At 69.4% G+C, this 224914-nt stretch carries 208 protein-coding genes, 4 tRNA genes and 3 pseudogenes (2 of these 215 running past the window's edge); 118 read left to right on the top strand and 97 right to left on the bottom strand.

Features of this window, described 5'->3' with window-relative positions:
• The 15 genes from AA0Y20_RS14550 to AA0Y20_RS14480 form a co-directional block, all read left to right on the top strand.
• Nucleotides 1-45 carry the 3' portion of an MraY family glycosyltransferase gene (locus tag AA0Y20_RS14550; protein WP_412935648.1) on the top strand. It extends 1113 nt beyond the left edge of the window, so 45 of the gene's 1158 nt are visible here — the last part of the coding sequence; its start codon lies off the left edge, out of view; the stop codon is at nucleotides 43-45.
• Nucleotides 42-527, top strand: coding sequence for a hypothetical protein (locus tag AA0Y20_RS14545; protein ID WP_412935646.1), 486 nt, complete (start codon nucleotides 42-44; stop codon nucleotides 525-527). Before AA0Y20_RS14550 ends, AA0Y20_RS14545 begins: the two co-directional genes overlap by 4 nt.
• A gap of 141 nt (nucleotides 528-668) precedes the next feature.
• A complete protein-coding gene (atpB, locus tag AA0Y20_RS14540; RefSeq protein ID WP_259455379.1) occupies nucleotides 669-1475 on the top strand; it encodes a F0F1 ATP synthase subunit A in 807 nt (268 codons plus the stop codon).
• Between the two features lie 43 nt (nucleotides 1476-1518).
• A complete protein-coding gene (atpE, locus tag AA0Y20_RS14535) occupies nucleotides 1519-1758 on the top strand; it encodes an ATP synthase F0 subunit C (RefSeq protein ID WP_023955203.1) in 240 nt (79 codons plus the stop codon).
• 31 nt (nucleotides 1759-1789) lie between these two features.
• Nucleotides 1790-2344, top strand: coding sequence for a F0F1 ATP synthase subunit B (locus tag AA0Y20_RS14530; RefSeq protein WP_412935644.1), 555 nt, complete (start codon nucleotides 1790-1792; stop codon nucleotides 2342-2344).
• Entirely contained in the window at nucleotides 2344-3132 is a 789-nt protein-coding gene (locus AA0Y20_RS14525) for a F0F1 ATP synthase subunit delta (protein ID WP_412935642.1), read from the top strand. The genes AA0Y20_RS14530 and AA0Y20_RS14525 overlap by 1 nt, the downstream gene beginning before the upstream one ends.
• Nucleotides 3133-3205: 73 nt before the next feature.
• Nucleotides 3206-4846 (top strand): F0F1 ATP synthase subunit alpha, encoded by a 1641-nt coding sequence (atpA, locus tag AA0Y20_RS14520; RefSeq protein ID WP_412935640.1) that lies wholly within the window; start codon nucleotides 3206-3208, stop codon nucleotides 4844-4846.
• An 18-nt stretch (nucleotides 4847-4864) separates the two neighbouring features.
• Nucleotides 4865-5767: a F0F1 ATP synthase subunit gamma gene (locus AA0Y20_RS14515; RefSeq protein ID WP_412935638.1), complete on the top strand. Its 903-nt coding sequence runs from the start codon at nucleotides 4865-4867 to the stop codon at nucleotides 5765-5767.
• A gap of 21 nt (nucleotides 5768-5788) precedes the next feature.
• On the top strand, nucleotides 5789-7234 hold the full coding sequence (gene atpD / locus AA0Y20_RS14510; protein WP_091502862.1) for a F0F1 ATP synthase subunit beta: 1446 nt from the start codon (nucleotides 5789-5791) through the stop codon (nucleotides 7232-7234).
• A gap of 1 nt (nucleotide 7235) precedes the next feature.
• A complete protein-coding gene (locus AA0Y20_RS14505; RefSeq protein ID WP_023955192.1) occupies nucleotides 7236-7493 on the top strand; it encodes a F0F1 ATP synthase subunit epsilon in 258 nt (85 codons plus the stop codon).
• Nucleotides 7494-7563: 70 nt separating this feature from the next.
• Nucleotides 7564-8316 carry a YaaA family protein gene (locus AA0Y20_RS14500; protein ID WP_412935634.1) on the top strand — a complete coding sequence of 251 codons (753 nt, stop codon included), beginning with the start codon at nucleotides 7564-7566 and terminating at the stop codon, nucleotides 8314-8316.
• Between the two features lie 113 nt (nucleotides 8317-8429).
• The gene (locus AA0Y20_RS14495; RefSeq protein ID WP_412935632.1) at nucleotides 8430-9161 is read left to right on the top strand and encodes a large exoprotein; all 732 of its coding nucleotides are present in this window, start codon (nucleotides 8430-8432) and stop codon (nucleotides 9159-9161) included.
• Nucleotides 9162-9244: 83 nt separating this feature from the next.
• Entirely contained in the window at nucleotides 9245-10228 is a 984-nt protein-coding gene (locus AA0Y20_RS14490; RefSeq protein WP_412935630.1) for an aldo/keto reductase, read from the top strand.
• 72 nt (nucleotides 10229-10300) lie between these two features.
• Complete coding sequence (locus tag AA0Y20_RS14485) at nucleotides 10301-11101, top strand: PP2C family protein-serine/threonine phosphatase (RefSeq protein WP_412935627.1); 801 nt, start codon at nucleotides 10301-10303, stop codon at nucleotides 11099-11101.
• A 67-nt stretch (nucleotides 11102-11168) separates the two neighbouring features.
• Complete coding sequence (locus AA0Y20_RS14480; RefSeq protein ID WP_412935625.1) at nucleotides 11169-13907, top strand: FtsK/SpoIIIE domain-containing protein; 2739 nt, start codon at nucleotides 11169-11171, stop codon at nucleotides 13905-13907.
• On the opposite strand, the gene ald is transcribed toward AA0Y20_RS14480, so the two are convergent.
• Both ald and AA0Y20_RS14470 read right to left on the bottom strand, forming a co-directional pair.
• Nucleotides 13873-14988 (bottom strand): alanine dehydrogenase, encoded by a 1116-nt coding sequence (gene ald / locus AA0Y20_RS14475; RefSeq protein ID WP_412935624.1) that lies wholly within the window; start codon nucleotides 14986-14988, stop codon nucleotides 13873-13875. The genes AA0Y20_RS14480 and ald overlap by 35 nt on opposite strands.
• 34 nt (nucleotides 14989-15022) lie before the next feature.
• On the bottom strand, nucleotides 15023-16012 hold the full coding sequence (locus AA0Y20_RS14470; protein WP_412935622.1) for an asparaginase: 990 nt from the start codon (nucleotides 16010-16012) through the stop codon (nucleotides 15023-15025).
• Nucleotides 16013-16064: 52 nt separating this feature from the next.
• Here AA0Y20_RS14470 and AA0Y20_RS14465 point away from each other — a divergent pair, with 52 nt between their 5' ends.
• Complete coding sequence (locus AA0Y20_RS14465; protein ID WP_412935620.1) at nucleotides 16065-16544, top strand: OsmC family protein; 480 nt, start codon at nucleotides 16065-16067, stop codon at nucleotides 16542-16544.
• A gap of 9 nt (nucleotides 16545-16553) precedes the next feature.
• Here AA0Y20_RS14465 and AA0Y20_RS14460 read toward each other — a convergent pair whose 3' ends face one another.
• Together AA0Y20_RS14460 and AA0Y20_RS14455 are read right to left on the bottom strand one after the other, a co-directional pair.
• Entirely contained in the window at nucleotides 16554-17357 is an 804-nt protein-coding gene (locus AA0Y20_RS14460) for a lysophospholipid acyltransferase family protein (RefSeq protein WP_412939660.1), read from the bottom strand.
• A 92-nt stretch (nucleotides 17358-17449) separates the two neighbouring features.
• Nucleotides 17450-18988 carry a DUF222 domain-containing protein gene (locus AA0Y20_RS14455; RefSeq protein ID WP_412935618.1) on the bottom strand — a complete coding sequence of 513 codons (1539 nt, stop codon included), beginning with the start codon at nucleotides 18986-18988 and terminating at the stop codon, nucleotides 17450-17452.
• 140 nt (nucleotides 18989-19128) lie between these two features.
• Between AA0Y20_RS14455 and AA0Y20_RS14450 the strand changes: the two genes are divergently transcribed.
• Together AA0Y20_RS14450 and dxr are read left to right on the top strand one after the other, a co-directional pair.
• On the top strand, nucleotides 19129-20106 hold the full coding sequence (locus AA0Y20_RS14450) for an FKBP-type peptidyl-prolyl cis-trans isomerase (protein ID WP_412935616.1): 978 nt from the start codon (nucleotides 19129-19131) through the stop codon (nucleotides 20104-20106).
• Between the two features lie 42 nt (nucleotides 20107-20148).
• Nucleotides 20149-21234, top strand: a complete 1086-nt coding sequence (gene dxr / locus AA0Y20_RS14445) for a 1-deoxy-D-xylulose-5-phosphate reductoisomerase (RefSeq protein ID WP_412935613.1) — start codon at nucleotides 20149-20151, stop codon at nucleotides 21232-21234.
• 9 nt (nucleotides 21235-21243) lie between these two features.
• On the opposite strand, the gene pflA is transcribed toward dxr, so the two are convergent.
• The 5 genes from pflA to AA0Y20_RS14420 all read right to left on the bottom strand — a co-directional run bounded on the left by pflA (nucleotide 21244) and on the right by AA0Y20_RS14420 (nucleotide 27535).
• A complete protein-coding gene (pflA, locus tag AA0Y20_RS14440; RefSeq protein ID WP_412939659.1) occupies nucleotides 21244-22047 on the bottom strand; it encodes a pyruvate formate-lyase-activating protein in 804 nt (267 codons plus the stop codon).
• 14 nt (nucleotides 22048-22061) lie between these two features.
• Nucleotides 22062-24335, bottom strand: coding sequence for a formate C-acetyltransferase (pflB, locus tag AA0Y20_RS14435; RefSeq protein WP_412935612.1), 2274 nt, complete (start codon nucleotides 24333-24335; stop codon nucleotides 22062-22064).
• A gap of 182 nt (nucleotides 24336-24517) precedes the next feature.
• Nucleotides 24518-26122, bottom strand: a complete 1605-nt coding sequence (locus AA0Y20_RS14430; protein ID WP_412935609.1) for a Mur ligase family protein — start codon at nucleotides 26120-26122, stop codon at nucleotides 24518-24520.
• A gap of 66 nt (nucleotides 26123-26188) precedes the next feature.
• The gene (locus AA0Y20_RS14425; protein ID WP_412935607.1) at nucleotides 26189-26890 is read right to left on the bottom strand and encodes a DUF1775 domain-containing protein; all 702 of its coding nucleotides are present in this window, start codon (nucleotides 26888-26890) and stop codon (nucleotides 26189-26191) included.
• Between the two features lie 57 nt (nucleotides 26891-26947).
• Nucleotides 26948-27535, bottom strand: a complete 588-nt coding sequence (locus AA0Y20_RS14420; protein WP_412935605.1) for a hypothetical protein — start codon at nucleotides 27533-27535, stop codon at nucleotides 26948-26950.
• Nucleotides 27536-27591: 56 nt separating this feature from the next.
• On the opposite strand from AA0Y20_RS14420, the gene AA0Y20_RS14415 reads away from it, so the two are divergent.
• Nucleotides 27592-28896: a M50 family metallopeptidase gene (locus tag AA0Y20_RS14415; RefSeq protein WP_412935603.1), complete on the top strand. Its 1305-nt coding sequence runs from the start codon at nucleotides 27592-27594 to the stop codon at nucleotides 28894-28896.
• A gap of 24 nt (nucleotides 28897-28920) precedes the next feature.
• Here AA0Y20_RS14415 and AA0Y20_RS14410 read toward each other — a convergent pair whose 3' ends face one another.
• Entirely contained in the window at nucleotides 28921-30858 is a 1938-nt protein-coding gene (locus tag AA0Y20_RS14410) for an anthranilate synthase family protein (RefSeq protein ID WP_412935601.1), read from the bottom strand.
• Between the two features lie 238 nt (nucleotides 30859-31096).
• On the opposite strand from AA0Y20_RS14410, the gene ispG reads away from it, so the two are divergent.
• Together ispG and AA0Y20_RS14400 are read left to right on the top strand one after the other, a co-directional pair.
• Nucleotides 31097-32227: a flavodoxin-dependent (E)-4-hydroxy-3-methylbut-2-enyl-diphosphate synthase gene (gene ispG, locus AA0Y20_RS14405; protein ID WP_412939657.1), complete on the top strand. Its 1131-nt coding sequence runs from the start codon at nucleotides 31097-31099 to the stop codon at nucleotides 32225-32227.
• A gap of 67 nt (nucleotides 32228-32294) precedes the next feature.
• On the top strand, nucleotides 32295-33362 hold the full coding sequence (locus tag AA0Y20_RS14400; RefSeq protein WP_412935600.1) for a hypothetical protein: 1068 nt from the start codon (nucleotides 32295-32297) through the stop codon (nucleotides 33360-33362).
• A 12-nt stretch (nucleotides 33363-33374) separates the two neighbouring features.
• On the opposite strand, the gene pcp is transcribed toward AA0Y20_RS14400, so the two are convergent.
• On the bottom strand, nucleotides 33375-34013 hold the full coding sequence (pcp, locus tag AA0Y20_RS14395) for a pyroglutamyl-peptidase I (RefSeq protein WP_412935599.1): 639 nt from the start codon (nucleotides 34011-34013) through the stop codon (nucleotides 33375-33377).
• Nucleotides 34014-34072: 59 nt separating this feature from the next.
• On the opposite strand from pcp, the gene AA0Y20_RS14390 reads away from it, so the two are divergent.
• From AA0Y20_RS14390 to AA0Y20_RS14380, 3 genes are read left to right on the top strand one after another with little or no spacing between them, the layout of a single operon-like run.
• Nucleotides 34073-34609 carry an RNA polymerase sigma factor gene (locus tag AA0Y20_RS14390; protein ID WP_412935597.1) on the top strand — a complete coding sequence of 179 codons (537 nt, stop codon included), beginning with the start codon at nucleotides 34073-34075 and terminating at the stop codon, nucleotides 34607-34609.
• Entirely contained in the window at nucleotides 34600-35778 is a 1179-nt protein-coding gene (locus tag AA0Y20_RS14385) for a hypothetical protein (protein ID WP_412935595.1), read from the top strand. Before AA0Y20_RS14390 ends, AA0Y20_RS14385 begins: the two co-directional genes overlap by 10 nt.
• Nucleotides 35779-35817: 39 nt before the next feature.
• Nucleotides 35818-37575: a proline--tRNA ligase gene (locus tag AA0Y20_RS14380; protein WP_412935593.1), complete on the top strand. Its 1758-nt coding sequence runs from the start codon at nucleotides 35818-35820 to the stop codon at nucleotides 37573-37575.
• Nucleotides 37576-37697: 122 nt separating this feature from the next.
• Here the strand turns inward: AA0Y20_RS14380 and AA0Y20_RS14375 are convergent, their stop codons facing one another.
• The 3 genes from AA0Y20_RS14375 to AA0Y20_RS14365 form a co-directional block, all read right to left on the bottom strand.
• The gene (locus AA0Y20_RS14375) at nucleotides 37698-38507 is read right to left on the bottom strand and encodes a DUF1206 domain-containing protein (protein ID WP_412935591.1); all 810 of its coding nucleotides are present in this window, start codon (nucleotides 38505-38507) and stop codon (nucleotides 37698-37700) included.
• 95 nt (nucleotides 38508-38602) lie between these two features.
• A complete protein-coding gene (locus AA0Y20_RS14370; protein WP_413331694.1) occupies nucleotides 38603-39709 on the bottom strand; it encodes an NAD(P)-dependent alcohol dehydrogenase in 1107 nt (368 codons plus the stop codon).
• Nucleotides 39710-39807: 98 nt separating this feature from the next.
• Complete coding sequence (locus AA0Y20_RS14365; RefSeq protein WP_412935586.1) at nucleotides 39808-40416, bottom strand: GPR1/FUN34/YaaH family transporter; 609 nt, start codon at nucleotides 40414-40416, stop codon at nucleotides 39808-39810.
• Nucleotides 40417-40557: 141 nt separating this feature from the next.
• On the opposite strand from AA0Y20_RS14365, the gene nusA reads away from it, so the two are divergent.
• The 4 genes from nusA (at nucleotide 40558) to rbfA (ending at nucleotide 45284) form a co-directional block, all read left to right on the top strand.
• Nucleotides 40558-41544, top strand: a complete 987-nt coding sequence (gene nusA / locus AA0Y20_RS14360; RefSeq protein ID WP_412935585.1) for a transcription termination factor NusA — start codon at nucleotides 40558-40560, stop codon at nucleotides 41542-41544.
• Between the two features lie 30 nt (nucleotides 41545-41574).
• Nucleotides 41575-41826, top strand: a complete 252-nt coding sequence (locus AA0Y20_RS14355) for a YlxR family protein (protein ID WP_112617239.1) — start codon at nucleotides 41575-41577, stop codon at nucleotides 41824-41826.
• A 95-nt stretch (nucleotides 41827-41921) separates the two neighbouring features.
• Nucleotides 41922-44714, top strand: a complete 2793-nt coding sequence (infB, locus tag AA0Y20_RS14350; RefSeq protein WP_412935582.1) for a translation initiation factor IF-2 — start codon at nucleotides 41922-41924, stop codon at nucleotides 44712-44714.
• A 132-nt stretch (nucleotides 44715-44846) separates the two neighbouring features.
• Nucleotides 44847-45284, top strand: a complete 438-nt coding sequence (rbfA, locus tag AA0Y20_RS14345; protein ID WP_071919310.1) for a 30S ribosome-binding factor RbfA — start codon at nucleotides 44847-44849, stop codon at nucleotides 45282-45284.
• Nucleotides 45285-45347: 63 nt separating this feature from the next.
• Here the strand turns inward: rbfA and AA0Y20_RS14340 are convergent, their stop codons facing one another.
• From AA0Y20_RS14340 to AA0Y20_RS14330, 3 genes are read right to left on the bottom strand one after another with little or no spacing between them, the layout of a single operon-like run.
• Nucleotides 45348-46214, bottom strand: coding sequence for an A/G-specific adenine glycosylase (locus AA0Y20_RS14340; RefSeq protein WP_412935580.1), 867 nt, complete (start codon nucleotides 46212-46214; stop codon nucleotides 45348-45350).
• Between the two features lie 9 nt (nucleotides 46215-46223).
• The gene (locus AA0Y20_RS14335; RefSeq protein WP_412935579.1) at nucleotides 46224-48620 is read right to left on the bottom strand and encodes a glycosyl hydrolase family 95 catalytic domain-containing protein; all 2397 of its coding nucleotides are present in this window, start codon (nucleotides 48618-48620) and stop codon (nucleotides 46224-46226) included.
• Nucleotides 48621-48633: 13 nt separating this feature from the next.
• A complete protein-coding gene (locus tag AA0Y20_RS14330) occupies nucleotides 48634-49635 on the bottom strand; it encodes a LacI family DNA-binding transcriptional regulator (RefSeq protein ID WP_412935577.1) in 1002 nt (333 codons plus the stop codon).
• 260 nt (nucleotides 49636-49895) lie between these two features.
• On the opposite strand from AA0Y20_RS14330, the gene AA0Y20_RS14325 reads away from it, so the two are divergent.
• The 5 genes from AA0Y20_RS14325 to AA0Y20_RS14305 all read left to right on the top strand — a co-directional run bounded on the left by AA0Y20_RS14325 (nucleotide 49896) and on the right by AA0Y20_RS14305 (nucleotide 54987).
• Entirely contained in the window at nucleotides 49896-51173 is a 1278-nt protein-coding gene (locus AA0Y20_RS14325) for an ABC transporter substrate-binding protein (RefSeq protein WP_412935575.1), read from the top strand.
• 61 nt (nucleotides 51174-51234) lie between these two features.
• Nucleotides 51235-52206 (top strand): carbohydrate ABC transporter permease, encoded by a 972-nt coding sequence (locus tag AA0Y20_RS14320; protein WP_412935572.1) that lies wholly within the window; start codon nucleotides 51235-51237, stop codon nucleotides 52204-52206.
• Nucleotides 52203-53117 (top strand): carbohydrate ABC transporter permease, encoded by a 915-nt coding sequence (locus AA0Y20_RS14315; RefSeq protein ID WP_412935570.1) that lies wholly within the window; start codon nucleotides 52203-52205, stop codon nucleotides 53115-53117. Before AA0Y20_RS14320 ends, AA0Y20_RS14315 begins: the two co-directional genes overlap by 4 nt.
• Nucleotides 53114-53893, top strand: coding sequence for a ThuA domain-containing protein (locus AA0Y20_RS14310; protein WP_412935568.1), 780 nt, complete (start codon nucleotides 53114-53116; stop codon nucleotides 53891-53893). Before AA0Y20_RS14315 ends, AA0Y20_RS14310 begins: the two co-directional genes overlap by 4 nt.
• Complete coding sequence (locus AA0Y20_RS14305) at nucleotides 53890-54987, top strand: Gfo/Idh/MocA family protein (protein ID WP_412935566.1); 1098 nt, start codon at nucleotides 53890-53892, stop codon at nucleotides 54985-54987. Before AA0Y20_RS14310 ends, AA0Y20_RS14305 begins: the two co-directional genes overlap by 4 nt.
• 73 nt (nucleotides 54988-55060) lie before the next feature.
• Here the strand turns inward: AA0Y20_RS14305 and AA0Y20_RS14300 are convergent, their stop codons facing one another.
• From AA0Y20_RS14300 to AA0Y20_RS14290, 3 genes are all read right to left on the bottom strand, one after another.
• Nucleotides 55061-56527: a DUF222 domain-containing protein gene (locus tag AA0Y20_RS14300; RefSeq protein ID WP_412935564.1), complete on the bottom strand. Its 1467-nt coding sequence runs from the start codon at nucleotides 56525-56527 to the stop codon at nucleotides 55061-55063.
• 104 nt (nucleotides 56528-56631) lie between these two features.
• Nucleotides 56632-57834: a glycoside hydrolase family 27 protein gene (locus tag AA0Y20_RS14295; RefSeq protein WP_412935562.1), complete on the bottom strand. Its 1203-nt coding sequence runs from the start codon at nucleotides 57832-57834 to the stop codon at nucleotides 56632-56634.
• 71 nt (nucleotides 57835-57905) lie between these two features.
• Nucleotides 57906-60122 carry an alpha-galactosidase gene (locus AA0Y20_RS14290; RefSeq protein WP_412935560.1) on the bottom strand — a complete coding sequence of 739 codons (2217 nt, stop codon included), beginning with the start codon at nucleotides 60120-60122 and terminating at the stop codon, nucleotides 57906-57908.
• 76 nt (nucleotides 60123-60198) lie between these two features.
• On the opposite strand from AA0Y20_RS14290, the gene AA0Y20_RS14285 reads away from it, so the two are divergent.
• Nucleotides 60199-62025, top strand: a complete 1827-nt coding sequence (locus AA0Y20_RS14285) for a beta-L-arabinofuranosidase domain-containing protein (RefSeq protein WP_412935559.1) — start codon at nucleotides 60199-60201, stop codon at nucleotides 62023-62025.
• A 16-nt stretch (nucleotides 62026-62041) separates the two neighbouring features.
• Here the strand turns inward: AA0Y20_RS14285 and AA0Y20_RS14280 are convergent, their stop codons facing one another.
• Entirely contained in the window at nucleotides 62042-63058 is a 1017-nt protein-coding gene (locus AA0Y20_RS14280) for a LacI family DNA-binding transcriptional regulator (RefSeq protein ID WP_412935557.1), read from the bottom strand.
• Nucleotides 63059-63149: 91 nt separating this feature from the next.
• On the opposite strand from AA0Y20_RS14280, the gene AA0Y20_RS14275 reads away from it, so the two are divergent.
• The 8 genes from AA0Y20_RS14275 (at nucleotide 63150) to AA0Y20_RS14240 (ending at nucleotide 70504) form a co-directional block, all read left to right on the top strand.
• Nucleotides 63150-64334 carry a Gfo/Idh/MocA family protein gene (locus AA0Y20_RS14275; protein ID WP_412935556.1) on the top strand — a complete coding sequence of 395 codons (1185 nt, stop codon included), beginning with the start codon at nucleotides 63150-63152 and terminating at the stop codon, nucleotides 64332-64334.
• Nucleotides 64331-65038, top strand: a complete 708-nt coding sequence (locus AA0Y20_RS14270; protein ID WP_412935554.1) for a ThuA domain-containing protein — start codon at nucleotides 64331-64333, stop codon at nucleotides 65036-65038. The genes AA0Y20_RS14275 and AA0Y20_RS14270 overlap by 4 nt, the downstream gene beginning before the upstream one ends.
• Entirely contained in the window at nucleotides 65011-66105 is a 1095-nt protein-coding gene (locus AA0Y20_RS14265) for a Gfo/Idh/MocA family protein (protein WP_412935551.1), read from the top strand. Before AA0Y20_RS14270 ends, AA0Y20_RS14265 begins: the two co-directional genes overlap by 28 nt.
• A complete protein-coding gene (locus tag AA0Y20_RS14260) occupies nucleotides 66102-67619 on the top strand; it encodes an alpha-N-arabinofuranosidase (RefSeq protein WP_412935550.1) in 1518 nt (505 codons plus the stop codon). The genes AA0Y20_RS14265 and AA0Y20_RS14260 overlap by 4 nt, the downstream gene beginning before the upstream one ends.
• A 129-nt stretch (nucleotides 67620-67748) precedes the next feature.
• On the top strand, nucleotides 67749-68684 hold the full coding sequence (gene truB / locus AA0Y20_RS14255) for a tRNA pseudouridine(55) synthase TruB (RefSeq protein ID WP_412935549.1): 936 nt from the start codon (nucleotides 67749-67751) through the stop codon (nucleotides 68682-68684).
• Entirely contained in the window at nucleotides 68681-69049 is a 369-nt protein-coding gene (locus AA0Y20_RS14250) for a hypothetical protein (protein WP_412935546.1), read from the top strand. The genes truB and AA0Y20_RS14250 overlap by 4 nt, the downstream gene beginning before the upstream one ends.
• A 55-nt stretch (nucleotides 69050-69104) precedes the next feature.
• Nucleotides 69105-69536, top strand: a complete 432-nt coding sequence (locus tag AA0Y20_RS14245; RefSeq protein ID WP_412935544.1) for a hypothetical protein — start codon at nucleotides 69105-69107, stop codon at nucleotides 69534-69536.
• Nucleotides 69533-70504, top strand: coding sequence for a bifunctional riboflavin kinase/FAD synthetase (locus tag AA0Y20_RS14240; protein WP_412939656.1), 972 nt, complete (start codon nucleotides 69533-69535; stop codon nucleotides 70502-70504). Before AA0Y20_RS14245 ends, AA0Y20_RS14240 begins: the two co-directional genes overlap by 4 nt.
• Nucleotides 70505-70547: 43 nt before the next feature.
• Here AA0Y20_RS14240 and deoC read toward each other — a convergent pair whose 3' ends face one another.
• Nucleotides 70548-71264: a deoxyribose-phosphate aldolase gene (gene deoC, locus AA0Y20_RS14235; RefSeq protein WP_412935541.1), complete on the bottom strand. Its 717-nt coding sequence runs from the start codon at nucleotides 71262-71264 to the stop codon at nucleotides 70548-70550.
• A 93-nt stretch (nucleotides 71265-71357) separates the two neighbouring features.
• On the opposite strand from deoC, the gene AA0Y20_RS14230 reads away from it, so the two are divergent.
• From AA0Y20_RS14230 to AA0Y20_RS14220, 3 genes are all read left to right on the top strand, one after another.
• Nucleotides 71358-71570 carry a heavy-metal-associated domain-containing protein gene (locus AA0Y20_RS14230; protein ID WP_412935539.1) on the top strand — a complete coding sequence of 71 codons (213 nt, stop codon included), beginning with the start codon at nucleotides 71358-71360 and terminating at the stop codon, nucleotides 71568-71570.
• Nucleotides 71570-73864: a heavy metal translocating P-type ATPase gene (locus AA0Y20_RS14225; protein WP_412935536.1), complete on the top strand. Its 2295-nt coding sequence runs from the start codon at nucleotides 71570-71572 to the stop codon at nucleotides 73862-73864. Before AA0Y20_RS14230 ends, AA0Y20_RS14225 begins: the two co-directional genes overlap by 1 nt.
• Before the next feature lie 229 nt (nucleotides 73865-74093).
• Nucleotides 74094-76247, top strand: coding sequence for a DEAD/DEAH box helicase (locus AA0Y20_RS14220; protein ID WP_412935533.1), 2154 nt, complete (start codon nucleotides 74094-74096; stop codon nucleotides 76245-76247).
• Between the two features lie 79 nt (nucleotides 76248-76326).
• On the opposite strand, the gene AA0Y20_RS14215 is transcribed toward AA0Y20_RS14220, so the two are convergent.
• The gene (locus tag AA0Y20_RS14215; protein WP_412935531.1) at nucleotides 76327-76866 is read right to left on the bottom strand and encodes a hypothetical protein; all 540 of its coding nucleotides are present in this window, start codon (nucleotides 76864-76866) and stop codon (nucleotides 76327-76329) included.
• A 185-nt stretch (nucleotides 76867-77051) separates the two neighbouring features.
• Here AA0Y20_RS14215 and AA0Y20_RS14210 point away from each other — a divergent pair, with 185 nt between their 5' ends.
• The gene (locus AA0Y20_RS14210) at nucleotides 77052-78080 is read left to right on the top strand and encodes a 6-phosphofructokinase (RefSeq protein WP_120264870.1); all 1029 of its coding nucleotides are present in this window, start codon (nucleotides 77052-77054) and stop codon (nucleotides 78078-78080) included.
• Nucleotides 78081-78157: 77 nt separating this feature from the next.
• Here AA0Y20_RS14210 and AA0Y20_RS14205 read toward each other — a convergent pair whose 3' ends face one another.
• Complete coding sequence (locus AA0Y20_RS14205; protein WP_412935528.1) at nucleotides 78158-79549, bottom strand: threonine/serine ThrE exporter family protein; 1392 nt, start codon at nucleotides 79547-79549, stop codon at nucleotides 78158-78160.
• A 153-nt stretch (nucleotides 79550-79702) separates the two neighbouring features.
• On the opposite strand from AA0Y20_RS14205, the gene AA0Y20_RS14200 reads away from it, so the two are divergent.
• A complete protein-coding gene (locus AA0Y20_RS14200; protein WP_412935527.1) occupies nucleotides 79703-80989 on the top strand; it encodes an aspartate kinase in 1287 nt (428 codons plus the stop codon).
• 95 nt (nucleotides 80990-81084) lie between these two features.
• Entirely contained in the window at nucleotides 81085-82488 is a 1404-nt protein-coding gene (thrC, locus tag AA0Y20_RS14195) for a threonine synthase (RefSeq protein ID WP_412935525.1), read from the top strand.
• Nucleotides 82489-82642: 154 nt separating this feature from the next.
• On the opposite strand, the gene coaBC is transcribed toward thrC, so the two are convergent.
• Nucleotides 82643-83854, bottom strand: a complete 1212-nt coding sequence (gene coaBC, locus AA0Y20_RS14190) for a bifunctional phosphopantothenoylcysteine decarboxylase/phosphopantothenate--cysteine ligase CoaBC (protein ID WP_412935523.1) — start codon at nucleotides 83852-83854, stop codon at nucleotides 82643-82645.
• Between the two features lie 70 nt (nucleotides 83855-83924).
• Between coaBC and AA0Y20_RS14185 the strand changes: the two genes are divergently transcribed.
• The 6 genes from AA0Y20_RS14185 to AA0Y20_RS14160 all read left to right on the top strand — a co-directional run bounded on the left by AA0Y20_RS14185 (nucleotide 83925) and on the right by AA0Y20_RS14160 (nucleotide 90100).
• Nucleotides 83925-84641 carry an NRDE family protein gene (locus AA0Y20_RS14185; RefSeq protein WP_412935521.1) on the top strand — a complete coding sequence of 239 codons (717 nt, stop codon included), beginning with the start codon at nucleotides 83925-83927 and terminating at the stop codon, nucleotides 84639-84641.
• A 94-nt stretch (nucleotides 84642-84735) separates the two neighbouring features.
• A complete protein-coding gene (locus tag AA0Y20_RS14180) occupies nucleotides 84736-85794 on the top strand; it encodes an aspartate-semialdehyde dehydrogenase (protein WP_412935518.1) in 1059 nt (352 codons plus the stop codon).
• Nucleotides 85795-85849: 55 nt separating this feature from the next.
• Nucleotides 85850-87322 (top strand): malate:quinone oxidoreductase, encoded by a 1473-nt coding sequence (locus AA0Y20_RS14175; RefSeq protein ID WP_412935517.1) that lies wholly within the window; start codon nucleotides 85850-85852, stop codon nucleotides 87320-87322.
• Between the two features lie 9 nt (nucleotides 87323-87331).
• Nucleotides 87332-87946, top strand: a complete 615-nt coding sequence (locus AA0Y20_RS14170; protein ID WP_412935515.1) for a thymidine kinase — start codon at nucleotides 87332-87334, stop codon at nucleotides 87944-87946.
• Between the two features lie 101 nt (nucleotides 87947-88047).
• The gene (locus tag AA0Y20_RS14165) at nucleotides 88048-88767 is read left to right on the top strand and encodes a FadR/GntR family transcriptional regulator (RefSeq protein WP_412935513.1); all 720 of its coding nucleotides are present in this window, start codon (nucleotides 88048-88050) and stop codon (nucleotides 88765-88767) included.
• Nucleotides 88768-88816: 49 nt separating this feature from the next.
• Complete coding sequence (locus AA0Y20_RS14160) at nucleotides 88817-90100, top strand: alpha-hydroxy-acid oxidizing protein (protein ID WP_412935511.1); 1284 nt, start codon at nucleotides 88817-88819, stop codon at nucleotides 90098-90100.
• A gap of 96 nt (nucleotides 90101-90196) precedes the next feature.
• On the opposite strand, the gene AA0Y20_RS14155 is transcribed toward AA0Y20_RS14160, so the two are convergent.
• From AA0Y20_RS14155 to AA0Y20_RS14140, 4 genes are all read right to left on the bottom strand, one after another.
• Nucleotides 90197-90961, bottom strand: coding sequence for an HAD-IIB family hydrolase (locus tag AA0Y20_RS14155; RefSeq protein ID WP_412935510.1), 765 nt, complete (start codon nucleotides 90959-90961; stop codon nucleotides 90197-90199).
• Between the two features lie 61 nt (nucleotides 90962-91022).
• Nucleotides 91023-91096: transfer RNA gene (locus AA0Y20_RS14150), tRNA-Pro, on the bottom strand.
• Nucleotides 91097-91144: 48 nt separating this feature from the next.
• Nucleotides 91145-92074 (bottom strand): metallophosphoesterase, encoded by a 930-nt coding sequence (locus AA0Y20_RS14145; protein ID WP_412935507.1) that lies wholly within the window; start codon nucleotides 92072-92074, stop codon nucleotides 91145-91147.
• Complete coding sequence (locus AA0Y20_RS14140) at nucleotides 92074-94611, bottom strand: transglycosylase domain-containing protein (RefSeq protein WP_412935505.1); 2538 nt, start codon at nucleotides 94609-94611, stop codon at nucleotides 92074-92076. The genes AA0Y20_RS14145 and AA0Y20_RS14140 overlap by 1 nt, the downstream gene beginning before the upstream one ends.
• A gap of 107 nt (nucleotides 94612-94718) precedes the next feature.
• Here AA0Y20_RS14140 and AA0Y20_RS14135 point away from each other — a divergent pair, with 107 nt between their 5' ends.
• The 3 genes from AA0Y20_RS14135 to AA0Y20_RS14125 all read left to right on the top strand — a co-directional run bounded on the left by AA0Y20_RS14135 (nucleotide 94719) and on the right by AA0Y20_RS14125 (nucleotide 97246).
• Nucleotides 94719-94940, top strand: coding sequence for a DUF4177 domain-containing protein (locus AA0Y20_RS14135; protein ID WP_094261190.1), 222 nt, complete (start codon nucleotides 94719-94721; stop codon nucleotides 94938-94940).
• The gene (locus AA0Y20_RS14130; protein WP_412935501.1) at nucleotides 94937-95404 is read left to right on the top strand and encodes a RidA family protein; all 468 of its coding nucleotides are present in this window, start codon (nucleotides 94937-94939) and stop codon (nucleotides 95402-95404) included. The genes AA0Y20_RS14135 and AA0Y20_RS14130 overlap by 4 nt, the downstream gene beginning before the upstream one ends.
• A gap of 102 nt (nucleotides 95405-95506) precedes the next feature.
• Entirely contained in the window at nucleotides 95507-97246 is a 1740-nt protein-coding gene (locus AA0Y20_RS14125) for a Na+/H+ antiporter (protein ID WP_412935498.1), read from the top strand.
• A gap of 22 nt (nucleotides 97247-97268) precedes the next feature.
• Here the strand turns inward: AA0Y20_RS14125 and acs are convergent, their stop codons facing one another.
• Nucleotides 97269-99233: an acetate--CoA ligase gene (gene acs, locus AA0Y20_RS14120; protein WP_412935497.1), complete on the bottom strand. Its 1965-nt coding sequence runs from the start codon at nucleotides 99231-99233 to the stop codon at nucleotides 97269-97271.
• 416 nt (nucleotides 99234-99649) lie between these two features.
• On the opposite strand from acs, the gene AA0Y20_RS14115 reads away from it, so the two are divergent.
• The 9 genes from AA0Y20_RS14115 to AA0Y20_RS14075 all read left to right on the top strand — a co-directional run bounded on the left by AA0Y20_RS14115 (nucleotide 99650) and on the right by AA0Y20_RS14075 (nucleotide 108871).
• Nucleotides 99650-100666 carry a TadA family conjugal transfer-associated ATPase gene (locus tag AA0Y20_RS14115; RefSeq protein ID WP_412935494.1) on the top strand — a complete coding sequence of 339 codons (1017 nt, stop codon included), beginning with the start codon at nucleotides 99650-99652 and terminating at the stop codon, nucleotides 100664-100666.
• A complete protein-coding gene (locus tag AA0Y20_RS14110) occupies nucleotides 100663-101565 on the top strand; it encodes a type II secretion system F family protein (protein ID WP_412935492.1) in 903 nt (300 codons plus the stop codon). Before AA0Y20_RS14115 ends, AA0Y20_RS14110 begins: the two co-directional genes overlap by 4 nt.
• A 117-nt stretch (nucleotides 101566-101682) precedes the next feature.
• A complete protein-coding gene (locus tag AA0Y20_RS14105; protein WP_412935490.1) occupies nucleotides 101683-101883 on the top strand; it encodes a DUF4244 domain-containing protein in 201 nt (66 codons plus the stop codon).
• Nucleotides 101880-102218, top strand: coding sequence for a TadE family type IV pilus minor pilin (locus tag AA0Y20_RS14100; protein ID WP_412935488.1), 339 nt, complete (start codon nucleotides 101880-101882; stop codon nucleotides 102216-102218). The genes AA0Y20_RS14105 and AA0Y20_RS14100 overlap by 4 nt, the downstream gene beginning before the upstream one ends.
• An 11-nt stretch (nucleotides 102219-102229) precedes the next feature.
• Nucleotides 102230-102535, top strand: a complete 306-nt coding sequence (locus AA0Y20_RS14095; RefSeq protein ID WP_412935486.1) for a helicase — start codon at nucleotides 102230-102232, stop codon at nucleotides 102533-102535.
• A gap of 214 nt (nucleotides 102536-102749) precedes the next feature.
• Nucleotides 102750-105455: a type I DNA topoisomerase gene (gene topA, locus AA0Y20_RS14090; protein WP_412935484.1), complete on the top strand. Its 2706-nt coding sequence runs from the start codon at nucleotides 102750-102752 to the stop codon at nucleotides 105453-105455.
• Nucleotides 105452-106090, top strand: coding sequence for a dTMP kinase (gene tmk, locus AA0Y20_RS14085; RefSeq protein WP_412935481.1), 639 nt, complete (start codon nucleotides 105452-105454; stop codon nucleotides 106088-106090). The genes topA and tmk overlap by 4 nt, the downstream gene beginning before the upstream one ends.
• Nucleotides 106091-106166: 76 nt before the next feature.
• Nucleotides 106167-107321: a DNA polymerase III subunit delta' gene (locus tag AA0Y20_RS14080; protein WP_412935478.1), complete on the top strand. Its 1155-nt coding sequence runs from the start codon at nucleotides 106167-106169 to the stop codon at nucleotides 107319-107321.
• Nucleotides 107318-108871, top strand: a complete 1554-nt coding sequence (locus AA0Y20_RS14075; protein WP_412935475.1) for an alpha/beta hydrolase — start codon at nucleotides 107318-107320, stop codon at nucleotides 108869-108871. Before AA0Y20_RS14080 ends, AA0Y20_RS14075 begins: the two co-directional genes overlap by 4 nt.
• 70 nt (nucleotides 108872-108941) lie before the next feature.
• Here the strand turns inward: AA0Y20_RS14075 and AA0Y20_RS14070 are convergent, their stop codons facing one another.
• The 4 genes from AA0Y20_RS14070 to AA0Y20_RS14055 all read right to left on the bottom strand — a co-directional run bounded on the left by AA0Y20_RS14070 (nucleotide 108942) and on the right by AA0Y20_RS14055 (nucleotide 112498).
• On the bottom strand, nucleotides 108942-109748 hold the full coding sequence (locus AA0Y20_RS14070) for a nucleotidyltransferase domain-containing protein (RefSeq protein WP_412935473.1): 807 nt from the start codon (nucleotides 109746-109748) through the stop codon (nucleotides 108942-108944).
• A gap of 96 nt (nucleotides 109749-109844) precedes the next feature.
• On the bottom strand, nucleotides 109845-110504 hold the full coding sequence (locus tag AA0Y20_RS14065; protein WP_412935472.1) for a methionine ABC transporter permease: 660 nt from the start codon (nucleotides 110502-110504) through the stop codon (nucleotides 109845-109847).
• Nucleotides 110497-111534: a methionine ABC transporter ATP-binding protein gene (locus AA0Y20_RS14060; RefSeq protein ID WP_412935469.1), complete on the bottom strand. Its 1038-nt coding sequence runs from the start codon at nucleotides 111532-111534 to the stop codon at nucleotides 110497-110499. The genes AA0Y20_RS14065 and AA0Y20_RS14060 overlap by 8 nt, the downstream gene beginning before the upstream one ends.
• Before the next feature lie 67 nt (nucleotides 111535-111601).
• The gene (locus AA0Y20_RS14055) at nucleotides 111602-112498 is read right to left on the bottom strand and encodes a MetQ/NlpA family ABC transporter substrate-binding protein (RefSeq protein WP_412935466.1); all 897 of its coding nucleotides are present in this window, start codon (nucleotides 112496-112498) and stop codon (nucleotides 111602-111604) included.
• Between the two features lie 230 nt (nucleotides 112499-112728).
• On the opposite strand from AA0Y20_RS14055, the gene AA0Y20_RS14050 reads away from it, so the two are divergent.
• A tRNA-Thr gene (locus tag AA0Y20_RS14050) sits at nucleotides 112729-112804 on the top strand.
• Nucleotides 112805-112873: 69 nt separating this feature from the next.
• Here AA0Y20_RS14050 and AA0Y20_RS14045 read toward each other — a convergent pair.
• A complete protein-coding gene (locus AA0Y20_RS14045; RefSeq protein WP_412935463.1) occupies nucleotides 112874-114001 on the bottom strand; it encodes a Gfo/Idh/MocA family protein in 1128 nt (375 codons plus the stop codon).
• Nucleotides 113998-114762, bottom strand: a complete 765-nt coding sequence (locus tag AA0Y20_RS14040) for a sugar phosphate isomerase/epimerase family protein (protein WP_412939655.1) — start codon at nucleotides 114760-114762, stop codon at nucleotides 113998-114000. Before AA0Y20_RS14040 ends, AA0Y20_RS14045 begins: the two co-directional genes overlap by 4 nt.
• 188 nt (nucleotides 114763-114950) lie before the next feature.
• Between AA0Y20_RS14040 and AA0Y20_RS14035 the strand changes: the two genes are divergently transcribed.
• The 4 genes from AA0Y20_RS14035 to AA0Y20_RS14020 all read left to right on the top strand — a co-directional run bounded on the left by AA0Y20_RS14035 (nucleotide 114951) and on the right by AA0Y20_RS14020 (nucleotide 118837).
• Nucleotides 114951-115529, top strand: a complete 579-nt coding sequence (locus tag AA0Y20_RS14035) for a TetR/AcrR family transcriptional regulator (protein WP_412939654.1) — start codon at nucleotides 114951-114953, stop codon at nucleotides 115527-115529.
• 69 nt (nucleotides 115530-115598) lie between these two features.
• Nucleotides 115599-115994, top strand: coding sequence for a hypothetical protein (locus AA0Y20_RS14030; RefSeq protein ID WP_412935461.1), 396 nt, complete (start codon nucleotides 115599-115601; stop codon nucleotides 115992-115994).
• A 60-nt stretch (nucleotides 115995-116054) separates the two neighbouring features.
• Nucleotides 116055-118259: an MMPL family transporter gene (locus AA0Y20_RS14025; RefSeq protein ID WP_412935458.1), complete on the top strand. Its 2205-nt coding sequence runs from the start codon at nucleotides 116055-116057 to the stop codon at nucleotides 118257-118259.
• On the top strand, nucleotides 118256-118837 hold the full coding sequence (locus AA0Y20_RS14020; protein ID WP_412935456.1) for an isochorismatase family protein: 582 nt from the start codon (nucleotides 118256-118258) through the stop codon (nucleotides 118835-118837). The genes AA0Y20_RS14025 and AA0Y20_RS14020 overlap by 4 nt, the downstream gene beginning before the upstream one ends.
• A gap of 4 nt (nucleotides 118838-118841) precedes the next feature.
• Here the strand turns inward: AA0Y20_RS14020 and AA0Y20_RS14015 are convergent, their stop codons facing one another.
• The 5 genes from AA0Y20_RS14015 to AA0Y20_RS13995 all read right to left on the bottom strand — a co-directional run bounded on the left by AA0Y20_RS14015 (nucleotide 118842) and on the right by AA0Y20_RS13995 (nucleotide 125283).
• Complete coding sequence (locus tag AA0Y20_RS14015) at nucleotides 118842-120530, bottom strand: serine/threonine-protein kinase (RefSeq protein WP_412935453.1); 1689 nt, start codon at nucleotides 120528-120530, stop codon at nucleotides 118842-118844.
• 109 nt (nucleotides 120531-120639) lie between these two features.
• A complete protein-coding gene (locus AA0Y20_RS14010; protein WP_412935451.1) occupies nucleotides 120640-121956 on the bottom strand; it encodes an ABC transporter permease in 1317 nt (438 codons plus the stop codon).
• The gene (locus AA0Y20_RS14005; RefSeq protein ID WP_412935448.1) at nucleotides 121956-122708 is read right to left on the bottom strand and encodes an ABC transporter ATP-binding protein; all 753 of its coding nucleotides are present in this window, start codon (nucleotides 122706-122708) and stop codon (nucleotides 121956-121958) included. The genes AA0Y20_RS14010 and AA0Y20_RS14005 overlap by 1 nt, the downstream gene beginning before the upstream one ends.
• Nucleotides 122705-124318 (bottom strand): hypothetical protein, encoded by a 1614-nt coding sequence (locus tag AA0Y20_RS14000; RefSeq protein ID WP_412935445.1) that lies wholly within the window; start codon nucleotides 124316-124318, stop codon nucleotides 122705-122707. The genes AA0Y20_RS14005 and AA0Y20_RS14000 overlap by 4 nt, the downstream gene beginning before the upstream one ends.
• The gene (locus AA0Y20_RS13995) at nucleotides 124315-125283 is read right to left on the bottom strand and encodes a hypothetical protein (protein WP_412935442.1); all 969 of its coding nucleotides are present in this window, start codon (nucleotides 125281-125283) and stop codon (nucleotides 124315-124317) included. The genes AA0Y20_RS14000 and AA0Y20_RS13995 overlap by 4 nt, the downstream gene beginning before the upstream one ends.
• A 113-nt stretch (nucleotides 125284-125396) precedes the next feature.
• Here AA0Y20_RS13995 and AA0Y20_RS13990 point away from each other — a divergent pair, with 113 nt between their 5' ends.
• Complete coding sequence (locus tag AA0Y20_RS13990) at nucleotides 125397-126749, top strand: D-alanyl-D-alanine carboxypeptidase family protein (RefSeq protein WP_412935440.1); 1353 nt, start codon at nucleotides 125397-125399, stop codon at nucleotides 126747-126749.
• Here the strand turns inward: AA0Y20_RS13990 and AA0Y20_RS13985 are convergent.
• Nucleotides 126728-126946, bottom strand: a complete 219-nt coding sequence (locus tag AA0Y20_RS13985; RefSeq protein WP_412935438.1) for a hypothetical protein — start codon at nucleotides 126944-126946, stop codon at nucleotides 126728-126730. The genes AA0Y20_RS13990 and AA0Y20_RS13985 overlap by 22 nt on opposite strands.
• Before the next feature lie 25 nt (nucleotides 126947-126971).
• Here AA0Y20_RS13985 and AA0Y20_RS13980 point away from each other — a divergent pair, with 25 nt between their 5' ends.
• From AA0Y20_RS13980 to AA0Y20_RS13970, 3 genes are all read left to right on the top strand, one after another.
• Nucleotides 126972-127523, top strand: coding sequence for a CGNR zinc finger domain-containing protein (locus AA0Y20_RS13980; protein WP_412935437.1), 552 nt, complete (start codon nucleotides 126972-126974; stop codon nucleotides 127521-127523).
• 45 nt (nucleotides 127524-127568) lie between these two features.
• Entirely contained in the window at nucleotides 127569-128438 is an 870-nt protein-coding gene (locus tag AA0Y20_RS13975; protein ID WP_412935435.1) for a WcbI family polysaccharide biosynthesis putative acetyltransferase, read from the top strand.
• A gap of 173 nt (nucleotides 128439-128611) precedes the next feature.
• On the top strand, nucleotides 128612-128905 hold the full coding sequence (locus tag AA0Y20_RS13970) for a hypothetical protein (RefSeq protein ID WP_412935433.1): 294 nt from the start codon (nucleotides 128612-128614) through the stop codon (nucleotides 128903-128905).
• Here the strand turns inward: AA0Y20_RS13970 and erm are convergent.
• Complete coding sequence (gene erm / locus AA0Y20_RS13965) at nucleotides 128887-129678, bottom strand: 23S ribosomal RNA methyltransferase Erm (protein WP_412935432.1); 792 nt, start codon at nucleotides 129676-129678, stop codon at nucleotides 128887-128889. The two genes, AA0Y20_RS13970 and erm, sit on opposite strands and share 19 nt — an antisense overlap.
• 215 nt (nucleotides 129679-129893) lie before the next feature.
• A complete protein-coding gene (locus AA0Y20_RS13960; protein WP_412935430.1) occupies nucleotides 129894-130568 on the bottom strand; it encodes a TetR family transcriptional regulator in 675 nt (224 codons plus the stop codon).
• A gap of 53 nt (nucleotides 130569-130621) precedes the next feature.
• Here AA0Y20_RS13960 and AA0Y20_RS13955 point away from each other — a divergent pair, with 53 nt between their 5' ends.
• Entirely contained in the window at nucleotides 130622-132097 is a 1476-nt protein-coding gene (locus tag AA0Y20_RS13955) for an MDR family MFS transporter (RefSeq protein ID WP_412935428.1), read from the top strand.
• 77 nt (nucleotides 132098-132174) lie between these two features.
• Here the strand turns inward: AA0Y20_RS13955 and AA0Y20_RS13950 are convergent, their stop codons facing one another.
• Nucleotides 132175-133194 (bottom strand): NADP-dependent oxidoreductase, encoded by a 1020-nt coding sequence (locus AA0Y20_RS13950; protein WP_412935426.1) that lies wholly within the window; start codon nucleotides 133192-133194, stop codon nucleotides 132175-132177.
• 83 nt (nucleotides 133195-133277) lie between these two features.
• Complete coding sequence (locus AA0Y20_RS13945; RefSeq protein ID WP_412939653.1) at nucleotides 133278-133667, bottom strand: DUF1304 domain-containing protein; 390 nt, start codon at nucleotides 133665-133667, stop codon at nucleotides 133278-133280.
• A gap of 94 nt (nucleotides 133668-133761) precedes the next feature.
• Between AA0Y20_RS13945 and AA0Y20_RS13940 the strand changes: the two genes are divergently transcribed.
• From AA0Y20_RS13940 to AA0Y20_RS13925, 4 genes are all read left to right on the top strand, one after another.
• On the top strand, nucleotides 133762-134352 hold the full coding sequence (locus AA0Y20_RS13940; protein WP_412935425.1) for a TetR/AcrR family transcriptional regulator: 591 nt from the start codon (nucleotides 133762-133764) through the stop codon (nucleotides 134350-134352).
• Between the two features lie 110 nt (nucleotides 134353-134462).
• Entirely contained in the window at nucleotides 134463-135362 is a 900-nt protein-coding gene (locus AA0Y20_RS13935) for an SDR family oxidoreductase (RefSeq protein ID WP_412935422.1), read from the top strand.
• Nucleotides 135359-136357: a hypothetical protein gene (locus AA0Y20_RS13930; RefSeq protein ID WP_412935420.1), complete on the top strand. Its 999-nt coding sequence runs from the start codon at nucleotides 135359-135361 to the stop codon at nucleotides 136355-136357. Before AA0Y20_RS13935 ends, AA0Y20_RS13930 begins: the two co-directional genes overlap by 4 nt.
• Nucleotides 136354-137901, top strand: coding sequence for a GMC oxidoreductase (locus AA0Y20_RS13925; RefSeq protein WP_412935418.1), 1548 nt, complete (start codon nucleotides 136354-136356; stop codon nucleotides 137899-137901). Before AA0Y20_RS13930 ends, AA0Y20_RS13925 begins: the two co-directional genes overlap by 4 nt.
• 72 nt (nucleotides 137902-137973) lie before the next feature.
• Here the strand turns inward: AA0Y20_RS13925 and AA0Y20_RS13920 are convergent, their stop codons facing one another.
• From AA0Y20_RS13920 to AA0Y20_RS13910, 3 genes are read right to left on the bottom strand one after another with little or no spacing between them, the layout of a single operon-like run.
• Nucleotides 137974-139491, bottom strand: a complete 1518-nt coding sequence (locus AA0Y20_RS13920) for a tripartite tricarboxylate transporter permease (protein WP_412935416.1) — start codon at nucleotides 139489-139491, stop codon at nucleotides 137974-137976.
• A 1-nt stretch (nucleotide 139492) separates the two neighbouring features.
• On the bottom strand, nucleotides 139493-140077 hold the full coding sequence (locus tag AA0Y20_RS13915; RefSeq protein WP_412935413.1) for a tripartite tricarboxylate transporter TctB family protein: 585 nt from the start codon (nucleotides 140075-140077) through the stop codon (nucleotides 139493-139495).
• Nucleotides 140074-141096, bottom strand: coding sequence for a tripartite tricarboxylate transporter substrate binding protein (locus AA0Y20_RS13910; protein ID WP_412935411.1), 1023 nt, complete (start codon nucleotides 141094-141096; stop codon nucleotides 140074-140076). Before AA0Y20_RS13910 ends, AA0Y20_RS13915 begins: the two co-directional genes overlap by 4 nt.
• 163 nt (nucleotides 141097-141259) lie before the next feature.
• Here AA0Y20_RS13910 and AA0Y20_RS13905 point away from each other — a divergent pair, with 163 nt between their 5' ends.
• The 3 genes from AA0Y20_RS13905 (at nucleotide 141260) to AA0Y20_RS13895 (ending at nucleotide 144040) form a co-directional block, all read left to right on the top strand.
• Nucleotides 141260-142540, top strand: coding sequence for an ATP-binding protein (locus tag AA0Y20_RS13905; protein ID WP_412935408.1), 1281 nt, complete (start codon nucleotides 141260-141262; stop codon nucleotides 142538-142540).
• Nucleotides 142537-143295, top strand: coding sequence for a response regulator (locus AA0Y20_RS13900; RefSeq protein ID WP_412935406.1), 759 nt, complete (start codon nucleotides 142537-142539; stop codon nucleotides 143293-143295). The genes AA0Y20_RS13905 and AA0Y20_RS13900 overlap by 4 nt, the downstream gene beginning before the upstream one ends.
• A gap of 61 nt (nucleotides 143296-143356) precedes the next feature.
• On the top strand, nucleotides 143357-144040 hold the full coding sequence (locus AA0Y20_RS13895) for a HEAT repeat domain-containing protein (protein WP_412935404.1): 684 nt from the start codon (nucleotides 143357-143359) through the stop codon (nucleotides 144038-144040).
• 16 nt (nucleotides 144041-144056) lie between these two features.
• Here the strand turns inward: AA0Y20_RS13895 and AA0Y20_RS13890 are convergent, their stop codons facing one another.
• Nucleotides 144057-144395, bottom strand: a complete 339-nt coding sequence (locus tag AA0Y20_RS13890; protein ID WP_412935402.1) for an SH3 domain-containing protein — start codon at nucleotides 144393-144395, stop codon at nucleotides 144057-144059.
• Between the two features lie 55 nt (nucleotides 144396-144450).
• On the opposite strand from AA0Y20_RS13890, the gene AA0Y20_RS13885 reads away from it, so the two are divergent.
• On the top strand, nucleotides 144451-145305 hold the full coding sequence (locus tag AA0Y20_RS13885; RefSeq protein ID WP_412935399.1) for a PhzF family phenazine biosynthesis protein: 855 nt from the start codon (nucleotides 144451-144453) through the stop codon (nucleotides 145303-145305).
• A 24-nt stretch (nucleotides 145306-145329) separates the two neighbouring features.
• Here AA0Y20_RS13885 and AA0Y20_RS13880 read toward each other — a convergent pair whose 3' ends face one another.
• The 3 genes from AA0Y20_RS13880 to AA0Y20_RS13870 all read right to left on the bottom strand — a co-directional run bounded on the left by AA0Y20_RS13880 (nucleotide 145330) and on the right by AA0Y20_RS13870 (nucleotide 147190).
• Nucleotides 145330-145608 carry a PLDc N-terminal domain-containing protein gene (locus AA0Y20_RS13880; RefSeq protein WP_412935397.1) on the bottom strand — a complete coding sequence of 93 codons (279 nt, stop codon included), beginning with the start codon at nucleotides 145606-145608 and terminating at the stop codon, nucleotides 145330-145332.
• A 76-nt stretch (nucleotides 145609-145684) separates the two neighbouring features.
• Entirely contained in the window at nucleotides 145685-146725 is a 1041-nt protein-coding gene (locus AA0Y20_RS13875; protein ID WP_412935396.1) for a YdcF family protein, read from the bottom strand.
• 9 nt (nucleotides 146726-146734) lie between these two features.
• Nucleotides 146735-147190, bottom strand: coding sequence for a MarR family winged helix-turn-helix transcriptional regulator (locus AA0Y20_RS13870; RefSeq protein WP_412935393.1), 456 nt, complete (start codon nucleotides 147188-147190; stop codon nucleotides 146735-146737).
• Between the two features lie 57 nt (nucleotides 147191-147247).
• Here AA0Y20_RS13870 and AA0Y20_RS13865 point away from each other — a divergent pair, with 57 nt between their 5' ends.
• From AA0Y20_RS13865 to AA0Y20_RS13855, 3 genes are read left to right on the top strand one after another with little or no spacing between them, the layout of a single operon-like run.
• Nucleotides 147248-147616 carry a VOC family protein gene (locus tag AA0Y20_RS13865; RefSeq protein WP_412935392.1) on the top strand — a complete coding sequence of 123 codons (369 nt, stop codon included), beginning with the start codon at nucleotides 147248-147250 and terminating at the stop codon, nucleotides 147614-147616.
• A gap of 20 nt (nucleotides 147617-147636) precedes the next feature.
• The gene (locus AA0Y20_RS13860) at nucleotides 147637-147879 is read left to right on the top strand and encodes a hypothetical protein (protein WP_412935390.1); all 243 of its coding nucleotides are present in this window, start codon (nucleotides 147637-147639) and stop codon (nucleotides 147877-147879) included.
• 48 nt (nucleotides 147880-147927) lie between these two features.
• Nucleotides 147928-148275 carry a hypothetical protein gene (locus AA0Y20_RS13855; RefSeq protein ID WP_412935388.1) on the top strand — a complete coding sequence of 116 codons (348 nt, stop codon included), beginning with the start codon at nucleotides 147928-147930 and terminating at the stop codon, nucleotides 148273-148275.
• Here AA0Y20_RS13855 and AA0Y20_RS13850 read toward each other — a convergent pair.
• The 3 genes from AA0Y20_RS13850 to AA0Y20_RS13840 form a co-directional block, all read right to left on the bottom strand.
• The gene (locus AA0Y20_RS13850; protein WP_412935386.1) at nucleotides 148245-148469 is read right to left on the bottom strand and encodes a hypothetical protein; all 225 of its coding nucleotides are present in this window, start codon (nucleotides 148467-148469) and stop codon (nucleotides 148245-148247) included. The two genes, AA0Y20_RS13855 and AA0Y20_RS13850, sit on opposite strands and share 31 nt — an antisense overlap.
• 79 nt (nucleotides 148470-148548) lie before the next feature.
• Nucleotides 148549-148890, bottom strand: coding sequence for a histone-like nucleoid-structuring protein Lsr2 (locus AA0Y20_RS13845; RefSeq protein ID WP_412935383.1), 342 nt, complete (start codon nucleotides 148888-148890; stop codon nucleotides 148549-148551).
• Between the two features lie 76 nt (nucleotides 148891-148966).
• Complete coding sequence (locus AA0Y20_RS13840; protein ID WP_412935380.1) at nucleotides 148967-150622, bottom strand: catalase; 1656 nt, start codon at nucleotides 150620-150622, stop codon at nucleotides 148967-148969.
• 480 nt (nucleotides 150623-151102) lie between these two features.
• Here AA0Y20_RS13840 and AA0Y20_RS13835 point away from each other — a divergent pair, with 480 nt between their 5' ends.
• Nucleotides 151103-152407 (top strand): ABC transporter substrate-binding protein, encoded by a 1305-nt coding sequence (locus AA0Y20_RS13835; protein WP_412935377.1) that lies wholly within the window; start codon nucleotides 151103-151105, stop codon nucleotides 152405-152407.
• A 138-nt stretch (nucleotides 152408-152545) separates the two neighbouring features.
• A complete protein-coding gene (locus AA0Y20_RS13830; protein WP_412935374.1) occupies nucleotides 152546-156886 on the top strand; it encodes a discoidin domain-containing protein in 4341 nt (1446 codons plus the stop codon).
• Between the two features lie 142 nt (nucleotides 156887-157028).
• On the opposite strand, the gene AA0Y20_RS13825 is transcribed toward AA0Y20_RS13830, so the two are convergent.
• From AA0Y20_RS13825 to AA0Y20_RS13815, 3 genes are read right to left on the bottom strand one after another with little or no spacing between them, the layout of a single operon-like run.
• Nucleotides 157029-158117, bottom strand: a complete 1089-nt coding sequence (locus AA0Y20_RS13825; protein ID WP_412935373.1) for a glycosidase — start codon at nucleotides 158115-158117, stop codon at nucleotides 157029-157031.
• A gap of 32 nt (nucleotides 158118-158149) precedes the next feature.
• Complete coding sequence (locus AA0Y20_RS13820) at nucleotides 158150-159043, bottom strand: carbohydrate ABC transporter permease (RefSeq protein ID WP_412935371.1); 894 nt, start codon at nucleotides 159041-159043, stop codon at nucleotides 158150-158152.
• Nucleotides 159043-160002 carry a carbohydrate ABC transporter permease gene (locus tag AA0Y20_RS13815; protein WP_412935368.1) on the bottom strand — a complete coding sequence of 320 codons (960 nt, stop codon included), beginning with the start codon at nucleotides 160000-160002 and terminating at the stop codon, nucleotides 159043-159045. Before AA0Y20_RS13815 ends, AA0Y20_RS13820 begins: the two co-directional genes overlap by 1 nt.
• Nucleotides 160003-160198: 196 nt before the next feature.
• Here AA0Y20_RS13815 and AA0Y20_RS13810 point away from each other — a divergent pair, with 196 nt between their 5' ends.
• A complete protein-coding gene (locus tag AA0Y20_RS13810; protein WP_412935366.1) occupies nucleotides 160199-161296 on the top strand; it encodes a LacI family DNA-binding transcriptional regulator in 1098 nt (365 codons plus the stop codon).
• A gap of 41 nt (nucleotides 161297-161337) precedes the next feature.
• Here the strand turns inward: AA0Y20_RS13810 and AA0Y20_RS13805 are convergent, their stop codons facing one another.
• Nucleotides 161338-161583, bottom strand: a complete 246-nt coding sequence (locus AA0Y20_RS13805; protein ID WP_412935364.1) for a hypothetical protein — start codon at nucleotides 161581-161583, stop codon at nucleotides 161338-161340.
• Nucleotides 161584-161752: 169 nt separating this feature from the next.
• Here AA0Y20_RS13805 and AA0Y20_RS13800 point away from each other — a divergent pair, with 169 nt between their 5' ends.
• Nucleotides 161753-161917 (top strand): hypothetical protein, encoded by a 165-nt coding sequence (locus AA0Y20_RS13800; RefSeq protein ID WP_412935361.1) that lies wholly within the window; start codon nucleotides 161753-161755, stop codon nucleotides 161915-161917.
• Nucleotides 161899-162021, top strand: coding sequence for a hypothetical protein (locus AA0Y20_RS13795; RefSeq protein WP_412935358.1), 123 nt, complete (start codon nucleotides 161899-161901; stop codon nucleotides 162019-162021). The genes AA0Y20_RS13800 and AA0Y20_RS13795 overlap by 19 nt, the downstream gene beginning before the upstream one ends.
• Nucleotides 162022-162776: 755 nt before the next feature.
• Here AA0Y20_RS13795 and AA0Y20_RS13790 read toward each other — a convergent pair.
• The 3 genes and pseudogenes from AA0Y20_RS13790 to AA0Y20_RS13780 all read right to left on the bottom strand — a co-directional run.
• Nucleotides 162777-164435, bottom strand: a complete 1659-nt coding sequence (locus tag AA0Y20_RS13790; RefSeq protein WP_412935356.1) for a UvrD-helicase domain-containing protein — start codon at nucleotides 164433-164435, stop codon at nucleotides 162777-162779.
• Entirely contained in the window at nucleotides 164432-166021 is a 1590-nt protein-coding gene (locus tag AA0Y20_RS13785) for an ATP-dependent nuclease (RefSeq protein WP_412935354.1), read from the bottom strand. The genes AA0Y20_RS13790 and AA0Y20_RS13785 overlap by 4 nt, the downstream gene beginning before the upstream one ends.
• A gap of 19 nt (nucleotides 166022-166040) precedes the next feature.
• Nucleotides 166041-166172: pseudogene (locus AA0Y20_RS13780) on the bottom strand (AAA family ATPase); the annotation flags it as partial.
• 624 nt (nucleotides 166173-166796) lie between these two features.
• Here AA0Y20_RS13780 and AA0Y20_RS13775 point away from each other — a divergent pair.
• From AA0Y20_RS13775 to AA0Y20_RS13765, 3 genes and pseudogenes are all read left to right on the top strand, one after another.
• Nucleotides 166797-167492 (top strand): hypothetical protein, encoded by a 696-nt coding sequence (locus AA0Y20_RS13775; RefSeq protein ID WP_412935351.1) that lies wholly within the window; start codon nucleotides 166797-166799, stop codon nucleotides 167490-167492.
• A 76-nt stretch (nucleotides 167493-167568) separates the two neighbouring features.
• Nucleotides 167569-167724 (top strand): annotated as a pseudogene (locus tag AA0Y20_RS13770) (hypothetical protein); the annotation flags it as partial.
• Nucleotides 167725-168106: 382 nt separating this feature from the next.
• Nucleotides 168107-168679, top strand: a complete 573-nt coding sequence (locus AA0Y20_RS13765; RefSeq protein ID WP_412935348.1) for a GNAT family N-acetyltransferase — start codon at nucleotides 168107-168109, stop codon at nucleotides 168677-168679.
• A 219-nt stretch (nucleotides 168680-168898) separates the two neighbouring features.
• Here AA0Y20_RS13765 and AA0Y20_RS13760 read toward each other — a convergent pair whose 3' ends face one another.
• From AA0Y20_RS13760 to AA0Y20_RS13745, 4 genes are all read right to left on the bottom strand, one after another.
• Nucleotides 168899-169984, bottom strand: coding sequence for a hypothetical protein (locus AA0Y20_RS13760; RefSeq protein WP_412935346.1), 1086 nt, complete (start codon nucleotides 169982-169984; stop codon nucleotides 168899-168901).
• 548 nt (nucleotides 169985-170532) lie between these two features.
• On the bottom strand, nucleotides 170533-170664 hold the full coding sequence (locus AA0Y20_RS13755; protein ID WP_412935343.1) for a hypothetical protein: 132 nt from the start codon (nucleotides 170662-170664) through the stop codon (nucleotides 170533-170535).
• A gap of 166 nt (nucleotides 170665-170830) precedes the next feature.
• Nucleotides 170831-170962, bottom strand: coding sequence for a hypothetical protein (locus AA0Y20_RS13750; protein ID WP_412935341.1), 132 nt, complete (start codon nucleotides 170960-170962; stop codon nucleotides 170831-170833).
• A gap of 42 nt (nucleotides 170963-171004) precedes the next feature.
• Complete coding sequence (locus tag AA0Y20_RS13745; RefSeq protein ID WP_412935338.1) at nucleotides 171005-171436, bottom strand: hypothetical protein; 432 nt, start codon at nucleotides 171434-171436, stop codon at nucleotides 171005-171007.
• A gap of 338 nt (nucleotides 171437-171774) precedes the next feature.
• Here AA0Y20_RS13745 and AA0Y20_RS13740 point away from each other — a divergent pair, with 338 nt between their 5' ends.
• Complete coding sequence (locus AA0Y20_RS13740) at nucleotides 171775-174774, top strand: DEAD/DEAH box helicase (protein WP_412935337.1); 3000 nt, start codon at nucleotides 171775-171777, stop codon at nucleotides 174772-174774.
• A 122-nt stretch (nucleotides 174775-174896) separates the two neighbouring features.
• Here the strand turns inward: AA0Y20_RS13740 and AA0Y20_RS13735 are convergent.
• Both AA0Y20_RS13735 and AA0Y20_RS13730 read right to left on the bottom strand, forming a co-directional pair.
• Nucleotides 174897-174972, bottom strand: a tRNA-Lys gene (locus AA0Y20_RS13735).
• Between the two features lie 175 nt (nucleotides 174973-175147).
• Entirely contained in the window at nucleotides 175148-175819 is a 672-nt protein-coding gene (locus tag AA0Y20_RS13730) for a fasciclin domain-containing protein (protein WP_120264938.1), read from the bottom strand.
• Between the two features lie 246 nt (nucleotides 175820-176065).
• On the opposite strand from AA0Y20_RS13730, the gene sigK reads away from it, so the two are divergent.
• The 4 genes from sigK (at nucleotide 176066) to AA0Y20_RS13710 (ending at nucleotide 179463) form a co-directional block, all read left to right on the top strand.
• On the top strand, nucleotides 176066-176665 hold the full coding sequence (gene sigK, locus AA0Y20_RS13725; RefSeq protein WP_412935336.1) for an ECF RNA polymerase sigma factor SigK: 600 nt from the start codon (nucleotides 176066-176068) through the stop codon (nucleotides 176663-176665).
• A complete protein-coding gene (locus AA0Y20_RS13720; protein WP_412935334.1) occupies nucleotides 176662-177483 on the top strand; it encodes an anti-sigma factor domain-containing protein in 822 nt (273 codons plus the stop codon). The genes sigK and AA0Y20_RS13720 overlap by 4 nt, the downstream gene beginning before the upstream one ends.
• Before the next feature lie 131 nt (nucleotides 177484-177614).
• Nucleotides 177615-178253, top strand: a complete 639-nt coding sequence (locus AA0Y20_RS13715) for a DNA-directed RNA polymerase subunit beta (protein WP_412935333.1) — start codon at nucleotides 177615-177617, stop codon at nucleotides 178251-178253.
• Nucleotides 178254-178578: 325 nt separating this feature from the next.
• Nucleotides 178579-179463: an aminodeoxychorismate lyase gene (locus AA0Y20_RS13710; RefSeq protein WP_412935331.1), complete on the top strand. Its 885-nt coding sequence runs from the start codon at nucleotides 178579-178581 to the stop codon at nucleotides 179461-179463.
• 148 nt (nucleotides 179464-179611) lie between these two features.
• Here AA0Y20_RS13710 and AA0Y20_RS13705 read toward each other — a convergent pair whose 3' ends face one another.
• The 8 genes from AA0Y20_RS13705 to AA0Y20_RS13670 form a co-directional block, all read right to left on the bottom strand.
• Nucleotides 179612-180445 carry a DUF559 domain-containing protein gene (locus AA0Y20_RS13705; protein ID WP_412935329.1) on the bottom strand — a complete coding sequence of 278 codons (834 nt, stop codon included), beginning with the start codon at nucleotides 180443-180445 and terminating at the stop codon, nucleotides 179612-179614.
• A 397-nt stretch (nucleotides 180446-180842) separates the two neighbouring features.
• The gene (gene pstB / locus AA0Y20_RS13700; RefSeq protein ID WP_412935326.1) at nucleotides 180843-181622 is read right to left on the bottom strand and encodes a phosphate ABC transporter ATP-binding protein PstB; all 780 of its coding nucleotides are present in this window, start codon (nucleotides 181620-181622) and stop codon (nucleotides 180843-180845) included.
• Between the two features lie 19 nt (nucleotides 181623-181641).
• Complete coding sequence (gene pstA, locus AA0Y20_RS13695) at nucleotides 181642-182739, bottom strand: phosphate ABC transporter permease PstA (RefSeq protein ID WP_412935325.1); 1098 nt, start codon at nucleotides 182737-182739, stop codon at nucleotides 181642-181644.
• A 1-nt stretch (nucleotide 182740) separates the two neighbouring features.
• The gene (gene pstC, locus AA0Y20_RS13690; protein ID WP_023954902.1) at nucleotides 182741-183694 is read right to left on the bottom strand and encodes a phosphate ABC transporter permease subunit PstC; all 954 of its coding nucleotides are present in this window, start codon (nucleotides 183692-183694) and stop codon (nucleotides 182741-182743) included.
• Between the two features lie 78 nt (nucleotides 183695-183772).
• Nucleotides 183773-184876 (bottom strand): phosphate ABC transporter substrate-binding protein PstS, encoded by a 1104-nt coding sequence (pstS, locus tag AA0Y20_RS13685; RefSeq protein WP_412935321.1) that lies wholly within the window; start codon nucleotides 184874-184876, stop codon nucleotides 183773-183775.
• A gap of 162 nt (nucleotides 184877-185038) precedes the next feature.
• The gene (locus AA0Y20_RS13680; protein WP_412935319.1) at nucleotides 185039-185977 is read right to left on the bottom strand and encodes an NUDIX hydrolase; all 939 of its coding nucleotides are present in this window, start codon (nucleotides 185975-185977) and stop codon (nucleotides 185039-185041) included.
• Nucleotides 185974-188142, bottom strand: coding sequence for an RNA degradosome polyphosphate kinase (locus tag AA0Y20_RS13675; protein WP_412935316.1), 2169 nt, complete (start codon nucleotides 188140-188142; stop codon nucleotides 185974-185976). Before AA0Y20_RS13675 ends, AA0Y20_RS13680 begins: the two co-directional genes overlap by 4 nt.
• A 50-nt stretch (nucleotides 188143-188192) precedes the next feature.
• The gene (locus tag AA0Y20_RS13670; RefSeq protein ID WP_412935313.1) at nucleotides 188193-188891 is read right to left on the bottom strand and encodes a winged helix-turn-helix domain-containing protein; all 699 of its coding nucleotides are present in this window, start codon (nucleotides 188889-188891) and stop codon (nucleotides 188193-188195) included.
• Nucleotides 188892-188999: 108 nt separating this feature from the next.
• Here AA0Y20_RS13670 and AA0Y20_RS13665 point away from each other — a divergent pair, with 108 nt between their 5' ends.
• The 4 genes from AA0Y20_RS13665 (at nucleotide 189000) to AA0Y20_RS13650 (ending at nucleotide 192287) form a co-directional block, all read left to right on the top strand.
• On the top strand, nucleotides 189000-189290 hold the full coding sequence (locus AA0Y20_RS13665; RefSeq protein WP_412935310.1) for a hypothetical protein: 291 nt from the start codon (nucleotides 189000-189002) through the stop codon (nucleotides 189288-189290).
• A gap of 183 nt (nucleotides 189291-189473) precedes the next feature.
• Nucleotides 189474-190079 carry an FABP family protein gene (locus AA0Y20_RS13660; protein ID WP_412935308.1) on the top strand — a complete coding sequence of 202 codons (606 nt, stop codon included), beginning with the start codon at nucleotides 189474-189476 and terminating at the stop codon, nucleotides 190077-190079.
• Entirely contained in the window at nucleotides 190079-191167 is a 1089-nt protein-coding gene (locus AA0Y20_RS13655) for a YgfZ/GcvT domain-containing protein (RefSeq protein ID WP_412935306.1), read from the top strand. Before AA0Y20_RS13660 ends, AA0Y20_RS13655 begins: the two co-directional genes overlap by 1 nt.
• A gap of 1 nt (nucleotide 191168) precedes the next feature.
• On the top strand, nucleotides 191169-192287 hold the full coding sequence (locus AA0Y20_RS13650) for an FUSC family protein (protein WP_412935303.1): 1119 nt from the start codon (nucleotides 191169-191171) through the stop codon (nucleotides 192285-192287).
• A gap of 36 nt (nucleotides 192288-192323) precedes the next feature.
• Here the strand turns inward: AA0Y20_RS13650 and AA0Y20_RS13645 are convergent, their stop codons facing one another.
• The 5 genes and pseudogenes from AA0Y20_RS13645 to AA0Y20_RS13625 all read right to left on the bottom strand — a co-directional run.
• The gene (locus tag AA0Y20_RS13645) at nucleotides 192324-192884 is read right to left on the bottom strand and encodes a hypothetical protein (RefSeq protein ID WP_412935301.1); all 561 of its coding nucleotides are present in this window, start codon (nucleotides 192882-192884) and stop codon (nucleotides 192324-192326) included.
• A complete protein-coding gene (locus AA0Y20_RS13640) occupies nucleotides 192881-193522 on the bottom strand; it encodes a zinc ribbon domain-containing protein (protein WP_412935299.1) in 642 nt (213 codons plus the stop codon). Before AA0Y20_RS13640 ends, AA0Y20_RS13645 begins: the two co-directional genes overlap by 4 nt.
• Entirely contained in the window at nucleotides 193519-194127 is a 609-nt protein-coding gene (locus AA0Y20_RS13635; protein ID WP_412935296.1) for a TetR/AcrR family transcriptional regulator, read from the bottom strand. Before AA0Y20_RS13635 ends, AA0Y20_RS13640 begins: the two co-directional genes overlap by 4 nt.
• 142 nt (nucleotides 194128-194269) lie before the next feature.
• Nucleotides 194270-195919 (bottom strand): amidohydrolase, encoded by a 1650-nt coding sequence (locus AA0Y20_RS13630; RefSeq protein WP_412935294.1) that lies wholly within the window; start codon nucleotides 195917-195919, stop codon nucleotides 194270-194272.
• A 239-nt stretch (nucleotides 195920-196158) separates the two neighbouring features.
• Nucleotides 196159-197241, bottom strand: a pseudogene (locus AA0Y20_RS13625) (MFS transporter); the annotation flags it as partial.
• 106 nt (nucleotides 197242-197347) lie between these two features.
• Here AA0Y20_RS13625 and AA0Y20_RS13620 point away from each other — a divergent pair.
• Together AA0Y20_RS13620 and AA0Y20_RS13615 are read left to right on the top strand one after the other, a co-directional pair.
• Nucleotides 197348-198322 (top strand): LysR family transcriptional regulator, encoded by a 975-nt coding sequence (locus tag AA0Y20_RS13620; protein WP_412935292.1) that lies wholly within the window; start codon nucleotides 197348-197350, stop codon nucleotides 198320-198322.
• Nucleotides 198323-198353: 31 nt separating this feature from the next.
• Nucleotides 198354-199034, top strand: a complete 681-nt coding sequence (locus AA0Y20_RS13615; RefSeq protein WP_412935289.1) for a HEAT repeat domain-containing protein — start codon at nucleotides 198354-198356, stop codon at nucleotides 199032-199034.
• A gap of 37 nt (nucleotides 199035-199071) precedes the next feature.
• Here AA0Y20_RS13615 and AA0Y20_RS13610 read toward each other — a convergent pair whose 3' ends face one another.
• Nucleotides 199072-199890, bottom strand: coding sequence for a class I SAM-dependent methyltransferase (locus tag AA0Y20_RS13610; protein WP_412935287.1), 819 nt, complete (start codon nucleotides 199888-199890; stop codon nucleotides 199072-199074).
• A 40-nt stretch (nucleotides 199891-199930) separates the two neighbouring features.
• On the opposite strand from AA0Y20_RS13610, the gene AA0Y20_RS13605 reads away from it, so the two are divergent.
• Nucleotides 199931-200680, top strand: a complete 750-nt coding sequence (locus AA0Y20_RS13605) for a phosphoglyceromutase (RefSeq protein WP_412935284.1) — start codon at nucleotides 199931-199933, stop codon at nucleotides 200678-200680.
• A gap of 64 nt (nucleotides 200681-200744) precedes the next feature.
• Here AA0Y20_RS13605 and phoU read toward each other — a convergent pair whose 3' ends face one another.
• Complete coding sequence (gene phoU / locus AA0Y20_RS13600) at nucleotides 200745-201431, bottom strand: phosphate signaling complex protein PhoU (RefSeq protein ID WP_412935282.1); 687 nt, start codon at nucleotides 201429-201431, stop codon at nucleotides 200745-200747.
• Nucleotides 201432-201602: 171 nt separating this feature from the next.
• On the opposite strand from phoU, the gene AA0Y20_RS13595 reads away from it, so the two are divergent.
• Both AA0Y20_RS13595 and AA0Y20_RS13590 read left to right on the top strand, forming a co-directional pair.
• Nucleotides 201603-202811, top strand: a complete 1209-nt coding sequence (locus tag AA0Y20_RS13595) for a sensor histidine kinase (RefSeq protein ID WP_412935279.1) — start codon at nucleotides 201603-201605, stop codon at nucleotides 202809-202811.
• Entirely contained in the window at nucleotides 202808-203491 is a 684-nt protein-coding gene (locus AA0Y20_RS13590; RefSeq protein WP_412935277.1) for a response regulator, read from the top strand. The genes AA0Y20_RS13595 and AA0Y20_RS13590 overlap by 4 nt, the downstream gene beginning before the upstream one ends.
• Nucleotides 203492-203573: 82 nt before the next feature.
• On the opposite strand, the gene AA0Y20_RS13585 is transcribed toward AA0Y20_RS13590, so the two are convergent.
• The gene (locus AA0Y20_RS13585) at nucleotides 203574-204089 is read right to left on the bottom strand and encodes a DNA modification methylase (protein ID WP_412935275.1); all 516 of its coding nucleotides are present in this window, start codon (nucleotides 204087-204089) and stop codon (nucleotides 203574-203576) included.
• A 155-nt stretch (nucleotides 204090-204244) separates the two neighbouring features.
• Between AA0Y20_RS13585 and AA0Y20_RS13580 the strand changes: the two genes are divergently transcribed.
• A complete protein-coding gene (locus tag AA0Y20_RS13580; RefSeq protein WP_023954865.1) occupies nucleotides 204245-204727 on the top strand; it encodes a CarD family transcriptional regulator in 483 nt (160 codons plus the stop codon).
• Between the two features lie 22 nt (nucleotides 204728-204749).
• Complete coding sequence (gene ispD, locus AA0Y20_RS13575; protein WP_412935272.1) at nucleotides 204750-205931, top strand: 2-C-methyl-D-erythritol 4-phosphate cytidylyltransferase; 1182 nt, start codon at nucleotides 204750-204752, stop codon at nucleotides 205929-205931.
• A gap of 109 nt (nucleotides 205932-206040) precedes the next feature.
• Here the strand turns inward: ispD and AA0Y20_RS13570 are convergent, their stop codons facing one another.
• Nucleotides 206041-206535, bottom strand: a complete 495-nt coding sequence (locus tag AA0Y20_RS13570) for a GNAT family N-acetyltransferase (protein ID WP_412935270.1) — start codon at nucleotides 206533-206535, stop codon at nucleotides 206041-206043.
• A 1-nt stretch (nucleotide 206536) separates the two neighbouring features.
• Nucleotides 206537-207466, bottom strand: a complete 930-nt coding sequence (locus tag AA0Y20_RS13565) for a DMT family transporter (protein ID WP_412935269.1) — start codon at nucleotides 207464-207466, stop codon at nucleotides 206537-206539.
• Nucleotides 207467-207538: 72 nt separating this feature from the next.
• Here AA0Y20_RS13565 and cysS point away from each other — a divergent pair, with 72 nt between their 5' ends.
• The 4 genes from cysS (at nucleotide 207539) to AA0Y20_RS13545 (ending at nucleotide 213223) form a co-directional block, all read left to right on the top strand.
• Nucleotides 207539-208936, top strand: coding sequence for a cysteine--tRNA ligase (gene cysS, locus AA0Y20_RS13560; RefSeq protein WP_412935267.1), 1398 nt, complete (start codon nucleotides 207539-207541; stop codon nucleotides 208934-208936).
• Nucleotides 208929-209918, top strand: a complete 990-nt coding sequence (gene rlmB / locus AA0Y20_RS13555) for a 23S rRNA (guanosine(2251)-2'-O)-methyltransferase RlmB (protein ID WP_412935264.1) — start codon at nucleotides 208929-208931, stop codon at nucleotides 209916-209918. The genes cysS and rlmB overlap by 8 nt, the downstream gene beginning before the upstream one ends.
• A gap of 144 nt (nucleotides 209919-210062) precedes the next feature.
• Entirely contained in the window at nucleotides 210063-212531 is a 2469-nt protein-coding gene (locus tag AA0Y20_RS13550; protein WP_412939651.1) for a glycogen/starch/alpha-glucan phosphorylase, read from the top strand.
• 53 nt (nucleotides 212532-212584) lie between these two features.
• Nucleotides 212585-213223: an NAD(P)-dependent oxidoreductase gene (locus AA0Y20_RS13545; RefSeq protein ID WP_412935261.1), complete on the top strand. Its 639-nt coding sequence runs from the start codon at nucleotides 212585-212587 to the stop codon at nucleotides 213221-213223.
• A gap of 21 nt (nucleotides 213224-213244) precedes the next feature.
• Here AA0Y20_RS13545 and AA0Y20_RS13540 read toward each other — a convergent pair whose 3' ends face one another.
• Together AA0Y20_RS13540 and AA0Y20_RS13535 are read right to left on the bottom strand one after the other, a co-directional pair.
• Nucleotides 213245-214549, bottom strand: a complete 1305-nt coding sequence (locus AA0Y20_RS13540) for a DUF4032 domain-containing protein (protein WP_412935259.1) — start codon at nucleotides 214547-214549, stop codon at nucleotides 213245-213247.
• A gap of 85 nt (nucleotides 214550-214634) precedes the next feature.
• Nucleotides 214635-215738: an ABC transporter ATP-binding protein gene (locus AA0Y20_RS13535; protein ID WP_412935256.1), complete on the bottom strand. Its 1104-nt coding sequence runs from the start codon at nucleotides 215736-215738 to the stop codon at nucleotides 214635-214637.
• Nucleotides 215739-215983: 245 nt separating this feature from the next.
• Here AA0Y20_RS13535 and AA0Y20_RS13530 point away from each other — a divergent pair, with 245 nt between their 5' ends.
• Both AA0Y20_RS13530 and AA0Y20_RS13525 read left to right on the top strand, forming a co-directional pair.
• Entirely contained in the window at nucleotides 215984-216964 is a 981-nt protein-coding gene (locus tag AA0Y20_RS13530) for a DsbA family protein (protein ID WP_412935253.1), read from the top strand.
• A 64-nt stretch (nucleotides 216965-217028) separates the two neighbouring features.
• Nucleotides 217029-217104 (top strand) — tRNA-Thr (locus tag AA0Y20_RS13525).
• Between the two features lie 138 nt (nucleotides 217105-217242).
• Here the strand turns inward: AA0Y20_RS13525 and AA0Y20_RS13520 are convergent.
• The 5 genes from AA0Y20_RS13520 to AA0Y20_RS13500 all read right to left on the bottom strand — a co-directional run bounded on the left by AA0Y20_RS13520 (nucleotide 217243) and on the right by AA0Y20_RS13500 (nucleotide 219273).
• Complete coding sequence (locus AA0Y20_RS13520; protein WP_412935251.1) at nucleotides 217243-217431, bottom strand: hypothetical protein; 189 nt, start codon at nucleotides 217429-217431, stop codon at nucleotides 217243-217245.
• Between the two features lie 63 nt (nucleotides 217432-217494).
• Complete coding sequence (locus tag AA0Y20_RS13515; protein WP_412935248.1) at nucleotides 217495-218145, bottom strand: hypothetical protein; 651 nt, start codon at nucleotides 218143-218145, stop codon at nucleotides 217495-217497.
• Between the two features lie 24 nt (nucleotides 218146-218169).
• The gene (locus tag AA0Y20_RS13510) at nucleotides 218170-218535 is read right to left on the bottom strand and encodes a hypothetical protein (protein WP_412935245.1); all 366 of its coding nucleotides are present in this window, start codon (nucleotides 218533-218535) and stop codon (nucleotides 218170-218172) included.
• A gap of 80 nt (nucleotides 218536-218615) precedes the next feature.
• Nucleotides 218616-218891, bottom strand: coding sequence for a hypothetical protein (locus AA0Y20_RS13505; protein ID WP_412935244.1), 276 nt, complete (start codon nucleotides 218889-218891; stop codon nucleotides 218616-218618).
• 22 nt (nucleotides 218892-218913) lie between these two features.
• Nucleotides 218914-219273, bottom strand: coding sequence for an ATP-dependent DNA ligase (locus AA0Y20_RS13500; RefSeq protein ID WP_412935242.1), 360 nt, complete (start codon nucleotides 219271-219273; stop codon nucleotides 218914-218916).
• A gap of 193 nt (nucleotides 219274-219466) precedes the next feature.
• Here AA0Y20_RS13500 and AA0Y20_RS13495 point away from each other — a divergent pair, with 193 nt between their 5' ends.
• Nucleotides 219467-220420: a DMT family transporter gene (locus tag AA0Y20_RS13495; protein ID WP_412935240.1), complete on the top strand. Its 954-nt coding sequence runs from the start codon at nucleotides 219467-219469 to the stop codon at nucleotides 220418-220420.
• A 7-nt stretch (nucleotides 220421-220427) separates the two neighbouring features.
• Here AA0Y20_RS13495 and AA0Y20_RS13490 read toward each other — a convergent pair whose 3' ends face one another.
• The 3 genes in view from AA0Y20_RS13490 to AA0Y20_RS13480 are tightly spaced (each overlapping or abutting the next) and all read right to left on the bottom strand, a layout consistent with a single transcriptional unit that may run on beyond the window.
• On the bottom strand, nucleotides 220428-221402 hold the full coding sequence (locus AA0Y20_RS13490; RefSeq protein ID WP_412935237.1) for an NAD-dependent epimerase/dehydratase family protein: 975 nt from the start codon (nucleotides 221400-221402) through the stop codon (nucleotides 220428-220430).
• Complete coding sequence (locus AA0Y20_RS13485) at nucleotides 221399-224059, bottom strand: alpha/beta fold hydrolase (RefSeq protein ID WP_412935235.1); 2661 nt, start codon at nucleotides 224057-224059, stop codon at nucleotides 221399-221401. Before AA0Y20_RS13485 ends, AA0Y20_RS13490 begins: the two co-directional genes overlap by 4 nt.
• Nucleotides 224056-224914, bottom strand: partial view of a 3-oxoacyl-ACP synthase III gene (locus AA0Y20_RS13480; RefSeq protein WP_412935233.1) — the 3' portion only. 164 nt of this gene lie beyond the right edge of the window; 859 of the gene's 1023 nt are visible here — the last part of the coding sequence; its start codon lies beyond the right edge, outside the window — the gene reads right to left on this strand; its stop codon occupies nucleotides 224056-224058. Before AA0Y20_RS13480 ends, AA0Y20_RS13485 begins: the two co-directional genes overlap by 4 nt.

Genomic DNA, 224914 nt, shown 5'->3' with positions numbered 1-224914 from the left:
CGCCCTCAGCGCCCGACCTCCCTCGTGAAAGAGCCCTCCTCGTGACTGCGAACACCCCCGATCCCGCCGCTCGCCGCCGCATCTCCAGCACGCCCATCCTGCGCGCCGCGCTCTCCTGGGGCCTCCTCGTCGGCGTCGTCGTCGCGGGGGCCTTCGCGCTCGTCGGCGGAGTCGTCGCGGGTGCGGACGGCGCGTGGAGCGGTGTCCTCGGTGCGCTCGTGGGCATCGTCTTCCCCGCGTTCACCGCCCTCAGCATCCTGATCGGCAACCATTGGTACGGACATCCGCAGTGGCTCCAGATCTTCTTCGCAGTCGTCCTCGGCGGATGGCTCCTGAAGTTCGTCCTCGTCATCGTGGCGCTGCTGGTGCTGTTCCAGGTGGAGTGGCTCGAGCGCGGGATCTTCGCCCTCGCGGTGATCGTCGCAGCGGTCGCATCGCTCGTGGTCGACCTGATCGTCCTGAGCCGGATGCGGCTCTCGGGGGCCTCGGATGTCGAGCTTCCGACCTCCGACACGATTCAGGATTAGGTCGAGCCGTAACCTTTGGTAGTGTGGGAGTACACTCTGCGGCTGGTGTGCAGTGGCGACACCGAGGCCCCGCTGGAGTTGTTCCCCTTCTAACCCTCACCGAGCTAGTCCTGGCTGGCCCGAGAAGCTGGAGCCAATACGTTGACTCAAGCGACGACGATTGTCGCAGCGGCGGCATCGGACAACGAGTTCCACCCGCCGTCCATCTCCGACTTCTTCCCGCCGGCTCTGCTGTTCGAAGGCACGCCCTTCGAATTCACCCGGATCAGCATGGTCCAGGTCATCGCGACCGTGGCGCTGGTGATCTTCCTGGTGGTCGGCACACGCCGACTCTCGGTGGTCCCCGGCCGGTTCCAGAGCGTGGTCGAGTTCGGCTTCGGCTTCGTCCGTGACCAGGTCGTGTACCAGGTCCTGGGCGAGAAGGACGGCCGCCGCTTCCTGCCGCTGCTGACCGCGATGTTCTTCACGATCCTGTTCATGAACCTGACGGGCGTCATACCCGGCATGAACATCGCGGGAACCTCCGTGGCCGGTGCGCCGCTGGTGTTCGCGCTCGTGGCCTACGTCATGTTCATCTACGCGGGCATCCGCAAGCACGGCGTCGGGCACTTCCTCAAGAACTCGTTGGTTCCCAGCGGCGTTCCGGTCTACCTGCTGCCGATCATCGCGCTCGTCGAGCTCATCTCGACCTTCATCGCGCGCCCGGTCTCGCTCTTCCTGCGACTGCTGCTGAACATGATGGTCGGCCACCTCATGCTCGTGCTGTTCTTCGCGGCGACCCAGTTCTTCCTGCTGGGCCTCAACGCCTTCACGCCGCTCGCGGCGGGAACGCTCGCGATGGGCTTCGCCTTCACTCTCTTCGAGATCTTCGTCTCGATCCTCCAGGCCTACGTCTTCACGATCCTCACCGCGGTCTACATCCAGCTCGCGGTCGCGGAAGAGCACTGACGAGCAGCTGACCGGCTGCTCGCCCTACGAAAGGAAAACACCAGTGGACGCAACGACGGTTCTCGCCCAGGTCACCGGCAACATCGCGACCGTGGGTTACGGCCTCGCGGCCATCGGCCCGGCCATCGGCCTCGGCATCATGATCGGCAAGACCATCGAGTCGACCGCCCGTCAGCCCGAGCTCGCCGGCCGCCTGCAGAGCACCATGTTCATCGGTGTCGCGTTCATCGAGATCCTCGCGCTGATCGGCATCGTCACGCCGTTCATCTTCAACGCGCTCTGATCCCGACGCGACCCACAGATAAGGAGACAGGATGCTGAACGCTCTTGTCACGCTTGCGGCGGAGGAGGGATCCAACCAGGTCCCCATCCTCCCGGCGGTCTACGACATCATCTGGTCGGCTGTCTGCTTCCTCGTCATCATCTTCGTGGTGGTGCGCTACGCGATGCCGCGCCTGAACACGGTGCTCGACGCGCGCAGCGCGGCCATCGAGGGCAACATCGCCAAGGCCGATGAAGCCCAGCGCAAGGCCGAGGCCGCGCTCGAGGAGTACACCGCTCAGCTGGCCGAGGCCCGCAAGGAAGCCGGTGAGATCCGCGACGCAGCTCGCGAGGACGGTCGCAAGATCGTCAGCGAGGCGAAGCAGAACGCATCGGCCGAGGCCGAGCGTCTCACCGCCGCCGCGCACACGCAGATCGAAGCCGAGCGTCAGGCTGCCGTCGTCTCGCTCCGCAGCGAGGTCGGCACGCTCGCTCTCGACCTCGCCGGTGGCGTCATCGGTGAGACCCTGTCCGACGACCAGAAGGCTCAGGCCATCGTCGATCGCTTCCTCAGCGAGCTCGAAGCCTCTGAGAAGGCGTCGAACTGATGGGCAGCGCGACCACTCAGGCACTCGTCGCGACGACGGCGGCCATCGCCGAGACGCCCGGGCTCACGCTCGACGTGTCCGGTGAGCTGTTCGTCGCCGCGCGGGCTCTGGCGGACTCGCCGCAGCTGAGCGGCGCGCTGACGGACAACGCGGCCTCGCCGCAGGCTCGCGACAAGGTCGTCGGCGACGTGTTCGGTCCGGCTTTCGCGCCGCAGACCGTCGCGCTGCTCCGGACGGCCGTCGCGCAGCGCTGGTCCTCGGTCGACGACTTCGTCGATGCTGTCGAGGAGCTGGCGATCCGTGCCGCGGCCGTCGCCGATCAGGGAGATCTCGAGAACGAGCTGTTCGGTGTGCTGCACACCGTGTCGGCGAATCCCGAGCTCGAACTCGCTCTCGGCAGCCGGCTGGGGGAGGCCTCGGCCAAGGGGGCTCTCATCGAGCGCCTTCTCGACGGGCGTTTCGGCGCGGGCACGCGTCTGGTCGCTTCGGCGATCGTGCAGCGTCCGCGTGAGCGTCGTGTGCGGCAGCTCCTCGAGCGGGCGATCCGCATCGTCTCGAACCAGCGCGGACGCGTCGTCGCGAGCGTCCGCACGGCGACGTCGCTCAACGACCAGCAGCGGGCGCGCCTCGCCGAGACCCTCTCGAACCGCTACGGCACGCCTGTCGCGCTCAACCTCGTCGTCGACCCCGCGGTCGTCGGGGGGCTGCGCATCGAGATCGGCGACGACGTGATCGACGCGACCGTCGCCTCCCGCCTCTCCGATCTCCGCCAGCGACTGGCGGGCTGACCCACCTCACCGCCCGCAGGGGCGCACCGGCCGGATGCATCCGGACCCTCAGACTCAGGACCGAAGGAACACCATGGCAGAACTGTCCATCAGCCCGGATGTCATCCGTGACGCGCTGAAAGACTTCGTCGCCGCGTACGAGCCCACCGGGGCCGCCGCGACCGAGGTCGGCACCGTCGTCGACGCGGCCGACGGCATCGCCCACGTCGAGGGTCTGCCCGGCGTCATGGCGAACGAGCTCGTCCGCTTCGAGAACGGCGTCGAGGGCCTCGCACAGAACCTCGACGAGCACGAGATCGGCGTCGTCGTCCTCGGCGACTTCGCCGGGATCCAGGCGGGCCAGAAGGTTACCCGTACCGGCGAGGTGCTGTCGGTCGGCGTCGGCGAGGGCTACCTCGGCCGCGTCGTCGACCCGCTCGGCAACCCGATTGACGGACTCGGAGAGATCGCGACCTCGGGGCGCCGCGCGCTCGAGCTGCAGGCGCCCGGCGTCATGCAGCGCAAGTCGGTTCACGAACCGATGCAGACCGGCATCAAGGCCATCGACGCGATGATCCCCGTCGGCCGCGGTCAGCGTCAGCTGATCATCGGCGACCGCCAGACCGGCAAGACGGCCATCGCGATCGACACGATCATCAACCAGAAGGCCAACTGGGAGTCCGGCGACGTCAACAAGCAGGTCCGCTGCATCTACGTCGCCATCGGCCAGAAGGGCTCGACCATCGCCTCGGTGAAGGGCGCGCTCGAGGACGCCGGAGCCATGGAGTACACGACGATCGTCGCGGCTCCGGCATCCGACCCCGCCGGATTCAAGTACCTGGCCCCCTACACCGGCTCGGCCATCGGTCAGCACTGGATGTACGAGGGCAAGCACGTCCTGATCATCTTCGACGACCTGTCGAAGCAGGCCGAGGCCTACCGTGCCGTTTCGCTGCTGCTGCGCCGCCCGCCGGGCCGCGAGGCATACCCCGGCGATGTGTTCTACCTGCACTCGCGTCTGCTCGAGCGTTGCGCGAAGCTCTCCGACGAGCTGGGTGCCGGATCGATGACGGGCCTCCCGATCATCGAGACCAAGGCGAACGACGTCTCGGCGTACATCCCGACCAACGTGATCTCGATCACCGACGGCCAGATCTTCCTGCAGTCCGACCTCTTCAACGCCAACCAGCGTCCCGCGGTCGACGTGGGCATCTCGGTGTCGCGCGTCGGCGGTGACGCCCAGGTCAAGTCGATCAAGAAGGTCTCGGGCACGCTGAAGCTCGAGCTCGCCCAGTACCGCTCGCTCGAGGCGTTCGCGATGTTCGCGTCCGACCTCGACGCGGCGTCGCGTCGTCAGCTGGCTCGCGGAGCGCGTCTGACCGAGCTGCTCAAGCAGCCGCAGTACTCGCCGTACCCCGTCGAGGAGCAGGTCGTCTCGATCTGGGCCGGCACCAACGGCAAGCTCGACACGATCGAGGTCGAGGACGTCCTGACCTTCGAGCGCGAGCTGCTCGACTACCTCAAGCGCAACACGTCGATCCTCGACACCCTGCGTGAGACCAACGTGCTGGGCGACGACACCGTGGCCGAGCTCGAGAAGGTCGTCGACGCGTTCGTGCTCGAGTTCCAGGGCGGAAAGGGCCAGGCCATCAACAAGCCCGGCCACGAAGAGACCGCTGCCGCCGAGGCCGATGACGTGAACCAGGAGCAGATCGTCAAGGGCCGCCGCGGCTGACGCGGAGGACGACACACTATGGGCGCACAACTCCGGGTCTACAAGCAGAAGATCAGTTCTGCTCAGACGACCAAGAAGATCACGAAGGCGATGGAGCTCATCGCGGCTTCGCGCATTCAGAAGGCGATGGGTCGCGTCCGCGCGTCCTCTCCCTTCGCGCGGGCCGTGACGCGTGCCGTCTCCGCGGTGGCGACCCACTCCGACGTCGAGCACCCGCTGACGACCGAGCGCGAGACGATCCGTCGCTCCGCGGTCGTCATCTTCGCCTCCGATCGCGGCCTCGCCGGCGCGTTCAACTCGCAGATCCTCCGTGAGGGTCTCGAGCTGGCCGAGCTGCTGCGGTCGCAGGGCAAGGAAGTGGATTACTACCTCATCGGGCGCAAGGCCGTCGGGTACTTCCAGTTCCGCCGGATGCGGGCTGCGGGCGAGTGGACGGGTGACACCGACACGCCCCACTTCAGCACGGCCGAGCAGGTCGCCGGGGCGCTCCTCGACGCCTATGCTCAGGGCGGCGAAGACGGCGGCGTCGACGAGATCCACCTCGTGTACAACCGTTTCGTCAGCATGATGACGCAGACGCCCGAAACCGTGCGTCTGCTGCCCCTCGAGGTCGTCGAGGCCGATGCTGCAACGGCGGACCAGGCTCCGGTCTACCCGCTGTACGAGTTCGAGCCCGACCCCGAGACGGTGCTCGACGCGCTGCTGCCGGTCTACGTCCAGAGCCGCGTGTTCAACGCGCTGCTCCAGTCGTCCGCCGCGAAGCACGCCGCGACGCAGAAGGCGATGAAGTCGGCGAGCGACAACGCCGACAAGCTCATCACCGACTACACCCGCCTCCGCAACAACGCTCGCCAGGCCGAGATCACTCAGCAGATCGCCGAGATCGTCGGCGGCGCCGACGCTCTGGCGTCGGGCAAGTAAGACCAACCGAAAGAGACAGACATGACCACCGTCACTGCCGAAGCCACGTCGGTCGTCGGCCGCGTTGCGCGCGTCACCGGCCCCGTCGTCGACATCGAGTTCCCGCACGACTCGATCCCCGACATCTACAACGCGCTCAAGACCACGATCACGATCGACGGCGAGTCGACCGAGATCACGCTCGAGGTCGCTCAGCACCTCGGCGACGACCTCGTCCGCGCGATCTCGCTGAAGCCGACCGACGGCATGGTCCGCGGCCAGGAGGTGCGCGACACCGGTGGCCCCATCACGGTTCCCGTCGGCGACGTCACCAAGGGCAAGGTCTTCAACGTCACCGGCGACGTTCTCAACGCCGCCGAGGGCGAGACCGTCGAGGTCACCGAGCGCTGGGGCATCCACCGTCAGGCGCCGAGCTTCGACCAGCTCGAGTCGAAGACCCAGATGTTCGAGACCGGCATCAAGGTCATCGACCTCCTCACCCCCTACGTCCAGGGTGGAAAGATCGGCCTCTTCGGCGGTGCCGGCGTCGGCAAGACCGTCCTCATCCAGGAGATGATCCAGCGCGTCGCGCAGGACCACGGCGGTGTGTCGGTGTTCGCCGGTGTCGGAGAGCGCACCCGTGAGGGCAACGACCTCATCCACGAGATGGAGGAGGCGGGCGTCTTCGACAAGACCGCCCTCGTCTTCGGCCAGATGGACGAGCCGCCGGGAACGCGTCTGCGCGTCGCGCTGTCGGCGCTGACGATGGCGGAGTACTTCCGCGACGTCCAGAAGCAGGACGTGCTGCTCTTCATCGACAACATCTTCCGCTTCACGCAGGCCGGTTCCGAGGTGTCGACGCTGCTCGGCCGTATGCCCTCCGCAGTGGGTTACCAGCCGAACCTGGCAGACGAGATGGGTGTGCTCCAGGAGCGCATCACGTCGACCCGCGGTCACTCGATCACCTCGCTGCAGGCGATCTACGTCCCCGCCGACGACTACACCGACCCGGCTCCGGCGACGACCTTCGCGCACCTCGACGCGACGACCGAGCTCTCGCGTGAGATCGCGTCGAAGGGTCTGTACCCGGCCGTCGATCCGCTGAGCTCGACGAGCCGCATCCTCGACCCGCGTTACATCGGTGAGGACCACTACCGTGTGGCCACCGCCGTGAAGCAGATCCTCCAGAAGAACAAGGAACTGCAGGAGATCATCGCGATCCTCGGTGTCGACGAGCTCTCCGAAGAGGACAAGATCGTCGTGTCGCGTGCGCGTCGCATCCAGCAGTTCCTCTCGCAGAACACCTACATGGCGAAGAAGTTCACCGGTGTCGAGGGCTCCACGGTCCCGATCAAGGAGACCATCGAGTCGTTCGACGCGATCGTCAAGGGTGACTTCGATCACGTGGCCGAGCAGGCCTTCTTCAACGTCGGCGGTATCGGCGACGTCGAAGAGAAGTGGGCGAAGATCCAGAAGGAGAACAGCTGACATGGCTCTGACGGTCACGCTCGTCTCCGCCGAGGCGGAGGTCTGGTCGGGTGAGGCGTCCCTCGTCGTGGCCAAGACCGTCGAGGGCGAGATCGGCTTCATGGCGGGTCACGAGCCCGTGCTGGCGATCCTCGCCGAAGGCCAGGTGCGCATCACGCAGCCCGGTGGCGAGAAGATCGTCGCCAACGCGCAGGACGGGTTCCTGTCGATGGAGGGCGACGAGCTCACCATCGTGGCGGGCAACGCCGCGCTGGCCTGACCTGCACCACGTCTACGAGAGACCGCATCCTCCGGGGTGCGGTCTCTCGCTGTGAAAGGGAGATCTCCGGATGCTGGTGCTGCTGCCCCCCTCCGAGACCAAGCGAGCCGGCGGCACCGGTGCTCCGCTCGATGTCGAGGCGCTCGCGTTGCCGCAGCTGGCCCCCGAGCGGCGCGCTGCCGTCGATGCGCTCGTGGAGCTGTCGCGTGATCCAGAGACCGCGGCGCGAGTGCTGAAGCTCGGCTCTCGCCAGCGGGGTGAGATCGCGGTGAACGCCGAGCTGAGGACGGCTCCGACGATGCCGGCGGTCGACCGCTACACGGGAGTGCTGTTCGACGCCCTCGACGCGGCGAGCCTCGACTCCGCGGCGCGTGCCTGGCTCGGCGAACATGTGCTCATCCAGTCGGCTCCGTTCGGTCCCGTCGCCGCGCTCGATCCGATCCCGGCCTATCGCCTGTCGGCGGGGACGGCGCTGCCCGGCATCCCGCCGCTCCGGCGTCATTGGGCGGCGGTCAGCACCGCCGCACTGGGGGCGATGCCCGTGCCCTTCGTGCTCGATCTGCGCTCGGAGGCCTACGTGGCGCTCGCTCCGGTGCCCGCTACGCTTCCTTCCGCATTCGTCCGCGTCGTCTCGGCGGGTCCCGACGGGACCGTGCGCGCTCTGAACCATTTCAACAAGCATGCCAAGGGCGATCTCACACGCGCGCTCGCCCGTTCTGCCGCCGCGGTGGGCTCGCGTGCCGATCTGGTCGCCTGGGCGGACGCGAACGGATGGGTCCTCCGAGAGGCATCGGGAACGTCCGAGCTCGAGCTCATCGTCTGATCGCCGGATCTCGGCTCGGTGGAGGTCTCACGCCGCACCCCGTGTTTCGCTAGCATGAGCGGCGACCGACGACGCGAGCGCGTCGTCCCGGGTCACGACTGAGGAGGTCGTTCATGTCGGGTTACTACGACGATGGTGCAGGGGCGGGCGCTGTTCTCGCTCTGCTGCTGCTGATCCTTCCCATCATCCTGATCCTCGCGCTCGCGGGCTACATCATCAGCTCGTTCTTCTACATGAAGATCTTCGAGAAGGCGGGCGTTCAGGGTAAGTGGCGCGCGTGGGTCCCGTTCTACCGCGAGATGGTGTTCGCCAAGCTCGGCGACGTCTCCCCGTGGGTCATGCTGGGCGCGATCATCGCCACGGGCGTGCTGAGCAACATCCCGGCCATCGGCTTCATCTTCGGCTACCTCGCGATCATCGCTCTCGCTCTGGCGAGCGTCCGCGTCGGCCAGAAGCTCGGCAAGGACTGGCCGCTCGTGCTGCTCTACATCCTCCCGGGCATCGGCGGTCTGATCTGGCTTGGTATCGCAGCCTTCTCGAGCTCGCCGTGGAACCCCAACGTGCAGCCTTCGCCGTGGCGCACCTCGTTCCTGCGCGACACGACGGTCTGGCAGGGCATCCCCGTTCAGCCGGACGGGGGCGCGGCTCCTGCGCCGGGTGCATACGGTGCCGCCGGTGGCGGATACGCCCCGCCGGCGACCCCCAGCGCGCCGCCGGCCGGTTCCTACCCGCCGCCCGCTGCGCCGCCGGCACCTCCGGCCGGTTCCTACCCGCCGCCGGCCGCACAGCCGCCCGTCACGCCGCCGACCACCGAGCCTCCCGCTCCGGACGCGCCGAAGCAGTGAGCACCCGAGGAGCCCTCGTCGAAAGACGGGGGCTCCTCCTCGTCTCGGCCGTGCGCACCGTGCCCCGGGTCTACGGTGGAAGGATGGACGACGCAGTGCAGACCCGGCGACTCGGAACCTCTGGCCTTCTCGTCTCGGCCGTCGGGCTGGGATGCAACAACTTCGGTCGGCGGGGGACGCCCACACAGACACTGGACGGCACGGTCGCCGTTCTGGATGCCGCCTTCGACGCCGGCATCACCTTCTTCGACACCGCCGACATCTACGGCGGTGAGCCCGGCCTGTCCGAGACTCTGATGGGCGAAGCGCTGCGCGGGCGCCGTGACCGCGTCGTCGTGGCCACGAAGTTCGGCCACAGCGCCGTAGACCTCGGTCTGCCCGGCGCCAAGGGATCGCGCGTCTACATCCGTCGAGCGGTGGAGGCGTCGCTCGAGCGTCTGCAGACGGACTGGATCGATCTCTATCAGCTGCACACGCCCGACCCCGAGACGCCGATCGAGGAGACGCTCGACGCGCTGTCGGAACTCGTTCGCGAAGGGAAGATCCGCTACATCGGCCACTCCAATTTCGCGGGGTGGCAGATCGCCGAGGCGGAGGCGGTCGCACGCGCCCGCGGGGATGTGCCGTTCGTCTCCGCGCAGAATCACTACAGCCTGCTCGCGCGCGCCGCCGAGCGAGAGGTGCTGCCGGCCGTCCGACACTTCGGCCGTGGCTTCCTGCCGTATTTCCCACTGCACAACGGCCTGCTGACCGGAAAGTTCACGCGGGATCACATTCCCGCCGACACGCGCGTTGCTCGGGAGCGGCGTCACCTGTGGGAGAACGCGCCGTGGGATGCCATCGAGGCCTATCGCTCGTTCTGCGACGAGCGCGGCATCACGATGGTGCAGGCGACCTTCGGATGGCTGCTTGCGCAGCCGGCGCTGAGCAGCGTCATCGCCGGCGCCACCTCCGCAGAGCAAGTCCGCTCGAACGCCGAAGCGGCATCCGCATGGCAGCCCAGCACCGATGAGTTGGCGACGATCGACGCGCTCTTCCCGCTTCCGTCGGACCCCGCCGCGGGCTGACGGAATCCCGCACCACGGGTGCGTCCACTAGAGTGTGACACGCCCATCCGTCGACGAAAGAAGAGTGACAGCGTGCCCGACCCCACGACCCAATCCCGGATCGTGGACGTCCCGTCCGGTGCGATCGAACTCCGGTGGGCCGCCGCGACCGACACCGGACGTCGACGCGACAGCAACCAGGATGCCGTCCTCGCGCAGTATCCGCTGTTCATCGTGGCCGACGGCATGGGCGGGCACATCGGCGGCGAGATCGCCAGCGCGAGTGCCGTCGAGCGCCTGCGCGGGGTCGCGGATCGCGGTGTCGTCACCCCGGAGGACATCGAGGACGCCCTCGAGCGCGCCGTCGGTGACATCGCCGACCACCCCGAGACGACGGATGACGGAACGGGAACGACCGTCACCGGCGTGTACCTCGACATCGTCGACGGTGAGCCGCAGTGGACGACGCTGAACATCGGAGACTCACGGGTCTACCTGCTGCGCGACCAGGCGATCGCTCAGGTGACGACGGATCATTCCGTGGTCCAAGAGCTCGTCGCAGCCGGACGCCTCAGCCCCGAAGAAGCGGAGCAGCACCCGTACGGGAACGTCATCACGCGCGCGGTCGGGCCGAGCGACGGCGTCACCCCCGATTACGTCCGGCTGGACGTCGTCGACGGCGATCGCTTCGTGATCTGCAGCGACGGGCTCACGAAAGAGTTGACGGACTACGGCATCCTGCACTTCCTCCTCGAGAACGCCGATCCCGCCGCGGCGGTGTCGGCGATGATGACGGCGGCCCTCGAGAACGGCGGTCGCGACAACGTGACGATCATCGTGCTCGACGCGCACGTCCGCACCGGCGAAGACGCCTCCTCCCCGAAGACCGACTGAGCCCGGCCTTCCACCTCGCGCCGGAGAGGCACGCGAGCGGCACGGGATCGTTGTTTGACTCGGTCGCGTGCATCCGCCGTCTCTTCCCGACGAACCCATCCGTCTGCCGTCGGCACTGCCCGTGCCACGGCGTCCGCCCTTGCCGGTGTGGGCGCTCGTCGTGCCCGCGGCGGGTGCCGCGATCCTCTGGCAGGCGACCGGATCGCCGACGGTGCTCTGGTTCGCCGCTCTGGGGCCGCTCGTCGCGGTCGCGTCGCTGCTCGATGGAGCCCGGGTCGCGCGGCGCGAGCGCCGTCGCTCCGCTGGCCGCGCCGCGGCCGCCCTCCGGTCCGCAGAAGCCGAGCTGAAGGAACGCCACGCGCGCGAGCGAGCCGACCGGTGGCGGACGACGCCCGACGTCACGCGCCTCCTCGCGGTGCCCGACGATCTCTGGCGTCCGCGAGCGGTTCGCGACGTCGTCGTCGTGGGCTCGGGTGACTCGGTCTCGGCCACGCGCGTCGAGGGCGATGTGCCGCCGGACTTCCGGCGCTCTGCCGCCACGCTCCGGCATGCGCCGATCTCCGTGCCGCTCACCGCGGGGATCGCCGTCGTGGGCCCGCCGGTTCCGGCGGCATCCATCGCGCGAGCTCTCGTCATGCAGATCTGTCTGGTGCACGCGCCCGGGGAGGTCTCGCTCATCGCGGCTGCGGAGGAGTGGGCCCGCGAACTGCCGCACGCCTCGAGGGACGGCGGATTGCGGCTCTGGTGGGGGTGGGGCGCCCCACCTCCCGACGTCGACATCGCCATCGTGTGCGTCGGACCCGCGGTCGCTCCGCCGCCGCAGTGCGCAGCCGTCCTGCGGGTCGCCGGTGTCGATGAGGCAGTGCTCGGGTTCGGCGGCACGTCGGCCCCGCTGCGTCCCGAATCGATCGGGCGCGGGCAGGCGGCGTCGATCGTACCCGTGCTCCGCGAACGAGCTGTGGCCGTGGGCGGCGACGACGTGACGCCGTTGCGTTTCGACGACCTCCCCACTCACGGCGGCGCGGGCCTCACGGTGGCACTCGGCGGCGGTCGCGGCGGGCCCGTCACCGTCGACCTCGTCGACGACGGGCCCCACGCGATCGTGGTGGGGGCGACGGGAACCGGCAAGAGCGAGCTGCTCGTCACGTGGATCACGGCGCTGGCACGAAGCCTGCCGCCGTCCCGGGTGAACTTCCTGCTCGTCGATTTCAAAGGCGGTCGTGCCTTCGATTCCCTCACCTCGTTGCCCCATGTCGCCGGCGTCGTGACAGACCTCGACGATCGCAACGCCGTGCGCGCGATCGACAGCCTCGCCGCCGAGGTGCGGCACCGCGAACGCATCCTCGCCGAGCTCGGAGCACGAGACATCGCCGAGGCGAACGATGCGCTGCCGCGGCTGCTCATCGTCGTCGACGAGTACGCGGCGCTGACGGCGACCCATCCTGCGATGCACGACACGTTCGCCGATATTGCGGCGCGTGGCCGTGCACTGGGGATGCATCTCGTGCTCGCGACGCAGCGCGCAGCGGGTTTTCGTGAGGCGGTGCTCGCCAACGCCCCGTTGCGGATCGCGCTTCGTGTGGCCGATTCCGCCGAATCCCGAGCTGTTCTGGGGTCGGCCGACGCGGCGGCGCTTCCCGGTGGACGCGCCGACCGGGGGACGGCGCTGGTGATGGGGCCGGCCGACACGCAGCCGCGTCTGCTGCGGGCGACCCTGTGCCCGCCGGCGGCGATCGAGAGTGTCGCCCGCGCTTCGGCGGGAGCGCGCCCCGCCCGTCGCCCGTGGCTGCCCCCGTTGCCGAACCGCGTCGCACTCGGCGACCTGCGGCAGGAGGGGGCGGTGGTCCTCGGCCTGGCCGACGAGCCCGCCGCGCAGCGTCGACGCGTCGTGGTGCTCGACCGACGCGCGCCGGGCGTCGCTGTCCTCGGGCGTGCGGGATCGGGGCGGACGACGCTGTTGCGGGCCGTCGCGGCGCAGGCGCCTCCTGACCGGGTGTGCTGGGTTCCGGACGACCTCGAGGCGGCATGGGATGTGATCTCCGGGCTCGACGAGATTCCCGGCGGGTGGGTTGTCGTCGTCGACGATCTCGACCGCCTGATCGGTTCTCTGCCCGATGACTACGGGGTCGCCGCGGCAACCACCCTGGAACGGCTCGCGCGTGAGGCCCGCTCCCGCGGCATCCAGTTCGTGTGCGCCGCGCAGCGGATCACCGGCGTCGTCGGCCGGATCGTCGACCACCTGCCCGACCGTGCCGTGCTCGCCGCGGTGTCGCGGTCGGAGCATGTCGCCTTCGGCGGCGACGCGTCGCATCACGACCCCTCGGCCCCCGCGGGCCGGGGGAGATGGGCGGATGCGCTCGTCCAGTTCGCCGACCCGGGAGACCTCCGCCCGCCCGGGGACGACGCCGCCGCTCCCGCGGTGTTCGAGCCGCGCTGCGCCACGGCGTTCGTCGCACCGCCGACCGGCTCGACGCATGATGTGCTGGACCACTGGCGTGGTCGGGGCATCGAGGTCGTCTCCGTCGACCAGACCGCATCTCTGCAGCCGGGGAGGGTCGTGTGGGGTACCCCGGAGGCGTGGATCGGTCGCTGGCGCGGGGCGGTGGCCGCGACCCGGATGCGAAGTCAGCTCGTGGTCGACGCCGCGTGCGGAAGCGAGCTGCGGCTCGTGACGGGGAGCCGGTCGCTCCCGCCGTACGCTGCTCCCGGTCGCGGTCGCGCCTGGGTCATCGACACACGCACGGACCGCGTCCGACGGGTCGTTCTGCCGGTCAGCTCAGTGCGTCATCGAGCGAGCCCGCGGTGATTCCGTGCGCTGTGGCCACGCCCTGATTGACGACGTGTCCGCCGGCGGTGTTGAGTCCGGCCGCGAGCGCGGCGTCGGAACGCAGAGCCTGGCGCCACCCGTGCCGAGCGATCTGCCGGACGTAGGGGAGCGTCGCGTTGGTGAGCGCTGACGTCGACGTGTTCGGCACAGCGCCGGGCATGTTCGCCACGCAGTAGAAGACGGTGTCGTGCACGCGGAAGGTGGGATCAGCGTGCGTCGTCGGCCGCGTGTCCTCGAAGCAACCGCCCTGGTCGACCGCGATGTCGACCAGCACCGAACCCGGACGCATGCGCGCGACGGTCTCGTTGCGCACGAGCTTGGGGGCTTTGGCGCCCGGGATCAGCACCGAGCCGATCACGAGATCCGACCCCACGACCGCGCGTTCGAGATCGAGCGGGTTGGAGGCGGCGGTCTTGACCCGCCCCTGGAAGTGATCGTCGAGGAAGCGGAGGCGTTGGATGTTCGTGTCGAAGATGGTGACATCCGACCCGAGACCCGCGGCGATGTATGCGGCGTTCGCGCCGGCGACCCCGCCGCCGATCACGGTGACCGTGGCAGGCCGGGTCCCGGGCACGCCCGACATCAGCAGGCCGAGACCGCCCGCGGAGCGCAGCAGGGTGGAGGCTCCGACCATGGGGGCGAGACGGCCGGCGACCTCGCTCATCGGCGCGAGGAGCGGCAGGCCGCCGCCGGGGAGCTGCACCGTCTCGTACGCGATGGCGGTCATGCCGCTCTCCACCAGCCGATCGGTGAGCGGTCGGTCGGCCGCGAGGTGCAGATAGGTGAACAGCACCAGGTCGTCGCGGAATCGGTGGTACTCGCTCGCGACCGGCTCCTTGACCTTCAGCAGCAGCTCGGCTCGTGCCCAGACGTCGTCGGCGTCGTCGAGCAGCACTGCTCCGGCGTCGGCGTATTCCGAGTCCGGCAGGGATGAGCCTTCGCCGGCGCCGCGCTGCACGAACACGTCGTGACCGTTGACGACGAGGTCGTGCACGCCCGCCGGAGTGAGCGCGACGCGATACTCGTTGTTCTTGACCTCATGGGGAACGCTGATGCGCATGGCAGTCCTTTCCGCGCTCCCTCGTGAGGAGCCGCTACACCGTCGGCCGGATGATGCCGACGTTCTGTCCGCCGCCGAGCACGGTCAGCGGAAGATGAGAGATCACGCGGGCCACGGGGGCGGCCTCGAGCGCCCCGGCCCGGACGAGCAGAGTGAGCGCGATCGCGGATGCGGCACGGCCGTTGCCATCGAGCACCTTCAGGGCCGCGGTCGTTCCGTCGGGTGCCACCATCACGAGCACTCCCTCGGCGCCCGTCTTGGTGAAGACCCCGAGCCGCTCGATGGCGACGGTGTCCGGACGTCCGGGCCCGTCGATCGTCCACGGGTTCTCGCGAACGGCGCGGACGAGGGCGCCCGCCATGCGGTGCAGCGCGAACGGCGAACGCTCGCTCGCCGTGCCGATGCGCTGGATGGCCCGCCCGAGCGCGACGAGGCTCATCGCGTAGACCGGGGCGCCGCATCCGTCGACAGCCATCGCCGCGGCCTTGGTGCCGGTCAGCCGCTCGATGACCTCACGCGTGTGAATCTGAAGTGGATGCTCGGGGTCGAGATAGGTCTTGGTGTCCCAACCGCTCGCGACGCAGGCGGCGAGCATGGCGGCGTGCTTGCCCGAGCAGTTCATGCGGATGCGCGTGGGGGCGCCGAGCTCGCGCACCATCTCGTCGCGCGTCGCGGTGTCACCCGGCCAAGCGGGAGGGCAGCCGAGGTCGTCTTCGCCCAGGCCGGCATCGTTCAGGATGCCGCGGACGACCGAGACGTGCCGATCGGTGCCCGAGTGGCTGGCCGTCGCCAGGCCGAGCCGTTCGCCCTCGAGGGTGGCTCCGGCGGTCATGCTGGCGAGCGCCTGCAGGGGCTTGAGGGTCGAGCGGGGGAGGATCGGCGCGTCGACGTCGCCGAGGGTGCGGATCGGGGTGCCGTCGGGTCCGAGGACGACCGCAGCGCCGGCGTGCCGGGACTCGATGAAACCGCTGCGCTCGACGACCGCGAGCTCGACGGCGGCGGGAACGGCGAAGGTCTGCGGCACCCCGACAGCCTACCGTCGCGGACCCCGCCGTGCTGCGTGTCAGACTGTCCGCATGTTGGGTGAGCATCGCTACTCCGTCCGGGCCGAGTGGACCGGGAATCGCGGTACCGGGACGAGCGACTACCGGGACTACGACCGGGCCGTCACGCTCAGCATCGACGGCAAGCCGTCCCTCGCCGCGTCGAGCGACAAGCCGTTCCGCGGAGACCCGACCCGGTGGAATCCCGAGGATCTCCTGCTTTCGGCGCTCTCCGAGTGCCACTTGCTCTCGTATCTGCACGCCTGCGTGACGGCGGGCGTCGTCGTGGTCGAGTATGCGGATGACGCGACCGGCACGATGCGCGAGGACGGACGCGGCGGCGGGGCGTTCACGGAGGTCGTTCTGCGGCCCCGCGTCGTCGTCGCGGAAGAGTCGATGCGGGAAGCGGCGCTCGAGGCGCATGCCCAGGCGAATGCATGGTGCTTCATCGCGAACTCGGTGAACTTCCCGGTTCGCCACGAGCCCACGATCGTCGTCTCGGGCGCGGAGTGACCGGCTGGGTCAGCGGCGTTCGTGCGGCAGTGCCTGCTTGATCCGCTCGACGGTGTTCTGCGGCGGGGCCTCGTTGTAGGCACCCGCGAGCTCCTGGCCCGACAGCGCGTGGATCGCGGCCATGATCTCGTCGGTCGCATTCCGGCGCGCGCGGCCGGAGTCGGCGGACCCGTGGTGGCTGAGGTCGAGCGGTTCGCCGAACCGGACGGTCACGCGCGGGCGCAGGCGCGGGAACTTCGCGCCGACGGGCATGATCTCGCTCGTGCCGACGAGCCCCACGGGGATCACGGGGGCACCGGTCTGCAGGGCGAGGAAAGCGACGCCGGTTCGGCCCTTGTAGAGGCGACCGTCGAGCGACCGCGTGCCCTCGGGGTAGAGGGCTGTCGACCAGCCCGCGTCGAGCATCTTCTTCTGCTGGTCGAGGGCGTCCAGTGCGGCCTGGCCCGCGCCGCGGCGGACGGGGAAAGCCCCCGCGGCATAGAAAAACTCACGCGACAGCCAGCCGCGGAAGCCGGTGCCGTCGAAGTAGCTCGATTTCGCGAGGAACCGCACGGGGCGGGGCGAGGCCATCGGGATGACGAACGAATCGATGAACGACAGGTGGTTGCTGGCGAGGATCACGGCGCCCTTGCGGGGGAAGTGCTCGCGTCCTTCGATGCGCGGCCGGTAGATCATGCGCGCCAGGGGGGCGAGCACCCACCGACCGATCACGTAGGTGAGACCGATTCCGGGGACTGCTTCGACCTCGGCTGCGGCCTCGTCGTGCTCGCCGGGCTCGCCGGACTGCGGCTCGGTTGCGTCAGCGTTCACCAGACGAGGCTACTGCGGAACGCATAACTCCGTGGACATGTTGTTCACGCACGCTCCGCTCTGACGGCCGAGCTCCGCGTCTGTGGTGAGGATCGTCAGAACGGCGGGGGACCGAGTGAACGCCAGGGCGACTCTCGACCGTCCGATGGGCGCGACGATCCGGCCGGGTCAGCCGAGTTCTCCGGCGGCCTCGCGATGGTGAAAGTGACGAGGGGTGGTGGTGCGTCTTCGCGGTAGATCCGTCCGGTCGGTGATGTCCAGACGAGTGTTCCGCCCGCGAGTTGTCGGACTCGCCATCTCGTGTGGTGTTTGACGTCGTGGTGTCGTTTGCAGAGGTTGGCGAGGTTGCGCACGTGCGTTGCCCCGCCGTGGGAGGCTGCGATGGTGTGGTCGAGTTCGCAGCGGATGGCGGGTTGTCGGCATCCGGGGAACCGGCAGTGCCGGTCGCGTGCCCGCAACAGTCGGACCATGGCGGCGGTCGGTCGGTACGTGTCGCATTCGAGCACGGTCCCGGTCACGGGATGGGTGAGCAGCCGGTCCCAGGAGGTCGCGTTGCCGGCGAGCTGGCGTGCGGTGATGGCGTCGATGGGGGAGCGTCCCGCGAGGTCTGCCGGTCCTTCGTCCTGACCCATCAGAGTCAAGGCGGACACGGCGACCTGCACGTGTGCGCGGATCGCTCCGAGCGTTCCGTCGCTGTCGCCAGTCGCCGTCGGGTCGAGCGCGGGCGACCCGGCGAGGAGGAGGTCGCTGAATACGTCGGCGCGGACTTGATCGATCGTGCGCGTGTCACCGACGAACGACGACCCGTCGGTGCCCACGTGGTCGACCAGGCCGTCGTCACCGGTCGCGTCCGCGGCGAACAGGGCGTCAGCTCTCTCCGCACCAGCGCTTCCGGCACCATCGTTCGCGGCGTCAGATCCTGCCCCGCCTGCGCCTGCGCCTGCGCCGTCGGCCTGAGCCCGTGCGTTGATGATCTCCCGTGCCTGGCGGGTCAGTCGGTCCACGATCCCGTCGGCGATAACGGTCGGCAGTGTCGCGATGAGATCCGACATGCCGTCGGCCCCGGTCCGCACCTGCACGCACCGCCCCGCAGCGGCCTCCTCGTGCCGTTCGGCGAAGGTCCGCGGGTGCATCCGCTCCGCGAGCATCTGCAAACTCCCGCGCACCCGGTTGGGCGTCTCGCCCTCGCATCGCTCGATCGCGGCTCGCTCGAAGTCCTCGCGGTCGTCCGCGGGCACGATGCACCCCACCTCTTGGATCACCCGCACGTGTCCGCGGACGATGCGCCCGTCCTCCCACGCCGCCATCGTCAATGGGAAGTTGTCCACCAGGTCTCGTGCCTCGTCGATCCGGCGTTGCAACGTCCGGTCGGTCGCGACGAACACCCCGGCCAGCTCCGCGGCGATCCCGCGCAACGCCATCTCGCGCGCCTTGACCTTCTCCGACGCGCCAGCGGCCTGCTTCTCGGCCAGCACCCCGGCCGCGGCGAGCACCCGAACCTCACGGATCTGCACCGCCCGTGCGGCATCCGAAACACCCTCGGCATCCGCGACGAGCGCCGCCAGGGCGTCGACGTCAGAGTCGCTGCCCATCCCGGCATCCATCGCGCCGCGGAACCCGTCATTCGAATGCATGTTCGAATCATGTCACGGACCTCCGACATCGCCCCGGCACTATCCACAGCCTCCGACGGAACGCGCCCCGCGCTCTCAGCGCACACCGATGCTCGTGCGAGAGGATGAGAACTCCGTCTCCCCGATCGAAGAGGTTCTCCGTGCGTCTGCGCCCATTCGCCGCTCTGTCCGTCGTCGCCGTCTCGGCGCTTGCGCTCGCCGGCTGCGCAGGGGGCGACACGCCCACCGAGTCGCCCAGCCCCGACGCCTCCGGCGCGTCGTCGCAGTGCCTCGTCGACGCCCAGCCGGGGGAGGCCTCCGACAGCATCGAGGTCTCCGGCTCCGCGCCGGAGCTGACCGCGAAGGTCGACCCGGGCCTCGAGCCGACGGATATCGAGCGGACGCTCACCACGCGCGGTGACGGCGAGGACCTCGTCTCGGGAGATCTCGTCTCCGGTTCCTACGCGATCTACGACGGCGCGACGGGAGAGCTGCTCGAGCAGTCGCGTGACACGTCGCCCGACGACTCCGGTCTGGTGCCGGTGCTGCTCGACCCGCAGCAGTACTCCGTGTTCGTCGCCGCTCTCGAGTGCGCGCCGCTCGGCTCGACCGCGGCCCTCGCGATCCCCGGCTCGGCGTTCGGCGAGGGGCGCACTGCCGTCGTCGTGGTGGCCGAGGGTGTCGAGAAGCTCCCGACGCGCGCCACCGGAACCGAGCAGGCGCCCGTCGACGGGATGCCGACCGTCGAGCTGGCCGAGGACGGCGCTCCCACCATCACGCTTCTCGGCACCGACGCGCCGACCGAGGTGCAGCTCGAGAATCTCAAGACCGGCGACGGTGCGACGATCCAGCCGGGCGACACCGCCTTCGTCCAGTACACCGGTGTCAAGTGGTCGGACGGGTCTGTCTTCGACTCCAGCTGGGACCGCGGCCAGCCCGCGGCTTTCCGCACCAGCGATGTCGTGGCCGGCTTCCAGCAGGCGCTCGAGGGGCAGCAGGTCGGTTCGCAGGTGCTCGTCGTCATCCCGCCCGCCGCCGGTTACGGGGCGCAGGAGGGCAGCGAGCTCCAGAACGAGACGCTCGTCTTCGTCGTCGACATCCTCGGCGTCCAGCGCACGCCGGTGGCCGCCGCGGGCTGACGGCACCCTGGCCGGCGCAGCCGCAGCACCTAGGCTGACGGCATGCGTCGCGTCCTCATCCTCGGCTCCACCGGCTCTATCGGGACACAGGCGCTCGATGTCATCGACTCCCGACGAGACCGCTTCGAGGTGGTGGGGCTCTCGGCGGGCTCGAACGCCGGGATGCTGGAAGAGCAGGCGGCGCGATTCGGGGTGACCCACACCGCCCTCGGCGCCGCCGACGCGGAACGTCTCGTCCGTGACGTCGAGGCGGACGTGGTGCTCAACGGCATCACCGGCTCGGTCGGACTGGGGCCGACTCTGGCCGCCCTGGAGTCGGGTCGCACCCTCGCGCTCGCGAACAAGGAATCGCTCATCGTGGGCGGCGACCTGGTCACGTCGCTCGCCGCACCCGGTCAGATCGTCCCGGTGGACTCGGAGCACTCCGCGATCGCACAGGCCCTGCGCTCGGGAGAGGCCGACGAGGTGCGACGGCTCGTGCTAACGGCATCCGGTGGGCCGTTCCGCGGCCGCGGCCGTGACGAGCTGGCCGCCGTCACCCCGGCGCAGGCGCTCGCGCACCCGACCTGGGACATGGGACGCGTCGTGACCACCAACTCGGCGACCCTGGTGAACAAGGGGCTCGAGGTGATCGAGGCCCACCTGCTGTTCGGCATGGACTACGACCGCATCGACGTCGTCGTGCACCCCCAGTCGGTCGTCCACTCGATGGTCGAGTTCATCGACGGCTCCACGATCGCCCAGGCGTCGCCGCCCGACATGCGTCTTCCGATCTCGCTCGGCCTCGACTGGCCGCGCCGGGTCGCGGGCGTGGGGGCTCCGCTCGACTGGACGCGAGCGAGCGAGTGGACCTTCGAGCCCCTCGACGATGCGGCGTTCCCGGCCGTCGCCCTCGCCAAGCGGGTGGGGCGGGAGGGCCGGACCTATCCCGCGGTCTTCAACGCCGCGAACGAGCAGGCCGTCGAGGCGTTCCACGCGGGGGCGCTGAGCTTCCTCGGGATCGTGGAGACCGTCGAACGCGTCGTCGAGGCCCACCGGCCGCCCGACGAACTGACCCGGGAATCGCTCGCGGAGGCCGAGGCGTGGGCACGGAGCGCTGCGGACCGGGCGATCAGCGCGGCCGAGTGACGCTCACGGTCAGTAGACGGTGAGACCGCGCGCGGCGAACTGACCGCGCACCCGCGCGAGCAGCTCCGCGTCCGGCGTCGGTCGTCCGGCGAGGGGGTAGGGGATGCCCAGGCGCTCCCACTTCGACGTGCCCATCTGATGGAAGGGCAGTACCTCGACCCGCTGCACGTTCTCCCACCGGGCGACGATGTCCGCGACCGCGTCGACGTTCTCGACGGCATCCGTGAGCCCGGGCACGAGCACGAACCTGATCCACACCGGGGTGCCCCGAGCTGCGAGGCGGTCGCCGAACTCGATCGTCGGCTGCAGGTCGCGGCCCGTGACCTCGCGGTAGGTGTCGGGAAGGCCCGACTTCACGTCGAGCAGAACGAGCGAGACGTCGTCGAGCAGGGCGTCGGATGCTGCGCGGCCGAGGTTCCCCGACGTGTCGAGGGCGACGTGCACGCCGAGCTCGGCCGCAGCCCGGGCCAGGCGGGTGACGAAGGCCGACTGCTGCAACGGCTCGCCGCCGGAGATCGTCAGCCCGCCGCCCGTCGCGCGAAAGACCGGCAGGTACCTGCGCAGCCGGGCGACGATGTCGTCGAGGGAGGCGAGCTCACCGTCGCGCTGACGCCAGGTGTCGGGGTTGTGGCAGTACTGGCAGCGCAACGGGCATCCCGCGAGGAAGAGGGTCATCCTGGTGCCGGGGCCGTCCACGGAAGTGACGAGCTCCCAGGAATGCACACTCGCGATGTGCCCGGACCGTCGTGCGGCGAGACGGTCGTGACGGGGATCGCTCAGATCGGCGGTGCAGGCTTCGCCCGGCACCAGGATGGCGGACACGGGAGTCAGACCCCCGTGTGGAAGGTGCGGCTGAGTACGTCGAGCTGCTGCTCTCGGGTCAGTCGCACGAAGTTGACCGCGTAACCGGACACCCGGATGGTCAGCTGCGGATACTTGTCGGGGTTGACCATCGCGTCCTCGAGCGTCTCGCGCGTGAGCACGTTGACGTTGAGGTGGTAGCCGTCGGACGCCATCTGCGCGTCGAGCAGCCCCACGAGGTTGCGCACCCGTTCGTCGGGCGTGCGTCCGAGACCGCTCGGCGTCACCGTCGTGGTCAGCGAGATGCCGTCCTGCGCCTGGTCGAACGGGAGCTTCGCGACGGACAGCGCCGCTGCCAGCATCCCGTGCGTGTCGCGACCGTTCATGGGGTTCGCGCCCGGGGCGAAGGGCTGGCCGGCGCGGCGGCCGTCGGGGGTGTTGCCCGTCGCCTTGCCGTAGACGACGTTCGAGGTGATCGTCAGCACCGATTGCGTGTGAACCGCGTCGCGGTACGTCTGGTGCTTGCGGATCATCGACATGAAGTCCGACACGAGTTCGCGGGCGATCTCGTCGACGCGGTCGTCGTCGTTGCCGAAGGTGGGGAAGTCACCGTGGACGAGGTAGTCGACGACGAGGCCCGAGGAGTCGCGCACCGGCTCGACGGTCGCGTACTTGATGGCCGAGAGCGAGTCGGCGGCGACCGACAGTCCGGCGATGCCGCACGCCATGGTGCGCAGGACGTTGCCGTCGTGCAGGGCCATCTCGAGACGCTCGTAGGCGTACTTGTCGTGCATGAAGTGGATGCAGTTGAGCGCGTCGACGTACGTCTCGGCGAGCCACTCCATCATCACCCGGAAGCGCTCGCGCACGTCGTCGTACACGAGCACGTCTCCCGAGACCGGGGCGGCGGCCGGCGCGATCTGCTTGCCGCTCACCTCGTCGCGTCCGCCGTTGACGGCGTACAGGAGCGTCTTGGCGAGGTTGACCCGAGCTCCGAAGAACTGCATCTGCTTGCCGACCGTCATCGGCGAGACGCAGCACGCGATGGCCGCGTCGTCGCCGCACAGCGCGCGGATGTGGTCATCGGACTCGTACTGGATCGACGAGGTGTCGATCGACACCTGCGCGCAGAACTCCTTGAAGCCCTCGGGCAGCGCGTCGGTCCACAGCACCGTCAGGTTCGGCTCGGGCGCGGGGCCGAGGTTGTAGAGCGTCTGCAGGAAGCGGAAGGCGGTCTTCGTCACGAGCGTGCGACCGTCCTCGCCGACGCCGCCGATCGACTCGGTCACCCAGGTCGGATCGCCCGAGAAGAGCGCGTCGTACTCGGGCGTCCGAAGGAACCGCACGATGCGCAGCTTGATGACGAGGTCATCGACGAGTTCCTGGGCCTCGGCCTCGGTGAGGGCACCGCTCGCCATGTCGCGCTGGATGTACACGTCGAGGAACGCGGTGTTGCGCCCGAAGCTCATGGCGGCACCGTTCTGCTCCTTCACCGCTCCCAGGTAGGCGAAGTACAGCCACTGGATCGCCTCACGGGCGGTGGCGGCGGGCCGGGTGATGTCGAAACCATACGAGGCCGCCATCTCGGCGAGCTCGTGCAGCGCGCGGATCTGCTCGGCGTTCTCCTCGCGCGAGCGCAGGATGTTCTCGGTGGAGGGGTGCATGTCGAGTTCGGCCCGCTCGACGTTCTTCGCCGCCACGAGCGCGTCGGTGCCGTACAGGGCGACGCGTCGGTAGTCGCCGATGATGCGCCCTCGGCCGTACGCGTCCGGGAGTCCCGTGATGATGTGGCTGCTGCGGGCGCGGCGGACGGCCGGCGGGTAGACGTCGAAGACGCCGTCGTTGTGGGTCTTGCGGTAGCGGGTGAAGATCGTCTCGAGGGTCGGGTCGACCGGGTAGCCGTACGTCTCGAGGGCGCCCTTGACCATGCGCCATCCGCCGTTGGGCATGATGGCGCGGCGCAGGGGCGCGTCGGTCTGCAGGCCGACGATCAGCTCGTCCTCCTGGCGGATGTAGCCCGGACCGTGCGACGTGATGGTCGAGGGTGTGAGGGCGTCGACGTCGTACACGCCGCGCTCGCGCTCGGCGGGGAACATCTCGCTCAGGGTGTCCCACAGCCCCGTCGTGCGGGCGGTCGGCCCGACGAGGAACGACGAGTCGCCGGTGTAGGGCTCGTAGTTGCGCTGGATGAAGTCACGGACGTCGATGTCGTCCTGCCACGGGCCCGGGGTGAAACCCGCCCACGCGGTGGGGACCGCGTCGTCGTCGTGTGCTGTCGTGCTCGGGATGACTGTGCTCATCGTGGGTCCTTCGTCCTGTCGGAAGGCCCGCCGGGGAGCGGGGAAGGCGCTGGTCGTGCCTGCCGCGGCGTGCCTGTGGCCGACGCTACGCCCGAGCCGCCGGGGGCGGCGGAATCGTGCACGGCAGCGACAGGACGACGATGGACCCCTGATTTTTCACAGTGGTCCGACCACAAACGCGCTCAGTCGGCGTAGGGCACGGCCCAGCTGGGCTCGGGTACCGGCCAGCCGGCATCCCGCAGCGCGCGTCGAGCGAGCTCCCGAGCGGAGTACGGGGTGCGAACTCCGCGGATGTCGCGGTAGTCCTGGTGTCCCGGTCCCGCCCAGAGGATCGCGTCGCCCTCGCCGACGAGCGACACCGCTTCGACGATCGCCTTCTCCGGCGGCGACGACTCACGGATGTCGGCATCCGGCCGCGCTCGCCGAGCGCCCTCGAGCAGAGTCGCCCGGATCGCGTCCGGGTCCTCGAAGCGCGGGTGATGATCGGTGACGATCAGGATGTCGCTGCCGAGAACGGCCGTGGCGCCCATGTCGTGCCGCTTGGTCTTGTCGCGATCGCCGTCCGCCCCGAACACCATGACGACGGTTCCGGGAGTGACGCGGCGTACGGCGGCGAGGGTCTTCTCGAACGCGTCGGGCGAGTGCCCGAAATCGACGTACACGGCCGGTCCGCGCTCTCCCGATACGCGCTGGGTGCGCCCGGGGAGGTGAGCGTCGATGCGCTGCCCGTCCAGGACGCGCACCAGCTCATCCCACGTGTAGCCGCCCTCGAGGAGCATGACGATCGCGAGGCCGGCGTTGGCGGCCATGTGCCGTCCGATGACGGGCACGGTCGTGGTGAGCTGTCGCCCGTCGGTGCCGACGAGTCGGAACTCGGTGCCGTTCTGACGTTCCTCGATGATCTCGACGGTCCAGTCCGCCGATGCCGGCGTCTCGGCGATCGCCGGCGTGATGATGGTCGTGACGGGGATCTCCGCACGCTCGACGATCTGCGCGCCGGCGTCGGAGTCGAGGCACACCACGCCGCGCCGTGCCCGGTCGGCACGGAAGAGCGGCAGCTTCGCCTCGAAGTACTCCGTCATGTCGCGGTAGTCGTCGAGATGATCGTGCGTGAGGTTGGTGAAGCCGGCGACGTCGAAGACCACGCCGTCGACACGGTGGCGGGTGAGGGCCTGTGCGCTCACCTCGACTGCGACCGCTTCGACGCCCCGCTCGCGCATGAGGGCGAGCAGCGCGTGGAACTCTGACGCCTCGGGCGTCGTGAGCCGCGAGACGATGACTTCGCCCGCGATGTGGCGTTCAGCGGTCGAGGAGAGACCCGTCACGGCGCCGAGTTGGCCGAGGATCCCCTCGATGAGGTGCGAGACGCTCGTCTTGCCGTTGGTGCCCGTCGTGCCGAGCAGCAGGGGGAGGCGGTCCTCGCGCCCGGTTCCGTAGACCCAGGCCGAGAGGTCGCCCAGTCGGGCCCGCGGGTCGTCGACGACGACGATGGGCAGACCGGTCTCGGCAGCGAGCTCGGCGCCACGGGCGTCCGTGACGATCGCGGCGGCGCCCGTCTCCGCAGCGCGCCCTGCGAACTCGGCGCCGTGCCGGACGGCGCCCTGGATCGCAACGAAGGCTTCGCCCGGCCGCAGATCCGCCGTCGCGAGGGTGATGCCCGTCACGGAGATGTCGGTGGCGGCGCCGACGATCCGCCCGCCGACATGCGCCGCGAGCTCTGTCAGGGAGCGGCGCGGCGGACTCTCGGGGCGGAGGACGGGAGGGAGGTTCGGGGCGTCGGTAGGCATTACGACCATTGTCTCACCCCGGTTCCGGGGCGGCCACGTCGATTGACGCGCCCGCCCCGGGTGTGCTCAGGCGCGTCGGCGGGCGATGGCCAGGACGAGCGCGGCGGCCGCGACGACGAGCGCACCGGCCGAGAGCCAGATGGGCAGCGGGTCGGCAGCGGCCGAGGATGCCGCGGTCGTCTCCGCGTCGGCCGCATCGGCCGTGTCGCCGGACGAGTGGCCGCCCTCGGAGTGTCCGCCGTGCTCGTCGGCCGACGCCGCCCCGACCACCACGACGGGGGCCGGGTACTCGAGGTCGTCCGGATCCTGACCGTCTTCAGCGATCTCCACCCACGCGGCCTCGCCCGTCTCGCACTGCTGCGTCACGGGGAAGGCGAAGCTCTCGCCCTCGGACGAACCCGGGAAGATCACGTTCATACCGGCCGAGGCCGCATACGCGTCGGGGATGGGTGCGACCGCGGTGTATGTGATCCGCGTCGGGAAGCCGTTCTCACCTGCATCGGTGGTGATCGCCCACGCGCCGTCGACGACGGGCGTCGCGCCCTGCGCCTCGGCGGGGATGTCGACGACGAGCGCCGTCGTGGGCGACCCGTCGCAGCCGTGACTGAACGAGAAGTCGATGCGGGTCGAGCCGTTCGCGGCGACCTCCTCCGGCGTCACGTGGACGTGCGCGGATGCGGCGAGCGGGAGGGCGAGGGCCAGGGCTGCGCCGGCGGTCACGCCGACGGCGAGGCGCGCACGGCGGCGCGCGGTGATGGTGCGGGTCATTTGTCGTCTCTCAGAACATGCGGGCGGCGTCGTGCCGTCCGCTACGGGAAGGGGAGGTCACGCGGTGGCGACCGGAGGCCCCCGCAGCGACAGAGAGGAACGGAGACGACGCGCCGGCACGACGCGCTCGGTCGCGGCGGTCGGGCGCAGCAGCGGCGTTCGCGGGCGGAGCGACGGCGACATCAGCCGTGCGAAGCGACGGATGCCGCGGTGGATGAGGCGGATGAGGCGCTCGCCCACCACGAGAGTCGCGACGGTGACTGCGGCCGCGAGGACGTGCGTCGCCGTCATGTTCGTGCCGACGGCATGCAGGTGCGGCAGAGGCGCGAGGGCGGTCATCGTCGCACCGTGAATGTGCGGCAGCGGCGCCGTGGGGTCGGCGGAACCGGCGATGGAGAAGAAGGTGTGGAACAGTCCCTGGCTCGCGAGGACGACGAGGCCGGTTCGCCAGGCCGACGGGGCGCGGCCCACGAGCCAGACGGCGGCGGGGGCCGCGAGAGCCGTCGCGACGACGATCAGCCAGAGCGGTGCGAGACCGCCCGAGAGGGTGTGGGCCGTCGCGGCGAAGACGGTCGCGATCGCCGCGGAGGCGGTTCCCCGCACGGCGCGGGCACGCCGCACTGCCGCACTCTGCGCCCGCTCCATGGTTGGAGTTTACGGCCTGGGCCGATTCAAAGACTCGGCGGGTACTCTGGGCGGTCGTGACCGTCCTCGCTTTCGTCATCGGCGTCGTGCTGCTCGTCGTCGGGCTCGCCGTCTCGATCGCTCTGCACGAGGTCGGCCACCTCGTCCCCGCGAAACTCTTCGGCGTGCGCGTCGGCCGCTACATGATCGGCCTCGGCCCCACCCTCTGGTCGCGGCGCTACGGCGAGACCGAGTACGGCGTGAAGGCCCTGCCCGTCGGCGGCTACATCTCGATGTCCGGCATGTACCCGCCGGCGCCCGACGAGCCGGACGCGGCGGTGCGCCGCAGCGGGCGCTTCTTCGGCGCGATGGTGCAGGACGCCCGCCTCGCCAACGCCGAGACGCTCGTCGAGAACGACACGCGTCCGGCGTTCTACCAGTTGTCGGTGTGGAAGCGCATCGTCATCATGGTCGGCGGCCCGTTCATGAACCTCGTGCTCGCCATGGTTCTCTTCGCGATCGCGCTGAGCGCCATCGGCATCCCGAGCGTCTCGCCCACCATCGCCGCGGTCAACGAATGCGTCATCCCTACGGGCGCTGATCGTACGGCGTGCGAGGCAGGCGATCCCGTGTCTCCCGCTGCCGCCGGCGGCATCCGTCCGGGGGACGTCATCGTCGCCGTCGACGGGACCGACGTCTCGGGCTACGCCGAGGCGACGGCGATCATCCAGGCGTCGCCGGGACGGACGATCCCGATCGTCGTCGAGCGCGACGGCGACCGCGTCACGCTCGAGGTCACCCCGATCGCGGCCGAACGCCCCATCGTGAACGCAGACGGCATCACCGAGGTGAAAGAGGTCGGGTTCGTCGGCATGACGGGCACGCGAGTCAACGTCCCCCAGCCGATCTGGAGCGGCCCCCAGCAGGCGGTCGAGCGGCTCGGAGCCGTCGCGGGCGTCATCTGGCAGCTGCCGGTGAAGGTCTACCAGACGGGAGTGGCGCTCGTCACCGGCGGCGAGCGCGACCCGAACGGGCCGCTGTCCGTGGTGGGTGCGGGGCGTATCGCGGGCGAGGTCGCGGCGACCGAGGCCCCCGTTCAGGACCGCGTGGTCGACCTGCTGGGCCTGCTGGGCTCGCTGAACATCGCGCTGTTCATCTTCAACCTGCTGCCCCTGCTGCCCCTCGACGGCGGCCACGTCGTGGTGGCCCTGTGGGACGGGATCAAGCGCGTCTGGGCGAAGCTCTTCCGCCGTCCCGCGCCGCGGCCGGTCGACGCCACGAAGCTCGTCCCCGTCACCTTCGTGGTCGTGATCGGGCTCATCGTGATGGGTGGGACCCTGATCCTCGCCGACGTGTTCAATCCGATCTCGATCCTCGGCTGACGCTCGTCGCCGGGGCGGCGCACGTCAGGCCGGGACGGGCGCCAGGGCGAACCCGATGAGCCGTTCGAGCGTCGGCAAACCGTCGCGAGACAGGATCGACTCGAGGTGCCCCTGCACGGATGCATACCCCGGACCACGCAGCGCGTAGACGTCACCCGATGAGGGATCGGCAGCGATCTCGGTGCCGCCCCGCTCGGTGGTGCCGGGGGCGACGCGCGCGGTGAAGGTGTTGTAGAAGCCGATCGATGCTGGCTCGCCGAAAACGTCGACGCTCTTCTGCAGGCCTTGATGGGGTGACGCGAGGGGAGCGAGCCCGATGCCGAGCCGGTCGGCGAGGATCTGGTGGCTCAGGCACACGGCGAGCAGCGGGCTGCCCGCGTCGGCGCGACGACCGACGAGCTCGCGCATGCGCGCGATACGGGGACTCATGCCGTCGCGGGGGTCGCCGGGGCCGGGGCCGAAGACGACCAGGCCCGCATCGTCGACGGCGGAATCCGTCACCTCGCTCCAGGGGGCGATGCGCACGCCGAACCCGAGGTGATGGAGCTGGTGCCCCAGCATGGTGGTGAACCGGTCCTCGGCATCGACGACCAGCACCTCGCGGCCCGTGTAGGGACCGCCCTCGGCCGCCTGCGGGTCGAGCCAGAACTGCGCGAGACGCGCGTTGCGCGAGGAGAGGAGGGCGGCGATCGTCGGGTCGTCGCCGAGCCGCGGGCGCTGTGCGGCCGGTGCGTCTTCGTCGACCGCCGCGGTGTCGGCGATCGAGGACGGCGCCTCGTCGCGGTCGACGGCGCCGATCGCGCCGAGGACGCCGGCTGCCTTGCCGTGGGTCTCGCCCACCTCGCCGGCCGGGTCGGAGTGCCGTACGAGCGTCGCGCCGACCGGCACGCGCAGCCGGCCGTCGACGAGGTAGGCGGTGCGGATCAGGATGGGCGCATCGAGATCGTGCCCGCCGCCCGCCGCGGGAGTGAACAGGGCGGCGACCCCGGAGTAGTAGCCGCGGGGTGTGCGCTCGTGGCGCGCGATGACCGTGCACGCGTTCTGCATGGGAGACCCGGTGACGGTGGGAGCGAACATCGTCTCGCGGAGGATGTCGCGCGGATCCATCGTGCTCGATCCCCGCAGCATGTACTCGGTGTGGGTCAGGCGCGACATCTCCTTCAGGTGGGGGCCGGTGATGCGGCCTCCGTCCGAGCAGACGGCCGACATCATCTTCAGCTCTTCGTCGACGACCATGAACAGTTCCTCGGTCTCCTTGGTCGAGGAGAGGAATTCCGTCAGGGTCTCGGCCGTCGCGCCGCCACGGGGGTGGCGGAAGGTCCCGGAGATCGGGTTCATGGTCACGATGCTGGTGCCCGGCTCGGCGGGGGCTCCGCTGCGCGCGCTGACGTGCGCCTCGGGGCTGGCGCCGACGGCGACGTGGCCATCGGTCACCACGAGGAAGGTCCAGTAGGCGCCGCGCTCGTGCTGGAGCAGTGCGCGGAACCAGGTCAGGCCGGCGGTCACGGCGTCCGTCTCGACCGTTGCGGTGAAGTCTCGACGGATGACGAAGTTGGCTCCCTCGCCGCGGCCGATCTCGTCGGCGATGACGCGCCGCACGATGTCGGCGTAGTCCTCGTCGGAGATGTCGAAGCCGGCATCCTCGAGCGGCACCCGGTCCGACGGCAGCTGGCGCAGCGCCTCGGCCAGGGGCAGGGAGTCGTGGTCGGCGATCCGCAGGCAGCGCAGCGGTGCCCGATCGTCGTGGCAGACGAAACCGCGTTCGACGACCTGCCGGAACGGCACGAGGGCGAGCACTTCGCGCGGTGTGCCGTCGGGATCGTCCAAGGGGATGTCGGCGAGCCGGTCGACGTCGACCACGTCGCCGCGGAGCACCTCGACGCTCGCCCCGTCGCGCGCGATGAGCGCGAACGGCTCACCGCTCGCGGCGAGATCGGTCAGGGTCGGGAGGGAACCGGTCATCGTCGTCTTTCTTCGTCGGAACGCCCGCCCCACGAAGAAGACCGCCGGGCCTTCAACGCCGGGCGGTCTGAAACGTGTGCACGTCGAACACACCGCCTAGGCGGTGTGCCACCAGGAGAGGCGCGTGCGCATGGGGCGAAATTATCACACCCGCGTCGGGGATGCGGCGCTGCGCTGCTCCCAGCCCGTCTGCGGCGGTGCCGCGTAGGCTGTGCCCGTGCCAGCTGTCAATCTCGGGATGCCCCAGGTTCCGGACGTCCTCGCCCCTCGCCGCAAGAGCCGGCAGATCCGCGTCGGAAAGGTGCTCGTCGGGGGAGGAGCGCCCGTCAGCGTGCAGTCGATGACGACGACGCCGACCACCGACATCAACGCGACCCTGCAGCAGATCGCCGAGCTCACGGCATCCGGCTGCGAGATCGTCCGCGTGGCGGTGCCCTCGCAGGATGACGCCGACGTGCTGCACATCATCGCCAAGAAGAGCCAGATCCCGGTCATCGCCGACATCCACTTCCAGCCGAAGTACGTGTTCCAGGCCATCGACGCCGGATGCGCGGCGGTGCGCGTGAACCCGGGAAACATCCGGAAGTTCGATGACCAGGTCGGAGCGATCGCGAGCGCTGCAAAGGCCGCCGGGGTCTCGCTGCGCATCGGCGTCAACGCCGGCTCTCTCGATCGGCGCCTGCTCGAGAAGTACGGCAAGGCGACGCCGGAGGCCCTCGTCGAGAGCGCCGTCTGGGAGGCTTCACTCTTCGAGGAGCACGACTTCCACGATTTCAAGATCTCGGTCAAGCACAACGACCCGATCGTCATGGTCAAGGCTTACCGGCAGCTCGCCGAGCGCGGCGACTGGCCGCTGCACCTCGGTGTGACCGAGGCCGGTCCCGCCTTCCAGGGCACGATCAAGAGCGCCACCGCTTTCGGCATCCTCCTGGGTGAGGGCATCGGCGACACGATCCGCGTCTCGCTGTCGGCGCCCCCGGCCGAAGAGGTCAAGGTCGGGCATCAGATCCTGCAGTCGCTCAACCTGCGGGAGCGCAAGCTCGAGATCGTCTCGTGCCCGTCGTGCGGGCGCGCGCAGGTCGACGTCTACACGCTCGCCGACGACGTTACGGCGGGCCTGAAGGATGTCACCGTGCCGCTGCGCGTCGCGGTCATGGGCTGTGTCGTGAACGGACCGGGCGAGGCGCGCGAGGCTGACCTCGGCGTCGCATCGGGCAACGGCAAGGGGCAGATCTTCGTCAAGGGCGAGGTCATCAAGACCGTGCCCGAATCGGAGATCGTCGCGACGCTCATCGAAGAGGCTCGCCGCATCGCCGACGAGCTCGGCCCCGACGCGCCGCTCGGCACGGCCCAGGTCGTCACCGCCTGAGATCGGTTCGGTAACGCTTCGACGGTTCATGCCGCGAGGCGCTTATCGGTCCTGCCAGGCTGAGGACGTGCTCCGTCGTTCTGCCGCGCTTCTGCCCCTCGCGCTCGCTGCCGTCCTCGCGGCGGGATGCGCCCCCGTCGAACGTGCGGCCGAGACGCCGTCGCCGGCGAGCCCGTCTTCGGACGCGTCTTCTCCGACACCCACGCCGACGCCGAACCTCGAGCCCGTCCGGGCGTTTGACGGTGACTGCGACCAGATGCTCACGATCGAGCAGCGCGACGAACTCCTCGGTGCGGGGTCGATCACCGTCGCCGAGCAGATGGCGCTGTGGGAGCCGGAACGTCCCGTTCCCGTGGGGGCCGACCCCGTCGGCACCGCGGGGGGTCTCGCCTGCACCTGGTATGCGGCGGAGGGCTCCGAGCCCGCCGCGGGCGTCAGGAACCTCACCACGATGGTGCTGCCTGCCGCGGCTGTGACCAACGAGATCGCCGCCGCGTACTCGGTCGCGTTCTGCGAACCGAATTACGATGCGAGCGCCTGTCGTCTCGGCGTGCGCGTGGGAGACGACTGGGTCAGCGCAACCGTCGGCTCCGAGGTGTATGAAGCGCCGGAAGAGCTTCTGAGCGCAGCCGTCGAGGCGGTGTCGCGGAACCTCGCGTCCGCGACCAAGCCACGCCCCGCCGACCGCACCGACCAGACCTGGTCCATCCCCGATTGCGTCGAGCTCGGGGAGGCCATCGGTCTCGAGGACATCGTCGGCCCATATCGCCACGGGTACTGGGAGGGGTCGGAGCAGCCCGAGGACGTCCTGTTCGCCTCAGCCGGGATCGCGCGGACCTGCCCGATGTTCTCCGACAGCGAACGGCTCGACTACAACACGCACGATTTCCGCATCCTCAGCCCTCTCGTAGCCCCCGGTCTCGGTTGGCAGTGGAATCAGCTCCGCACCGGCGCGGCGGAGACGGCGGTCGCCGTCGAGGTCGCCGGCGCCGCGGACTCGTTCGGCGTCGATCCGGGCTACGGATCGGTGCGCGTGTTCGCGACAGACGGCACGAACATCGCGAGCATGTGGTCGCAGGACGCAGAGGTCGCAGCTGAGGTCCTGTCTCGGATGCTCACCGCACTCTCCCGCTGAAGCCAGGCCGTCTCAGGCGATCGTGCCTGCGGCATAAGACGCGTCGACGTCTGTGTCGAGCGCGGTGCGCAGCGCGATGCGCAGGGCGCGCACGATGTCGACGAGCGGAAGCGAGGGCTGACCGCTGGGGGCGTCCTCGGTCGCGTACGGCACATGGATGAAACCTGCACGGCGGTGGTCAGCGGGTGCAGTGGCGTCGAGCGCGGTGAACATGACGTGGTTGCAGACGAAGGTGCCGGCCGAGTGCGAGACGGTGGCGGGGATACCCGCATCCGTGATGGCGGCGGCGATCGCCTTGACGGGCAGCGTCGCGAAGTGGGCGGCGGGCCCGCCGGGTGACGACGGGACGTCGACCGGCTGGTCGCCGGCGTTGTCGGGGATGCGCGCGTCGAGGAGATTGACGGCGATGCGCTCGATCGTGACGCCGGTGCGTCCGCCGGCCAGCCCCGTGGTGACGACGACGTCCGGGTCGTGCGTCGCGATGAGCTGGAGGAGGCTGCGCCGAGCGCCGTCGAACTCCACGGGAAGAACCGCGGTGACGAGATGCTCGGGGCCATCCCACTCCTGGGCAACCCGGCGGACGGCATCGCCCGACGGGTTGGTCGCGTCTCCCGCGAACGGCTCGAATCCGGTCAGCAGCACGGTCGTCATCCGCTCAGATTAGTTCGCGCATCCGTGAACCTTCTCGGCAGTGCCGGACACTACAGGGTGTGGGAGATGATGAGGCCGCTGCATGGAAGCGACTCCGGGCGGGCGACGAGTCCGCGCTGGGAGACCTGTTCGACAGATACGAGTCGCGGCTGTTCCGGCACGCGAGCCGCCTGCTGACCGATCGCGAGGACGCGAAGGACGCGGTCGCCATCGCCTTCTTCGAGCTCTGGCGCAAGCGCGCGAGTGTGCGCCTCGTCGACGGGTCGCCGCTGCCGTGGCTGGTGACGACCGTTGCGAACACGGCGCGCAATCTCGAGCGGTCGGGGCGGCGCTACCGAGCGCTGTTGGCGAAGACCCCCGCGGCGTCCGCATCCGCGGCGCCGTCGGCTCACGACGAGAGCGGTGTGCTCGCGGCACTCAAGCAGCTGCCGGCCGGTGAGCAGAGCGTCGTCGTCCTCAGCGTGCTCGAGGGCTACCCCGAGCGCGATGTCGCTCAGACCCTGGGGATCCCCGTCGGCACGGTCAAGTCACGCCTCTCACGGGCGAAGAGCCGGCTACGAGACGAGATGACGGCGTTGGAGGCATCGTGGACCTGAACGATCAGCTCACCCCGAACGAGCACGGCGAGCTGCGCGATCGCGTCGTCGGGGGTGTGAAGCGGCTGCGCGCGGCCCGCGCGCGCCGCTCGCGCATCGTCGCGGGAGCGGCCGCGTCGGCACTCGTGGCCGTCGTCGTCGCAGGTGTCGCCTTCGCGGCTCTCCGCCCCGACGATCGCATCGCGACTCCCGTCGAGACGTCCACGCCGACCCCGACCCCGACCCCCACGCCGACGGCGGACCCGACGTCGAGCGTCGAGGAGCGGCCGGAAACATTTGTTCCACGACGATGTGAAGAACTGATCACGATGGATGACTGGGACGAACTTCTCGGCGCGGGCAGCCTGAGCGGCGAAGAGCAGAGGCTCGCATGGGGCACCGCGACGTTCGACGCGGCCGAATTCGACCCCTCCGAACCTCTGGGCGGCGTGCGTTGCGTGCGCTACGCGGCGTCGCAAGATCCGCGCGGGCGTGCCGCAACATCCGTGGAGGTCTCCGTCTACCCGGCGGCCTCGATCTCGGATGATGATGTGGACTACTACCGCGACAAGATCTGCGGTGTGAACTACGGGACGACCACCTGCGTGATGGCACGGGTCGTCGGCGACTGGTGGGTGTTCGCCGGTGCCTCACTGGAACCCGAGAGCGATCACTCCACGGAGCCTTCGACGGAGATACTGACAGCCGCGATCGACCTCGCGTCAGTCCGTGTCGTCGGAGAGCCAGCGGCCAGCGTCCCCGATGGCATCGTCGAGGGGCCTGGGATCGCCGACTGCGACAGCTTCAGTATGCGCATCGGGCTTTCGGAGTTCGTCGGCGAGTACGTGATCGGTTACGTGGGCGGTGGTCTGCTTCCGGACGAGCTCGTCTTCGAGCGGCTCGGCACGCGGTGGATCTGTCCCATCCGCTCGTCCGCAGACGATTCGCGTCTCGGAACCATCCAGCTGTATCCAGGCGCTCACCGGCAGTGGGATGACCGCACTGCCGGGCTCGAGCGGATCGACCTGGGGGAGGGCCTGTCAGCAGCGCTCGTCCCCGCCGACCAGAATCGTCCCTCGACCCTGCTCGCGACGGACGGGTCGAACGTCGTCACCGTCGCCGTTCAAGAGGGAGAGACCGACCGAGAACTCGCTCGGCGTGCGCTCGCCGCACTCGGCGGCGCCTTGTGACGGCACATCGCGGCCCCGCGGCATCCGTAGACTCGACTCGTGGTCACCCGTATGTCGCATCTGTTCCTCCGCACGCTCCGTGAAGACCCCGCGGGCGCCGAGGTCGCCAGTCACAGGCTGCTGATCCGCGCCGGCTACATCCGACCGCAGGCAGCGGGCATCTTCGCGTGGCTGCCGCTCGGCCTACGCGTCAAGGCGAAGATCGAGCGCGTCGTGCGTGAGGAGATGGCCGCCGCCGGTGCGCAGGAGGTGCACTTCCCGGCTCTGATGCCGCGCGAGGCGTACGAGGCGACGGGGCGTTGGGAGGAGTACGGCGACCTGCTGTTCCGCCTGCAGGATCGCAAGGGCGGCGACTACCTGCTCGCGCCCACCCACGAGGAGGCCTTCACGCTTCTCGTGAAGGACCTGTACTCGTCGTACAAGGATCTGCCGCTGACGATCTACCAGATCCAGGACAAGTACCGCGACGAGGCGCGCCCCCGCGCGGGCCTGCTGCGCGGCCGCGAGTTCACGATGAAGGACGCGTACTCGTTCGACGCGAACGACGCCGGGCTCGAGGCCAGCTACCAGGCCCAGCGCGACGCGTACGAGCGCATCTTCCAGCGTCTCGGTCTCGAGTACGTCATCGTCCAGGCGGATGCCGGTGCGATGGGAGGGTCCCGCTCGGAGGAGTTCCTGCACCCGACGCCCGTCGGCGAGGACTCGTTCGTCCGGTCGGACGGCGGCTACGCCGCGAACGTCGAGGCGTTCACGACGGTCGTCCCCGGGGCCGGACCGATCGACGGGCTGCCGGAGCCGGTCATCTTCGACTCGCCGGACACCCCCACGATCGAGACGCTCGTGGCACACGTCAACGCGAACCTCGAGGGCGAGTACACCGCGGCGCACACGCTCAAGAACGTCGTGCTCGCCCTCACGCACCTCGACGGCACGCGCGAGCTCGTCGTCGTGGGCCTGCCCGGCGACCGCGACGTCGACGACAAGCGCGTCGAGGTCGCCTTCGCGCCGGCGGAGGTCGAGCCGGCGACGGCTGAGGACTTCGCCAAGAACCCGCTGCTCGTCAAGGGCTACATCGGCCCCTGGTCGCCCGAGGGCCCGGTGCTCGGCGAGGAATCGGCGACGGGCATCCGCTACGTCCTCGACCCCCGTGTCGTCGACGGCACCTCGTGGATCACCGGCGCGAACATCGACCAGAAGCACGTGCACTCGCTCGTCGCGGGCCGCGACTTCACGGCCGACGCGTTCGTCGAGGTCGCGACGGTGCGCGAGGGCGACCCGGCACCCGACGGCTCGGGTCCGGTCTCGATCGCGCGTGGCATGGAGATCGGCCACGTCTTCCAGCTCGGCCGGAAGTACGCCGAGGCGCTGGGGCTGAAGGTCCTCGACGAGAACGGCAAGCTCGTCACGGTGACGATGGGCTCGTACGGCATCGGCGTGACGCGCATCCTCGCGATCATCGCCGAGCTCAACAACGACGAGCGCGGACTGATCTGGCCGGCATCGGTCGCACCGTTCGACGTGCACGTCGTCGCGACGGGCCGTGACGCCGCAGCCTTCGAGCTGGCCGAGCAGCTCTCGGGAGAGCTCGAGGCAGCGGGCCTGGACGTCGTCTACGACGACCGTCCGAAGGTGTCACCCGGCGTGAAGTTCGGTGACGCCGAGCTGGTGGGCGTGCCGCGCATCGTCATCGTCGGACGCGGCGCGGCCGACGGCCAGGTCGAGCTGTGGGACCGTCGCTCGGGGGAGCGCGAGACCGTCGCGGTCGCCGACGCCGTCGCTCGACTCACCGCCCGCTGATCTCACCTTTCGTCGCCGGATGCCGCGCAGGTCGCGGCATCCGGCGCACTTCTTCGTGCGCACGACGTGCCGAAGTGCGCTCGAAGCAGGCTGGGGGTGGGCAGCCGTCGAGAGGCCGGGCCTCAGAGCTCGGCGTAGCGTGCGCGGAAGACGGTGAAGACGCCGTAGGCGATGAGCCCGATTCCCACCACCGTCACGATCTCGGGGCCGAACGTCAGGTCGAGGAGTGCGCGGATGGCGGCATCGAGGCTCCCTGCCTCGTCGGCGCGCGAGCGCACAGCCGCGACGATCAGCACGCCGCCCAGCGACCCGAGAGCGACGCCCTTCGCGATGAAACCGACCACGCCGAGGGTTTCGACGGCTCGCCCCACGGGCCCGTCGGGGATCGTCATCTTCGAGTGGAACGAACGCTTCACGCCCATGACGACGAAGACCACTCCGGCGATCGCGACACCGACGCCGACGAGCACGATCGCGAACACGCCGCCGGGAACAGCGAGGATGCCGCGGCTCGCATCGCGCGCGGCCTCGTCCGCCTGCGGGCGGGCGCCGAGCGCCACAGCGGCGGACAACCCGCCGAAGAACAGGAACACGATCGCCTGTCCCCACTCGGAGACCCGCAGGCCCCACACCGCAGCACCGCGCCGACGCCGTGAGGCGAGCATGCCCTCGGCGAGGTGCCACACGCCCAGCGCGGACAGGAGAGCGGCTGCAGCCCACAGCGCGACGAAGCCGAGCGGAAGCTCGGCCACCGCGCGGAAGGCCCCCGTCTGATCGGCGTCGCGCTCGCCGCCGAAGGCGACCGCGACGATGAGCGAGCCGATCAGCAGGTGCACGACACCGTTCGCGACGTAGCCGCCCCGGGCGAGCACGCGCGCCGCGGGATGCCGTTCGACAGCGCGTGCCGCGTCGTGCACCCCGTGTTCGGCCATCCCGCGAGCCTACGGCCTCCCGCGCCCGACGGGACGGAGCGGGCCGGAGCGCGCAGCGATGTGCGTGCTCCGGCCCGATCGGTGTGTCCGGTTCGTCAGCCCATGACGAGGACGGCCTTGACCGCCTTGCCCGACTGCGTGTCGGCGATGGCCTGCTCGATCTCCGAGAACGGGTACTTGGTGATGAGCTGGTCGAAGGGGAAGCGTCCGGCCTCGTGCAGCGCGAGCATCTCGGGGATGAACTTCTGCGGCACGGCGTCGCCCTCGATCGCGCCGACGAAGGTCTTTCCGGATCCCGAGATCGACGCGAGAGCGATCTCGGTTCCGGGCTTCGGCACACCGACCAGTGCGATCTTCGCGCCGAAGGCGGTGGCGGCGACGATCGTGTCGACGACGGCGGGCACGGCGGTGGTGTCGACGGCGTAGTCCGCGCCGACCCCGCCCGTGATCTCGAGGATGCGCTCGACGGCATCCTTGTCCTTGCTGTTGACCGTGTGGGTCGCGCCCAGCTTCGCGGCGAAGTCGAGCCGCTCGGGGATGATGTCGACCGCGATGATCGTCGTCGCCCCGGCGACCTTCGCACCCATGATCGAGGAGAGCCCCACGGCTCCGGTGCCGGTCACGATGACCGACGCGCCGGCGGGCACGTCGAGCGAGTTGAGCACGGTGCCGGCGCCGGTCTGCACGCCGCAGCCGAGAGGGCCGGCGATCTCGACGTCGGCCGTCTCGGGGAGCTTCACCGCGTTGCGGGCCTCGACGATGACATGGCTGGCGAACGAGGACTGACCGAAGAACGAGCCGTGCACGCCCGATCCGTCGGCGGCGGTCATGGTGGCCGATCCGTCCTCGCGGGCTCCGCCGAAGTTCAGCGCCATGAAGTTGCGGCAGTAGGCCTCGCGTCCCGTGAGGCAGTTGGTGCAGTGCCCGCATGAAGCGAACGAGACCGCGACCTTGTCGCCGACGGCGTAGCCGACGACGGCATCGCCGACCTGCTCGACGGTGCCGGCGCCCTCGTGGCCCAGCACGAAGGGGAACGCGGCGGGGATGTGGCCGTGCTGCACGGCCAGGTCGGTGTGGCAGAGGCCGGTGGCGGCGACCTTGACGAGCAGCTCGTTCGGGCGGATGTCGTCGAGGATGATCTCCTCGAACGTGAACGGGGCGTCCTGCCCGCGGAGGACGGCGGCGTGCGCGTTGGTGGTCATGTGAGGTTCCTTTCGCGTTGCGGTCGCGGCGGCAGTGCCGTCGTCGCGACCGATGTCACGATCGGGCGTCGTCTCCCGCAGCGCGGGCCGCCCGGTCCTCAAACAGTATGCGCCTGAATCGATACACGTGAGGCGGTCCGGAACCATGCGGGGCCGAGAGGGAGGATGCTGCGCCCGAGCGTCCGCGTGTAGAACTTCTCGAGCAGCATGTACGCCGCGAGCGCGGACGCCGCGAGCAGCGCGACCGAGCCCGCTGCACCCATGGCCGCCGGCCCGCCGAACGCCGTGATCGTCTGCAGTCCGAGGCCGACCGCGACCGCGAGCAGCGTCACGGGCAGCACGGTGTTGCGCGCTGCCGCCGAGAGCGCGAACACGAGCGCCAGGATCGCGAACATCAGCGTGAAGACACCTCTCGCCGGGCCGTCGACCTCGAAGAAGCCGAGCTCGCCGCCGAGCAGGAAGCCCGGCATGCAGATCCAGTACCACCCGAAGGCGTTGTAGACGATGAAGTGGAAGTCGTCGCCGGCGAAGTACGAGAGCATCCCCGCGGTGACCTGGACCACGCCCCCGAAGACGGCTCCGACCCAGAACACCGGGCTCTCGTTCTGCAGCCCGAGGTGCTCCAACTGCGCCGTGAGCGTGGCGATCACGAAACCGAGCAACCCGATCAGTCCGGGGTCGGCGAGGCGGGGGGTGCGTTCGGTCATGCCCTCAGTATCCCGAGATCGCCGGCTCGACGCGGCGCCGTCGGCGCCGGGCAAACACGTTCCCAGCCCCATCGGGTAACGTTGGATGGATGCCGGGAGCGCGAGACGCGCCCGGACAAGAGCTGAATATGGAGGGCCCCCATGGACATCGATCTCTCACTGCTGCGCACCGTCGAGCGAGAGAAGGAGATCCCCTTCGACGAACTCATCCGCATCATCGAGCAGGCGGTCCTCACGGCTTACGCCAAGCACACCTCGCCCGACGGCGAGCTGCCCGAGGGGGCTCGTGCGGAGCTCGACCGCAAGACCGGCCACGTCGCGATCTACGTGCCGCTGCGCGATGACGAGGGTGTCGTCATCGGCGAGGAGGAGTCGACCCCCGACGACTTCGGCCGCATCGCCGCCTTCGCCGCGAAGCAGGTCATCAGCCAGCGGCTGCGCGACATCGCCGACGACGCCGTGCTGGGCGAGTTCCGGGGCAAGGAGGGCGACATCGTCGCCGGTGTCATCCAGCAGGGCCCGAACCCGCGCATGGTGCACGTCGACCTCGGCACGATCGAGGCCATCCTCCCGCCCGAGGAGCAGGTCGCGGGTGAGGAGTACCGTCACGGCTCGCGTCTGCGCGTGTACGTCACCTCCGTCTCCAAGGGCACCAAGGGTCCCTCGATCACCGTGTCGCGCACCCACCCCGGCCTCGTTCGCAAGCTCTTCGCCATGGAGGTGCCCGAGATCGCCAACGGTCTCGTCGAGATCACGTCGCTGGCGCGCGAGGCGGGTCACCGCACGAAGATCGCCGTGAAGGCGAACGACCCCTCGATCAACGCCAAGGGCGCCTGTATCGGCGAGCTGGGCCGTCGCGTCCGCGCCGTCACCGAAGAGCTCGGCGGCGAGAAGATCGACATCATCGACTACAACGCCGACCTGCCGGTGTTCGTTGCGAACGCCCTGTCGCCGGCGAAGGTCACGTCGAGCTTCGTCCTCGACGCGGCCACGAAGGCGGTCCGCGCACTCGTCCCCGATTACCAGCTGTCGCTCGCGATCGGCAAGGAGGGGCAGAACGCCCGCCTGGCCGCGAAGCTCACCGGCGCCAAGATCGACATCCAGCCCGACTCGATCCTGGAGTCCTGACGAAACCGGGAACTCGGTCGAGGGGGTAGAATGGAACCTGTTCGAACGTGCGTGGGCTGTCGCGCGCGTGCCTCCCGGTCCTCACTCCTGCGAGTCGTGGCCCGCGACGGCGTCTTGATCGCAGATCGGGCCGCCTCGCTTCCGGGCAGGGGCGCGTGGGTGCACGAGACGCACGAATGCATGGATGCCGCACTGCGGCGCCGCGCGTTCGGACGAGCCCTGCGGGTGTCCGGCCCACTGGACACGCAGGATTTCCCGATTGATCACCAGCGCAAAGGCTGAACGGCTATGGACACGAAGTGAACGGCTCGAAATGAGACCCGTCCGCGCTTAAGCGGTCCGCCCTGTCCGAGGGTGGGCCTTCAGACAGGAGAATTGTGGCAAAACCACGCGTACACGAGATCGCTTCCGAACTCGGCGTCGACAGCAAAGTCGCGCTCGCGAAGCTGAAGGAGCTCGGCGAATTCGTCAAGAGCCCCTCGTCCACCATCGAGCCCCCCGTGGCTCGCAAGCTGCGGGCTGCGCTCGAGGCTGAGAGCGGCTCTGCCGCCGCAGCCCCCGCTCCCGCAGCATCGAGCGGCGCCAAGCCCGGTGCTGCCCGCCCGGGTGCCGGCAAGCCCGGTCCCGCCGGCGCGAAGCCCGGCCCGGCTGTCAAGCCCGGTCCGGCCAAGCCCGCCGCCCCCGCTGCTCCGGCTGCGCCCGTGGAATCCGCTCCTGCGGCTCCCGCGACGCCCGCCGCGCAGCCGGCGACCCCCGCTGCGGCATCCGCTCCGTCGGCGCCCACGCCCGGCGCCGGCAAGCCCGGCCCGGCCAAGCCCGCCGGTCCGACGCCCGGTGGCTCGCAGCCGCCGCGTCCCGGTGGCGCGCGTCCCGGCAACAACCCCTTCGCTCCCTCGCAGGGCATGGGCCAGCGTCCCGCCGGTCCTCGTCCGGGCAACAACCCCTTCGCATCGGCGCAGGGCATGGGTCAGCGTCCGACGCCGGGCAACATCCCGCGTCCGCAGGCGCCGCGTCCCGGTGCTCCCCGTCCCGGCGCTCCGCGTCCCGGTGGCGCCGGTCGTCCCGGTGGCGGCGGTCGTCCCGGCGCTCCCTTCCAGCAGCGTCCCGGCGGTCCCGGTCGTCCCGGCGGTGCCGGAGGCTTCCAGCGTCCCGGCGCTCCCGGCGGCGGTTTCGCCGGTCGTCCCGGTGGCGGCGGTGGTCGCGGTCGCGGCCCCGGCGGCGGTACCGCGGGTGCGTTCGGAAAGGGTGGCGGCAAGTCCAAGCAGCGCAAGTCGCGTCGGGCGAAGCGGCAGGAATTCGAGATGCGGTCGGCGCCGGTCGTCGGCGGCGTCAACGTCCAGAAGGGCAACGGCGAGATCATCCGCCTGCGCCGCGGCGCATCGATCGCCGACTTCGCTGACAAGCTCGAGGCGCTGCGCGGCTACACCGTGCAGCCCGGCACGCTCGTGACGATCCTGTTCAACCTGGGCGAGATGGCCACGGCCACCGAGTCGCTCGACGAGGCCACCTTCGAGGTGCTCGGCGAGGAGCTCGGCTACAAGATCCAGATGGTCTCGCCCGAGGACGAGGACAAAGAGCTCCTCGAGGGCTTCGGTCTCGACCTCGACGCCGAGCTGGAGGCCGAGAGCGACGACGACCTCGAGATCCGTCCTCCCGTGGTCACCGTCATGGGCCACGTCGACCACGGTAAGACGCGACTGCTCGACGCGATCCGTCAGACCAACGTGGTCGCGGGCGAGGCCGGCGGCATCACGCAGCACATCGGTGCGTACCAGGTCTGGACCGAGCACGACGGCATCGAGCGCGCGATCACCTTCATCGACACCCCGGGTCACGAGGCGTTCACCGCCATGCGTGCCCGTGGTGCGCAGGTGACCGACATCGCGATCCTCGTGGTCGCGGCCGACGACGGCATCATGCCGCAGACGGTCGAGGCTCTGAACCACGCCCAGGCTGCCCAGGTGCCGATCGTGGTCGCGGTGAACAAGGTCGACAAGCCCGAGGCCAACCCGGCCAAGGTGCGTCAGCAGCTCACCGAGTACGGCCTGGTCGCCGAGGAGTACGGCGGAGACGTCATGTTCGTCGACGTGTCGGCTCGTCAGGGCACCAACATCCAGGAGCTCCTGGATGCCGTCCTGCTGACCGCGGACGCCGGGCTCGACCTCACGGCGAACCCGAACAAGGCAGCCCGCGGTGTCGCGATCGAGGCGAAGCTCGATAAGGGACGCGGCTCGGTGGCCACGGTGCTCATCCAGTCGGGAACGCTCCGCGTCGGAGATGCGATCGTCGCGGGAACGGCTTACGGCCGCGTCCGCGCCATGATCGACGAGAACGGCGACCCGGTGGAGGAGGCCTGGCCTTCGCGTCCGGTTCAGGTGCAGGGTCTGAACTCGGTTCCCCGTGCCGGCGACGTGTTCATCGTCACCGAAGAGGACCGTCTCGCCCGCCAGATCGCCGAGAAGCGCGAGGCCGCCGAGCGCAACGCCCAGCTGGCCAAGGCCCGCAAGCGCATCTCGCTCGAGGACTTCACCCGCGCTCTCGAAGAGGGCAAGGTCGAGTCGCTCAACCTCATCATCAAGGGTGACGTCTCGGGTGCCGTCGAGGCGCTCGAGGAGTCGCTGCTCAAGATCGAGGTCGACGACTCCGTGCAGCTGCGGATCATCCACCGCGGCGTCGGCGCCATCACCGAGTCGGACATCAACCTGGCGACGATCGACAACGCGATCGTCATCGGCTTCAACGTCCGGCCCGACACGAAGGCTCGTGAGCGCGCCGCCCGTGAGGGTGTGGACGTCCGGTTCTACTCGGTCATCTACAACGCGATCGACGACGTCGAGCAGTCCCTCAAGGGCATGCTCAAGCCGGAGTACGAAGAGGTCCAGTCGGGTGTCGCGGAGATCCGCGAGGTCTTCCGCTCCTCGAAGTTCGGCAACATCGCCGGTGTCATCGTGCGGTCGGGAACGATCACGCGCAACGCCAAGGCCCGCGTCATCCGCGACGGTGTCGTGCTCGCCGATGGTCTGGCCATCGAGTCGCTGCGCCGCTTCAAGGACGATGTCACCGAGGTCCGCACGGACTTCGAGGCGGGTATCGGCCTCGGCAAGTACAACGACATCCAGATCGGCGACGAGATCGAGACGACCGAGATGGTGGAGAAGCCGCGCGGCTGACACTCGTCAGGCGCACCGGCGTTGGACGTCGCCCGGTGACGGATCCTTCGGGATCTCCGTCGCCGGGCGGACGTCCAACGCCGTCGCTGTCTCTGCCCGCCGCTGCGCGGGCCGGAAGAAGGAGAAGAAGGTATGTCCAGCGAACGTCAGTCGCGCCTGGCCGACCGTATCCGCGTGCTCGTCGCGGAGCGGCTCGAGAAGGGGCTCCGCGACCCGCGCCTCGGATTCGTGACCATCACCGACGTGCGCGTCACGGGTGACCTGCAGCACGCGTCGGTGTTCTACACCGTGTACGGCTCCGACCAGGAGCGCGCCGACTCCGCCGACGCCCTGCGCGCGGCGACCGGGATGCTCCGCAGCGAGGTCGGGCGCAAGCTCGGTGTCCGGGTGACCCCGACGCTCGAGTTCATCCTCGACGCGATCCCCGAGAACGCGGGTCACATCGAGCACCTGCTGCGCGAGGCACGCGAGCGGGATGCCGCGACGGCGGCGACCGCGACGGGCGCGAGCTACGCGGGAGAAGCCGACCCGTACGTCAAGCCCCGCGAGGCCGACGAGGACGAGGACTGAGAAGAGGGATGCCGCGTGAGAGCGGCATCCCTCTTCCGTCTGATCAGCGGGGATTCCCTCTGATCAGCGAGGAAGGCGCAGCCGGCCGTCGATGGCCTCGATGAGACCGTCGGAGACGAGGGAGTCGATCGCGCGGTCGCGCTGGACGGCATCGGGCCAATCGCCGATGACGTCCTCGGCTGCGACGTCGTGCGTCGTCGCCGAGCGCAGGACCCGGAGGATCGCGCCGCGGGTCTGCCGGTCGCTGCCCTCGTAGCGTGCTTGCTTCACGCGAGTGTCGCCCGTGTCGGGGTAGCCGGCGGCACGCCACGCGCAGCGGTCCGCCAGCGGACAGAGGTCGCAGCGTGGCACGCGGGCGGTGCAGACGAGAGCCCCGAGCTCCATCGCTGCGGCGTTCACGACCGTCGACGCGACGACGTCGTCGGGCAGGATGTCGGCCATGTCGACGAGGTCGCGCTTCGCCGCCGGTCCGGGCTGCGATCGGCCCTGCACGGCCCTCGCCAGGACGCGACGCGTGTTGGTGTCGACGACGGGATGCCGGTCGCCGTATGCGAAGACGGCGACGGCTCGCGCGGTGTAGTCGCCGATCCCGGTCAGCGCCAGCAGATCGTCGACGTCGCGGGGCACCACCCCGGCATGGCGGTCGCGGATCTCGACGGCGGCTCGGTGCAGCCAGAGCGCGCGCCGCGGGTATCCGAGATTGGCCCACTGTCGTACCGCGTCGGCGGGGGCGGCGGCGGCGAGGTCCGCCGGCGTCGGCCAGCGCTCGAGCCAGGCCTCGAGGAGGGGGATGACCCGGGCGACGGGGGTCTGCTGCAGCATGAACTCGCTCACGAGGGTGCCCCAGGCACCGAACCCCGGGCGCCGCCACGGGAGGTCGCGCGCATTGTCGCGGTACCACGCGATGAGCGGCGAGGCGAGGTCGGGCATCCGTTCAGCCTACGATGCCGACGTCGGGGGCCCGGCAGGTGTTCGCGTCCTCCGCCGCATCCGGAGGGTGATGGGGGTGTCGCCCAGCCTGACGACGCGCGGGGTGCCGCCGGCGTGCGTCGGCTCGTCCTCCCAGGTGAAGTCGGATCCGAGGCGCACGGTCGTCGTGCCGGCGGGGCGGAGCCACGACGCCGAAGGCAGCCGTCGCAGCTCGGCCGTCGCCGCGTGCTCATCCCACGACAGCCGGTCGATCACGATTCCGCCGCGCGCCCGGAGCCCGGTGATCGTCCCACGCGGCCATCGCTGGGGAAGGGCGGGGAGCAGATCGAGGGTATCGATCGTCGAGCCGGTGAGCATCGCGGCGACGACGGCGGGCAACGCACCACTGGCGTCGAGGTTGAAGATGCTGCCGGCGTCGTGGGTCGTCATGAGCGACGGTCGCCAATGGAGGAGAGCGAGCCACTCGACGCACTGCGCCGCTGAGTCGGCGTCGCCGAGGGCGGCGGCCGCCTGGCCCAGCTGGCCGAGGCCGAAGGCCATCTCCATCCGACCGGGCGGGGGAGCGGGGTCGTGGGCGCGCCACGCGATCTTCGCGTCGATCGTGCGTCGCGCGGCCTGCCGCAGCGCTGCTGCAGACGCGCTGTCAGCCGCGAATGCCTCGCCCGGCTCGTACCAGAGCGGGTAGAGCTGCGAGACGTGCCGGTGACCGATGCGTTCGGTCGCTGCCGGATCGAGCCACTCGGCCAGCGTTCCGTCCGGCGCCACGGCGAGGTGGGGGAGGCTGTCCGCGAGCACCCCCCACCGCGCGTCGAGCGAGTCGTCACCGCGCGCGAGCCCGAGGAGTCGGGCCGCGGCGGCGGCGTCGCGATAGGCCGCGATGTCGATGGCGGCATCGATCGCGAGCGGCGTCGCCGATCCGGAGGGGGTGTTCTCGGGCGAATAGCTCGGCGAGAAGTGGCGGATGCCGTCGACGACGACCGTCGCGGTCTCGCCGAAGGTCAGCACGCCCTCGACGAGATCCCACAGCCGGTCGTCGACGATCGAGCGATCGCCCGTGAGCGACAGGACGTCTGCCGCGATGCGGAGGATCCAGGGGCCGGCGCCCGCCCAGAAGACGTGCGGGTAGGCGCGGTCGACATGATTCGCGATGCCGTGCGTGGACATGCGCGAGGGGAACAGCATCCCGTCGGCGCCGTAGATCCGACGCGCGTTCTCGCGATAGTCGTCGATGTGCGGGAGGACCAGGGCGAGGAGCGACAGGGCGAGTTCGGGGGTGCCCGTTGCGCCGATCCCGGCGAGGGCCCCGTTCTGAACGTTGCCGTTCATCGTGTAGTCCGCCGACCAGGCCGGTCTCCAGGTGCCCTGCCACACCCCTTGGAGGGTCGGGGGCAGCTCTCCGGTCGACGCGATGACGTTCGAGCGGCCGGAGACGTAGGCGATCTCGACGGCGCGACGGACGGCACCGGCGTTCCCCGACCGCGCCTCGCGCCAGAGGTCGCCCGTCGTGGTGGCGGCGGTGCCGGGCGCACCGTCGAGGTCGAGGAGGGAGGCCGCAACGAGCGAGCCGTGATCGCGTTCCTGCGAACGGAGGCGCTTCGTCCAGGTCGCCGGCGGCGCCGGGACGGTGGGGTGCCCGGCGATCGACAGGTCGAGGCGCACCGTCCGCCGCCGACCGCCCGGCACGAAGATCCGCACCTCGAGCGCGTCGTCGACCGCCGCCCAGACGACGGCGGAATCGGGGACCGCGGCGGCCACGGTCGCGACGACCCGAGCGGCCGTGTCGACGATCTCGAGGTGTCCGACCTCGCCGGCGCGGCTCCGCGCCGTGACGGTTCCCGTGTAGTCGGGGGCGAACGACGCAGCGGGGGTGTCCTCGGTCGGTGCGATCCCCAGACGGACGCGCATCTCGGTGTCGGCCTCGGCCTCGAGCGAGAGCTCGATCGTGTCGGTGTCGCGCGGGGCGACGACGTCGACCCGGTGCGCGGAGCCGGACTCGTCGTGCCAGGTCACGCCCGCCACCCCGCGGACGAGGTCGACCTCACGCGTCATTGAGGCGCATCCGCCCGGGGTCCTCACCGTCAGCGACCCGCAGAGGGCGAGCGGATCGGTCCAGACGAGGTCGGTGAACCCGGCTTCCGCCAGCGCGGTGTCGAGGATGTCTGCGGCGAGACGGTCGTGGTGCTTCGCGAGTGCCGCCCGCAGCCGCGGCAGAGCCGAGCGCAGCAGCGGCGCCGGGGGCCGCGGATTGGCGGGCAGGAAGAACCGCTCGTGCGCCAGCGAGACGCGCAGCTCGTCGCCGGATCCGTGGACGACGGCGCCGACGCGACCGCTCCCGACGACGAGGCCGTGCTCCCACGTGTCGGCAGGCTCCGTGCTGCGGAAGACGAGCTCGGGAAGCTCGCTCACGCGGGAGCCGCGGTCACAGCGATTCCCGGTGCACGAGCGTCGTGGGCAGCACCTGCACGCGCTCGACGTCCTCGCCGCGGATCGCGCCGAGTAGCGTATCGGCCGCGGCACGGCCCATCTCCTCGAGCGGCTGGCGCACGGTCGTCAGCGGCGGATCGTTCGTCGCCGCGAGCAGGACATCGTCGAATCCGACGAGCGAGACGTCGGTGGGCACGCGCCGACCGGCAGCCTGCAGCACGCGCATGGCGCCGGCGGCCATGAGGTCGGAGCAGGCGAACACTCCGTCGAGGGTCGGGACGCGCTGAAGCAACCGGGCCATCGCCGCCGTGCCGCTGTCGAGGGTGAAGTCGCCGTGCACGATCGGGCCGGGCTCGATGCCGTGGCGCGCGAGCTCGTCGGTCCACCCGCGGGTGCGTTCCCGCGCCTGCTCCATGTCGAGCGGGCCCGTGATGATGCCGATGTTGCGGCGCCCGTGCTCGACGAGCGCGCGAGCCGCGAGCACCCCGCCGCCGTAATTGTCCGAATCGATCACGATCGGGTCGGGCCCGATCTCGCCCCGGGGTCGGCCCACCCATGCGATCGGCACGGGCGAATCCGCGAGTCGCTCGACGAGGTGGGTGATCTCGTGCTGGAGCACGACGATCGCGCCGTCGATCGCTCCGGACCGCAGGAACCTCGGGATGCGATCGAGGTCCTCGTGATCGGCCGGCAGCAGGACGGGCTGCACCTCGCCCGAGGACAGGCCCTTCGCCGCGCCCTTCATGACCGCCGTGAAGAACGTCCCGCTCAGTCCGCCGAGCTCGTCGAACGCGATGACGAGCCCGATCGCGCCGGCGCGCCCGCCTCGGAGCACGCGCGCGGCGAAGTTCGTCTCGTAGCCCAGACGCGCCGCCTCGCGGCCGACGGCGGCCGCCATGGCCGGATCGACGTTCGTCGCTCCGGCCAGGACGCGCGCGGCCGTGGCGCGTGAGACGCCGGCCGCACGGGCGACGTCGACGATGGTCGGTCGAGACATGGCTTCCTCTTCCTCGGATGCGAGTCGGTGACAAAAGATCGTTCTCCGACGCGATGATCTTTGCACGATGGCGGCCGCCGTGCGCAACTTCGCCGGGATGCCAGGCAGCCGACGGGTGCCTGTTATCGAAACCGGAGGATGCTGCGGCTTGCCAGGCTTTCGAACACGGGATACTGTGTCCCGGCATGAGAGAACGATCTCTCAGTGGGGTCTCTGATCGCCCCGCGCACATCACATGTCCCCAAAGAAGAGGAGCAGTTGTGAATCGTCGCAGACTGGCCCTGCCCGTCGCAGCTCTCGGCGTCGTCGCGATCGCGATGACCGCGTGCACATCCGGTGGATCCGGTGGCGGGTCGGACGACCCGAACGCCGAGTTCGAGTTCTGGTCGTTCACCGGAATCGGGCAGCAGGACTCCGTCAATCAGTATTTGGAGCAGAACCCGGACGCCAAGGTGAAGCTGTCGGAGGTCGGCAGCACCGCCGAGACCGCCACCGCCCTCACCGCGGCCCTGGCCGGCGGACGCGTTCCTGACCTCGTCATGATCCAGAACGACGAGCTGCCGAAGTTCATCGAGAACCCGGGCAACTTCATCGACCTGCGCACCCTCGGAGGCGACGACCTCGGCGAGGGCTACCTCGACTGGGCGATCGCCGAGGCCACGGGCGCCGACGGCTCGATCGTCGGCATCCCGACAGACATCGGCGGATTGGGCTTCGCCTACCGCGCCGACCTGTTCGAGGCGGCCGGCCTGCCGACCGATCCCGACGAGGTCGCCGAAATGTGGTCGACGTGGGACGGCTTCATCGAGATGGGCAAGAAGTACACGGCCGCCACCGGTGAGCCCTTCGTCGACAACGTCGAGACGAGCGTGTTCTTCTCGACCGTCAACCAGGTGAGCGAGAAGTACTACACACCCGACGGCGAGCTCATCTTCGACACCAACCCGCAGGTGGAGGAGGCGTTCGACGTCGCCGTGCGCACCTACGAGGCGGGCATCAGCGCCGGCATCGCCGCGTGGTCGTCGGGCTGGGCCCCGGGCAAGGCGAACGGCGCCTTCGCCGTGAGCACTGCGCCGTCGTGGATGTTGTCGGGCTACAAGAACGACGCACCCGATACCGAAGGGCTGTGGCGAGTCGCCTCGATCCCGGGCGTCGGCGGCAACTGGGGTGGCAGCGTCATCGCGATCCCGGCTCGCGCGAAGAACCCGCAGGCGGCGTGGCAGTACATCGAGACGATGCTCTCGCCCGAGGGTCAGACGGCGCACTTCGCCCGTACGGGAACGTTCCCGGCCGCCAAGAGCGCCCTCGAGAGCACCGAGGTGACCGGCTACACCGATCCCTTCTTCGGGGACTCGCGGATCGGCGAGGTCATCAGCAACTCGGTGCTGCAGTTCGAGTCCTTCCACAACGGGCCCGACACGAGCGCGATCGGGGCGGCGCTGCTCAACGCCCTCGTCGACATGGAGGCGGGCAACGTCGCGCCGCGTGACGCGTGGCAGACCGGCGTCGCCAGCGCTCGCGCTGCGATCGGCGGTTGACCTTTCCCGCTCGGTGGTGGTCCGCCTGCGGGCGGGCCACCACCCTCATCGAGGACGCATCATGACTGCGACAGCCACTGCCACCGCCATCACCATCGACAAGAAGGCCGCCCGGCGCGAGCGCCCACCGCGGCGCGCCATCCGACAGCCGCTCGCCGAGCGGATCGCGCCGTACATCTACATCGCCCCGTTCTTCGTCATCTTCCTGATCTTCGGTCTGTTCCCCCTGCTGTTCACGTTCTATGTGGCCCTGTTCGACTGGAACCCGATCGGTGAGCAGACGTTCGTCGGCCTGGCCAACTTCGAGCGACTCGTCCAGGACACGCGGTTCTGGAACGCGTTCGTGAACACCTTCGGGATCTTCCTCATCTCAACGATCCCACAGCTGCTCCTGGCGCTCGGGCTCGCGCACCTGCTGAACCACGCCACCCTGAAGATGGCCAACTTCTTCCGTATGGCGTTGCTGGTGCCCTACATCACCTCGGTCGCCGCGACCGCCCTGGTCTTCGCCCAGATCTTCGACAAGAACTTCGGGCTCATCAACTGGGTGCTCGACATCTTCGGCATCCCGGCGGTGAACTTCCTGTCGTCGCAGGTTGGTTCGTGGATCGTCATCTCGTCGATGGTGATGTGGCGATGGTTCGGCTACAACACCCTTCTGTACCTCGCCGGGCTTCAGGCGCTCCCGCGCGAGATGTACGAGGCGGCCTCCGTCGACGGGGCATCGGGCTGGCAGCAGTTCATCCACCTCACGATCCCGTCGCTGCGCCCCATCATCATCTTCACGGTCATCATGTCGACCATCGGCGGGCTGCAGATCTTCACGGAGCCGCTGCTCGTGGCCCCGGAGTCGGGACTCACCTGCGGCGGCGGACGCCAGTGTCAGACCCTCGCACTGTTCCTCTACGAGCAGGGCTTCGGCCAGTTCGAGTTCGGCTACGGCTCGGCGATCGGTGTCGCCCTCTTCATCGTGGTCGTCGTCGTCTCGGCGATCAACTTCTTCCTGACCACCCGCACCCGAAAGGCCCGATGATGTCCGACGCCGTCGACACAGCTGTGCCGCGCCCCCTCGACCCGGCCGCACTGAGCGCGCCCCGCAAGCGTCCGCGACGCGGCGGCGGTCGCGTCGGCCGGGTCCCGTGGCCGGTCTACGTCCTGCTCGGGCTGGCCGTCGTGATCAGTGTCTTCCCGCTGTACTACATGTTCGTGATCGCTTCGGTGGGGGCCTCCGCCGTCACCTCGATCCCGCCGCGCTTCTACCCGGGGCTGAACTTCTTCGACATCGCGACGAAGGTGTTCGACACAGTGCCGTTCTTCCGGTCGTTGCTGAACAGCGCCATCGTCTCGCTCTCGATCGCAATCATCGCGTCGCTGCTGTGCGCCCTCGCCGGGTTCGCCTTCGCGAAGCTGCAGTTCCGCGGCCGGAATGCCCTGTTCGTCATCGTGCTGCTCACCATGACGGTGCCCGCTCAGTTGAGCGTGATCCCGCAGTACCTGATCATCTCGTGGCTGGACTGGGTCGACACGCTGCAGGCGATCATCGTGCCGGGTCTGGCCAGCGCGTTCGGCATCTTCTGGATGCGGCAGCACATGGCCACGACCCTGAATGACGAGCTCATGCACGCCGCCCGCATCGACGGCGCGAACAGCTGGCAGATCTTCTGGCGCATCGGTTTCCCGGTCGTCCGTCCCGCGGCTTTCGTGCTCGGTCTCATCACGTTCACCTCGGTGTGGAACGACTTCATGTGGCCGTTCATCGTGCTGAAGTCGCCCGAGCTGTTCACGGTGCAGATCGCCCTGAAGCAGTTGCAGGCGAACCGGTCGATCGACCTGGCGCTCACCATGGGTGGGTCGTTCCTGGCGACACTGCCGCTGCTGATCGTGTTCTTCGTCGTCGGGCGGCGTATGGTGGCGGGCATCATGGACGGAGCGTTCAAGGGGTGACCGGCACGGCATCCGCCCCCATCCGCGTTCTGGTGTGGGGCGAGAATCATCACGAGAAGCACCACGACGTCCCTCGCGCGCTCTACCCGGACACGATGCACGGGACCATCGCGGCGGGCCTGCGGCGACTGCTCGGCGACGGGGCTGTCGTCGAGACGGCGACCCTCGATGACCCGGATCACGGGCTGAGCGAGGAGCGGCTCGCGCAGACGGATGTCCTGTTCTGGTGGGGTCACCTGCTGCACCACGAGGTCGACGACGCCGTCGTCGAGCGCGTCCATCGGCACGTGCTCGGCGGGCTCGGGCTGGTCGCGCTGCATTCGGCGCACTTCTCGAAGATCTTCATTCGCCTCATGGGGACGACCTGCGCGCTGCGCTGGCGTCAGGCGCAGGACCGTGAGCTCGTGTGGACGGTCTCGCCGACGCATCCGATCGCGGCCGGCGTGCCGCAGCCGATCGTCATCCCCGAACAGGAGATGTACGGAGAGTTCTTCGATGTGCCGCAGCCTGACGAGCTCGTCTTCGTCTCGAACTTCTCGGGCGGCGAGGTGTTCCGTTCGGGGATGACGTTCTTCCGCGGTCACGGGCGGGTCTTCTACTTCTCTCCCGGTGACCAGGATTACCCCGTCTATCACCAGCCGGACATCCAGCTCGTCCTCGCGAACGCGGCACGGTGGGCTCGAAACGACCGGCCGCGCGGCGCTGCCCGGCTCGCGATGCATCGCACGGGGGAGTGGGACGTGCCACGGGAATGGGACGGCGAGGAGCAGTCGTGACGGAGAAGGCCCGCCGCGTCGTCATCGTCGGCGCGGGAGCGATGGGGAAAGCGTGGATCGACACGGTCGTGCGCCGCACCGATCTCGAGATCGTCGGGCTCGTCGACATCGCCGCCGACGCCGCGCGGGCGGCGGCGCTCGAGCGGGGACTCGAGGTCGCGACCTTCGGCTCGGTCGATGATGCGCTCGCAGCCCTCGACGTCGACCTCGTCGTCAACGTCACGATCCCGCAGGCGCATCTCGAGGTGAGCGCGGCGGCGCTTCGGGCGGGTGTTCCCGTCCTCAGCGAGAAGCCGGTGACGCCGACCGTCGCGGAGGCGCTGCTGCTGTCCGCCGTGAGTGCGTCGACCGCGACCCTGATGGCGACGAGCCAGTCGCGTCGGCACTCCCGGGGGATCCGCGCGTTCCGCGACGCGCTCGCCGATCTCGGCGGCGCCGAGCAACTCGACGTCCGCTTCTTCCAGAACCCGCGGTTCGGCGGTTTCCGAGACGAGATGCCCTCGCCGCTTCTCGTGGACATGGCGATCCATCAGTTCGATCAAGCGCGGTACCTGCTCTCGAGCGAACCCGTGTCGGTCTACTGCGAGGAGTTCTCGCCCCGGTGGAGCTGGTATCGCGGTGCCGCCGCGGCCGAGGCGATCTTCCGCTTCGCGGACGGAGGCCGCTTCTCGTATTCCGGCAGCTGGTGCGCCGATGGTCTGACGACCTCGTGGAACGGCGACTGGCGGGGAAGCACCGCGCGTGGTTCCGCCGCTTGGGACGGCGAGACCGACGTCGTGGTGCAGTCCCGAGACGGCGGACCCCGGACCTGCACGCTGATGGACGGTGCCGAGGGGCTGGATGCCGCGTTGGCCGAGTTCGTCGATGCTCTCGACGGCGGTCCGGCGCCCTCGGGCGAGATCACGCGGAACATCGGCAGTCTCGCCATGGTCGAGGCGGCTGTGGCGTCCGCGGCCGCCGGCGCCCCCGTCAGGTTCGACGACCTGTTCGAGCGGGCATCGGCGCGAGCCGAGGAGCTCGCTCGCGTCGGGGGCTTCGATGACGTCGTCGGTCAGCTCGGGAGCGCGCCGACGCGTGGCGACGTCCGGTCGTGAGGCCGGCGGCTCTGGTGCTGGCCTCATCACGTTCACCTCGGTGGGAACGGCTGCGGGGGAGAGGATGCCCCCGTCAGAACGGCGGGACGGATCTCGGGGGTGGCTCGAGTCGACCCGGTGACCGTGGTGGGGAGAACGCTCCAGGCGGTTGTTCATCGTCTCGCTGTTCCGGTGGACCAGCGGGGGTGAAGGCGGCCGTGAAGGCGACGAGGGGTGGTGGTGCGTCTTCGCGGTAGGTCCGTCCGGTGGGTGAGGTCCAGATCAGTCTTCCGCCGGGGAGTTGTCGTACGTGCCAGCGGGTGTGGTGTTTGACGTCGTGGTGTCTCTTGCAGAGGTTCGCGAGGTTGCACACGTGCGTTGGGCCGCCGTGGGAGGCGGCGATGGTGTGGTCGAGTTCGCAGCGGATGGCGGGTTGTCGGCATCCGGGGAAGCGGCAGTGCCGGTCACGTGCCCGTAGCAGCCGCACCATCGCTGCGTTCGGCCGGTAGGTGTCGCATTCGAGCACGGTTCCGGTGACGGGGTGGGTGAGCAGCCGGTCCCAGGTGGTTGCGTTGCCGGCGAGCTGGCGTGCGGTGGTGGCGTCGATGGGGGAGCGGCCCGCGAGGTCTGCTGGGCCTTCGTCCTTGCCCATCAGAGTCAGCGCGGACACCGCGACTTGCACGTGTGCACGGATCGCCCCGAGCGTTCCGTCGCCGTCGCCGGTTGCGGTGGGGTCGAGCGCGGGTGTTCCGGCGAGGAGCAGGTCACTGAACACGTCGGCGCGAACCTGGTCGATCGTGCGGGCGTCGTCGATGAACGAAGACCCCTCACCCGCGGCGCTCTCAGCCTCGCTTTCCACCGCGGCACCCGCGGCGTCAGCCTGCTCCCGTGCGTTGACGATCTCTCGTGCCTGTCGCGTCAGTCGGTCGACGATCCCGTCGGCGATCACCGTCGGCAGGGTCGCGGTGAGGTCGGACATCCCGTCCGCGCCAGGCCGTACCCACACGCACCGCCCGGCCGCCGCTTCTTCGTGTCGTTCGGTGAACGACCGCGGGTGCATCCGCTCGGCCAGCATCCGCACGGCGTCGCGCACCCGGTTCGGGGTCTCGCCTTCGCACCGTTCGATCGCGACCCGCTCGAATTCGGCTCGATCGGCCACGGGCACGATGCATCCGACGTCCTGGATGACCCGCACATGCCCCCGGACGATCCGCCCGGCTTCCCACGCCGCCATCGTCAGCGGGTAGTTGTCGACGAGGTCGCGCGCCTCATCGATGCGGCGCTGCAACGTGCGGTCGGTCGCGACGAACACTCCGGCGAGCTCCGCGGCGATGCCACGCAACGCCATCTCGCGCGCCTTCACCTTTTCCGGCGCCCCCGCTGATTGCTTCTCGGCCAGCATCCCGGCCGCGGCGAGCACCCGCACTTCACGGATCTGCGCGAACCGCGCAGCATCCGCCGCTCCCTCGGCATCCGCGACGAGCATCGCGAGCGCATCGACGTCAGCGTCGCTGCCCATCCCGCCGCTCATCCGGCGGCCTTGCCCGTCATTCGAATGCATGTTCGAATACTGTCACGAACCTCAGACATCGCCCGGCGGCTCTCCACAGACGCCCGCGGCGCCCCGGCCGGCTCGGGATCGACCCGCGCCGCGCATCCCGACGGTCAGCCGAAGACGAGCAGCCGTGTGCCGTGACCCGGCACCGTCAGCGTGACGCGCTCATCGGCGATCTCGACGGCCTCTCCGCTCCACACGTCGGTGCACGAACCCTCCGCCCCCGTGCCCGCGAGCCCGAGGTCGGCGAGGTGGACGACGAGGTCCTGCGCGCCGTCGCCGAGCCAGAACACCGCACGGTACTCGCGCGCGCCCACCCGCGCACTCCAGATGACGAGGTCGCCGTCGCGGACGATCTCGCGCGAATCCTCGCCGTCACGCAGTGCGAGCACCCCGGGTTCACGCAGCAGCGCTAGCGTCTCGGGCGGTGTGTCGGGCAGGTGCCCTCCGACCATCAGCGGGGACCGCATCATGCTCCACAGCGTCATGACCGTGCGCTGCTCGTCGACCGTGAGGCGGCTGAGGCGGTCGTGGCCGACATGGCCGCGCACGCCGATACGTCCGAAAGGCAGCATGTCGGCATCCGCCCACGCCCCCCGCCGCTGGAACGGCGCCCAGCGGGCCGCGCGCTGGAACTGTTCGACGACCTGAGACCAGTCGTCCCAGAAATCGTCGGAGATGCGCCACATCTGGCCGTACTCGCGAAGGGTGTCGAGGTGCGCGAGCGACAGCCGTCTGCCGGGCGAGAGACTCAGGATCATCGCTCGTCCCGACCGATCGATCGCGCGGGATATCGCTGCGATCTCGGCGGTCTCGACGGGCGGGTAGAGCACATCGTCGAGCTTGACGAAATCGACGCCCCACGCGGCCAGCTGCGCCATGACCGAGTCGTAGTACTCCTGCGCGCCGGGCGCGGTCATGTCGACGCCGTAGTTGTCGGGGTTCCAGGCGCACACGTTCGCGCGGTCCGCGATCGAGTCGCAGGTGGCGGTCGGGTGTCCCTGCACCTGCAGTGCGGCGTCGGCGGCGGCGCGCGGTACGCCCCGCATCAGGTGGACGCCGAAACGCAGCCCGAGCTCGTGGACGCGGTCGGCGAGTGGCTGAAAGCTCCCGTTCGCCGCGGACGGGAAGCGTCCCGGCGCAGGGAGCGGCCGACCCCAGGCGTCCAGCAGCGGTCGTGAGACCTCGCGATAGTCGTGCGCCCCGGGATCGGGTTCGTACCACTGGATGTCGACGACGATCGTGTCCCACCCGAAGGCGAGCAGGTGCTCGGCGACGTATTCCGCGTTCGCGAGCACTTCGGTCTCCGTCACGGACGATCCGAAGCAGTCCCAGCTGTTCCACCCCATCGGGGGACGGGAAGCCGCGGCCCGGCGCTCGTCGATCACGGGGATGCCACCGCCGCGAGGTGCACGACGGCCGCACGATCGGGGTGGGAGGTAGGGAACTCCAGCCCCACCCGTGACAGCACCGCACCCGCGATGACCGGACCGTCGCCACCGCCCTGGCTGTCACTGTCGCCACTGAGCCCCGGGCTCTCGCGAAGCCAGGCCGGGACCTGCCAGGGCGGTCCGAACGAGTCCGAGCCGCTGACAGTCACGCGGTAGCTCCGCTCGGTCGACAGGCCGGGGAACCGGACGCGGGCGATTGTGTCGGCCGAGGTCGTCGGCGTGACGATCGTGAAGAGCGCCTCAGACCCGTCCGGGGCGACCACTCCGCGTACCTGCGGAGCCGCGGGGTCGAGCTCACCCGAGCCCACGGTGAGCCCGGTCGCGATGAGATGGCGGTGCCGACGGTATCGCGCGATCCAGTCGCCCAGGACGCGCCGGTCGTGCGCGTCGAGATCGCGGATGTCCCATTCGATGCCGAAATGCCCGAGGAAGGCGACGGCGCATCGGAACTGCAGGTCGTGTGTGCGTCCCGTCACGCTCGAGACGGGGGACGCGACGTGCGACCCCATCATCTCCGGAGGCACCAGGAGGCCTGTCCACCGCAGAATGCCGAAACGATCGTGGGGGTCGTGGCTGTCGGACGGATGGATCCGGTCGGTCCGTTCGAGCATCCCCAGGTCGACCCGCCCTCCGCCGGAGGCGCAGCTCTCGATCTCGAGGTCGGGGTGCCGGCGGCGGAGCTCATCGATGAGCCGGTAGACGGCGAGGGTCTGCTCGTGGACGGCAGGCGCGCCGGAGGCGGGGTGCCCCGCGGCGATGAGGTCGCGGTTGTGGTCCCACTTGAGGTAGCTCACGCCGACCTCATCGACGAGGCCGTCGAGCAGTCCCAGGATGTGGTCGAACGCGGCCGGCTGCGTGAGGTCGAGCACCTGCTGGAATCGCTGGCGCTGCGGCAGCTCGGGCCCCGCGCGGAGAATCCACTCGGGGTGTGCGCGGGCGAGGTCGGAGTCCTCGTTGATCATCTCGGGCTCGACCCAGAGTCCGAACTCCATACCGAGAGCACGGACCTCGTCGGCCAGCGGCCGGAGGCCGTCAGGCCAGGCGACCGGGTCGGGAGTCCAGTCGCCGAGACCCGCACGGTCGTCGTCGCGGCCGCGGAACCAGCCGTCGTCGAGCACGTACCGCTCGACGCCGAGCTCGGCCGCGCGGGCCGCGAGGTCGACGAGAACGTCGCGGTCGTGGTCGAAGTACACGGCCTCCCAGACGTTCATCGTCACGGGGCGAGGGCGGCGCGACGAACGCGAGCGGTCGCGCAAGAAGGCGTGGAAGCGGGCGGCGGCACCGTCGAGACCACGGCCATAGCTGCCGAACGCCCAGGGTCCGGTGTACTGCTCACCGGGTGCCAACCGGACCTCGCCGGGGAGGAGCGACTCGCCGCCCCGGAAGTGCAGACGCCCGTCGGTGCGCTCGATCGTGTGCTCGTGGTTGCCGCTGAATCCGACGTGTCCGAGCCACACCTCACCGGAGTCCGACGAGAAGCCCGGGGTGCCGATGGCCTGCACGAGCGTCGCGTCGAGGCCGGTTCGGCCGCGCCGCGAGGTGCGTGTGTGATCGCCGCGGACGATCGGATGCCGCTGCGGGATGCGCTCGTGCCCCCATCGACCGGTGAAATCGAGCACCTCCTGTGCCCACGTCGGTATCGGGAGCGCCACGGCGAGAGCCTGGACCTCGAGGGGCGCGGCGCTCGCGAGGGCGGTCGCGGTGTTCCGGACCGCGGCCCGGGTGCGGACGAGACCGTCCGAAGTGAGATCGATCTCTAGGGTGAGCTCGATCTCGGTGTCGTCGTCGTGGAGCACGGCGCGCACCCGACCCGCCGCGGTGGACGTCACGCCCGCTCCGGCCTCGGCGCCGTCGAGCACGAGCGAACGGAGGGCGAACCTCGGCGCCCATCCCGAGCCGTCGCGATGCGCGGACAGACCCGGCGCTCCGAACCACCCGCGGCTGTGCTCGGGTAGCAGGCTGGAGCGGTAGGGGAGGTCGGAGTCACCGTCCATCCCGATCCGCCGCTCGGCCGCGACGAACGCGAGGAGGTCGGGGTCCGTCGACGTCACCGCCTCGCCCCAGTGGACGATCTCCGGCATCCCGTCGTCTGCCGCGATCACGACGGAGACACCCTCGGCACTGAGGTGGACAACACGCATGGAACCCATGCTCCTATTCTGCTGACATCGCTCGGGCGGTACAGTCAGAGATCGATCTCAGCACATCGAAGGAGATGGCACAACCATGACCTCATCCGCTCTCGCACCCGGCGCCGTCCGGCTGCTGCCGGGTACCTACGATCGTCGTCGCCGTATCAATCGCGACTACCTCGCGTCGCTCGACGAGCGCGCTCTCGTGCAGAACCATCGCATCGAAGCGGGGATCGGCGATCAGGGATGGCATCTGCAGCCCTCCGTCACCGCGGGTGTCGAGACCGGCTGGGGACGCCACTGGGGGTGGGAGACGCCCGGGGCGCTTTTGCGCGGACACTTCGTCGGACACTGGCTGTCTGCCGCTGCGCGTGAGATCGCCGTCACGGGCGATCCGGTGCTGCGCGGCAAGCTCTCGGTCGTCCTCGACGAGCTCGACGCGTGTCAGGACGCCGGCGGGGGGTGGGTGTTCGGCATCCCGCAGACGTTCCTGCGGCGACTCGCGGAGGGGCGCGAGGTCTGGGCGCCGCAGTACAACCTGCACAAGACGCTCATGGGCCTGGTCGACGTGTACCGAGACCTCGGCGACGCGCGTGCACTCCGCATCGCCCACCGGGCAGCAGGCGTGCTGGCGGACTGGGCACGGGGCTTCGAACGCGAGGAGTTCCAGACCATCCTCGAGGTCGAGACGGGCGGCATGCTGGAAGTCTGGGCCGACCTGCTGGAAGCCACCGGCGACGACGACCTCTACCGCGACCTGCTCGACCGGTACGACCACCGGTCGCTGTTCGACGGTCTCCTGGCAGGCGAGGACATGTTGACCAACATGCACGCCAACACGACGATCCCCGAGGTGCTGGGCGCGGCCCGCGCCTTCGAGGTCACGGGCGGGGAGCGCTGGCGGCGCATCGTCGAGGCGTACTGGGAGTGGGCTGTCACCCGACGAGGGACCTTCTGCACCGGCGGCCAGACGTCGGGAGAGATCTGGACCCCGCCGTTCGCCTTCGCCGCGCGGCGGGGCGTGAAGACGCAGGAGCACTGCGCGGTCTACAACATGATCCGGCTGGCGGACGTGCTCTACCGATGGACGGGCGAGGCGTCGTACCTCGACTACATCGAGGCGAACCTGGTCAACGGCATCCTGGCGCAGCAGCATCCCGGCACCGGCATGGTGAGCTACTTCCTGCCGCTGCAGAGCGGAGCGCGCAAGGAATGGGGGTCGCCCACCGAGGACTTCTGGTGCTGCCACGGCACCGTCGTGCAGGCGCACACGCGTCACTCGTCGCTGGCGGTGTACGCCGACGCCGCCGCCGTCACGATCGCGCAGTACATCCCCGTCCGCGCCGAGATGGACACGGTGGCGGGCCGACTGGTCGTCGAGGTGCGGACGATCGACGACGCCCTCTACGTCGGTCCGGACGCGAACGCGGGCCCCGGCGGCCCGACGCATCGCCCGCACGCTCTGCGGGTCTCGGTCGTGGTCGAGTCGGCGGCGACCGTTCCGGGCCGCGTGCGGATGCGCGTGCCCGACTGGACGGTGGGGGAGGCGCGCGTCCGATCGGATGCCGCCGTGAGCCGCCACGGTCGTTTCGTCGAGGTCGACCATCCCGGCGGACGCACCGAGATCGAGCTGGGCTTCGCCTTCGAGCTGCGGACGGTGCCGATCCCCGACGACCCCGCGACCGTGGCCTTCGTCGAGGGTGCCGTCGTGCTCGCGGGGCTCGTCGACCGCGAGACGCCGCTCGTCGGCGACAGTGGCGACGCGGCGACGCTTCTCGCGGCCGACGACGAACGGCAGTGGTCGCAGTGGCTCACGCGATACCGCAGTGTCGGGCGCTCGTCCGGCATCCGTTTCGTGCCGCTGAACGAGATCGTCGACGAGCGCTACGCCGTGTACTTCCCCGTCGTCGCGGCGCCCTGAGCCCTCGCGGTACCCGTCACCGCGGACGACCCGTCGAGCCGCGCGCCACGAGCACCGTCGGCAGCTCGACCACCTCGTCGGCGAGCTGTGCGCCGCCCGCCATCTGCGCCAGAAGCGTGACCGCCGCCGCGGCCATCTCGCGGATGGGCTGACGGATCGTGGTGAGCGGAGGATGCAGCCACCGCGCACCGCGGACGTCGTCGTATCCGACGACGAGGACGTGGCGCCCCACGGCGAGCCCGGCTTCGGCGATCGCCCGGTAGGCGCCCGCGGCCATCTCGTCGGAGCAGGCGAAGAGCCCGATGGGGCCCTCGCCGCCGAGGTCGTCGAGCGCCGCGGCGCACGCCCGCCGCGCGTCGGCCGCACCCCAGTCGGCCGTCGTCAGGATGCGGGGCGCCGCCGGCGCCGTCTCGTCGAGGGCCGAGAGGAAGCCCTCGATGCGCGCGCGGCCGTAGCGGTACGACGGCGCGCCGCCGATGACGATGAAGCGCTGCGCGCCCTGCGCGAGCAGGTGCTCCGCCGCCGCGGAGCCGCCCGCGTGATCGGTGTTCCGGACGCTCGGCACGTGCTGGGTGGTCCCCGACGGCGGCTCGAGCAGAACGACCGGGATTCCGGCGCCCTGCATGATCTGCAGCTGCGCCGTCGTGGGGAGGATGAGTCCCAGCACGACCCCCGCCGACCCCCGGGAGCGGATGCGGGCCGGCCAGTCGTCGTCGGGATCGTCGCGTTCCGCCGTGAGGACGAGGTCGTAGTCGAGGCGTGAGGCTGCTGTGTGCGCGCCAGCGACGACCTCGTCCGTGTACGGGTCGTGGAAGTGTCCGAGGACCAGGTCGAGGATGCGCGACGTCCCGCCACGGGGCCTTCCTCGAGGCGTGCCGCTGCGCGAATACCCGAGCTGCTCGGCGGCCGTGAGCACGCGTGTCCGCGTCTCGGGCGACAGCTCGCCGCGTCCGCGCAGCGCGCGCGAGACCGTAGCGACGCTGACCCCCGCCGTTGCAGCGACGTCGGCGAGACTCGGGCGGCGAGAGGGCATGCCCCTATTTTGCGCAAACCGCGCCATCCGCGTCGAGAGGCTGTGACATCGTGGTCCGCGATCACACGCACCGGTGCGGAGGGAGACGAGGATGTCGGGACGATTGCGCATCGCGATCATCGGAACCGGGTTCATGGGACGGATGCACGCGCACGCCTGGCGCACCGCTCCGCGCTTCTTCGATCTGCCGGTCGAGCCGGAGGTGGTCGTGCTCGCGGGCAGCGACGCGCAACGCGCGGCCGACGCCGCATCGCGGTTCGGCATCGCGGAATCGAGCGACGACTGGCGAAGTGTGATCGCACGCGACGACATCGACGCCGTCGACATCTGCACCCCGGGTGACACCCATGCCGAGATCGCGCTCGCCGCACTCGACGCCGGGTTGCACGTCCTGTGCGAGAAGCCGCTGGCCAACGACGTCGCCGATGCGGATCGGATGACGGATGCCGCTGCCGCCGCCGCCTCCCGCGGCGTCGTCGCCATGTGCGGGTTCAGCTACCGCCGGACGCCCGCGCTCGCTCTGGCGCGACGTCTCATCGAGGAGGGGCGCCTCGGTCGCATCCGGCATGTGCGGGCCCAGTACCTGCAGGACTGGCTCACCGATCCGGATGCTCCGTTCACCTGGCGCCTCGACCGCGAACGCGCGGGGTCGGGTGCGCTCGGCGACATCGGGGCCCACAGCATCGACACCGCGCAGTGGCTCACCGGCGCGCGCATCACGAGTGTCTCCGGCACACTCCGCACCTTCGTCGACGAGCGCCCCGTCCTCGACGAGCGCGTCGGGCTCGGCGGCCGGGCCGGTGCCGGAGCCGCGACCGAACGCGTGACCGTCGACGACGCCGCGGCGTTCACGGCATCCTTCTCCGACGGAGCGCTCGGCATCTTCGAGGCGACGCGCATGGCCACGGGGCACCGCAACGCCAACCGCATCGAGATCAGCGGTGATCGCGGGGCGGTCGCCTTCGACTTCTCGCACCTCAACGATCTGCTCTTCGCCGACGCGACGCTGCCCGCCGGTGAGCAGGGCTTCCGGCGCATCGACGCGACCGAGCCGGAGCATCCCTACGCGGGCGCCTGGTGGCCGGCGGGACACGGGCTCGGCTACGAGCACCTGTTCACGCATCAGAGCGCCGACTTCGTCCGTGCCGTCGCGGGCGAGATCGAGGCTCACCCGTCGTTCGCCGAGGCCGCGAGCGTCCAGCGCGTCCTTGCCGCGGTCGCGGAGAGCGCGGCATCCGACAGCAGAAGCATCCGAGTGGAAGGGGTCAGCTCATGACCGCGAGACAGGCGCTCATCGTCCGAGGCGGCTGGGAGGGGCACAAGCCCGTCGAGGCCACCAACCTGTTCGTCCCGTTCCTCGAGGAGAACGGATTCGAGGTCCGTATCGAGGAGGACAACGAGGTCTACACCGACCGAGCGACGATGGAACGCACCGACCTGATCGTGCAGTCCGTCACGATGTCGAAGATCTCGCGCGAGGCTTTCGCCGGACTCCGCGACGCGGTCGAACGCGGAACGGGGCTCGCCGGCTGGCACGGCGGCATCGCCGACTCGTACCGTGACAACTCCGACTACCTCCAGCTCATCGGCGGGCAGTTCGCGACGCATCCCGCGAAGCACCCCGACGCCCGCGTCGGCGATGAGACCGACAACTATCTCTGCTACACCGTCGACCTCACCGACGCCGGTCGCCGCTCGGAGATCATGGCCGGCCTCGAAGACTTCACGCTCCGCACGGAGCAGTACTGGGTGCTCTCCGACGACCTCAACGACGTCCTCGCGACGACGACGCATCCCGTGCAGCCCTACCACCCGTGGCACCGGCCCATCACCTCGCCCGCCGTCTGGACCCGCGAGTGGGGGCAGGGTCGCATCTTCGTCGCGACGCCGGGTCACAGCCTCGTCGTGCTCCGCGACGTCAACGTCCGCACCATCATCGAAAGGGGGATGCTGTGGGCGAGCCGCACGGTATCGGTGTAGTCGGTCTCGGGGTCATCTCGGGCCAGTATCTCGAGACGCTGGGGGATCACCCCGCCGTCCGTATCGCGGCGGCGGCCGACCTCGACGCCGACCGTGCCCGCTCGGTCGCCGAGAGGTTCCCCGGTGCCCGCGCCCTGTCGGTGGCCGAGCTCGTCGCCGACCCCGCGGTGCAGACCGTGGTGAACCTGACCATCCCGGCCGCGCACGGCGAGGTGGCGCGCGCGGCGCTCGCCGCGGGCAAGAACGTCTACGGCGAGAAGCCGTTGGCCGCCACGTTCGACGAAGCCCTCGGCGTCATGGCCGGAGCGGGCGGCGCGTGGGTCGGCGGGGCGCCCGACACGGTGCTGGGATCGGGCGTGCAGACCGCGCGAGCGGTCGTCGACGCCGGTGAGATCGGACGACCGGTCGCGGCCGTCGCGACGTGGCTGTCGTCGGGCCATGAGGCATGGCATCCGCATCCCGACTTCTACTACCGCGAAGGCGGGGGACCGCTCTACGACATGGGGCCGTACTACCTCACCGCGCTGTTCCATCTGCTGGGGCCCGTCGTCAGCGTGTCGGGTGCGTCATCGCGATCGCGCGACGAGCGCACGATCGGCTCGGGACCGCGAGCAGGGGAGCGCATCCCCGTCGAGATCGACACGCATGTCACCGGCGTGCTCGAGCACGCGGGCGGCGCGATCTCGACGGTCACGTTCAGCTTCGACGCCGCCGCGACCCACGCCGCACCGATCGAGGTTCACGGCGAGACCGCGTCACTGACCTTGCCCGATCCCAACTTCTTCGACGGTGACGTGACCCTGCGTCGACCCCGCGCCGCCGAGTGGTCGGCGATCGCGCCCCGCGCGGGCTACCGCGGTGCGGGTCGCGGGATCGGTGTCCTCGACTTCGTGCGCGGCGGTACCGGCGCGGGGCGTGCGAGCGGCCAGGTCGCTCTGCACGTCCTCGAGATCATGAGCGCTCTCACCCGATCGGCCCGAGACGGCCGCCGCATCACCCTGACCACGACCGCGGAGCGCCCTCCGCTGGTCCCGCTCACCGAGCACGAGCACGGGAGAACCACATGACCTCGTCTGCACGTGCGGTCATCGACCTCGACGTCGTCGGCGACCGCATCAACCGCCACATCTACGGCCATTTCGCCGAGCACCTCGGACGGTGCATCTACGACGGCTTCTGGGTCGGTGAGGATTCGGCGATCCCCAACGTCCGCGGCATCCGTACGGACGTTGTCGAGGCGCTCCGTGCGCTCGACATCCCCAATCTCCGCTGGCCAGGCGGGTGCTTCGCCGACACGTACCACTGGCGAGACGGCGTCGGTCCGCGCGAGCAACGGCCGAAGATCGCCAACACGAACTGGGGCGACGTCGTCGAGAGCAACCACTTCGGAACCCATGAGTTCATGGATCTGTGCGACCTGCTCGGCACCGAGGCGTACGTCAACGGCAACGTCGGCAGCGGCACGGTCCAGGAGATGTCGGAGTGGGTCGAGTACCTCACACGCGATGACGACAGCCCCATGGCGCGTCTGCGCCGCGAGAACGGACGCGACGAGCCCTGGCGGGTGCCGTTCTGGGGCATCGGCAATGAGCCGTGGGGCTGCGGCGGACACCTCTCGCCCGAGTTCTACGCCGAGGAGGCGCGCCGCTACGCGACCTACTGTCACGATCACGGCGAGAACACGCTGACCCTCATCGCGGCGGGCGCCAACGAGGACGACTTCGAGTGGACGCGCGTGCTGGTGAAGTCGCTCGTCGAGTCGCACGCTGCGAACCTCTACGACAAGCACCCCTACCAGGCGATCTCGTTCCACTACTACACGCACACCGGATCGGGCATCAATCGCGAGGACGCGACGGCCTTCACCGACGCGCAGTTCTACGACACGATGGCCTATGCGCGCGACTTCGAGCGGGTCGTCCGCGGGCACGTCGCGGTCATGGACTCCTACGACCCGGAGAACCGGGTGAGCCTCGTCTGCGATGAGTGGGGCACGTGGTGGAACGCCGAGAAGGGGACGAACCCGGGCTTCCTGTTCCAGCAGAACACGATCCGCGACGCGCTCGTCGCCGGCATCCACTTCGACATCTTCCATCGCTATGCGCGGCGCATCTCGATGGCCAACATCGCTCAGACCGTCAACGTCCTGCAGGCGATGCTGCTCACCGACGGCGACAAGCTCGTGCTCACGCCCACCTACCACGTCTTCGAGATGAACAAGGGGCACCAGGACGCCCGCACGCTCGCTGCGCACGTGCTCGACGCGCCAGCGACGACGGCACGAGGCGGAGAGCTGCCGCTGGTGTCGATGTCGGCATCGACGAAGGACGGCTCGGCGCTCATCTCGCTCACCCACCTCTCGGCGGACGACGCGTGCGAGTTCCGCATCGACCTCCGGGGGCGCGGTGCCCGCGTGACGCGCGCCCGGGTGCTGGGAGCGGAGAGCGCGACGACGTACAACGACGCCGATGCGCCCGACCGGGTCGAGCCGCGGCCTCTCGAGACCGCTCTCGACGGCGGCGAGCTGGTCGTGACGCTGCCGCCGCATTCGTTCGCGACCGTCGAGCTGGCGCTGGACTGACCGCGGGCGGGGCCGGTACGGCGGGAGGATAGGGCGCAGTTCCGAGCTTCGAGCGCAGGTTGAACCGCGCTGGATGCTGCGAACTGCGCCCGAAGCGCCGCGGACGGGGCTCGCCGTAGGCTGGGAGGCATGCCCGAACCCGCGCCCCGCGGCATCCTGCTCGTCGACAAGCCGGGCGGTATGACCAGTCATGACGTCGTCGCCCGAGCCCGTCGAGCCCTCGGTACCCGCAAGATCGGCCACGCCGGCACGCTGGATCCGATGGCGACGGGGCTGCTCGTCCTCGGTGTCGGGCCGGCCACGCGCCTGCTGACCTACATCGTCGGCCTCGACAAGACCTACGAGGCCACGATCCGCCTCGGTGTCTCGACGGACTCCGACGACGCCGACGGTGCGGTGACCGAGCATGCGACGGACACCGCTCTCGCCGCGGTCGACCGCGCCGGCATCGATCGCGGCATCGCGGCCCTCACCGGTGAGATCGACCAGGTGCCGAGCCGGGTGTCGGCGATCAAGATCGGCGGGAAGCGGGCGTACGACCTGGCCCGCGCGGGCGAAGAGGTCGAGCTGAAGGCGCGTCGCGTGACCGTCTCCCGCTTCGACGTGCGTGACGTGCGCGAGGTCGCCCTCGATGTCGCGCCCGGCGGCGTCGAGGGGGGAGACTCCCGGGTGATCGATGTCGACGTCGTCGTCGACTGCACGAGCGGCACCTACATCCGCGCCTTGGCCCGCGATATGGGTGCGGACCTCGGGGTCGGCGGGCATCTCACGGCGCTCCGGCGCACCCGCATCGGTCCCTTCGACGTCTCGGATGCCGCGACCGAGATCGCCCCCGACACCGAACTCCTCCGCGACGCGGATGTCGCCGCCGCCGTGCTCGGAGCCGTCGAGGTGAGCGCCGACGAGGCGCGTGACCTGCGCCACGGCAAGCGACTCGCCGGAGCCGCCTCCCGCCTGCTCACGCCGCATCCGGCGGCCATCGATCCCGACGGGAGACTCGTGGGCATCGTCGAGCGACGGGGCGAAGACGTGAAGAGCCTCATGAACATGGCGGAGGACGCATGATCACGGTCTTCACCATCGTGCAGGTGGCCGTGGCCGTGGCCGCCGGACTGCTCTGCGTGGGTCTCGGCCTCGCGAACCGGCGGCCCAGCGACCTGTCGGTCGGGGCGCTCGCCCTCGTCGAGGTGCTCCTGATCGCCCAGGTCGTCGTCGCGATCATCGCGCCTCTCGCCGGCAACACCCCCTCGGGCAGCCTGCTGGAGTTCTGGGTGTATCTCGTCTCCGCCGTTCTGCTGCCCCCGGCCGCCGTGTTCTGGGCTCTCATCGAACGCAGCCGCTGGAGCACCGTCATCCTCGGCGTCGCGGCCCTGTCGGTGGCGATCATGACGTGGCGGATGCAGGTCATCTGGACGGTTCAGGTCGTCTGAAGCCGCCCGTGCGCCGCCTATCATTGGTGGGGTCATGGATCATCCCCGCCCTCGAATGACCGGCATCGGCCGTGTCCTGGTGGTCGTGTACGCCGTGATGGCGCTCGCCGCCACGGGACGCTCGTTCGTTCAGATCGTCGAGGACTTCTCGAACGCGCCGCTGGCGTACTCGCTGTCCGCAGCCGCCGCGCTCGTGTACGTGCTGGCGACGGTCGCGCTCGTGAAGTCGAGCTCGCGCACGTGGTACGCGATCGCGTGGGTCGCGATCTGCTTCGAGCTGGTGGGAGTCCTCGTCGTCGGCACGCTCAGCCTGGTGCTGCCCGAGCTGTTCTCGCACGACGCCACGGTGTGGTCGGGGTACGGCTTCGGATACTTCTGGGTGCCGCTCGCCCTGCCCTTCGTGGGCATCTGGTGGCTCGTGTCGCATCGTGACGGCTCGGCGGCGAGCGGCGAGCGTCCGACCGTCCTGGAGGGATCGTCATGGTGACCGTATATCGAGACCCCGCCGAGGTTCCCGCGGACTTCGGCCCGAGCGTCGTGGCCATCGGCAAGTTCGACGGCGTGCATTCCGGCCACCGTGCCGTCATCGACCGTGCCCGCGTCGATGCCGCCGCCCGTGGCGCGCGCGTCGTGGCTGTGACCTTCGATCGCAACCCGCTGAGCCTGCTGCGCCCCGAGCTGTGCCCCGAGCCGCTCGTCGCGCTCGACCAGAAGATCGGCCTTCTCGCCACGGCGGGGGTGGACGCCGTGCTCGTGCTGCGGTTCGACGCCGAGCTCGCGGCGTTGTCGGCACGCGACTTCGTCGAGCGCATCCTGGTGCGCTCGCTCGGCGCCGTCGGGGTCCTCGTCGGCGACGACTTCCGTTTCGGACGCGGGGGCGAGGGCGATCCCGACATGCTCACCGCGCTCGGGCGCGAGCACGGGTTCGGCGTCGACGTGGTCACGGACGTGCGCGCCCGCGACGCGGGGCGTCGGGTCTCGTCGACCTGGGTCCGCGACCTGCTCGCGGAGGGCGACGTCGCGGGGGCGGCCCGGCTCCTCGGCAGGCCCCACGCCGTCGAAGCGGAGGTCGTGCACGGGCTCAAGCGGGGGCGCGAGCTCGGCTATCCGACCGCGAACCTGGCGACGGACGCCGCGGGCTTCATCCCGGCCGACGGCGTGTACGCGGGCTGGCTCGTCGACCTCGGGATGCCGGGAGCCGACGGGACGCTTCCCGCGAGCGTCATCCGGTATCCGGCAGCGATCTCGGTCGGCACCAACCCCACGTTCGACGACGTGCCGCAGCGTCAGGTCGAGGCGTACGTGCTCGACGAGACCGACCTCGACCTCTACGGTCACCGCGTCGAGGTGCGGTTCACGGCGCGTATCCGAGGGATGGTCGCCTTCGCGGGCATTCCGGCGCTGATCGAGCAGATGGACGACGATGTCGTCCGGGTGCGCGAGGCTCTCGCCTGAGACCAGCGCCTCGCGCACCGGGCGGGCCGGAGCCCGCGGGGAGTCAGTACGACGACTCGTCGACGGCGCCCGTGGCCTCGTCGCCGGCCTCGAGCCGGCGCGCTTCGCCGAGGATCGTCGCGCTGCCGCTCGTGCCGAGGCGCGTGGCGCCAGCGTCGAGCATCGCGACGGCGTCGGTGAAGCTGCGCACGCCGCCGGAGGCCTTGACCTGAACGGCCTCGCCGACGTTCTCGCGCATCAGGCGGACGTGGGCGACCGTGGCGCCTCCACCGGCGAAACCGGTCGAGGTCTTGACGAAGTCGGCTCCGCCGGCTTCGGTCAGCCGGCTGCCGCGCGCGATCTGCTCGTCGTCCAGCAGGCTGGTCTCGAGGATGACCTTGACGATCTTGCCTTCGGCGGCGTCGACCACGGCGCGGATGTCGTCGACGACGACGTCATCGAATCCGGAGCGCAGTGCCGCGATGTTGACGACCATGTCGAACTCCGATGCTCCGTCTGCCGCGGCCTGCCGAACCTCGGCCACCTTCGCGGCGGTGGAGGTGGTGCCGTGGGGAAAGCCGATGACGGTGCCGACGGCGACGCCGGTGCCTGAAAGACGCGAGACGGCATGGGGGATGTCGGAGGGTCGCACGCACACGGAGAAGACCCGCCATTCGGCGGCGATGTCGAGCTCGGCATCGACCTGCTCGCGGGTCAGCTCGGGCTTGAGGATGGCGTGGTCGAGGGTCGCGGCGAGCTCGCGCTCGGAGATCGTGGACATGGTTTCAGCGTACGCCGTCCCGGTGTCGGGGCCTCGACGGGAATACCCCAGGGGGGTATCGTGGTTGACGTCGCTGAACGAAAGAGGAGCATCATGACGACTCAGACCTACTCCGTCGAGGGCATGACCTGCGGCCACTGCGCCGCGGCGGTGACCCGCGAGCTCGGACTCGTCCCGGGCGTCTCCGACGTCGACGTCGACGTCGACGCCGGCACGGTCGCGGTCACAGCCGTGCAGCCGCCCGACGACGACGTCGTCTCGGCCGCTGTCGCCGAGGCCGGCTACACGGTGACCGGACGCCGCTGATGTCCGCCGACACCGCCGGGCGCGACAGCAGCCACGCCGTCCTCGACATCGAGGGGATGACGTGCGCGAGCTGTGTCGCCCGCGTCGAGAAGCGGCTGCAGCGCCTGGACGGTGTCCACGCGTCGGTGAACCTCGCCACCGAGTCGGCGCGCGTCGAGCATCCCGCCACCGTTTCGGTCGACGACCTCGTCGCGGCCGTCGGCGAAGCGGGGTACACCGCCCGGGTCCGTGCTCCGCGCGGGCGCCCGCAGCGACCCGCGCACGAGCACGACGACCACGCGAGCCACGAGGCCGCCGGCGGTCACCAGCACGACGTCGAGGACGTGCCGGGGCGGACCACGCTGCGCACCCGGCTGATCTGGGGCATCGTCCTCGCGGCGCCCGTCGTCGTGCTCGGAATGGTTCCGGCGTGGCAGTTCCCCGGATGGCAGTGGGTGTCGCTCGTCCTCACCGCCCCGGTGGTCTTCTGGGCCGGGTGGCCTTTCCATCGCGCGACGTTCGCGAACGCGCGACACGGCGCGCTGACGATGGACACCCTCGTGACCCTCGGCACCTTCGCCGCCTTCGCCTGGAGCCTGTGGGCGGTGCTGTTCGGGTCGGCCGGGCGCATCGGCATCCGTCACGACGTCGTCCTCTTCGGCCCCGTGCACGACCCGACCTCGCTCGTCTACTTCGAGGTGGCCGCGGCGGTGACCGTGCTCATCCTGCTCGGTCGGTACATCGAGCAGCGGTCGCGGCGACGTGCGGGGGCCGCCTTGCACGCGCTGCTCGAGCTCGGAGCGACCGACGTCGAGCTGCCGGACGGTCGGCGGGTCGGCATCGAGACGCTCCGAGAGGGCGACGAGTTCGTCGTACGCCCCGGGGAGAAGGTCGCCACCGACGGCATCGTCGTCGACGGTGCCGCGGCGATCGACGAGAGCATGCTCACCGGTGAGTCGGTGCCGGTCGACGTCGGCCCCGGTTCGGAGGTGACCGGCGGCACGATCGCCTCGGGCGGACGTCTCCGGGTGCGCGCCACCTCGGTCGGCGATGAGACCCGTCTCGCGCACCTCGCGCGCCTCGTGGACGAGGCACAGTCGGGAAAGAGCCGCGTGCAGCGCCTCGCCGACCGTGTCTCCGCGGTGTTCGTGCCCGTCGTCATCGTCGTGGCCGTGCTGACCCTCGTCGGCTGGATCGTCGCCGGCGCGCCTGTGGCGGCGGGCTTCACCGCCGCCGTGGCGGTGCTCATCATCGCCTGCCCGTGCGCCCTCGGACTCGCGACGCCCATCGCCGTCCTCGTCGGAACGGGTCGTGGTGCCGAGCTCGGCATCCTCATCACCGGTCCCGAGGCCCTCGAGGCAGCCGAGCGTATCGATGTCGTCCTCATGGACAAGACCGGCACGCTCACCGAAGGACGGATGTCGGTCGCGTCGGTCGTCACCGCCGACGGCGTCGACCGCGACGACGCGCTCCGGGCGGCTGGCGCCGTCGAGTCCGCGTCCGAGCACCCGATCGCGCGCGCGATCGTCGCCGCTGCTGGAGCGGTGCCCCCGGTCTCGCAGTTCACGGGAGTCGCCGGCGGCGGTGTCAGCGGCCGGGTCGACGGGCGGGAGGTCACCGCGGGGAGCATGGCGTTCGCCACCGACCGCCTCGCGGCCCCGAGCCCCGAGCTCGACGCTGCCGCTCGCGACGCTGCGGCATCCGGGGCGACCGTCGTCGCCGTCGGCTGGGACGGTGCGATCCGGGCGGTCATCGCGGTGTCGGACCGTGTCCGCGACGACGCCCGCGAGGCCGTGGCGCGTCTTCACCGCACCGGAGCATCCGTCGTCCTGGTCACCGGGGACAACGCCGGGGCCGCGGCAGCGGTGGCTCGCGAGCTCGGCATCGACGAGGTCGTCGCCGACGTCCGGCCCGAGGGCAAGCTCGACGAGGTGCGACGTCGCCAGGCAGCGGGGGAGCGGGTCGCGATGGTCGGCGACGGTGTCAACGACGCGGCCGCACTCGCGGCCGCCGACCTCGGCATCGCGATGGGCGGCGGCACGGACGCCGCCAAGCACGCCAGCGACATCACCCTGACTGCGGGCAGCCCCCGCGCCGTGGCCGAGGCCATCGAGCTCAGCCGTCGCACGCTCGGCATCATCCGCGGGAACCTGTTCTGGGCCTTCGCTTACAACGTCGCCGCCGTTCCGCTCGCGGTCGCCGGACTGCTCAACCCGATGGTCGCCGCGGCCGCGATGGCGTTCTCGAGCGTCTTCGTCGTAATCAACAGCCTGCGGCTGCGATCGGCGCTGCGGCCGGCGCGGCGGAACGCATAGTCGGCCCCCGACCACGACGTGCCCCGCGGCCACCTCGCGGGGCACGTCCGTCGTGGCATAGAATGGTCGGCGGGGACATCGTCGGGTTCGACGCCGCAGCTCGCTGAAGCGAGTGCCCGCGGCCGGCCGGCGCGATCGCCCTTCGCTCGCATGACGCCTCGGTGTCCGTCCGAGCGGCACCCGTACGTTCCGTCACGACGGAATCCCGGCAATCAGGCTCAGGAGGAGCATGCCGACCATGGCCACCGCCGCAGCGACCGCCAACCGCCGACGAAAGTCCTCGTCCGCCCGACGCGACGACGACGCGCCCTTGATCCCGATCCTCGCGCGCAAGGTGCGCGAGGTCGAGGCCAAGGCGCAGCGCGGCAAGCTCGGACCGACCAATCGCGTGAAGTTCCAGGTCATCGCGTTCCTGGTGCGCGAAGAGCGTGCGCGGGTGAAGGCCGACGAGAACATCTCGACCGCCGCCCGGGCAGAGCTGCTCAAGCGGCTCGACGGAGTCGCGACCATCCTCGCGAAGACGGCCGCGCGAGACACGTCGCTCATCCAGCTGCTCGAGGTCGACCAGGCGACGTCGCCGGTCGCGAAGCGCATGCGGCGCGATTGGCTGCTCGAGTCGGGCGCCGAGCTGCCCGAGGACGAGCTGATCATCACCGACATCGTGCCCGTGCAGGCGCCCGTGGTCCCGGCGGCACTCGCCGAGCGCCAGGTGACTCCGCCGCAGGTACTGGCACGTCGCGAGTCGAATCCGTTCCTCGCCCCCGACCCCGAACTGCACAAGCCCCACGACACCCCGCGTCGCCGACTCGACGGCTGGGAGCTGATGGGCCCGCTCTACAAGGCGTTCGAGTCCGGTGCCGGCGGCTCGGCGGCTTCGATGGACCTGCCCCCGGTGCCCGAGTTCGACCGCCTGTCGCCGAAGGGCCTCGAGATCATGCCGCACCAGTCGCGGTTCCTCGAGGCGGTGCGCGACGGTCACCGCTCGTTCCTGCTCGCCGACGAGCCGGGGCTCGGCAAGACGGCGCAGTCGGTGCTCGCGGCATCCGTCGCCGGCGCCTACCCGCTGCTGGCCGTCGTGCCGAACGTCGTGAAGATGAACTGGGCCCGCGAGGTCGAGCGCTGGACGCCGCAGCGTCGCGCGACGGTGATCTCGGGCGACGGCGATCAGATCGACGCCTTCGCCGACGTCTTCATCGTCAACTACGAGGTTCTCGACCGTCACCTCTCGTGGCTCGGGTCCATCGGTCTGCGCGGCATGGTCGTCGACGAGGCCCACTTCATCAAGAACCTCGGCTCGCAGCGTTCGCAGAACGTGCTCGCTCTCGCGGGACGCATCCGCGAGCAGGTGCGCGACCCGCTCATGCTCGCCCTGACCGGAACCCCGCTGATCAACGACGTCGAGGACTTCGACGCCATCTGGCGGTTCCTCGGATGGACCAACGGCGAGAAGCCGGGGCCTGTCCTCATGGAGCGACTCGACGAGACCGGCCTGACGCCGGCCGACAAGGCCTTCTATCCCGCTGCTCGCGACGCCGTCATCTCGATGGGCATCGTGCGCCGCAAGAAGAAGGACGTCGCCGCGGACCTTCCCGACAAGCTCGTCGCAGATCTGCCCGTGCAGCTCGACGACGAGTACGGCCGGTCGATCCGCCAGGCCGAGCACGAGCTCGGCGAGCGTCTGGCCGCGCGATACCGCCGCATCATCGAGGCTCGCGGCGACCGGGTGCTCATCGGCGAGGCCGACTCCGACATCGTGCGCCTCGTCGCGACACAGGAGCTCGAGGAGTCCAAGGCCGCGGGCACCGGTGCTGAGAACGTCTTCACGATGGTCCGCCGCATCGGTCAGGCGAAGGCCGTGCTGGCTGCCGACTATGCGGCCCAGCTGCAGCGCTCGGTCGGCAAGGTCGTGTTCTTCGCCAAGCACATCGACGTCATGGATGCCGCGGAGGCCCATTTCGCGGCCGCCGGGCTGCGGACGGTGTCGCTGCGCGGCGACCAGAGCGCCACGGCGCGTCAGGACGCGATCGATGCGTTCAACAACGAGCCCGACGTCGCCATCGCGGTGTGCTCCCTGACGGCGGCCGGCGTCGGCGTGAACATGCAGGCTGCCTCGAACGTCGTGCTCGCCGAGCTGTCGTGGACCGCGGCCGAGCAGACGCAGGCGATCGACCGCGTGCACCGCATCGGTCAGGAAGAGCCCGTCACCGCGTGGCGGATCATCGCCGCCCACACCATCGACACGAAGATCGCCGAGCTCATCGACTCGAAGCAGGGGCTCGCGGCCCGCGCGCTCGACGGTGAGGCCGTGGATCCCACCTCGAGCGACTCGGTGCAGCTGTCGGCTCTCATGCACCTGCTCCGTCAGGCGCTGGGCGCCGACTGAGCTCCATCCGCCGGAAACGGCCCGGCCCGGTTCGATCTCCGAACCGAGTCGGGCCGTTGTCGTCTCCGCGCCGACGTGGTCAGGACGCCGTGGGGTACGTCCTCGCAACCGCCCAGAACTCGTCCGACGGCTGGATGAAGCGGTAGTCGAAGGTCGAGCCGTCGACGAATGCGAACCGGACCACGACGGCGCCGCCCTGGGCGCGCTTGCCGGTGTCGGTGATCGAAGCGATGTCCGCTCGCGCGACGCTCTGCACGAGCTCGGCCGGCGGCTGGGTTCCGGTCATCCCGAAGTCCCACCACGTGACGCGGTGGTCGCCGAGAGCGAGGATGCGGAGGTCGGCGTCTCGCGACAGACCGGCGGCGATCGAATCCGCACCGCCCGACACATGCTGGGCCCCCGCGATCGTGTTCTGCGCCGCCGAGAGGGCCGCGCTGCGGATGACGCCTTCCGCCGACATCACGCCCGCCGTGCCGCCGCGCGTGTAGGCGGCGGGAAAGCACCGGGTATGGGCGAGGACGACATCCGCCGCGTCATCGTTCGCGGCGGCGATCTCCGCGATGTAGTCGGGCTCGGTGCCTCCGAAGGCTGCGGTCAGGCGGTTGATGAGTCTGCGCATCATCCGATCGTGTCGCAGCCTCGGTTCCGTGCCAAGCTCGATCGATCGAGCGCCGCGTCGGACGCGAGCCCGGTCGCCGGGGTTCTCCCGGTGCGCTCGCCTGGCAGCACCCGCGCCGCGACGATAGTCTCGACTCCAGGCAGCGTCGCCACACTCCACCCTGAGCAACAACGAAGGATCTCCCCATGAAGATCGGCATCCTCACGAGCGGCGGCGACTGCCCCGGACTCAACGCTGTCATCCGAGGCGTCGTGCTCAAGGGCACCACCTCGTACAACATCGAGTTCGTCGGCATCCGCGACGGCTGGCGCGGCGTCGTCGACGGCGATTTCTTCCCGCTCACGCGCCACGAGGTGAAGGGCCTGTCTAAGGTCGGCGGCACCATTCTGGGAACCAGCCGCACGAACCCGTACGAGGGCCCCCGCGGTGGTGCCGAGAACATCGCCGCGACGCTCGACAAGCACCGCATCGACGGCATCATCGCCATCGGCGGCGAGGGCACGCTCGCCGCGGCCAACCGCCTGGCGAACGACGGCATCAACGTCCTCGGCGTGCCGAAGACGATCGACAACGACCTGAAGGCGACCGACTACTCGTTCGGCTTCGACACGGCCGTCAACATCGCGACCGACGCCATGGACCGTCTGCGCACGACGGGTGACTCGCACCAGCGCTGCATGGTCGCCGAGGTCATGGGCCGTCATGTCGGCTGGATCGCTCTCCACGCCGGTATCGCCGCCGGCGCCCATGTCATCTGCATCCCCGAGGTGCCGATGTCGATCGAGGAGATCACGGCGCAGGTCACCAAGGCCTTCGACCGCGGCCGCGCGCCGCTCGTCGTCGTCTCGGAGGGGTTCAAGCTCACCGGCCAGGACGAGGCCTACAGCGACAAGGGCCTCGACGCGTTCAACCGTCCGCGCCTGGGCGGCATCAGCGAGGTGCTCGCACCCGAGATCGAGCGCCTGACCGGCATCGAGACGCGCGCGACCGTGCTCGGCCACATCCAGCGCGGCGGCTCGCCGTCGGCGTTCGACCGCGTGCTCGCCACGCGCCTCGGTCTCGCGGCAGCGGACGCGCTCGTCGACGGCGCATGGGGCCAGATGGTCTCGCTCAAGGGCACCGACATCGTCCGTGTCTCGTTCGACGAGGCCCTCGGCGAGCTGAACACCGTCCCGCTCTACCGCTACGAAGAGGCTGCCGCCCTGTTCGGCTGATCCTCGACGTCGTCACGGCCGCGTCCGCGGCAGGCCTCGCGCCTGCTTGCGACGCGGCCGTCTGGCGTTTCGGACGGTCAGCGCACCCGCGCCCGCGTACGAATGACGGATCCGAGCGACGCGCGGAGCGGCTGACCCAGGTAGATGCCGAGCGACGCGCCGACAGCCAGGGCGATCCCGACGGTCGCGGCCGCCGCGAGGGTGCTGAACCCCGTCAGCAGGGTCGCGGGGCTGTCACCGGATTCGACCACTCCGAGGAGCCCGCGGAACACCGCGGCTCCCGGGACCATGGGGAGGATCGCCGCCGTCGTGATCGCGACGGACGGCACGTGCAGACGATAGGCGGCGAGGATGCCGACGAGGCTGCCGACGAACGCCCCGACGCCGCTCGCCGCGGCCGTCTCGAAGCCGACCGAGGCCGCCGCGACGTAGCCGAGCCACGCGACCACGCTGAGAGCGACGCTGACGACGATGATGCGGAGCCCGGCTCCGTTGATGACGGCGACTGCGAGAGCGATCAGTCCCGCACCGAGGAACTGCAGCGGCACGGGGCCGAGGGGCAGCGCCTCCGTCGGCGCCTCGAGCCCTAGTCCGACGACCCGGGCGGTCTCGATGCCGGCCAGGATGCCGAGGACGACGCCGAGCGTCTGCGTCACGAGCTCGAGGATGCGGCCCATGGCTGTCAGCGCGAACCCGTCGATGGCGTCCTGGGCGGCACCGACCACCGTGAGGCCCGCGAGCATGAGCACGATGCCGGACGCGACGATCACGGAGGGCCGCATGGTCATGGCGGCCTCCCACCCCGTCGCGCGCAGAAGCGGCGAGGCCGCCGCGACGATCGTCAGCACGAAGGCACCGGCGATCTGGCTGAAGAAGAACGGAACGCGCGCCCGGCCCAGCAGGAACTGGGTGACGGCCGCTGAACCTGCGGCGAGGAACGACAGGAGGATGACGAGCCAGTTGGCCCCGAACATCACCGCCACGCCGACCGCCAGCAGTGCCTGCGCGGAGACCGCGACGGGCTGGTGGTAGCGGAACGGGGTACGGCGGATGCCGCGGAAGCGGAGGGCGGCGGCATCCCAGGGGAGGCCCGCCCGGATCTCGGTCACGAGCGCCTGCAGCCGCTGCAGACGCGCGTGGTCGGGTGCGGCACCGCGGACCACGCGCATGAGGGTGATGGGCCTGTCGTCGCCGCTGCGATGGTGCGCGACGGTGATCGAGTTGTAGGTCACGTCGACGTGCACGGGGTCGAGTCCGTACACACCGGCGACCCGCACGATCGTCAGCGTCACCTCGCTCGCGGGCGAGCCCGCGACGAGCATCGTCTCGCCGAGCCGGATCGCGAGATCGAGCACCCGCACGGCGAACGCGTCGTCGATCACCGGGAGCATCTCCGTCACCGGGCCGCCGGCCGGATCCGAGGTGTGGACGAGCGCATTCAGCGCCGTGAAGAGCGAGCGGCGTCCCATACGTTCCAGCCTAGGTCCGCGCGTCCTCGGTCGCGCCTGCGGAGGGGCGTCACATGGCGCTGCGCGCATGGGACGCTCCGTAAGATGGTCCGGTGGGCGCGGCATCCGGGCGCCCGTAGCAATCGCGCCGGCACCGGCATCCGGGAGTCCCACATGGCATTGATCGTGCAGAAGTACGGCGGGTCGTCCGTCGCCGACGCGGAGAGCATCAAGCGCGTCGCGAAGCGCATCGTCGACACCCGTCGCGCCGGTCACGACGTCGTCGTCGCGGTGAGCGCCATGGGCGACACCACCGACGAGCTGCTCGATCTCGCGAACGAGGTCGCACCGATCCCGGCTCCCCGCGAGCTCGACATGCTCCTCAGCTCGGGCGAGCGGATCTCGATGGCTCTCCTGGCCATGGCCATCCATTCGATGGGCTTCGAGGCGCGGTCGTTCACCGGAAGCCAGGCCGGCATGATCACGGATGCCACGCACGGCGCGGCGCGCATCGTCGACGTCACGCCAGTACGACTGCGCGAGGCCCTCGACGAAGGCGCGATCGTCATCGTCGCGGGGTTCCAGGGGTTCAACCGAGACACTCGCGACATCACGACGCTCGGCCGTGGCGGCTCCGACACGACCGCTGTCGCCCTCGCCGCAGCGCTCTCGGCCGACGTCTGCGAGATCTACAGCGACGTCGACGGCATCTACACCGCCGACCCGCGCGTCGTGCCCAAGGCCCGCAAGCTCGGCGTCGTCTCCGCGGAGGAGATGCTCGAACTCGCCGCGAACGGTGCCAAGGTCCTCTACATCCGTGCGGTCGAGTACGCCCGCCGTCACGGTGTCATGATCAACGCCCGGTCGACGTTCAGCTCGGGATCCGGCACGTTCGTGCTCGGGCCCGGGATGACGCTGCCCGAAGGCCGAAAGGAAGAAGAGATGGAAGAGCCGATCGTCGCGGGCGTCGCCACCGACCTCAGCCAGGCCAAGATCACCGTCATCGGCGTGCCGGACGTACCGGGCAAGGCCGCCGAGATCTTCAAGATCGTGGCGAAGTCGGGTGCGAACGTCGACATGATCGTCCAGAACGTCTCCGCCGCCGCGACGGGGCGCACCGACATCTCGTTCACCCTGCCCAAGACGGATGCCACGCTCGCGCTACGCGCCCTCGCGGGTGAGCAGAACGAGGTCGGGTTCGAGAGCCTCGTTCACGACGATCAGATCGGAAAGCTGTCGGTCGTCGGGGCGGGTATGCGCACGCACTCCGGCGTCTCCGCCACGCTGTTCGAGGCGCTCTCGAACGCGGGCGTCAACCTCGAGATGATCTCGACCTCCGAGATCCGCATCTCCGTCGTCGTCCGTGGCGACGAGCTGGCCGAAGCCGCCCGCGTCGTGCACACGGCATACGGGCTCGACGGCGACACGGAAGCCGTCGTCTACGCCGGCACCGGTCGCTGAGACCCGTCCGGCTGTCGACGCCCGCGTCGTCGCCGGGCAGGTGAGGCACCTGCGAGAATCGAAAGCCGTCCCCGACCCGTCACCGAGGAGCCCGCGTGCTGTACATCTCGACCCGAGGCGGCGCTGAGCCGCTGCCGTACTGCGACGCGCTCCTCGAGGGGCTCGCGACCGACGGCGGCCTGGCCGTGCCGCAGGAGATGCCGACCGTCGCGCCCGAGACTCTCGAGCGCTGGCGCGCGCTGACCTACCCGCAGCTGGCCACCGAGGTGCTCGGGCTCTTCGCGACCGACATCGAGCGCGACGATCTCGCGCGCATGACCGAGGCGGCGTACGCGCCCTTCCCGGACGCCGTCGTGCCGCTGCGGCGCATCGGCGGCGGGATGACGCTCGTCGGACTCTCCGAGGGGCCGACGCTGGCCTTCAAGGACCTGGCGATGCAGTTCCTCGGGCAGGTCGTCGAGCACGCACTCGAGCGCACCGGCTCCGTGCTGAACGTGCTGGGCGCGACGTCGGGCGACACCGGCTCGGCTGCGGAGTACGCGCTGCGCGGCAAGGAGCGCATCGCGGTCTTCATGCTGTCGCCGCAGGGGCGGATGAGCCCGTTCCAGCGGGCGCAGATGTTCTCGCTCGACGAGCCCAACATTCACAACATCGCGATCGAGGGCGTGTTCGACGACTGCCAGAACCTCGTCAAGGAGCTCGCGGGCGACCTCGATGTCAAGCGCGAGCTGCACCTCGGCGCCGTCAACTCGATCAACCTCGCCCGCATCACGGCGCAGGTCGTCTACTACTTCTGGGCCTGGCTGCGCGCCACCGATGCCGACGGCCACGCCGAGGTCTCGATCACGGTGCCCTCGGGCAACTTCGGCAACATCCTGTCGGGGTTCTACGCGCGCGAGATGGGTCTGCCGATCCGTCGGCTCGTGCTGGCCGCGAACGAGAACAACGTGCTCGACGAGTTCTTCCGCACAGGCGTCTACCGCCCCCGCTCTGCGGCGCAGACGCTGCAGACCTCGAGTCCGTCGATGGACATCTCCAAGGCGTCGAACCTCGAGCGGTTCATCTTCGAGCTGGTCGGTCGTGACCCCGAGCGGGTCGTCGCGGCCTGGCGCGAGCTCGAGTCGCAGGGCTTCGCCGACTTCTCCGCCGACCTCGCCCGGTTCACCGCCGAGTTCGGGATCGTGAGCGGCACCTCGACGCACGCCGACCGCCTCGCGACCATCCGTGAGGTCTACGAGGGGACGGGCGAGATCATCGACCCGCACACCGCGGACGGCGTCACGGTCGCTCGGGAGTATGTCGAGCCCGGTGAGATCATGCTCGTCCTCGAGACGGCGAAGCCCGAGAAGTTCGCCGAGACGATCCGCGAGGCCATCGGCGTCGAGCTGACGTACTCCGACGAACTGCAGGCCATGCTCGACGCGCCCCAGCACGTCGTCGACCTGCCCGACGACGCCGCTGCGCTGACCGACTTCATCCGCGAGCGCGCCCTGAGCTGACCCCGCCGCCGCCCCGCCGCGGCGTGCCGGTGGCGATACATCTGCAGGACCGGTGGTGCTGGTGTCGCCTCCGCGTGGCTCTGAGCGCGCGTGGGCACCACGCATCCGACGGATGTATCGCGCCCGGCCGGGGTGAAGGCCAGGCGGTGAGGCGTCAGCTCGCGGCGCGGAGCGCGACGATCGCGTCCCAGATCGCGCGCGCGACGGCGTCCTTCGGGCCGGAGGCTTCGGCGACGACCGCTCCGCCGTCTCCGATGACGGCGACGGCGTTCTCGCCCGACCCGAATCCGGCATCCCACCCGACCTCGTTCACGACGAGCAGGTCGACGCCCTTGCGGTCGCGCTTGCGGCGGGCGCGCTCGAGGAGGTCGGAGTCGGCGGTCTCGGCGGCGAACCCGACGACGGTCTGACCGTCTCGGCGGGAAGCGGCGAGCCCGGCGAGGATGTCGTCGTTGGGTACGAGCGCGATCGTCTCGAGCGGGCCGTCCTCTTTCCGCAGCTTGTGCTCCGACACTCGTGCGGCCCGATAGTCGGCGACGGCCGCGACCATGACCACGACGTCGGCGGTGGTCGCGGCATCCGACATCGCCGCGCCGAGCTGAGCCGCGGTCTCGACGTGCCGGATCGTGATGCGCGGGTGGGCCGCGGCGGCGTCGAGGACTCCCGCATCGACGGATGCCGCGACGAGCGTCACCGTCGCGCCGCGCCGTGCCGCCTCGACGGCGATCTCCGCCCCCTGGCGCCCGCTCGATCGATTGCCGAGGAAGCGCACCGGGTCGAGCGGCTCACGGGTGCCCCCGGTCGAGACCGCGATGTGCAGGCCTTCGAGGTCGGCGGGGGCGGGGGAGACGAGCGCGAGCGCCGCCGCGACGATGTCCTCCGGCTCCGACATGCGGCCCGGGCCGCTGTCGCCGCCGGTCAACGGGCCGTCCGCGGGACCGACGATCAGCACGCCCCGTTCGCGCAGGGTGACGATGTTGGCGGTCGTGGCCGGGTGGCGCCACATCTCCGTGTGCATCGCGGGCGCGATCGCGACGGGCGCGGTGGTGGCGAGGAGAGTCGTGCCGAGCAGATCGGATGCCAGGCCCGCGGCCATCGAGGCGATCGTGTTCGCCGTCGCGGGCGCGACGATCACGAGGTCGGCGCTCTGCCCGAGGGACACATGCCGCACGCGGGCCACGTCGTCGTGCACCGACGTCGTGACGGGATTGCGGCTGATGGCCTCCCATGTCGTGAGGCCGATGAAGCGCAGCGAGTCGTCGGTCGGGATGACGTGGACGTCGTGCCCCTGCTGCACCAGCAGCCGCACGAGGTGGACGCTCTTGTAGGCGGCGATGCCACCGGTGACCCCGACTACGATGAACATGCCCCCGATCCTCCCACGGCCCCGGGCGGGTGCGCCGAGCGACCGTCGGGTGCCGAGAGCGAGTAATCCCATGTGCACCGTCGTCATCCAGGTGCCCGCTGACCCGAGCCGTCCGGTTCGGCTGCTGGCCGTCCGCGACGAGGACCCGTCGCGCGCGTGGGACCCCGTCGGCCCCTGGTGGCCCGACGCCTTCCCCGATGTCGTCGGCGTGCGTGACCGCCGCGCCGGAGGTGCGTGGCTCGCCGCCGACCCGGCCGCCCGTCGACTCGCCGTCATCCTGAACCGAGCCGACGTGCTCGCGGACGACGCGCCCGCGCTCACGCGTGGCGGCATCGTGCTGGACGCGGTCACCGGACGCCCTCCCGTCGGCGCCCCGCCCACACACGGCTTCAACCTCGTCGACGTCTCGGCCGAGGGGGTTCGCGTGTCGATGTGGGATGCGGCGACCCTGCGAACGGTCGATCTCGGACCCGGGACGCACATGATCGCTCACGACGACGTCGACGATCCGCGGACGGCGCGCATCCGCCGCTGGCTGGGGGAGTTCGCCGCAGCCGCGCCGGAACTCGATCGCGCGAACAGTCTGCAGCCGTGGCTCGACGTGCTCCAGGACACCGCAGCCACCCCCGCGACCGACGACGCGGCGATCATCCGCGACAACCGACCGTACGGCGTCCCGACCCTGTCGCTGCTCGTCTGCACCGCTTCGGTCGGCGTCGACGGCGTCGAGCTCGCCTACGGTGCGCTGGCTGTGCCGGGGGAGTGGAACCGTCCCGAGATGGCGTGAATCGCGCGGTCATCGGCTGTCACGTGCGCCGGGACGCCGTCGCCGCGCCGATAGAATCGCGGAAACCCGATCCCGCTTCACGCAAGGAACAGCTATGACCCGCATCTCCGATTCCGGACTCTCCGTCGCCGTCGTCGGCGCCACAGGCCAGGTCGGAAAGGTGATGCGCGAGATTCTCGTCGAGCGGAACTTCCCGATCCGCGAGCTGCGGCTGTTCGCCACCGCGCGTTCGGCGGGCACCTCGATCGAGTTCGCCGGGCATGACGTCATCGTCGAGGACATCGCCACCGCGGACCCCGCCGGCATCGACATCGCCCTCTTCTCCGCGGGGGCGACCGGATCGCGTGCGCACGCGCCGCGCTTCGCAGAGGCGGGCGCCGTCGTCATCGACAACTCCAGCGCCTGGCGCATGGACCCCGAGGTTCCCCTCGTCGTCAGCGAGGTCAACCCCCACGCCACGGTGAACCCGCCGAAGGGGATCATCGCCAACCCCAACTGCACCACGATGGCCGCGATGCCGGTGCTGAAGGTGCTCGACACCGAGGCCGGACTCGAGCGTCTCATCGTCTCGACCTACCAGGCGGTCTCGGGCTCGGGTCTCGCCGGCGCCGAGGAGCTCCTCGGCCAGGTCGAGGGCGTGCTCGCGCAGGGGCGCACGCTCGATCTGGTGCACAACGGGTCGGCGGTCAACTTCCCGCAGCCCGAGAAGTACATCGCCCCGATCGCGTTCGACGTCATCCCGTTCGCCGGCAACCTGGTGGACGACGGCGACAACGAGACCGATGAGGAGAAGAAGCTCCGCAACGAGAGCCGCAAGATCCTCGAGCTGCCCGACCTGCGCGTCGCCGGCACCTGCGTGCGCGTCCCGGTGTTCACGGGCCACTCGCTGTCGATCCACGCCGAGTTCTCGCGTGACATCACGCCGGAGCGGGCGCGCGAGGTCCTGGCCGCGGCGCCCGGTGTCGTGCTCGAGGAAGTCCCGACGCCTCTGCAGGCAGCCGGCAACGATCCGAGCTACGTCGGCCGCATCCGCGCCGACCAGTCTGCGCCCGAGGGCAAGGGACTCGTGCTGTTCATCAGTAACGACAACCTCCGTAAGGGTGCTGCCCTGAACGCGGTGCAGATCGCGGAGATCGTCGCCGAGCGTCTCTGACGCGAGACGGGCATGGCGGGATGGCCCCCGCCGCGCCGGGATAGACTGGTGCATCGTGAGTGAAAAGGTCGACGTCGTCCTGATCGGCGGGGGCATCATGAGTGCCACGCTCGGTGTGCTGCTGAAGCAGCTCCAGCCCGATTGGAAGATCGAGGTGCACGAGCGACTGTCGGATCTGGCGCAGGAGAGCTCGAACCCGTGGAACAACGCGGGCACGGGCCACGCTGCGCTCTGCGAGCTGAACTACACGCCCGAGGCGTCGGATGGTTCCGTCGATCCCGGCAAGGCGATCACGATCAACGAGCAGTTCCAGCAGAGCCGTCAGCTCTGGGCCTCGCTCATCGAGCGCGGCATCCTCGACGAGCCGTCGACGTTCATCAACGCCACGCCTCACATGACCTTCGTCCGCGGTGAGAAGGATGTCGCCTTCCTCAAGCGCCGCTACGAGGCGCTCAAGGACCAGCCGCTGTTCGCCGGGATCGAGTACTCCGAGGACTCGCGCGTCATCAACCAGTGGGCTCCGCTGCTGATGCAGGAGCGCCGCAAGGGCGAGCCGTTCGCGGCGACGCGTGTTCCGGCGGGCACGGATGTCGACTTCGGCTCGCTCACCCGCCAGTTGTTCTCGCACCTGCAGGAGCAGGGCGTCGAGGTCGTCACCGACCGCGAGGTGCGTACGCTCCGCCGTCAGAAGGACGGCTCGTGGCGCGTCTTCTGGCGCAATCGCCTCGGCAGGACCCCTGGTCACACCGATGCGCGATTCGTCTTCGTCGGTGCCGGCGGCTGGGCGCTCAAGCTGCTGCAGAAGTCGGGCATCCCCGAGATCAAGGGTTACGGCGTCTTCCCGATCGGCGGGCAGTTCCTCAAGACCTCGAACCCGGCGGTCGTCTCGCAGCACAAGGCGAAGGTGTACTCGCAGGCTTCCGTCGGCGCGCCGCCGATGTCGGTGCCCCACCTCGACACGCGTGTGGTCGACGGCGAGGCGTCGTTGCTGTTCGGTCCGTTCGCGACGTTCAGCCCGAAGTTCCTGAAGAACGGACGCGTCACCGACATCGTCTCGCAGGTGCGTCCGCACAACCTGCTGCCGATGCTGAAGGTCGCGGTCGACAACCCGAGTCTGATCTCCTACCTGGTCGGCGAGCTGCTGAAGAACCACAGCAAGAAGGTCGAGTCGCTCCGCGTCTTCATGCCGACCGCGAAGGACGAGGACTGGGAGCTGATCCAGGCCGGCCAGCGCGCCCAGGTGATGAAGAAGGACCCGAAGAAGGGCGGCGTGCTGCAGTTCGGCACCGAGGTCGTCACCTCTGCTGACGGTTCGATCGCCGGTCTCCTCGGTGCGTCTCCGGGCGCCTCGACGGCGGCATCCATCATGCTCGGCCTGCTCAAGACGTGCTTCCCCGACCGTATCGCCGGCTGGGAGCCCGAGCTCAAGAACCTCATCCCGAGCTACGGCCAGCCGCTCAACCCGCGCGCCGATGCCGCGCGCGCGTCGATCGCGGCGACGGCCGACGCGCTCTCGATCAACCCCTGACGGACGGGTATGGCCAAGCTCTACTTCCGTTACGGAGCGATGAACTCCGGCAAGTCGACGGCCCTCCTGCAGGCGGCTTACAACTACGAGGAGCGCGGCCAGCACGTTCTGCTCGCGAAGCCTGAGATCGACACGAAGGGCGCGGGACAGATCGCCAGTCGCCTGGGGGTCGAGCGCGATGTCGACTTCCTCGTCGGCGCGGACGACGATCTGCGTGCCGTGTTCGGCGTGCACCGCGAGCGCGTCCGCACCGAGACGGGGTCGGATGTCGCCTGCCTCCTCATCGACGAAGCGCAGTTCCTGACGTCGGAGCAGGTCGATGATCTGCTGCGGACCGTGGTGGAGGAGAACGTGCCGGTGCTCGCTTACGGCATCCGCACCGATTTCCAGACGCGCGCCTTTCCCGGCTCTGCTCGGCTCATGGAGCTCGCGCACAGTCTCGAGGAGCTCAAGACGATCTGCCGTTGCGGGCGGAAGGCGCTGTTCAACGCGCGTCTGGTCGGCGGTCGCTTCGTGTTCGAGGGAGACCAGGTCGCGATCGATGAGCTCGCGGCCGATCGTGTCACCTACGAGTCGATGTGCGCGGAGTGCTACCTCCGCGAGTCGGGCGGCCGGCTCTCCTGAGGCGTCCCGCGCCTGATACGTTTCACGACGCGCCCGTCCCGGGCTTTGCGCGGTCAGACCACAAGATGTATCGTGGTCCGGCCACCAAGGAGAGGGGCGTCATGGCTGACGGAACCCCGGCGCGCGCCTGGCGCGTCGTACTGGAGAAGATCGAGTCCGATCTTCTCGCCGGCAAGCTCGGTCCCGGCGACCGGCTGCCGTCCGAACGCGACCTCGTCGCGCAGCTCGGTGTCGGGCGGTCGAGCGTCCGCGAGGCGCTTCGCGTGCTCGAGGTCATGGGACTCATCCGCACCGCGACCGGATCGGGGCCCAGCGCCGGCGCGATCGTGGTGGCCCGCCCGACCGGAGGCATGCAGGCGCTGCTGCGCCTGCAGGTGGCCGCTCAGGGCTTCGCGATCTCGGATGTCGTCGACACCCGTCTCCTGCTCGAAGAGTGGGTCGCGGGCGAGCTCGCCGGCTCGCCCGACGTGGACCTCGCGCGAGCGCGCGAAGCCCTGCGCGCCATGGATGCCGCCGACCTCAGCCCCGCCGACTTCCTCGCGCTCGACGCGCAGTTCCACGTCGCGCTGGCCGAGGCGTCGGGCAACGAGGTCGTCGCGGCGATGATGGCCGGCCTCCGCTCGTCGATCGAGGACTACGTGCTCGAAGGCGCCGCGCGCATCCCCGACTGGAACAGCGCGGTCGACCGGCTGCGCGACGAGCACAATGCCATCGTGCTCGCGATCGACGAGCAGCGCGTCGCGGACGCCCGCATCGCCGTTCGCGACCACATCACGGGGTACTACGCGTCTGCGAACCCCGTCCGCCCCGAATCCGCCTGAACCCATCCGGCCCGACCCCTTCGGCCCCCGGCCGGAACAGAGGAGAGACATGGTCACCCGCCAGCTGCCCAAGATCCCCGAGCTGCTCGAACTGATGCAGTTCAAGGCCCCCGATCTCAACGGTCGTCGTCGCCGACTCTCGTCGGCCCTGACGATCGACGACCTGCGGACGATCGCGAAGCGCCGGACGCCCAAGGCGGCGTTCGACTACACCGACGGCGCCGCGGAGGGCGAGATCTCGCTCGCGCGTGCGCGTCAGGCGTTCCAGGACATCGAGTTCCACCCCGACATCCTTCGTCCGGCCGAATCGGTGGACATGTCGACCGAGATCCTCGGCGGTCGATCGGCGCTGCCCTTCGGCATCGCCCCGACTGGATTCACGCGACTCATGCAGACCGAGGGCGAGAGCGCGGGAGCGTCGGCAGCGGGCGCCGCCGGCATCCCGTTCACGCTCTCCACCCTCGGCACGACCTCGATCGAGGGCGTGCGCGCCGCGAACCCCCACGGACGCAACTGGTTCCAGCTCTACGTCATGCGCGACCGCGAGATCTCGTACGGTCTCGTGAAGCGGGCCGCGGAGGCCGGTTTCGACACGCTGATGTTCACGGTCGACACCCCGGTCGCCGGGGCGCGCCTGCGCGACAAGCGCAACGGCTTCTCGATCCCGCCCGCCCTGACCGTCGGCACGATCGTCAACGCCATCCCGCGCCCCTGGTGGTGGATCGACTTCCTGACGACACCCAAGCTCGAGTTCGCGTCGCTGACGACCACCGGAGGCACTGTCGGCGAACTCCTCAACGCCGCGATGGACCCCACCATCAGCTACGACGACCTCGAGGTGATCCGCGGCCTGTGGCCCGGCAAGATCGTCATCAAGGGTGTCCAGAACGTCGAGGACTCCAAGCGCCTGATCGACCTCGGTGTCGACGGGATCGTGCTCTCGAACCACGGCGGTCGTCAGCTCGATCGCGCACCTGTGCCGTTCCACCTCCTGCCGCAGGTCGTGCGCGAGGTCGGCAAGGATGCGACCGTGATGGTCGACACCGGCATCATGAACGGTGCCGACATCGTCGCCTCCATCGCGCAGGGCGCGAAGTTCACGCTCATCGGCCGCGCGTACCTCTACGGGCTTATGGCGGGCGGGCGACAGGGCGTCGACCGCACCATCGCGATCCTCCGCAGCGAGATCGAGCGCACGATGCAGCTGCTCGGCGTCTCGAGCCTCGAGGAGCTCGAGCCCCGCCACGTCACGCAACTGCAGCGCCTCGTGCCGATAACAGGCTCAGCGCCGCGTCGCACCGCCTCCCGCGCCAAGACCGCGTCGCGAGCCTGACGACGGCACGCGAAGAGACGGGCCCCGGTGCCGGCAGCCGAACGGCTGCTCGGCCCGGGGCCCGAATGCGTGTTGCAGAGTCGCCCGCGGGGACGATCAGCGCAGAGGGAGCGTGGGGATGAGCTGGTCGAGGAACTCAGCGGTGTCCTCCCAGCCCTCGACCGCCTGGCAGGCCACGCCCATCGCGAGCACCGGGTAGTCGTTGCCGGTCTCGTCGAGCCGGTCGCCGACGAACAGGATGTCGTCCTGCGGGATGCCGGTCTGCTCGATGAGGCGGGTCATGCCGTAGGCCTTGTCGATACCGCGTTCGGTGATGTCGACCGACGTCGAGCCTCCGGCGCGCACCTCGAGATCGGGGATGCGGTCCGCCGCCGCCGCCCGCAGCGCGTTCTTCTTCTCGCCGGTCGGGTCCCAGGCCATCTTGGCGTCGACGGGAGCCTGCTGGCCCAGCGCGGAGAAGGTGATCTGCGATCCGCGGTCTTCGAGGATGGGGCCCCAGGTCTCGCTCTCCCACAGGCCGAGACGACGCGCTTCCTCCTCGACGGCGGCGAGGGCGCGCGACTTCTGGTCGTCGGTCAGCGAGCGGGCGTAGATCGTCTCGATGCCGGCGGGGGAGAGCCGGTAGTACTGCGTGCCGCACGTCGGCAGCAGGTGGAAGTGAGACAGCAGCTCGGCATCCGTCTCGGGCAGCTGGTCGACGACCTGCGCCGTGAACTGTGCGAGCTGTCCGCCCGAGATGATCGCGACCTCGACGCGCGCCGCGAGATCGAGCAGCTGGCGTCCGATGCGCGGATCGATGGCGCTCTTCGAGGGAGCGAGGGTGTCGTCGAGGTCGAAGGCGACCAGGCGGGGGATGGGCATCCGTGCTCCGTTCTCCGGTGGCATGAAAGAGGCCCCGCCTTGCGGCGGAGCCTCTTCGCTGTCGGGGTGACAGGATTTGAACCTGCGGCCTCGTCGTCCCGAACGACGCGCGCTACCAAGCTGCGCCACACCCCGTGGCAACCCTCCAAGCTTACCCCGATCCGGCCCGGAAGACGAATCGGCTCACGCTCGCGCGCGGAGGACGATGACGGATGCCTCGGGGCGGCATCCGAATCGCACCGGCGCGTAGATCGAATGCCCGAGGCCGGCGCTGACGTTGAGCGGCACGGCGTCAGCACCCCACGTGCTCAAGCCGCGCGCCTGGTCGAGGGGGATGTCGCAGTTGGCGACGATCGCGCGCGACGCGAAGGGGACGCGGACCTGGCCGCCGTGCGTGTGTCCACCGAAGATCATGTCGGCCCCCAGCGCGGCGAAGCGGTCGAGCACGCGGCGGTACGGGGCGTGGGTGACCCCGAGGGTCAGGTCGGTCCGGCGGCGGCCTCCCAGGGCCGCCAGAGCCCCCGGAAGCGCATCGAGGTCGTCCCAGTCGCGGTGCGCGTCGTCGACCCCGATGCCGGCGATCCGCATCCCGGACACGCGCACGGCGGCGGCGGCGTTGTCGAGCTCGGACCAGCCCAGGTCGTCGGCGAAGAACGAGTCCATCGCCGCGGTGTCGAGCTTCGGCGCTGCTTTGGCGTGACGCGAGGGTCCCGTGAAGTAGCGCAGCGGGTTCCGCGCGCTCGGCTCGTACACGTCGTTCGACCCGTGGACGAAGAACCCTGGCACGCCCCGCAGGGGAGCGAAGGCGCGACGGATGCCGTCGAGGCCGCGCACGTGGCCGAGATTGTCACCCGTGTTGATCACCAGGTCCGGCTGCGTCGTCTCGGCCAGCTCGGCGATCCACCGCTGCTTGCGCCGCTGCCACGGCGCCATGTGGGCGTCGGAGAGGTGCAGCACGGTGATGCTCGCGCTGCCCGCAGGCAGCACGTCGATCTCGTGACGACGGACCGTGAACAGATGGCGCTCGATGCCCACCCCCCACACGACCGCACCGCCGGCGCCCAGGGCACCGGCGGTGGCGATCGTGGAGAGCGTCCTGCGGACGCCTGCCATCAGCAGTTCTTCGCGGTGTACTCGATGGTGATCTGCGTCCCGCGGCCGACCGCCTCGCCCGCGCCGGGACTCGTGCCCGTCACGGTCGGCTGCGCCGAATCGTCCTTCTCGGTGCACGCCGTCGTCACGCTGGTGAAGCCGGCGGCTCGCAGCTGGCGCTCGGCCTCCTGCGGGTTGCCCGTCACCGGCGGCACCGTTGCGCCCTGGCCGTTGCTCGGCGTGATGGTCACCGTCGTTCCGCCCGGAGCACGGCCCGCACCCGGGTCCTGCGAGACGATCCGCCCCTCGGGCTCGGTCGAGTCGGTGGCCTCGGCGACGTTCACCGTGAAGCCGGCTGCCTCGAGCGTGCCGCGTGCTTCGTCGACGGTCTGACCCACGACGTTCGGCAGGTCCGTCTGCACGTTCTTCGTGAGGTTCGTGTCCGGGGTCGGGAAGCGGTCGCCGCCGAACTTGGCGTTCGCCGCCCCCTGCATCTTCGGCCAGATGGCGTTTCGGATCTGATCCAGGCGCCAGCCGTTGACGCGGTACTCGTTGAGCTTCGCGAAGCCGTCGACGTTGCCGACCCAGACCACGGTGGCGACCTTGGTGCTCGCGCCGTCCATCCAGGTGTGCTCGTACTCGTGGATACCGGTCTTGCCGAACACCGGCACGCCGTCGAAGATCCGGGCGCCCTGACCCGTCGCGTTCATGACGCCCTCGAGCGCGAACGCGGCGGTGGCAGCGACGTTGGCCGAGATGGCCTGATCGCAGCTGGTCTGCGGCGTGATGTCGGTGCCGTCGGACTTGATCGCGCGGTCGATGACCTTCGGCTCGCAGCGCATGCCGCCGCCGGCGACGGCGGCGTAGGCCTCCGCCATGTCGATGGGAGCGACCGCGGCGGAGCCGAGCACGTCGTAGGGGTTGTTGTTGACGTCCAGCGGGTCGCCGTTGGACTGCATGACGCCCATCTTCATGGCGACCTGGTTGGTCGAGCACACCGAGATGCGCTCGGCCATCGCGAGGAAGCCGGAGTTCAGGGAGTCTTCCGTGAACTTCTTGATCGTGCCCGAGTAGCCGTTGCTGCTCTGGAAGTTGCCGATCTCGTTCGTGCGACCGCTGTTACCGGTGCGGACGTTCTGGGTGGCGCCGTCGCAGCTCGTCAGCACGCGCTTGTTCCCGACACGGCCGTTGATCACCTCGTTGACGGAATGGCCCTGCTCCAGCCAGTTGATGAGGCTGAATACCTTGTAGGTCGAGCCCGCGGAGTGGCCACCGCCACCGTCCTGGTTGCGCACGTTGTAGTTGACCGGCGTGGTGGAGTTGTCGGTGGCGACGGGCGCGAACGGACGGTTCTGCACCATCGAGAGCACGCGGCCGGTTCCGACCTCGACCTGGACGCCGGAAGCGCCGAGGTTCAGGCGGTCGTCCGTCGCGGGAACGATCGACATGGCGTCGAGCGCGGCATCCTGCAGCTGCGGGTCGAGCGTCGTGTAGATCTTCATGCCGCCGCGGCGCAGGTTCTGCTGCCGCTCCTCGAGCGATTCGCCGAAGGCCGGGTCGTCGAGGACGATGTTCCGAACGTACTCGCAGAAGAACTCCGCCCCCGCGGCCAGCTGGCAGCCCTGCGGGCGCTCCTGGATGTTGGGGGTGATGGGCTCCGCGACAGCGGCATCCCGCTCCTCCTGGGTGATCTTCCCGTCGGAGAGCATGCGGTTGAGGACGTAGACCTGACGGTCCTTCGTGAGCTCATACCCGTTCGCGGCGCCGTTGGTCTCGCTGTCGGGGCGATCGAGACGGTAGGTGTTGGGTTCCTGCACCATGCCCGCGATCGCGGCGGCCTGGCCGATCGTGAGATCGGATGCGGGCACGCCGAAGTAGTACTGAGCGGCCGCGCCGATTCCGTAGACCGTGCCGCCGAAGTGCGCGATGTTGAGGTAGCCGAGGAGGATCTCGTTCTTCGGGTATCGCTTCTCGAGCTGGATCGCGTACCGCATCTCCTGCAGCTTGCGCTCGATGCCGTCGGTGCCGGAGGAGACGGTGGTCGAGCGGAAGCACGCCTCGACCTCGTCCTGCGACTTGGCTTCCTTCTCGCACGCCTGCTGCAGCACGTTCTTGACGTACTGCTGCGTGATGGACGACCCACCGCGGGTGTCGCCGCCACGCAGGTTGCCGAACACGGCGCTCGCGGTGCCGAGCAGGTCGACGCCGCCGTGCGTGTAGTAGTTCTTGTCCTCGCTCGACGTGATCGCGTCGTACATGACCGGCGAGACCTCGTCCCACGTGACCGGGATGCGGTTCTGGTCGTAGAACTGCGTCATGAGGACGTCGTTGCCGTCTGCGTCCTTGCGGTAGAACTCGGTCGGGAGCATCAGCTCGTCGACTTCGAGGTAGCTCGGCATGTTGTCGAAGACGTCGATAGCGCTGGTCGCCGCGTAACCCGACACGGCGATGGCGGGGGTCACCGTCGCGGTGACCAGGATCCCGGCCACAGCACTCAGGCCGACCAGGCCGGCGAGACCGCCGAGCACACCGGTGGCCGTGCGTTTCTTGTGAGGCATAGGGTGATCGTAAGCGAGATACCTGGGCATCCGCCTCAGGACCACCCCTTGCGCGCGTGCCCCTGCGCATGCCGGCGCGCGAGCGACAGCCGAAGATCGGAGCCCCGATGACGACGTGGGAGTACCTCACCACGCCCCTGCTGATCCACAACACCGCGGCGATCCTCAACAACTGGGGCAAGCAGGGGTGGGAGCTCGTGCAGGTCGTGCCCGGGCCTGAAGGTGGCCTGGTCGCGTACTTCAAACGTCCCGTCGGCGGGGGAGCGGCCAACGCCGGCCTCGGCGCCGCGCATCAGGCCGCCCAGCAGTTCGAGGGGACGGGCGCATGAGCATCTCCGCGCGCCTCGACGAGCTCGGCATCCAGCTTCCGCCCGTCGTGCCGCCCGTCGCGGCGTACATCCCGGCGACCGAGCACGACGGACTCGTGTACACCTCGGGGCAGCTGCCCATGATCGACGGTTCGCTGCCCGCGACCGGCAAGGTGGGCGAGGGCGAGGGGCTCGTCGCGGCCGACACCGCGAAGCAGCTCGCTCGTCAGTGCGCGCTCAACGCCATCGCCGCGGCGGCGGCCGTGGCCGGCGGCGTCGACAACCTCGCGCGGGTCGTGAAGGTGACCGGATTCGTGGCATCCGTTCCCGAGTTCACGGGACAGCCGGGTGTCATCAACGGTGCGAGCGAAGTGCTGGGCGAGGTCTTCGGTGACGCCGGGCGCCACGCCCGCTCGGCGGTCGGTGTGCCGGTGCTCCCGCTCGATTCGCCCGTCGAGGTCGAGGTCGTCTTCGCCCTCGTTTGACCTGCGCGCTCTCCGCCCACCGCGAACCTGGATCGCCGCACCGCCCGCGACCTCGCTCGCGGCCCTACGCTCTGGTGTGGACCACGCGGAAGGGCGGTAGGGATGCAGGGACTCGAGGTCACGGTTCTGCTGGGCATCGCGCTGCTCGTCGGGACCGTCCTGGCTCCGCGGCTGCGCGTCGCGACACCGCTCGTGCTGCTCGTGATCGGGCTGCTGCTCGGCTTCGTGCCGGAGCTGCGGGCGATCGAGCTGCCGCCCGAGACCGTGCTGCTGCTGTTCCTGCCGGTGCTGCTGTTCCGCGAGGCATGGACGACGTCCCTGCGATCGGTCCGCCGGTCACTCCGGTACATCGTGCCGATGAGCACCCTGCTCGTCGTCGCCTCGGCGTTCGCCGTCGCGGCGGTCGCGACGTGGCTCGGGGTGCCGTGGGAGGCCGCTCTCGTGCTCGGCGCGGCTGTCGCGCCGCCCGACGCCACCGCCGTGGCCGCGCTCGGCAGGCTGCTGCCCGCCCGCACCTTCATGAAGCTCAAGGCGGAGAGCCTCACGAACGACGGCACCGCCCTCGTGCTCTACGCCATCGCCGTCTCGCTCCTGCTCGGCGACCAGGTCACCGCCCTCTCCATCACGGGGATGGTGCTGTTGTCGTACCTCGGCGGAGCTGCCGCAGGCATCGCCGTCGCGGCCCTCGCCTTCTTCGCGCTGCGACGGATGCAGTCGACCCTGACGATCAACTTGACCCTTCTGCTCGTCCCCTTCGTCGCCTTCCTCGTCGCCGAGCTGATCGAGGCATCCGGCGTGCTCGCCGTCGTCTTCGCGGGGCTCATCGTCGCCTGGGTCTCGCCGCGCATCACGACCGCCATGTCGCGCCGTGCGGCCGATGCGACGTGGCCGTTCGGGGTGTACCTGCTCAACGGGGCGCTGTTCGTCCTGATCGGCCTCGAGGTGCAGCTGGTGCTGCACGAGATCTCGCCGTCGGAGATCGGCATCCTGCTCCTCGTCACCGTCGCAGCGTGGGTCGCCCTGTTCGTCGTCCGCTACCTCTTCCAATGGCTGTTCTCGCCCTTCTCGAGACCGGCGGCCGGATCGAGCAGGTCGCTCCGTCATCGCTCACGGGTCGTGAGCACCGTGTCGGGGTTCCGCGGCGCGGTGTCACTCGCGATCGCCCTCTCGGTGCCGATCACGACGGCCGCGGGTGAGCCGGTCGAGGGGCGCGACTCGATCGTGTTCGTCACCGCGGGCGTCATCGTGCTCACGCTGCTCGTGCAGGGACCGCTCCTCCCCGTCGTCATCCGCTGGGCGAAGCTGCCCGCCGACGATGCGGCGGTCGAGGAGTACGAGCTCGCGCAGCGGGCGATCTCCGGCGCCGCTCTCGCCGCGCTCGACGATCTCGCCACGGAGCACGGGGTGAGCGACCGTGTGCGTGACCGCGCGCGTCACGAGGGCTACGAACGCCTCGAGCTGGCGAACGCCCGCGCCGTCGCGCGTCAACGGGCGGCCGAGGAACGCGATTCGGATGCCGACATCGACGACGACTCGTCCGACGAGGATGCCTCGCGCATGGGCCCCGTCCCGCCTGGGGCGCCCGACGGGGACGGGCACCGGGGCGCCCCGCAGCTCGAGATGCTCGCGGTCAGCGACGACATCGACCTGACGCAGCGCTCGCCGCTCATCAGGCACAAGGAAGCGACGCGGTTGCGGCTGGCGATGCTCGATCGCAAGCGCGAGGTGCTGCTGCGCCTGCGTCGCGACGGCACGATCGACGATCTGGTGGCGCGCCGCATCCTCGCCGACCTCGACATCGAGGAGATCCGGGCCCGCGGGCTCGATCGCGACGCCGAGTGACGCGATCAAGTCCGCGCGCGGGCTACTTCAGCTGGGCGCTGATGACCGACATGACGGCGGTGTCGGCGAGCGTGGTCGTGTCGCCGACCTCGCGCCCCTCGGCGACATCCCGCAGCAGGCGGCGCATGATCTTGCCTGATCGGGTCTTCGGCAGTTCGCCGACGATGTAGACGTCGCGGGGCCGTGCGATGGGGCCGATCTGCTCGCCGACCCACTGGCGGAGGGATGTCGCGAGACCGTCGGGGGAGTGCGCGTCGAGATAGCTCTGCTTGATGATGACGAACGCCACGACGGCCTGTCCCGTGGTCTCGTCCGATGCTCCGACGACCGCGGCCTCGGCGGTCGACTCGTGCGCCACGAGCGCGGATTCGATCTCGGTCGTCGACAGGCGGTGACCCGAGACGTTCATGACGTCGTCGACACGGCCCATGAGCCAGATGTCGCCGTCGTCGTCGAGCCGGGCGCCGTCGCCGGCGAAGTAGTAGCCCCGCTTCCGGAACTTCTCCCAGTACGTCTCGACGAAGCGGTCGGGGTCGCCCCAGATACCCCGCAGCATGCTGGGCCACGGCTCGGTGATAACGAGCAGGCCGCCGTTGCCCTCGCCGACCCGGTTGCCTTCCTCGTCGACGACGTCGATCGAGATGCCGGGGAGAGCGACCTGCGCCGATCCGGGCTTGGTCTCGGTGACCCCCGGCAGCGCCGAGATCATAATCGCGCCGGTCTCGGTCTGCCACCACGTGTCGACGATCGGGGCCTTCTTGCCGCCGATGACCTTGCGGTACCACATCCATGCCTCGGGGTTGATGGGCTCGCCCACCGAGCCGAGCAGGCGGATACTCGAGAGGTCGTACTCCGCCGGAACCTGTCGACCCACCTTCATGAACGAGCGGATCGCGGTGGGGGCGGTGTAGTAGATCGTCACGCCGTACTTCTGGATGATCTCCCATGAGCGCCCCGCGTGGGGGGTGTCGGGGGTGCCTTCGTACAGAACCTGGGTCGCGCCGTTCGCGAGCGGGCCGTACGTGACGTAGCTGTGCCCGGTGACCCACCCGATGTCGGCGGTGCACCAGTAGACATCCGTCTCGGCGTGCAGGTCGTGCACGACGCGGTTCGTGAACGCGGCCTGCGTCAGGTAGCCGCCGGAGGTGTGCAGGATGCCCTTCGGCTTTCCCGTCGTCCCCGAGGTGTACAGGATGAACAGCGGGTTCTCGGCGGGGAACGCCTGCGCCTCGTGATCGGGGGATGCCGCGGGCACGACGTCGTGCCACCACAGGTCGCGCTCGTCGTTCCAGTCGATGTCGTTGCCGCCGCGACGCACGACGATGACGTGCTCGACGGTGAGCTGGGGGCCGGCGCCCCGGTCGGACAGCGCCTGGTCGACGGCCGGCTTGAGGGGGGAGACCTTGCCCTTGCGGTAGCCGCCATCGGCGGTGATCACGAGCTTGGCCCCGGCATCGTCGATGCGCGTCCGGAGGCTGTCGGCGGAGAACCCGCCGAACACGACCGAATGCACCGCGCCGACCCGCGCGACGGCGAGCATCGCGGCGACGGCCTCGGGGATCATCGGCATGTAGATCGCGACGCGGTCTCCCTGCTCGATCCCGAGCCCGGTGAGGACGTTGGCCAGACGCTTGACCTCGTCGGTCAGCTCGCCGTAGGTCACGGCGCGGTCATCGCCCGGCTCGCCCTCCCACAGCAGCGCCACACGGTCGCCGAGACCCGCCTCCACGTGGCGGTCGAGGCAGTTGTATGCCACGTTCAGCTCGCCATCGGCGAACCATTCGGCGAAGGGCGGGTTGGACCAGTCGAGCACCTGGGTGAAGGGCTTATGCCAGTGGAGCTCACGGGCCTGGTCGGCCCAGAAGCCCTCGCGGTCGGCTGCGGCGCGCTCGTAGAGCTCCGCGGTGCCGACCGCGGATGCGGCGAACTCCGGCGACGGGGCGAAACGCCGGGTCTCGGTCAGCAGGTGGTCGATCTGGCTGCTCATACGGCACGCTCCTTCGCGGTCGATGGCGCCCGCGCGCGGGCGGCGTGCGGTCAATCTAGACCGCGGCGAGATCAGGAGACTACCGCCGATAGTGGGTGGTCGTGCCGAGGGTGGCGCGGGCGCGCGGTGATTGGGTCGCAGCCGGTCCGACAGCGTAAGCTGATCCCGGCTGCGACATCGATCGCGCCCGTGGCGGCCCGACCTACCCCCCAAGCGGCGGGACGCTGCGTGGACGGCACCCCTATCCCCCAATGTGGGGTGCCGTCCTTCTTCGTTTCCGCAGGGGGAACGACCTTCCTCGTGCCGCCAGACGGGTTCGCTCCCGCGTCTCCTCCCCACGTCGGAGCCGACGCCGATTCTTCCGCGTCCGAGGATGCGGAGCGGCTGATCATCCCACCGATTCCTAGTGTCGGGGCATGGCATCAGCATTCATCGTCGTTCCGCGCGAGGGATCCGTCGGGGCCGCACGGAACGAGCTGGCGTTGCCGACGGGGCCGCGGCGACACCTCCCCGATGATGCGGTGGTCGACCCCGTGCGCGAGCACCTTCTCGATCCGGATGTGACGGATGTCTTCGTCAACGGGGAGCGCGGCGTGTTCGTCGACCGCGGTCGCGGCGCCGAGCCCGTCGAAGGGTGGCGTCCGAACGAGGCGGAGGTGCGCGCGCTCGCCGTGGCGCTCATCGCTATCGGAGGACGCCACCTCGACGATGCGACACCCTGCGCCGACGTGCGGTGGGCCGGCGGCATCCGGGTGCACGCGGTTCTGTCGCCGGTCGCCTGCGAGGGGTCGGTGATCTCGATCCGGCTCCCCGCGATCGAGCAGCTAAGTCTCGCCGATCTCGAGCAGCGGGGCATGTTCGACGCCGCGGTCGCCGAGGACCTTCATCGGCTCGTCGCGGAGCGGACCAATCTCCTCGTCACGGGCGCGACGGGCGCCGGCAAGACGACGCTCCTCGCGGCGCTGCTGTCGGCCGCGAGCCCGACCGAACGGATCGTCACGATCGAGGATGTCGCCGAGCTGCGACTCGATCACCCGCACCACGTGCGACTCGAGGCGCGTCAGCCCAATCTTGAAGGCGCCGGGGCCGTGCCGCTCGCTCGGCTGGTGCGGGAGGCGCTCCGCATGCGACCCGACCGGCTCGTGGTGGGCGAATGCCGCGGTGAAGAGGTCCGCGAGCTGCTGACCGCCCTCAACACGGGGCACCACGGCGGAGCGGGGACGGTGCACGCGAGCGGCCTCGCTGACGTCCCGGCCCGACTCGAGGCGCTGGGTGCGCTGGCGGGTCTCGACGATCATGGCGTCGCCCGACAGGTGGTGAGCGCGATCGGCGCGATCGTCCACGTCGGGAACGTCGACGGCGTGCGACGGGTCGTCGGCATCGCCCGGCCGATCGTGCGAGACGGCCGCCTCGGAGTCGAGGAGCGAGCATGAGGCGGCGGTGGCGCTTGGAACGTGCCGCAGCTGAGGCGGATGTCGCGGCGGCGGTGGATGTCGCCCCGATCCTGCACCGTCTCGCCGTCCTCCTCGAAGCCGGGATCGCACCCGACCGGGCCTGGGAGCATCTCGCCGCGTCGGGCGACCCTGCCTCCCGGCGCGTTCACGATCGACGCCAGTCGGGTGCACCGCTCACCGATGCGATCGCTGCGGAACCCGGTGTCTGGCACGAGGTCGCCGCCGCCTGGCATGTCGCCACGACCGTGGGGGCTCCGCTGGCGCGCACGCTGCGCGGAATGGCCGAGGCGCTGCGCGACGCCGAAGCTGCTCGCGACGACATCCGTGTCGCGCTCGCCGAGCCGACGGCTACGGCCCGCCTGGTCGCATGGCTGCCGCTCGTGGCGGTCGCGCTGGCACTGACGCTCGGCTTCGACGTGCTCGCCACTCTGCGGCACCCCGTGGGCGCGGCATGTCTCGTCGTCGGGGCGCTGCTGATGGTCGGCGCGCACGTGTGGACACGTCGTCTCGTGGCTCGTGCCCGGCCCGGAGGCGGTGTCCCGGGCACGTCGGCGGAACTCCTCGCGATCGCGCTGTCGGGCGGCGTGTCGATCGGCCGAGCAGAGGAGGTGCTGGCATCCGTCGACGTCTCGCCGGCGGATGCCGACCGCGATGTCCTCGATCTCTCGACCTCGGCAGGCGTACCGGCAGTGGACCTTCTGCGCGCTACCGCGGAGCTCGAGCGCCACCGTGCCCGCATCGAGGGTCGGATGCGGGCGGCGCATCTCACATCGCGTCTGCTGCTGCCGCTCGGCGTGTGCACGCTGCCGGCGTTCCTCCTGATCGGTGTCGCCCCGATGCTCCTCAGCACGACGACGAGCGCCTCGGTGACGCTGTGACACCGCCGCACCCGCGCGAGCTCGACCGTGAGCTGGTTCGCGCTCGACCAGACCCAGACCGTGCCCATCGTGCCCACCGTGCCCGACACGAACACTCAACGACAGAACGGAGCAGACATGAACCGATCCTTTCCTCGATTGACGAGAGCGCGCGCCGCGCAGCTCTTCGCCGACGAGTCCGGTGCCGCGACCGCGGAGTACGCCATCGCGACGATGGCCGCCGTCGCCTTCGCGGGCCTGCTGGTGGTGATCATGCGCAGCGACGAGGTGCGCGGCATCCTCACCGATCTCGTGCGGCGGGCGCTGACCGTCGAATGACCCTCCGCCGAGACGATCGCGGCTCGGTGGCCGCCGAGTTCGCGGTCGTCGTCCCGGCGGCGATGCTCCTGGTGCTGCTCGCCGTCGCCGCGTTGGCGGCGGCGGGCACGCAGATCCGCCTCGAGCATGCGGCTGCTCAGGCCGCCCGGCTCGTTGCGCGAGACGAAGACCCGGGGAGGGCCTCGGCGGTCGTGCAGACCGCCGTCGGCGGCGCATCGCTCGAGGTCCGATCCGACGCGGACCTCACCTGTGCGATCGTGACGGCTCATCACGGCATCCCGTTGCCGTTGCCACAGCTGCGGGCAGAGGCCTGCGCACTCTCCGGGGGCCTCTGATGGCGGGAGCTATGACAGCCGTCGGCATTCTGGCTGTGACGGCGACGGTCGCTGCTGGGTGCGCCTGGGCCGGTGCGGCCGCGATTCAGTCGGCCCGGGCGTCGGTGGTCGCCGACACGGCGGCTCTCGCCGCGGCCGACACCGCGCTCGGGTTCGTCGGGGGAGTGCCGTGCGACCGGGCCGCCCAGGTCGTCGAGCGCGCGGGGCTCGTGCTCACCGTATGCGAGACGGATGGCGTGGTCGCGACCGTCGTGGTCGGGGCGACAGTCAGTGCGTTCGCCGTGCAGGCGCGAGCTCGTGCGGGCCCGGCCGAGTGACGTATTCGCATCGGCAGAACGATCCGTGAATCGCGCGGCGGCGCGCACCCCTCATGCCGTCGAGAACGGGGCGTCCGAGGGTGTATTCCGCGTGCACGCGCGCGCCCGCGCGGCTCGTGGGCCGCAGCATGCCGACAGAAGGATATGGCGCGCCGCTCCCAGCGTCTTCCACCGTGTGGCGCGTGTATGGTGTGCGCTGGAGAAAGGATGACTCGTGGCAGGCGGCAAGAAACTCGTCATCGTCGAGTCCCCGACCAAGATGAAGTCGATCCAGGGCTACCTGGGCGACGAGTACGAAGTGCTCAGCTCGGTCGGGCACATCCGGGACCTCGCTAAGAAAGAGGACATCCCGGCCGACAAGAAGCAGGCGTACGGCAAGTACTCCATCGACGTCGAGAACGGCTTCGATGCGTATTACGTGGTCAGCGATCGCAAGACCAAGACCGTTGCCGAGCTCAAGCGCGCCCTGAAAGGCGCCGACGAAGTCCTGCTCGCCACAGATGAAGACCGCGAGGGTGAGGCGATCGCCTGGCACCTGCTCGAGGTGCTGAAGCCCAAGGTCCCCGTCAAGCGCATGGTCTTCCACGAGATCACGAAGGACGCCATCCGCGCGGCCGCCGACAACACCCGCGAGCTTGACCTCGCGCTCGTCAACGCGCAGGAGACCCGTCGCGTGCTCGACCGCCTCTACGGCTGGGACGTCTCGCCCGTGCTGTGGCGCAAGATCGGCTCCGGCCGCGACGGTCAGGCCCTGAGTGCCGGCCGCGTGCAGTCCGCCGCCACCCGCATGGTCGTCGAGCGCGAGCGCGAGCGGATGTCGTTCGTCTCGGCGTCGTACTGGGACATCGAGGCCCACGCGGCGAAGGACGGCGGCTCGTTCTCGACCCGCCTCGCACGGCTCGACGGTGCTCCGCTGGCCCGCGGCACCGACTTCGACGACACCGGTTCGCTCAAGAAGGCGGTCGTCGTCCTCAGTGAGAAGGACGCCCGAGAGCTCGCCGCCGCGATCGAGAAGGCCGCCACTGCCGCCGTCACCGCGGTCGAGGCCAAGCCCGGAACCCGCAGCCCCAAGCCGCCGTTCACGACCTCCACGATGCAGCAGGAGGCCGGACGGAAGCTCTCGATGAGCGCCAAGCACGCGATGAGCGTCGCCCAGCGTCTCTACGAGAAGGGCTACATCACCTATATGCGTACCGACTCGACCGCGCTCTCGGCGCAGGCCGTGACGGCGGCGCGTACCCAGGCGGTCGCGCTGTACGGCGATCGCGCGGTTCCCGCGAGCCCGCGCTCGTACCGCAACAACGCCAAGAACGCCCAGGAGGCGCACGAGGCGATCCGCCCGTCGGGCGAGGAGTTCCGCACGCCCGCGTCCGTCGCCTCCGGGCTCGACCGCGACGAGCAGCGCCTCTACGACCTCATCTGGAAGCGCACCGTCGCCAGCCAGATGTCCGACGCGAAATACGAGACCACGACCGTCACGCTCGAGGCCGACGCCGCCGGCAAGCGCGCCGCGTTCACGGCATCCGGAACCGTCTACACCTTCAAGGGCTTCCTCGAGGCATACGAGGAGGGCAACGACGAGAAGCGTGGCGACAACGACCGCTCGGCCGATCAGTCGCTCCCGCCCGTCGCCGTCGGCGACGAACTGGCTCTGTCGGATGTCGAGCCCAAGGGTCACGCCACGAGCCCCAAGCCCCGCTACACCGAGGCGAGTCTCGTCAAGGCGCTCGAAGAGAAGGGCATCGGCCGTCCGTCGACCTTCGCGAGCATCATCGACGTCATCCTCGAACGCGGCTACGTCACCAAGCGCGGACAGGCGCTCGTGCCCAGCTGGCTCTCGTTCAGCGTCGTGCGGCTGCTCGAGCAGCACTTCGCCGACCTCGTCGACTACGACTTCACGGCTGCGCTCGAAGACGACCTCGACGCGATCGCCCGAGGCGAGCAGGCTCGTGAGGCCTGGCTCAAAGAGTTCTACTTCGGCTCGGACAGTCACGTGGGCCTGCGCAACATCGTCGAGAACCTCGGCGACATCGACGCGCGTGAGCTGAACGCGACGCCGATCGGCGACGTGGCGACCCTGCGCTTCGGCAAGTACGGGCCGTACCTCGACGTTCCGGTCGGCGACGGTGAGACACGCATCGTCAACGTCCCCGACGACCTCGCACCCGACGAGCTGACGCCCGAGAAGGCTCAGGAGCTCATCGACGCTCCCGTCGCCGGCGACCGGGTGCTCGGCGAGAACCCCGAGAACGGCAAGCTCATCGTCGTCAAGGACGGACGCTTCGGCCCCTACGTCCAGGAGCTCGAGCCCGAGCCGGAGGAGACCGTCGACGAGGCGACCGGCGAGGTCGCCCCCGCCAAGAAGAAGACGACGAAGAAGAAGGAAGCGGCCCCCAAGCCGCGGACGGCGTCGCTCTTCAAGTCGATGAGCGTCGACACGGTCGACCTCGATCAGGCCCTCAAACTGCTCTCGCTTCCTCGCGTCGTGGGCGTCGACCCCGAGACGGGCAACGAGATCACCGCTCAGAACGGACGCTACGGACCGTATTTGAAGAAGGGCACCGACTCGCGCACCCTCGCCAGCGAGCAGCAGCTCTTCGACATCACGCTCGACGAGGCTCTGGCCGTCTACGCGCAGCCCAAGTACGGTGCTCGCGCGGCCTCCAGCGCCCTCAAGGAGTTCGAAGCCGATCCCACCAGCGGCAAGCCGATCAAGCTGAAAGACGGCCGCTTCGGTCCCTACGTCACCGACGGCGAGACCAACGCGACGATCCCGCGCGGTGAGAACGCCGAAGAGGTCACCTTCGAACGGGCCGTGCAGCTGCTCGCCGACAAGCGTGCCAAGGGTCCCGCGCCCAAGCGCAAGACAGCGGCGCGCAAGACCACGACGACGCGCAAGCCGGCGGCCAAGAAGAAGTGACCGGCTCGGCCGAGCGTGGACTCTGGATCACCCTCGAGGGCGGTGACGGGTCGGGCAAGACGACCCAGGCGGCCGCACTCGAGGCCTGGCTCCGTGAGAACGGCCGCGAGGTCGTGCGCACGCGCGAGCCGGGCGGCAGCGACGTGGGAGTGCTCATCCGCGACATCGTCCTGCATCACCGGGGCGACATCGCGCCGCGCGCCGAAGCGCTGCTGTACGCAGCCGACCGGGCGCACCACGTCGCGACCGTCGTCCGTCCGGCCCTCGACCGCGGCGCCGTCGTCGTGCAGGACCGGTACCTCGATTCGTCCGTCGCCTACCAGGGGGCCGGACGCGTACTGGATGCCGGTGAGGTGCGCGACCTGTCGCTATGGGCCGCCGACGGCGCGCTGCCCGACATCACGGTGCTGCTCGACCTCGACCCCGCCGCCGCGCGGGCGCGTCTCGACGCCGATGACAAGCCGTTCGATCGGCTCGAGGCAGAGAAGGCCGACTTCCACGAGCGCGTGCGCACCGCCTTCCTCGGGCTCGCCGCAACGGAACCCGAGCGGTTCCTCGTCCTCGACGCATCGCGCCCGCCGGGCGACCTCGCCGACGAGATCCGGGCGCGCGTCGAACGCTCAGTGCGTCGCTGAGTCGGCACCTCCGACGGGGTCAGCGCCCGCGCGACGCGGGGTAACCGAGGTCGGAGCCTCCCCGTAGGCTGGACCCATGACCGTCTCCGCTCCGCTCGCGCCGCCGTGGGGCGAGGTATGGGGTCAGGACTCCGCCGTCTCGGCGCTGCAGGCCGCGGCATCCGATCCCGCGCAGCTCGCGCACGCCTGGCTCATCACTGGCCCGCCGGGCTCGGGGCGCTCGACGCTCGCTCACGCCTTCGCGGCCGCACTGATCGCCGAGCCGGGCGACGAGGCCGCGATGCGTCAGGTGCTGGCGGGCACGCATCCCGACCTCACGGCGCTTCGCACCGAGGGTGTCGTCATCTCGATCCGCGACGCTCGGGCCCTCGTCGAACGGTCGTACTTCTCGCCCTCACTGGGGCGGTACCGCGTCATCGTCGTCGAAGACGCCGACCGGATGGTCGAGCGCACGAGCAATGTGCTGCTCAAGGCACTCGAAGAGCCGCCGGAGCAGACGGTCTGGGTGCTGTGCGCTCCCAGTGACGCCGACTTGCTGCCGACGATCCGCTCGCGCGTGCGCACCCTGCGGCTCCGCGAGCCGGATGTCGCGGATGTCGCGCGGCTCATCTCCGCGCGCACGGGCGTCGACGAAGCGGTGGCCGAGCAGTCCGCGCGGCTCGCGCAGCGGCACATCGGCATGGCCCAGCGCCTGGCGACAGATGCCGCCTCCCGCGAGCGACGCGACGCGACCCTCCGTGCCGTGCTCGCGGTGCGCGGGGTGTCGGATGCCGTCGAGACGGCCGGCCGTATCGTGAGCGCCGCGACCGAGGACGCGAAGGCCCTGACGGCGGAACGCGACGAGTCCGAGCGCGAAGCGCTGCGTCGCACGCTCGGGGTCGCGCCGGGCGCACCCGTTCCGCCCGCGGTGCGCGGTCAGCTCAGCGCGCTCGAAGACGACCAGAAGCGCCGTGCCACCCGCAGCCTGCGCGACGGCATCGATCGGGTCCTCACCGACCTCGAATCGATGTACCGCGACACGCTCATGCTGCAGTTCGGGCGCGAGGGCGACCTCATCAATCGTGAACTGACGAATGAGCTCACCGCCCTCGCGTCGGCCTGGACTCCCGATCGCACGCTCGTCGTACTCGATCGCATCTCGGCCACGCGCAGCGCCCTCGAGGGCAATGCGGCCCCCGTGCTCGCTCTCGAGAGCATGCTCATCACCGTTGCCAGCGGAAGGACACCGTGAAAGCTCCCCGTCGTCTGGTCACCGTCGTCGCGATCGCCGCGGCCACGGTGACGGTGCTCACCGGCTGCGTCTTCAAGGGCAGCCCCGAACAGGCTTCCCCGGCACCGAGCCGCACGCCCATCACCGAGGGCGTCTCGGCGGATCTGATGCCGTTCTACGGGCAGGAGCTCGACTGGGAGTCCTGCGAGGGCGCCGACTCGGGCTCGTACGATTGCACGACGGTGCGCGCACCCCGTGACTGGAACGATCCCTCGGCCGGCGAGGTCGAGCTGGCCGTCGTGCGGCGCGCGGCGGGATCGGGGGAGGCGCTCGGGTCGCTGCTGGTGAACCCCGGCGGTCCCGGCGCGAGCGGGTACGACCTGATCGCCGACAGCGCTCAGTTCGCCGTCGGATCCGTGCTGGCGGATGCGTACGACGTCATCGGGTTCGACCCGCGCGGGGTCGGTCGTTCGAGCGCCGTGGCCTGCTTCGACGCTGCGGGCACCGACGCATACTTCTTCGACATCCCGGCGGCTCCTCGGGGCACGCCCGAGTGGGAGGCCGAGCTGACGGCACGGAACGAGCAGTTCGCCGCCGCGTGCGATGAGAACAGCGACGGCATCCTCCCCTTCATCACGACCGAGTTCGCCGCGCGCGACATGGATCTGCTGCGTGCGGTGCTCGGCGACGAGAAGCTCAACTATCTCGGCTACTCGTACGGGACCTTCCTCGGCGCGACGTACGCGAAGCTCTACCCCGAGAACGTCGGGCGCCTCGTGCTCGACGGAGCGATCGACCCGAGTGTCTCGTCCATCGACGTCAGCGCCACCCAGGCGGTCGGCTTCGAGTCGGCTCTGCGCGCGTTCATGGCGGCGTGCCTCGAGGAGGAGGACTGCCCGTTCCGCGGGTCGGTCGACGATGCCATGACCGACCTCGCGACGCTGCTCGCGAGTGTCGATGCCTCGCCGCTGCCGGCATCCGATGGCCGGCGCCTCGGCGCCGACTCGCTCATGACAGCGATCATCGCGGCGCTCTATTCGCAGGACAACTGGTCGATCCTGCGGCAGGCTCTCGCGCAGACGCTGGCGGGTGACCCCCAGACGGCGTTCCTCCTCGCCGACTTCTACTACGCGCGTACGTCCGACGGGCGATACGAAGACAACTCGTCCGAGGCGTTCCGCGCCTACAACTGCATGGACTACCCGGTCGAGAACGATCCCGAGGCCGAAGCCGCCTCGAAGGCGCGCCTGGCCGTCGAGGCGCCCACCGTTGCGCCGTACTGGGAGGGCGTCGACGCCTGCGCCGTCTGGCCCTACCCGCCGACCGGCACACGCGGCGAGATCACGGCAGACGGTGCCGCCCCGATCGTCGTCGTGGGCACGACCAACGATCCCGCCACTCCCTACGAATGGTCCGAGTCGCTGGCCGATCAGCTCGCCTCGGGCGTGCTCATCACGCGCGAGGGCGAGGGGCACACCGGCTTCCAGAAGGGCAACTCGTGCGTCGACGACGCGGTCGAGGCCTTCTTCATCGACGACACCGTGCCTGAAGACGGCCTCGTCTGCCGCTAGCACCCTCGAGCTCCCCGTTCGGCCGGGAACGCTGACGCCATACCCGGCCGAACGGGGACCTCGGCGGCGCTCAGGACGGGTGCGGCAGGGCCCGGAACACCTCGACAGCTGCCCGCACTCCCGGAGGTGAGGCGTCGAGGGCGTCGAGAGCTGCGGTGACCCGGACATCGAAGTCTGCAGGCGCGGACGGGAGGCGCGGGACGCCCGCCACGATGCCCTTCTCGTTGATGGCCCAGGCTCCGGCGTGCGCATGCCACGCGTATGCCAGTCGCACCGCTGCGTGACTCAGGCAGAGGCCGACGTAGGCGATGTCGCCGCGATCGGCCACCTTCGCGGCGCCGTTCACGAGGAAATCGACCTGCCAGAGGTCGTCGAGGAAGGCGCGTCGCAGCGGCTCGGGGTAGGGGACGAGGGCGGCGGCGTTGTCGCGCAGGAATCCCGCATCGTCGACGAGGGGCTTCGCGAGTGCGACCTCGCCGGCGTACGCGACATCCAGAAACCCGAGAGGATGCCCCGGCTGCGTGTGGAAGGCGAACTCGCCGCGACGCGCCCTCGCGACCTGAGCTCGAACGCGGTCGACGTCGCGGATGATGACGTCGACGGGCGTGTCGGCGATCGTCGTCCATGCTCCGCTGTCCACCCAGGGCCCCCAGCTCCCGGCCGGGCCGACGGTGACCGGCGTCGTCGCCCAGCGCGACACCGCCGCTGAGAGGGCGGCGCGGTCGAACTTCCGCCCGTCGACGTAGACGCCGAGATCGACGTCCGAGTCGGCGGCATGCGTGCCGCGCGCGCGGCTGCCTCCGAGCGCCACGGCGACCACGCCCCGCGTCGCTGCGAGATCGCGCGCGATCCGAACCAGATCGGCATCCGAGAGCATGTCGCCAGGCTAGTGCCCGCCACCGAGGTCCCACTTCGGCCGGGGATGACGCCGCCAGAACCGGCCCAAGTGGGACCTCGGCGGGGGAGACGGGCGTCAGCGCCGGAGGATGCGGCGCGCGAGGGCGTTGCCGAGGAACTGCACGCCCTGCACGAGCAGGATGATGATGATCACGGCCGCCCAGGTCACCCAGGGGTTGAACTGACGGAAGCCGTTCACCAGTGCGAACTGACCGAGGCCGCCCGCGGCGATCGCGCCGGCGACCGCGGTCATATCGACGAGTGCGACGACGATGAAGGTGTAGCCGAGCACGAGGGGGCCGAGCGACTCGCGGGGGACCAGCCGGAACAGGATGCGCGACCGGCTCGCACCGGCGGCACGCGCCGCCTCGATCACCCCGGGACGCACGGTCAGCAGGTTCTGCTCGACGATGCGTCCGATCGCGAACATCGAGGCGATCGAGATCGCGAAGACGGCGAACTCGATGCCGATGCCGCGGATGCCGAAGGCGCGGGCCAGCGGCTGCACCGCTGCCATGAAGATGATGAACGGGATCGGGCGGAAGGTGTTGACGATCACGTTGACGATGCCGAACACCACGCGGTTGGGGAACAGGCTGCCGGCGCGGGTGGCATACAGGGCGAGGCCGATGAGGAACCCCGCGATACCGCCGAACACGAGGCTCAGCGTGATCATGTACAGCGTCTCGGCCGTCGCCGGCCAGAGGTCGGGCAGCAGGTCGATGAGCCTATCCACGGGAGTCCTCCTCGATGAGCGGTGCGTGGGCGGATGCCGCGGCCACGGCACGATCGACGGCATCCGTGTCTCCCGACAGGGCGAGCGTCAGGTGCCCGAAGACCCGCCCGCGGATGTCGTTGATGCCGCCGTGGATGAGCTCGAACCGCACGCCGTGCGATGACAGGGCCGCGAAGACGTCCGCCTGCGGCGATTCGCCCTCGCGGATCGTGAAGGTGACGATGCGGCCGGGATGCCGCGCGCGGAGCGCCGCGAGCTTCTCGCCCGTCGGTGCCTCGTCGATGATGCTCGCGACGAACCGACGGGTGGCCGCGTGCTTCGGCGCCGACAGCACGTCGAAGACGGCGCCGCTCTCGATGACGCGCCCGTGCTCCATCACCACCACGCGGTCGGCGATCGATCGGACGACCTCCATCTCGTGGGTGATCACGAGGATCGTCACGCCGAGCTCGGTGTTGATGCGCTTGAGGAGGGCGAGCACTTCCTGCGTGGTGTCGGGGTCGAGCGCGCTCGTCGCCTCGTCCGCGAGCAGGATGCGGGGACTGGTCGCGAGCGCCCGAGCGATGCCGACACGCTGCCGCTGACCGCCCGAGAGCTGTTCGGGATAGTTCTTGGCCTTGCCCGAGAGACCGACGAAGTCGAGCAACTCCGCCACGCGCTGCTTGACCTCGGCGCGCGGGCGGCCGGCGACCTCCAGCGGGTAGGCGACGTTGCCCGCGACGGTGCGCGAGTCGAAGAGGTTGAACTGCTGGAAGATCATGCCGATGTCGCCGCGCAGGGCGCGCAGTTCGCGTTCGCGGAGCACGGTGATGTCGCGGCCGTCGATCTCGACTCTGCCGCTCGTCGGCGTCTCGAGGGCGTTGACCAGGCGCAGCACCGTGCTCTTGCCGGCACCGGAATACCCGACGATTCCGCACACGGTCCCGGCCTCGATCTCGAGGTCGACGTCATCGACGGCGACGACCGGGTCACCGCCCTTCGTGGACGGGGGGAAGCTCTTGGTCACGCCGGACAGGCGGATGAGGGTCATGCGGGGCTCCTCGAACGGGACATGCGTGTGCGGCCCGTCCGGTGGAGCGGGCCGCACACGCATGATGTCACTGGTTGGCGCGGATGTCGTCCTCGACCTGCTTGAGGGCCGAGGCGAGCTCGTCCTTCGGCGTCTTCACGAGAACGGCGGAGCCGCCGGAGGCCTCCTGCAGCCCGTCGGTGACGGCCTGCGTGTCCTGGAAGATCTCGACGAGCTTCTGGTAGGTCGGGTTGTCAGCGTCCTCGGCCTTGGCGGCGAAGACGTTGATGTACGGCTGCGCGCTCGGGTCGCTGGGGTCGTCGGTCGCGAGCGCGTCGTCGAACTTCAGGCCGGCGTCCTCGACGAAGTCGTTGTTGATGATCGCGGCGGCGACGTCGGGCAGCGACGTTGCGGTGAGGGCGGCGTCGAGCGCCTCGACCTTGACCTTCGAGCCCGGCTCGACGTCGGCGGTCGTGGAGAACACCGAGCCGCCGTCCTTCAGCTCGACGAGGCCCTGGGCCTGCAGCACGAGCAGGCCGCGGGCCTGGTTGCTCTCGTCGTTCGGCACTGCGACAGTCGCGCCCTCGGGGATCTCATCGATCGAGTCGTACTGCGTCGAGTACAGGCCGAGCGGGTAGGTCGCGGTCGAGCCGATCGCGACGAGGTCGTCGTCGGCGTTCACGTTGTACGTGGCGAGGTAGATGATGTGCTGGAACTGGTTGAGGTCGAGCTCGCCCGCCGACAGGGCGGGGTTGGGCTGCGTGTACTCGGTGAAGTCGACGATCTCGACCTCGATCCCCTCGTCGGCAGCGGCCTCCTTGTAGGTCTCCCAGTACGGGTCGCCGGCGCCGACGACGCCGATGCGCACGGGGCCGTCCTGAGCGGCGTCGCCGGAGTCGCCGGAGCCGGCGTTCGACGCGCACGCGCCCAGCAGGAGGGTCAGGGGGAGGGCCAGGGCGGCCGCGGTCAGAAGTCGCTTGGACATGAGTGGTGCTCCTCGGATCAGGCACCGCGGGGCGGTCCAGCCGCCCGTGCGCGACCGGGTCGCGCTCGCCTCGTCGCGGTGCGTTACGACGGTAAGCGCCACCGATGGACGGCGAGTAATCGTCGCGTAACACGGCGTCTCCCGATATAAGGGCGTCGGCGTCGCCGCCGGTTCGCGGCGGGGTCGGAGACCATGTAACATTGCTGATCGTGCATCGCACAGCGACGCGCGCCGCCTTAGCTCAGACGGCAGAGCGATTCACTCGTAATGAATAGGTCAAGGGTTCGATTCCCTTAGGCGGCTCCACAACGAAAGGCCCGGACTCCAACGAGTCCGGGCCTTTCGCGTTGCCGCTCCGCGGGAGCGCCGCGACCGTTACAGCGTCGCGCTGAACGGGTCGAAGTCGACCGGAACGGTGGGCACGGGCGCCACGGTGCTCGCGACCTTCACGAACTCGCCCGAGGCAGCCGATTCCTGCGCCGACAGCATGATGTCGAGCACGTGGTAGCCGAGCTCGCCGGTGGCGACGTGGGGCCGGTCCTCGGCGATCGCGCGGACCATGTCGAGCAGACCCAGGCCGCGGCCGGTGAGCTTGCCCTCCTGCTCGATCTCGATCCACTCCTGCTCGCCCCAGTTGCCGTCCGAGATCGACGTCCGCGCCTTCACGTACGCGATACGTCCCTCGAACTGGTTGGGGTCGGGCAGGACGATCGAGCCCTCGGTTCCATGCACCTCGAACACGCCGTGGCGTTCGAGGGCCGAGTCGAAGCTCAGCAGGCTCGCCGCCTGCTGGCCGCCCTCGAAGGCGGTGATGACCTGCATCGTGGTGGGCACCTCGACGGGGAAGACCGTGCCCGCGTTGGGGCCCGCCTGGATGGTGCGCTCCTCGAGCTTCTTGCGCCCGACGGCGGCGACTCGGTCGACCGACCCGAAGAGGCTGACGAGACCGCTGAAGTAGTACGGTCCCATGTCGAGGAGCGGGCCTGCGCCCTGGGCGAAGAGGAACGCGGGGCTCGGGTGCCAGAGGTCGGGGCCGACGGTCTGGAACGTCGTCGACGCGAACATCGGCTCGCCGATGACGCCGCTCTGGATGGCGCGCTTCGCGGTCTGGAAGCCGGGTCCGAGCAGGGTGTCGGGTGCCGAGCCGATGCGCAGGCCGGCGGCATCCGCCTGTCGCAGGAGCTCCGCCGTGCTCTCGCGGTCGAGACCGAGGGGCTTCTCCGTCCAGACGTGCTTGCCCGCTGCTATCGCTCGTGAAGAGATCTCGACATGGACGGCCGGGATCGTCAGGTTGACGATGACGTCGACGTCGGGGTGTGCGAGGACGTCATCGGTCGTGCCCCACTCCGCGACGCCGTGCTTCTCGGCCTGAGCCTTCGCGCGGTCGACATCGAGGTCGCCGAGGATGACGACGCGGACGTCGGGGAACGAGCTCAGGTTCTCGAGGTAGGTGTCGCTGATGACACCGACGCCGACGAAACCGACTCCGACGGGACCGGTCATGCGCTGACACCGTTCTCGCGCAGGAAGGCCAGGCTCGCGGCGACGTCGGCGAAGACGTCACCGGGTGCCTTGTCGTACTCGACGACGGCGTACTCCAGTGCCGTCGCAGCCCGGAGCGACTCGGCGAGGGGCACGTCGCCCGTGCCGGCGTGGCGCTGGTCGAGGCTGTCGGAGCCGAACTGCTCGGCGCCAGGAGCCCAGGGGTTGGATGCCGGAACGACGCCGTCCTTGACGTGGACGGCGATGAGGCGGTCGCCGAGGCTCTTCACGAGGGCCGGGACGTCCTGGCCGCCGGTGAGCGCCCAGAACAGGTCGAGCTCGAGCGTGACCCGCTCGTCGAGGAGCGAGACGAAGCGCTCGTACGCGCTCTGACCGTCGAACGCGGCGACGAACTCCTGCGCGTGGTTGTGGTAGCCCACGCTCAGGCCGAAACCGGCGGCGATCTCGGCCTGCGCGTTCAGGCGCTCGGCGATGTCGGCCACGCCTTCTTCGGTGAGCCAGCGGTCGGGGGCCACGAACGGGTCGATGACCGTCTTCATGCCGATCGTGGCCGCAGCCTCGTAAACGACCTCGGGCGCGGGCGTGGGGATCGAGCCGTCGGGCGTCCACAGCTCGTCGGTCAGCAGGGGAGCGTGACCGGTCGGCGAGGTGAGGCCGGCGGCATCCAGGGCCGCGCGGATCTCGGTCGGGCGCGAGACGAAGTCGAACGCCTCGACGTGTGCGAACCCGATCTCGGCGAGCTTCGCCAGCGAGCCGGACATGTCGGCGGAGAACTCCTTCGCAAGCGAATAGAGCTGGACGGATGCCTGGACCTGAGTCACAGTCGACCTTCTTTCGTACGTCATCGTGCGGGGTGCCCGTGGTGGCACGACGTCACGCTAACACGTAATACATCCAGTTGGAGGTTTTTTGTTACAGTCACCGTGTGAGCAACGACGATCGCGCAAGGATGGGCCGCCCGGGCGCCTACGCCAAGGGCGTGGCACGACGCCAGGAGATCCTCGACCGTGCGATCGAGGTGTTCCAGGAGCGCGGCCTGCAAGGCACGTCGCTGCGGCGCATCGCCGAGGCCATCGGGGTCTCGCACGCTGCGCTGCTGCACTATTTCGAGTCGCGGGAGCAGCTGCTCGTCGCCGTCTACGAGCATGCCGAGACGCAGCGCGGTCGGCGCAACCCGGTTCCCCCCGAGACCGCGGTCGGCGTCATGACGCGTGCCGCCGTCGACAACCTCGAGGTGCCCGGCCTCGTCGAGCTCTACTCGATCCTCGTCGCCGGAGCGCTGGAGGCGGGGAGCGAGCATGGCAAGACATTCTTCACCGAGCGATTCGAGCGCATCCGTGGTGAGTTGACCGCGAGGCTTCGCACCGAGCAGCGAGCCGGAACCGTTCGCGACGATGTGCCCGCCGAGCAGCTCGCGGCGCTGCTCATCGCGGCGTCGGACGGCCTGCAGATCCAGTGGCTGCTCGAGCCCTCTATCGAGCTCGAGCGCACGCTCGCCTCTCTCGCGGTGCTGCTGCGTCCCGCGTGAACCTGCGCCGCGCGTGAACCATACTGAAGGCATGGCGCGACCGAACCGTTTCCCGAGTCGGCGGTGCGCGTGAACACGACCCTCGACGCGGTGCTCGAGATCCTCAGCTGGGCGGGATTCGGCGGCGCCGCCGTCTTCGCGGTCGCGCTCCTCGTGCTGTGGGCCGCCGACGGCACCTGGCTTCCGGTGGATGCGCTCGTGGACCACGAGCCCGACGGCACCTGGGTGCGGTGGTTCGACGACGAGGGTGAAGCCAACAGCGCGCGGGTCGACGAGCACACGGCGACCCTCCTCGCGGGTCGCGATCGGGCCGACATCTGGTACCGACACGGATGGCGGGGGAGGATGCGGCTGACCCGGCGCCCGCCCGCCCATCACCTGCTCGTCAGCCTGTCCTCGGGGTTTCTCGCGGTGGGCGTCGTCGCCCTTGTCGCATCCTGGATCGTCCTCTTCGCGCGCGGCTGAGTCTGCGCGGCGATCGGCCGTGAGGTGGCGCATCGAAAAATAGCTAGATAAGCTATCTACGTGAAGAGCGAACGAAATGTCCCGCGCTGGCTGCGTATCGGCATCCCCGCCCTCCTCGTGCTCGTGTGGCTCGTCGGCGGTTCGGTGGGCGGTCCCTACTTCGGTCGGGTGAGCGAAGTGGCCACGAACGATCAGTCGTCGTTCCTGCCTGCCAGCGCCGATGCGACGCAGGTCAGCGAACGCCTGACCGACTTCACGGGCGGCGAAGAGATCCCGGCGGTGGTCGTCGCCGCCGCATCCGACCCGCTCGACGAGGCCCAGCTGACGGCGCTCACCGAGCTCACCGCCGCCATCGGCGAGCTCGATGGAGTCGGTGAGGTCTCGCCGCCCATCCCGTCCGAGGACGGTCTCGCGGTTCAGGCCTTCGTTCCCGTCGATGCCTCGGGTGAGGTGCGCGACGTCGTCGAAGAGATCCGCGCCCTCGTCCAGGAGGACCTCCCCGCAGGCGTGGAGGCGTGGGTCACCGGACCAGCCGGCTTCACGGCCGATCTCGCCGAGGGCTTCCTCGGCATCGACGGACTTCTTCTCCTCGTCGCGCTCGCCGCGGTGTTCGTCATCCTCGTCATCGTCTACCGATCGCCGCTGCTGCCGATCCTCGTCCTCCTCACGTCGGTGTTCGCGCTGTGCGTCGCGCTGCTGACGGTCTGGTGGCTCGCGAAGGCCGACATCGTCGTCCTCAACGGACAGGTGCAGGGCATCCTGTTCATCCTGGTCATCGGTGCCGCGACCGACTACGCCCTGCTCTACACGGCCCGGTACCGCGAAGGGATCGGCTCGGGTGCGTCGCGCTGGGACGCGACGCTGCGCGCGTGGAAGGGTGCCGTCGAGCCGATCCTCGCCTCGGGCGGCACCGTGATCGCGGGTCTCCTCTGCCTGCTGCTGAGCGATCTCGCCAGCAACAAGGCGCTCGGTCCCATCGCCTCGATCGGCATCGCCTTCTCGATGCTCTCGGCGCTGACCTTCCTGCCGGCTCTCCTGGCGCTCTGCGGTCGGGCCGCGTTCTGGCCGTTCATTCCGCGCACGGGCGCCATCGATCTCCCCGACGACCCGAGTCAGCCCGTCCGCGGGCTGTGGCCCCGTCAGGCGCGCTTCGTCGCGCGCCGCGCCCGGACGGTCTGGATCACCAGCACGGTCGTGCTTCTCGTCGGCGCCGCGGGCGTCCTGCAGCTCAACGCGAACGGTGTGCCCTCGAGCGACCTCGTGCTCGGAGCGTCTGAGGCCCGCGACGGTCAGGCCGCTCTCGCCGAGCACTTCCCCGCGGGGTCGGGCAGCCCGGCATACGTCATCGTTCCCGAGGATGGTCTGGCTGACGCGCTCGTCATCCTCGACGAGAACGACGGCATCTCTTCTGTCGCCGCCGTCGCGGCCGACTCTCCGACCGGGCAGGTCTCCGTGGCACTCGAGGGCGGCGAGCCCGTCTTCACCGCGGCGGGACCCCCGGGCGCACCGGTGCCCGAGCCGACGGTGTCGGAGGGCGATGTCCTGCTCTCGGTGACGCTGACCGACCCAGCCGACTCGCTCGAGGCCGAGCAGACCGTGCGCGACCTGCGGGCGACCTTCGCCGACGAGGCGCCCGAGGTCCTCGTGGGCGGGACGACCGCGACCGACGTCGACACCAACGACACCTCGATCCGCGACCGCACCGTCATCATCCCGGTCATCCTGGTGGTGATCCTGCTCATCCTGATGCTGCTGCTGCGCTCGATCCTCGCGCCGGTGCTGCTCATCCTGAGCACGATCCTGTCGTTCGGCACGGCGCTGGGCGTGAGCGCCCTCGTGTTCAACCACGTGTTCGACTTCCCCGGAGGCGATCCCGCGGTGCCCCTGTACGGTTTCGTGTTCCTCGTGGCGCTCGGCGTCGACTACAACATCTTCCTCATGTCGAGGGTTCGTGAGGAGACGCTCGAGCACGGAACCCGTCGAGGCATCGCGCGGGGCCTCGTGGCGACGGGCGGGGTCATCACCTCGGCGGGGCTCGTGCTCGCAGCGACGTTCGCGGCCCTCGGCGTCATCCCGATCCTCTTCCTCGCGCAGATCGCCTTCATCGTGGCGTTCGGGGTGCTGCTCGACACGTTCGTCGTCCGGTCGCTCCTCGTTCCCGCGCTCGCCCACGACATCGGCGCCGCCATCTGGTGGCCGTCGAAGCTGTGGCGTCGCGAACGGGCCGTGCGGCACGCGGACGCGGAGCGTACCCTCGACGCATGACCCGTGCCCTGTTCATCGTCGATGTCCAGAACGACTTCACCGAAGGCGGAGCGCTCGGTGTGACCGGGGGTGACGCGGTCGCCGCGGCGATCACACGTCACCTCCGGGAGCACGCCGGCGACTACGAGATCATCGTCGCGTCGCGCGACTGGCATCACGGCGACCACGACAACGGCGGGCACTTCGCCGATGGCGAGCCCGACTACGTCGAGACCTGGCCGGTGCACTGCGTCGCCGACACGACGGGGGCGGAGTACGACCCCGAGCTCGACGTCTCCGCCGTGACCCACCACGTCAAGAAGGGGCAGGGGGTGCCCGCGTACTCGCTGTTTGAGGGCACGACCGAGGAAGGGGATGCCGTCGCCGACCTGCTGACCCGTCACGGCGTCGTCGACGTCGACATCGTCGGCATCGCGACCGACTACTGCGTGCGCGCGTCGGCGCTTGACGCGATCGCGCACGGTCGACGCGTGCGCATCCTCACCGACCTCGTGGCGGGTGTCGCCGAGGAGTCGAGCGCGGCTGCTCTCGCAGAGCTGGCCCACGCGGGAGCCGAGATCGCCTCCGCGGGAGATTGAGGCCTCAGCGCGCCGGCTTGCCCGCCCCCGTCGAACCCGACCCCTGGCCGTTGTTCGAGCCGGGACCGTTGCCGTTGTTCGAACCGTTGCCATTGCTGTTGCCGCTGCCGCTGTTCGAGCCGGGAGCCGACCCGTTGCTCTGAGCGGGCACGGCCGGGACATCGACGGTCGTCACCTCGATGGGCACGCTGTCGATGGGCAGGCTGTCGGTGAGCGTGTTGCCCGTTGGTGCGGTGCCTGTCGGCGCGGTGTCGGCGGGCGCCCTCTCGGACGGGGAGTCGTCGACCGCTCGTGTGCCGTCATCGCCGACCGAGCCGGTCGTGCCGACCGTCTCGACTCCCGTCGTGGACTCGTCCGTCGGCTCCTCGACCTCGAGCTCGTCGGCGTCTTCCCCTGCCGGGGTGGTGCCTTCCGGCGTCTCCACCACGGCGGGGACGGTGACATCCGTCGTCGGCGAGGCGGGGGGCGGGAGCAGCAAGAGGTGCGCGGCGAGTGCCACGCCGATCGCGGCGATCGATGCGGCGCCGACAGCGATCGCCGTCCGTTTCCGGCGGCGTCCCGCTGTCGTCCGGCGGGTCGTGGCCGACCTTCCGACGGCGCGGAGAGGAAGCGCCTCGAACGTCCGCTCGTCGCCCGGCTCCGGCCTCGTGCCGCGCGCCCGCAACGCGGCGGTCGCGGCCACGGGAGCGTCGAGCGTCGTCGACGTGTCTACACCCCGGGCCTCGGTGATGGGCCAGGCTGCGGTCGCGACGTCGGCCTGAGCCGCGCGCGATGCATTCCCCTCGAAAGCTCTCCCCGCGGTCGGAGCGGAGCGCGCGGTCGCCGACGTGGAGCCGTCCGAGGCAGCGGACTCGCGACGGCTCAACCGCGCCATCACCTCGACGGCGGTGGGACGGTCGTCGGGCCGGCGAGAGGTCATCGCGCAGAGCAGGTCGCGCCAGGTGTGATCGAGCATCAGGGGCATGTCGGGGTCGCGCGACAGGCGCGCCAGCAGCTGCCCGCGATTGCCGTCCGATCCGGAGAACGCGCGCTCGCCCGTCGCCGCTTCGAGCAGCACCAGGCCGAGCGCGTAGATGTCGGACGGGGGCGCCGGATCGGCGCCATGGAGGAGCTCGGGTGCGATGTAGGCCGCGGTGCCGATGAGGAGGCTGGGCGAGGTGACGCGCTCGCTGTCGAGAAGGTGGGCGATTCCGAAGTCGGCGAGCTTCGCGCGCAACGGAACGCCGGGCACCGTCGATCGGGCGAGGAGGATGTTCGACGGCTTCACGTCGCGGTGCACGATCCCCGCGTCGTGCACGACGTGGAGCGCGTCGGCGAGCTGAGAGCCGAGCGCGGCCAGTTCCCGGTCGTCGAGCACGCCTGCCGCGATGCGCTGCGACAGCGTCGTCCCCACCACATGCTCCATCACCAGGAAGCGAGGCTCGTCGTTCAAGTGCGCGTCGAACAACGTCACGAGGCCGGGGTGGTTGAGCGATGCGAGCAGTCGCGTCTCGATCGCGGCGCGGTCCGACGCGGTGCTGTCGGTCAGCTCGGGCCGCAGGACCTTGACGGCGACCGGTCTGCCGAGGGCTTCGTCGCGGGCGCGGAAGACGCGCGCCATGCCGCCGGAACCGATCGGGTCGACGACGCGGTAGCGGCCCGCGAGGAGGGCGCCGGGCAGAACAGCTCCATCACTCGCGACACCGTCAGTCATCCCGCGTCCTCGTCCTCGGCCGTCCCCACCGCGAGCAACGGTAGACCTCGACGGCTCCAGACGAAGAGGACTGGCGCTGAGGGCCCGTCCGCGCTATGTGCGGGATCGATCAGGCGTTGCCGCGCAGCGCGACGACCGGTTCTATGCGCGATGCGCGTCGGGCAGGGATGCCGCCGGCCGCGAGTCCGATGACCGCACCGAGCACGGTGCCGCCCAGGGCCACCCAGGGATCGAGGACGGGCGACCACTGCTGCACGATCGACACGCCCAGCACGGCGAACACTCCCAGCGCCGACCCGATGAGTCCGCCCAGCAGGCCGATGACGATCGATTCGACGACGAACTGCCCGGCGATCTGCCTGCCGGTGGATCCGAGGGCACGGCGCAGGCCGATCTCGCCGGTGCGCTCGAGGACCGACAGCGTCGTCACGTTCGCGATCCCGAGCCCGGCCGCCAGCAGAACGATGACGCCGAGGATCAGGAAGACGACGTTGACGTCGCCCTGCACGTCGCGCGCGAGATCGGAGCGTCCCTGCGGTGCACTGACCTCGAGCGTGTCGACCGCGTCGGGCGCGAGGGCGAGGGGCGCCTGCTGCCGCAGCTGCGGGCCCGTCCCGACCACGATGCGTGCGATCGCATCGCCGGGGGAGGCGAGCTGGAAGTCCTGCCGGGCTGCACCTGTGGGGATGACGACGCCGTCGACGATCTCCGCACGGCGGTCGAGCTCGTCGAAGATCCCGACGACGGCATAGGCCACGCCGCCGATGAACACCGCCGGCTGCGTGTCGACGCGGTTGATCGCGAGGCGCTCGGCAGCGCGCGAGCCCAGCATCGCCACGCGGTCGCCGCGGGCGTCGTGCCCCTCATCGAACGCGCGGCCCGTGACGACGCGCCCGCCGAGCGTGTCGAGGATCTCGCCTGACGCGGCGAACAGTGCCGGGGGAGCGGCAGCCGCGATGGAGGGGTCGTTAATCGGCACGGCGGTGATGGAGTTCTCGCGCAGGGTGACGGGGGCCAGAACGGCTGCGGACTCGACACCGGCGAGGTTCTCGAGACGCGCCGGCGCATCCCAGGGCAGCGAGGCCGTCGCGACCCGCTGCCCGCCGCGAGCCTGCGCCTCGGTGGGACTGATGCTCAGGTGGGTCGCGGCAGCGGCGTCGAACTGCCGAGCGATCTGCCCGGCGGCGGTCTGCGCGAACCCGACGGTCGCCACGAGTGCGCCGATGCCGAGCACCGTGCCCATGACGGTCATCACGAGACGCCCCGGCCGCGAGCCGATGTCCGTCGTCGCCTCGAGCACGAGGTCGCCGAAACCGAAGCGGTCGGCGCGAGCCACCTGGCGGGCCTCGGCGACGGCGGTCGTCGTCGGAGCATCGGTCGAGCGACGAGACCGGCGGGGGCGGAGCCTCTTCCAGAGCGCGGCCATCAGCTCAGCTCGCTCATACGGCCGTCGGCGATGCGGATGCGTCGCGCCGCCCGATCGGCCACGCCCTGATCGTGCGTGATGACGACGAAGGTCAGGCCGCCCGCGTTGAGCTCCTCGAACAGCGCCATGATGTCGGCGGTGGTGGCCTGGTCGAGGTTGCCCGTCGGCTCATCGGCGAGGATCACGCGGGGTTGCGTGACGACGGCACGCGCCACCGCGACCCGCTGCCGCTCGCCGCCGGAGAGCAGTCCGGGACGGAAGTCGACGCGGTGCCCGAGGCCGACGCGTTCCAGGGCCGCCCGCGCCCGTTCGGTGCGCTCGCCGCGAGGCGTGCCGCTGTAGAGCATCGGCAGCATGACGTTCTCGAGAACGCTGCGGCGAGGCATCAGATGGAAGGCCTGGAACACGAAGCCCAGACGCCGGGCGCGCACCGCCGCACGCTCGTCCTCGGTGTAGCCGTCGGTCAGCTCGCCTGCGAGGCGGTACTCGCCCACGGTCGGGCGGTCGAGAAGACCGAGGATGTTGAGCATCGTCGACTTCCCCGATCCGCTCGGTCCGACGATCGACACGTACTCCCCGTCGAAGACCGTCAGATTGATGGCCTTGAGTGCTTGCACCTCGGGCGGCCCGGGGAACGAACGGGTCACGTCGCGCAGCTCGATTACCGGCGGGATTTCATCCGATCGGATGACGTCGGCCTCGTCATCCGGCGCGGCCGGACGGTCGGAGGTGACGATGACGGCGTCGGTCATCGCCCGACCACGACGAGATCGTCCTCCGCAAGCTCACCATCGGTGGCGCGTACCTCGACGGCACCGCCCGCCGACAGGCCGGTCTCGACGACGACGAGTCGGGTGCGGGCATCGGGATCGCGCGGGTCGCCGTCGACGACCTCGACGCGCGTCTCGCCGCCCGGTCCTGCCGTCAGAGCCGCCGCGGGAACGCTGAGCACATCGCCTGCCGTCGCGCCCACGGCGATGGTGACGCGCACATTCGTGCCCTGCAGCTGCGAGATCTGCTCGGGGGTCAGCTCCGCGGGCTCGAGGCTCACCTTCCACCGGCTCTCCCCGCCCGTCCCCGGTTCCACCGCGGTCACGGTCGCGGCGTGCTCCGTCCCGTCGGGCAGCGCGAAGCCGGCGGTCGAGCCGACCGCCAGGAGCTTCGCGTCGGCTTCCGCCGCCGATCCGGTGAGAGCCACAGTCGCGCCCGACACGGTCATCGCCGCTCCGGAGAGGATGCTGCCGCGTTCGGCAGACACCGCGTCGACACGGCGGGGCAGCTCGGTGAGGTAGAGCACCTCTCCAGCCGGAAGGGCGGGCAGGGCCTGCTGTCGGGCGCGCGTGAGGTCGTCCTGCGCCTGTGACAGCTGGCTCGCCGCCGCGTCGACCGCGGCACGCTCGCCGCTCGTATCGGGTGCTGCGTTCAGCTGCTCGCGCGCGAGCTCGGCGGTGGCCACCTGGTTCTGGGCGGCGACGATCTCATCCCATGAGGCGCCGTTCTCACGCGCGCCCTGCAGGACCGCGCGAGCGTTCGCGACCTCGAGGTCGGCCCGGGCGATGGCGTTTCCGTCTCGCCCCGCCGCGTTCAGCGCACTGCGCGCCGCCGACAATGCCTGCTCGGCCGAGCGGACGCCTTCCTGCGCGGAGCGGACGGTGCTCGCGCCGTCGTCCTCGGACTCGGGGCCGGTGTAGCCGACCGCCGCGTACAACGCGGTGACGGCGTTGGCGGCCTGTTCGTCGAAGACGTCGTTGCCCGGGTCGCCCGCGTCGATGCCGACGGACCGCATCGCCTCTTTGAACTGGACGACATCGGGACCCGCGACCCCGAATCGCAGTGTGCGGTAGGCCGGGAGCTCGCCCGGCAGCGTGATGACGGGACGCCCCGCGACCTCGAGCGCGACGGAGAGCTGCGTCAGCTCGGCTCCGAGTGCCGGGACCTGACCGGTGACGACGGCCGGGCCCGAGATCGCGGACGTGTCGATCTTCACCTCGACGGGGTCGGCGAACCCGACCTCGCCCCGGATGGTCACGTCGTTGCTGAGGGGGCCGAACTCCACCGGCACGGTGACGAGGCCGGGCGCGGGGGCGTCGTCCGCAGCCGCCGAGGCTGGCGCCATGACGAACCGTCCGACGAGCAGGCCGCCGACGAGTGCGACGACCGCGACCGCCGCAGAGATCCAGAGCACGCGGTTGCGCGAGACGACCGAGCGCCACACGGCGAGCCGCCCACCGCCGCCGGATCCCGACGGACCGGCGGCATCCGAGCCGTCTCCCGGTTCTCCCGGGCTCGCCGGGTCGGCGACGAGCTCGTCGAACGAGTCGACCGCTCCCGATGCGTCGTCCTGCGGGCGGTCACCGCTCACGAGCGAGCCTGCTCAGCCGCCGCCTTCATCGCGTCGAGCTCGGCCTTGTGATCGGCGATGAACTGCTCCTCGGCCTCGAACTGCGCCTTCTGGTACTTGGCGCGATAGTCGGTCTCCTTGCGGCAGTCGAGGTCGGCGAGGGCCAGCTCGACCTCACGCTCGTGGATCTCGTCCATCGTCGCCTGATCCGGGCCGGTCTCCGTCGAGTTCTCGTAGACGCCGTTGAGCTCTTCGTAGATGGAGTTCTGGGCATCGGCCTGAGCGGCGAAGCCGGGGTATCCCGCGGCATCCATGCACTCGGCCCATTCGCGGTCGAGGTCCGCCATGGCCGGAAGCGTGGCCGAGGTCTCGTAGAACTTCGTGATGGCGTCCATCACATCGGCGAACTCGTCGGACTGCATCGGATCGTCGCCGTTGAGCTCGTGATCCGCCCAGCCGTGACATCCCGACGTCTCCCAGTTGTACTCGTAGGAGCCGTCCTCGGACATCTCCTCCTCGCTGGGACTCGGGCCGTACAGCGCCTCGTAGTAGGCCATCTGCTCCGACTCGGAGAGGGCCATGACGTAATCCGAGTTGGGGTCGGGGGTCACCTGCTCGGGTTCGACCTGCGCATCCGCGTCGGGATACTTGACGGCGCCGTAGCCCCATTGCGCCACGAAGTCGCGATCTTCGGGCTTCCACTCGGTGCCGGAGCTGAACGACATGTTGGCGGGTGCCGGGATGTACTCGAAGCCCTCGTCCTGCATGCACTGCGCGATGAGCTCTTCGCGCTCCTTGTTCTGCTTCTCGAAGTGGGCCTGCTGTTCCTCCTCGCTCATCTCGCCGCCGTAGAAGGCGGAGAAGTACTCGGAGAGCGGCGATTCCTCGGTGCTGTCGGCGGACCCGTCGGCGGCCGTGCAACCGGCCATCGCGAGGACGAGACCGACCGCGGCCGGCGCGGCCCATCGGAGTGTTTTGCGGTGCACGTGCAACCCCCTTGTTTCAAGATCGCCTCAACACTATGGGGTTGCTGAGAACCTCGAATCATCCGAGAGGATGACGTTTACGCGAGGATGGCCCTCACGAAGAAGGGGCGGCGATGGCGCGACGCGACTCGAGGGGCGATGACTTCGCCGACCTCGACGACCTCATCTCGGCGTCGGCCACCGCGCCGTCTGCGACCGCGGCCGAGGTCGCGGCATCGCGTCGTCGACGCCGTCGCAACGGCTGGATCGCCGCTGCCGTGACGGCCGCCGTCGTGCTCGGTGTGCCCGGGGGATATGCCGCGTGGGCCCTGAATGCCCCGCTGAAGCCGGCCACGGGAGAGGTCTCGATCCCGAGCGCCCCGGCTCCCGCGGCGGCCGTCGACATCGGCTTCACGGCGGACGGGGCCGCGGCGCTGTCCGTCGCCGGCGCGGAACCGTATCTCGGCTCCGAGGCGGCCGGTGTGTGGATGATCCAAGGCGGTGACGACCCTCGTCCGATCGCCAGCATCACCAAGGTCGTCACCGCGCTCGTGGTGCTGGACGCCTATCCGATCGCCGACGGCGACCGCGGGCCGACCCTCGTCTTCGACCGAGACGATCACGCGCTCTACGACGCATACTTCGTGCGCGACGCGACGATCGCTCCGATGCCGATCGGCAGTTCGCTGTCGCTGCGCGACGCCCTGGCGACGATGCTCATCCCCTCGGCGAGCAACTATGCCGAGGCGATCGCCGTCTGGGCGTTCGGCTCGGTGTCGGGCTTCCGAGCCGCGGCAGACCGCTGGCTGGTGGCGAACGGTCTGGAACGGACGAGCATCGTCGAGCCTTCGGGCCTCGACCCTCGCAACACGAGCACGCCGAGCGACCTCATCGCGCTCGGCCGCATCGCGGCCGCCGAGCCGACGGTGGCCGCGATCGCCGCGACGCCATCGCTCAGCCTGCCGGGGCCGGGACCGATGGCCAACACGAACAGGCTGCTCGGCCAGAGCGGGATCACGGGGCTCAAGACCGGGACGCTCGAGGAGAGCGGATCGAACCTGCTCTACACGGCGTCCGTCGATGTCGGGCTGCCCGAGCCGTTGAGCGTCGTGGGAGTGGCCCTCGGCGGATCATCGCAACGAGGCGTGGCGGCCAGCGTGCTCGGCGTCCTCGAGCGTCTGGCCGACGGTTTCCATGTGACAGCCGTCGCGCAGCACGGGCAGGAGATCGGCGCCTACACGACCGCGTGGGGGAGTTCGGCCCGAGTCGTGCTGGAGAAGGGGGCGTCGCTGCGCACGTGGTCCGACACGCCGATCGTGGTCGACGGCGACGTTCGCATGCCGCGCGATTGGGTCGACGGCGAGGTGCTGGGACAGATCACGTGGACGGCCGGCCCCGAGTCGGTCACCGTGCCCGTCGTGCTCGACGGAGACATCGAACCCCCTTCCGAGTGGTGGCGTCTCACTCATCCGGGTGAAATCGGCTGACGGATCTCGGTGCTCTGCGCGACCGGCGGGCACGATCCCGTCGCCTGCAGATCGATGCGTCGAGTCCCGCATCCGGCGCACCGCACGTAGCGCACGATGCCGTCCGACGTGCGGTGCGCCGACTCGGTCGTCCAGCCGTGCTCGTGCGTGCGAGTCGGAAGCGGTGCGGTCGGCGATGCGGGTGATGACGGAGACATGATCCGATCGTGATGTAATGCCGTTATGCAACTCAACCCTTACGGTGAGTATGCGGTCCTCCTCGCCGCGTCGCTCGCCAACGACTGGCCGAGCGATCGTGACGGTGTCGTCGCGCGCACGTACGAGTTCGGGATGACCGCGATCTACGCTCCGGCGGCCCCGTCCGACCTGGACGCGACGCGGGCGGTGATCGACTCCTGGCTCGAGGTAGTGGATGCCGAGACGCCGGCCCTCCGTGCGAGGTTGCTGAACCGGCTCATGGCGGAGGCGACCGCCTATCCGCGCCTGACCGATCACGACGGCGAGTGGCATCTGCACTACCGCGACGACGACCAGCGCCTGCCGCAGGTGCTGCGCGCCGTGTTCGCCGTGGGTACGGCGCTCCACGTGACGACGCGGGGGATGGGGCGTCTCTCCCGCTGCGCCGCGGGCCGGGCCCCCGGTGATCCGTGCCGGAACGTCGTCGTCGACGTCACCCGCAATGGGCGTCAACGCTACTGCTCGGTGCGGTGCGCCAACCGCGACGGTGTACGACGGCACCGTGCGAAGTCTGCCGTAGCGCATCACCCGGGCTGACGGCAAACGCCCGCGCCCGGCCGCATGAACGGACACAGTGGTGGGATGCTCCACGCCCCTGCCCCGTTCCGAGGCGCCGACCTCCCCGAGGGTTTCGGCCTCGTCGTCGGCAATTGCCAGGCCGAGTCGATGCGGATCGTGCTCGACGCGGCCGACCGCCCGACGGTTCGCGTTCCTCCCGTCCACGAGATGGATGCCGCAGACGTCGCCCGGCTGCATGAGCTGCTTCCCCGGGCGGCTTTCCTCGTCGCCCAGCCGGTGCGCGACGACTACCACGGTCTGCGTCTCGGGACCCGCCAGTTGGCGGCATCCCTGGGCCCGTCCGCCCGACTCGTGACGTTCCCTGTCGTGCGCTACGCGGGCTTGCATCCGTTCCAGGCCGCGCTGCACGTCGACGGGATCGACGAGGTGCCGCCGATCGTGGCGTATCACGACATCCGCACGCTCGCCACGGCGGCCGGACTCCCGACGGCTCCGCGACTCGATCCTCGGACTGTGCGGCACATCGAGAGCGATTCGCTGGCGGAGCTGCGCCGCCGCGAGGAGTCGATCGACGTCGCGGTATCCGACCTGCTGCGGCCCGCGTCGGCCGAACTGATGCGCACCGTCAACCACCCGGGCAACAGCGTATGGCTGCCTCTCGCCGAGCGCGTGCTGGCGGCTCTCGGCCTGCCGGGCGGTCCGACCGATCCGGGAAGGCCGCTGCTGAATGCGGTTCGGGCCCCGCTCGAGGAGTGGGTGGTCGACGCGTGGGGGCTCTCCGATCCGCCGCAGGGTTCGTGGATCGTGAACCGCGAGCATGTGGATCCGGCCGTCGTCGCGGAGGCCCACGCCGACTGGTACCGGGCGCACCCCGACTTCGTCGCGGCGGCGACGGTCCGTCTGCGCGACGTGATCGGCCGTTGGCGAGGATGAGCCCGTCCGGCCCCCGGTCAGCGGTGGCGTGCTAGCGTTGAAACGTCCCTTCGGGGCTCGTGTGTCGTTCGTCTGGCTCACTGTCGAGCAGATCGTCCGACGCGATCACTGGTTCATCCAGCCCTCATCTTTTCTCCGCGCACCGTGCTGTGCGCGCTCTTTCTCAGGACATCGTGCTTTCTACACTCTCTCTTTCCGCGCCCTCGCTCGTCTGGCGACAGGCGGACGCCGACTTCTTCGTCGCGACTCTCGACGGCCAGTACGCCGGCTTCGTGACTACCGGTTCCCTGCCCGCGACGTTCGACGCCGAGAGCGGCCACGGCGCCGACCTCGGCTCGCACGCATCGCCGGGGGCGGCGGCCGCGGCCGTCGCCGAGGCTGCCCGGCCGGCCATCCCGCGCCGCGGTGCACGCGCCCAGCGGCGACGCGCCCGCGGCGCGGGAACCCCTCAGCGCGTGCGCTCCTGAGACGTTCGCCGGCACTCCCGCAGCGCCCGCCACAGCTCGGCCCACTGCCCAGGCGTCAGGTCGCGCGGCAGTGCGTCGGGGGCGACCTCGGCGCGGTGGCAGGCGCCGCGGGCGGTCGCGGCGCTCGCGCCGACCGACCGCCGGAGGATGCCGGCCAGGCCGTGGCCCCGTCCCGTGAACGTCGTGCGCACGAACGACTCGTAGCCGTGTCGTTCGGCTTCGGGAAGCAGCGGCGACGCTCGTCTCGCGATGGCGAGGATGCCGCCATCCACCGACGGCCGGGGTTCGAAGCCCCAGCTCGGCACGCGCCCGTGGAGGGTGAAGTCGAACCAGGGAGCGGTCTGCGCCGTCATCATGGTCCGGCCGCCCACCCCCGCTCTCTTCCGCGCGACCTCCCATTGGGTCACGAGCACCGCATGCTGCCAGCCTGACTCAGTCAGGAGCCGGCGCAGGATCGGTGTCGTCAGGTGGAACGGGATGTTGCCGACGACGACCGGAGCATCCAGCCGTCGTCGTAACGCATCGTCGGTGATGACGGTGACCTTCGGAAGCGCGCGCGACAGTCGGCGCGCGCGGTGCTCGTCGATCTCGATGGCCGTCAGTGCGCGACCGGACGAAGCGAGCACGCGGGTGAGCGCACCGTCACCGGCGCCGAGTTCCAGGATCGGGCCCTCGGTGGCGGTGACGAGTGCGGAGATGGTGTCGAGGGTGGGGCGATGGGTCAGGAAGTTCTGGCCGAGTTCGTGGCGTCCGCCATGGCGGGAACGAGGCATGGGTGTGCTCCGATGTTCGAGGGGAGCACCCCGGATGCGGGGAGGCAAGCAAGAGGCCCGTCCGAGGTGCAGAAGACATCTCGAAGGACGGCGCGGTCAGACCAGCGATGCCGTACGCGCCGTCAGGCGCGGCGGTCGCGGAACGTGAAGGTGCGCGCCATCACGGGCGCTGAGATTATGTAACCCACGGATCCAGGCTAGCAGCGAGGGCTCGGTCAGCCGTAGTGCGGGGGATCGGCCTCGAGGTCGCGGGCGACCGTCGCGACACCGCGCCGCATCTCGAGGTAGATCTGGCGAACGCTCGCGCGCTCGTTGAGCTCGGCACGCCGGACCCACTCGTCGATCGTGAGCCGGAGGACGAGCGCCATCGTCGAGACGGCGGCGCGAGCTGCGAGTACATCGGCATCGGCGCCCGCCGCATCGACGGCCGCGTCGGTGAGCTGCTCGACCTCTTCGGCCTCATTGCGCAGCGCGACGGCCAGCAGTGACGGCTCCGAGCCGACGAGACGGCGGATGCGCAGCGCGCGGATGTGCTCGTCGGGATGGGCGTCGAACCGGTCGAGGAGCTTGAGCCAGCTGCGCTCGATCCCCTCGACGACCGAGGCTCCGCCGCGCACGGCCTCGATCGCGTCGCCGACGACCCGTGCCGAATCGTCGGCGCTGGCGAACACGGCGGCCTCCTTCGTGGGGAAGTACCGGAAGAAGGTGCGCTGCGATGTGCCGGCGCGGCGGGCGATGTCGTCGACCGTCGTGCCATGGACCCCGTGCTGCTCGAAGAGGTCGAGTGCGGCATCCGACAGCTCGCGCTGGGTCTCCTGCCGCCGACGCTCGCGCAGGCCCGCCGGATGGTCGTCGACGACCGGGCTGTCCTGATCGCTATCGCGCCGCATGACTTAAGTGTCGCACAGCGCCAAAGTGGCAGAGACTGCCATATGATCAGTGAGTGACACTCGAGCAGCAGCATCCCGAAACCTCCACCATCCCGACGCCGGCACCCTCTCGCGCGACGACCGCCCGCACCGGACCGGTCATCGCGCTGCTCGTCGCCTCGGCATTCGTGGTCATCCTCAACGAGACGATCATGGGCGTGGCCCTGCCGCGGCTGATGGTCGATCTCCAGATCACCGCGGCCACCGCGCAGTGGCTCACCACGGGGTTCCTCCTGACGATGGCCGTCGTCATCCCGCTGACGGGTTACGTGCTGGCGCGATTCCCGATCCGCGGCGTCTTCTTCACGGCGATGTCGCTGTTCGCCGCCGGGACGCTGATCGCCGCGCTCGCGCCCGGCTTCGGGATGCTGCTCGCCGGACGCGTCGTGCAGGCCTCGGGTACGGCCATCATGATGCCGCTGCTCATGACCACGGTGCTCAACGTCGTCGAGCCGGCGCGCCGGGGACGGATGATGGGCGTGATCAGCATCGTGATCGCGGTCGCCCCGGCGATCGGCCCCACCGTCTCGGGCCTGATCCTGTCGGTTCTCGACTGGCGCTGGATGTTCTGGCTCGTGCTCCCGATCGCGCTGCTCGCGATCGCTCTCGGTGCGATCTGGGTGCAGAACGTCACCGAGACGCGCGAGGCGCGTTTCGACGTCGGCTCGGTCGTCCTCTCGGCCCTCGGCTTCGGCGGACTGATCTTCGGGCTGAGCTCGATCGGCGAATCGGCGACCGGCCACGCGCCGGTCCCGGTGTGGATCCCGCTCGTCGTCGGTTCGCTCTCGCTCGCCGCCTTCGTGATGCGTCAGCTGAAACTGCAGCGCAGCGACGCGGCCCTGCTCGACCTGCGGACCTTCCGGTCGCGATCGTTCAGCCTCGCCGTCGTGCTCGTCGTCGTGGTGATGTCGGCGCTCTTCGGATCGCTCATCCTGCTGCCGCTCTACCTGCAGCAGGTGCTCGGCCTCGACACTCTGACCGTCGGCCTGATGCTGCTGCCCGGCGGCGTGCTCATGGGGCTCATCGCGCCGGTCGTCGGTGCACTGTTCGACCGTTTCGGGCCGACGCCGCTCGTCATCCCCGGGATGATCGTCGCGGCCGCGGCGCTGTGGGGCATGACGACCTTCGGTGTCGGGACCCCCATCGCGTGGATCATCGCCGTGCACATGGGCCTCAACCTCGGCCTGGGCTGCGTGTTCACGCCCCTCCTGACCTCGGCGCTCGGGTCGTTGCCGGTGCGGCTGTACTCGCACGGCAGTGCGACGGTGAGCACGCTGCAGCAGGTCGCCGGCGCCGCGGGAACGGCACTGTTCGTCACCCTCATGTCGGTCGGCGCCGCGTCGGCCGCCGCGGATGGCGTCGATGCGATCGCCGCGACCGCGTCGGGTGTTCACACGGCCTTCGTCACGGGTGCATGCATCGCCTCCGCTGCGGTGGTGCTGACCCTCTTCGTCCGGCGTCCGGCTGCCGTCCCCGCGCCGCAGCGCTGAGGGTCGCCCCGCGACGCGAATGGCGGTGACGCGCGGAGCGTCACCGCCATTCTGGTCGGTTCGAGGGGACGAGCGGTTTAGGGGCGGGAGGTGCGCACCAGCATCTTGCCGGTGTTGGCACCGCGCATCATCGCCAGGAAGGCGTCGACGGTGTTCTCGATGCCGTCGACGATGGTCTCGTCGTAGGCGATCTTTCCCTCGGCGAACCAGCCCGTCATCTTCTCGGTGAACTCGGGTGCCAGGTGCAGATAGGCGGCGAGCGTGAAGCCGGTCGCGGTGAGGCCCCGGGTGATCATGTTGGCCATGTTGTCGGGTCCGGGCGTCTTCTCGGTGGTGTTGTACCCCGTGATGGCGCCGCAGAGCGCGAGGCGACCGCCAGTGTTCATGACATCGAGCGCCGCCTCGAGGTGGTCGCCGCCGACGTTGTCGAAGAACACGTCGACGCCGTCCGGAGCATGAGCCGCGAGCTGCTCGCGGACGGGGGCGTCCTTGTAGTTGAAGGCGGTGTCGTAACCGTACTTCTCGGTGAGCAGCGTGACCTTCTCGGCCGAGCCGGCCGAGCCGATGACGCGGCCCGCGCCGAGGAGCTTGGCGATCTGGCCGACCGCGGTGCCGACGGCGCCCGCCGCGCCCGAGACGAACACGGTGTCGCCCGGCTTCAGATGGGCGATGGTGGTGAGTCCGATGTAGGCGGTCAGGCCCGTCATGCCGAGGATGTGCAAGCGCACCGAGAGGGGGAGGCCGGCGATCTCGGGGACGGCTCGGAACGTCGAGGAGTCGGCCTGCGCGACATCCGACCATCCGTGCTGGTGGAGGACGACCGTGCCCACGGGAAGGTCGTCCGACGCGCTCGCGACCACGCGGCCAATCGCGCCGCCGGCGATGACGTCGCCGAGGGCGTACGGCGGCACGTAGCTCCGGACGTCGTTCATCCGCCCACGCATGTAGGGGTCGACCGAGACGAACTCGTTCGCCACCCGCACCTCGCCGGGGGCGGGGTCGCTCAGCTCGACGCGTTCGATCGAGAAGTCGTCGTGCGTCGGCCAGCCCTGGGGGCGGCGTGCGAGACGGATCTGCGTGCTGGTTCCGTGGCTCATGTTTCTCCTTCGTGAGGGGGCGGTGACGGATGCCGCGGGGCTCGGTCGGAGCCGCGGACGAGGGGTGGCGCGGATGCGTCGGGTCAGAGTGCGAGGCCGATGGCGAGTGCCACGACGCCGAGGGCCGGGATCACGCCCTGCTTGAGCGCGGCGGAGGCCTTCGAGGGGTCGGAGAGGATGAGGACGAGGCTGGCCGCGACCATGGAACCGGCTCCGGCGAAGACGAGCGCCGAGCCGACCGTGAGCGCGCCGCCGATGACGAAGGCGATGCCGACGAACACCGTGATCGCGAGGAACAGGTTGTAGAAGCCCTGATTGAAGGCCAGTGCCTTCTGGGTCTCTGCCTGGGCGACCGTTCCGGTGCCGAACGTCTCGCGTGCCCGCTTGCTGGTCCAGGCGATGGACTCGAGGTAGAAGATGAAGACGTGGATGAGCGCTGCGACGCCCGTAAGCGCAAGACCGACGATGATCACGAGCTGTTCCCTTCCGGCGGTGGACACCGCAGTTTCTGTATCGCTTGGTTCAATATATACTGAACTGACCGATACACAAAAGGGGGCGCGGCGCATGGGCCGAACGCAGAGCTACGACCGCGACGATGTCGTCCGCGCGGCACGCAGCGTGTTCTGGGAACAGGGATACGATGGCGCGCCGCTGCCCGAGCTCGAGCGCGTGACGGGGCTGAATCGATCGAGCATCTACCACGCGTTCGGTTCGAAGCGCGGCCTGTTCGACGCTGCCGTCGAGAGCTACCTCGACGAGATCATCCGACCGCGGTTGTCGCCTCTCACCGCTGACGAGGTCGCCCCGGGCGCGCTAGAGGACTACCTCGCGGGACTGCGGCGCGCGCTACAGCAGCCGAGCTCGCTGCCCGCGTCGAGCGGATGTCTGCTGGTGAACACGGCGGCGGCTCCGATCGCTCGTGACGAGGCCGTCGCGCACGTGATCGCGGGGTACCGCGCCGAGCTGCGCGCCGCCTTCGGCCGCGGTGTCAGCGCGCGCCGCCCCGACCTCGAGGCCGATCGGCAGGCGACCCTCGCCGACGCGTGCACGGGACTCGTCGTCTCGGCGTTCGCGCTCGCGCGCGTCGACGCTGTCGGAGCCGCGGATGCCGTCGGCACAGCCATCGCGCTCGTCGCCGGGCCTGCGCCGACCTGACGGCGCGCGTCCGGGTCGGTAGCGCGCTTCGAGGTGAGCCGCTTTACGCCCCTCCCTTGACTTTTGGCAAGCGTTCGCGCCGAGATTCGGCCGACACCTACCGTGAGCCCGTGGAGCACAGCGATCAATACACCTTCGACAACCCGGTGACCCGATACGACCGGGTCGAGCCGCCGGTCCAGCACCAGCCCGAGCCCGGCATCCAGGCCGACATGCAGCCGATCCCCAACCTCGGCGAGCAGACCTACCGCGGTTCCGGACGTCTGTTCGGTCGCAAGGCCCTCATCACCGGCGGCGACTCCGGCATCGGCGGTGCCACCGCGATCGCCTTCGCCCGCGAGGGTGCCGACGTCGTCATCGTCCACCTGCCCGCCGAGCAGCGCGACGCCGACCGCATCCTCGGCCTCGTCGCCGACGCCGGTGTGCGCGGTCACGCGATCGCCGCCGATATCTCCACCGCCGACGCGTGCCGTTCGCTCGTGGCCGAGGCCGTCGAGTTCCTCGGGGGCCTCGACATCCTCGTCAACAACGCGGGCAAGCAGGTCGCCGTCGAGCGGCTCGAAGACCTGTCGGACGAGCAGTTCGCGACCACCTTCCACACGAATGTCTTCGCGAACTTCTGGATCACGAAAGCCGCTCTGCCCCACCTTCCGGCGGGTGCTTCGATCATCAACACGGCCTCGCTCGAGGCGTACAAGCCGGCGCCGGACCGCGTCGACTACGCCGCGACGAAGGCCGCGGTCAACAACCTCTCGAAGGGACTCGCGCAGCAGCTGGCGCCGCGCGGCATCCGTGTGAACGTCGTCGCCCCCGGGCCCACGTGGTCGGCGCTCCAGGTGAGCGACGGGGTCTCGGACGAGCAGATGCGGGCCTTCGACGACGAGAGCACCTACCAGCGCGCGGGTCAGCCCGCGGAGATCGCGCCCGCGTTCGTCTTCCTCGCCTCGCCCGAGTCGAGTTATGTCTCGGGCGAGACGCTCAACGTCAACGGCGGCATGGTCACCCCGTGAGCGACAACGCTTTCGCGGTCGTCTCGCTTCGCGGAGACGTACCGGACCTCGACGTCGGGTCAGCAGACGCTGTCGGCCCGTTCCGGCAGATCACGCTCGACCCGGCTCTTGGCGCCGAGACTCTGATCGAGGTCGTCGCCGACGCAGAGATCACGACGCCGTGGATCCTCGTGGCCGGACAGGACGAACACGGGCTCGCGGAAGACCTCGTCGACCGGATCCTCGCCGGCGCCATCGGCGTCTTCGGTCTCGCCGGAGTCGTGCTCGAGGGTGGGGCGATCCCCGAGGGCATCCGTGACCACGAGGTGCCCGCGACGATCGCGGCGGGGGATGTGGCAGCAGCCGTGCGCGACCTCGCGGCGGACATCGCCGGCCGCGGACCGCGCGTGCCCGAGCCCTGGGCGCGGGTCATCGCCTCGTCGCGGACGGATGTCGCCGTGCGCGCCACTCTCGCTCGCCGCGCGCTCACCGACGACCCGGCTTACCGTCCGCGAGCCCTCACGCCCGAGCAGCTCGCTCTCCTGCGCGACCTCGCGAATCGCGTCGTCCCGCAGGGCGACGGTGCGACGATCGATCTCGCTGCCCGCCTCGACCGCATGATCGAGGCGGGGGAGAGTGACGGGTGGCGCCCCACCGGCATGTCGACCGACGTCGAGGCCTATCGCGCCGGGCTCGACGCGCTCGCCGCGATCTGGATGCGCGGCCCGGCCGCTCAGGATGCCGTCATCCGCCGGGTGATCGACGGCGACGCCCCCTCGGGCGCGGTCCTCACCCCCGACCAGCTGAGCCTGTGGTTCGAGGACGCCCGTAACGACCTTGCGCGCGTCTGGCTGTCGCACCCGGCATCCCTCGCCCGCGTCGGGTACTCGGGGTTCGCAACCGGAGGAACCGGACCGGAGCCCGCCGGATACCTCGTCCTCGCCGCCGGCGAGCGCGAGGAATGGGAACCCGAAGAGCTCGGACGCCTCGGCGCCGCGAAAGGACGAACCGCATGAACCTGTCCGGAATGCGCCGGTACGACCTCGACGAGATCGTCGACGTCGTCGTCGTGGGAACGGGAGCCGGTGGCGGCCCGCTGCTGAGCCGGCTCGCCGAACGCGGTCTGCGCGTCGTCGCGCTCGAGGCGGGGCCGAATCTCGAGATGGACGAGTTCACGCCCGACGAGCGCGAGGCGACGCGCATCAACTGGATGTCCGATCGGTTCAGCGGGGGTGACACCCCCACCGCCTTCGGTCCGAACAACAGCGGCTGGGGCGTCGGCGGCGGTACGCTGCACTGGGGCGCGTTCACGCCGCGACCTGATCGACGCGACCTCTCGCTGCGCAGTGAGACGGGCGAGGGACGCGACTGGCCGATCGATTACGACGAGCTCATCCGGTACATCGTCGAGGTCGAGCGGGTGATCGGCGTCAGCGGACCCACCCCGTACCCGTGGGACCCGCAGCGCGAGTACCTCGACGGACCCACCCACCGGAACGCCCCGGCGGACCTCGTCCTGCGGGGGTGCGAACGTCTGGGGATCACGGCGACCGACGCCCCGGCGGCCATCATCACACGAGACCGCGAGCAGCCGCACTACGGTCTGCGCAAGGCCAGCATCGACGTCGGCGGCATCCATCAGGGAGACCGCTTCGGATACAAGGCGACGACGGCCATCACGTACCTGCCCGTCGCCGTCGCCCATGGGGCCGAGATCCGTCCTGACTCGATGGTGCACCGCATCGAACAGGATGCCGCAGGTCGCGTCACCGGCGTCGTCTATCTCCACGACGGGGTCGAGTACCGGCAGCGCTGTCACGCGCTCGTCCTCGCGGGCGGGGGGATCGAGACCCCGCGGCTGCTGCTGAACACGGGGCTCGCGAACTCCAGCGGTCAGGTCGGTCGCAACTTCCTCGCTCACGGCGCGGTGCAGGTGTGGGGCCGCTTCGACGAGAGCATCCGCGGCTACCGCGGTTACCCGTCCGCGGCGATCACGGAGGACTTCGTGCGGCCCGAGGGCGTCGACTTCGCAGGCGGTTACCTCATCCAGAGCCTCGGAGTCATGCCGCTGACCTATGCGACGTCACTCGTCCGCGGCGGGTCGCTGTGGGGTCAGGACCTCATGGATGCTCTCGACGCCTGGCAGTTCTCGGCGGGCATCGGGATCAACGGCGAGTGTCTCCCGTCCGACGACAACCTGCTGATCCTCTCGGAGGAGACGGACGAGTGGGGTATCCCGCGTGCGGAGATCAGCTTCTCGCCGGGGCCCAACGAGCGAGCGATCGACGATCACGCGGTAGCGGTCATGACGCGCATCCTCGACGCGGCCGGCGCGCGCGAGACCCGCGTGCTCGCACGGACCGCCCACACGATCGGCACGTGCCGGATGAGCACTGATCCCGATGACGGCGTCGTCGATCCCGACGGTCGCTCGCATGACATCCCCAACATGTGGATCTGCGACAACTCCACGTTCCCGAGCGCACTGTCGGCGAACCCGGGGCTGACCCAGATGGCGCTGTCACTGCGCACGGCGGATCGGCTGCTCGCCTCGGCCTGATCGGCGCGAACACGACGGAAGAGGGCGGATGCTGCGCGCTGCGGCATCCGCCCTTTTCCGTGGTCTGTCGGCTCACGCGTCGGTGAGCTGCTTCTCGCGCTTGCGGGCCACCACGCGGTTGCGCACCGAGAAGATCAGGACGAGCGCGAGGAGGGCGTAGAGCACGATCGTGATCGGGCTCTGGACGAGCACAGAGAAGTCGCCGTTCGAGCTCATCGCGGCATCGCGCAGACTCGTCTCGGCGAGCGGACCCAGGACCATGCCGATGATGAGCGGCGCGAGCGGGAAGTCGAGGGCTCGCATGAGGAAGCCGAGCAGCCCGATGCCGAGCAGCATCAGCAGATCGAAGGTCGAGCCCGAGGTCGCGTAGATGCCCAGTCCGCAGAACACCGTGATGCCCGCGTAGAGATAGGGGCGCGGGATCAGGAGGAGCTTGGCCCAGACCATCGCGAACGGCAGGTTCAGGATGAGCAGCACGACCATCGCGATGAAGAAGCTCGCCAGCAGCGACCACACCAGGTCGGGCGCCCGGTCGAACAGCAGCGGGCCGGGCTGGAGACCGTACTGGCGGAAGGCGGCGAGCATGATCGCCGCGGTCGCGGAGATCGGCAGCCCGAGCGCGAGCAGGGCGCCCATCGCCATGCCGGTGGTGGAGTTGCCCGCGGCCTCGGGGGCGGCGAGACCGCGAATCGCGCCCTTGCCGAACTGCGGGTTCTTCCGACGAGCGTCGAGCCGCTTCTCGACGCCGTAGGCGAGGAAGGTGGGGATCTCCGATCCGCCGGCCGGCACGACGCCGAACGGCAGACCGATCGCGGTGCCGCGGGCCCAGGCGGGCGCGGCCTCCTTCAGCTCGCGGCGCGAGAGCCACGGGCGACCCGTGGGCTTGATGAGGGCCTTGTTCGACGTGTGCCGCTCGAGGCAGGCGACGTAGATCACCTCGCCGAGCGCGAGGATCGCGACCGTCACCGTCACGAGGGAGACGCCGTCGAACAGGTTGGGGGAGTCCATCGTGAAGCGCGGTGCGCCCGAGACGCCGTCGATGCCGATGACGGCGATGCCCAGACCGATGAACAGGGCGGTGAGGCCCTTGACCACGTTGTCGGTCACGACCGACGACGTCGCCGCGAACGCGAAGACCGCGAGGGCGAAGAACTCGGCGGGGCCGAACCTGCTCGAGAAGTCCGCGAGCGCGGGAGCGACGAACACCACGACGATCGACGCCACGAAGCCGCCGATGAACGCGCCGATGGCCGCGGTGGCGAGCGCCTGGGCCGCGCGTCCGTTCAGCGCCATCTTGTGGCCCTCGAACGTCGAGGCGATCGCCGAGGCCTGGCCGGGCGTGTTCATGAGGATGCCCATGGTCGAGTCGCCGAAGAGCCCGCCGAAGTACACGCCCGCGAACATGATGAACGCGGCCGTCGGATCGAGCGAGAACGTGATCGGCAGCAGCAGGGCGACCGCCATCGACGATCCCAGACCGGGGAGCACACCCACGGCCGTTCCGAGGAGACACCCCACGAGCACCCAGAGCAGGTTGGCGGGGGTCAGTGCGCCGGCGAATCCCTCGCCGAGAAGCTGAAGCACATCCATGTCAGAACCCTCCGAGGATGCCGGAGGGAAGCGGCATCCCGAGCACCATGTCGAAACCGATGTAGGCGATCGAGCTCACCGTCAGCCCGACGACGAGACCGCCGAGGTGCTTCGTCGAGCCGAAAGCGCGGGCGACGCACCAGAAGAGCAGGCCAGCGGCGATGATCCAGCCGAGGAGATCGAGCAGGAAGGCGAAGCCGAGGAACGACAGCACGACCCACAGCAGCGAACGCACGTCGACGCGGACGGGTCGCGCGGCAGCGGAGCCGTCGGACTCGGCATCCGTGATGTCGGGTCGTGCTGCGCTCGTCTCGCGCATCTCTTTCAGGGCCGAGACGACGAGGGCGGCCGCGAAGACGTACAGGCCGCCCGCGATGATCGCGGGGAAGAACTGGGGGCCGGGGAAGACCGCGTTGGCCGGGACCTTCATGGTGAAGATGCCGACGAGCAGGTAGGTGGCGAAGGCGGTGATGATCACCGGCATCGTCAGCCCCTTGAGCAGCGCGGCGATGCCGGGGCCCGAGACGAGCCTCAGGCGGTCGCCGACGACGGCCGAGGTCGCGGTCGGGTTCGGGGGGAACGTCATAGTCCCATCTCCTCGTACAGGTTCGTGATGCGCTCTTCCTCGTCGTCGAGGAAGGCCGTCAGCTCTTCTCCGGTGATGATGCGCTCGGTCCAGCGGTAGCGCTCGATCGCGTCCTGCCACTCGGGGGTGGCGACCGAGTCGAGCACGAGCTCGGTCAGCGCCGTCACGTCGGCGTCATCCAGGCCCGCGGGCGCCGCGAGCATGCGCCAGTTCGACAGCGAGATGTCGTAGCCCTGCTCGGCGGCGGTAGGGATGTCGATGCCGTCGATCGGCTCCTTCGCGACCAGGGCGAGCGCTCGCAGACGACCCGCCTCGATCTGATCGATGTTGTCGGGATAGCCGCCGGCGGCCGCCTTCGCGGTGCCGTTGAGGAGCGCCTGGATGGCCTCGCCGCCGCCGTCGGACGAGATGTACGTCGTGCCGACGGGGTCGATTCCCGCGGCGAGAGCGAGGTCGGTGACCACGAGCTGATCGAACGACCCGCCGCCGGTCCACGGGATCGACTTGGGGTTCTCGCGCCAGGCGTTCACGAGGTCGTCGAGGCTCTCGTACGGTGAGTCGGCCGGCACGACGATGACGTCGTACTCCTCGACCACGACCGCGAGCGGGGTCACATCGCCGAGCTTCGCGGCCGAGTCGAACTGGATCGTCGCGGCCAGGAGCCCGGTTCCGCCGACGAGCATGTTCCCGGGCTGACCGTCGAGCACGGAGACGTTGCCGAGGGCGATCGTCCCGCCGGCGCCCGGCATGTTCACCACCTGCACGTTGTTCACCAGGCCGTTGGCCTTCTGCGCCTGCTGCAGCTCGCGGGCCACGCCGTCCCAGCCGCCACCGGCGGCAGCGGGGGCGATGATCGTCATCGAGGCGCTGATCTCCTGGCCGGTGGCGGCCGAGGTGACCGATCCGACCGCGGCGGTCGCGATCGCGGCGGCCGCGACGGCGCCTCCGATGATGCGGGCTGCGACCGTGCGGCCGCGGTGCGCCGGGCGCGCGCCGGCATCTGTCGCGCTATGCGTCATGATCACTCCATTCGCGCGGACATCGTCGTCGCCGCGAGATCGAATTAGGATGGCACTTCGCTGAGCCGCCCCCGAGCGTGGCGGGATTTGTTCTCATAGATGCGCACGGGCACGGCCCGACAGCGTCCGATCGCACGAGGAAGTGGACAGGATGCCGTTCACGGTGAGAGCGTCCGCCGCGCGCCTGGTGCTGCTCGTGCTGCCCTCGGTGGTCACCCTCGCGGCGCTCTCGGCCACGGTCGCCATCGCCCTCGCGGCGCAGGAGCGGACGATCCGAGAGGCGACGAGCGAACGCGTGCTCGAGGTCGCCTCGAGCCTCGCCGACCTCCCGGAGGTGCGTGACGCCGTGGCAGGCGCCGTCAGCGCCGGGTCGCCGACCGCGCTCGCCGACGCGACCGACCTGGCGCCGGCGACCGCGATCCTGCAGCCGATCGCCGAGCTCGTGGGCGAGGCGGCCGGTGTCTACTACGTCGTCATCACCGACGACGAAGGTGTGCGGATCACCCACCCGCTCGCGTCCGAACGCGGTGTGCAGGTCGAGACCGCCAATGCGTCCGTGCTCGCGGGCGACACGTTCGTCGGCACGGAGGTCGGGGCCTCGGGCCCGTCGCTCCGCGCGAAGGTCCCGGTGCGCGATGCCGGCGGGACCCCGATCGGGATGGTGGCGGTCGGGGTGCTCGAGTCTCAGATCGCGGGTGAACTCGACGAAGCCGTCGGCGCTCTGCTGCCCTGGGCGATCGGCGCTCTCGTCGTCGCGACGCTCGCGAGCTCGATCCTGACCGCCGCAGTCGAGCGCCGGTTCCGGCGGATGGACGTCATCGCGGCGGAGCACGCGCAGATGCGGCGCACGGCCACGGCCCTGCGCGAGCAGTCGCACGAGTTCAGCACTCGGCTCCACGTCATCCACGGCCTGCTGTCGCGCGGCGACTCCGACGAGGCTCGCGGGTACATCGAAGAGATCGCGAGCGTGCGCCGCCCCGTCGATGCCGGTGACGAGGAGGTGCGCGACGATCAGCCCGTACTCGCCGCCATGATCCCGACGGTGCGCGCCGAGCTGCACGAGAGCGGCGCGCGCGTGCGCTTCGACCTCGCCCTCGGCGGCGACGTCGCCCCGGATATCGACGAGGGGATCGTGTCGGTGGTCTCGAACCTGTGCCGGAACGCCGCGGAGGCGGGGGCCGCGAACGTGATCTGCGAGCTGAGGCGCCAGGGCTCCCGCATCGTGGGCTCGGTCGACGACGACGGCCCGGGCGTCGAGCCGCGCGTCGTCCGCCGCATCTTCACCCCGGGATACTCCTCCAAGGTCGACACGACGGGTCTCGGGCGCGGCCTGGGGCTGGATGTCGTCCGCCGCATCGTGACGGCACGATCGGGCTCGGTCGAGGTCGGACACTCGCCGCTCGGGGGAGCGCGATTCGCCTTCGAGCTGGAAGCCGAACGATGACCGGCCCGATCCGGGTCCTCGTCGTCGATGACGACCGCGGCGCGCGTGCCCTCCACGCGGGATTCGTCGCCGACACCCCCGGTTTCGTGGTCGTCGCCACGGCGGGTACCGGCGAAGCGGCCCTCGAGCACAGCCGATCGGGAGTCGACCTGATCCTGCTCGACATGCGGCTGCCCGGCATCAGCGGCATCGAGGTGCTGCACCGCCTGCGCACGCTCGGCGCTGACGGACCCGATGTGCTCGTCATCAGCTCGTCGCAGGATCAGACCACGGTGCGCCAGGCCCTCGCGGCGCGCGTCGTGGGCTATCTCGTCAAGCCCTTCACGCAGGCCGCGCTGAGCGAGCGACTGGAACGCTACGCCGTCGATCGCGAGCGTATCGTCGCCGGCGACCGCGACGCTCTCCTGGCGCAAGGCGAGATCGACCGGCTGCTGTCGACGGGCACGATCCGGACGGCGCCCGCCGCGGCATCCGGATCCCGGCGGGGTGCGGGCGGAGCGGTAGACGGCGGCGACCACGCCGGGTTGCCCAAGGGCCTCGCAGCGACGACGCTCACGCAGGTCGTCGCCGCCCTCGACCCGGTCGTCGCGCTGACGGGAGCGGAGGTGGCCGCGGCCTGCGGCATCTCGCGCGCCACCGCGAACCGTTACCTGACGCACCTCGTCGATACCGGCGTCATCCACCTCTCGCATCGCTACGGCAAGCGCGGCCGTCCGCAGGTGCTGTACCGGCTCGCCCCCGCGCCCGAGCGCTGATGCGTTTGTCATGTCGCCCGCCCCGGTGACGGGCGCGGCCGATGGGCGTAGCGTGCGGTGCATGGCCACCGTGACCGCATGGGCGGCGGAGCTCCGGCGACTCGGCACAGACGCCTGGGTCGATTACCTCGTCGAGCATTCGGGTCTGCCCGGGCCGCGGGCGAACACGACGCTGGCCGCCGCCGTCGCGGAGGTCGCCGATGCCCGCATCATCGACGAGCTCGTCCGCGACGGTGGTGAGTACCCCATGATGTGCGCCGCGGCGGCGGTCGCCCGGGGTGCGGCGCCGGGCCGTGACGCTGAGGCCCTGCGGTTCGCGGCCGATGACCGGTGGCGGGTTCGTGAGGGAATCGCGCTCGGCCTGCAGCTTCTGGGCGACGCCGATCCGCACACCCTGGCGGCGACCGTGCGGGCTTGGGCAGACGAAGACGACCCCCTCGTGGTGCGAGCCGCCGTGGCAGCGATCTGCGAGCCGCGACTGCTGCGGTCGCCCGAGATGGCGGCGGTCGCCGTCGAGGTGTGCGCTCGCGCGACCGCTCACCTCGTGGCGCGGCCGCAGCCGCAGCGGCACGACAGTGCAGCCCGCACGCTGCGTCAGACCCTCGGATACGCGTGGAGCGTTGCCGTCGCGGCCGATCCCGGTCCCGGCCTGCGCGCGTTCGAAGCGCTCGACACGACCGACCCGGACGTCGCCTGGATCGTGCACGAGAACGCGCGCAAGAAGCGGCTCTCCCGCCTGCTGTGATCTCCCGACGCCCCGCTCAGGTGTCGCGGAGGACCCGATGGGGGATCCAGCCTTCGTGGCCGGATTCGGCACGGCACCACGACCAGCCGCTCTCGGCGTCGTCCACGACCACCTCGACGACGCTCCCTTCGGCCTGGGAGAGCTCGGTGGTGTCATACCCCGTCACGACCGTGCCGACCGATCCCTCGATGTGGAGGTGTATTCCGGGCACCCAGCCCGAGCCGTCGGGCGCGGTGACGAAGACGAAGGCCGGCCATTCGGTATCCCAGGCGCCGACAGAGACGACGTCGCCGGGCTCAACCTGTAGCGGGGGCCGTTCAGGTGCTTCATGGTCAGAGGTGAGAACACGTCGCATCGTTCCATCATGGCGGCGTCGTCGGACACCGCGATGGCGGGCGTAGCCTGAACGGATGAGCACGCCCGAGGTCCTGCGATACACCGCGTTCAGCACCCGACCCGAAGGCGGCAATCCCGCCGGCGTCGTCCTCGATGCGGGCGCGCTCGACGCCCGGGCCATGCAGCGGATAGCGGCCGACGTCGACTATGCCGAGACGGCTTTCGTCACCGGGACGACCGTTGATGGGGCCCGCTCGGTCCGCTACTTCTCGCCCATCGCCGAAGTCCCCTTCTGCGGGCACGCCACCGTCGCCACCGCAGTGGCGCTCGCCGAGCGGGGGAAGGTCGCCGCAGACGGCGCGGTACGGTTCGACACCCCCGTCGGCGACGTGTCGATCGCGGTCTCGCGCGACGACGACGGCATCCGGGCATCCTTCACCAGCGTCGAGCCGTCCGTCCGCGAACTCGATGACGCTGATCTCGACGCGATCCTCTCTCTGCTCGGTCTCTCGCGAGCTGACCTCGACCCCGAACTGCCGCCGCGACTCGCGAACACGGGCAACGCGCATCCGGTCGTCGTGCTCGCGGATCAGAAGACCTTCGACGGCTTCTCCTTCGAGCCCGACGCGGTTCGCGCGCTGCTCGATGATCGAGGATGGCCGGCCACGATCACTGTGGCGTTCCGGGCCGCATCCGATCGGTTCCAGGCGCGCAACCTGTTTCCGGTGGGGCGCATCACGGAGGACCCGGCGACGGGATCGGCTGCGGCGTCGTTCGGCGCCTATCTGCGCTCGCTCGGCGCGGTCGATGCTCCCGCGGTCATCGTGATCGAGCAGGGCCGACACGTCGGCCGGCCGGGGGAGCTGACCGTCGACATCCCCGCCGAGGGAGGCATCACCGTGACGGGCCACGCCGTCGCCATCTCGTGATGTCGTGAGGCCGGCCGCGTCCGGTCACACACGGTCGGTGCGGATGCGGGCGTTGCGGCCACCGAGCCACCAGACGAGTGGACCGGCGATCGGGAAGACGAAGATCCCGATGATCCACAGCAGTTTGCCGCCGCCGGTGTAGCGGGGCGAGGCGAGGATCGAGATCAGGCTCGAGACGAACAGGATCGCTGCGACAGCCGCTGCGACGGCGAAGACCACGACGACGGATGTCGCTACCCCCGGCATCCAGTCGCGAGGCAGCCAATCGTCGGAGACGACGAGGATTCGTGCGGGTTCGATCATGCCTTCAGCCTCGCGGGGAACGAGCCTGGTGTCGTGAGCCTGCCGACTGATCTCGCCTAGCCCGGCAGGATGACCTTCAATCCGCGAGGAGCTGTACGAGCGAGAGCGCAGCGAATGCGATCACGGGCACCATCAGCACGCCGACGGCGATGATGTTGAGCAGGCGGTGGTCGCGGAGGAGAGCGAGGTACTCGCGCAGCAGCGCGCTCGGCCGGTAGTAGCGGGCGGTGCGAGCACCGATCGCATTGCCCGGCATCCCGAGCGTCCGCAGCAGTGTGGCGGCGCGAAAAGCGTGGTAGTCGCTCGTCACGGCGAGCACCGGGCCTGTGATGCCGCGGTCGGCGAGGATCTCACGGGTCAGCGTGAGGTTCTCCTCGGTGGTGCGGGAAGAATCCTCCATCACCAGGCGCTCGGGCGGGGCGCCGAGCCCGGCGGCGTGCTCCGCCATGCCCGCAGCCTCGCTTCGAGGCTCGTCGGCGCCTTGGCCGCCCGAGAGGACGAGTACCGCGCCGGGAAAGCGCTGCAACGTTTCGACGCCGAGTGCGACGCGCTGCGCGAGCAACGGCGGCACGCTGCCGTCCCGGCGCAGACCCGACCCGAGCGTGACGATCGCCGCCGGGGCCGGGCCGCGTCGCGCGATGCGGGCGTAGACCGCCGACCAGCAGAGGTACGAGACGAAGCCCATCCCGACATAGCCGATCGGTCCGGCGAGGAGCAGCACGATGACGGCGAACTCGAACCAACGCGCGAGCACGGCGACGACCCCCAGCGCGAGGATGGCCAGGACGCCGACCCCGGCGAGCAGCGAGAGGCGATTCGCCAGCGATCGTCCTTCGCGCCGCAGCATCACGATGCCGTTGCCGACCAAGGCGACGCCGAGCCCGACGCCCGCGAGCAGGGGGACGATGAAGATCAGGAGGACGGCGGCCACGTCTCCGCCGGGGCCGGTCAGCGACACCAGGATGACACCGCCGATGCCGAGGATGAAGACCACGACCGCGGAGACGAGGGATGTGGCGGCGAGCGTGAGGAGGACGCCCGGCAGCAGGCGGCGCGAGTCGCGGGCGGCGAGCGCGATGCCGAGGGCCGCGAAGAGGAGCGTGAAGAAACCGGGCACGCGCCCAGCCTAGAGACCGGGTTGGGACCGCAGCGATCCGGCCATCGCGCGGAGAGCCCGGAACGTCGTCAGCCTGTCGGTGTCATCGAGCCCGGACAGCATCCGCACTTCCACTCCGCGCACCGCGGCGGTGGCGGCGGCCAGGCGCCGGCGCCCGCGTTCGGTGAGCTCCGTCGGCAGCGCCTTGCCGGCCGCCGGGGTGGTCGCCCGGACCACCTCGCCGTCGCGTTCGAGGGCCTGCAGCAGCACGTTCATGCTCTGGCGGGTGACGAACGTGCCGCGGGCGAGCTCGGAGTTCGACAGCCCGGGGCGCTGTGCGAGCAGCTCCAAGCACGAGTAGTGCGTGATGTTCATGCCGAGCGGGCGCAGGACGTCCTCCATCGCCGATCGAAGTGCGCTCGAGACCTCCTTCACGAGGTAGCCCATCGAGGTCTCCAAGTCGATACCGGCGGCGTCTTGACTCATGTCAGTATTCTGACATACTGATCAGTGTCAGAAAACTGACACGAAAGGACTGTGCTCATGCCCGCCACCGGACCCGACTTCATCTCTCTGCAGGTACGCGACCTCACGGCCGCCCAGGCGTTCTACGAACGATTCCTGGGGCTCGAGAGATCGCCGCAGGGGCCGCCTCATGCCGTGGTGTTCTCGACGTCGCCGATCGCATTCGCCCTGCGCGATCCCATGCCCGGCGTCGATCTCGACGCACTCGAGCAGCCGGGCCGCGGCGTGGCCTTGTGGTTCCACGCGACCGGCGTACAGGCTATCCACGACGAACTGCTCGCCGCCGGGCACCGAATCGTGTCTGAGCCTGTAGACGGCCCGTTCGGGCTGACCTTCACCTTCGCCGATCCCGACGGGTACCACGTCACGCTTCACGACCGGGGCTGATCGGCTGTTAGGTTCGCTGGGTGCAGAGTCTGTGGCAGCGAATCGGAACGGCCTCCGCCACGACCCCGTTCGGCGTCATCGTCATGCAGACGATCGTCTGGGTGGGGATGTCGGCGATCTGGATTCCGTGGGCGATCAACGGTGGCGATGTCATCCGCGTCGTGCTCGCCGTCATCTCACCGCTCCTGGCCCTCTACTGGGTGGTGGCGCTGGTCTACGGCATCCGTCGGCGGCGCGCTCTCCGGGCCTCTCGCGACGACTGATCTCCTCATCGCTGGCCGTCGACGCCCCGGTGTGATTGCATCGATGAGATGGATTTCTCGTGGATGTGGTTGTTACTCGTCGCCGCCGGAGCGGCGATGCAGGTCGTCTCGGTCGTCTGGCTCGTGCGCTTGCGCCCGGATGAGCCGTATCCGATGTGGACATTTCCCACGCGGGAACCCGGTCGAGTGCGGGCGGTGCGCATCGTCGGGGTCGCCTTCATCATCTTCGGGTCGACCATGTTCACCTCGTCGCTGTCAGGGCTGTGGTTTCTCGGGCCCATCGTCGTGGCGCTGGCATTCGTGCCGATGCTCGTAGCGACCTATGTCGTGAACGGCGGTTCTAGCTCGAGCGGCGGGCAGCGCGCTCAGTCGGCGCCATCCGCGTCATCCGACTGATCGCGGCGACGCGCGTCGGCCGCGACGCCCAGCACGATCCCGAGAGAGAGGCCGATCGCGCCGCCGAGCGCGATGTTGTCGAATACCAGCATTCCGATGGCGCTGCCGAGCGGAAGGCCGAGAGCGATCCCGATCGCGACCCCGTTTGCGCCGCTGCTCGCGGGTTCGCTCGTGCCGGGGGTTTCTCCGTTCATCGCGCACTCCATCGATCTCGAGGAACGAGAAATGGCTCAGGCCTGGAGGTGCCTGAGCCATTTCTGCGAGGGGGTGGTGTCAGTTCGCGGCGCGGTAAGCGTCGATCACGGCCGCCGGAACACGGCCGCGCTCGTTGACGGTGTGACCGTTCGAACGCGCCCATTCGCGGACGGCCGTCAGGTCGAGGTCGCTCTTGTTCGCGCGCGACGATCGCGAACGCGAGGGCGTGTTCGCACGGATCGAGCGAGCGACATCCACGAACGGTGCCAGCGCCTTGTAGAACTTCTCGGCGTTGTCATCGGACAGGTCGATCTCGTACGCGCGTCCCTCGATGGAGAACGTGATCTGCTTTCCTTCGCCGCTCTCGAGAACGGTTCCGTCGAGATCGTCGATGAGCTGGGTGATTTGTTTGCGGGCCATGCCAGACATATTAACCCTTTGTCGACGTTTCGCATCACCACTCGACGACTTCATTTCGTGTCGTGCTATCGCGAGATCACCCCACCTGTGCCCGGGCATTGGGGACGCAATGAGTCATCTGAAGATCGGCCACGTCTCGAGAGCCGTTGTGGCCGAGATTGCGGAGCCGGTCGAGCTCGTCGTCACTGAGGGTTTGCGACTGCAGAGGCGGCAGATCCTTGATTTCGTCCAGCGTGATTCCGAGGCCCTCGCCGACGCGGCGGCCGAGGTTGTCCTCCACCATGTAGAAGTGCCAGAGCATCCGCTCCTGGACGGGACGAGCGGCCTGCCCGATCAGGTCGACGAAGTTCGCCACGAGGTCGTCGCGTTCCCATTCCTCCATCAGCAGGTAGCGCTGCCCCGCCTGCGTGTAGTCGTTGGTCCGCGGGATCCGCTTGCGGGTGACTCGCCCCACGATCTCCGGCCCCTGCTCGTCGTGCGCGGGGTACTGCGCCTCGCGAAGCCCGCCGGTGATGGACGGCTCGTAGTTGACGTGGGGATTCTCGCCGCCGTTGTCGACGTGGTAGGCCATCTGCCCATCGCGGAGGTTAGTGGCCACCGCGGCGTTCTTCGGAGAATTGACCGGCAGCTGCAGGTAATTCGGGCCGACGCGGTAGCGCTGGGTGTCGGAGTAGGAGAACGTGCGTCCCACGAGCATCTTGTCGTCGGAGAAGTCGAGGCCGTCGACCAGGACGCCGGTGCCGAATGAGATCTGCTCGTTCTCGGCGAAGAAGTTCGAGACGTTCCGATTGAGCAGCATCTTGCCGACCGTACGCGGCGGGAACTCGTTCTCGGGCCACACCTTGGTGTCGTCGAGCGGATCGAAATCGAGTTCGGGGTGGTCGTGGTCGTCCATCATCTGCACCCGCAGCTCCCATTCGGGATACTCGCCGCGCTCGATCGCCTCGTACATGTCGAGCGATGCGTGACCGAGGTCGCCGGCCTGCACGGCGGCGGCATCCGCTTCGGTCATCGAGCTGACTCCGACTGACGGGATCCAGTGATACTTCACGAGCTTCGTCTCGCCCTGCTCATTGACCCATTTGTAGGTGTTGACCCCGAAACCCTGCTGAGTCCGATAATTGGCCGGGATGCCGCGGGGGCTGAACAGATTGACGAGCATGTGCATCGACTCGGGCGTCTGCGACATGAAGTCGAAGATGCGCGCCGGTTCCTGCCGGAAGGTGACCGGGTCGGGCTTGAGCGAGTGGATGACGTCGGGGAACTTGATCGCGTCGCGGATGAAGAAGACGCCGAGGTTGTTGCCGACGAGGTCCCAGTTGCCGTCTTCGGTGTAGAACTTCACGGCGAACCCGCGCGGGTCGCGCGCGGCCTCCGACGAATCGCGTCCGCCGATGACAGTCGAGAATCGGACGGCGACATCCGTGCGCTTGCCCGGCTGCTGGAAGAGCTTCGCGCGTGTGAACTGCGCGATGGGCTCATCGCCCCACGTGCCGGTCGCCTCGAAGTGGCCGAAGGCGACGAAGCCTCGTGCGTGCACGACGCGTTCGGGGATGCGCTCGCGATCGAAGTGGCTGATCTTCTCGAGGAAGTGGTAGTTCTCGAGCGTCGCGGGCCCGCGGGCCCCGACGGTCCGCTGGTTCTGGTTGTCGTAGACGGGGTGTCCTTGACGGTCGGTTAGCTCGGCGCGGTCGTCACCCTCAGAGGGTCCCTGGTTCGATACATCGGTCATCGCGTCCTCCGTTTGGTTCGCATCTTCGTGGGGATGCCGCCGACGGTACGGGGGAGCGGATGCGGGTGGAAGGGGGTTGCGGCCGGTCGCCGGTAGCCGTTCACCCGACTCGGTTCACGCACCCGAACGTCGACTCGCCAAGAAACGCGGATCGCGCGCCTCCGGCATGCGCAGATCCTGGCGAGTCGATAGGACGGATCCTGCTGGTGCGGAGGCGGTGGCTGGGCTTGGATAGACCGTTTTAGTTGCCTCTCGACCGGCCTGATCGAGCCTTGACAGATCTTACACCAAACCGGTTTACTAGACTCGCAGCATCCGTTGTCACCGCGAACGCGACCCGCACGCGTGAGTAGTGGCAGGACGCGACTTCGAGCTCGTTCCGGCGTGCCGGAGTCGTCGCCGGTGAACGCATCGGGAGCCGCACCACAGTGAAGTTCCGTCGCTGAAGCGGGCAGCGCCTTACGAAGGAGTTAGCGCGCAATGAAGCGTTCCGTTGTCGCGGCCGCCGCACTCGTCGCCGTCGGCCTGCCGCTCGCCGCTTGTGCCGGTGGTGGCACCGATTCCGGCTCAGGCTCTGAGCTGACCACAGGCCCGATCAAGATCTGGTACTCGACCAACGAGCAGGAGATCGCGTGGGCGGAGGCCGTCGTCGACGCGTGGAACGCGGAGAACCCCGACGCGCAGGTGACCGCCGAGGCCATCCCCTCGGGGAAGTCCTCCGAGGATGCGATCGCGGCCGCCATCACCGCGGGCAACACGCCGTGCCTCGTCTACAACACGGCACCTGCTGCGGTACCCGCGTTCCAGAAGCAGGGCGGTCTCGTCAACATCTCGAAGACGTTCGACGACGGTGAGTCGTTCATCACCGAGCGATCGGGTGATGCCGCAGACGGATTCCGCTCACCCGACGGCGACCTGTACCAGGTGCCCTGGAAGGCGAACCCGTTCATGCTCTACTACAACAAGACCGCCTTCGCCCAAGCCGGACTGGATGCCGAGAACCCGGGCCTATCGACGTACGACGACGTGCTGGCCGCTGCGGCAGCGATCAAGACGGCGGGTTCCGCGGACTTCGCGCTTTACCCGCCGGCATCCGGCGATTACACGAACGCCCTGTTCGACTTCTACCCGTTCTTCCTGGCCAACTCCGGCGGCGAGCAGCTCGTCGCCGACGGTGCCGCGACGTTCACGAGCCCGGAGGGACTCGAGACGCTCGAGTTCTGGAAGACGCTCTACGCAGAGGGCTACTCGTCGGCCGAGGCTTACTCCGGCGACGCCTGGGCCGGACCGTTCGCCGACGGTGTCGCAGCTATGGGTATCGCGGGGCCGTGGGGCGCCGCGCAGTTCGAGGGCAAGGTCGAGTTCGGCGTGGTGCCGCTGCCCACGGCCGACGGCATCCCGCTGGAGGAGACGTACACGTTCGGCGACTCGAAGAACGTGGGTATCTACTCCTCGTGCGAGAACAAGCAGACCGCGTGGGACTTCACCCAGTTCTCGATGAACGCCGACAATGACCTGGCGCTGCTCGAGACGACGGGGCAGTTCCCGATCCGCACCGACCTGACCGAGGTCGCGGCCGACTACCTGGCCGGTGACCCGCTGCTCGCCACCTTCGCGCAGGAGGTGCCGCTGACGGTCGACGTTCCGAACATCGCGAACGCCTCGGAGATCTGGCAGACCTTCCGCGACGCCTGGGGCGCCGCGGTGCAGACCGGTAGCGCCGATCTCGATGAGACCATGCAGGGCGCAGCAGACACGATCGACCAGCTCGCCTCGCAGGGCTGATTCCCGGGCCGGGCGGAGGGCGTCCTCCGCCCGGCCTTCCCATTCCATCGACGGTGTCCATGCCGTCCTGCATCATCCCCACCTCCGCAGTGTCGCGTACCGACGCTCCGCTGCGCCCGTCAGGCCGAAGGAGCCGTCTTGAGATCTCTTACCGCGCTCGTCGCGATCGTCACCGCCCTGGTGCTCGGCGCCGCCGCCATCATCGCTCCGCCCACGGCTGCTGCTGCCACACCCGACGAGGACGTCGACCTGATCGTCAGCCGCCTGCAGGACTACTACCTGGGACAGGGCGATGACATCATCATCGCCAACGGCATCTACCTCGCGCGCGCGTCGGAGGCCCAGGAGTACGTCGCCTCGCAGAACGAGGACGGCTCGTGGGCGGACGTGAACTACGCCGACCGCACGAGCTCCGCGAACGGCTCGACGTGGTCCGCTTACATCGCCCTGTACCGCATGCTCGCGATGGCGCAGGCCTATCGATCACCCGACGCCCCCGGGTTCGAGGACCCGTCACTGGTAGCAGCCCTCGATCGCGCTCTCGTGCACTGGGACCGGGTCGACCCCGGCAATCAGAACTGGTGGGAGACCGAGATCGGCGAGTCGATGGTGATGGGTCGTATCGCGATCTTCGTGGGCGATGAGCTGTCGGACGAGGCGTTCGACGCGGCGCAGGAGCACAACACCGGCAAGCTCGACCCCGTCGGAGCGAACGGTGCTTGGCGGACGACCAACTACCTCTTCGAGGCGGTGTCGACTCGCAACTTCGAGGACATCACCGCGGGGTTCGCCACGATGGTCGAAACGGTCGAGGTCGACGAGTCCGGCGACGTCAACGAGGCGGTGCAGCCCGACGCGAGCTTCTGGGCCCATGAGGCCCAGCTGTACAGCGAGGGCTACGGCATGGCGCTGTTCACCAACGTCGCGATCTGGGCGGATGCTGCACGGGGGACCAGCCTCGGCTTCACCCGCGGGCAGCTCGACACGATTGCGTTCTACATCATCAACGGCACCCGGTGGATGATCCGAGGTGAGGTCGGGATGCTGTATCTCGGCTACCGTCCGCCCAAGACGGTCGACGGCATCACCGGATACGCCGCAGAGTTCCTCGAGCCGCTCGATCAGATGGTGCGCACCGACGCGCTGTACGCCACCGCGTACCGCGATCTCGCGGCCAACATCCGCGGGCAGGCGGTCGGCAACGGAGTCACCGGCAACAAGTACTTCTGGCGCTCGGAGTTCTCGTCGCAGCTGCGTGACGACTACGGCATCTTCACCCGCCTGAACTCCAGTCGCACGGTCGGAGCCGAGTACCGGTCGACGTTCCGTCCCGCCGTCGGCAACGAGGTGTACTGGAACTCCGCCGGCGCTACCGCGATCCAGGTGACCGGTCGTGAGTACCTCGAGCTCGGGCCCGCCTTTGACTGGTTCCACTACCCGGGAGTGACCGCTCCCTACGTCAAGGAACAGACACGCGGCACGAACGGGCGCGTCGGCAACGGCGGCAGCTTCACCGGCGGTGTCTCCGACGGCACCTACGGTGCGAGCGTGTACACGCTCGATCGCGCCTCGTCGAATGCGAGCAAGAGTTACTACTACTTCGACGACGAGATGGTTGCCCTCGGCGCCGGCATCCGGTCCACCTCGGACGCGACGGTGCATACGGTCGTGAACCAGGCGTCCGCGAAGCCGAACGCTTCGGTGGGCGGCGCGGCGCTCGAGGCCGGCACGTCGGACCAGCCGCTCGATGGCGCTCGCTGGGCCTACAACGACCAGATCGGCTACGTCGTGCCGGGCGACGGCTCGCTGCGCGTCTCACGTCAGCTGCAGAGCGGCAGCTGGGTGGGTCAGGACGTCGTCGAGCGAGACGCATTCACGCTCTACTTCGATCACGGTGCGCGGCCCGCGGACGCGAGCTACGAGTACACGGTCCTGCCGGCGGTCGACCCCGGCGAGGTCGCCGCATATGCCGCAGCCCCCGCAGTCGAGACGCTACGCAACGACACGTCGGTGCAGGCGGTACGGCACGCAGGGCTCGAGCGCACGATGGCCACGTTCTACGAAGCCGGTGACCTCGATCTCGGCGACGGGCGCGTGCTGCGCGTCGACCAGCCGGCGATCGTGATCCTCGACGAGTCAGGCGACTCGCCGGTCGTCAGCCTCGCCAACCCGGACAAGCCGGCGCTTCTGGTCCGGGTGGACCTCATCGACGCAGACACGACCCAGCGCGGCACGTTCGCGCTCGGTTCGGGCGCATATCTGGGGCAGACGGTGACCGCGCCGCTGACCGACTCCGAGGGCGGCGCCGCGTCGCCGTTGAGCGCCAGCAGCACGGCAACCGGGTCCGACGTCGCGTTCGCGGGTGACGGCGACGCCGGTACGGCGTGGCGGTCGAGTGAGGCCGGCGTGCAGTGGCTCACTGCCGATGTGGGCGTGGGTTCTTTCGTCACGGGAGCCACGATCCAGTGGGCGGATGCTGCGGCGTCGCGCTACCTGCTGCAGACGTCTCTCGACGGCCGCACCTGGGTCGATCAGCGAGTCGTGCAGGACGGCGACGGTGGCACGGATGCGATCGAGTTCGCGCCGCACGCGGCCACCTACGTGCGCCTGCTGATGCTCGAAAGCGTCGGTGACGGGCCGTACGGTATCGCGGAGTTCGAGGTCGGCTCGACGCGCAACATCGCCCTCGGCCGGTCGGTGACCGCGTCGGGAGGCAGCGCGATCGGCAGTATCACCGACGGGAACATGGCCACCCGGTGGAGCTCGAACCTGTCCGACGCCGCATGGACGCAGGTCGACCTGGGGTCGGTGCAGCCGATCGGAGCAGTGCGGCTCTGGTGGGAGGCGTCGTACGCGACCCGCTACCGCATCCAGGTCTCCGATGACGCCGCGTCGTGGCGCGATGTGTACGCCACTCCCGAATCCGGCAGCGACGGTGGCGTCGACGTGCTCGAGATCGATGCAGACGCCCGGTACGTCCGGATGCAGGCATCGGCCCGAAGTGCTTCGCAGTACGGCGTCTCGCTGTGGGAGTTCGAGGTCTTCCCCGATGACCTGATCGTCTCGGCGAACGCCGCGCCCGCAGGTCGCGTGAACCTCGCCCTCGGAAAAGACACGACAGCCGACTCGCAGTTCAGCGACGCGCTCGCTGCTCGGTACGCGACCGACGGCAACACGACGACCCGGTGGGCGTCGCAGCGGCAGAACGCGCCCTACACCACTCCACGCTGGCTCCAGGTCGACCTGGGCGCCGACCGCACGATCAACCAGGCGGTCATCACGTGGGAGGCGGCGACGTCGAACGACTTCCGGGTGCAGGGCTCGATCGACGGCACGACGTGGAGCGAGCTCGCGCGGGTGCAGAAGACGTCGGCCGAGCTGCGCAACGTCGTCGATTTCGCCGACGCCGAAGTGCGCTACGTGCGCGTCGAGGGGCTGCCGGTCACGCGCTACGGCATGTCGGTCTTCGAACTCGAGCTGTATGGCGGCTACAACTTCGTGCCGCTGACCGAGTCGGTGACCGCCGATGCGGACAGCACCGCGGTGGTCGCGGCATCCATCACCCCGCTCGACGATGACGATACGTTCTCGGCCTACCCGCTCGATGCTGCGGTCGCGACCGTCGACGGTGACGCCCGCGTGGCGGCCGACGGCAGAATCGAGTTCGACCTGACAACGGGTCGGTCCGGGTCGACGCCGGTGCTGCTGCTGCACGCCAACGGCGATGAGCCGGTCTGGGCGAGCGTGAACATCGCCATCTCGACCGCCGAGCTGCAGACACTGGTCGACCGGGCGAACGCACTCGACAGCACGCAGTACACCTCAGAGAGCTGGCAGCCGCTGCTTCCGGCCCTCGAGGCCGCAAAGGCGGTACTGCGGGCGCCCGCGGGCATCTCGCAAGAAACAGCGGATGCTCGGGCCGCGGCGCTCCGTGCGGCTATCGACGGGCTCCTGCTCGATGAAGCACCCGCGGCTCCGATGTTGTCGGTGCCGGGCGAGGTGCGGGCCGGGTCGCCGATCAGCGTCGTCGGCACCGGATTCGAAAGCGGCGCCGAGTACGTGGTGCAGTTGCGTTCGACGCCCGTCGACCTGGGCGATGTCACCGCGGAGGCCGATGGGGCGTTCGAGTTGAGGGCGACCGTCCCTGCCGATGTCGCGCCGGGGGAGCACACCCTCGTCGCGACGCAGGGTGAGACGGATGTCGCGTCTCTGAGGGTCACGGTCGCGGCTGCGCCCTCGGATGGCGGCACAGGCGGTGGCTCGGACGACGGCGCAGGCGGTGGCTCGGACGACGGCGCAGGCGGCGGTTCGGGTGGCGACCCTGCCGGCCCGCCGTCCGCTGGAGACGCGGACCGCGACGGTGAGCTGTCGGCGACGGGCGGCCAGATCGCGGGCGTCGCGTGGGCGATCGGCATCGCCGGGGTGCTGCTGGTGGCGGGAGCCGCCGCGGTGCGCGGCGCGCGTCGAGGCCGCGCCTGACACCGGATCGACAGTGCGGCCGGAGCCCCGCGGGGTACCGGCCGCACTCGTCTGTCGATTCGCGGGTGGCGAAGCGCGCAGACGACGGACCCCCCTCCCAGTGGAAGGGGGGCGTCGTCTGCGGTCCGGTTCGCGCTGCGAATCAGTCGGTCGTACGGACTAGCTCTGCGACGCCGATCGACGAGTCGGCCATGCCGTAGAACACGAAGTCGCGCCCGCCGATGGTTTCGATGGCTGTCGGGAAGACGACGTTGCCGAGCGTGCCCGACACCTCTTCTGCGACTTCGGGTGCCAGTAGCGGTTCAGACGAGCGTGCGATGATCCGGCGGGGGTCCGCAGCGTCGAGGATGATGGCGCCCGCGGCGTACTTCGAGCCGTGTGCGAGTTCGAACCCCCTGGGCTTCGCGCCTGAGACGCCGTGGTGCAGCAGCAGCCAGCCTTCGGGAACGCGGAGCGGGGAGGGACCGGCGCCGATCTTCGCGCTCTCGTACCAGGCCTCCGGCGCGACGATCATCTCGGACTTGTCGATGTGGGTGAGCGCCGAGAGGTCTCGCGTCGCAGCCTCGAGATCGATGTAGCCGATCCAGATCGAGGGACGGTCGTCGTCGATCCCGGCCGGGGGGCGCGCGCCCTCGCCGTCACGCAGCCAGTCCAAGTCCCACATGGGGCGGTGGAGCACCGCGAGGCTCGGGCGGCCGTCGGGGCCGAGAACAGCCTCGGGGAAGAAGACGATGTCCTTGTTCGGGAACAGGTTCAGGTCCGAGTCGAGTTCGGGCTGGTAGGCGAACCGCACGGGGCCGAGTCGGCGCCACGTGACGGTGTCGGTCGACACGGCCACCGCCGACTTCGGGCCGAGCGGTCCGTAGGCGACGTAGGTCATCACGTGCAGGCCGAGCGGTTCGACGAACGTGATGCGCGGGTCTTCCACGCCGGCGTTGCTCGCGCCGTACTCCCATCCTTCGTCGGGTGAGAGCACGACACCCAGGCGTTCGACGGCGACCGGTTCGCCGCCGTCGACCACGACGCGAGCACGTGCGATGCGCGAGACATTGCCCTCGGCGACGATGCGCGGGTAGAGGTACAGCTCTCCATCGGGGCCCCAGGCTGTGCCGGGGTTGAGCACGCCTTCGACTTCGAATGGATCGTTCGGGTCGGCGGTCATGATCGTGCCGATCCGGCGCAGCGCGTACGGCACGTCGGTCATCGACCCCACGGGGGAATGAGCGGTCATCCTGTGTCTTTCGTTCGGAGGGACGGGCTGCGTCAGCCCTTGACGGCGGACCCGAGGTTCGCCGAGGTGAAGTGGCGCTGGAAGAGCAGGAAGAGCACGACGACCGGCACGGCCAGCACGCAGGCTCCGGCGAGCACAGCACCCATCGGGTTGGCGAGGAAGGTGCCGTTGGACTGCGAGAAGTTGGCCAGGCTCACGGCGAGGGTCTGCAGATCGGCGTTCTTGGTGACCAGGAACGGCCAGAGGAACTCGTTCCACGGTCCGATGAAGGTCACCAGCATGGCCGTCAGCACCGCGGGGCGCACGAGGGGCACCGCGATCGAGCGCAGGATGCGCATCTCGCTCGCACCGTCGATGCGAGCGGCGTCGAAGATCTCTTTCGGGATCTGCAGGAAGTACTGGCGGAAGATGAGTACCGCGACCGAGTTGATCGCGAACGGCAGGATCATGCCGATGTAGTTGTCGGCGAGGTTGAAGTAGCGCACGACCATGACATAGAGCGGGATCATCAGCAGCTGGAACGGGATCGCCTGCACCAGCAGTACCAGGGCGAACACGAGGCCCTGGCCGCGGAACTGCAGGATCGACAGCGCGTAGCCGACGAGCAGGCCGAACACGAGCGTGCAGCCGACGACGCCGGCGGTCATGATCAGCGAGTTGCTGAGCGAGCGCAGCAGATTGATCGACTCGTTGACCTCCGTGAAGTTGTCGAGCGTCAGGTTGCCGGGCAGCGGCAAGAGGCCCAACAGGCTGGTGTCGCGTTCGCGCTGCAGCGCCCCGATCACCATGTAGTAGAAGGGCACGAGCGCAGCGAGGGCGCCGAGGGCGAGCGCGCCGAAGCGCAGAGCCGGGACGACGCGCGACCCGCTGGGCCTGCCTGCGCGTGTTGCAGGTGCGTCGACGGGGAGGGCGGTTTCGGTGGTCATCAGTTCTTCCTCTCCGTCAGGCGGCGCGACACGAGCGACACGACCATCACGGCCACGACGAGGATCATCCCGATGGCGGCGGCGATGTCGGGTTGACCCTGCTGGATGCCCTTCTGATACATGAGCAGTGCCGGTGTCAGGGACGCGCCATTCGGCCCGCCGCCGGTGAGCAGGTAAGGCTCGGTGAAGATCTGGCCGGTTGTGATGATCGACAGGAGGATGACCAGAGATGTCACCGGTGCCACTCCCGGCAGGGTGACCGAGCGGAAGCGCTGCCAGCGGCCGGCGCCGTCGAGTTGCGCGGCCTCGTACTGCTCTTCGGGCACGTTCTGCAGTGCGGCCAGATAGAGCAGGATGTAGAAGCCGAGGTTCTTCCACGTCACGTACACCGCGATCAGCGGCATGATGATGGTCGGGTTCGCGAGCCACGTCGGGTCGGGGGAGAGACTGCCCAGCAGTGCGTTCACGACGCCGTTGCCGTTGAACAGGAAGATCCACACCGCGATCGTCGCGACCGATGCGGTCACGTAGGGGATGTAGTAGGCGACGCGGAAGAAGCCCCTCCAGTGCACGACGGCGTTCAATCCGCTCGAGAGCAGCAGGCCGAGCACGACCGTCAGCGGCACGTTGATGACGAGGAAGATCAGCAGGTTCAGGAATGCCTGCCGCACCTGAGCGTCGGCGAGCACCGTGGCGAAGTTGTCGAATCCGACGAACGGATGCGGCACCGTGACCCCGGGTGCGGTGAAGAAGAAGTCGTGGAAAGACATCCATATGCCGAAACAGAACGGCACGAGGAAGACGACGACGACGAAGGCGACATACGGGCTGCTCAACAGCAGGCCGATCGGATTCTCGCCCAGCCAACGATGCACTCGTCGCTTCCGCCGCGGTGATGCGGTCGTCCGGGGCGAGACGACGTCGGTCGGATCGGAGACCCTGTCTGCTACGCGCGTCATCGCGGCACTCCTCATTCTCGAGTCGCGTGCGCCGTCGGTCTCAGGTGGACGGCAGGCATCCCGACGTTGGTAGTAAACCGGTTTGTCTCGCGCAGGTCAACTCTCGGATCCGAACGCGCCCGTGCCGCATCAAGACGCGGATCAACGCGGCCCATCCCGACTAAAGGAGTGCTAAAACGCGCGCTATGATGGGTCGATGACCACGCCCCCGCCCGGCCCGGCTGCCTCGCAGAGCCCCGAGGGTCGACTCCGCCCCTCCCGTGGCGAGCATCGGGAGCGCAAGGTGACCATCGGTGATGTTGCCGCGCGCGCGGGCGTATCGAAGAGCGCCGTGTCGTTCGTCTTCAACGGGCGCGGCGGTGTGGGCGACACCGCGCGTCAGCGCATCCTGCAGGCTGCCGCCGATCTCGACTGGCGTCCCGATTCGCGCGCGCGTGCCCTCTCTCGCAGCCGCGCGCAGGCTCTGGGCTATGTCGTGCGGCGCGAGCCCGAGCTGTTCAGCACCGACCCCTTCTTCCCACAATTCATCGCCGGCGTCGAGAGCGGCCTGTCGGGCATCGGCTACGCCCTCATGCTCCAGGTGGTCGAGAGTGAGGATGCCGAGCACGCAGCGTATGTGAGCTTCGCGCGCGAATCGCGGGTGGACGGCGTCTTCCTCGGCGACCTCCGCATGGACGACACCCGTCCCGATGAGTTGACGCGCCTCGGCATGCCGTTCGTCATGGTTGGCCCAGCTGGTCCCGCGGATGGCGCAATAGCGCCCATCGGCTTGGATGACGCCGCCGGCGTGCGGCGCGCGGTGCGCCACCTGAGCGCCCTCGGGCATCGGCGCATCGCCCATGTCGGCGGCCCGGACCGCTACATTCACTCTCACGTCCGCCGGCAAGCCTGGGAGCAGGAGATGGCGCACCTGGGGCTGCCGCCCGGGCCCGCTGTCAGCGCCGATTTCACGGGCGCGGCGGGGGCTTCGGCAACCCACGAGCTGCTCGACCTGTCGGATCCTCCGACGGCGATCGTCTACGCCAACGATCTGATGGCCATCGCCGGGATGTCGGCCGCCATCGACCGCGGCCTGACCGTGCCGGGCGACTTGTCGATCGTCGGATTCGACGACATCCCGCTCGCGCCTTACATCGTGCCGCCCCTGACAACGGTGCGTCAGGACGTGATCGCCTGGGGTAAAGCATGCGCGCAGGCGCTTGTCGCGTTGGTTGAAGGCAACGAACCTGAGGCTGTCCAGCTGCCCTCGGTGGAATTCGTGGTCCGCGGAAGCACGGCCCGAGTGCTGCGCTGAGCGCGTTCTCCGCGGCATTCCATGCCACAACGCCCCGGGGGTCAGGCGATACGCGCGGGCACGCTCGAGGGTGTGACGGCGGCATGCTCGGGCCGCGCGGTCCTGTCGAGAAGGCTCACGAGCGCTCGGAGCGCGGGAGTCGTGCGGTCGGAGCGCCACACGAGGGCGATCTGACTGGACCCCTCGAGCCCGCGGACGGGGACGAAGCGGATGTCGCTGCGCTGGTGGTTCTCGACGAGCGGCCGACACACGAGCATGGCGTGCGGGCCGGACGCGACCAGGCTCATTCCTTGGCCGACGCTGGTGATCCCGGCCGGCGACGAGATGGGTGTGCCGGCCGGGGTGTTCGCCGGTGTGAGTGAGGCTCTCCACGGCGGAGTACCCTCTTGCGCAGCATCGAGCCCGGCCTGCAATGAGACGGATGGCCCGCGCCGCGGAAAGAGAGTTCGCCTCCTCATGAGCCACATCGACCAGCTCGCATACCTGCCGTTGCAGACTCTCGACGCCGTGATACGAGACGACACCGAACAGCTCCGTGAGATCGAGCGCGAGCTAAACGCAAGCCAGTACACCGGTTCCACGTCGCTCTACACGTCGCATCGATGCTGGCGAGCGAGGTGACCCGCGACCCCGATTTCCGAGCCAAGCTCGACGCGATGCTCGAACAGCAACGCCTCTTCGCGTCCGCAGACCTACCGGATGACGGCGACATCTTCGACAGCTAGCGCCGCAGCGGGCTTCTCGCGGACTCCCAAAGCCGACGCAACGGGAGAGTCGAGCGCTACACCCGCATCGTGGCAGAAAAGAGCCTCAACGCTAGGACCTGGAACCTGCGCTACAACTACCATCGGTCACGGTGCCCACGACGGGAAGCCGCCAGCCTCCGCGAGATCCTCACGCGTCAACGAAGTCCTGGCCTCATAAAGTTAGCCACTGTGCGATGGTCGGCGCGAGCAGCGTCTCGCTCGGTGAGGTCGCTGCATACTCGGCCCCGCGGTAGCGGCCCCTACGGTGCGGCTATCCATCCCGACTCGGAGGGGCAGGTCGACGACGGACGCGCCGATGCGCAGGCTGAACGCACCTCGGGGACCATCAGCTCACGATCTGCGACAGACAGGGAGAGGCATTGCCGGAACGGCGCTGATTGCTCGACCGATGGGTAGTGCACGCGGTCAGCTATGACCTTCCTGGGGTGCGCGACCACAGCATCTGCTCCATCGCAGCAACATCGAAGTTTTGAACTGTCACCGAAGCACGGGCCTCATAACAAGTCGACGATCACGGCTAGGGCTTTACCAACGCCGCCTTCACGGGCCATCGCGTTGGCCGCTCTCCCGATCTCGCGATGATATCTCCCGATCGGTAAGGCCTCTCGCAAGTCGAGCTGAGCTTAGGTGGCGTCGGTCGATGGGGAGCGGGGGTGAGGATGCGCGCCTGAAGGAGACGGGCACTGACGTCTCCGTTTGACCCGCGGGTTGCATCAGTGGCCCTCATCGAGCCGGAACCCTGCCTCGTACCACCGAGCTACGATGGCGGGTTTAGTGTTCGTGGGCAACGCAACGCTGGCAAGCATGCTCGCCCGCGTCAGGGCGACGTACGCTAGTCGCAGTTCCTCCACCATGTCTGCGCGATCGCCCCCCACCGCGGCGCTCCAGACAGCCGCGTTCGGGGTGTGATAACTCTCTTCGGGAACTTGTGCTACCAATAAGACTGCATCTATGGATCGGCCTTTCACCGAGTGGATCGTGGCGATTTCAGTCTCGGATCTTTCTTCCTCGATAAATACGCGGGCGTCGACCCCGTGCCAGCTTTGCGGGGGGCGAACTGGAGCAAGCGCGTTCGTTGTCACCGGTGAGAGTTCCCTCGCCACATCGTCTAGCAGCTCCACGGCTGACGAGCCCCACGTGGCGAGATCTCCCTCGAGTGGTGGAAGGCTCGCGATCAAGCCGACTGCGCGAGCCCGAATCAAGGTGCGGTCTAGACCCGTTGGTCGCCGCCCGCCCGGAAACGTCCGGTGAAGGATGAGCTCCTCCAATGAGCGGTAATCCTCGATTGTAAGTGCACGGCCCGATTTGGCAAGGATGAGCGACTTTAAAGGTTTTGGAATGGACGGTCTACTTAGGCCTGAGAGTTCAGCCGCGAACGATGCCTTACGGACGAGTACGGACGAAGTCTCGATTGCCGCCGGAGTGTCTTCAATGAGTGCTTGAAATCGCGCTGGTAGATCCTTGTGGCTACCGGGCTCATACAAAAGAACAACCGGCGCAACGTCGAGGTCGCTGTTCGGGCCGGCGGCAATATCTGGATCGGTCCCACCTCGAATAGCGGTCGTCATATTGCAGATGAGCTGCGAAGAGCGGAAGTTCTCCCGAAGCTCACGGGTGTCAAGTTCAGCTTCGTCGGCAAGAGCTTGGCAGCCGTCAGGTACGGAGCCATTGAATTCATAGATGGCTTGATCGTAGTCACCTACGAGAACGAGTGACGCTAGCCCAGCCCCCTTGAGCGCACGCACGCAGGCTAGCAGCAGCTCGTTGGTATCCTGCGCTTCGTCGATGATCAATTCGTCGAAGCGACTCGCCAACGCACGAGCTACGTTCGGGAAGCGCAACAGCACCTGTAGCGACACGGATATGGCATCGCTGAAGTTCACTATGCCGCTTCTGGCCATGGCGCTACGGGCGATCGCCATCTCCTGAACTTCGTCCGGTCTGACCATAGTCTTGCGGATTCGGCGGAGCTGGCCGTCCACGCCGTACTCAAATTCGCTAGCCCGCAACCCGGTCGGAGCCCCCGCTGATATCGCGTCGTCGTCGATCGACATCGCATCGGGCGATTCGGTAATGAGGTGTCCGAAAGGGCGTAGAACGTATCGAAATAGGAACGAATGGAGGGTGCCCACAAAATGCTGATCCGTGAGCGGCACGCCATGATCCCTGAGGATCGCCTCGGCGATCTCGGCGGCACCAACGCGGGTATATGACAGAAGCGCGAGCGCCTTCCCCTCGCTCGCGAGCATAGCTGCTCGCGCAGCGACTGACCTTGTCTTGCCCGCGCCCGGGCACGCCTTCAAGAAAAGGTCCGTGCCATTAAGAACAGCGGACGCCTGTGGCTCGCTTAGGCCCAGAGCAAACCTATTCACGGCTCACGGGTCGTTTCGCCGTCCTGCTGGCCGGTCCCGCCCTCGGCGGCTGGCTCTACCGCCGCCAAGATTGCGGCAGACGCCCCCGGTGGAATCACCAGATCTCGCCTTCCGGCGGCGATCATGTCTGAGAGCTCCTGCGCGAATCGGCCCTTAGCGTCTTCCACCGACGCCAAGAAGCTGTCAGCAAAAGCTACGGCATCCGGGAACTGCGTGCCTCCGAGACGCGTCGCGACTCGAGGCTTCACTTGCCGCAGTGCGTCGAGCAGCGCCTGAGGCGCGCTGGCGTTGACCTTCGCCAATTCCCACTCAAAGGTCCGCTCAGTTGTTAGGACGCGAATATTGTCCCTACTGCGTGCCACCAGCGCCTCGGCGGTGGTGGAGGCCACGTCCTGACCGTCATCGTTGACGCTTGCGTCCGAGTCGGTTAGAACTACGCACCTCTGGGGTAGACCACCCCGGTCGAAGAGGGAAATGAACGGATCGAATGCGAGGCCGTCTACAGAAACGACCGAGACGCCCGCCTCCGGCAAGTCGAATCCCAGGAGGTAGGCGAAGCGCGGTAGAAGGAGCTGTTCGGCGACGCCCTCCACCAACAGAACCGCTTCGGCAAATAACAGACTGGACTTGGTCACGTCCAGGAACCGGCGAAGATGAGCGAAGGCCTTGGCGCTCAGCGGTGCCGCGGCAAGAGAGTGCGCCGTCACTGGAGCTCCCGCGGGTCCTCGACGGAGAACCGTTATACGCCGCACCTCCGCTGCCGAGGCGAACTGAGGGGAGTGCGTCGTTGCTACGACGTGCGTACTCGAGTCCGTAAGTGACTCCAGATACTTCATCAGTAGCGTCTGCAGCTGGGGATGGAGATGGGCCTCGGGTTCTTCGATCAGCAGAAGGTTGAGGGGAACTGCGTGGTCCGATTCGATGAGGGAAAGCAACACTGCTATGAAGAGCAAGTTGTTGTAGCCGAGGCCGTTGTCGGCCAGCCGCCCAAGATCACCGCCCATGCCTGCGAGCGCCTGCAGACTCGCAACGATCCGTTCGAATCGCGCTTCGGAGAACGTCACCTTGGACGTATGCGCGAACGGCCCTTGACCTGTGATTTTTCTCAGTCGATCCTTTACTGCATCCGACGCTGAGATGACTGCCTGGACCGTCTCAAGGTCTGCGTTCGCGTTCGTCATGATATCGACAAGCGACTGTCTGTCCGCGTGTCCTGTCGGTGCCAGCGAGGAGACGAGGTGTGCGAGTCGGTTGGTTACGCCGGGGCGGAGTTCGGCGGTAGCGTCGCGCAATGCCGGCAAGTAGATGAAACGGATGGCCTCTCGCGCGATTGGCTCCACTTCGTTCTGGCCAAGGTCACCTCCGTACCAACGCGTGTACGGCCGGCCGTCGGCACTTAGCCGCGAATGCAGCTTGAGGCGCGCGTGGGCGGGGCCGAACGAGGGTGCGAGAATGGAGATCAGTGATCCCAGATGCTCGTCGGGCACCTCGCTGAAGACGGCACTGATCTCGATATCGCGGTACGCCCCCCCCGACCTGTGGCTGGGTGAAGTCGCTCGCTGCGATCCAGCGGTTGCCCGCCCCATCGGCGAAAGGGTGAAGTAGCGAACGCAAGGCATCGATCGTCCGGGATTTTCCCGCGTTATTCGCGCCGACGAGAAGCGACAACTGAGATGTGAAATCCGTCACGGTTTCCAAACCGCGGAACCCGCTCACTTCCAGTCGTTCTAGTCGCACGTGCGTTCCCCCGAAGCCATGGCCGTAGAAGCCAAGACTAGCGACTTGGCTCTACCCGTACACTATAGCTCCGCCACCACTGCGCGGTCCTTGCCTTCTGGATCGGTCGCGGCAGCCCGCGGCAGGGTGCACGGGTTGAGCTAGAACAAGCTGCAGCGACTGCTAGCCATAGAGGGGAGTAAACGAGACCGCGCGGAGAAAGAGGCTCATCGTCCAACCCACAGCGACTTAAGGTGCGGTGCGGGATTATCAGGGAGGGGCGTCTATCGAGACCTTACTTGCGCGCCGCTCGGTGAGCTACGGATGTGTTGGTCACAACTACTCGCGACCGGAACCGCACGGCGCGCGCTCGACGATGCGCGCATCCAGCCCAGCGTGGCGAGTTGACGCAGACCATCACGCCCTGCCGGTGCACCATCGGCGGGACCCACTTGACGGCGTGCCCATGTCTGACAAGCACGCCGATGAGGGCGACTCGTTAGCAGGGGCGGAGGAGATCTACTACTCCAGCGGCCCCGACGAGGACTACGACTTTCGCTGACTCGGACGCCCAGCCCGCGAGCGTGACTTCAGTTCGAGTGGGGTTGCCAAGCTGAGACCCGTCACGCCCTGTATTGTCCCGTCATGGCCGCAAATCCGCGACTCCACCTCACACCGCTCGCGGTGTCATCATCGAAGCGACAGACGCAGGAATCGGCCAGGAGGTTGAAGGGCGCGCATGACAGCATTGACGGACTGTTCGAGACGCTCCACTCGGTGCGCGACGCGAAGGTGAAGGCTGGCGTCTCGCTCGCTCGCCTGTCGCATGCGGAGGTTGACCTGCTTCGCGCTGCGCTGGTGTTCGCAGGGGCGGGGTTGGATGCCGTCCTCAAGCAGCTCGTGCGCGACGCGCTGCCGAAACTCCTGGACGGGTACCCCGCCGCGCAGGGTGCTCTGAAGGGATACAGCGGTCGGCTGACCACTGAGCAACCCGCGAAAGCGAAGGCCATCCTGATGAGCCCGGACCCAACGAAGGCGCTTCGCCAGCAGTACGTCGCGGACCTTACGAAGGGGAGCCTGCAGGGGCACGGCGAATTGATCGAGATCCGTAAGGCGCTCGGTCTGCCTGACACGGGCGCGCTATCCGAAACGTCGCTCTCCGGCTTCAGTGACTTTTTCATCGCGCGTAACCAGGTCGCTCATGAACTCGACTTGAAGATGCCGACTGGCCGGGGCACGTTCACTCGTCGCTACCGACGCATGGACGAGACGAGGGAGCGCGCCGACGCCGCGCTCGTCCTCGGTGGCGACTTCATCGTGGCGGTAGAGCGCTGGCTGTAGGCACGCGCCCGGCGCGCGAGAAGGGCCAAGGTGCGATCGCCATTGCTGCCCGTCAACCGCCGCGGCCTCATTAGCTGGAGCGAAGCTCGAGGGAGCGTCATTGCGCGGTGCCGTTCTGGTTGGCACATCGTTTCCGCGATCACAACTTGCTCTCATTGAGTTGAGCAGCCGTCAAGAGGCTGAAGTCGTGCTGGTAGATGATCCTCCCAAAGTACGGGATGGCCCCAGGTAGGGGTTCGGCGCTACACGCCGATGTCTCCGCTAGCCAGGAACAACCGCATCGCTGTTGGACTCGCCGCCGCGTCGTCACCCAACTGTCCGAGAGTCAGCCGCCGACCCGCTTAATTGCTGCGCGATGGTTGCGAAAAGCTTCTCCGGGTCTTGGGGCGCCCTATCATCATCCGCGAACTCAGCCAGCAAGGCTGAGAACACCAATGACGGAAGGGACTTGGAGTTGGCTCGCGATCGCGGGCCTATCTGCGCCGAGCTCCAGAGTTCCGGGCGCCGAGACAGCGATACTCTGCTGCCGCCGATAGCTAAGTCGCGCGATTCTGCATCCCAGATCTGCGTCCAACAAGCATCCGGTTCGATGGGAGCGTTGATAGGGTGCGATCGTGTGGAACGAGTGCTCGCCATACCAGGCGCCCGGCTACGAGGACTGGCAACGCCGACTTGCGTCGCTGCCGCCGACCGACGTCCACACACGGGTGGCCGAGGCAACCGCAGAGGACGCGCGATGGATGTGGTGGATACAGGCAGACTCCGAGTCGGCCAACATCCACGACGTCGCGAGCAACACTGAAAGAATCAAGCAGAAGGTTGTCGTCCTCGCTGAGATAGACGGATGCCCGGTCGGCTTCTGCGAGGCTTTCCGCGGTAGCTCGCCTGCCGATCCGCTCTTCATCCAGATGGTCGCGGTTGTTCCTCGTGCGCGGAGGCGCGGTGCGGCTCTCGCACTACTGCACGCTGCTGCCACCGCTGAGCCGCAAAGGGACATAGTTGGGGCGACGCTGGACGAGAACATCGCAGCAAGATCTCTCAACGAGCGGTTTGCAGAATCTCTGGACGCGAGCATCCAGCGTGTACCGGTTCGTAGCTTTTGCCGCAGCGACATGGGGTTCGGGCCGGGGGAGGAGCACCGGCCATGGCTCATACGCCGTGCTTCCCAGCCCAGAGAGTCGGACTGAACGTTGGCGATTCGTCCTGGTCGGTGCGGAAACTCAGAGGACTTTGTCCCTTGAGAGCGCAACCGACATCGGGTGATACCGCGTCCGCACCATCTGCTTTGGGCTGAGCGCCTCTGACAAATCGGACATTCCTAGAAGCTATCGGCGATCGGCGACCACTATTCACTCGAGAGCATCCGCAAGCGCGAGACGCTCCGGGCGGCCCGACACGCTACCGGTCTACTCACCAGAGACTCCCTGGGAGGTGGACATATTGTCATCGATGAGCAACGCAGATGTGCCATCGGCGAGCCGAAGAAGGTCAGCGGCGAGTAGATAGGTCCAGACGACGCAGGTCTCGGCTTCGGCGGCAGAAACCTCGTCATGCACGCCTTTGCTCGCGAGTGCATCGAGCGATTTGAGGCGTGCGCCGAGGCTGTCTAGCGTGCTTTGGACGACTTCACCTTGGCCATGCTTGCCGAGGGTCTGCCGCACGTACTGGAGCAGACGGTTCCGGTACTGGTCGTCGGACATCTTTCTGGCAACACCGTCCGCGCCGATGACGGCCTCGCTACGTGCAGGATAGAGATGATCCGCAAGCGACTTGATCATGCGTCGGCACGAGGTGAGCGAATGCGCGAGGTCCTCGCTGGTTCCGGAGTATAGGCGCTCCTGCGCCGCGACGAACTGCGCAAGTGCCGTGGGCGCGTACTGGGTGAGCGACGCATCGACATACTCTTGAGCCCGTTCGAATAGTCCTGCCCGCGTCTGGCCTCGTTCGAGCTCAGCCTCTGTGGATACCAGGAAGTCATGCACGGCGGTTTGAATCCGGCCGAGCACGCTTCCGAGCGTGCCGATGATCGGAAGCAGCTGTGCTCTGCCTCCATCGGCGTTCCGCTGAGCATAGTAGAGGTCGCCCCCACTGAGCCCGCCTGGCACAATGTAGTCGTCGTGTGCAGCCTGCGCCATCTGCAACTGCTGTTCGAGCTTCCCCACCGGTGCCATGTAGAGCTTGACCTCGCCGTCTACTGATTCAGAGCGGGTCTGCTCGAAGACGAGGTACCCCTTCAAGGCCTCCTGGCGGCCGACTTCCGCACCAAGCAGTGAATCGAGATGTTCGCGGATCTTCGCGACTGAAGGATCCTGAGTCTTCGTTACGGTGGTGTCGGACATTTGCAGCTGGAGCCAGTACTGAGCGACGTAGTCTTGGCGCAGTGCGGCGATTCTCGATGCCCGCCGTACGTGCGCATCGAGGCTCGTTCCCGGTGTATCGAACTCGTCTAGTGCTCGGGCGAGTAGCTGGCTAACGCGAGCAGAGGTAGTCATGGGGATCACCCTACGATCGGGTGCCGACATGCGCGGCTAACAAGCGGACGCCGACCGAACCCGCCTCAGTCGCATCGAGCCGGGATGATCCAGGTCGCCGGTTGAGGTGACCGCCGCTGCCTTCGACGTGGCGCGTCGGTGACAAATGAAGAAGGCGGCGGACCTGCTCCCGTAAGAGGAGGAGGTCCGCCGCCGCTCACCGTGCGGGGACTACTCGGAGCGTCCGCTCCGGGGCGTACTCCATCAGGAGTGTCGCTCCGATCACCGCATCGATGTAGCTCTGGTCGTCCGTTGGCCGTCGATCGCCATTCGAGCGATTCCAGCCGCTGAATTCCGACCTGGCACGGCGTGTTTCCGAGCAGCAGTTCGATGCTGGGAGGAGACAGGCTCGCCGACTCGCCGATGTCATCTAGAAGCCCGACCGCGGCGACGTCTCCGACTAGTCGCGTTCTCCCGCGAGCGTGCGGTACGTGGTACCACCATAGGTACGTTGCGCGCCGGTTGTATGGCAGACCGTGCAGCAGGCCCGCCTCGTTCACGAACAGGGTTCAGCCGAACTTGAGCAGATCGACCGCCTCGATCCAGCCACCGACTGCTGACTGGTGGTCCTCCAGCTGGGTGTAGTCGCGGGCTTCGATGTCCCGGGCGTCTGCTGCTGGGATGTAGATGCCGTGCACCATGGTGTTCCTCCTTTGCGCGTGCGACCGAGAACCGGTTTCGTTCTCTCGAGAGCCGCAGAACGCAGACGAGAAGCGGTGTGCGTGCACAGGGGAGTCGTCGGGGCGGCCGGCGAGCTTCGTCCCGGGAAGGACGTGCTCGAGCCGGCCGCCGGGGCGAGGAGGTGCCTCAGGTCGTCGACGCTTTCGCGCTCGGCTTCTTCGGCGCCGCTGTGGCGTTGAAGATGGCGGCGATGGCGTCACGCTTGGTGCTTGCGGCGCGCTCGATCTCATTGCGAACGGCCTGGGCACGTGCCTTCACAGCGGGGTCGGCTTACAAGATTCTGGGCTGAGGTCGGCGAACTCACACCGATCTCTTGAGCCTCCGTGCGGCCGCGAACGTCAGAATCACACCGAGCAGCAGGGTCATCGCCGCACTTATGAGTAGCCATCCTTGGCTTGCTCCGATCGCCAGCGAACCGATGAGTATGCCGGCACCTGCCAGGATCCAGATGACGCCGATAGCGACGAGGATGCCCCAGACGACCCTGATGACGCTGCGTCGAGGGGTCGATGGTGAATCCTGGCCCATTGCTTCGCGAACGAGATCAGCGGGCTGCCCAAGTCGTTTGATGCTCGACTGGACGTCAAGCCCCTCGGCCTCGGTCTCGTCGAAATGCTGACGAACCTGAATCAGTAGCTCTGACCGTGTCCCATCATCGAGGACCCTTGCCTCGCGTTGCAGGGCAAGCATGTATCCGTCGATTGCTTTATTGTTCGTCTCCTGGTCAACCATCGCTTCTCCGTTCGCTTCCGGATGTATCTCGACTGTTTGCCTCAAGTATGGCGTTCACCGCACGCGAGAACTTTCGCCACTCAGCTCGGAAACTGTGTCGACGCCTGAAGGCCCTGGGGTGTTAGCCGGTAGACGCGGCGCGGGCGCTGTGCGTCTGAGCGTCGGGCGGTGCTGGGTGAGGGCGGCCAGCTTCGACCTAGGGGACCTCGCCCGCGAATGACCACGCGCTGAGTGAAAAGCGGGCCGGTGCCTCCTCTTGCAGCCATACTGAGATCCAAGGAGTCGAGGTTGGCACGGGACCGGGGTACTTCGTAGGTCTGGGACGAAGGAGTACCCGCGTGGGGACGATCGAGCACTACGACATCGACGGTAACGAGCTTTGGTGGCTCAGCGAAGGTCCGGGCGCGCACGCCGACGGACCGCAGGACAGTGAAGTCGTGGAGACTGCTCTCAAAGGGCGCTTTCGGTTCGCAGCAGGGACCGAAACAGAAGACGGGCTCCGCCGGCCGCAACTCGGTGCCCTGCACGCGATCTTGGCGTACCGCTCCACCGAAGAGCATGAACCGATCACAGTGGTGATGCCGACGGGGACTGGCAAGACCGAAACAATGCTTGCGGCGTACTGTCACTCGCCGGCCCAGACTCTCGTGGTTGTGCCGTCGGACGCGCTGCGCACTCAGATCGCGGAAAAGTTCGTGACCCTCGGGGTACTGCCTCGCGTCCGGGCCGTCGTCGGAGATTTCTTGTGTCCCGCCGTTCTCGTGCTCAAGAGCGGACTCCAAACTGTCGACCAGGTTCGGCAGGTCCTGGCCCGGTCCAACGTGGTCGTGGCGACCGCACAGGTGTTGGATGCGTGTTCGGAGGAGGCGCGTTCGCACCTGGCGAAGTCGTGCCAGCGTCTGTTCGTCGACGAAGCGCATCACTTGGGCGCCCGCACGTGGAGGCAGGTCGTCGAGCTGTTCAATGGACGGGAAGTTGTCCAGTTCACGGCCACTCCGTATCGCGAGGACGGGCGCCACCTCGGCGGCCGCATCGCCTACGCCTACCCGCTCCGCCTGGCCCAGGAACACGGCTACTTCGCCAGGATCAACTACCACTCAGTGATCGACCTCGCCGATCCCGACCGTGCCGTAGCCACCGCTGCTGTCAGGCAACTCCGCGCCGATGTAGAAGCGGGGCTAGATCACCTTCTGATGGCGCGTGTCCGCTCCGTGGAGCGGGCCAAGGAGATCATCAAGCTCTACGAGGATCTCGGCTCCGAGTTCGCTCCAATCCGCATCGACACCGGAATGGCCGAGTCAACCCGCAGCAAGCACCGCAACAGGCTCTTCAACCGCGAGAGTCGGATCGTGGTGTGCGTCAACATGCTCGGAGAAGGCTTCGATCTCTCGGCGCTGAAGATCGCGGCGATACATGACCCGCAGAAGAGCCTTGCCGTCACACTGCAGTTCGTCGGTCGCTTCACCCGTGTGGGTAACGAGTCCCTTGGAGAGGCCTCCGCATTCGTCCCCCTTCAAGTCGCTGGTGTCGACGAGCGGCTTCGCAAGCTCTACGGCGAGGACGCGGACTGGAATGAAGTCATCCGAGATCTGACCGAGCACGGCGTCGGACAGGAGAAGGACCGAACCGACTTCGAGCTTGCGTTTGGATCGGTCCCCCGCGAAGTCGCCATGCGCAGCATCCATCCGAAGATGAGCACCGTTACCTACCAGTCCACCACGTTGCTGAGCTGGAACCCCGAGAGCATCTACGACCTGTTCGAGGACCGATTGCTGACGACGCGCATCGGCATTAACAATAAGGACAAGGTCGCTTGGTGGGTCTCGCGAGAGGCAACACCCGTGAGATGGGGCGACTTTTCCAGCTTCAACGAACTCGTCCACCACCTTCATGTCGTGCACGTCGACGACGCATCAGGGTTCCTTTACATCAACAGCACCAACAACGACTCGATGCATGAAGACATCGCCCAAGCCATCGGCGGCGACGACGTCACCTTGATCAAAGGCGAAACGGTGTACCGAATCCTGTCCAAGGTCAAACGCCGAGTGCCGACCAACGTCGGCCTCCTCGACTCGGTCAGCCGCAACCGGCGCTTTTCCATGCACGTCGGCCAAGACGTACTACACGCATGGCGCGGCGAGGGAGGTACGAAGATGAAGACCAACATCTTCGCCCACGGCTTTGCCGACAGCCGAGCCGTGAGCTTCGGTGCATCCCGCAAGGGGCGCGTATGGAGCCACGAACAAGCTCGCGACATCCACGACTGGGTCCGCTGGGCGACCCAGGTCGGACCGACCATCACGGACACCTCGATCTCCTTGGACTCCGTCATGTCGGGGTTCCTGCTCCCCGAGCCCGCCCGGGAGCGCCCGCCGTACGTCCCCCTGTCGATCGAATGGCCGTATCAACTCGTCGCGACGTTCAGCGAGCGACGCAAAGTGAGCTACAAAGATCAATCGTTCTCCCTGCTCGACACCGAACTGTCCCTGAGCAGTCACACGGCAGACCAACCGCTCCGGTTCAAGCTCAAGACGCCAGGATGGGAGCTCGAGTTCGAGTTCGACTTCCATGAAGACGGTCCGCCCACGATCCGCCCTATTACAGAGGACGGGCAGATCGTCACCCCGGCGGGCACGGGGAGCCTCGCAGCCTTCCTCACTGCCAACGGGCTACTGATTACGTTCGAGAGTGAGACGGTCCTCGTCGAACAAGGATTCTTGCTGCGGCCGGACCGTGAGCGACGGCTCTTCCCGATCGACGCCATCGAGACGATCGACTGGTCCAATGTAGACATCAAGCGTGAGTCGCAAGGCGCTGATCGCGACCCTGCCACCATCCAGCACCGCGCGATACAAGCGCTCTCAGCCGAGGACGAGTGGGAGATCGTGATCGACGACGACGGTGCCGGCGAACTGGCCGATGTCGTTCTCCTGAAGAGGGCCGAGGATGGACTCGATGTCTTGATGGTGCATTGCAAGTACTCATCCGGCGACAAGCCAGGCGCTCGAATCGACGACCTGTATGACGTCTGCGGACAGGCGATGAAGATGAATCGTGCAAAGTCGATCCCGGAACTGCTGACGAAACGGCTCTTCCGCAGAGAGCAGCATCGCCAGAGTTCCGGAAAGAGCGGCCTGATCGCTGGCAATATCGCAACCCTGGCCGCCATCGTGCGCGAGGCGCGTTACCGGACGCTCAACGTTTCCGTTGCGATCGTTCAGCCGGGACTGTCCAAGTCACTTGCGAGCGAGGACATGCGCGCCCTTCTTGGCGGAACTGATCGGTTCCTCCTCGAGACGCACGGAATGAGACTGCGTGTCATCGCGAGCCCGTGACACCCTTCGGCTGATCCGGCGCGATGAACGCCCCCTTTGCTCGACAGAGCAGGCCTGCGAGGCCAGGTTACGCGGGTGAACGGCGTGATCCCAGCTGACATCGAGTATTCCGACGTCTCATCTGGTGGGCCCCGTGGGGCTCGAACCCACGACCCGCGGATTAAAAGTCCGATGCTCTACCGACTGAGCTAGAGGCCCTGAGCTTCCCAGCTTAGTAGCCGCGGGGGAGCGATCGAACCCGCGGGCATCCCTGCCCCGCCGACATCCGTCCCGGGCACGACAAAGCCGCCGGTGTGCTCGCACCGGCGGCTTCGCCTCGGCCACGGAGATACCGAGGCCGTGCCGCGGGAACCCCTCACCGCGGCTGTTCGGGTCACATCGGGGGCATCAGCACCGTGTCGATGAGGTAGACCGTGGCGTTGGCCGTCGTGACGCCACCGCAGATGACCGCGGCGCTGTCGTTGACCATGATGTTGTCGCCCGACCCGGTGACGGTCAGGTCGGCACCGTTGACGGTGGTGTGGGTGCCGTCGATCTCGTCGGGCGCGATCTGGCCGGGGACGACGTGGTAGGTGAGGATCGACGTGAGCGTGGCCGAGTCGGTCTTCAGCGACTCGATGGTGGCGGGGTCGATCTTGGCGAACGCGTCGTCGACGGGAGCGAACACTGTGAACTCGTCACCGTTCAGGGTGTCGACGAGGTTGACGTCAGGGTTGAGCTGTCCGCTGACGGCGGCGACGAGGGTGGTGAGCAGCGGGTTGTTCGAGGCTGCGGTAGCCACCGGGTCCTGAGCCATGCCGGCGACCGAACCGGATCCGTCCGGAACGGCTGCGGCGTAGTCGGCACAGCCGGGGCCGACGAGGTTGGCGGCCGGGTCCATCGAAGCGTCGGGCGAAGCCGACTCCATGGGGGCTGCCGACGACGAGGGGGCCTCGGTCTCCTCGGTCATGTTGTCGCCCGAGCCCGACGAGCAGGCCGACAGAGCGAGGGCTCCGGCGAAGCCGAGGGCCAGGGCAGCAGTGAACTTCTTCTTGGTGCTGAGCATGATTGCCTCCGTGTGTTCTCCGCCGTAGGTCCGTCCCCGGCGTCGAGGGTTCTTCGGAGACCCGTCGAGATCGGATCGGAAAAAGTTGAAGAAAGTTTGAAACCGAGTTTTCAGGCATCCGAAGCACCCCTCTTATACGAAGAAGGGCGACACGGATGCCGGCGTCGGCTCACACCGCGCTCAGCGGCAGGTAGAGAACCGATAACAGGTCGGCGCTGCATCCGGGAACAGGTCGGAGGATGCGGCATGCTGGTAGCGATGGTCATAGATGGAATGGACGTGCCTGACGACGGGCCGTCGACGGATCACGTCGCGGAGCTGATCCAGCGCTGCGCCGACGGTGACCACAGCGCATTCGCCAGCCTGTACGACACCCTGTCCGGACGGGTCTTCGGACTCATCCTGCGCGTGCTCGTCGATCGCGCACAGAGCGAGGAAGTGCTCCAGGAGGTCTTCCTCGAAGTGTGGCAATCCGCTTCGACGTTCGCTCCGAAGAAGGGACAAGGAAGGTCGTGGGTCCTCACGATCGCCCACCGCCGTGCGGTCGACCGGGTTCGGTCATCGCAGGCGAGCAGCGATCGCGACGTACGTGCGGGCTACCGAGAGATGGCGTCACAACCCGAAGGTGTCGCCGAACAGGTAGAGCTGCGCATCGAAGGACGGCGCGTGGCTCGGGCTCTCAGCTCTCTCCCCGAGGCGCAACGAGAGGCCATCACCCTCGCCTACTACGGGGGTTACAGTCAGAGCGAAATCGCGGCGCTGGTGGGAGCGCCGCTGGGAACGATCAAGACACGGATGCGTGATGGATTGACCAGGCTCCGTACGGCAATGGGGGTGACATCGTGAACGAACAGACATTCGCCGAGCTCTCGGCAGGGTACGCGCTCGGAGCGCTGTCGCCTGAAGACGAGCTCGCCTACCATGAAGCGCTCGACGCGCATCCCGAGTGGATGCCGCTGGTCGAGGCCGACGCCGCAGCTGCGGCCCTGCTCTCGGAGGGCGTGGCCGATGTGGCGCCGCCGCCCGCGCTGCGGGCCAGCCTGATGGCGCAGATCGGCGCGCCCGTCGCAGAGTCCTCGACGGTGCGTGATGACGACAACGCCGACCCCGCGGACGAGCTTCACGAAGACGATCCGCGAGCAGCGGCATCCGGCTACGCGGTCGGTTCTCCGGTGACCGAGGAAGTGCAGATGGTGCAGCGTCGCAACTGGACGCGCAGCCTCTTCGCCCTGACGGCGTCGATCGCGCTCCTCGTCGGAATCGGCTGGGGCGTCGGGGCGCTGACGCAGGACATGCGGGCGCCGTCCGCTGAGAGCGTGCTCGCACAGATCGAGCGGTCCGGCGACGCGCAGTCGAGCACCGCCGAGCTGGTCGACGGCGGCGAAGCCACGGTCCACTGGTCGCCGAGCGTCGACGGTGTCGTGCTCGTCGCAGAGGGCCTGCCCGAGATCGCGGACGACCAGTCGTACGAGGCATGGTTCGTGCGCGGCAGCGCGCCGATTCCGGCCGGAGCGTTCGAGTCGACCGACGGCTCGGCCGCCATGCTCCTCGAGGGCGACATGCAGCCCGAGGACGTCATCGCCCTGACCATCGAGCAGAGCGGCGGATCGCCGAGCGGCCTGCCCACCACCGACCCGATCGTCGCGATCGCGACGAGCGCCTGACTGCCCGACCCCGTTATCCGGCAGCGGAACGGCCGGCCCCATGAGGGCCGGCCGTTCCGTCGTTTCCGGCTTGTGATGCGGTGTGTGCCTGCGAGGGCCGCGGGGATGCCGCTCTCGCTTAGCCTGGAATGATGACGGACGGATCCCGGGACTACCACAAGCCCGTTCGGCGACCCGCCGACGAGTTCGACCGGCACTTCGCGGGCGAGGACCCCGCGGAGGTCTCGCGCGTCGCGCATGCGACCGCGGGAGCCCTGTTGTCGAGAGTGCGCGAAGACCCCAGCGACGCCGTGGTCGACCGCCTCGTCGGATTCACCGCAGAGCACGGCATCGACACCGTCGCCGAGCTGTGGTCGCGTTCACCGGCCAAGTCGCTGCCGGGGGCGCTGTGGCGGCTCTACCTTCTGCAGCTGATGATCCACCGCGATCCGCGCACGGCGGCGCTGCTCTACGAGCGCGGGCGGGTCGTCCTGCGCTCAGCCGACGAAGTGATCGCGGGAGCTCCCACACCCGCGGGGCCGGAAGAGCTAGTGGCCCTCATCGACGTGATCATGCGCGGCGTATTCCGCGGCGACTTCGCGGTCGCGCTCGAACGCGCCGCGTCGTTCTGCCGGGTGCAGGCGGCAGGAGCCACCTCGGTCGCCGACGATCACGATGTCAGCGAGCCCGATCGGTCGTCGGCGCTGACGGCGCGCGCGCTCCGGTTGAGCACGTACGCCGATGACTTGGGATCGTGCGCCGGGCTATGGCGGCGCGAAGCTCTGACCTGACGGCGGCTGCGTCCGGAATGAACCCGGAAAAGATAAGTGCCGGGCCGCAGAACGCCTCTCGGCGCGTGGCCGCTCGCAGCGGCTGAAGATGGAGCCCGGGGTTACTGCGGCCCGGCACCTACAGTCTAACGGAGCCTCACGGGCGGGCATTCCCGGGGTGGACAAATCCGGTCGTCGGCCGGTAGTACGAGGCGGCGTTTAGGTGGCGGCGCGCGGGCCGCGATGCAAGGGATCGTGTGCGACGCGCCGGGGATGCGGCATCCTTATCGGGGTGTCGAGTCGGATGTCGTGCATCGCGGCACCGGGCGCGTCGTAGGCTCGGCGCATGGCACTGCGTTTCGCGCTGATGATCGACCCGCTCGCGGCGGATGAGACCCCGTCAGATTTCGCGTCGACCTTCACCTCGGTCGACCCCGCGGCCCCGGCGTTGACGGTGGGGGAGCTCAGTACGCAGCGCGGCGACGGCATCTTCGAGTCGATCGGAGTGGTCGACGGGCACCCGCAGGAGGTCGAGGCACACCTCGAGCGGCTCGCGCATTCCGCCGAGCTCTGCGACCTGCCGGCACCGAACGTCGCCCAGTGGCGGGCAGCTGTCACGGCTGCGGCGTCCGAATGCGGTCCGGGGGAAGGCGTCGTCAAGCTGATCCTCAGCCGCGGAATCGAACACGGACCGACGCCGACGGCCTGGGCGACGGCATCCGCCGCGGCGGACTTCACCCGGGCACGCACCCGCGGCGTCCGCGTCGTGACGCTCGACCGCGGCTACGCCATCGATGCGCCGGCGCGGGCTCCGTGGCTGCTGCTGGGCGCGAAGACCCTGTCGTACGCCGTGAACATGGCCGCCCTGCGCGAGGCGCACCGGCGCGGCGCTGACGACGCGATCTTCCTCAGCTCCGACGGCTTCGTGCTGGAGGCGCCGACGGCATCCCTCGTCCTGCGGCGCGGCGACACGTTCGTCACGCCGGCGCCTAACGGCGGCATCCTGCACGGCACGACGCAGCTGAGCCTGTTCGACCATCTCGCCGAGCGCGGTTTCGAGACGGCATACGAGACGATCCCGGTCGACGAGCTGCGGCGGGCGGATGCCGCGTGGTTGTTGTCGAGCGTGCGGCTCGCGGCTCCGATCTCCGAGCTCGACGGTGCTTCGCTGACCGTCGACGCCGAGTTCACGGCATCCCTCAACGACTACCTGCTCTCGCCGCGCGACTGAGGCCCGGTTGCGCTGCACCGCGCCGGCGTTCCGCGATGCAAGTCATCGTGTGCGCCACTCCGTCGGATGTCGGCTTGCGTCGGGGTGTCGCTCGTAATTCGTTGCATCGCGGAACGGCGCGGAGCCGGACGAACCCAGGGCGAAGGCATCAGGCGGATGCCCCGATCTGCAGACTCGGGTGGGAGCGCAGGGCGCCGAGGATGGCGGACTCGACGAGCTCCCAGTCGTGGATGACGAGCGCGTAATCGAAGCGCAGCGTGATGTAGCCCCACGATGCGGCGTTCGCGTCGCGTGTCAGGTCCTTGTGGCGCTTCGTCTCGTCGTGGTGATTGGCGCGTCCGTCGAGCTCGACGATGAGCCGGTCTCCGATGAGCGCGTCGACGATGCCGACCGCGAAGACCGAGACCTGCGTCCTGACTCGGAGGCCGTGCTTGCGAAGTCGCCACCGCAGGAGCGATTCGAGTCCGCTGTCGGCATCCGTCCGCGCTAGGCGCAGCGCCTCTCGGCCGCGGGCATTGGTGTGTCGGCGAAGCCACCGTAGGTCGTCCCTCGTGAGGAGGCGCTGTCGCAGCGCGGACTCGAGCGCGACGAAGAAATGCTCGGCGCCGCGGCATCCGAGGATCTGGCGCAGCACCTGGCGCAACGGAAGGGCGCCGGATGCCGAGACACGCGCGTCACGGTCCCAGTGTCCGATGCATCCGCAGGATGAGTCGTGGTGGGCGCGTTGGCCGGTCTTCAGCCACACGTGCGGTTCGTCGTCGGCGAGGGTCCAGAGCCCGTGGTGGCGTGCGGCCGTGACACACGCCATCGATCCGCCGTGGGCTGCAACCGCCCGTGCGGAGGCGCATGCGCCGGGGGAGGCGTACATGCCGATCCGGATGCGGCTGAGCCTGCCGGAATCGAGCGCTGCTGTGATGTCGCGGCGGCTCAGGCCGTCGGCGCGGAGTTCTCGGGTGGTGAAGACCGATCGCGACTCGCACATCCCCCGACGATGCTCGCCCCCATGTCGACCCGCCGCCGACATCGCTCATTCTGTGCACTGGGCTGGCCCGCCCCGACCCGTGCAGGAACCGCCGTGCGGCGCGAGGCCGTTCCGCGATGCAAGGGATTCGCCCCGACACCCCGCCCGAACGGCATCCGGGTCGGGGTGTCGGCACGGATCCCTTGCATCCGCGCACGGGGCCTCCCGACGGGGCGACGCAGCCCGCCGCGCCGGGATGCAAGGCCGGAAGGGCGACGCGCCGGGCGAGGAGTCCTCGCACCGGCGCGTCGCGCACGATCCCTTGCATCCGCGCACGGCCCGAGATCGCGCGAGCCGGAAGAGGCCGAAGAGCCCGGGCACGCATGCCAACCCGGCTCACGGCGAGCCGGGGTATGGATCACCCGAAGCGGCCGGAGACGTAGTCCTCGGTGGCCTGGATGGACGGCGTCGTGAAGATGGCGGTCGTGTCGTCGTACTCGATGAGCTTGCCAGGCTTGCCGGTGCCGGCGATGTTGAAGAACGCGGTCTTGTCGCTGACGCGCGACGCCTGCTGCATGTTGTGGGTGACGATCACGACGGTGTACTCGCTCTTGAGCTCCTGGATCAGCTCCTCGATCGCGAATGTCGAGATCGGGTCGAGAGCCGAGCACGGCTCGTCCATCAGCAGCACGTCGGGGGAGACGGCGATGGCACGAGCGATGCACAGACGCTGCTGCTGTCCGCCCGACAGGCCCGAGCCGGGCTTGTCGAGGCGGTCCTTGACCTCGTTCCACAGGTTGGCGCCGCGCAGCGACTTCTCGACGAGCGCATCGGCGTCCGACTTCGAGATGCGCCGGTTGTTGAGCTTGACGCCCGCCAGCACGTTCTCGCGGATCGACATCGTGGGGAACGGGTTCGGCCGCTGGAAGACCATGCCGATCTGACGGCGCACGAGCACCGGGTCGACACCGGGTCCGTAGAGGTCGTCGCCGTCGAGCAGCACGCTGCCCTCGACGCGGGCGCCGGGGATCACCTCGTGCATGCGGTTCAGGGTGCGGAGGAACGTCGACTTGCCGCAGCCCGACGGCCCGATGAAGGCGGTCACGCTGCGGGGCTCGATGTCGAGGGAGACACCCTCGACGGCGAGGAAGTCGCCGTAGTAGACGTTGAGGTCGTTGACTTCGATGCTCTTGGACACGGAGGTTCTTTCTTTCGGGTCAGCGGCCGGTCTTGGGTGCGAAGAACTTGGCGATGAGGCGCGCCACGAGGTTCAACAGCATCACGATGACGATGAGGGTCAGGGCCGAAGCCCACGCGCGGCCGACGAAGGCCTCGGCGGGAATGCCCTGGTTCATGTACTGGGTGTAGGTGAAGACCGGCAGGGTCTGCATACGACCGTTGAAGAGGTCGTAGTTCATGGATGCCGTGAAGCCGGCGGTGATCAGCAGCGGAGCGGTCTCGCCGATGACGCGCGAGATCGAGAGCATCACGCCGGTCGTGATGCCCGCGATGGCCGTGGGCAGCACCACCTTCGCGATCGTGAGCCACTTGGGCACTCCGAGCGCGAACGAGGCCTCGCGCAGCTCGTTGGGGACGAGCCGCAGCATCTCTTCGGTCGAGCGGACGACCACCGGGATCATCAGCACGGCCAAGGCCACCGATCCCATGATTCCCAGGCGGATACCGGGGCCGAGGAACAGCGCGAACAGGGCGTACGCGAACAGACCGGCGACGATCGAGGGGATGCCGGTCATGACGTCGACGAGGAACGTGATGCCCTGGGCGAGACGCTTCCCCTGGCCGTACTCGATGAGGTAGATCGCGGTGAAGATGCCGATCGGGATCGAGATGACCGCCGCGGCGAGCGTGATGAGGACCGTGCCCATGATGGCGTGGAGGGCGCCGCCGCCCTCGCCGACGACGTTGCGCATCGACGAGCTGAAGAACTCGCCGCTCCAGCTGGGGGCGCCCAGCGTGATGACGGTGAACGCGACGGAGACGAGCGGCACCATGGCGATGAGGAACGCCACCGTGACGACACCCGTCACCAGACGGTCGATGGCCTTGCGTCGGCCCTCGACGGCGGCGGAGACCGCGGTGATGAGCACGAGGTAGGCCACGGCCGACAGGATCAGCCAGCCCGGCACGTTGAGCGCCTCGCCCGACGCGGCCGCGATCACGCCGAAGAAGACGCCGACGACGACCAGCGAGGCGCCGAGGATCGCCCAGGGAGCCCACTTCGGCAGGTGGCCGGTGGTCAGGCTCGTCGATGCGCTGCGCGCCGACGTGCTCGGGGGAGTCAGAGTCGCGGTCATGTCAGTTGGCCCCCGAGAATTCCTTGCGGCGGCTCACGATGTAGCGAGCGACCGCGTTCACCGCGAAGGTGACGACGAAGAGGATGAGGCCCGTGGCGATGAGGACGTTGACGTTCGTCCCGTAGGCCTCGGGGAAGGTGAGTGCGATGTTCGCCGCGATCGTCGAGGGGTTCCCCGAGGTGAAGAGCGCGAACGTGACGCCGCCTGACACGGAGAGCACCATGGCCACGGCCATCGTCTCGCCCAGAGCCCGCCCGAGGCCGAGCATGGCTGCCGAGACGATGCCGCTGCGGGCGAAGGGGAAGACGGCCATCCGGATCATCTCCCAGCGCGTCGATCCGAGGGCCAGGGCGGCCTCCTCGTGCAGGGTCGGCGTCTGCAGGAAGATCTCGCGGCAGATCGCCGTGATGATCGGGGTGACCATGACGGCGAGGACGACGGATGCCGTGAAGATCGTGCGGCCCGTGCTGGAGACGGGGCCGTTGAAGAGTGGGAACCATCCGACGTTGTCGACGAACCAGCTGTAGACCGGCTGCACGGCCGGGGCCAGCACGCCGATGCCCCAGAGGCCGAAGACCACGGAGGGCACGGCGGCGAGGAGGTCGACGACGTATCCGAGGGCCTGTGCGAGCTTGCGCGGGGCGTAGTGCGAGATGAAGAGGGCGACACCGAGCGACAGCGGCACGGCCATGAGCAGCGCCAGCGCGGCCGCCCAGACGGTTCCGAAGACGAGCGGCCCGACGTACGACCAGAAGTTGTCGGGCAGGATCGAGGCGTCTTCGTTGGTGGCGACAAAGGCGGGGAGCGACTGGATGACCAGGAAGATCGCGACCGCGGCGAGGGTCACGAGGATCATCGAGCCGGCGAAGAGAGCCGTGCCGGAGAACCAGCGGTCGCCCGCTCGGGTCTTGGCCTTCGGGGCTCCGGTGCGGGTGACCTCGGGTGTGGTGGTCATGGCTTCGATTCTGTGCGACGGACGGGAACCGCGCGAGGTGCCCGGTCCGGCGAAACCGGACCGGGCACCCGGAGCGTCTTACTTGATGGCCTCGATGGCCTCGGTGACCTGCGTGCGCAGGGTCTCCGAGATGGGGGCGGAGCCGGCAGCGGATGCCGCGGCGTCCTGGCCCTCGGCGCTCGCGGCGTAGCTGAAGAAGCCCTTGACCATCTCGGCGGTCGCGGCGTCCTTATACTCGGCGCAGCCGATGAGGTAGCTCACGAGGACGATCGGGTAGACGCCGGCCTCGGTGCTCGTGCGGTCGAGCTTGATCGCGATGTCGGTGGCGGCGCGACCGTCCTCCTCGGGCGACGCGTCGACGATCGCGGCAGCGGCCTCGGGGGAGTACTCGACGAAGTCCTCGCCGACCTGGATCGCGACGGTGCCGAGGTTGCCGGCGCGCGAGGCGTCGGCGTAGCCGATGGTGCCCTGTCCGCCCTCGACGGCCGAGATGACGCCCGACGTGCCCTGTGCGGCTTCGCCGCCGAGTGCCGGCCACTCCTCGACCGAACCGGCGGTCCAGACGTCGGGGGCGGTCTTGGCGAGGTAGTCGGTGAAGTTGCCGGTGGTGCCCGACTTGTCGGAGCGGTGCACGGGCGTGATCGCCGTGGAGGGCAGCTCGACGCCCGAGTTGAGCGCCGCGATGGCCGGGTCGTTCCACGTCGTGATCTCGCCGGCGAAGATCTTCGCGAGCGTCGTCGCGTCGAGGTTCAGCGAGTCGACGCCGTCGATGTTGAAGACGACGGCGATCGGCGAGATGTAGGTCGGGAGCTCGACGAGGTCGGAGTCGGCCGCGCATGCCTCGAACGGGCCGGCCGTGATCTCGTCGGTCTTGAACGCGCGGTCCGAGCCGGCGAACTGCACGGCGCCAGCCTGGAACGACTCGCGTCCTGTGCCGGAGCCGGAGGGGTCGTAGTCGATCGTGAGACCGGGGTTGGCGGTCTGCAGGCCCTGGGTCCAGGCCTGGACGGCGACCTCCTGCGACGAGGCGCCGCCGCCGACGAGGTTGCCCTCGAGGGAGGGGGCCGAGGAGTCGCTCGAGCCGGCGCCGGGCGCAGCGCTTTCGTTTGCAGCGCAGCCCGCGAGGGCGAGAGAGGCCACGGCGGCCACGGCGCCCAGCTGGGCGAGTCGGGAGAGCTTCACTGTGTGAATCCTTCGCATGTTGATGACGAGAACCCGGTGCAGGTTCGTCCCGAACGGTAGACACCGTCCCTTACGAGAGTGCGCTGTGGGGGTGAACAGAAGGTGAACGGCGCTCTCGAACCGCGGAAAGACGCGGCTATCGGTGTGTTCTCGCGTGCGAGATCACACCTTCGGCATGTGCGTCTCGATCGCGACGATCCCCGAACCCGGGTTCTCGCGAGGCAGGTGCACGACCGAGAACGCGCCGGTCTCGAGCGCCGAAGCGCTGCCGAGGTACGACCCGCGCAGGGTTCCGGTGGCGAGGGCCATCTCGTTCAAAAGGTCGGGGAGGACGGGTCCGTGGGTGCAGAGCACGACCGGCTTGCGAGCCCGTACGCGGTCGCCCACCACCGAGCGGACATCGGCTCCGCCGCTCTCCCACGCGTCCTGCGACAGATGGCGCGACGTGTCGATCCGCCTGCTGATCGCCGCTGCCAGCGGCGTCACGGTGCGCACGCAACGCTTCGCGTCGGACGAGATGATGCGGCGTACGCCGAAGGCCATCAGCGGGCCGACGATCGCGTGCGCCTGCTTCTTGCCGCGGGGCGACAGCGGCCGAGCGGCATCCTCACCGTCCCAGTCCTCACGGGTCACCGCCTTCGCGTGGCGCAGGGCGATCAGGGGGAACGTGTCGATCGCGCGCTCGTCGACCAGTCGCACGAACTCGTCGAGGATCTCGACGTCGACGGGGTAGCTGAGCGCCTTGCGGGCCTTCTTCAGCCCCATCCATTCCAGGGCCGCGATCTCTTTGTTCGGCACGAAGGTCGACATCCTGATGGCCAGGTCGGTCGCCTCGGCCGCCCAGTAGTGCACGATCTTCTGCTTCTTGCTCGGCAGGTGGTACCTCGAGACCCCGACGGGCGGACCGAGCCGGACCGAGATGCCGGTCTCCTCGCGGATCTCGCGCACCGCGGTCTCGGCGAGCATCTCACCGGGGTCGACCTTGCCCTTGGGCAGCGTCAGGTCGCGGTACTTGGTGCGGTGGATGATCAGCACCTTGATCTTGCCGTCGACCCACCGCCAGACCACACCACCGGCCGCGTACACCGCGGTGTCGGTCATCGAACCGCCCGCGCCCGGCGGCGGCGCTGCACATGCGCCATCGTCCGGTCCTGCAGATCCACCAGCGGCTTGCCGTCGTCGTCGAAGGCGTGACGCGTCCAGACGCCGCCGTCGCCGAGGTGCCACGAGCTGGTCGCGTCGCTCATCGCGAGGTCGAACAGCGTCGTGAGCTCCTTCACGTGGGCGGGTGCGACGACGCGCACGAGAGCCTCGACGCGACGGTCGAGGTTGCGGTGCATCATGTCGGCGCTGCCGATGTACGCGATGGTGTCGCCGTCGTTGTGGAAGGTGAAGATGCGGGAGTGCTCGAGGTAGCGCCCCAGGATCGACCGCACCGTGATGTTGTCGGTCACGCCCGCGAGGTCGGTGCGCAGCGAGCAGATGCCGCGCACCCACACGTCCACGCGAACGCCCGCCTGGCTCGCCCGATAGAGGGCGTCGATGATCTGCTCGTCGACCATCGAGTTGACCTTGATGCGGATGTGGGCGGGTTTGCCGTCCAGCGCGTTGCGGCGTTCGGTGTCGATGTGACGCAGCAGGCCCTTGCGCAGGTGGAGGGGGGCCACGAGAAGCCGCTTGAACTTCTTCTCGATCGCGTAGCCGCTGAGCTCGTTGAACAGTCGCGTCAGGTCGCGCCCGACCTGCTCGTCGCTCGTGAAGAGGCCGAAGTCCTCGTAGAGACGGCTCGTCTTGGGGTTGTAGTTGCCCGTGCCGATGTGGCTGTAGCTGCGGAGCGCGCCGTCCTCTTCGCGGATGACGTGGAGAAGCTTGCAGTGCGTCTTCAGCCCCACCAGGCCGTAGACGACGTGCACGCCGGCCTTCTCGAGCTTGCGGGCCCAGACGATGTTCGCCGCTTCGTCGAAGCGGGCCTTCACCTCGACGAGGGCGAGCACCTGCTTGCCGCGTTCGGCGGCGTCGATCAGCGCCTGCACGATGGGGCTGTCGCCCGACGTGCGGTAGAGAGTCTGCTTGATGGCGAGCACGTGGGGGTCGCGCGCCGCCTGCTCGAGGAACGCGACGACACTCGTGGTGAACGACTCGTACGGGTGGTGCACGAGCACGTCACCGGCGCGGATGGCGCCGAAGAAGTCGGTGCGTCCGTTCTGCTCCGCGGGCTGGAACGCGGTCGCCGTCGTGGGAACGTGCGGCTTGTACCGCAGCTCGGGACGGTCGATGCGCGCCAGGTCGAACAGCCCGCGCAGGTCGAGCAGGCCCGGCAGGCGGTACACCTCCTGGTCGGTGATGTCGAGCTCGCCGAGCAGGAGGTCGAGCGTGACGTCGTCCATGTCCTCGGTCACCTCGAGCCGGATCGGCGGACCGAAGCGACGCCGGAGCAGCTCGGCCTCGAGGGCCTGGATGAGGTTCTCGGTCTCGTCCTCCTCGATCACGACATCCTCGTTGCGCGTGAGCCGGAAGGTGTGGTGCTCGAGGATCTCCATGCCGGGGAAGAGGTCTTCGAGGTTGTTGGCGATCAGGTCCTCGAGCGGGAGGTAGCGCTTGACCGAGGTGCCGGTGTTCAGCTCGACGAACCGGGGGAGCATCGGCGGCACCTTGAGGCGGGCGAACTCCTGCCGCCCGGTCTTGGCGTTCCGGATGCGGATCGCGAGGTTGAGCGACAGCCCCGAGATGTACGGGAAGGGGTGCGCGGGATCGACGGCGAGGGGCATCAGGACGGGGAACACCTGTGCCTGGAAGTAGTCGTACAGGCGTCCGCGCTCGGATTCGTCGAGGCCGTCCCAGCCGACAATTTCGATGCCCGCCTCGGTGAGGGCCGGCTGAACCATGTCGCCCCATGCGCTCGCGTGGCGCAGCTGCAGAGCATGCGCCTCCGCGGAGATGTCGGACAGTACCTCTTGGGGGGCTCGGCCGACGTTGGTGGGCACGGCGAGTCCCGTGACGATGCGGCGCTTGAGTCCGGCGACGCGCACCATGAAGAACTCGTCGAGGTTGCTGGCGAAGATCGCGAGGAAGTTCGCTCGTTCGAGAACGGGCAGGGTCGGGTCTTCGGCGAGCTCGAGCACCCGCTGATTGAAGGCCAGCCAGCTGATCTCACGGTCGGTGTAGCGGTGGTCGGGCAGCTGCGCGTCGACGTCTTCGACGGCCGGGTCGAAGTCGTCGTCGTCGGCGTCGCCCAGACCGGAGTCCAGAGCCTCGGTGTCGATCATCCCCTCATCATGGCAGTCCTGCGTGTCCTGCCGGTGAACGAGACGGAGAGTCAGCTCTGCGCGGATTCGCCGCCGGCGGGAACCGGCTCGTCCTCGTACACGTTGAAGCGGTAGCCGACGTTGCGGACGGTGCCGATCAGCTGCTCGAGATCGCCGAGCTTCGCGCGCAGACGTCGGACGTGGACGTCGACCGTGCGGGTGCCGCCGAAGTAGTCGTATCCCCACACCTCGCTCAGCAGCTGTTCGCGGGTGAACACCCGAGACGGGTGCGTCGCGAAGAAGTGCAGCAGCTGGAACTCCTTGTAAGTGAGGTCGAGCGGTCGACCGTGCACCTTCGCGGAGTACGACGATTCGTCGATCGTGATGCCGGAGGTTTGGATGCGGCTCGACACCGCTTCCTTGCTCACGCGCCCGATCGCCAGGCGGATGCGGGCGTCGATCTCGGCGGGACCCGCCGTGGCGAGGATGACGTCATCGATGCCCCAGTCGGTGGAGACGGCGGTGAGACCGCCTTCGGTGACGATGAGAACGAGGGGCGCGTCGATGCCGGTGCTGCCGAGGATCTTGCACAGCGACTTGGCGCCGACGAGATCATGACGGGCGTCGACGAAGACGACCTCGGCGCTCGGCGCGTTGACGAGCTGGGCGGGTTCGGCGGGGATCTGCCGCACCCGGTGGCTGAGCAGCTCGAGCGCCGGGAGTGCGAGACCACCGCCGTGCGTGGAACTCAGGACGAGAAGCTGTGCCAACGGGGATTCCTCCGGGAGCGGCCGGGACGTGCACTCATCTTAGGCGTTCGCTGGACGCAGCCTGTGCGCGGCGTCGCACCGGGCGACCTGGTGGGCCACAATGGGACGGTGACCACGCCCGATCTCGCACCGCCGCGCACCGTCGTCGGAGTCGTCGCCGTCTGGATCGTCGCCGCTGTCGCGGCCGTCCTGGTGGGGATCCTCGCGCCGGTCGATCAGCGGGCCCTATGGATGCCGATCGCCCTCGGCGGTTGCCTCATCCTCGCGTTCGTGGTGCAGCTGTCGCTGGGCCGGGTGCGGGGATTCATCGAGCGCGTGGCGGCGAGCGTGCTCGGTGCCCTGTTCGTCATGGGGTTCATCGGCGTCGGCTTCGGGCTCTCGTCGCTCGTCACTGCGTGACCGGGGTCGCCGCGATGACCGCATCCCACAGGCGCGGACGGGCCATGCGGGCATAGAGTAGAGACATGGATCTCCTCGCGCTCGAAATCTTCTACGTGGGCCTGCTCGGACTGGCGTCGCTCGCCATCGTCTTCGTCTCGGGCGTCGTCGTGAAGAACCTCTACCGCGGCCAGCGCTGACACCGTGCTCGAGCTGCCCACCGACCTGCCGGCGGACCTCGTTCCGCTGTCGTGGCTGCTCGGCGTGTGGGAGGGCTCGGGCGTCATCGACTACGAGACGGCCGACGGCCATCTCACCGGCGAGTTCGCGCATCAGGTGAGCTTCAGTCACGACGGCGGCGACTATCTGAACTACTCCGCCAGCGCCTGGCTGATCGATGACAGCGGCGCGCGCATCCGCCCGCTCGTGGCCGAGACCGGCTACTGGCGCGTCGCGCGACCGGCCGCAGCGGAGGACGCCGGGCCCGGACTGCTGCCGGCATCCGCCCCTGCACGCGAGCGCACCGTCGACGATGTCGAGGCGCTCCGCAACGCGGAGGGCGGTTTCGACCTCGAAGTCGCGCTCGTCCACTCGGACGGCGTGAGCGAGCTCTACCTCGGACAGGTCCGCGGTCCGCGCATCGACCTCGCCACCGACGCGGTCGTCCGCGCCGCGGGGGCGAAGGAGTACACCGCCGCCACACGCATGTACGGCCTCGTCGACGGTCACCTCCTGTGGGCCTGGGACATCGCGGCGCTCGGCGGCGAGCTCGCCTCGCACGCCTCCGCGCGTCTGGCCAAGGCCGAGTGATGCCGGGCGACGGCGTGACATTCGCCGACGTCGACGGGGCGGTGTGCGACGACCTCGGACTCGTGCACGTCGGCAACCCGATGCGGGAGCAGCAGCTCCTCGCGAGCGGTGCCGCCGTCGCACCGCTCGGCGACCGTGCGGTGGTGACCGTCTCCGGACCCGATCGGCTCAGCTGGCTCGACTCGCTGACCTCGCAGGCATTGACGCGGCTTCTGCCCGGTGAGAGCACAGAACTCCTCGTCCTCGATCCGCACGGTCACGTGGAGCACGCGGCGTCCGTGGTCGACGACGGCGAGACGACGTGGCTCGTCACCGACGCCGGGCGACTCGAGGCCCTCGTCACCTGGCTCACGCGCATGCGCTTCCGGCTGCGCGTGGAGGTCGCCGATCGGTCCGATGACACCGCGGTCGTCGGCGGCACGGCAGCCGCGGTCGCCGACCTCTCCTCAGCGGCCGTCTGGCGCGACCCGTGGCCGGAGGTCTCGATCGGGGGCTGGGGCTACGCGGCGGGTGAGGCGCATCCCGGCGCCGGACGCGACTGGGCCGAGGCGATCGTCGACCGCGAGGAGCTCCGCCGGATCGCCGACGCCGTCGTCGACGGCCGCCGGCGCGTCGCGGGACGCTGGGCGGCCGATGCTCTCCGAATCGCCGCATGGCGACCGCGCGCGGCCGCCGAGGCCGACGGCATGACGCTTCCCCACGAGGTCGACTGGCTCCGCACCGCCGTGCATCTGTCGAAGGGGTGCTACCGCGGGCAGGAGACGGTGGCGAAGGTCCACAACCTCGGCCACCCGCCTCGTCGCCTCGTCGCCCTGCAGCTCGACGGCAGCGACGCGGTGCTCCCCGAACCGGGAGCGATTGTGCGGCGCGACGGCGACGACGTCGGGCACATCACCTCGGTCGCGCGCCACTTCGAGCAAGGCCCGATCGCGCTCGCCATCGTCAAGCGGTCGGTTCCGGTCGACGCCGATCTCATCGTCGACGCCGGCGACGAGACGGTCGCTGCGGTGCAGGAGGTCGTCGTCCCGCCCGATGCCGGACGCACTGCCGCACCTCCGCGGCTGCCCCGCCTGAGCCGCCGCACCTGACGTGGCACCCGAGCGTGCCGATGAGCCGCCCGCCGTCACCGCGCCCATCGCGACCGGCTGGCGCGCTCGCGTGCGTCCCCGCCGAGGCTTCGAACGCGCACGCGATTCGGCTCCGGCGATCGCGCAGATCGTCGTCGCGGCATCCGCGGCATACGCCTTCGCGCACCTCGTGCTGGGGCATCCGTCGCCCCTTCTCGCGGCGACGGTGACGATCTCCAGTCTCGGTCTGGTGCGCGACGCGCGACCCCGCCGGGTCCTCGAGACGGTGATCGGGATGCTGGTGGGCGTGCTGGTGTCGGAGCTCATCGTGGTCGTCGTCGGTTCGGGTACCTGGCAGCTGGCCCTCGCGCTCACGGCGACGCTCCTCACCGCGAGGCTGCTCTCGGCGCAGCCGAGCTTCGCGATCTCGGCGGCGATCCAGTCGGTGATCGTCATCGCGATCCCGGGGAGCATGCCGTTCCTGCGGCTCGTCGACGGTTCGGTCGGGGCGGTCGCGGCACTCCTGGCGACGGCCCTGCTGCCGCGCCGACCGCTGCGCGAGGTCTCGCGTGCCGGTCGCGCCCTGTTCGCAGACTTCGGCGGCGCGACGGCGACGGTCATCCAGGCGCTCCGGCGCGGCGACCGGGTGCGCGCGGACCGTGGCCTCGAGAAGGCGCGGGCACTGCAACCGCTCGTCGACGACTGGACGACGTCGCTCGACTCGGGGCTCGCGGTCGCCCGTATCTCGCCGTTCCTCCGACGCCAGCGCGAGGAACTTCAGCGCCAGGACCGCATGCGGGCATCGCTCGACCTCGCCACGCGCAACCTGCGCGTCATCGCCCGTCGCGTCGTCTACGCCCTCGAAGACCGCCAGCCGCGGCCGATCGCCGCCGACCTGCTCGCTCAGATCGCGCGTGCCGCCGACCTGCTCGGCCGGTCCATCGACGACATCGCGCTGGAACCGGCCGCGCGCGAGTCGCTGCTCGCGGTCGCCACGCGGCTCGATCCGACCAGTCTGGCACCCGGCTCTTCCCTCGGAGACCAGAACGTCATCACCGCGCTTCGCCCGCTCGTGGTCGACCTGCTCACGGCGGCGGGGATGCCCCAGGCCGAGGCCCGCGCCACGATGCCGCGCATCTGAACGCCGTGCATCTCGCGCGTCCCCGGACGCCGCCGCTCACTCGCCGATGACGGTGCCGAAGCAGGTCTCGATCGTCCAGCCGATGAACGCCTGGTAGTCGGTGTCGGTCGCGACGCTGTTGAGGGCCTGCGACTGCAGCAGCGCGTCGTCGAGCGCGATGTCGACGACCGCCGTGTCGGCCGGGTACTGCTCGAGGATGCCGATCAGTTCCGCGGTCGAGTCGGCGAAGACCACCGCTCCGGCGGCGACCTCGTCGCTGACGTCGGTCATCGGCAGCAGCGCGGCGATCGCGTCAGCCTGTCGGTGCGCCGCTGCGAGGTCCTGTCCGACCGTGCCGGTTTTCGCCGCCGCGGCCTCGCGGTTCGCGTCGCACAGTTCGGTGTAGTCGGGCGTGCCCGCCGCCGGGGCGCCGGCGGCCGGGGTGGACGACGCGGTGGCGGTCGACGACGGTGCGGCAGCGGTCGGGCTCGGATCGGTGGGAGCCGGCGACGCGTCGACATCCTGACCCGTGCTGCATCCCGTCAGCACCGCGCCGACGGCCACCAGGACCAGCGCGGTGCGCGCGTACGCACCGCGACCCTTCATGCGCACGCTCATGCGACGAGCCCCGTGCCGCACTCGGCGCAGAACCGCGCGGCGGGCGGGTTCTCGTGCGCGCACCCCGGGCAACGACGGACGGGATTCAGCGACGCGCCGCACTCTCCGCAGAACTTGCCGCCGGACGACGACGCGCCGCAGGACGCGCAGCGGGGCCGGGCCTGCTGGCCCACGGCGATCCCCGCGGTCATGTCCGTCGTCTCGAGGCGTTCCTGAAGCTGCCGCCGTCGCGCCTCGGCCTGCAGCTGGGCGAGCTCCTCCGTCTGGATCGGCGAGCAGCGCGCGCACTGTCCGATGCCGTCGTTCCAGCAGACGTCGCCGCACACCCAGTCGCTGCAGCCACGGCACTGGTGGAAGAGGGGTCCGATCTCGGCGGTCGCAGCCCGCAGGGCGTCGTCCTTGGCGGGGGAGTTCGTCCCGCGGTCGAGGAAGCGGTCGGCGGCGGAGGTGAACTCGGACAGCGCGCCGCCGAAGAGGTTGCCCAGCCCGCGCGCGAGCTTCTGACCGGCCGCGCGCGGGTCGCGGCGGAACGCGGAGCGGTACCCGTTGCCGCACCGCTCGCAGCGGAACTCGAACTGGAACCCGTCGGTGTTCGACAGGTCGGTGAAGTTGTCGGTGAACGGAACGTGAGCGGTCATCTTTCGTGCTCCTCGGGGTGGGCGTCGGGGTCGTCGGGTCGGGCATCGGGTCGGGCTTCGGGCGGCGGTGGCGGGCCGGCGAGGACGACGGCGACCAGCGGGGCGAAGTCGTAGCCGTCCGCGTAGCGGGGTGCCTCCATGAGCAGCAGGTTGTTGATGAGCATGCCGCGGCCCATGAACATCCACATCTCGGTGTGATCGAGTCCGGCCCCGGCGAGAGTGCGGTAGACCTCGTCGAACAGGCGCCGCGCTTCGACTCCGATCGCCGGCTCGCCCACGGAGGCCGAGAACGCATGGGCGTGCACGAGCACGGCCGCCGTCTCGCGGAGGACCAGGTCTCGGTAGGCCCTGCCCAGCCGCTCGGGTGTGAGCTCGTCGGCGTCGATGCCGCGGAACGCGCGCAGCATGAGCTCGCCGGCGAAGGCGTGCGTCCGGATGAACAGCTCGAGCTTGGAACCGAACGTCCGGATGACGTAGGGCTGTGACACGCCCATCTGCTCGGCGACCTGCGCCGTCGTCGTGCCGAAGTAGCCGTGGGCGGCGAAAGCCCGCATGGACGCGGCGAGCAGCTGCTCGTTACGCGCCGGCAGACGCCGCTGAGCCATGCTGTCTCCCTTGCCGTTGGTTATCGGACGATAACACTCTGGCAGAGATCCGAGCTCGCCATCGGCGATCGGCACGTCGTCCGCGGAGCCGTGCCGGCATCGTCGCCGCGGCTCCGCGGATCACCGCATCGTTGCGGCGCCCTCAGGACGCGACGGCGCCGCGATCGTGCACGAGCCGGCCCCCGACGATCGTCGCGCCCACCTCGACGGACGAGATCCGCGTCGGGTCGACCGTCAGCAGGTCGTCGCTGAGCACCGCGAGGTCGGCGAGCATCCCGCGCCGGATGGTTCCCTTGACATGCTCTTCGCGTGCGGCGTAGGCCGAACCGTAGGTGTAGGCACGCAGAGCCTGTTCGGGGGACACGGCCTCGGCGGGTGCGAGTGGCACACCGGCAGCGGTGCGCCGGTTGACCATGTCGTGGATGCTCGCGATCGGGTCGGGATGCACGATGGGGGCGTCGGTCGAACCGGGCAGCACGACGCCGCGGTCGAGCCACGTCCGCATCCGGTAGACCATCTCGGCGCGCTCGGGTCCGACGGCCGCGAGCAGGCCGTCGCCGGTCTCGGACACGAACCGGCCCTGCGGGCTCGGGATGAGGCCGAGCGACACGACACGGTCGATCTGGTCGGGACGTGAGACGCCGCAGTGCTCGATGCGGTGCCGCGGATCAGGATGCGGGAACTCCCGCTGCGCGGCCCCCACGGCATCCATCAGCGCGTCGAGGGCCCGGTCGCCGATCGCATGGGTGGCGATCTGCCAGCCGTTGCGGTGCGCGTCGCGGATCATCTCGCGCAGCTGCGGCTCTTCCCACACCAGGAAGCCCCGGTTACCCGGGTCGTCGCTGAAGTCGCAGCACATCGCCGCGGTACGACCGATGAGAGAGCCGTCGCTGAGCACCTTCGTGCCCGAGATGCGCAGTCGGTCGTCGCCGAGCCCGGTACGGGCTCCCAGGTCGAGACCCCACCCGGTCTCGCCGCCGCCGATCCCGCCCAGGTCGTGCATGACACGGATATAGGGCATGGCGTTGATGCGCAGGCGGATGTCGTCGGCCTCGATGCCGTCCTGGTAGGCGCGCAGCTCGACGGGGCTCTGCCCGATCTGGCCCGGTGCTCCGATGCCCGGCTCGGTCACGGTCGTGATGCCGTAGCCGAGCAGGTCGGCCGACGCCAGTCGAGAACCCTCGCGGTGCGTCTCGAGCGCGACCGGCAGGAACCCGCCCGTGACGAGTTCCTGCGCCCGCTCCTGCAGCAGACCGTCGGGGTGGCCGTCGGGGTCGCGCGAGACGTGCCCGCCGTCGATCTGGTGCGGCAGCGCGGCCGGGTCGAGGCCCATGGCCCGGAAGGCGGCGCTGTTGGCGACGCCCATATGTCCCGAGGTGTGCTCGAGGTAGACCGGGTTGTCGGGCGCGATGTGATCGAGATCGGCCAGGTGCGGGTGGCGGCCGAGCTTGTTCTGGTCGTGTCCGCGCCCCAGCACCCACGCGCCGGGAGCAGCGGCAGCCACGGCCGTCGCGATCGCCGCGTAGACGGCGTCGAGGTCGGGCTGTGCCGTGTACGACAGGTCGAGCCGCAGCAGCTTCTGTCCATGCAGGCTGAAGTGCAGGTGCGCGTCATGGAACCCGGGCACCGCGGGCGCCCCGCCGAGGTCGAGCACCCGGTCTGCGGTGGCGCCGTCGATCTCCTCATCGACCCCGACGATGCGCCCCGCGAAGACCCCGACCCGCGAGACCGTCGGCCGGCCGGCCTCGCCGGTCCAGATGCGGCCGTTCTCGATGATCGTGTCGAGTCTCACGCGGACACCTCGCGCTCGCGCTTCTCCGCAGCGGCCGAGAAGCCGCTGCGCACCGTCACGCCGACGACACCCACGAGGGTGATGCCGATGAGGATGACGTAGAAGACCGCGATGCCGACCCAGCTGCCCCCGCCGATGTTCAGCGCGAGCTGTGCGAGCAGGGGAGTGGTGCCGCCGATGAGGGTGGCGCAGAGCTGGTAGGCGGCCGAGATGCCGGTGTAGCGGATGCGCACGGGGAACGCCTGGGCGAGGAACCCGGCCAGCACGGCGTAGTAGCCCGAGGTCGGGATCATGACCGCGGCGAGCACCAGGAAGATGCCCAGCGGCTCGCCCGACGAGATGATCAGGAACGCCGGGAAGGCGATGGCGATCGCCACGACGAGGCTGACGACCATGAACCGGGCGGTCCCGACGCGCTCGGCGATGCGCGCCGCGATCGGCTGCCACGCGAACTGCACGAAGACCGTGCCGAGCAGGATCATCAGCATCGTCTGCCGGTCGACGCCCAGCTGGGTCGTCGTGTACGAGAGCATGAACGTCGAGGTGAAGTAGGCGCCGCCGATACCGAGGCCGCACGCGAGGACGCCCACCAGCAGGGTGCCCCAGTGGTGGCGCAACAGTTCGCTGATCGGGATGCGCGGCACGTCGGCATCCGACGCCGCCGCTTCGAACTCGGGCGATTCCTCGACCTTGAGACGGATGAGCAGTCCGACGGCGACGAGGGCGGCCGACGCGAGGAAGGGCACGCGCCAGCCCCATGACAGGAAGGCCTCCTGGTCGAGCAGCCCCACCAGCAGGAACGCGACGGTGGCAAGGATGCTGCCGACGGGCGAGCCCTGCTGCACCCACATCGCCGACCGGACGCCACGGCCCTTCTGCGCGCTCTCCGAGGCCATCAGGACGGCTCCGCCCCATTCGCCGCCGACCGCGAAACCCTGTGCGGCCCGCAGCGCGATGAGCAGAATAGGGGCGGCCATGCCCCACGCGTCGGCTCCGGGGAGGAGCCCGATGAGGAAGGTCGCGACTCCCATGATCACGAGCGTCACGACGAGCGTGTTCTTGCGCCCGAGCCGGTCGCCGATGTGCCCGAAGAACAGTCCGCCGAGCGGCCGCGCCAGGAAGCCCGCCCAGAAGGTCGCGAACGAGGCCAGCAGGCCGATCGCCGGATCCGCTCCCGGGAAGAAGACGGTCGGCAGCACGAGGGCGGCCGCCGTGCCGAACAGGTAGAAGTCGTACCACTCGATCGACGTGCCGACGAACGATCCGAAGGCGGCGCGGCGGGCTTTGCGCTCATCGTGGAGCGCGGGGGCGGAAACGGTCATGGGGTCGGGTCCTCTCGTGTCGACGCGTCAGCGCCGTCCGGCCATGCTCCCGAGAGCCCGCCATGTTGTCGAATGATATTCGGGCATTGAGGTATGTTCTCGATGCATGGCCGACCTGTTCGCTTTCGCGTCCTTCGCCGCCGTCGTCGAGGAGGGCTCGATCTCGGCGGGCGCGCGTCGCCGCAGTATCACGCAGCCGGCGATGACGCGGCAGATCCAGCGGTTGGAGGACGAGCTCGGCGTTCGCCTGCTGATCCGAGGCAACGGGCCGGTGCGCCCGACTCCGGCCGGTGCCAGATTTTACGATCGCGTAACCGACCTGCTGGCGCTCGCCGAGAACGTCGTCGGGCGGACCAAGCAGGAGAGCGGACAGACCCGAGCCATCCTGCACGTCATCGCGCCGTCGGCGACCATCACGTCGGCGATCGCCCCGTACCTCGTCGCGCGGGGCGCGGATGCGCCGGTGCTCGACTGCGACGACGCCGATCCGTTCCGCGTGTTCGACCTCGCCGCCACCCGGGGCGCGGACCTCGGGATCTCGACGACGACGCCGCGGCCGGGGTGGCGGGGGCGCCGTCTGTCCGCTGCGCGCGTGTGGGCTCATGTCCCGCGCGAGCACGACCTCGCGCGTCGGGCCGAGGTCGGCGTCGACGAGCTCGTGCGGCATCCGCTCGTGCTGCTGACGCCCAACAGCGCCGCGCGGCGTGCCCTCGACCACGAGGTCGGCCGGGCCGGCCTCGCCTACGACGACCCCATCACGGTGCGGCAGCCGGCGATCGCGCGCGCGCTCGTGGCCGCGGGGCGCGGGATCGCCGTGCTGACGGATGACCCGGCTCCGGGCACGGTGACGGTCCCGATCGCCGGGGCCGACGGATGCCTCGAAGCGCAGCTGTACGCGGGATGGGACGCTGACGGACCGCGGGCTCCCCTCATCGAGGCCGTCGTCGACGACCTGGCGGTCTTCCTCGCCGAGCGCGGTCGCGGGCGGGCCCGGCAGGCCGCGCGCCGCAGCCGCCGTCGGGAGGACACATCCGCAGACGCCCTCGTGAGTTCGGCCGAAACCGACCCCCGAGGCCGCTGAGCGTGTTCGATAGGAGAGGAGGAGTCACACGATGACCAGCGAGAACACCCCGACAGCCGCCGATCTCCTGCGCCGCGCGCTGGAGTCGCCGAACGGATCCGAGCGGGTTCGCAGTGCGATGGCGGCGGGAACCTATCCGCGTCCCGAGTACGTGCCGGTGCTCGTCGAGCAGTGCGCGCACGAGCCCGACTTCACGGTGCGGGAGACGTTGACCTGGGCCCTCACTCGGCAGGATCGGGATGCGACCCTCGACCAGGTGCTCCCTGAGCTGACCTCCCCGATCGCCCAGGCTCGCAGCCAGGCGCTCCACACCCTCTCGAAGATCGGGGACGTCCGGGCGTGGCCCGCCATCACCCCCGAACTGATCCACGACGACGACCCGGATGTCGCGCGCACCGCGTGGCGCGCAGCTGCGGGTCTCGCACCGGACGACGCTGAGCGCGCCGCGCTCGCCGTCGAGCTGTCCGGACACTTCGGCCTCGGCCCGGACGACCTCCGGCAGAGCCTCAGCCGCGCCTTCGTGAGGCTCGGCGATGCAGGCCGGAGTGCCATCGAGCGAGCGGCCTCTTCCGCCGACTGGGAGGTCCGCCTGCACGCCCTCGCGACGGAGCACCTCGTCTCGAACCCCGAGGACGGATACGAGGCCGCCGTCGCTGTGGCGCGCCGTGCGGCGGCGCGACGGGACGCCGCCGACTGGAACGACGACATCTGACCCGCGCCGGGACCGGGCATCACCGGCGCCGTGGGCGTCAGCGCGGTGCGACCGCGCTCCAGGGCACCGTGAACTCGCCCAGACGCCACCGGGAGCGGTCGCCGAGGTCGAATCCGCGGGCTGCCATCGCGGTCAGAGCGGAACGCCACCGCTGCACGGGGCCGAAGGTGGACGCCGGCGCGGCGAGCCGCCACTCGTGATCGAGCGACGACAGCAGGTCGTGCACGCGTTCGCCCGCGACATTGCGGTGGATGAGCGCTTTCGGCAGACGCTCGGCGGCGATCGCGGGGGATTCCAGACCGGCGAGTCGAAGCGAGACGGTGAGGCTGCGGGGCGCGGCATCCGGCCCCACCTCGATCCAGGTGCTCACGCGGCCGATCTCGTCGCAGGTGCCTTCGACGAGCATCCCGTCCGGCGACAGCCGGGCGCTCATCCGCGCCCACGCGTCGGCGACATCCGCTTCGTCGTACTGACGCAGCACGTTGAAGGCACGGATGACGGCGGGCCGGCGTCCGTCCGGCGCCGGCACCTCGAATCCGCCCCGCGCGAAGCCGACTCGGGCGTCCCGTGCGAAGGTCGTGCGTCCTGCGCGCACCTCCTCGAGCTGCGCGCGTGCACGGGCCACGCGCTCGGGATCGATCTCGAGTCCGAGAACCTCGACTTCCCGGCGAGCGGGCCGCAGCCGCGCCTCGAGCTCGAACGCCGTCACCCCGCTCGCACCGTATCCGAGATCGATCACGAGGGGGTCGGCGGCGCGGCGCAGCACAGGATGCCGCGCGATCCAGCGATCGACGCGACGCAGGCGGTTCGTGTTCGTGGTGCCACGGGTGGCCTGCCCGATATGTCCCGGGGCCATGCCCCCATGATCGCAGGCCCCGGCTCGGTAGACTCGGAGCATGAGTGCGCCGTACACGCTGATCCTCCTCCGCCACGGGCAGAGCGAGTGGAACAAGTCCAACCAGTTCACCGGATGGGTCGACGTCCGACTGACCGACCAGGGCAAGGCCGAGGCCCAGCGCGGCGGTGAGCTGCTCGCCGAGGCAGGTCTGCTGCCCGACGTGCTGTACACGTCCGTCCTCAGCCGCGCGATCCAGACCGCGCAGATCGCCCTCGACGCCGCCGATCGCCTGTGGATCCCGGTCAAGCGCTCGTGGCGCCTGAACGAGCGTCACTACGGCGCGCTGCAGGGCAAGGACAAGGCGCAGACCCTCGCCGAGTTCGGCAACGAGCAGTTCATGCTGTGGCGCCGTTCGTTCGACGTCCCGCCGCCGCCCCTCGCCGACGACGACCAGTACAGCCAGGTCGACGACCCGCGCTACGTCGGCATCGACGGAGAGGTGCCCCGCACCGAGTCGCTGAAGCTCGTCATCGACCGGCTGCTTCCGTACTGGGAGTCCGACATCGCCGCCGACCTGCGCGCCGGCAAGACCGTGCTCGTCACGGCTCACGGTAACTCGCTCCGCGCCCTCGTCAAGCAGCTCGAGGGCATCAGCGACGACGACATCGCCGAGCTGAACATCCCCACGGGCATCCCGCTGGTGTACAAGCTCGACGAGAACCTGAAGCCGCTCGGTCCGGGCGAGTACCTCGACCCCGAGGCGGCCGCCGCCGGCGCCGCCGCCGTGGCCAATCAGGGCAAGGCGTAAGCACGACGCAGACGAAGGGGCGGTGCCGATCGGCACCGCCCCTTCGTCGTCGATCGGATGCCGGTCAGAGACCGCCCTCGTTCACGATGACGTTGATCGTCTCGGTGTCGGGGCGCCATTCGCCCGTCGCGAGGTACGCCACGCGCTTGCCGACCGTCACGGCGTGGTCGGCGAAGCGCTCGTGGTAACGGCTGGCGAGGGTCGCGTCGACGGTGGCCGCCGCCTCGCCCTGCCAGTTCTCGCTGAGGACCTTCTCGAACACGCTCAGGTGGAGGTCGTCGAGCCGGTCGTCGAGAGCGCGCAGCGTCTCGACGAGGGAGAGGTCCTCCGAGCGCAGCAGCTCGGTCAGTGTGCGCGCCACCTCGACGTCGATCTCGCCCATCTTGGTGAAGGTGCCCTTCAGGCCCTTCGGGATGGCGCGCTCGGGGAAACGCATGCGGGTCAGCTGCGCGATGTGCTCGGCGATGTCGCCCATGCGCTCGAGCGACGCACTCGTCCGCAGCGCCGAGACGACGATGCGGAGGTCGCGCGCGACCGGCTGCTGGCGGGCGAGGATCTCGATGGCGAGTTCGTCGATCGCGATGGCCTTGTCGTCGATCACGGTGTCCGCGTCGATGACCTCCTCGGCGAGGGTGATGTCGCTCGTGCCGAACGCACGCGTGGCCTTCTCGATCGCGACGGTCACCAGCTCGGAGATCTCGACCAGGCGGGTCTGGACGTCCTCGAGGGACTGGTGGAAGACTTCGCGCATCGGAGCACCTTTCCTTCTTGCGGAGACAGCACGACGCCGTACTCACGGCGACGCGATTGTCGCTCGACAAGGTTAACGAACGGTGCCGAGCCGATGAACATCAGTCCGAGTCGGGCGAGGAACGGCCCAGACGGGAGGGGCGGGCGCCGTGTCGCGTCTTAATCTGGAGGAATGAATCCGACGCAGCTCGCGCTGGTCGCCCTTCTCGCGGGCGTCTTCGTCGGCCTTCTCATCAGCGCTGTCGCCTTCCTGGCCTGGCGTGCTCGTGCTCAGGCGCAGGAGCAGGCCGACGGCGACCTCCCCGCGGGTGCGCGCGACGTGCTCTCGGCCCTCGACGAGGCTGCGCTCATCGTCGACGCCTCGTTCACGATCGTCGCGACGTCGCCCGCGGCCGAGCTGTTCGGTCTGTTCGAGGGTGAGACGGTCCCGGGCGACGAGCTGCGCGAACTGCTCCGGTCCTCCCGCGGTGTCGCGCATTCCGAGACGGGCACGCTGAGACTCCGTCGGGGAGTCGCGCCGTCCGAGCCTCGGCTGATCGTCGCTCGGGCGAGCAGCATCACCCATCGGTTCACGCTGGTGCTCGTGCGCGACATCACCGAGCGCGAGCGGCTCGCGGAGATGCGACGTGATTTCGTGGCGAACACGAGCCACGAGCTGAAGACCCCGGTCGGCGCCGTCACCCTGCTCGCCGAGGCGATCGAGTCTGCCGCGGACGACCCCGAGCAGGTGCGTTCGTTCGCCGGCCGGCTGAGTGCCGAGGCGATGAGGCTCGGCAACCTCACCTCGCGCATCATGAGCCTGTCGCGACTGCAGTCGTCCGACGAGCTGACCGAGCTGCGGGATGTCGCGATCGACGAGATCGTGACGTCGGCGATCGAGACGCATGCGATCGCCGCCGAGTCCGCGGGTGTCGCGCTCGTGCGGGGCGGCGACCGCGGGCTCTACGTCCGGGGCGACGTGCAGGTGCTCAGCGAAGCGGTGGGCAACCTGATCGCCAACGCGATCGTCTACTCGCCGCCCGCGAGTCAGGTCGGCGTGGGCATCCGGAGTACCGGCGACACGGTCGAGATCGCGGTGACCGATCGCGGTATCGGCATCCCCGAGAGCGAGCAGCAGCGTGTCTTCGAGCGCTTCTATCGCGCCGACTACGCCCGCTCGCGCCGCACCGGTGGCACGGGCCTCGGACTGTCGATCGTCAAGCACGCGGTGCAGCGCCACGGCGGCGAGGTGCAGCTGTGGTCGCGCCCCGGACGCGGCTCCACCTTCACGATCCGGCTGCCCGCGATCGCCGCGCCCGACGGTGCCGTGCCGCCGGTGAGGAAGACCAGGAAGAAGATCGTCCGGGCGCTGCCCGCCCGGCCCAAGGGAGACCCATCATGACCCGTGTCCTGCTCGTGGAGGATGAGCCCGACCTCGCCGACCCGTTGGCGTATCTGCTGCGACGGGAGGGGTTCGAGGTCGAGATCGCCGAAGACGGGCCTGCCGCCCTCGAGGCGTTCGAGTCGCGGGGAGCCGACATCGTGCTGCTCGACCTCATGCTGCCCGGGATGCCGGGAACCGAGGTGTGCCGCATCATCCGGACGACCTCGAAGACACCCATCATCATGCTCACGGCCAAGGACTCCGAGGTGGACATCGTCGTCGGGCTCGAGCTCGGTGCCGATGACTACGTCACGAAGCCGTACTCGTCGCGCGAGCTGCTGGCTCGGATGCGGGCCGTGCTGCGCCGGGCCGCGACCGCGGAGGTCGACGTCGACGAGCGCGTTCTCGCCGGCGGCCGGGTCACGATCGACCTCGACCGTCACACGGTCGCGGTCGACGGCGGGGTGATCAACATGCCGCTGAAGGAGTTCGAGCTGCTCGAGGTCCTCATGCGCAACGCGGGCCGGGTGATGACCCGCGGCCAGTTGATCGATCGCGTGTGGGGAAGCGACTACTTCGGCGACACGAAGACCCTCGACGTTCACATCAAGCGCATCCGGTCGCGCATCGAGACCGATCCCGGTCAGCCGTCGATGCTGCTGACCGTGCGAGGACTCGGCTACCGCTTCGAGGGCTGAGCCCGCGAACGAGCGGGAGGACGGGAAAGGGCCCGGCGATCATCGCCGGGCCCTTTCCCGTGGAGTCAGAGGCGTCGCGCCGTCACGGGGTCGGCGTGGCCGACGGCGTGGGGGTGGCCGACGGGGTCGGAGCCTCGCGCGGGACGTACTCGGTGTAGTAGGGGAGCGTGCCGTCGAGGACGGGCACGTCGATGCGTACGCCTTCGGCGTCGCCCGACTGGAACGACATCGGCAGCGTCGCACCGGGCCTGGTGTCGATGCCGTCGAGCAGGATCGGCTCGTTGCCGTCGACGCCGAGGCTGACGCTGCCGCGGGCGGGGACCTTCAGCGTGGTCGTGTCGTCGCCGAAGCCGAAGATGAGCGTGTGGTCTTCGTCGGTCGGGTTGACGATGGCGGCGAGGAAGTTGCCTGCCGTGCCGGACTCGTCGGCGATGACCATCGCGTTGCGGACGTCGAGCGGGCCGGAGGGCGGGATGTTCACGCCGTCGGATGCCGAGAAGTCGATGGTCGTCGCCTGCGGCGAGATCATGCTGCAGCCGGTGGCTCCCAGGGTCAGGGCGGCGCCCACGGCAATCGAAGCGACGATTCGCAGTTTCACGGATCCTCCAGGCAGGCAGACGGCGTCCTCAGCAGTCTAGAGGGTGCCGGGCCCCGCGTGCCGACACCGCGGGGATGCCGCCGGGCACAAGCGGCGGCAAACCTTACTGTATGCCCCCTGTGTTATCCTGGATGTTGCCGAAGGGATATAACTCCATGCTTTTTGAGGTTGGCGAAACCGTCGTCTACCCCCACCACGGGGCAGCCACGATCATCGAGGTCAAGGACCGGATCATCAAGGGCGAGACGAAGAAATACCTGAAGCTCAACGTCACGCAGGGAGACCTCATCATCGAGGTCCCGGCTGACAACGTCGATCTGGTCGGCGTCCGCGACGTCATCGGCAAGGACGGCCTCGAGCGCGTGTTCGACGTCCTGCGTGCCCCCTTCACCGAAGAGCCGACCAACTGGTCGCGTCGGTACAAGGCCAACCTCGAGAAGCTCGCCTCGGGCGATGTCATCAAGGTGAGCGAGGTCGTGCGCGACCTGTGGCGTCGCGATCAGGACCGCGGTCTGTCCGCCGGTGAGAAGCGCATGCTCGCCAAGGCGCGTCAGATCCTCGTGTCCGAGATCGCTCTCGCGCTCAAGGCCGACGAGGACCACGCTTCGGGCGTCCTCGACGAGGTCCTCGCCTCCTGAGGCCGACTCGGCATCCCCTGCCGTGGGCATCATTCCCGTTCCGCGCGTCGCGGTCATCGTCGTCGCGGCCGGTTCTGGAACCCGGCTCTCGGCGGGAGCGCCGAAGGCTTTCGTGGGCATCGACGAGCATTCGATCCTGAGGCACGCTCTCGAGGGCGTCGCTGCGGCACCGAATGCGCAGATCGTCATCGTCGCGCCGCGCGGGCGAGAAGGCGATGCGCGAACCGAGGCCGAGGCGGCGTTCGGTGAACGCTCCGACCTGGTCTCGGTGGTGGTCGGCGGTGACACGCGTCAGCAGTCGGTCGCCGCGGGCCTCGCTGCCCTGTGGGCCGACGTCGAGATCGTTCTCGTCCATGACGCCGCTCGTGCGCTGACGCCGCCGGAGGTCTTCGGACGGGTCATCGACGAGGTCGAGCGGACCGGCGCGGGGGTGGTACCGGTCCGGCCCGTCGTCGACACGCTCAAGCGCGTGACCGGCTCCCTGGTCGATGAAGCGGTCGACCGCGCACCGCTCGTCGCGGCGCAGACCCCCCAGGGCTTCCCGCGCGGGCTCCTCGAAGGAGCGTACGCGGAAGCGACCGAGGAGCACACCGACGACACCGCACTGTTCGCCGCCGCCGGTCACCCCGTGCACACCGTCGCGGGCGACGACCTGTCGTTCAAGATCACCACGCCCGCCGACCTCGACCGCGCGCGTCATCTCCTGCGGCCCGCCGCGGTCGCGGCATCCGTGCTCCCGCTCATCGGCATCGGCTCCGACGTCCACGCGTTCGGAGGCGACGGTGCCCTGCGTCTGGCGGGTCTGGAATGGCCGGGCGAACCGGGACTGCGCGGCCACTCCGATGGTGACGCGGTCGCTCACGCCATCGTCGACGCGGTCCTCGCGGCCGCGGGCCTGGGCGACATCGGCACCCATTTCGGGGTCGACCGCCCCGAGTACGCGGGCGCCTCGGGCGTCGTCTTCCTCCAGCGCGTCCGCGACCTCGTGGCCGAGGCAGGTTTCGCGATCGGAAACGTCTCGGTCCAGGTGCAGGCCAACCGGCCGCGATTCGCGCCGCGCCGGGCCGAGGCCGAGGCGATCTTGACCGATGCCCTCGGGGCGCCGGTTTCCGTCGCTGCGACGACGACCGACGGGCTCGGGTTCACCGGCACCGGCGAAGGCGTCTCAGCGACCGCCGTCGCGCTCGTTCACAGCATCCGCTGACCCTCAGCCGGTATCCGGCACGGGTCGGGCGCAGTTTCGCGGATGAAGCGCGGTTCCAGCTGTGCCTGATGCGTCGAAGTGCGCGCGATCGAGGCCTCGCCCGGCGGGGTCAGCGACCCGCCGACTCGGACGCGGGGTCGAGGTCCCGCGTCATGAAGACCGACAGCGGGTCGAGGGAGTAGTCCCCGAAGGGCGGGCAGTACGAGAAACCGGCGCTCTCGTACAGACGGCGCGCTGCGACGAAGTCGGGACCGGACCCGGTCTCGAGCCAGAGCGAGCGGATGCCGGCGTCGCGCGCTTCGCGCTCGAGATGCCCGAGCATCGCGCGCCCCCAGCCGCGTCCGAGGAACGCGTCCGCCACGCGCATCGACTTCAGCTCCGCACGATCGGTGTCGAAGGTCTTGAAGGCCCCGACCGCGGCGATCTCGCCGCCGACCCAGGCCGAGTAGACCCGCACAGACGGATGCTGCAGCTCGGTGAGGTCGAGCGCGTGCACGCTCTCGACGGGCGTGTTCGCGAGCATGCCCGCCAGATGCGCCGCGATGAGGCCACGGGTCGCCGCGCCGGTGAGGTCATCGCGGACGATCGTGAGGGATTCCGTCATGTCAGGCCTCCAGGGGTGTCGGGGCGGGATTGCGGCGGGACCGCGACGTCGCGGCGAGCAGCACGAGCCCGGCGGCCAGCACCGCGAGCCCGACCAGCGCCAGCGGGGCGAGGCGCTCGCCGATCACGACGACGCCCAGCAGACTGGCCGTCAGGGGTTCGGCGAGGGTGAGGGTGGCCGCGGTCGCGGCGCTCAGCCCGCCGAGGCCCCAGGTGAACAGGCCGTAGGCGAGCGCGACCGTTGCGATGCCGAGCCAGAGGGCCATCGTCCAGCCCCGCGGATCGGACAGCCACCCCATGTCGGTGAACGGCACCATCGCGACCCCGCACACCGCGGCTCCCGCGCCCATGGCGCCCGAGACCGTGAAGGCGTCCCACCCGCCGGAGATCAGCCGGCGCTGCGCGTTCGCGATCACCGCGAACGACGCGCCCGCACCCAGCGACCCCAGTACGCCGAGACCGTCCGCTCCGGCCGACCCGCCTCCCGCGACGGCGAGCAGCGCGACTCCTGCCGTTGCCAGTGCCGTGGCCGTCATCCACGACGTCGTCGGACGCCGTCGCGTGAGAGCCCACTCCAGCAGACCCGCCAGCACGGGGGCCGATCCGAGCGCGATGACCGTGCCGACCGCGACGCCGTTGCGGGCCGTGCCGAGGAAGAACAGCGGCTGATAGAGCGCGAGGCAGAGTCCGGTCAGTGCCATGAGGGCGACGGCCCGGGGACCTCCGACCGGACGGGCGCCGTCGCGCGAGAAGCGAGTGCGCTGCCGCCGGGCCCCGATCGACAGTCCGACCGCCGCGAGCGCCGTGCCACCCACGATGAGGCGGGCGGCTCCGACGCCGAGCGGCGTCGTGTTATCGGGGCCGAGGGCTTGCGCCGTGCCGGTCGTGCCGAACAGCACAGCCGCGACGAGGACGGCGATCACGGACAGCACCCTCCAGTTCTACCGCCTTCGTGAGCGCGCGCGTGCCACGGCGGTGCGGCGCCCCGCCGGTAGGCTGGTGCAGTGACCGTTCGCCTCTACGACACCCGCGCGCAGGCGCTGCGCGATTTCGCGCCGCGCGACCCGTCGAACGTCACGGTCTACGTCTGCGGACCGACGGTCCAGTCGGGCCCGCACATCGGGCACGTCCGGGCCGCCGTCGGATTCGACATCCTGCGACGCTGGCTCGAACACCGCCACGGACGGGTGACGTTCGTCCGCAACGTCACCGACATCGACGACAAGATCCTCGCCAACGCGACGGATGCCGAGCCCTGGTGGGCGCTCGCCTACCGGATCGAGCTCGAGTTCACACGGGCGTACTCCGCCGTCGGTGTGCTGCCCCCCACCTACGAGCCGCGGGCGACGGCATCCGTTCCGCAGATGATCGAGCTCATCGAGACCCTCGTCGAGCGCGGTCACGCCTATGCGGCTCCCGATGGTTCCGGCGATGTGTACTTCGATGTGCGGTCCTGGCCCGAGTACGGCTCGCTGACACGCCAGTCGCTCGACGCGATGGAGGCTGCTGCCGACGCCGATCCGCGCGGCAAGCGCGACCCGCGCGACTTCGCCCTGTGGAAGGGCGCGAAGCCCGACGAGCCGGCGGATGCCGCGTGGAGCTCGCCCTGGGGGATCGGCCGCCCCGGCTGGCACATCGAGTGCTCCGCGATGAGCCGGCGCTACCTCGGTTCCGAGTTCGACATCCACGGGGGCGGGCTGGATCTCCGGTTCCCGCACCATGAGAACGAGCTCGCTCAGTCGACCGCCGCCGGCGATGCCTTCGCTCGCTACTGGGTGCACAACGGCCTGGTCACCGTCGGCGATCAGAAGATGTCGAAGTCGCTCGGCAACTTCCTGCTCGCCGAAGACGTGCTGCGCGAGCGCGACCCCCGCGTCGTGCGGTACGCGCTCGGAGCCGCGCACTACCGGTCGAGTCTCGACCTGACGCCGGCCAGCTTCGACGAGGCCGAAGTCGCTCTCGGCCGCATCCGGTCGTTCCTGCAGCGCGCCGCCCGCGTGCTGCCCGACGGGTTCGACGGAGACACCGGCCTCCCCGCTGCGTTCGCATCGGCGATGGACGACGATCTGGCCGTGCCGCAGGCGCTCGCGGCCCTGCACGAGACCGTCAGGTCGGGCAACACCGCCCTCGACGAGGGCGACCACGACGCAGCCGCCGTCGCAGCCGGTGCGGTGTCGGGGATGCTCGCGGTGCTCGGGCTCGACCCTGCCGATGCGCCCGGCGACGATGCCGAGACCACCGCTCTCGATGCGCTCGTGCGCACCATGATCGACCAGCGCGCCGAAGCGCGCGCGACCAAGGACTGGACGACGGCCGACCGTATCCGCGACGCGATCGCGGCGGCCGGCATCGTCCTCGAAGATGGTCCCGAGGGGACCCATTGGAGTGTGAACCGTGGCTAAGCCAGGAAACCCGTCCGCCGGACGCGGCAAGAAGAAGGGCCCCACCAAGGGCACCGGCGGCAAGAACCGTCGCTCGCTCGAGGGCCGCGGCCCGACCCCGAAGGCCGAGGACCGCGCCTGGCACCCCGCCGGCAAGCGCAAGGCCGCCCAGGAGCGCTATGTCGCGGCCGGCGGCAAGCCGCAGCAGCGTCAGGGCAGCTCGAACCGCGCGCCGAAGTCGAAGTCGGGTGACGACACCGAGACGGTCACGGGCCGCAACAGCGTGCTCGAGGCGCTGCGCGCGAAGATCCCCGCGACCGCCTTCTACATCGCACAGCGCGTCGAGATGGACGACCGCGTCAAGGAGATGCTGTCGATCGCCACGAACCGCGGCATCCCGGTGCTCGAGGTCACCCGTCAGGAGCTCGACCGCATGGCCGGGTTCGACGGCGTGCACCAGGGCGTCGCCATCAAGGTGCCCCCGTACGAGTACGGGCACCCGCAGGACCTTCTCGAGGAGGTCATCGACGCGGGTGAGACTCCGCTGTTCGTCGCTCTCGACGGTGTCACCGATCCCCGCAACCTCGGGGCGATCATGCGTTCGGCCGCCGCTTTCGGCAGCCAGGGCGTCATCGTTCCGCAGCGGCGCTCGGCGGGAGTGAACTCGGCCGCCTGGAAGACCAGTGCCGGCGCGGCTGCGCGGATCCCGGTCGTGATCGCTCCCAACCTGACGACCACGCTCAAGGAGTTCAAGAAGCAGGGCGTCTTCGTGCTCGGGCTCGATGGCGGCGGTGATGTCGAGCTGCCGTCGCTGCAGCTCGCCGATCGCCCCGTCGTCATCGTCGTGGGCTCCGAGGGCAAGGGCCTGTCGCGCCTCGTGACCGAGACGTGCGACCAGGTCGTCTCGATCCCGATCTCGTCGGCGACCGAGTCGCTGAACGCCGGTATCGCGGCATCCGTCGCGCTCTACCAGGTCGCCACGATCCGCGCCGCTCAGGAGTGATCGGCGGCCATCGTCGGGCTGTGACCGGGCGATGACCTTCCTGTAAATTCCACGCGGTCGATGCCGGACCACCCGACGCGATCTCGATGGAGCGGGTAGTTTCGAACCGTGAGCGAGAACGACAAGACCTCCGATTCCCGCACGATCGCTGCGACCCATCCGCTGGCGCTCGCGCCGGTGACGTCGCCCCCGGCCACGGTCGACGGCTTCGTTCGCGAGTTCCTTTTGAACCTCAACATGGAACGCGGCGTCGCGCTCTCGTCCGCGACCGAGACCGACACGTACATGGCGCTCGCCGCCACCGTGCGCGACTACCTCGTCGCGCGGTGGCTCGAAGACCAGCGGCGTCAGCGCGAGGACCAGCGGAAGGCCGTGTGCTACCTGTCGGCCGAGTACCTCCTCGGTCGTCAGCTCGACAACAACCTGCTCGCGTCGGGTCTCACCGACATCGCGACCGAGGCGCTCGCCGCGTGCGGCATCGACATCGACACGATGCGCGCACACGAAGTCGAGCCGGGGCTGGGCAACGGCGGCCTGGGGCGCCTCGCGGCGTGCTTCGTCGACTCGCTGGCGACCCTGAGCGTGCCGAGCATCGGCTACGGCATCCGGTACGAGTACGGCATCTTCCGCCAGGTCTTCCGGAACGGCGAGCAGATCGAGAAGCCGGATGCCTGGCTCGCGCTCGGTTCGCCGTGGGAGTTCCGGCACCCCGAGTCGGCGCAGACCGTGTCGTTCGCCGGCCACACCGAGACTTACGACGATGACGGTGTGATCCGCAGTCGGTGGGTACCGGCGTGGAGCGTCCGTGCCGTGCCCTACAACTACATGGTCCCCGGCTACCAGAACGGACGGGTGAACACCCTCCGGCTGTGGAGCGCCGAGGCCACGAAGGCGTTCGACCTTCGTACCTTCAACAGTGGCGACTACGTCGAGGCGGTGCGTGCGCAGACGTTCGCGGAGAACATCTCCAAGGTGCTGTACCCCGAGGACTCCACGCCGCAGGGCAAGGAGCTGCGTCTGCAGCAGCAGTACTTCTTCGTGGCGGCATCCATCGCCGACTACATGACGAAGGTCCTGCCCGACGACTTCGACCTCGAGGACCTGCCCGACCGCGTCATCTTCCAGCTCAACGACACGCACCCCGTCATCGCGGTTCCCGAGATGATGCGCGTCCTGGTCGACGAGCGGAAGCTCGACTGGGATGCCGCGTGGGCGATCACCCAGAAATGCTTCGCGTACACGTGCCACACGCTGCTGCCCGAGGCGCTCGAGGTCTGGTCCGTCGACCTGCTCGGTCGGCTGCTGCCGCGACACCTCGAGATCATCTACCGCATCAACGACGAGTTCCTGCTGCGCGTGCGCGAGCGCTTCGGCGACGACGAGCAGCGACTGCGCGACATGTCCATCGTCTCCGAGCAGCGGGCCGTGCGCATGGCCTACCTCGCGACGGTCGCCGGCTCGAAGGTCAACGGCGTCGCGGAGCTCCACTCGCAGCTGCTGCGCGAGAAGGTGCTCCACCAGTTCGACGAGATGATGCCCGAGAAGTTCACGAACGTGACGAACGGGGTGACGCCGCGCCGATTCATGCGCCTCGCGAACCCGGAGCTCTCCGAGCTGATCACGGCCGCGCTGGGCACGGGCTGGCTCACCGATCTGGAGCGGCTGCGCGAGCTCGAGTCGTATGCCGAAGACCCCGACTTCCGGGCGGCTTTCGCCGACGTCAAGGCGGCGAACAAGCGCCGCCTGAACGAGGTGCTGATGAAGCGCGACGGCTTCGCGATCGCCGACGACCACCTGCTCGACGTCATGGTCAAGCGACTGCATGAGTACAAGCGCCAGACGCTCAAGCTGCTGCACATCGTCACGCTCTACGAGCGGGTCGTGTCGGGCCGGGTGGCGGCATCCGATCTGCAGCCGCGCACCTTCATCTTCGGGGCCAAGGCGGCCCCCGGCTACGCGATGGCGAAGCGCGTGATCCACCTCATCAACGCCGTCGGAGCGGTCGTCAACAACGACCCGCGTCTCGAGGGGCGGCTGAAGGTCGTCTTCCCGCCGAACTACAACGTGACGCTGGCCGAGCGGGTCATCCCCGCCGCCGACCTGTCGGAGCAGATCTCCCTCGCCGGCAAGGAGGCGTCGGGCACGGGCAACATGAAGTTCGCGTTGAACGGCGCGCTGACCATCGGCACCGACGACGGCGCGAACGTCGAGATCCGCGAGCTCGTCGGCGACGACAACTTCTTCCTGTTCGGTATGAGCGAGCCCGAGGTCGAGGAGCTCTGGGCTGCGGGCTACCGTCCGGGCGAGTTCGCGCAGGCCGACGACGAGCTTCGCCGTGCGCTCGACCTGATCGGCTCGGGAGCCTTCTCGGACGGTGACCGCTCGACCTTCGAGCCCGTCGTGTCGAACCTCCTCTACGACGACCGTTTCATGGTGCTGGCCGACTACACCTCGTACATCGCGGCCCAGGAGCGGGTGGATGCCGCCTACGCCGACCGCGATGCCTGGACCCGCTCGGCCATCCTGAACGTCGCCCGAACGGGCTTCTTCTCGTCGGATCGCTCGATCCGCGACTACATCGACCGCATCTGGCACACCCAGCCGATTCGCTGATCGGCCACGCGCGGGCCCGCGTCCGCACTCGATATCCAACGGAGGAAACAGTCATGGCACGCATCGCCGTCATCGGAGGAACCGGCTACGCCGGAAGCCACATCGTCGAGGAGGCCGTCTCGCGCGGACACACCGTGGTCTCGGTCGCCCGCAAGGTGCCCGCCGAGCGCATCGAAGGCGCGACCTACCTGGAAGGCACGCTGCTGGACGTGCCCGCGCTCGTCGCTCAGCTGGAGGGCGTCGATGTCGTCGTCTCGGCCGTGGCGCCGCGCGGCGACATGCAGGGTCAGGTGCGTCCCAACACGGCGCTGCTGGTCGAGAGCCTGCCGGAGAACGTGCGCGTCGGCGTCGTCGGCGGCGCGGGCGGCAGCCTCGTCGCACCGGGCGGCCCGCGTCTGATCGACAGCGGCTTCCCCGAGGAGTTCAAGGACGAGGCGCTCGAGGCCATCGGCATCCTCGACGATCTGCAGGCCGACGAGAGCGGCCGCGACTGGTTCTTCATCCACCCTGCGGGCGGCTTCGGCTCGTTCAACCCGGGCGAGCGCACCGGACACTACCGCGACGGCGGCGATGTTCTCGTGACCGATGAGAACGGCGACTCGTTCATCTCGGGCGCCGACTTCGCCATCGCGGTGGTCGACGAGATCGAGAACCCGAAGCACGTCCGCGAGCGCTTCACCGTCGGCTACTGACCCGCGGCGCGGCCTCGTCCGTCAGACGAGGTCGCGCCAGTCGACCTCGGCCTCGTCGTCGTCGACCGGGACGGAGTCGGTGACGATCGGAACCGACATCGTCTCGGTCGGCGGACCCATCACGGTCGCCTCGTCGCGCCGGTGACGGAGCACGTTCTCGACGTACGACGACAGCACCTCGGCGAGGGGGATCGAGCGGCCCTCCGTCTGCGACAGGTACCAGCGGTGCTCGAGCACCTGGTGGAACAGCTCGGCGGGCTCGAGCTTGGCCCGCAGGTCCCACGGCACCGAGAGCACGACGGGCTCGAACACGCGGGTGAGCCATTCGTGGGCCACCATCTCCTCGTTCGACCCCAGTCGTGAGACGCGCGCGCTGAACTCGTCGAGGTCGTTGAGCAGACGCCGGGCCTGGTTCTCCTCGACATCCAACCCCGTCAGACGGAGGAGCCGGCGCTGGTGGTGACCGGCGTCGACGACCTTAGGTTGGATGGACACGCGCGTGCCGTCGGCAGCCGCGTCGATCGACATCTCGCCGATGTCGAAACCGAGCGAGTTGAGCTTCTGAACCCGCTCCGTGATGCGCCACGATTCGTTCGCGGAGAACGTCTCCTGGTCGGTGAGAGCCGCCCACAGCGAGTGGTACGACGACATGATGCCGTCGGCGATCGCGATGGCGTCCACGCCGCCCTCGAGGCGGCCACCGGCCTCGAGGTCCATGATCTCGCCCGCGATGTTCGTGCGCGCGATGTCGAGATCGTGCATCCGCTGACCGCGCGTGAGGCCGCGCTCGTGCAACTCGCCGGTCTCGGCGTCGACCAGGTAGGCCGCGAACGCGCCCGCGTCACGGCGGAACAGCGTGTTCGACAGCGAGACGTCGCCCCAGAAGAAGCCGACGTTGTGCAGACGTACGAGGAGGACGGCGAGGGCGTCCACGAGACGCGTCGCCGTGTCGGGGCGCAGCACCTGCGTGAACAGGGCGCGGTAGGGGAGCGAGAACTTCAGGTGCGCCGTCACGAGCGCTGCGGGCAGCTCCTCACCGTTCGCGTCGCGCCGACCGTCGATGACCGCCACCCGCTCGACGCACGGCACGTCGAGACGCTGCAGCGAACCGAGCATCTCGTACTCGCGCCGGGCCATCGTCGCCGTCGTCTCCTTGATCGCCACGACCCGTCCGGACAGGTTCGCGAACCGCACCAGGTGACGCGAGATGCCCTTGGGCAGGTAGACGATGTCGGGTGTCGACCAGTCGGCGAGGGTCGTCGACCAGGGGAGGGCGAGCAGGCCCGGGTCGACACTGCTGGCGGTGATCGAGAGCGAAGCGGTCACGGGTTCTCCGATCGGATGTGAGGCGCAAAGACTGCGGCGCGGGCGACCAGAGGCCACCCGCGCCGCAGCGTACGAAGATACCGGATCAGGCCGAAGCGATGGCCTTGTCGGTGAGGCGCTCGCCGGTCTCGCCGTCGAACACGTGGATGTGTCCGGTGACGGGAGCGAGGACGACCCGGTCGCCCGCGTTCGGGTGACGGCGGCCGTCGACGCGCGCGACGATGTCGGTGCGCTTGCCGTTGATGTCGGTGTGGCCGTAGAGGTAGCCGTCAGCACCGAGCTCCTCGACCAGGTCGACGTCGACGGTCAGACCCTGGCCGTCCTCGGGGTTGACGATGATGTCCTCGGGACGGATGCCGATCGTGACCGACGAGCCGTTCGCCTTGCCGAGCGTGTCGGCCTCGACGCCCGCGACCTTGGTGCCGAACTGCACGCCGCCCTCGGCGAGCGATGCCGTGAACAGGTTCATGGCGGGCGAGCCGATGAAGCCGGCGACGAAGACGTTGTTCGGCTTCTCGTACAGGTCGCGCGGGGTGCCGACCTGCTGCAGGATGCCGTCCTTGAGGACCGCGATGCGGTCACCCATCGTCAGAGCCTCGGTCTGGTCGTGCGTGACGTAGACCGTGGTGACGCCGAGGCTGCGCTGCAGCGAGGCGATCTGGGTACGGGTCTGGACGCGGAGCTTGGCGTCGAGGTTCGACAGCGGCTCGTCCATGAGGAACACCTGCGGCTTGCGGACGATGGCGCGACCCATCGCGACACGCTGACGCTGACCACCCGAGAGGGCCTTCGGCTTGCGGGTCAGGTACTCCTCGAGGTCGAGGAGCTTGGCTGCCTCGAGCACGCGCTGAGCGCGCTCTTCCTTGCCGACGCCGGCGATCTTGAGCGCGAAGCCCATGTTCTCGGCGACCGTCATGTGCGGGTACAGCGCGTAGTTCTGGAAGACCATGGCGATGTCACGGTCCTTCGGGGGAACGTCGGTGACGTCGCGCTCGCCGATGCGGATGCTGCCCGAGTTGACCTCTTCGAGGCCCGCGAGCATGCGCAGCGAGGTGGACTTTCCGCAACCGGAGGGGCCGACCAGGACGAGGAACTCGCCGTCGCCCACTTCGAGGTTGAGCTTGTCGACCGCGGGGCGCGTGCCACCGGGGTACAGACGGGTTGCGTTGTCGAAAGTGACAGTCGCCATCGTTTCTTCTCCTTCACCGGCAGGTACGTGCCGGACGATCCGTTGTGAATGGAACGGGGTCGCCCCCGTACGCCCCTCATCGGGCGCGCTCTCAGTATGGCACGGGCGCGGGTGAGCGGCGGACAACACGATCGGGGTCGTGCTCTGGGCTTTCCCAGGCTGGCTGATTACCATCGAATCACTCGTGAAGCCCGTCGCGAGTGCCATCGCTCGGCCCTCATCCTTCTTCTGTTCCCCGAGGTTCCATGTCTTCTGACGACACTCCTGACGCACCTGAAACGCCGGCAGTCACCGACCGCCGCGAGGCGGTGCGTGAGAAGGCGCTGCAGGTTCACACCCGGCAGTCGCGTGCGCGCATCGCCCGTCGCTCGGGCCTGGGCGTACTTGCTGTCGGAGTCGTGGCCGCCGCCGCCGTCGCGGTGACCTGGACCGTCTCGAGCGCCGGCAGCGCCCCGCAGCTCGAGCCCGCCACCGCCTCGGGCGACGGCTTCGTCGTCGCCGACGTCGTCAACACCTCGGTCTCGACCGACATCGCCGCCGAGGCCGACGCGTCCGCGCCTGCAGAGTCCGCCCCGGATGCCGCGGCCGCGACCCCCGCCGAGGAACTCCCAGCCCCGACGACCACGGCGGCGCCGCCCGTCGAGATCCGCGTCTACGTCGACTACCTCTCCGCCGGTGCCCGCGAATGGCAGGTCGCCAACGCGCAGCAGCTCACCTCCTGGGTGGACGACGGCGCCGTCACCCTCAGCTACTACCCGGTGGCGATGCTCACGGCGAAGTCGAACGGGACGAAGTACTCGCTCCGCGCGGCCAGCGCAGCGGCGTGCGTCGCGACGAACGCCCCGGACGCCTTCTTCGCGTTCAACAACGAGCTCCTCACGCGGCAGCCCGAGGTCGACACCGACGGGTACTCCGACACCGAGCTGGCCAACATGGCGCAGGCATCCGGGGTCGACTCGACCCGTGTCGTGCGCGACTGCATCGAGTCGGGCTCGTACGCCGCCTGGGCCAAGTCGGCGACCGAGCGTGCCGTCGCCGGCATCCCCGACACGAACGGCCTGGCGCTCACCGGCACGCCGATGGTGCTCGTCAACGGCAAGCAGTACATCGGTGACCTGAGCGACCCCGCCGAGTTCTCGCAGTTCGTCCTGACGACCGCGAGCGACGCGTACTACAAGTCCGCACCCACCCCGACGCCGACGCCGACCGAGGCGCCCGCGTCCTGAGGGGGAGTCGTCGCGGCTGCCGAGGTTCGGCGCCGCCCGCGTCCGTCGATAGACTGGACGCCTTGCCGACTTGGCGCAATTGGTAGCGCACCGTACTTGTAATACGGGGGTTACGGGTTCAAGTCCCGTAGTCGGCTCCAAAAAGCACCGCTGCGTCCGGGCGGGGCGGGTTCATCGTCCCCGCGTGGGCTAACCCGCGCGGTCGCCGAGCCGCACAAGGCCCGCAGCGGCGGGCTGGCATTCGCATCGGCAGGAAGAAGATGCTGCCCGCCCGCGTCTCATCGCAGCAGGTTCAGCGCGCCGATCACCAAGGCGCCTCCACCGGCACCCGCCAGTGCGACGACGGCGAACCATCGGCCGGAATACGCCTCGAGCCGGCCGCTACGGCTCTCGCGGAGACCGTAGACCAGCGCGGCTCCTACGACGGCAGCGCCCGCGACGATCGAGATCACCCAGAACGTCGTCATGGGCAAAACGTAGCGCATCGTCGAAAACTCGGGATGACTCCCGTAGTCGGCTCCAACACTCGCTCAGCGCGCGAGGATCCGTCCCATCGCATCGCGTGCGAGGTCTGCCGCGGTCGTCTCGTCGACCAGCGTGCCGTCGATGATCACCCATACTCCGTCGCTCAGCGCGTACGCGAGAACACTCCCGATACCGTCGGTGACCTCGCGATGGAAGAGCTCGATACCCGCGGAGGTGTCGTGGCTGTACTCGCTAGAGGCTTCGAGCGCGGTTCGCAGGTCGCGCTCGACCTGAGGCTCGAGCAGTGCGACTTCGAGGTGCACGGTGCCGTCCGACTGCGGGATGCCCCACCCGCAGCTCGTCGTGGTCCGGGCGCCCTCATGTGCATCGCGAGCCAGCGGGCCAGGGAGTGCTTCGGCGCTCCACGCCGTGCTCGCGAGCGCATTGACCCTGGCATCGTCGTCAGCCGCCGCACGCACCTGCTCGGTGGTCAGCATCTCGTCGCACGGCGGCACGGAATCGATCGGCAGCGGCGTCGGCGTCGGCGTCGGCGTGGACGGTGCGGGGGCGGCCGTCTGTCGTGGTGGCTGCGTGGAGGAGGGCGTCGACGTGAGCGCCTCCTCTTCGCCGGCGGCTTGCGCAGTGCAGCCCGTGGCGCCCAGGAGGACGGCGAGTGAGAGCAGTCCGAGGTCGCGCAGGCGTCGGTGTGACTCCATGTCCCGAACGCTAGCGCAGAGCGCTCAGATGATGTCGATCGCTCCGCCGAAATCCTCGTTCCACGACGAGGGGTCCTCGGTCGCGGGCGCCGTGTCCGTCTCGGGGGAGCGGCGGGGAAAATCGGGATGCAGCTGCAGCCAGCCGACGGCATCCTCGAAGTCCGGCTCCGGGATGGCGACCGCCGCGGGCCGCGAGAAGATGTGGATGCCCGATCCGATGACGAGGTCCACCTGCGTGGGCTCGTCCGAGCCGGGCTCGATGGCGAGGATGGTGACGACTTCGCTTCCCGATGACGCTGCGACGCTCGCCGTCAGAGCCAGCAGCGCGCGGGCGACGGCATCGCTGGTGATGAAAGTCTCGCCCCCGTACTTCACGTAACGCATCGTCATGCACCCTGCCACGGCGTCCGCCGCCCCAGCACGGGGTTGCCAATTCGCGGTCGTCGGGCTAACCGCCCCCGACCGAGACGTCAGTGCTTGCGGATGTTGACGAGCTGCCAGCCCTCGGGGACCTTCGCGAACAACGCCGCACGGTCGTCGGCCTCGATGTCGCGCATGCCGTCACGGCGCTGATAGGTCGCAGTCGCCTTGAGCTCGGTGCTGCCCTTGATCATCTGCACCGGTGCCGACACGAGGTCGAAGCCCTCGGGTGCCGCAGCGTGCGCTTGATCCCGGATCTCCTCGAGCGAGTGCCCCGCGAGTTCGACGGAGGTGTTCTCGACCCGACGAATGGTTCCCACGTACATGGGAACCAGCCTAGGCGGCCCGTCAGCCGAGACCGATCGCGTCGGCTCGTTCTCGCCGCCCCGCCGGATCGTGGTGGCCACGGGGCGCGGGCTCGGGTGTGAGGTAGAGGCCGCTGCCCGAGTTCGCGACGGTGGTGAGTGCCTCCAGCCAATCGCGATTCAGTTGCGGCGAGCGGTGGCCGTGGTACGTGAAGACCAGGTCGGCGTTCTGGTGGATCCACACCGAGCGGCGGCCGTCGCCGATGCTCACGTCGTCGCGCCATGTGAAGAAGAAGCGTTCGTTTCGGCGGAGCTTGGAGCCGATGACCTGCTGCAGATGCGCGAGTGCGCGATCCTCGATCTCGACCTTGGTGTTTCCATTTCCGTAGATGAATCGACCCATGATGGTCCCCGGAGAAGAACGATTCGCGTGTCGGCCGCCGCACTGAGGGGGGATATGCGACGTGTGGACCGGACCCGCGAATCGTTCCCCGTTCTCCTCATCCACGCTCGCCGCTCGCCGGGCAACCGTCAAGAGGGGGTGGACGCAGTGCGCGGTTCGTGGTGCGCGGCCCTCCTGATGCACTATTGACCGAGTGACCGACCAGAATCGACCCCCGGCTCTGCCGCTCGGCGTGGCGATCGCCGCGACGGTGTTGATCGGTGTCCTGACGGCCGTGCAGGCGCGCATCAACGGCGCGCTCGGCGCTGCGGTGGGGGACGGATTCGTCGCGGCATGCATCTCGTTCGGAAGCGGGCTGGTGCTGATCCTCGCGATCACGTTGCTGGTGCCGAGCGGACGGTGGGGTCTGCGCCTCCTCGCGCGGGGCGCGGGGCGCGGCATCCCCATCTGGATGCTGCTCGGCGGACTCGCGGGCGCCGTCACGGTCGCGACCCAGGGTCTTACCGTCGCCACGATCGGCGTGGCGCTGTTCACCGTCGGGCTCGTCGCCGGTCAGACCGCGGGAGGGCTCGTGCTCGACCGGGTGGGCTACGGCCCCGCGGGTGTCGTGGCTGTGACCCTTCCGCGCCTGGTGGGCGGGCTCCTCGCGATCGTCGGCGTGGTGCTCTGCGCATTCGGACAGCGAGGTGAACCCGTCGCGTGGTGGATGCTCGCGCTGCCGCTCATCGCGGGAGCCGGCATCGCCTGGCAGCAGGGCACGAACGGTCGGCTGCGCCAGGAGCTCGGCAGCCCTCTCTCGACCACGGTCGTGAACTTCACGGGAGGATCGATCGCCCTCGGCATCGCCGCCGTCGTGAGCGTGACCGTGAACGGGATGCCGAAGGCGCTGCCCCTCGAGCCCTGGATGTACCTCGGCGGTGCGGTGGGCGTCGTCTACATCGTGCTCTCGGCGGCGCTGGTGAAGCGCACCGGGGTGCTTCTCTTGGGCCTCGGATCGGTCGTCGGGCTGCTCGCCGCGTCGATCGTCCTCGACGTGATCGCGCCACCCCCGTCGGGGCCGTCGCTGCTCGCCGCGACGATTGCCGCAGCCGTCGCGTTCGTCGGCGTGGTCATCGCCGTCGTGCCGTGGCGGCGACCGGTGCGCTGAGCCAGACTCAGCGACGCGCCGCGTAGTGCTCCGCGAGCCGGGACAGGCCCTCGTCGATCGAGACCGTCGGCGCCCACTGCAGATCGCGACGGATCTCCGTCTGATCGAACCAGTGGGCGGTCGAGAGCTGTTCGGCGAGGAAGCGGGTCATCGGCGGCTCGTCGGCGCCGGGGCGCACGTCCCATACTCTTTCGACGGCGGCTCCGGCGGCGCGAGCGATCGCGGCAGGCAGGCGAAGCCTCGGCTCGGGGACGCCCGCCGCCCGGCAGATACCCGCCATGAGGTCGCCGACGGGCCGCGGTTCGCCGTTCGTGAGGACGTAAGCGCGACCGCCGACGGCATCCGCTCGGTGCAACGCGGCGACGATGCCCGACGCCGCATTGTCGACGTAGGTGGTGTCGATCAGGGCCGTGCCGCCGTTGAGGAGAGGCAGGGTGCGCCGTCGGGCGCGCGCCACGATGCGTTCGATGAGCTGAGGGTCGCCCGGGCCCCACACGAGATGCGGCCGAACGGCGACGACGCGCATCGCCTCCGTGTCTCGACCGAGGGCGATCAGTTCCGCCTCGGCCTTCGTGCGGGCGTACTCGCCACGGGCCCGGACCGGATCCGCCGGGTCGGCTGAGGCTCCCGCCAAGGCGGAGCCGGCGTGGGCGACCGAGGGGGAGGAGACCTGGACGAATCGCGAAACCCCCGCTGCTGCGGCGGCATCGAGCAGCGTCGTCGTTCCGCCGACGTTGACGTCGTGGAACTCGCGCCGGTCGCCGGCCAATGACACCTTCGCGGCGAGATGGACGACGGCGTCCGCTCCGGCGACGGCATCCGACACGGTCGCCGGGTCGGTGACCGATCCCTGGATGTCGTGCGCCTCCGCGACGCCCGTGGGGCGGCGCTGGAGGGTGCGCACCTCGTGCCCGGCCGAGATCAGCTCTGCGACGACAGCCTGCCCGAGGAAGCCGGATGCCCCGGTGGCCAGGACGATCACGGCGCGCTCGGCTTCTCGCCCGCGAGCACCCGCTCGGCCCACGCCGCCAAACGGGTCCGGTCGATCTTCGAATTGTGTCGGATGTCGGTCGGCAGCACCGGGACGACGAGGGCGGCGGCAATGGGAGCATCGGATGCCGCGCGGATGCGGTCCGCCATCCCCGACGGTGCGAGGTCGGCCCGGCGCGTGCCCGGGGTGGTCTCGACGACCGCGACACAGACCTGTCGGCCGCGCGGTCCGACCCCGACGACCGCGGCCCGGCGGACGTCATCGAGCTTTTCGATCCGCTGCTCCGGACCGACAGGTGTCACCGGGCGCTCGCTCGTGACGATGACGTGGGGGAGTCGGCCCTCGACCCACAGGCGGCCGTCGGCGTCGAAGTGACCGACGTCGCCGGTGCGATGCCAGCGTCCCGGATGCGACTCCGTTCCTCGGACGGCGTCCCGATCGGTCGCCCACAGGCGGTGGTAGCCGCGTTTGAGGTGAGGCGCCGAGACCACGATCTCGCCGGTGACGTGGGGAGCGTCCGACAGGTCACCGGTCGCCCGACCGTCGAGGTCGAGAGCGGAGACGCGCACGGTTCCCGCGCCGATCGGCGTGCCCACGCAGACCCCGGCGTCGGGCGACTGCTGCGCGCGCTCGAGCTCGTCGAGCGTGACGTCGGTCACGAGCAGGCATTCGGTCATGCCGTAGGGGGTATGCGCCTGTGCCTGGGGCATCAGGTCGTGGGCTTGCCGGAGGAGGTCGATGCTCACGGGCGCGCCGGTCGACAGGAACGTCCGGACCTGGGCGAGCGCCTCGCGGTCGGCGCGGGTGAGGGCGCCTGCGGTGGCGCAGACGTTGGCGACGGCGGCGGGCGAGAGGAACACGATGCGGGCACGCGAGGCGCGGACCGCTTCGGCGACCGCGGTCGCGGTGAGGGTGCGCGGCGCGGAGACATCCATGCGCGGAGTCGCGGACCGTGTTCCGAGCGCCGGACCGAGGAGGGCGAAAGGCGCGAAGCCCGTCACCAGTCCGACGTCGGGGGTGACGTCGAAGTGAGCCCCGAGGGTGTCGCGCAGAGCGGCCAGCTGCGCGTGGGTGTACACGACGCCCTTCGCGGGGCCCGTCGAGCCGGAGGTGAAGAGGATGGCTGCTTCGTCGTCTCCGGACGGGGGAGCCGGCACAGCGGCCCGAGACCCCGCCGCGGCGATCTCGGTCAGCGACGCCTCGACCCCCAGCGCACGCGCTGCCGCGGCAGGCAGGTTCGGCGCTGAGATCCGCCGACCCGGCCAGCCGAGCGCGCGTGCGGCGGCGAGGCCCGCGCGCTCGCCGATCACGAAGGCGGGCTCGGTGCCGCGGACGGCGCGCGAGAGTCCGCGGACGCCCAGCCCGCGGTCCGCGACCACGACGACGGCCCCGATGCGCAGGCACGCGTACAGCACGGCGGTCAGCGTCGGACCGGGCTGAACGAGCAGCGAGACGCGGTCGCCGCGTCGGATGCCGAAGGACGAGAAGCCCCCGGCGAGCTGATCGACACGCTGCGCGAGCTCGCGCCAGCTGACCGCCAGGGGTTCGCCGTCGACGCGCCGAGTGAGGTCGACGACGGCGGTGGCGTCGTCGTCGCGCCGGTCGTACAGCCGCTGCCAGATCGGCACGAACGGGCGGGCGTCGTCCGCACTCGCATCCGCATCGCCGGACCGGGCGTCTACGTCACCGGCACGACCCGACGAGAGGCCGGTGTCGTCGAGCCAGTCGAGGACGAGGTCGGCATACGGCCGTTCCTCCGCCAGCATGTGACCGGCGCCTTCGAAGCGGTGGACATCGGCGTGGGGGAGGCGGCGCGCGAGATCGTCGAGGTGGTGCTCGCCGAACACCGGGTCGCGTGGCCCGCGCAGCAGCAGCGCGGGGACCGTCAGATCGACGAGGCCGCCCGCCAGTTCGTCGAGCGCCGGCGTGCTGGGGTGCTCGGGGGTCGCCGGGATGTCGGCGACGAAGGCGCCGATGCCGCGGCGAAGCTCGCTCGACGCGTAGGGCGCCCGGTAGGCCGCGCGGACGTCCGGCGCGAGCGGGGGATCGGCGAGCGCGAGAGTCGTGTCGAGGAACGCGGTCGTCTTCACCGTCGTCGTGGCCAGCAGCGACCGCGCCCCCGCGACGCGCAGAGCGGAGGGCAGCGGCATCCCGGCCGGGTGATGGACCGCGGTGTTCAGCACGGCGACGCCGTCGACGCGGTCGCGATGGCGGACAACCCACCCCAACGAGACCGGGCCGCCCCAGTCGTGGCCGATGGTCACGAGCGTGCCGGTGAGGTCGAGGTCGTCGATGAGCGCGCCGAGGTCGTCGATGCGCTGCGGCAGTCCGCGGGTCAGCGTGGTGCGTTCGGAGTAGCCCATCTCGAGCTGATCGACGGCGACGACGCGCCAGGCCGGTGCGCCGGCTCGCGCGCGCTGCAGCGATGTCGTGACGAGGCCGCGCCACAGGTACGACCAGGTCGGGTTGCCGTGCACCGCGACGATCGTTCCGACCGGTGAGATCCCCTCCCGATCGAGCACGGGAGCGGTGTCGAGAAGGTGCCAGCGACGCTGCGAGCCGGCATCGGCTCCGACACCGGCGACGACACGGGTCGTCGAGATGCCGCTCTCGATCCCGGGAAGCTCCCGCGGCACCACGGGGATCACCAGGCGAGCTCCAGCATGCTGGTGTTCAGGCCCGAGCCGACACCCATGAGCAGCACCCGGTCGCCGCGCTGGAGGGTCGCCTTCTCGGCGTCGAGCGTGATGGGGATGGATGCCGGTCCCACGTTGCCCAGATGGGGGTAGGTCACGGGAACCCGGCGACGATCCAGGCCGACGGCCTTGACGATCGCGTTCGTGTGCACCGACGACACCTGGTGCGTGACGTAGCGGTCGATGCCCGACCACGAGAACGTGGACTGCGCTTCCTTCCAGGCATCGACCACGAGTGCGAGTCCGCCCTTGAGGAGCGCCTTCGCATCGGTGAACATCCCGTCGACGCTCCCGACGCACAGCTCGTGGAACTGCGTGGCGGCGCGCGTCACCCCGCCGACGATGCGGTGGCCGCCGGGGTTCTCGCTCGCGCGGCCGAGCACAGCGGCAGCGGCGCCCGAGCCGAGGGTCAGCGAGGCGAACTCGCTCATGAAACCGTCGCGGTCGAGACCGCCGCGATTGAGACGGTCGACCGTGTTGACCTGGATCTCGTCGGCGTCCTCGCCGTTCACGATGATCGCGTAGTCGATCTGGCCCGACTGGATCATGCCCGACGCGAGGCTCATGCCGTTGATGAAGCCGAGGCAGGCGTTGGCGACGTCGAAGTTGATGGCCGAGGTCGGCAGGCCGAGCCCGTGATGCAGGCGTACGGCCACCGACGGCTCGAGATGCTTCCGCGACACCGAGGTGTTGATGAGCAGACCGATCTGGTCGGGACGGACGCCGGCCTCGTCGAGCGCTCGGCGGCCCGCCTGGATGGTCGCGTCGTCGGACGACTCGCCCTCCGCCCAGTTGCGTCGCTCGTTC

The sequence above is a fragment of the Microbacterium pratiae genome, assembly GCF_047302165.1.
In the GTDB taxonomy this organism is placed as follows: domain Bacteria; phylum Actinomycetota; class Actinomycetes; order Actinomycetales; family Microbacteriaceae; genus Microbacterium.
The sequence above is the reverse complement of the archived record's forward strand: the minus strand, read 5'-3'. Positions and strand labels throughout refer to the sequence as shown.

What these genes read in the sequence shown, in the direction of transcription:
- rbfA (WP_071919310.1), top strand. Translation starts at nt 44,847, where the DNA reads ATGTCCAGCGAACGTCAGTCGCGCCTGGCCGACCGTATCCGCGTGCTC.
- AA0Y20_RS14495 (WP_412935632.1), top strand. Translation starts at nt 8,430, where the DNA reads ATGTCGGGTTACTACGACGATGGTGCAGGGGCGGGCGCTGTTCTCGCT.
- AA0Y20_RS13545 (WP_412935261.1), top strand. Translation starts at nt 212,585, where the DNA reads ATGGCACGCATCGCCGTCATCGGAGGAACCGGCTACGCCGGAAGCCAC.
- AA0Y20_RS13795 (WP_412935358.1), top strand. Translation starts at nt 161,899, where the DNA reads ATGCTGGCGAGCGAGGTGACCCGCGACCCCGATTTCCGAGCCAAGCTC.
- deoC (WP_412935541.1), bottom strand. Translation starts at nt 71,264, where the DNA reads ATGTCCACGATCTCCGAGCGCGAGCTCGCCGCGACCCTCGACCACGCC.
- AA0Y20_RS14110 (WP_412935492.1), top strand. Translation starts at nt 100,663, where the DNA reads ATGAGGCGGCGGTGGCGCTTGGAACGTGCCGCAGCTGAGGCGGATGTC.
- AA0Y20_RS13925 (WP_412935418.1), top strand. Translation starts at nt 136,354, where the DNA reads ATGAACCTGTCCGGAATGCGCCGGTACGACCTCGACGAGATCGTCGAC.
- acs (WP_412935497.1), bottom strand. Translation starts at nt 99,233, where the DNA reads ATGAGCAGCCAGATCGACCACCTGCTGACCGAGACCCGGCGTTTCGCC.
- AA0Y20_RS13675 (WP_412935316.1), bottom strand. Translation starts at nt 188,142, where the DNA reads ATGATCGACACCGAGGCTCTGGACTCCGGTCTGGGCGACGCCGACGAC.
- AA0Y20_RS14070 (WP_412935473.1), bottom strand. Translation starts at nt 109,748, where the DNA reads ATGCTCTCGGATGCCGATCTGGTTCGGATCGCGCGCGATCTCGCAGCG.
- AA0Y20_RS13915 (WP_412935413.1), bottom strand. Translation starts at nt 140,077, where the DNA reads ATGACGTTCCCCCCGAACCCGACCGCGACCTCGGCCGTCGTCGGCGAC.
- AA0Y20_RS13845 (WP_412935383.1), bottom strand. Translation starts at nt 148,890, where the DNA reads ATGGCCCGCAAACAAATCACCCAGCTCATCGACGATCTCGACGGAACC.
- AA0Y20_RS14280 (WP_412935557.1), bottom strand. Translation starts at nt 63,058, where the DNA reads ATGCCCTCTCGCCGCCCGAGTCTCGCCGACGTCGCTGCAACGGCGGGG.
- AA0Y20_RS13800 (WP_412935361.1), top strand. Translation starts at nt 161,753, where the DNA reads ATGAGCCACATCGACCAGCTCGCATACCTGCCGTTGCAGACTCTCGAC.
- truB (WP_412935549.1), top strand. Translation starts at nt 67,749, where the DNA reads ATGCCCGAACCCGCGCCCCGCGGCATCCTGCTCGTCGACAAGCCGGGC.
- AA0Y20_RS13820 (WP_412935371.1), bottom strand. Translation starts at nt 159,043, where the DNA reads ATGACCACCGAAACCGCCCTCCCCGTCGACGCACCTGCAACACGCGCA.
- AA0Y20_RS13900 (WP_412935406.1), top strand. Translation starts at nt 142,537, where the DNA reads ATGACCGGCCCGATCCGGGTCCTCGTCGTCGATGACGACCGCGGCGCG.
- phoU (WP_412935282.1), bottom strand. Translation starts at nt 201,431, where the DNA reads ATGCGCGAAGTCTTCCACCAGTCCCTCGAGGACGTCCAGACCCGCCTG.
- AA0Y20_RS14340 (WP_412935580.1), bottom strand. Translation starts at nt 46,214, where the DNA reads ATGCCCGACCTCGCCTCGCCGCTCATCGCGTGGTACCGCGACAATGCG.
- AA0Y20_RS14365 (WP_412935586.1), bottom strand. Translation starts at nt 40,416, where the DNA reads ATGACCGAACGCACCCCCCGCCTCGCCGACCCCGGACTGATCGGGTTG.
- AA0Y20_RS14055 (WP_412935466.1), bottom strand. Translation starts at nt 112,498, where the DNA reads ATGTCCAAGCGACTTCTGACCGCGGCCGCCCTGGCCCTCCCCCTGACC.
- AA0Y20_RS13890 (WP_412935402.1), bottom strand. Translation starts at nt 144,395, where the DNA reads ATGCGACGTGTTCTCACCTCTGACCATGAAGCACCTGAACGGCCCCCG.
- AA0Y20_RS14290 (WP_412935560.1), bottom strand. Translation starts at nt 60,122, where the DNA reads ATGGGTTCCATGCGTGTTGTCCACCTCAGTGCCGAGGGTGTCTCCGTC.
- AA0Y20_RS13785 (WP_412935354.1), bottom strand. Translation starts at nt 166,021, where the DNA reads ATGGGGCGGGCAACCGCTGGATCGCAGCGAGCGACTTCACCCAGCCAC.
- AA0Y20_RS14370 (WP_413331694.1), bottom strand. Translation starts at nt 39,709, where the DNA reads ATGACCACCAACGCGCACGCCGCCGTCCTCCGCGGGCAGGACGCCCCG.
- AA0Y20_RS14250 (WP_412935546.1), top strand. Translation starts at nt 68,681, where the DNA reads ATGATCACGGTCTTCACCATCGTGCAGGTGGCCGTGGCCGTGGCCGCC.
- ald (WP_412935624.1), bottom strand. Translation starts at nt 14,988, where the DNA reads ATGCGCATCAGCGTTCCCCATGAGGTCAAGAACAACGAGTATCGCGTC.
- AA0Y20_RS13570 (WP_412935270.1), bottom strand. Translation starts at nt 206,535, where the DNA reads ATGACGGAATCCCTCACGATCGTCCGCGATGACCTCACCGGCGCGGCG.
- pstC (WP_023954902.1), bottom strand. Translation starts at nt 183,694, where the DNA reads ATGACCACCACACCCGAGGTCACCCGCACCGGAGCCCCGAAGGCCAAG.
- AA0Y20_RS14040 (WP_412939655.1), bottom strand. Translation starts at nt 114,762, where the DNA reads ATGTCCGGCTCGCTGGCGAAGCTCGCCGAGATCGGGTTCGCACACGTC.
- AA0Y20_RS14530 (WP_412935644.1), top strand. Translation starts at nt 1,790, where the DNA reads ATGCTGAACGCTCTTGTCACGCTTGCGGCGGAGGAGGGATCCAACCAG.
- erm (WP_412935432.1), bottom strand. Translation starts at nt 129,678, where the DNA reads ATGCCTCGTTCCCGCCATGGCGGACGCCACGAACTCGGCCAGAACTTC.
- AA0Y20_RS13730 (WP_120264938.1), bottom strand. Translation starts at nt 175,819, where the DNA reads ATGCTCAGCACCAAGAAGAAGTTCACTGCTGCCCTGGCCCTCGGCTTC.
- AA0Y20_RS14315 (WP_412935570.1), top strand. Translation starts at nt 52,203, where the DNA reads ATGATGTCCGACGCCGTCGACACAGCTGTGCCGCGCCCCCTCGACCCG.
- AA0Y20_RS13805 (WP_412935364.1), bottom strand. Translation starts at nt 161,583, where the DNA reads ATGAGCCTGGTCGCGTCCGGCCCGCACGCCATGCTCGTGTGTCGGCCG.
- AA0Y20_RS13615 (WP_412935289.1), top strand. Translation starts at nt 198,354, where the DNA reads ATGACCAGCGAGAACACCCCGACAGCCGCCGATCTCCTGCGCCGCGCG.
- AA0Y20_RS14330 (WP_412935577.1), bottom strand. Translation starts at nt 49,635, where the DNA reads ATGTCTCGACCGACCATCGTCGACGTCGCCCGTGCGGCCGGCGTCTCA.
- AA0Y20_RS13975 (WP_412935435.1), top strand. Translation starts at nt 127,569, where the DNA reads ATGCTCCACGCCCCTGCCCCGTTCCGAGGCGCCGACCTCCCCGAGGGT.
- AA0Y20_RS14205 (WP_412935528.1), bottom strand. Translation starts at nt 79,549, where the DNA reads ATGGGACGCCGCTCGCTCTTCACGGCGCTGAATGCGCTCGTCCACACC.
- AA0Y20_RS14130 (WP_412935501.1), top strand. Translation starts at nt 94,937, where the DNA reads ATGAGCATCTCCGCGCGCCTCGACGAGCTCGGCATCCAGCTTCCGCCC.
- AA0Y20_RS14105 (WP_412935490.1), top strand. Translation starts at nt 101,683, where the DNA reads ATGAACCGATCCTTTCCTCGATTGACGAGAGCGCGCGCCGCGCAGCTC.
- pflB (WP_412935612.1), bottom strand. Translation starts at nt 24,335, where the DNA reads ATGAGCACAGTCATCCCGAGCACGACAGCACACGACGACGACGCGGTC.
- AA0Y20_RS14115 (WP_412935494.1), top strand. Translation starts at nt 99,650, where the DNA reads ATGGCATCAGCATTCATCGTCGTTCCGCGCGAGGGATCCGTCGGGGCC.
- AA0Y20_RS13885 (WP_412935399.1), top strand. Translation starts at nt 144,451, where the DNA reads ATGAGCACGCCCGAGGTCCTGCGATACACCGCGTTCAGCACCCGACCC.
- AA0Y20_RS14140 (WP_412935505.1), bottom strand. Translation starts at nt 94,611, where the DNA reads ATGCCTCACAAGAAACGCACGGCCACCGGTGTGCTCGGCGGTCTCGCC.
- AA0Y20_RS13635 (WP_412935296.1), bottom strand. Translation starts at nt 194,127, where the DNA reads ATGGCTCAGCGGCGTCTGCCGGCGCGTAACGAGCAGCTGCTCGCCGCG.
- AA0Y20_RS14215 (WP_412935531.1), bottom strand. Translation starts at nt 76,866, where the DNA reads ATGCGCAGACTCATCAACCGCCTGACCGCAGCCTTCGGAGGCACCGAG.
- AA0Y20_RS14225 (WP_412935536.1), top strand. Translation starts at nt 71,570, where the DNA reads ATGTCCGCCGACACCGCCGGGCGCGACAGCAGCCACGCCGTCCTCGAC.
- AA0Y20_RS14060 (WP_412935469.1), bottom strand. Translation starts at nt 111,534, where the DNA reads ATGACCCTCATCCGCCTGTCCGGCGTGACCAAGAGCTTCCCCCCGTCC.
- AA0Y20_RS13810 (WP_412935366.1), top strand. Translation starts at nt 160,199, where the DNA reads ATGACCACGCCCCCGCCCGGCCCGGCTGCCTCGCAGAGCCCCGAGGGT.
- AA0Y20_RS14155 (WP_412935510.1), bottom strand. Translation starts at nt 90,961, where the DNA reads ATGCCCATCCCCCGCCTGGTCGCCTTCGACCTCGACGACACCCTCGCT.
- atpD (WP_091502862.1), top strand. Translation starts at nt 5,789, where the DNA reads ATGACCACCGTCACTGCCGAAGCCACGTCGGTCGTCGGCCGCGTTGCG.
- AA0Y20_RS13870 (WP_412935393.1), bottom strand. Translation starts at nt 147,190, where the DNA reads ATGAGTCAAGACGCCGCCGGTATCGACTTGGAGACCTCGATGGGCTAC.
- AA0Y20_RS14020 (WP_412935456.1), top strand. Translation starts at nt 118,256, where the DNA reads ATGACCCGTGCCCTGTTCATCGTCGATGTCCAGAACGACTTCACCGAA.
- AA0Y20_RS13825 (WP_412935373.1), bottom strand. Translation starts at nt 158,117, where the DNA reads ATGACCGCTCATTCCCCCGTGGGGTCGATGACCGACGTGCCGTACGCG.
- AA0Y20_RS13840 (WP_412935380.1), bottom strand. Translation starts at nt 150,622, where the DNA reads ATGACCGATGTATCGAACCAGGGACCCTCTGAGGGTGACGACCGCGCC.
- AA0Y20_RS13755 (WP_412935343.1), bottom strand. Translation starts at nt 170,664, where the DNA reads ATGGTGCACGGCATCTACATCCCAGCAGCAGACGCCCGGGACATCGAA.
- AA0Y20_RS13510 (WP_412935245.1), bottom strand. Translation starts at nt 218,535, where the DNA reads ATGACGATGCGTTACGTGAAGTACGGGGGCGAGACTTTCATCACCAGC.
- AA0Y20_RS13645 (WP_412935301.1), bottom strand. Translation starts at nt 192,884, where the DNA reads ATGAGCGTGCGCATGAAGGGTCGCGGTGCGTACGCGCGCACCGCGCTG.
- AA0Y20_RS14420 (WP_412935605.1), bottom strand. Translation starts at nt 27,535, where the DNA reads ATGGAGCGGGCGCAGAGTGCGGCAGTGCGGCGTGCCCGCGCCGTGCGG.
- AA0Y20_RS13850 (WP_412935386.1), bottom strand. Translation starts at nt 148,469, where the DNA reads ATGAACGGAGAAACCCCCGGCACGAGCGAACCCGCGAGCAGCGGCGCA.
- AA0Y20_RS13835 (WP_412935377.1), top strand. Translation starts at nt 151,103, where the DNA reads ATGAAGCGTTCCGTTGTCGCGGCCGCCGCACTCGTCGCCGTCGGCCTG.
- AA0Y20_RS13980 (WP_412935437.1), top strand. Translation starts at nt 126,972, where the DNA reads ATGCAACTCAACCCTTACGGTGAGTATGCGGTCCTCCTCGCCGCGTCG.
- AA0Y20_RS13620 (WP_412935292.1), top strand. Translation starts at nt 197,348, where the DNA reads ATGGCCGACCTGTTCGCTTTCGCGTCCTTCGCCGCCGTCGTCGAGGAG.
- AA0Y20_RS14180 (WP_412935518.1), top strand. Translation starts at nt 84,736, where the DNA reads ATGACCCGCATCTCCGATTCCGGACTCTCCGTCGCCGTCGTCGGCGCC.
- AA0Y20_RS13505 (WP_412935244.1), bottom strand. Translation starts at nt 218,891, where the DNA reads ATGTACGTGGGAACCATTCGTCGGGTCGAGAACACCTCCGTCGAACTC.
- AA0Y20_RS13640 (WP_412935299.1), bottom strand. Translation starts at nt 193,522, where the DNA reads ATGACCGCTCACGTTCCGTTCACCGACAACTTCACCGACCTGTCGAAC.
- AA0Y20_RS13950 (WP_412935426.1), bottom strand. Translation starts at nt 133,194, where the DNA reads ATGAGCCACGGAACCAGCACGCAGATCCGTCTCGCACGCCGCCCCCAG.
- AA0Y20_RS14525 (WP_412935642.1), top strand. Translation starts at nt 2,344, where the DNA reads ATGGGCAGCGCGACCACTCAGGCACTCGTCGCGACGACGGCGGCCATC.
- AA0Y20_RS14005 (WP_412935448.1), bottom strand. Translation starts at nt 122,708, where the DNA reads ATGACCGACGCCGTCATCGTCACCTCCGACCGTCCGGCCGCGCCGGAT.
- AA0Y20_RS14275 (WP_412935556.1), top strand. Translation starts at nt 63,150, where the DNA reads ATGTCGGGACGATTGCGCATCGCGATCATCGGAACCGGGTTCATGGGA.
- AA0Y20_RS14185 (WP_412935521.1), top strand. Translation starts at nt 83,925, where the DNA reads ATGTGCACCGTCGTCATCCAGGTGCCCGCTGACCCGAGCCGTCCGGTT.
- AA0Y20_RS14220 (WP_412935533.1), top strand. Translation starts at nt 74,094, where the DNA reads ATGCCGACCATGGCCACCGCCGCAGCGACCGCCAACCGCCGACGAAAG.
- AA0Y20_RS13715 (WP_412935333.1), top strand. Translation starts at nt 177,615, where the DNA reads ATGACGGACGGATCCCGGGACTACCACAAGCCCGTTCGGCGACCCGCC.
- AA0Y20_RS13745 (WP_412935338.1), bottom strand. Translation starts at nt 171,436, where the DNA reads ATGGTTGACCAGGAGACGAACAATAAAGCAATCGACGGATACATGCTT.
- AA0Y20_RS14160 (WP_412935511.1), top strand. Translation starts at nt 88,817, where the DNA reads ATGGTCACCCGCCAGCTGCCCAAGATCCCCGAGCTGCTCGAACTGATG.
- AA0Y20_RS14210 (WP_120264870.1), top strand. Translation starts at nt 77,052, where the DNA reads ATGAAGATCGGCATCCTCACGAGCGGCGGCGACTGCCCCGGACTCAAC.
- AA0Y20_RS13880 (WP_412935397.1), bottom strand. Translation starts at nt 145,608, where the DNA reads ATGATCGAACCCGCACGAATCCTCGTCGTCTCCGACGATTGGCTGCCT.
- pcp (WP_412935599.1), bottom strand. Translation starts at nt 34,013, where the DNA reads ATGACGACCGTGCTGCTGACCGGATTCGAGCCGTTCGCGGGAGACGCG.
- AA0Y20_RS13500 (WP_412935242.1), bottom strand. Translation starts at nt 219,273, where the DNA reads ATGGGTCGATTCATCTACGGAAATGGAAACACCAAGGTCGAGATCGAG.
- AA0Y20_RS13775 (WP_412935351.1), top strand. Translation starts at nt 166,797, where the DNA reads ATGGCCGCAAATCCGCGACTCCACCTCACACCGCTCGCGGTGTCATCA.
- AA0Y20_RS13705 (WP_412935329.1), bottom strand. Translation starts at nt 180,445, where the DNA reads ATGTGCGAGTCGCGATCGGTCTTCACCACCCGAGAACTCCGCGCCGAC.
- AA0Y20_RS14425 (WP_412935607.1), bottom strand. Translation starts at nt 26,890, where the DNA reads ATGACCCGCACCATCACCGCGCGCCGCCGTGCGCGCCTCGCCGTCGGC.
- AA0Y20_RS13680 (WP_412935319.1), bottom strand. Translation starts at nt 185,977, where the DNA reads ATGACCGACACCGCGGTGTACGCGGCCGGTGGTGTGGTCTGGCGGTGG.
- AA0Y20_RS14035 (WP_412939654.1), top strand. Translation starts at nt 114,951, where the DNA reads ATGGGCCGCCCGGGCGCCTACGCCAAGGGCGTGGCACGACGCCAGGAG.
- AA0Y20_RS14015 (WP_412935453.1), bottom strand. Translation starts at nt 120,530, where the DNA reads ATGACTGACGGTGTCGCGAGTGATGGAGCTGTTCTGCCCGGCGCCCTC.
- AA0Y20_RS13815 (WP_412935368.1), bottom strand. Translation starts at nt 160,002, where the DNA reads ATGACGCGCGTAGCAGACAGGGTCTCCGATCCGACCGACGTCGTCTCG.
- dxr (WP_412935613.1), top strand. Translation starts at nt 20,149, where the DNA reads ATGCGTCGCGTCCTCATCCTCGGCTCCACCGGCTCTATCGGGACACAG.
- nusA (WP_412935585.1), top strand. Translation starts at nt 40,558, where the DNA reads ATGGACATCGATCTCTCACTGCTGCGCACCGTCGAGCGAGAGAAGGAG.
- AA0Y20_RS13595 (WP_412935279.1), top strand. Translation starts at nt 201,603, where the DNA reads ATGAATCCGACGCAGCTCGCGCTGGTCGCCCTTCTCGCGGGCGTCTTC.
- AA0Y20_RS13940 (WP_412935425.1), top strand. Translation starts at nt 133,762, where the DNA reads ATGGGCCGAACGCAGAGCTACGACCGCGACGATGTCGTCCGCGCGGCA.
- AA0Y20_RS13535 (WP_412935256.1), bottom strand. Translation starts at nt 215,738, where the DNA reads ATGGCGACTGTCACTTTCGACAACGCAACCCGTCTGTACCCCGGTGGC.
- pstA (WP_412935325.1), bottom strand. Translation starts at nt 182,739, where the DNA reads ATGACCGCGACTCTGACTCCCCCGAGCACGTCGGCGCGCAGCGCATCG.
- AA0Y20_RS14410 (WP_412935601.1), bottom strand. Translation starts at nt 30,858, where the DNA reads ATGACCGGTTCCCTCCCGACCCTGACCGATCTCGCCGCGAGCGGTGAG.
- AA0Y20_RS13710 (WP_412935331.1), top strand. Translation starts at nt 178,579, where the DNA reads ATGGCACTGCGTTTCGCGCTGATGATCGACCCGCTCGCGGCGGATGAG.
- ispG (WP_412939657.1), top strand. Translation starts at nt 31,097, where the DNA reads ATGCCCCAGGTTCCGGACGTCCTCGCCCCTCGCCGCAAGAGCCGGCAG.
- AA0Y20_RS13910 (WP_412935411.1), bottom strand. Translation starts at nt 141,096, where the DNA reads ATGACGCATAGCGCGACAGATGCCGGCGCGCGCCCGGCGCACCGCGGC.
- AA0Y20_RS14285 (WP_412935559.1), top strand. Translation starts at nt 60,199, where the DNA reads ATGACCTCATCCGCTCTCGCACCCGGCGCCGTCCGGCTGCTGCCGGGT.
- AA0Y20_RS14095 (WP_412935486.1), top strand. Translation starts at nt 102,230, where the DNA reads ATGACAGCCGTCGGCATTCTGGCTGTGACGGCGACGGTCGCTGCTGGG.
- AA0Y20_RS14430 (WP_412935609.1), bottom strand. Translation starts at nt 26,122, where the DNA reads ATGCCTACCGACGCCCCGAACCTCCCTCCCGTCCTCCGCCCCGAGAGT.
- AA0Y20_RS14375 (WP_412935591.1), bottom strand. Translation starts at nt 38,507, where the DNA reads ATGGCCGAACACGGGGTGCACGACGCGGCACGCGCTGTCGAACGGCAT.
- AA0Y20_RS13760 (WP_412935346.1), bottom strand. Translation starts at nt 169,984, where the DNA reads ATGACTACCTCTGCTCGCGTTAGCCAGCTACTCGCCCGAGCACTAGAC.
- AA0Y20_RS14100 (WP_412935488.1), top strand. Translation starts at nt 101,880, where the DNA reads ATGACCCTCCGCCGAGACGATCGCGGCTCGGTGGCCGCCGAGTTCGCG.
- AA0Y20_RS14270 (WP_412935554.1), top strand. Translation starts at nt 64,331, where the DNA reads ATGACCGCGAGACAGGCGCTCATCGTCCGAGGCGGCTGGGAGGGGCAC.
- sigK (WP_412935336.1), top strand. Translation starts at nt 176,066, where the DNA reads ATGCTGGTAGCGATGGTCATAGATGGAATGGACGTGCCTGACGACGGG.
- AA0Y20_RS13960 (WP_412935430.1), bottom strand. Translation starts at nt 130,568, where the DNA reads ATGCGGCGCGATAGCGATCAGGACAGCCCGGTCGTCGACGACCATCCG.
- AA0Y20_RS14135 (WP_094261190.1), top strand. Translation starts at nt 94,719, where the DNA reads ATGACGACGTGGGAGTACCTCACCACGCCCCTGCTGATCCACAACACC.
- AA0Y20_RS14165 (WP_412935513.1), top strand. Translation starts at nt 88,048, where the DNA reads ATGGCTGACGGAACCCCGGCGCGCGCCTGGCGCGTCGTACTGGAGAAG.
- AA0Y20_RS14300 (WP_412935564.1), bottom strand. Translation starts at nt 56,527, where the DNA reads ATGCATTCGAATGACGGGCAAGGCCGCCGGATGAGCGGCGGGATGGGC.
- AA0Y20_RS13985 (WP_412935438.1), bottom strand. Translation starts at nt 126,946, where the DNA reads ATGTCTCCGTCATCACCCGCATCGCCGACCGCACCGCTTCCGACTCGC.
- AA0Y20_RS14145 (WP_412935507.1), bottom strand. Translation starts at nt 92,074, where the DNA reads ATGGCAGGCGTCCGCAGGACGCTCTCCACGATCGCCACCGCCGGTGCC.
- atpA (WP_412935640.1), top strand. Translation starts at nt 3,206, where the DNA reads ATGGCAGAACTGTCCATCAGCCCGGATGTCATCCGTGACGCGCTGAAA.
- AA0Y20_RS14320 (WP_412935572.1), top strand. Translation starts at nt 51,235, where the DNA reads ATGACTGCGACAGCCACTGCCACCGCCATCACCATCGACAAGAAGGCC.
- AA0Y20_RS14355 (WP_112617239.1), top strand. Translation starts at nt 41,575, where the DNA reads ATGGAACCTGTTCGAACGTGCGTGGGCTGTCGCGCGCGTGCCTCCCGG.
- AA0Y20_RS13610 (WP_412935287.1), bottom strand. Translation starts at nt 199,890, where the DNA reads ATGGCCCCGGGACATATCGGGCAGGCCACCCGTGGCACCACGAACACG.
- AA0Y20_RS14515 (WP_412935638.1), top strand. Translation starts at nt 4,865, where the DNA reads ATGGGCGCACAACTCCGGGTCTACAAGCAGAAGATCAGTTCTGCTCAG.
- AA0Y20_RS14505 (WP_023955192.1), top strand. Translation starts at nt 7,236, where the DNA reads ATGGCTCTGACGGTCACGCTCGTCTCCGCCGAGGCGGAGGTCTGGTCG.
- AA0Y20_RS14245 (WP_412935544.1), top strand. Translation starts at nt 69,105, where the DNA reads ATGACCGGCATCGGCCGTGTCCTGGTGGTCGTGTACGCCGTGATGGCG.
- AA0Y20_RS14045 (WP_412935463.1), bottom strand. Translation starts at nt 114,001, where the DNA reads ATGACCGGTCCCGTCGGAGTCGGTTTCGTCGGCGTCGGTGTCATCAGC.
- AA0Y20_RS14125 (WP_412935498.1), top strand. Translation starts at nt 95,507, where the DNA reads ATGCAGGGACTCGAGGTCACGGTTCTGCTGGGCATCGCGCTGCTCGTC.
- AA0Y20_RS13520 (WP_412935251.1), bottom strand. Translation starts at nt 217,431, where the DNA reads ATGACGACGTTCTGGGTGATCTCGATCGTCGCGGGCGCTGCCGTCGTA.
- AA0Y20_RS13655 (WP_412935306.1), top strand. Translation starts at nt 190,079, where the DNA reads ATGCCGGGCGACGGCGTGACATTCGCCGACGTCGACGGGGCGGTGTGC.
- AA0Y20_RS13590 (WP_412935277.1), top strand. Translation starts at nt 202,808, where the DNA reads ATGACCCGTGTCCTGCTCGTGGAGGATGAGCCCGACCTCGCCGACCCG.
- AA0Y20_RS14200 (WP_412935527.1), top strand. Translation starts at nt 79,703, where the DNA reads ATGGCATTGATCGTGCAGAAGTACGGCGGGTCGTCCGTCGCCGACGCG.
- coaBC (WP_412935523.1), bottom strand. Translation starts at nt 83,854, where the DNA reads ATGTTCATCGTAGTCGGGGTCACCGGTGGCATCGCCGCCTACAAGAGC.
- AA0Y20_RS14455 (WP_412935618.1), bottom strand. Translation starts at nt 18,988, where the DNA reads ATGCATTCGAATGACGGGTTCCGCGGCGCGATGGATGCCGGGATGGGC.
- AA0Y20_RS14260 (WP_412935550.1), top strand. Translation starts at nt 66,102, where the DNA reads ATGACCTCGTCTGCACGTGCGGTCATCGACCTCGACGTCGTCGGCGAC.
- AA0Y20_RS13530 (WP_412935253.1), top strand. Translation starts at nt 215,984, where the DNA reads ATGTCTTCTGACGACACTCCTGACGCACCTGAAACGCCGGCAGTCACC.
- AA0Y20_RS14465 (WP_412935620.1), top strand. Translation starts at nt 16,065, where the DNA reads ATGTTGGGTGAGCATCGCTACTCCGTCCGGGCCGAGTGGACCGGGAAT.
- AA0Y20_RS13605 (WP_412935284.1), top strand. Translation starts at nt 199,931, where the DNA reads ATGAGTGCGCCGTACACGCTGATCCTCCTCCGCCACGGGCAGAGCGAG.
- AA0Y20_RS14010 (WP_412935451.1), bottom strand. Translation starts at nt 121,956, where the DNA reads ATGGCCGCGCTCTGGAAGAGGCTCCGCCCCCGCCGGTCTCGTCGCTCG.
- AA0Y20_RS13920 (WP_412935416.1), bottom strand. Translation starts at nt 139,491, where the DNA reads ATGGATGTGCTTCAGCTTCTCGGCGAGGGATTCGCCGGCGCACTGACC.
- AA0Y20_RS14230 (WP_412935539.1), top strand. Translation starts at nt 71,358, where the DNA reads ATGACGACTCAGACCTACTCCGTCGAGGGCATGACCTGCGGCCACTGC.
- AA0Y20_RS14500 (WP_412935634.1), top strand. Translation starts at nt 7,564, where the DNA reads ATGCTGGTGCTGCTGCCCCCCTCCGAGACCAAGCGAGCCGGCGGCACC.
- AA0Y20_RS13855 (WP_412935388.1), top strand. Translation starts at nt 147,928, where the DNA reads ATGGATTTCTCGTGGATGTGGTTGTTACTCGTCGCCGCCGGAGCGGCG.
- AA0Y20_RS13865 (WP_412935392.1), top strand. Translation starts at nt 147,248, where the DNA reads ATGCCCGCCACCGGACCCGACTTCATCTCTCTGCAGGTACGCGACCTC.
- AA0Y20_RS13580 (WP_023954865.1), top strand. Translation starts at nt 204,245, where the DNA reads ATGCTTTTTGAGGTTGGCGAAACCGTCGTCTACCCCCACCACGGGGCA.
- AA0Y20_RS14170 (WP_412935515.1), top strand. Translation starts at nt 87,332, where the DNA reads ATGGCCAAGCTCTACTTCCGTTACGGAGCGATGAACTCCGGCAAGTCG.
- AA0Y20_RS13990 (WP_412935440.1), top strand. Translation starts at nt 125,397, where the DNA reads ATGGCGCGACGCGACTCGAGGGGCGATGACTTCGCCGACCTCGACGAC.
- AA0Y20_RS13895 (WP_412935404.1), top strand. Translation starts at nt 143,357, where the DNA reads ATGGCCACCGTGACCGCATGGGCGGCGGAGCTCCGGCGACTCGGCACA.
- AA0Y20_RS14490 (WP_412935630.1), top strand. Translation starts at nt 9,245, where the DNA reads ATGGACGACGCAGTGCAGACCCGGCGACTCGGAACCTCTGGCCTTCTC.
- AA0Y20_RS14080 (WP_412935478.1), top strand. Translation starts at nt 106,167, where the DNA reads ATGACCGTCTCCGCTCCGCTCGCGCCGCCGTGGGGCGAGGTATGGGGT.
- AA0Y20_RS13515 (WP_412935248.1), bottom strand. Translation starts at nt 218,145, where the DNA reads ATGGAGTCACACCGACGCCTGCGCGACCTCGGACTGCTCTCACTCGCC.